Genomic DNA, 181,747 nt, shown 5'->3' on the forward strand with positions numbered 1-181,747 from the left:
GTTCAAACAAATTTAGTAGTACAATAACGCAATCCCAAACATGAAACACTGCATCATACTGATGATGTAGTTGTGCTAATTCCAGATTTAGTTGACATGCTCTGTGTAGCATGTGAACAAACCAGTTACGCTTGACGACCATAGCAAGGTGGAACCACCCCTTTTCCATTCCGAACAGGACCGTGAAACGCCTTCGCGCCGATGATAGTGCATTTTCGTGTGTGAAAGTAGGTCATCGTCAGGCTCTTACACCAAAAGCCCCGCATCCAACCGATGCGGGGCTTTTTTACGTCTGCTGAAAAGGCACAAATCCCCTGCTTGACGACTCTAAAAACTCCCCTGAGGCCTCAAACCGTGCACCGCTAGCTCGCTATGCCTACCACTGTTATGTCCCCCTCTACCTGTTATACGTTCAAGTATCGATGGATGCAGGCTGTTATAGTGTGACGCAAGCATAACGAATGGACTAGAGGCGTAATGAGATATTGTTTAGTAGTGCTACTGGCAATGCTGGTGGGTTGTTCCAGCACATATAAAGCGAGTAAAACAGAGCAGATTCAACTTACCGGTTGGGCTGAAAGTGAAACAGCACTTTATCTAGTATCAGATAGCCCTGCAAATTTCGCATTTCTGAAAACGCAGTTATCTCCTGTCTTGACGTTTTTGCAAGCTCCCGTAGGAAAGCAGGTTGCTCATTTATCAGCAATGATAGAGGTGTTTTCTAATCAAGCTGCTACAGTGACATTCTATGTGTATGTTCCAGAGACAAACTTGTCTGATGCAGAAAAATCAGTATTACTGAACACCTATGGATTTGAGGTATTCAAACCCGATTCGCATAGTTTTGTGAGAGCTATACCGCCACTGGCAGAAGCTTTAACAAAAACGGATACCTTATACATTAAGCAATGGAAAGTCGCTGAAGGTTTGGTGGCTAGGGGAATGGAGGCACCATCAGTGATGGTGACAGCATTTAATACACCGTTAAAGACAGAGTTACGTCATATGGAAGGTGAGCTGCGTATCACACCTAATCTAATAGAGTCCATGGTGTGGGCGCCTTTCATGCTTCCCTTATTACCGTTAGGTGCGTTAAGTCAGTAGGTTGTGACTCCGAAGTCAGCCATGTTGTAGTGGTGCATAAAAAAACGGCCCTGAGTAACAGGGCCGTTTTTGATAAAGCGAGAAGGCTAGGTTGTTTACTTAGGTAGCTGGCCGCTTTCGATTTTGTTGAAGAAGTCTTTAGTTTCTTTAACTACCACACCCGACAACAACAACAGAGCAATCAAGTTAGGGATAGCCATCAAACCGTTGAAGGTATCGGAAGCTGCCCATACCAAGTCCAGACTAGCAATGGTACCCATCATTACTGAGGCAACGTAGATAACACGGTAAGGCAATACGGCTCGTGTACCTAACAAGTAGGCGGCACATTTCTCGCCATAGTAGCACCAGCCCAAAATAGTACTGTAAGCAAAGAACACTAAGCCGAAGGTAACGATGTAACCACCCCAGCCAGGAAGCATGGCGTTAAAACTGTGGGTAGTCAGTGCCGCACCAGTGCTGCCATCGGCATATTGGCCGGCCATCACCAGTACGATACCTGTAATAGAACACACAACGATGGTGTCTAAGAATGTACCTGTCATGGATACCAGCGCTTGACGGCCTGCGTGGTCAGTTTTAGCTGCCGCAGCGGCGATAGGAGCTGAACCCATACCGGCTTCGTTAGAGAACACACCGCGTGCTACACCATAACGAATTACTGTACCCAGAGCACCACCGGCAACAGCGCTACCTGTGAAGGCGTCCGTAAAGATTAGACTTAGCGCTGGCAGAAGTTTTTCAAGGTTAAAACCAATGATGATTAAGCCACCCAGTACGTAGACGACGGCCATCACTGGAACGATGATGGATGCTGCGCGAGCAATACTTTTAATACCACCAAGAATAACAATAGCTGTCAGGATGGTAAGTACTACACCAGTGAGCGCATGTTCAATACCGAAGCTGGTATAGATGGATTCAGCTACCGAGTTAGATTGTACGGAGCTACCAATACCAAAGGAGGCGATGACGGCAAAGAATGCAAAAAGCACAGCCAGCCATTTCATGTTTAAGCCACGCTCGATGTAGTACATCGGGCCACCAGCCATTTCGCCGCGTGCATCGGTGATACGGTAGTGCACCGCCAAAATACCTTCAGCGTATTTGGTAGCCATACCGAAAATAGCAGTGATCCACATCCAGAACACAGCACCTGGACCACCCAGTACAACGGCTGTTGCCACACCCGCAATGTTACCCGTACCAATGGTGGCGGAAAGGGCAGTCATCAACGCGCCGAAGTGCGAGACATCACCTTTCTCTTTTTCTTGACCTGGAGTGTGTGTAAAGGCCTGACGTAGCGCCATGGGTAGTTTGGTGAATTGCAGCCCTTTGAGTCGCACAGTTAGCAATACCCCGGTGCCTACCAGCAAGATCAACATTGCTGGTCCCCAAACCCAACCACCTACTGTTTCAAAAATAGCCTGCAGCTTTTCCATTTCATCCCTCAGTGTGTTTTATTAGATTTATCATTTTTACCATGAGCTATTCATTTCAGAGAATAGGGGTATGTAGCATATTTCGGAAAGTTGTTGATTATGTGTTTATTGCTACCTATATCTTGAGATTAAGCTAACTGAAACGTTTTTGATGTTCGGTTATGCTTTTATTCAGCTTCCTTTAAGCTTTTTTGGTGTGCTGACAGGTTTTAAATTTTTTCTCAAAATTATTACAAAATAAGACCCATAATTTTATTTGTGAATCTACGTTTCAATTACCAGTTAATAATCTTGGTTTTTGATAATAACTATTTTTTAAATGAAGCTATAAGAGATAAGATATTCTTATCTGCAGAAGGACGTATTATGATTTCTGTGTTGTTACACGCTAGGCCATCCTATACATAGCACTTCGTATCGGGAAAGCGACACTAAGAGTGCAGGCTATAAAGTGCTAGGTAGCTAAGTAAGATGTAGGCGTGTAAAGCATTTTGAGCTGCTGAAGCCTTGTTGGAGCACCGCTGTAAACGATTCTTCGCTGCGTGAAGCTCTGCATATGGATGGTAAACGTTTACAATGGTTAACAGTGCAGTATCCAGCAGTACGTACTGCTATTTTAAGTTTTTGGAGGTATGCATGACTCAACCGAGCCAGTCTGAAATTGAACAAGGCTTGCCGTTCCGTACCATTGTGCATGTTGTATATGCGTTATTTGCAATTGGTATCGTGAGCATGGGAGTTTTTGGTGCAAGTATTATTGCATCTATTGTTCTTGCCTATTACAAACGTAGTGATGCCGCAGGAACAATTTATGCTGCCCATTTGGATTGGGTAATTAAAACCTTTTGGTGGGGCTTATTGTGGATGTGCGTAAGCGGACTGCTCACCTTTATCTTTATAGGTTGGATTACCGGGGTTGTAACCTTGATTTGGATTATCTTCCGTATTATTAAAGGCTGGTTGGCGCATTGGAATGCGCAGAGCCCGGAATTTGAATAATCCAGATTAAAAGCGTTGGTTATGTACTCAGGCCCTGACATGTTCAGGGCCTGAGTCATTTGGGCTCCACGTTTGCGCTTCAGTGCATAGCGTACAGACTGGAGGCAGTAAGCAGCGGCGGGGCGGAGCGGCCAAAAAAAATACCCGCCGAAGGGCGGGTAGACTGGGTATCCAGTGGTTGCTGCTTATTTCAAATGCGCGCTTAGCAATTTGCTCAGTTCAAACATGTTGACCTGATCCTTGCCCAGAACTTTTTTCAGTTTGGCGTCTGCATTGATGTTGCGGCGATTGGAAGCATCTTGGAGATTGTGTTTCTTGATGTATTCCCAGATTTTCTTAGTAACTTCTGTGCGCGGTACAGCTTCGGGACCAATTACAGCTGCCAGAGCAGGGCTGGGGGTAAGTGGCTTCATGAATCCAGTGTTGGGTTTACTGGCAGGTTTTTTACTATTGGCCATGAATAGAGCTCCGAGAGAATTGAAAGAAATGCCACAGTGCTGCTAAATCGTACAGTTAGCAGCATAACGCGTGGCTCCCTATAGGCCAATCATCAAGAGGGGGGAGATTTGTTACTGTTTGAATCGCGTCGCTATCCCTGATGTTTTGCGGGCTTACGCGCTGCAGAACTTTAGTGACTGTTGCATAATGTCAATGATGCAATCACTGGCGATGGCCCAGGGCACAGCATAGGCTTTTTTGGATATAACCGATTTTATGACACTTACTACTACCCTAACGATTCCCCGCCCGGATGATTGGCACGTGCATTTGCGTGATGGTTCCATATTGGAGGCCGTTGTAGGCCACACCGCAGCACAGTTCGGTCGGGCCATTGTAATGCCTAATCTGACGCCGCCTGTCACCACAGCCGAACAGGCTGTGGCCTACCATCAGCGTATTTTGAATGCGCTGCATAAAACAGCGCCTGGCAGCCAGTTCAAGCCTTTGATGACGCTATACCTGACAAACAATACAACGGCTGAAGAAATCCGCCGCGCAAGCGAGTCAGGTGTGGTGTATGGCGTTAAGTTGTACCCAGCGGGTGCTACAACTAACTCGGATGCTGGGGTAACGGATGTACTGCGCTACTGTGGTGCAGCCTTAGAGGCTATGCAGGAATGCGGACTGCCACTGTTGGTGCATGGTGAGGTGACTGACCCTTCTGTGGATTTGTTCGATAGAGAGGCTGTCTTTATTGATCGCATCATGATTCCTCTGCGTAAGCAATTTCCAGCGTTGAAGGTCGTGTTTGAACATTTGACTACAGCGGAAGGTGTAGCCTACGTCAGCGAAGCTGAGGGTGACATCGGTGCCACCATTACGCCGCAGCATTTGTTGTATAACCGTAATGCTATTTTTAGCGGTGGATTGCGTCCGCACTGGTATTGTTTGCCCGTGTTGAAACGTGAGAAACATAGACTGGCATTAGTGGAAGCGGCGACGGGAGGCTCCAAGCGCTTCTTCTTAGGTACGGATAGTGCGCCGCACGTGAAAGGTCGTAAGGAGCAAGACTGTGGCTGTGCTGGCTGTTATACGGCACTGCATGCCATGGAGTTGTATGCTGAGGCATTTGATGCCGTAGGTCGCTTGGATCAATTGCAGGCCTTTGCATCGGAAAATGGCCCTGCATTCTACGGTTTGCCTGTGAATCAAGACACCATCACACTGCAGCGCCAGGAGTTCGAGATTCCTGATCAGTTGCAATTGGGTGATGAGGTATTGGTACCGCTTGCGAATGGACGTAAGCTAGCGTGGTCTATTGTTAAGGCATAAAAAAGGGGCGCTAAGCCCCTTTTTTATTGTCAGCCTTGTGCTTTTTCTTCTAGCGCTTCCCAGCGTTCAAAGAGTTGTAATAGTTCGGCCTCTAGTTCTTCTAGAGAGCTTTGAATGTTTTGTGCTGCATCGTTACCGTCTTTGTAGAGGTCAGGGTCGCTTAGTTTGGCAGCCAGTTCAGCTTGGCGGCTTTCAAGTTTAGCGATCTTTTCAGGAAGAGCATCCAGCTCTTTTTTCTCCCATGGGGCTAACTTGTTCGTGCGGTTGCCTTTGGGGGCTGCTTTCTCTTTGTCGGCAGTAGCAGCGGCAGGGGCTGTAGTGGTGGTAACCGTGGCTGGGCGTTGTGCCAACCATTCGTCGTAACCTCCCACGTACTCGCCCCAGTGGCCGTTGCCTTCAGCGGCAATAACTTGTGTCACGATGTTGTTTAAGAAGCGTCTATCGTGACTGACTAGCAGGACGGTGCCTTGGTATTCTTGCAGCAGATCTTCTAGTAGTTCTAGGGTTTCGATATCCAGATCGTTTGTGGGCTCGTCTAGCACCAGAATGTTCGTGGGTTGAGCAAACATACGGGCCAACGCTAAGCGGGCGCGTTCGCCACCAGATAACGAACGTACTGGTGAGTTGGCACGAGCAGGCGGGAAGAGGAAGTCCTCCAAGTAGCTCATCACGTGCTTACGCTGGTCGCCAATTTCTATCCATTCAGTTCCGGGACTGATGGTTTCGGCTAAAGTGGCGTTTTCGTCCAAAGAACTGCGCATTTGGTCGAAATATCCCACAGTTAGGTTGGTGCCGTGTCGAATTTGCCCAGAATTAGGGGGTAATTTCCCCAAAAGTATCTGTAGTAGGGTGGTTTTACCCGCACCGTTAGAACCAATAAGGCCAATTTTGTCGCCACGCATCAATACTGTAGAGAAATCACGGATCAATATGCGATCGTCATAACCGTGGGTGATGTTCTCGGCTTCTGCTACCAGTTTGCCTGAGCGTTTGCCTTCGGAAATGGCTAAGCGTACGTTGCCCATACGTTCTCTGCGAGCAGCACGTTCACGACGTAAGGATTCTAAACGGCGTACTCGCCCTTCGTCGCGGGTGCGTCGTGCTTGTACGCCAGTACGAATCCATACTTCTTCTTGGGCTAGAAACTTATCGAACTTGGCTTGTTGTTGGGACTCAGCCTGTAGCCATTCTGCTTTACGTTCTTGCCATTTGGTGAAGTTGCCAGGGAAGCTGAAAAGCTGACCTCGGTCTAACTCGATAATTTGCGAACTGACGCTGTCTAGGAAATCCCGATCGTGGGTGATCACAATGACGCTGCCACGGAAACCTTTAAGTAATTGCTCTAGCCACAAAATACCGTCGAAGTCTAAGTGGTTAGTCGGTTCGTCTAGCAGTAAGAGGTCAGGCTCATCACTTAAGGCTTGGGCTAAGGCCACACGTTTACGCATGCCACCAGACAGCGATCCTATAAGGGCATCGTTAGGTAAACCCAACTGATCCATTAAGGCGCTGATTTTGGCTGGACGCTGCCAGTCTTCCGTTTCTGTGTAATCACCGCACAGAAAGTCATAGATTTGCTGGTCCGGAGGTAGCCCTGGTTCTTGCTCGACGGTGGCAACGCGCAATCCGCTGCTGCGCATGATTTGGCCGTCATCTGGCAGTAATCTGCCGTCAATAAGCTTCAAAAGCGATGATTTCCCAGCGCCATTGCGACCAATTAAACCGTAACGCTCACCAGAGTGAATGGTGAGGCTTGCGTTATCCAGCAAGGCATGATGGCCAAACGCCAGATGTATCCCAGTAAGGGTGACCAGATTGATTGACATGCTGCTCCGTAAAAAATCTGAAGAAAGTCTGATATTGCTATTGTCGCAGGTTACAATGCATTTGTGAGGCAGGCTGGGCAATCGCGGTAGCAATATCGAGGAAGGTCCGGACTCCATAGGGCGGGATAGCGGCTAACAGCCGTCCGATAAGCGAGTTTAGGCTTGCGAGTCGAGGAATAGGGCCACAGAGACGAGTCTGCGACGAGGGCACAACACTGTTGTGCACAGTAACGGCCATCTCCGTTACTTTGCTCTCTTGTAGGGCAGTCGTTGTAGGGTGAAACGCGGTAACCTCTATCCGGAGCAACATCAAATAGGCATACGTGAACCTTGTGTTCGAAGGGCGGCTCGTTCGAGTATGCGGGTAGATGGCTAGAGCGTGTCAGTAATGGCACGCCCAGATGAATGATTGCCGACTAGCGTGCTGGTTTACAGAATCCGGCCTATAGGCCTGTCTCACATTTCTTGCTTTTCTTCTTCAGTATTCTCCCCCTTGATTTCTTTTTTTCTCCTGGCTGGCATCTAGCAGTGGGCTGAGTGTGTCTGTGCACTTTTCGTGTGTCAAAGCCTGTCAATTGTGAGGAAATGCAAGTTTTTAGTGAAGGTTTTCCACTTTCTCCTAATAAACAACTTTTAGATTGGAATGCAATTTGTTGATTTATAGGGATATTTTAAAATCGAACTTTTCTAAGAAAGTAAGCTAAGTGTTTGTTGTCATTGGAAAAAAATGAGTTTGTGTCTTGACCTTGAACACGGCATAGCTTAGAGTGGGGAAAAGTAGGTTTTTGTGTAAAAAAGTGGGAAAAATAGCATGTTCCAAGGAAGTAATGCACTCACGCTAGATGCCAAAGGTCGGATCGCGATTCCGACCAGGCACCGTGACGCCTTGCTTTCGGCTGAACAAGGTCAGCTCACTTTGACGCGGCACTTTGATGGCTGTCTTTTGATGTACCCACGATCGGTGTGGGAAGAGAAACGTCAACAGATTGCTGCGTTCCCCATGTCAGCCCGAGCAATACAGCGTTTGATGCTAGGTAGTGCACAAGATGTGGACATGGATTCTGCAGGACGAATTTTGATTGCACCGGAGTTACGAGCAGCGGCAGGGCTAGATCGCGATGTCATGTTGTTGGGCTTGGGCGGTCATTTCGAACTGTGGAATAGTGCCGAATTGGAGCGTCGCCAAGCAGCCGAGTTGGCTGAAGGCATGATGTCTGATGTATTTGAACAGTTTTCTTTCTGAGTCGGCTAATGGAGCTACAGCATCGTTCCGTTCTCTTGGAGCCTACGGTAGCGGCTCTGGTGAATCCCGTATTTATAGCGCGGAGGCCAGAGTACCGTCCGGAACCCACGTTTAGGTCCGGTGTATTTGTGGATGCCACCTTTGGACGAGGTGGTCACAGTCGAGAGTTATTGCGCCATGTAGATGCCAACTCTCGTTTGTTTGTCATAGATAAAGATCCTGAGGCTATTGCTATTGCGAATGCGTTGGCAGCAGAGGATGCGCGTGTACGTGTGATACACGCAGGTTTTGAATCAATGGTGGATGCATTGCGTGAGCATGGTGTTCATTCCGTTGATGGCGTCATGATGGATTTGGGAGTGTCGTCTCCCCAGCTAGATGATGCTGAACGTGGTTTTTCATTCATGCGTAATGGCCCCTTGGATATGCGCATGGATAACAGTAAGGGGCCGACCGCAGCAGAGTGGTTGGCTCAGGCCGAGGTCGATGAAATTAAGGAGGTCATCGCAGATTATGGCGAAGAACGGTTTGCTTTCCAGATTGCAAAGGCGATTACAAGTCGCCGCGAATCCTCACCGCTACGTACAACGCATGATCTCGCCGAGCTGGTCGCCAGTGTCGTCCGCTCGCGCGAAAAAGGTCATCACCCAGCCACCAGGACCTTCCAGGCTATACGGATTTACCTCAACCGCGAGCTCGAGGAGCTTGCGCATGCGCTCCCGTTAATTCTGGAACTACTTAATCCTGGAGGGCGTTTAGCGGTGATTAGCTTTCATTCGTTGGAAGATCGCTTGGTGAAACAGTTCATGGCAGCTGCATCTAAACCTGCCATGGTGCATTCGCGTCTTCCAATTGCTGAAAAAGATATGCCGCAGCCTTGGTTGCAGTCATTGGGTAGAGTGTTGCCCGATGAAACCGAGATCCAGTACAACGTGCGTGCGCGCTCAGCAGTGCTACGTGTGGCTGAGCGCACCACCACCGAACTTGAAGCGAATTGGCAAAATAAGCTAGAGGCTGTTAAGGCCTATGCTGCTGGTGGCTCCGAGAAAAAGGGGAAGCGTAGATGACCATCCGTCTGCTCCTTGCGTTGGCTTTGATGTTGTCAGCCATTTCCTTGGTAACGGCTCGTTATCAGGCGCGTGAGGGCTATGTGGCGGTGGAGCGTTTGCGCAATCAAGCACAGGCTCTAGATATAGAGTGGCGTCGTTTGCAGTTAGAACGTGCAGAACTTACGCGTAACGCGCGTATAGATCAAGTGGCGCGTAAAGACTTACAGATGGTGACTGGGTCCCCCGATCGTACCGTGTATTTACGGGGCCAACCGCTGAGTTCCTTATCTTCTAGTGATGAGGAGGATTAGCATGAAACGCTTTGGTTATCACGATAATCCGGTCCTAGAAGGTCGCCTGCCCATGTGGCGGGCGAAGTTGGTTTTGTTAATGGTCATGATTGGCTTCATGGCTTTATTGGGTAAAGCGCTGTATTTACAAGGGCTTTCTACCGAATTTTTGCAGCAACAAGGCGAACGACGCTATCAACGTACCATTGAATTTCCCCCTATGCGTGGCAAGGTGTTTGACCGCAGTGGGAATGTGGTGCTGGCAAGTAGTGTGCCAGTGAAAGCTGTGTGGGCGATTCCTGAAGATGCGCGTCGCGCAACGCCTGAGCAAGTGTCGGCATTGGCTGTTTTGCTGGAAATGCCTGTCGCTGATGTACAGAAACGCTTAGACATCGAAGACAAAAACTTTGTGTACATACGCCGTCAGGTGGATATGGACGTGGCCGCTGAAGTGGCCGCTTTGCGTATTCCCGGCATACACCAACAAGACGAGATGCGTCGCTCTTACCCCGAGGGTGAGAGCATGGCGCACATTATTGGTTTTACCAATATTGAAGATAAAGGGATTGAAGGGATTGAGCTGGCCTTTAATGCCGAGCTGTCTGGTCAGTCTGGTTCGCGTCGTGTAATCCGTGACCGTCTGGGCCGTATTGTGGAAGATGTGCGCGATGCCATTCCTCCTGTGCATGGTGCCGATCTGCGTTTGTCAGTAGATGCTGGCATGCAGTACGACACCTATTCCGTATTGAAAAATGCTGTAGAAACTAACAAGGCTGCCGCTGCTGCAGCAATCGTCTTGGATGTACAAACAGGCGAAGTATTGGCGCTGGTGAACTTGCCTACGTATGACCCTAACGACCGTTCGGATCGTAAAGGGGGCGCACTGCGTAATCGCGTACTGACTGATACCTTTGAGCCAGGTTCCATCATGAAGCCTTTCACGGTGGCGCTGGCCTTGGATAACAAAAAAATCACCACAGAGACAAAATTCAACACAGGCAATGGGTCGTACCGCTATCAAGGAGCCACCATTACTGATGTGAGTCGTCATAACGGTACGTTGGACGCGGCCGGTATTTTGCGCCGTTCCAGCAATATTGGTATGGCCATGATCTCAGAGCGTCTGACCTCTGAAGAAATGTGGAACAAGTTTAATGAGCTGGGTTTTGGTCGTGTTCCACACACGCCTTTCCCGGGTGCTGCCGCTGGCCGCTTACGTCCATGGGATCGTTGGCGTCCTATTGAGCGGGCAACCATGGCCTATGGCTATGGTTTATCGGCGTCGTTGATTCAAATCGCTCAGGCATATACGGCCTTTGCGCGTAACGGTGATGTGGTATCGCTGTCGTTGTTAAAACGTGAAACCCAACCTTCTAGCGTACAGGTGTACACCCCAGAAGTGGCGCAAGAAGTGCGTCGCATGTTGCAAGCCGCAGCGGGCCCAGAGGGTGCTCGTTTGGCACAAGTAAAGGGTTACACCGTTGCGGGTAAGAGTGGTACAGCGCGAAAAATTGTAGATGGTAAATACAGCCGATCTAGCTATAGAAGCTCGTTCGTGGGTTTTGCGCCAGCTACAGATCCACGCATTGTTGTTGCGGTCAGTATTGATGAGCCTAAAGCTGGTGGCTACTTCGGTGGTTTGATCGCTGCTCCCGTGTTTTCTGAGATTGTTGCCAATAGTTTGCGCAGAATGGGTGTGCAGCCAGACGCTCCAATTGAGTCGCTGGTGGCTGTAAGTGCCAAGAGAGGTGAATAATGAAAAATAAAACGACTAACCAAATTTTAGAGTGGTTGCATAAGCAGGTGTCAGCAACGGCACAACTGTGTTTGGACTCCCGTCAAATAGAAAAAGGCGATGTGTTTTTCGCTTGCCCCGGTATACGTGGCGACGGTCGCGACTTTATTGCAAATGCGATTGCCAATGGCGCAGCGGCTGTGGTGCGTGAACAAAGCGATCAGGCGGCTGATGTTGGTGTCCCCGTTCTGGATATTGCGAATCTGGCAGATGTGTTGGGTGAGGTGGCGCACCAATGGTGGGGGCGCCCATCTGAGCAGATGAAAGTGATCGCAGTCACTGGTACGAATGGCAAAACATCCAGCGTGCAATGGATTGCCGCTGTGTTGAATAATTCAGAAGTACCTTGCGGCACTATCGGTACACTGGGTGTGACCTTGCCGGATGGCACGAACTTGGGCGGTAAGCTCACTACGCCTGATGTGCTGACAGTACACCGTAGTTTGGCTAAGTTGCGTGAAGCAGGTGCTAATTTGGTGGCCTTAGAGGCGTCATCAATCGGTATTGTGCAAGGCCGTTTGAATGGTGTGCATATTGCGATTGCTGCCCTAACGAATTTGTCGCACGACCACTTGGATTACCACTTAACACTGGAAAATTACAGAGCAGCAAAAGCACGTTTGTTCCAGTGGCCAGGCTTAGAAAGCATGGTGATCAATGCCGATGATGCATTTGGTCAAACCATCTTGGCAACGCCAGCCGAAGCACGCAAGATTTCCTATTCGCTACAAAGTCGTGACGCTGATGTGTTCGGTGATGACGTGCATATTGGTGGTGATGGACAAGTATTTAATCTGATTACTGCCCACGGCACAGCACAGATTTTGACGCACCTGTTGGGCGAGCATAATGTCGCCAACTTGCTGTTGGTTTCTGGCGTGCTGCAAGAGCTGGGTTGGCCGGTAGCTAAAATTGCCCGTTTGATGGCAACACTAGGCCCTGTACCAGGGCGTCTAGAAATTGCGAAGTCCCTAAGCATTCCAAATCGCGCTATGCCATTGCCACTAGCGGTGGTGGATTACGCGCACACGCCTGATGCCTTAGAGCGTGCGCTTGTTGCATTACGTGCAGTAGCGCAAGTGCGTGGCGGTAAGTTGGTGTGTGTGTTTGGTTGCGGTGGTGACCGTGACACCGCTAAACGTCCACTGATGGGCGAAATAGCGGGTAGATTGGCAGACCGTGTGATTGTGACCACGGATAACCCTCGCTCTGAGCAACCTGAGCAGATCATTGCCCAAATTGTTAACGGCATTGAGAGCCCACACGACATTATTGAAGACCGTGCCCAAGCTATTTTGCAAGCGGTATGGGGTGCAGAAGCGGCTGATGTGGTACTGATTGCAGGTAAAGGGCACGAAGACTACCAAGAGATCGCTGGTGAGCGTTATGTATTTGATGACCGCCAATGGGCGGCGTTTGCGCTGACATGGCTAAAAGGCGTGGATCTGTGCACAGATAGCCGCCAACTACAGCCTCAGAACTTGTTTGTGGCCGTTCGTGGTGAACAGTTTGATGGTCATCAGTACTTAGCTCAAGTAGCCGAGAAAGGCGCATGTGCGGCATTGGTGGAGTCTCGTCAACCCGATGTGAACCTGCCGCAATTTGTGGTGGGCGACACGCGACTAGCGTTGTTGCGTATTGCGAAAGTATGGCGTCAACGTTTTGCTATCCCCGTGATTGCGGTGTGTGGTAGCAATGGTAAGACTACAACCAAAGAGATGATCGCCTCTATCTTGCGTGAAAGCTTGGGGGCGGAGAACTTTGTTGCCACTTTGGGCAACTTGAATAACGACTTGGGTGTGCCACTGTCTGTATTGCGTCTGCGTGATACCCATCAAGCGGCTGTATTCGAGTTGGGCATGAACCACCCCGGTGAGATTGCGGTATTGGCGGATGTAGCCCGCCCCACCATTGCTTTGGTGAATAATGCGCAGCGCGAGCACCAAGAGTTTATGCACACAGTGCAAGCGGTAGCTGAAGAAAACGGTACGGTACTGAGTTACTTGCCAGAAAACGGTATTGCCGTCTTCCCCGGTGACGATGCATACACAGCACTATGGCAAGATTTGGCGGCTGGCAAACAGGCCTTGACCTTCGGTTTTGGTGATGGCTTGGCGGTATACGCCGAGAGCATACAAGTGAACCCGGCACACACACGCTTCCAATTGCATGTTCAGGCCGAAGACGTGGCAATCAAATTGCCCGTTCCCGGTGTGCATAACTTGCGTAACGCCTTGGCAGCTACTGCGTGTGCAGTGGCCGCTGGCGCCGAGTTATCTGCTGTAGTGGCTGGCTTGCAAGCATTCAAACCTGTTAGTGGCCGTATGCAGCCTAAATCTGTCATCGAAGGCTACCAACTGATTGACGACAGTTATAACGCTAACCCTGATTCAGTTCGTGCAGCGATTGATGTGCTGGCCGAGTTAGAGGGTCGCACTGTATTGGTACTGGGCAACATGGGTGAAATTGGCGAAACCCGCCAAGCCGCGCATGCCGAGGTAGGTCAGTACGCTAAAGAACGTGGTATTCAGCATTTGTTGGTAATAGGTTCTGACGCGATGTTTGCGGCAGAAGCCTACGGTGAGGATGCTGAACATTTTGAGCACATGGAAGATCTGCAAAAGCAGTTGATTGCATTGATGCCTGCTCATGTATTGGTTAAAGGGTCGCGTACTGCTCGTATGGAGCGTGCAGTGCAGGCATTAGAACAACATTTTGCATTAACAGAGGGAGCTCAGAATGCTTCTTGAGCTGTCACGTTGGCTCGCGGATTCACACATACGCGCTTTCGGGGTATTTGAGTACATAACCCTGCGTGCGCTGTTGGCCGCCGCTACATCCCTAGCGATAGGGTTGTGGTGCGGTCCGTGGGTGATCCGTAAATTGACAGAAATGAAGATTGGCCAAGCTGTGCGCAGCTATGGGCCTGAGTCTCACCTGCAAAAAAATGGCACTCCTACCATGGGTGGCGTGCTGATTTTGATTTCCGTAGGTATTAGTACCTTGTTGTGGGCCGACTGGACCAACCGATTTGTATGGGTGGTATTGCTGGTTACTTTCGGCTTTGGCTGGATTGGCTGGGCAGATGACTACAAGAAAGTAGTTAATCATGACCCCGAAGGTATGTCTTCGCGTCAGAAGTTCTTCTGGCAAGCGCTGATTGGTATTGTGGCAGCGGTGTATTTGAGCTTTGCGGTATCTGCGCCAGCAACCGTAGACCTGTGGCCATTGTTTAAAGATTGGGTGTTGAGCGGCTTCACTATGCCGTTACCTACTCGTGCCGACTTGATTGTGCCGTTCTTCAAAAGCGTCAGTTATCCACTGGGTGTTTTTGGTTTTGTTGCACTGACGTGGTTTGTGATTGTGGGTTCCAGTAATGCGGTGAACCTAACCGATGGCCTAGATGGTTTAGCCATTATGCCTACCGTCATGGTGGGGGCGGCTTTGGGTATCTTCGCTTACGTAGTAGGTCGTGTGGATTACTCCAAATACTTGCTGTTCCCTTATATCCCGGGGGCTTCTGAGCTGATGGTGATTTGCGCGGCAATTGGCGGTGCAGGGTTGGCATTCCTTTGGTTTAACGCGTACCCAGCACAAGTATTTATGGGTGATGTGGGCGCGCTAGCACTGGGTGGCGCGTTGGGTACCATCGCCGTGATTGTGCGTCAGGAAATTGTGTTTTTCATCATGGGTGGTGTGTTTGTTGTGGAAACACTGTCGGTGATGATGCAGGTTGCTTGGTTTAAGTACACAAAAAGGCGGTATGGCGAGGGGAGGCGGTTCTTTAGGATGGCCCCCTTGCATCACCACTTTGAGGTAAGCGGCTGGAAAGAAACCCAAGTCGTAGTACGTTTTTGGATTATCACCATCATGCTGGTCATGATTGGCTTATCTACTTTGAAATTACGATGAACAACTATCACTTCCCTTCGTTGCGTACCGACGGCCTGACCCTAGTGCTAGGGTTAGGAGAGTCTGGTATGGCTGCGGCACGCTGGTGCATAGAGCGCGGTGTCTCTGTGCGTTTGGCGGATACGCGTGCAAGCAATGCAGCAGCGCAGGCGTTGCAGGAAGAGTATCCACAGCAGGTAAGTTTGTGTCTGGGCCCACAGGCAGTAGAGCACTCGGCTTTGGATGGTGTGCATACTTTGGTGATTAGCCCCGGTTTGTCACCAGAACAAGCGGGTGTCAAAGAACTGTTGGCGTATGCCAGCCAGCAAGATATAGACACGCTGAATGAAACAGAGCTGTTCGCCAGAGCCTTAAATGACATGGCTGAACAGGGCTACCAACCTAAAGTGGTGGCCATTACGGGTACAAACGGTAAAACCACCGTTACAGCATTAACCCGTTTCATGTTTGAATGTGCCGGCATGACCGCTGTGGCCGCTGGCAATATTAGCCCAGCTACTATTGCTGCTCTGCGCCAGCATTTAAATCAAGACACCTTGCCAGAGGCATGGGTGTTAGAGCTGTCTAGTTTCCAATTGCATAGCTTGCGCTCCTTGCGTGCGGATGCAGCATGTGTGTTAAACATCAGCCAAGACCATTTGGATTGGCACGGTTCTATGCAGGCTTATGTAGCCGAAAAGGCGCGTGTATTTAGTTTTGCAAAATGCCATATTGTTAACCGAGACGACAGCGCAACCGTAGCCATGGTAAGCAGCTTGAATGCACCGCATGTGCGTTCTATTGGCGCGGGGGCTCCAGAACTACAAGGTGATATGGGCTTGCAGGCAGATTCCAGCTTAAGTTGGATTTCTGTGGGTGAGCCAGAGCCTAATCAAGCAGAGCGTCAACCAGCAGCAATGGTACAGTCGTTGATTCCGGGTACTGCATTGCGCATACGTGGTCAGCATAACTTGCTGAACGCACAAGCAGCGTTAGCACTGGTACGTGCAGCAGGTATAGCGTGGGAGCCTGCTCTGGATGCCTTACGTAAATATGCGGGTGAGCCGCACCGTGTGGAGCTCATCCGTCACATTCAAGGTGTGCAGTTCATCAACGACAGCAAAGGCACAAACGTAGGGTCTACCGTTGCAGCGTTGCAAGGTTTTGATCAGCCTATGGTGTTGATTGCGGGGGGGGAAGGCAAAGGCCAAGACTTCACCCCATTGGCACAAGCGGTTGCTAAATCGACTGTGGTGGCAGTGGTGCTGATTGGCCGTGATGCACCCGTTTTAGAAAAAGCATTACAGCAAGAATCTACCACTCCTATCGTGCATGCTGCGTCATTGGATGAAGCGGTACGAGTGGCTTACGAGCGAGCACCCGAGCATGGGATGGTGTTGTTGTCGCCTGCATGTGCCAGCTTCGATATGTTCAAAAGCTACGAGCATCGTGGCCACTGCTTTGTGGAAGTGGTGCAAGAGTTAGCACTGGATGAGGGAGAGGTAGCATGAGCCTATTTGCCGACCTAACCTCTAGCGTAAATGCTGTTCGGCCTGGCCGCACGGCATTGCCAGCGTTCGATATCGCGCTGCTGGCGGCTGGAGTGGTGCTGGCGGCATTCGGCTTGCTCATGGTGTATTCCGCTTCCATAGCATTGGCTGATGGCCCTCGCTATGAAAGCTATGGACGTTACTACTTTGTAGTGCGCCACATGATTTTCCTGACCATTGGCTTGATATTTGCCCTATTGGCCGTCAACCTGCCAATGCGTGTATGGCACAAGCTGGCAATTCCGCTGTTCTTGTTGGCGGTGTTTTTGCTCTTGGTTGTGTTGATCCCAGGTGTAGGTCGCGAGGTAAACGGTGCACGACGTTGGTTGCCACTGGGGCCGGTTAACTTTCAGCCTTCTGAGCTCATGAAGGTGGCAATTTTGTTGTTCGCTGCCGATTACACCGTGCGCAAGAAAGAACACATGCAAACCTTTTTGCGTGGCTTCTTGCCTATGGCCATGACCTTGGCTGGCGTTGGTTTGTTGCTGTTGATGGAGCCAGACTTAGGTGCCTTTATGGTGATCGTAGCGATTGCTGTGGGCATTATCTTCATCGGTGGCTTGAACGTGAAACTGTTCGCCAGTTTACTGGGCAGCATGGTGGTGAGTTTCTTACTGCTGATCTGGTTATCGCCGTGGCGCAGGGAACGTATTTTTGTGTACTTAGATCCTTGGAACCCCGATAACGCCTACGGTAGTGCGTATCAGTTATCGCATTCATTGATTGCGTTAGGGCGTGGCGAGTGGTTTGGCGTAGGGTTGGGCTCTAGTGTAGAAAAACTGCACTATCTGCCCGAAGCTCATACCGACTTTATTGTGGCGGTGATTGGCGAAGAACTAGGTTTTATAGGCGTTGCCGCTCTGATCTTAGTTTTCGGGTTTATTGTGTGGCGCGGGTTTGAAATTGGCCGTCAAGCATTGGCGATGGACAGACAGTTCAATGCGATGGTGGCGCAGGGCGTAGCCATTTGGTTTGGAGTGCAGGCATTCATCAATATTGGTGTGTGCTTGGGCTTGCTGCCTACTAAAGGTTTGACTCTACCGATGGTGAGCTATGGTGGTTCTGGGATTATTGCGAACTTGGTGGCCTTCGCCATTATGTTGCGCGTCGATTATGAAAACCGCAATTTGATGAGAGGGAAGCGCACATGAGCAAAACCCTGTTAATCATGGCAGGCGGTACGGGTGGGCACATTATGCCGGGCTTGGCTGTGGCGCATGAAATGCGTGCCCGCGGTTGGCGTGTGGTGTGGCTGGGCCACCCTGAGCGTATGGAAGGTGAACTGGTGCCTGAGCATGGCTTTACCTTAGAGCCTCTGCGATTTGCAGGGGTGCGCGGTAAAGGTGTGGGCACACTGGTTAAATTGCCATTGACGTTATTTAAAGCCTGCAGCGCAGCGGCGGGCGTGCTGAAAAGCGTGCAGCCAGATGTGGTGCTGGGCATGGGCGGTTATGTGGCGTTCCCAGGTGGCTTAATGGCCGCTATGAAACGTATTCCACTGGTTATACACGAACAAAATGCAGTAGCGGGTACGGCTAATCGTTGGTTGGGTAAGCTGGCGAGCAAAACCTTGGTAGGGTTTCCTGGTGCTTTACCCGGAGCGGTCATGGTGGGGAACCCTGTGCGTGCAGCGTTTCGTAGCGTCGCACCTCCAGAGCAACGTTTGGCAAACCGCAGCGGCAAACTCAAGTTATTGGTAGTGGGCGGTAGCTTAGGGGCTGCGGTACTGAATAAGACTATTCCAGCTGCCTTGGCAGCGATAGATGAAGCACAGCGCCCAGCAGTCATGCATCAGGCAGGTAAGCAGCACATTGATGAAGTGCGCAAAAACTATGCGGATGCTGGTGTCAAAGCAGAGTGCACAGCCTTTATAGGTGATATGGCGCAAGCCATGGCTCAGGCAGATTTGCTAATCTGTCGCGCGGGTGCCATGACAGTAGCTGAAGTTGCCGCAGCAGGTGTGCCTGCGCTGTTTATCCCATTGCCACATGCTATTGATGATCACCAAACCGCGAATGCCAATTATTTGGCAGGTTGTGGTGCGGCATGGTTACAGCCACAGCGCGACTTTACTGCTGAGTGGTTGGCGCAATGGTTACAAGAAAGAACCCATGATGAATTACTGCGCACGGGTGTCCATGCGCAAGAACACGCCCAGTTGCACGCAACAGAACAAATCGCGAATGCGTGTGAACAGTTGGTAAGGAGGGCGGTATGAAGCACCGCATTAAGCACATACATTTTGTAGGAATAGGCGGCTCCGGTATGAGCGGGATCGCCGAGGTGATGTTGAACCTTGGCTATGCGGTCAGCGGGTCCGATATACAAGAAAGCGCCGTGACGCGTCGCTTGTCGGAGCTAGGTGCTCGCATCGTGATTGGCCATAACGCCGAGAACGTGAAAGGTATGGGGGCGATTGTGACCTCTACCGCTATTGCTGGCGATAACCCCGAGGTACTGGCAGCCCGTGCTGCACGTATCCCTGTTGTGCCACGCGCACTGATGCTGGCAGAACTGATGCGTTTGAAACGTGGTATTGCGGTAGCGGGTACGCATGGCAAAACCACCACCACCAGCTTGGTGGCTAGCGTGTTGGCAGCCGGTGACTTAGATCCTACTTTTGTGATCGGTGGCCGCTTGAACTCTGCTGGTGCTAATGCGCGATTAGGGCAAGGCGATTACATCGTGGTGGAAGCGGACGAGTCAGATGCGTCTTTCTTGAGCCTGCTGCCTGTGATGGCGATCATCACCAACATTGATGTAGACCATATGGATACCTATGGTCACGATGTAGCGCGCTTAAAAAGTGCTTTCATCGACTTTACACATCGCTTGCCGTTTTATGGCAGTGCGGTGTTGTGTATGGATGACCCCAATGTGCGCGAGATCATTCCGTTTGTATCGCGCCCTGTGACCACTTACGGTATTGAGCAACCTGCACAAGTACGTGCAGTGAATTTGCGCTGTGAGGGGACGCGTATGCACTTTGATGTAGAGCGTCAAGGCAGCACCGGCATGTTGCCTACTTTGTCTATCGTCCTGAACTTGCCCGGTAACCATAACGTGTTGAATGCCTTGGCGGCGATTGCGGTAGCGACCGAACTCGGTGTGCCAGATTCAGTTATCGCTAAAGCATTAAGCGAGTTCACGGGTGTAGGTCGTCGCTTCTCGCAAGTGGGTGATTTCGATGTGCCTGAACGCAACGGTGGCGGTAGCTTTACCGTAATTGATGATTACGGCCATCATCCCAACGAGATGGCTGCTACATTAGCGGCTGCTCGTGGAGCATGGCCTGAAAGACGCATTGTTTTAGCCTTTCAACCACACCGTTATACCCGTACTCGTGATTGCTTTGAAGACTTCGTGAGTGTGCTGGGGAATGCCGATGCGGTATTGCTCACTGAAGTGTATGCGGCAGGTGAAAAACCGTTGGTGGCGGCTGATGGCCGTTCGTTAGCAAGAGCCATTCGTGTGGCCGGGCGAGTAGAGCCGGTGTTCGTAGCGGAAATTGACGAATTACCACGGGCCATATTGGATTTTGTACGTGATGGTGATGTGGTGATCACGATGGGTGCAGGCAGCATCAGTCGTATCCCTGCACGTTTAGGGGAAATAGAATGACGCAGAGTTTTGGTAAGGTAGGCGTACTGTACGGTGGCCATTCCGCTGAACGTGAAGTTTCTTTGATGTCCGGTCAAGGTGTGTACGATGCATTGCGTAGCAAAGGCGTTGATGCTCACTTGTTTGATACGGGCGTACACACATTGGCCGATTTAGCCGCACAGAAGTTTGATCGCGTGTTTATCGCATTGCACGGCCGCTACGGTGAAGACGGCACGCTGCAAGGTGCGCTGGAAATGCTGGGCATTCCTTACACTGGCAGCGGTGTGATGGCCTCTAGCGTGGCGATGGACAAAGTGATGACCAAGCGTATCTGGATACAGAAAGGCTTGCCTACACCAGCGTTTGAATTGCTGGATAGCGATGCGAACTTGACTGGTTTAGATCAACGTCTGGGTTTGCCCTTCATCATGAAGCCTCAGCACGAAGGTTCTACGGTTGGTTTTTCTAAGATTGATCACGTAGAGCAGATTCCTGCAGGTTACGCCTTAGCGGCACGATTTGATCATGTATTGGCCGAGCGCTTTATTAAAGGCCGTGAGTTAACCGTACCCGTCTTGGGCGTGGGCGAGGGTGCGCGTGCGTTACCCGTGATCGAAATTGTGGCTCCAGGCGGTAACTACGACTTTGAGCACAAATACATCAGCAACGACACACAGTACTTCTGCCCAGCGGATTTGCCAGAAGCCTTAAGCCTGGAAATTCGTGAAATCACGCGCCAAGCGTTTTTGGCCTTGAATTGTGAAGGGTGGGCACGTGCCGACTTTATGTTGGATGACGAAAACCGCCCATGGTTGCTAGAGATTAATACATCGCCAGGCATGACTAGCCACTCATTGGTACCGATGGCGGCTAAAGCCGAGGGGATTAGCTACGCGGATCTGTGTGTGCAGATTCTGTCTATGGCCAGTTTGAAAGTACGTGCCGTGGCACGTCTTGAAAAGTAGGAGCTGCGAATGTTTGCAGACGCCCGTCTCACCAACTTCGTTGCAAATGTGCTGGCATTGCTAGCCGTTGCAGCGATGGTGGTTGCGGTCGTCATCTGGTGTGTGCGTAGACCTTATTTTGTGATTAAGACAGTACAGATAGAAGCCGTGCAGGACGAACATCTGAACTACGTGACACCGGCAACAGTAGGAGCAACAATTGCAGGCCGATTAAATGGTGATTTTTTCACTATTGATTTGGACAGCACTAGGAAATTGATTGAAACGGCTCCGTGGGTACGCCGCGCGCAGATTAAACGCGTGTGGCCAGATACCTTGCTAGTACGCATTGAAGAGCAGCAACCGCTGGCGTACTGGAATGAGAACGAGATGATCAATACCTGGGGTGAGGCATTTGCGGCGAATGAGGGGGTGCTAGCGGACGAACTAGAGCTACCTCAGCTGTTTGGACCACCCGCTTCAGAGCGCTTAGTTGTACAGCGCTACGCAGAGGTGGCACGTTGGATGGCACCTCTAGGGGCCAATATCCGCGAAATTACGTTGAGTCCACGCTATGCGTGGGAGGTCGTGCTAGCAGATGGCATGCGATTGAATTTAGGGCGTGACCCGGCAGCAGATAGCGCTGACTTGCACGGTAGAGCAGGTGCTCTGCCTTTTGCTGCCAAGATGGAACGTTTTGTACAAGCTTGGCCAGCATTGATGCAGCGTCTGGATAACCGCCAGATCGCCAGTGCTGATTTACGTTATACCAATGGGTTTGCCATTACCTTGGCTCCCCAAACATCAACTCCAGTGAAACCATAATTAATATGACCCGTGACATTAAAGACTTAATCGTTGCACTTGATATCGGTACCAGTAAAGTGGTCGCCGTGGTGGCGGAGATCCTGCCAGAAGGGCGCTTCGAAGTACTGGGGCTGGGGCAGCACGAGTCACAAGGTATGCGTAAAGGGGTAGTGGTCAATATTGAGACTACTGTTAACTCCATTCAGCGCGCTTTGGAAGAAGCGGAGTTGATGGCCGATTGCAAAATCCGCGAGGTTTACACCGGTATTGCAGGTAGCCATATCACTAGCTTTAACTCCAGTGGCATGGTGGCAGTGAAAGACAAAGAAGTCACTTCCATGGACGTGGCGCGAGTGATTGAAACGGCGAAAGCGGTAAATATTCCTACCGATCAGCAAGTGCTGCATGTGCTGACGCAAGAATTTATCGTGGATTCGCAAGAAGATATTAAAGAGCCCATCGGCATGAGTGGCTTGCGTCTGGAAGTGCGCGTGCACATCGTGACGGGGGCGGTCAGCGCAGCACAGAACATTGTGAAATGCGTACGTCGCTGTGGTTTGGAAGTGCAAGATTTGATTTTGCAGCCTTTGGCCTCCAGCTTGTCGTGCTTAACATCCGACGAAAAAGAGTTGGGTGTGGTGCTGGTAGACATCGGTGGCGGTACTACTGATATCGCTATCTACACCGGCGGCGCTATACGTCACACCGATGTGATTCCTATTGCAGGTGACCAGATCACTAGTGATATTGCGGCCATGTTGCGCACGCCAACGCCTGATGCAGAAGAAATTAAATTGCGTTTTGGCTTGGCTAAACAAGTGCTGGCACACGACGATGAAATGATTGAAGTACCAGGGTTGGGCGATAGGCCTAATCGTCAGGTGAAACGTCAAGCGTTGGGCGCCATTATTGAGCCGCGCGTGGAAGAACTGTTCACCTTAGTGCAGCAAAGCCTGCGTGAGTCTGGCTACGAAGATTTGGTGTCCTCCGGCATTGTGTTGACCGGTGGTTCTGCCATGTTGCCAGGTATTGTGGAACTGGCTGAAGACGTATTCCTGAAACCTGTGCGTGTTGCTGTGCCTGCCTATGAAGGTAGTTTGGCTGATGTGATGCGTAATCCTAGGTTTTCTACGGTGATGGGTTTGTTGACAGAAGCGCGTATGCAAAATGCGCGTGGTCGCAAAGTGGCCCAGCAGAAAGGTAGTGTGAAGTCTCTGCTGGCTCGCATGAAAGAGTGGTTTATGAATTAAGCAGTACCGGCTATTCGCCTAGGCGAGTGGCCAGATGGAAGGAGGCGTTTCAATAGCCTTGCGAGCCATGCGCTGGCAACGATATTGAAGCAATTCTTAAATATGCAGCATCGGGGGGCAAGTTAACTTGCCAGATACTTAAAGTGAGGGAGTCGGAAATGATGAACTTTGAAATGTTGGATACTGACAGCAATGCGACTGTCATTAAAGTAATTGGGGTAGGTGGCGCTGGTGGTAATGCCATCAATCATATGATCCGTTCTGGCGTACAAGGTGTTGAGTTCGTGTGCGCTAATACAGATGCCCAAGCATTGGGTAGTAGCGAAGCTTCTGTACAAATCAGTCTGGGTAACTCTGGTCTGGGAGCTGGTGCTAAACCTGAACAAGGTCGTACCGCTGCAGAAATGGCACGCGAGCAAATCCGTGCTGCATTGAACGGTGCGCACATGGTGTTCATCACTGCAGGTATGGGTGGTGGTACTGGTACAGGTGCGGGTCCAGTTGTAGCTGAAGTAGCTAAAGAGCTGGGTATTTTGACGGTAGGTGTGGTGACTAAGCCTTTCGAATTTGAAGGTGCTCGTCGCATGCGTATGGCAGAGGAAGGCATTAGCGAACTCTCCAAACACGTACACTCCTTAATCGTTGTTTTGAACGAAAAACTGTACGATTTGATGGATGACGAAGCAACGCAGGAAGATTGCTTCAAGGCTGCCGATGACGTGTTGCACAACGCGTGTGCCGGTATTGCCGAAATCATCAATGTAGAAGGTAATGTGAACGTCGACTTTGAAGACGTGAAAACCATTATGGGTGAGCAAGGCCAAGCCATGATGGGTACGGCTGTTGCCACAGGCGAAAACCGTGCTCGTGAAGCGGCTGAGCGTGCGATTGCCTGCCCATTGTTGGAAGGTGTGGATCTGCACGGTGCTCGCGGTATGTTGGTAAACATCACTTCGGGTCGCAACCTGAAATTGCGCGAAACTCGCGAAATTATGGACACTATTCGTGGCTTTGCCGCTGAAGATGCAACCGTAATCTTCGGTACAGCTTACGATGACTCCATGGGCGATGCTCTGCGTGTAACTGTTGTGGCAACGGGTTTGGGCCGTGTCCAAGCTAAACCACAGTTGGTGCAGAACAACGAACAAGTATTGCGTACAGGTACTGATAACGAGCCAGTAAGTGGTTTTGACTACGCTCAAGCAGAAGTGCCTGCCGTTATTCGCAATCCACGTAGCCAAGCGTCTGCGCAAGTACGTGCATTGGAAACAGCCGGAATGGATCATTTTGATATTCCTGCTTTCCTGCGCAAACAAGCAGACTAAGTGATAGAGTAAACACATATCCCCCGATTCATGTGTAGACTCTCGCACGGCAGCGCATCACCACGGGGTGATGCGCTGCAAGCGTATGATGAAGAGGAACTTACTGTCATTTCTTCACACTAATAAAGCATGTGTGGCAAGGCCATTACCGGTACAATGGCTAGTTATAAAAAAATTTACTAAGCAAGAACATTGACCATGTTACGTCAACGCACCATAGCCAAAACTGTTCGCACTAAAGGGGTGGGATTGCACTCCGGACGTCGCGTAGAGATCACAATGCGCCCGGCAGCTCCAAACACCGGCATTGTGTTTCACCGCATCGATTTACCCGAGGTGGTAGATTTCCCTGCGCGTGCAGATCAGGTGGGTGGTACACGTATGGCATCCGTGTTGCAGCAAGGTTCGCTGCAGGTGTCTACGGTTGAGCATTTGATGTCGGCATTGGCGGGTTTGGGCATTGATAACTTGCACATAGACCTCACCGCTGAAGAAGTACCCATCATGGATGGCAGTGCGGGGACTTTTGTGTACTTGTTACGTTCTGCTGGGCTGGAAGAGCAAGATGCACCCAAGAGATTCTTGCGTGTGTTAAAGCCTGTAGAGGTTTCTGAAGGCGAAGGTAAAGACAAAAAATGGGCGCGGCTAGAGCCGTATGATGGTTTCGCGCTACGTTTTTCTATCGATTTTCATCACCCCGCGATTAACGCAACAGCAAACTTTGCTGAAGTGGATTTTGCTAAAGATTCCTACGTAAAAACCATCGCCCGTGCGCGTACCTTTGGTTTTGCGAGCGAAGTGGAAGCAATGCGTGCTGCCGGTTTAGCGCGTGGTGGTAGCTTAGATAACGCGATCGTGCTGGATGAGTTCCGTGTATTGAACTCTGATGGCTTGCGTTACGAAGACGAGTTCGTGAAACACAAAATCTTGGACGCTATCGGTGACTTGTATTTGATCGGTCATCCCTTGGTGGCGAGATACGTTGCGAACAAATCAGGGCATGGTTTAAATAACCAGCTCGCTCGTGCTTTACTGGCTGACCAAGAAAGTTGGGAACTGGTCACTTATGACAAGGCTGAACCCGTAGCGGCAGCATTTAGTCATGAGTGGAAACTGGTGTGACGAGGTCACTGCAGTAGCATTATAAGAAGATCATTATCATGGCCCAGACGGTTTACGTCGGGCCATGATTCTTAATAAGCTTAGCAACAGCTGTAGCTAAAGGCCCTGGCTCTAGCGACTGGTGCAAGTCTTGGAAAGCATCCAAGGCATTGGCATCCAAGGGCTGTACATTGCGAGCAGGCTTGGGAAGGTGATCGTTAGTACTTAGGCTTGCCTGCACCATTACTTGTACATCTGTAAGCTTCCAACCCACTTCGTGTAAGCATTGAAGTATGGATGTGGCGCATTGACGTAGTCTGGCGGCATAGGCGGGTGAGGGAACTGCTAAGGTAATTCGTTGTCCTTCTATATGGGCAACTTTGCAATGCGTATCCGCCGCAAAACGTACTTTCTGATGCAGTAGCTCTTCAATAGCCAAGAACTGATTGGCGGTAGCGAGCACCGAAGAACTGTTTCGATCATGGCGTAACCAATCCAAAGCCAATTCAGAGGCCTTGGACGAACGTGCGGTGCGGCGTGGCGTAAAAGTAGATGCCATAACAGAAGTAAGAAAGGAAAAGCAGTGACAAAGCCGAATCGACCCCAAACACAACACAGCCGACATCGTAGCTTGATGATAACGTTGATTGTAGTGCTTGGGATAGCGCTCTCGGCAGGCATTGGGGCCTGGATACAATATAAGATCAGCGCCAAACCTGCATTGAGCCCAGAGCAAGAGCAAGCCTTAAGTGCTCAGGTATCCAGAGACTCAGCCTATGTGCGAGAAAGCATGAAGCAAATGGCCGAGCGAGTGGGAGCGCTACAGGCGCGCCTGGCACAGATGGATACGTTGACGCGTAGGCTTGCAGAAAAGGCAGGTGTGAACGCTGATGTGTCTGAGTTAACCGAGGTCATGAACGGCGACAATGAGCCAGAGGTTACACTCAGTGTACCGGATGACTGGAGCGCAGAAGGATTGGGGCGCGAGTTAGACGGTTTGATGGCGCAAATGAACGATCAGCAAGATTGGTTGCAAATGCTAGATATGCTGATGGTGAGCCAAGCGGGCACCGAGGCATTGGTGCCTACTGTGCACCCGGTGGATGTCAGTTACATGAGCTCACCATTTGGTTGGCGCATCCATCCTATTTCTGGACGCCAGAAATTACACGAAGGCATGGACTTTGCCGCACCCATCGGTACACCTATTGTGGCCGCTTCTGGTGGGATTGTGATTGAGTCACGCTACAAGCCAGGCTACGGAAAAACGGTAGAGATTGATCATGGTAATGGCTTGGTAACGCGCTATGCGCATACGTCTTCGCTGATTGCTAAGCTTGGGGATGTGGTAGAAAAAGGCCAACTGATTGCGCGCGTTGGTAATACAGGACAGGTGACCGGGGCTCATCTGCACTTCGAGGTTTTGCGGCAGGGTGTCCCTATAGATCCAGCCTCGTTTTTGCCTAAAGTGGATGAAAGCAACACATTGTTTGCAAAGAATAGCGAACAAGAGGCAAGCGATTAGGCCTCAGGTGCGTTAAACTCTATCAATTTCCTGCTGCTTTTCTTTTAACGCTCAGATTAAGGGATGCGGGAGCATCATCAGGTGCTGCCCGTGTGACACGATACAAGAATGGTTTCATTGCTCAAAAAGCTTATTGGCAGCCGCAACGACAGGTTGCTACGACAATACCGTAAACAGGTAACGCAAATTAATGCGTTAGAGCCTGAGTACGCCGCCCTCAGCGATGATGCGCTGAAAGGCAAAACTGCCGAGTTCAGGCAGCGACTGGCCGATGGCAAATCTCTGGATGGGCTATTACCAGAAGCTTTTGCAGTAGTCCGTGAGGCCAGTAAACGTGTATTCGGCATGCGCCACTTTGATGTGCAGCTGCTGGGCGCGATTGCTCTGCACTACGGCAAAATTGCCGAGATGCGTACCGGTGAAGGTAAAACACTGATGGCCACGTTGGCTGTGTACCTGAATGCGCTGCCAGCTAAAGGCGTACACGTGGTGACGGTGAACGATTACTTGGCACGACGCGACGCGGAGCAAATGAGCCGCTTGTACAACTTCTTGGGTTTGTCCGTCGGGGTGGTAGTACCTCAGCAAGACAACGAAGAGAAAAAAGCAGCCTATCAAGCTGACATTACGTACGGTACCAACAACGAGTACGGCTTTGATTACTTGCGCGACAATATGGAATACCGCGCAGAAGATCGCCGTCAACGTAGTCTGAGCTATGCGATTGTCGACGAGGTGGATTCCATCTTGATTGACGAGGCGCGTACACCGCTGATCATTTCTGGTCAGGCAGATGACAATACCGAGCTGTACAAGGCGATGAATGTGGTGCCTTCCATGCTGACACGCATGAAAGAAGAACCCAAACCGCATGAGCCTGAGCCAGAGGGTGATTTCTGGGTAGATGAAAAAGCCCAGCAAGTACACATTTCTGAAGCTGGCCACGAACGTGCTGAGCAAATTCTGGTTGAGATTGGCTTGTTGCCTGAAGGTGAGTCGTTGTACGACCCACGCCATATCTCCTTGATGCACACGTTGGTGGGCGCACTGCGTGCACATAATTTGTTCTTCCGCGATCAGCAGTACGTGGTGCAGAACGATGAAGTGGTGATTGTGGATGAGTTCACTGGCCGCTTGATGGTGGGCCGTCGTTGGTCTGACGGTTTGCATCAGTCTGTAGAAGCCAAAGAAGGCGTGCGTATTCAGAACGAGAACCAGACGCTGGCGTCTATTACGTTCCAGAACTACTTCCGTATGTACGACAAGCTGGGCGGTATGACGGGTACGGCCGATACCGAAGCGTACGAGTTCCAAGAAATTTACGGTTTAGAAACCGTGATCATTCCTACTAACCGCCCGATGATTCGAGTGGACCAGAATGATCAGGTTTATAAAACTGATAAAGAAAAATACGCAGCTATCTTAAATGACATCAAAGATTGTCATGAACGCGGACAACCTGTGTTGGTGGGTACTACCAGCATCGAGAACTCTGAGTTGCTAGCCAATATGTTGACAGCGGCCAAGATGCCGCATGAAGTGCTGAATGCTAAACAGCACGCACGCGAAGCGGAAATCGTGGCCGAGGCGGGTAAACCTGGACGCATTACGATTGCGACCAATATGGCTGGTCGTGGTACTGACATTGTGTTGGGTGGTAGCGTAGAGCGCCAATCTATGCTGATTCAGGCAGATGACTCCCTAAGCGAAGACGAAAAAGCACAACGCATTGCTACGCTGAAAGCCGAGTGGAAACCGCTAAACGAGCAAGTAAAAGCGGCTGGTGGCTTGCGTATTATCGGTACTGAGCGCCACGAATCTCGTCGTATTGATAACCAGTTGCGTGGTCGTGCTGGTCGTCAGGGTGACCCTGGCTCATCACGTTTCTACCTGTCGCTGGATGATTCCTTGATGCGTATTTTTGCGGGTGACCGCGTACGCGCCATTATGGACAGACTGCGTTTGCCTGAAGGCGAGCCTATTGAAGCACGTATGGTGTCGCGTTCTATCGAATCAGCGCAGCGTAAAGTGGAAGCTCGTAACTTCGACATTCGTAAACAGTTGTTGCAATACGATGACGTCTCTAATGACCAACGTAAAGTTATTTATGCACAGCGTACTGACGTTCTGGAGTCCGAAGACGTAAGCGATGCTATTGCTAACCTGCGTATTGCGGCGGTAACGGACTTGTTCCATCAGTACGTGCCTGAGCATTCCATGGAAGAGCAATGGGATCTGGCGGGTCTACAGGCTATCTTGGAAAGCGAATGGCAGATCAAGATTGATCTGGCTACTATGGTGGAAAAAGACACCAGCTTGTCCGAGGAAGACTTGTTAGATGTTGTGCTGGAAGCCTCCGCTAAACAGTTGCAAGACAAAGTGACCCAAGTTGGCGCACAAAACTGGGCTAGCTTTGAGCGTGCTGTGACATTGCAGTCTATTGACACGCAATGGCGTGGTCATTTGCAAGCTTTGGATCATTTGCGTCAAGGTATCCACCTGCGTGGTTATGCACAGAAAGATCCTAAGCAAGAGTACAAGCGTGAAGCGTTTGAAATGTTTGCTGCCATGCTGGATCGTATCCGTGATGACGTAGTGCGTGTATTGCTGACAGTACGCATTCAACCTTCTGAGCAACAAGCGCCTGCTGAAGCTGTGGAGCAACCTGCTGCTGAGCAAGTACGTTACCACCATGCTGATTACGATGCAGCACTGCGTGGCGAAGCGTTGGACTTAGATGAAGAAGCGCCAGCCGAAGGCGATGAGCAACGTGTTGGTCGTAATGACCCTTGCCCATGCGGTAGCGGTAAGAAGTACAAACACTGCCACGGTAAGCTAAGCTGATCCCGGTGTAGTGAAAAGAAAAAGCCTGCCATGAATGTGGCAGGCTTTTTTTATGTATGCATCCAGAGCTAAGAGAGAGGGCTGCTTTGGAGTGACATGAGTGAGCGTAGAGGCTTAATGGCAGCCTTGGAGGGAACAACGCCTTCCAATAGTGGTGCAGGGTGCACCCTTTATTGAAAGGCGTTTGTAGGAGCGATTAAGCGCTTACAGCAGGAACAGCGTAGCCAACCCTAGGAACAGGAAGAAACCTAGCGAGTCTGTACCAAATGTCAGCAATACAGAAGAACCTACTGCTGGGTCTTTGCCAAAGCGGCTGCGTAGGGTAGGGATCAATACCCCCAAGGCTGCGCCGATCAGCATGTTGCCAATCATGGCGGCCATCATCACGGCGGCAATCGCCACAGAGCCCGAGATAAACCACGCAAATACCGCGGTGACCAAACTACCGCATGCGCCCACCATAAAGGTCACCATCAGCTCGCGTTTGACCAATGGCCAAATGTTAGAGCCGGTGATACGGCCTGTGGCCATGGCACGAATAATCATGGTCATGGTCTGGTTACCGGAGTTACCACCAATACCCGCCACAATAGACATCAAGAAGGCCAATATAACGATGTGGCTAACGGTGTCTTCAAAGCGTGAGGCCACGAACGATGCAGTGGCAGCCGTACACAGGTTGATCAACAGCCATGGGGCACGGTTACGCAAGGCGCTGAGCGCTGGAGCGAAAATATCTTCTTCTTGCAGACCTGCACGAGACAACTCTTGTTCTTGAGAGTCTTCTTGCAGAACGTCCACCACCTCGTCAATGGTCACTCTACCAATAAGGCGGCCATAGTCGTCTACCACAGGGGCAGAAACCAAGTCATAACGTTCAAATGCGTTTGCGGCGTCTGCGTCAGAGTCCAGTGGATGCAGGCTCAGGTAGTCGGCAGCCATTACGTCTGACACCAGTGTTTCTGGGTCGGAGACCAGCATGCGGGTTAGCGACAGTGTTCCCAGTAAACGATCATCACGGTTTACCACGAAAATCTGGTCAGTGTGATCGGGAAGTTCTTGCAGACGACGTAGGTAGCGCAGTACCACTTCTAGGCTCACGTCTTCACGCACGCGCACCATGTCGAAGTCCATAATGGCACCCACACTATCTTCGGGGTAGCCCATGGCTTCTAGCAACTGAGCACGCTCAGATTCGGTCAGGCCTTTTTGCACCTCGGCAATCACTTCCGGAGGCAGGTCGGGTGCCAAGTCCGCAATCTCGTCGGCATCCATGTTGGCGGCAGCTGCAATCAGATCAGCTGGCTCCATGGTCTTGATCAACGATTCACGGGCCCAGTCTTCAATTTCCAGCAACACGTCAGCGTCGTATTCGTCGCTCACCTGTTGCCACACTACCTGACGCTCATTTTCTGGTAAGGATTCCAGAATGAACGCAATATCGGCAGGGTGAAGGTTATTGATGATGCTGCGGATTTCTTGCTCATGACGGCGGTGTGTCAGGTTAGCGAGCAAGTCTTCGCGGTCAGAACCTTCGTGCTGACGCTGTGCCAAGGTTTCTACAACTTCTTGGCGCTTTAAAACGGATTGTAGTTTTTGTAGAGCAAGTTGCGCGTCTTCCGGTTCAAGTCGGCGGACGGCAGGACTGGTGTGCTCTTGAACAGATCCAGTCATAGGCAATACCTTCTCAGTCTAGAGGGGGGAGTTCGCGGCTGCGGCGGTTCGTGTCAGTGGCAACATAGGTGAGGGTGGCTTCCGTTACCTTGACCACTTCATGTTGCAGGCGTTGACGTTCAGCATACACTTCTACTGAAACAGTAATAGAGGTGCGGCCAGTTTTAATGATGTCCACATAGAAACTGAGTAAATCACCCACAAATACAGGCTGTGTAAACGTGAACGCGTTGACAGCCACTGTTGCTACGCGACCATTGGCGCGTCGAGCAGCCAGAATAGAGCCAGCAATATCTACCTGCGACATAATCCACCCGCCAAAGACGTCACCGTACATGTTGGCATCAGATGGCATGGGCACTACACGCAAAATGGCGTGTTTGTCATCAGGGGGCAAACTACAGGGTAGTGAGGCTTTGGGCACGATGGTTCTCTCTGGCATACGTAGAGCCTGTATTGTAACGGCTGGGCAGTTTCTTGCCGTGAAACATTTGTTAACGGGGGTTAGGGTTTAAGGTAATGCTCGGTTAAACGTACCCAGTAGCTGGCACCTGCGCTAAGGATGTCATCGTTGAAGTCGTAGCTGTCGTTATGCAGCATGCAGGGCCCTAATCCATGACCTGCCAACCGATGGTCGCCCTGACCATTACCTATCCAAATATAACTGCCTGGTAGTGCTTGCAACATAAATGCGAAGTCTTCGGCTCCCATAGAAGGGGGCAGGTCTTGGTGCAAAGCTTTATCGCCTGCCATCTTACGTATGACGTCTACGGAAACTGCGCTTTCTTTGTCATGGTTGATGGTGGGGGGATAGCGTCTATCAAACTCGAATATGCTTTGGCAGCCCATTGCCGCGCAGCTTTGCTCAACAATTTCACGCATGCGAGTTTCTATCAGATCAAGGGTTTCGTTGCTTAGTGTACGCACGGTGCCGCGTAGCGTTGCCGACGTAGGAATAACGTTATCGGCAGAGCCAGCATGGATTTGTGTCACACTGAGTACCGCTGGTTCAAGCGGATCAATGACGCGGCTTACTATGGTTTGTAGGCTCATGACCAATTGAGCGGCGGCGGTAATGGGGTCTACCCCCAGATGTGGCATACCACCGTGCGCTCCTTTGCCGTCAATTTGGATGCTGAAAGTGTTGCTGGATGCCATGACGGCACCTTTGTGCACAGCAAACTCACCTGCTGGCAACCCGGGCCAGTTATGCATACCAAACACGGCATCCATAGGGAAACGGGTGAATAAACCTTCTTCTATCATTTTGCGAGCACCCGCAAAGCCTTCTTCGGCAGGCTGGAAGATCACGTATACCGTGCCGATAAAATCGCGGTGCGAGGCTAAGTAACGTGCTGCAGATAGCAGCATAGCAGTGTGGCCGTCGTGACCACATGCGTGCATTTTGCCTGCGTGGCGGCTGACGTGGGCAAAGTCATTCTGTTCCAGTACGGGTAAGGCATCCATGTCGGCGCGTAGCCCAATACTAGGGCCTGGGCCTAGGTTTCCTTTGATGGTACCCACTACCCCTGTGCCGGCCAGCCCTCTGTGTACTTCTATTCCCCATTCTGTCAGCCAGTGCGCAACAGTATCTGCTGTGCGGTGTTCTTCGTAGGCAAGTTCAGGATGTGCGTGCAAGTCGCGCCTAATGGCTGTGATGTCGTCTTGCCAGGCAACAATGGGGTCAAGCAGATTCATGACAGAAAGCCTTTTAAGAGTAAATCTGTGAACCCCATAGGGTAGCATGCCTAGTGCTATTTCGCCCTGCTTAACGCGTGGGTGTGTACCCTAAACACGGTGCTATCATTTCTTGCAAAGCGTTGTGTAGTGGGGCGTTGCTGGCAACCACATGACCACTCTTGGGCCATGTGTGCTGCTGGAACATGTCTTGGCAAACACCGCCTGCTTCTCGCACGATTAAGGTGCCTGCAGCGACGTCCCACGGGGCTAAGCCCATTTCCCAATACCCATCAAAACGTCCGCAGGCTACCCATGCCAAATCCAGTGCGGCGGCACCATTGCGGCGTATGCCACGGGTGCGGCGTATCCCTGCATTGAGTGTGGGTAGATAGTGATCCGCAAAGCTAAAGTCCCTAAATGGAAAACCAGTCGCTAATAAGGCATCGTCTAAGGTATTGGTGTCGGTGCAACGCAAACGCTGTTGATTGAGCCAAGCGCCGGTACCATACATGGCGGTGAAGAGTTCTTCACGATTAGGGTCGTACACCACGGCGACCACAGGGGTATCGCATGTAATGGGGGTATCACCCGCGATGATGCTGCCCGCATGGGCAACTAACGCAATAGATACGGCGTAGTGGGGAATGCCGTGTAGGAAATTGGTGGTGCCATCTAGTGGGTCTATATACCATGTGGCCAGCCCTTTGCTATCGCCACCACTTTCTTCGGCCACAATGCCAAACTCGGGCGTTTGTGTGCGTAAGATGTCTAAGGCGGCCATTTCGGCATCTCTATCAGCTTGAGAGACCAAATCGTTTTTGGCTTTGGTGTCTATCACTAAACGGTCACGGTGTGCCGCGTGAGCTTGTAAAATACTGGCTGCTGCATGAGCGGCACTGACCGCTGTAGCCAGCGCGTCGCTGAGGGGAAGGCGTGTAGAAGAGAGCATAGCTAGACGTTAACCTATGTTTGTTTCATGTATTTATTGTGTATTAAAACGTATTAACATGACGGGCGGATTTCAAAAACTACAGCCAGCAGTACCTTCCTTTACTCAGAACGGTATAGCGCAGAGCTTGCAGTATGGTGATGTGTACCATTCTACGGCGGGAGCATTGGCGCAGACGCAGCATGTGTTCTTGGCGGGTAACGGCTTGCCTGAACGTTGGCAAGGGCGAGCACATTTCTGTATTGCTGAAACGGGTTTTGGGTTGGGCAACAATTTCTTAGTGACGTGGCTGAACTGGCTGCAAGACACTGCCCGTAGTCAGCGATTGCACTTTCTGTCGTTTGAAGCTCACCCCTTTCATCGTGACGATTTGGCTCGCATGCACGAGCACACTTGTCCTGAATTGCAGCCTTTAGTGCAGCAGTTGTTAGCGCAGTGGCCAGACGTATTGCCAGGCATACATAGGTTGTATTTTGAGGAAGGTAATCTGACGCTTACCTTGGTGTTTGGCGATATAGAACAGAAAGCCAAGCTGGTGGATGCACAGGTGGATGCATTTTTTTTAGATGGCTTTGCACCACGGTTAAATCCGCAAATGTGGTCGCGTCGGTTATTCGGTCAGTTAGTGCGTTTGTCCGCTCAAGGGGCAACAATGGCGAGTTGGTGCAGTGCAGGCCAAGTGCGTCGTGACTTACAAGATGCTGGTTTTTTGGTAGAAAAAACAGCAGGCTTTGCACACAAGCGCGAAATGATGCGCGGTGTGCTGCGAGAAAAGCTGGGGCGGCAACCACGCGTTGTGCCTAAGCATGTAGTGGTTGTGGGGGCGGGCATTGCCGGAGCGGCAACCGCAGCGGCCATGGTGCGTCGAGGGGTACGGGTGACAGTGGTAGACCCCGTATTACAAGAGGGGCTGGGGGCGTCACATAAAGGGCATGTGGCGATTGCGATGACGCCCTTAATTAGTGTGGATGATGCGCCGCGTATGCGATTAAGCCGTGCGGGCTGCTTAGTGGCTGAACAACAGTGGCAGGTGGATGGCGCGTCAGATTGTGTGGCGTTGGGTACGGTGCGTATAGCCACGGATAACGATGACGATAAGGCGGCGTGTAAAACGGTAGACGCCTTAGGTTTTCCTGAGTCTTGGGTGCAGTATTTAGATGCGCATGCTATGTCTCAGAAAGTGGGTGATGCGGTGTCGCACGGGGGAATGTACTTCCCTAGAGGGGCACGGGTGCAGCCTGAAAAACTCATAGAAAGATTATTAAGTCACCCACTGATTACGGTGCGCGCCGAGAAAGTGCAGCGCATAGAGTCGTCAGAATCGGGTTGGTGTGCCATAGTAGATAGGTCGGGTAGCACTCTTGATGCTCGTATCTCGGCGGATGCTGTGGTGTTATGTGTGGCGGGAGCATTGCCATCGTTGCTGCCAGAGCAGGAGATAGCTGGAAAAAACTATGGCTATCTAGCAGAAATGGAACAGTTGCCAGGTCAGGTAAGTTATTTCTCCGCTGCGCAAATGGCGAAAACGCCAGAGTTGATTCTGGCGGGCGAAGGCTACTTATTACCTGCTGTGGATGGCGTGTGTACGGCGGGTAGTACCTACGGTGCACATGGCGAAACTGCCGCTGTCACAGCAAATGGGCATCAAGAAATACAGGAAACGCTACAGCGCTGGCAGTCGTGGTTGGCATCAGCTACGCCACAAGGTGGTTGGGCTGGTTATAGGTCTGTGCTGAAAGACCATTTACCGCTGTATGCCGGTAGTGATCAAAAGATGGCTGTGTTGTCTGCTTTGGGCTCAAACGGCTTCGCATGGAGCGCCATTTTGGCAGAGGACTTAGCCGCAGCATGGAATAATGAGCCGCGATTGCTAGAGAGGGATTTATCCCGAGCGCTGGGTCTGCGATAATAGAAACTTTATGAACGGGATTGAGGTGTTTTTGCTTTTAGATTTGGATTTGTAGCAAAAATACGTCAAAATAGACACTTTATTCCCTTATTGGGCTTTGCCCGAGGATCGTGCTGTGTCGTCCAACACTCACCTTGCTGACGTGACGCAATTGTTTAATCTTCAAAGTAACCTTGCCATTAAACCGTCTGTAGCGGATTTTCAGGCTGAACAGACAGATCAAATCCTGCGTGTGGAAGCGCATTCCCCAGGCGTATTCAGGCTACGTTTTGGTAGCTTAAAACATATACAGCCTGAAAAAGTCAGTCTGCGTGCGCAACAGCAGGCTGAAATGCTATTAGTGCGGGAAGACGCCGTAGGTGAGTTTTCCCAAGAGTCTATAGAGCATGAGGGCGGCTGGCGCGTAGAGCAGGGCGAATACGCACTGGTGTTGAATCAGTCTCCATTTTCATTTGCGCTGTATAAAGGCGACGAGTTGCTGATGCAGTCATCTGGTGTATGGCAGGACGACAACGACGAGCAACAAGGTTGGAATGCGGCTTTTGCGTTGCAGGCTACTGATGTGTTGTACGGCTTGGGTGATACACAAGAAAGCCTAAATCGTGATGGTCAGCAGTTAGTGTCTGATTTACCTGAGCACCGTGTGCTGCCTTTGTTGTGGAGCACTAGAGGTTGGGGTGTGTATGTCAACACGCTAGAGCGCGTTGAGCATAACGTGGCGGTAGAGGAAGAAGCACGTTACAGCGTTCGAGCGTCGGCTCCGTTGTTGGACGTGTTCTTGTTTGCGGGCGCACCTACTGAAATTCTGAATCAATACACAGCACTGACAGGCCGTGCGGGGCAACCCGGTGTATGGCCTATGGGTGTGTGGTTGCAACAAGCAGCGGGTCAATCTATTGAAGACACACTCAGCTTGTCGGCTTCCTTGGCCGAGAAAGGCGTGGGTTTGGATGGCGTAATGGCCGCAGCGCCTGCCTTGTACGGATTTATGCCTGATCGTCCCTTATTCGTCTGGGACGAAGAGCGTGTACAAGATGGCCGAGATTTAAGTGCAAAAATAGAAAAATCGGGTGTGCAGTTGGCCGCGCATACTTTCCCTGGCGTGATAGTAGACACACCGTTGTTTGAAGAGTGGGAAGATCGTGGCTGGTTATTGATCGATGACGACACGGGTGCGGCTTATCAATTTGAGGGCGATGAAAATAGTGCCGGCAAACCGTTTGGTTTGTTAGACCTCACCCATAAAGATGTATTTAAGATGTGGGTAGAGCGCCAACGTCAAAACTATGATGAGGGTTTGGGGGCTCCTATATGTACGGTGAGCTACAACATTCCCGATAGCATTACTGCACGTGGTGGTGAGTGCGGTGCGTTGCTACGCACGGTTTACCCTATTTTGGTACGTCAGGCATTGTTTGATGCTTTTGCTGGTCATAAAACACCACAAGAGGGTGTGATTTGGAGCACAAACTTGTTCCCCGGCGTGCAGCGTTACAGCATGCAGTTAGGGCCGGATGTCAGCAATGACTGGGAAGGTATGGAGCGTTCATTGCGTTCTGCGTTGGCATTGGGCAATAGCGGCGTTACGGCACAAATGCACAAATTAGGTAACGCCGTTGCGCCTACGACTGACATGACAGCCGAGCTGTACATTCGTTGGTTGGCAATGGGCGTGTTCTCAGCCAACTTCTGTTTCCAAGCTATACCTGCGTTGTTGCCATCGGCCTTTGATGAGAAAACCCAAGAGCTAGTGCAACACTGGCTGCGCTGGCGCTATAGATTAGTGCCTTATATATTAGGCATTATCGAAGAGTCTGTACGTTGTGGTTTGCCTGTTCAACGTTCTATGGCACTAGAGTTTCCAGAAGATCCAGTTGCTCAGCAGTGGGATACTCAATATATGTTGGGTTCGGCATTGTTGGTGGCTCCATTTTTGCAGCCTGGTGAAGAAATGGAAGTGTATTTACCAGCAGGCAGTGCATGGTGGGATCTCAGTACTGGCTGGCGCTACGAGGGCGGTACAACATGGACGGTGACAGCAGGCTTAGATAGGTTGCCTATATTTGGTCGCGAAGGCCATATGTTGTGTTTAGGGCCTGAGGTGAATAACACCAGTGAGTTCAACTCTGCACGCTTGCTAGAAGAGGTTTGGATGTTTGGCATGCCTGAGCATAGCCCTGAGGTCATGCGTAATAAGATTCGTGTGATGCAGATGCAAGGCTCTAGCTATATAAAAGGCTTAGAGGGTCTGAAAATTCTGCCAGCCGAGGGCTTAGAGGTAAAACGTCGCGGTGCTGAGGTACGTATCTCACGTGCACGATAAGAGCGTGTTATAAGCCTGTACTGCGGTACGATAGACACACCCCTAGGTTGGATGATCCACCTAGGGGTGTTTTTTATGACTACAGCAATGTATTAGTGGTGTTGAGGAGTTTTGTTAGCATTATGCCCTGTTACAACTGTTTCTATGTGATGAGGGTTTGGTTGATGATTGCTGTGTTTATAAACAGTATTTATAGTGGTTTCAGCACTATATTTAAAAAAATACGATTTTTTAAGAAATATTTGTAGAAAGTGCTTGACGCACTGGTACAGCTGGGGCATAATTTAATTCTTCGGCGGTTGCTGCGAAGCAATTAACCCGAAGGGGTGGTAGCTCAGTTGGTAGAGCAGTAGACTTTTAATCTATTGGTCCTGGGTTCGAGTCCCAGCCATCCCACCAACCGGATACACAGTAAGTCAAATTTGATTTACTTAGCTACGAAAGTAGCTGAAAATAAGCCCCTGAAAAGGGGCTTTTTTTTTCGCCTGTGTTTTTGAGCTTTTAGAAAAGAGTTCCTGCTTCAGCTTGTAACAAACAAACGAATCTTTATAGTTATATGTGCTCTATGGATTTAGTCTGAATCCTTCACAGCCTCCCCATTGGTTTTTTCGATGTAGCCAGATAGTTTGGCAGACGGAGCAATGAAAGGGGCCTTCCCACTTTGCATTGTGTCGTTCTACGTAGCTTTCCCCGTTTTTCATGAAAGAATGGGGATGAGTGCCTGGAACAGCTACCGGCAAATCTAGACAATGGTCGCAAAGTGCGCGTGTAACTATAGCTTGCATATTAATCTCACATAACGGGTTGATAGGCAGTATTACAAGCAAAAAACGCTAAGCTATCTTACCTTAATTATGTGAAATTGAAATGGTTTACATACTTAGTAGAGATTTGTTTGTAATTTGAAACTAGCGTCTATTGTTTAGTTTAAGTAATTTGGCTGTTTATTTGCATCTTTTAGGTGATTGTTAATTAACTTTTTGGTTATAAGCAAAATAAATACCAATACAAACACTATGGTAGATTAATACAACACAATGAATGAAGTATCTAAAGAGTATTGAAATTCAATGTGGTCTTATTTGGTGGCTAGCACGTTGTGATTAGGTTAGAAAATATAGAGAAACGCTATACCAGCGCTAATAAAGAAGTGATCGCATTGCATGATATTAATATGCATATTCGACGCGGCGAGGTATATGGCATTATCGGACGCAGCGGTGCGGGCAAAAGCACGTTAATCCGGTTATTGAATATGTTGGAGCACCCTACGCAGGGAACGGTTAATTTCCAAGGGCAATGTATCTCCTTATTAACCGAGCAACAGTTAAGGCCTGTACGTCAAAAAATTGGCATGGTGTTTCAGCATTTCAACTTGCTGCAATCACGCTCTATCTTAGATAACGTATGCTTTCCCCTAAAGTTGGCTGGTTTAAGTAAGGCGCAACAACATGCTAGGGCGAAAGAGGTGTTGCAACTGGTAGGGTTAGAGCAGCATGCGACTAAGTACCCTAGGCAGTTGTCTGGTGGTCAGCAGCAGCGGGTGGGTATAGCTAGGGCATTGGCAAATCAGCCTGAGCTATTGCTGTGTGATGAAGCAACCTCTGCACTAGATCCAGAGACCACACAGTCTATTTTGCGTTTGCTCTTAGAGATCAATCAGTCTTTGGGGCTGACTATTGTGTTGATTACGCACAGCATGGATGTGATACGTCAGGTGTGCGATAGAGTGGCGGTGATAGAAGCTGGTGCGGTAGTAGAAAGTGGTGAGGTGCTGGACGTGTTTTTGCATCCTCAGCACGCGGCGACTCAAAGCTTGTTGGCGGAAAGTGGTAATGATAGTGATGGTTGGCGAGCGATGGATCAGGGCGTAAGCGGTAGAGTCATGCGTCTGAGTTTTAAAGGTGACGCTACAGTGCAGCCTTTAATTAGTAGAGTAAGTCGCGAGTTAGGTTTGGATATTAGTATTTTGCAGGGTGCGGTAAGCCGTATTAAAGGCACGCCGTACGGACAATTAGTGGTGGCAGTGGAAGGGCAGCCAGAGCAACAGCAAAGGTTGGGAGCCATGTTGGATGAACTGGGTGTGCAATACGAGGAGCTGCGAGCATGAATTGGTCTAATTTAGATTGGCCACTATTGGCCGAAGCCACCATTGATACCTTATTAATGACAGGGTTCTCTCTGGTTTTTACGGTTATCATCGGGTTGCCGCTGGGCGTATTGCTGTTTTTAACCAGTCCTAAACAGATGATGGAGCATCATGCGCTTTATCAAACGCTATCGCTGATCGTTAATATTCTGCGTTCAGTGCCATTTTTGATACTGCTTATTGTGATGATTCCTTTGACACGAATCTTGGCCGGTTCAGCGTTGGGGGTGGCGGGAGCGGTGCCTCCGTTGGTGATGAGTGCAGCACCATTTTTTGCTCGCTTAGTGGAAAACGTTTTAAAAGAGTTGGATCCTGGTGTCTTGGAGGCGAGTCGCGCCATGGGGGCAAACCCGCGCGAAACAGTGATTATGGCGTTATTGCCCGAGGCTAAAACAGGGGTGGTGGCTGCTATTGTAGTAACCGCTATTATGCTGGTGGGTTACTCGGCTATGTCCGGTGTGATTGGTGGCGGCGGTCTAGGCGACTTGGCGCTACGGTTTGGTTATCAGCGTTACCAGACAGATGTCATGGCAGTAACGGTCGTGATTCTGGTGGTGTTGGTGCAGTTAATGCAGGTGTGGGGAGATAAGCTGGTTGCGCGAATGAATAAGCGCATCGCTTAATCCTATTAAATTTCTTTCAAGGAGCTTTTATGTTGCTGAAAAAATTGGTGGCGAGTGCATTGGTTACCGCATTGGGTTTGGGCGTATCCGTAGCACATGCGGAAAAACTAAGCGTGGCTGCTACGCCCGTTCCTCATGCTGAGCTATTAGAGTTTGTGGCTCCTTTGTTGGCTAAAGATGGCGTAGAGCTGGATATCAAAGTATTTACTGATTATGTACAGCCTAACCAGCAAGTATGGGATGGGGCTATTGATGCCAACTTCTTCCAACACAAACCGTACTTGGATACCTTTAACAGCGAGCACAATATCAATTTGGTCTCGGTGGGTTTAGTACACGTTGAGCCATTTGGTGCTTACTCTAAAAAAATCAAAAGCTTGGATGAGTTAAAAGATGGCGCATTGATTGCGCTGCCTAATGATCCCTCTAATGGTGCCAGAGCGTTATTGTTGTTGCAGCAACATGGCTTGATTACGCTTAAAGATCCTACCAATATTTTGGCTACTTCTAGGGATATTGCCGAGAATCCAAAGAAATTGAAATTTAAGGAAATTGAAGCCGCTACATTACCTAGGGTATTACCTGATGTGGATTTGGCTTTAATTAATACTAACTATGCATTAGAGGCTGATTTAAACCCTCTGGAAGATGCTTTGTTTATTGAAGGTGCAGAGTCACCTTATGCTAACTTGGTTGCAGTAAAGGCTGGAAATGAAGAGAAAGAAGCTGTGAAGAAGCTGATCCAAGCTTTGAATAGCGAAGAAACTCGTGCCTTTATTCAAGAGCAATACAAAGGCGCAATTGTTCCTGCGTTCTAATATATAGAAACAATTTTGCAAGAAAGCGGTGCAGTGATGCGCCGCTTTTTTTATGTGCAACCGTTAAACAATGTGATGAGGATCAAGGATGCGGGTTATTCTCCATACAAAAGGAGGGCTTTTTATTACTATAGTGATACCTCTTTGTAGTAGCAATTTATCCAATTGCGCTATGGTGTACTGAAGTTTGGCGTTATGCATGCCAGATACTTATATCCCCCTAGTAGGAGTCAAGTAATCATGAAGCACAAGATCAAAGCGTGGCTAGCTGTTGCAGCACTGATGGCATTGCCAATGGGTGCGCAAGCACAAGGCAAAGAGTTGATTATGGCTACAGACACAGCGTTTGTACCCTTTGAGTTCAAGCAGGATGGCAAATATACGGGGTTCGATATTGATCTATGGGATGCCGTAGCAAAACAAGCAGGTTTGCAATACAAACTGCAGCCTATGGATTTCAACGGCATTATTCCTGGCCTGCAAACACGTAATGTGGATGTTGCGCTTGCTGGTATCACTATTAGAGATGATCGTAAGGAAGTCATCGATTTCTCGGATCCTTACTACGAAAGCGGTTTGGCCATCTTGGTGCGTGAAGATACCGACGGTATTCAAAATGCAGCCGATCTAGATGGCAAGCAGGTGGCCGTGAAGATTGGTACTGCGACGGTGGACTATCTGAACCGCGAAGTACCTGGTGCCAAGTTGAAGCTATTTCCAAATATTGATAACGCTTTCTTAGAGCTGGCAACAGGTCGTGTGGATGCGGTGGTGCATGACACACCTAACGTGCAGTATTACGCTCAAACTGGTGGCAAAGGTCATGTAAAAGTGACTGGTGCTGTGAAAAGTGGTGACTACTACGGTATTGCTTTCCCTAAAGGTAGCGAACTGGTGCCGGTAGTGAATGAAGCCTTGGCTGCGATCAAAGCAAATGGCACGTACGATGTTATTTACGAGAAATGGTTTGGTAAACAACCTGAGTAAGTCGTAGGTGACTGTATTGCAATTTCAGAGCGGCCAGCTAACACAGGGCCGCTCTTTGTTTATCACGTTACGGTTTGTATGGACGGTAACGACACACTAAGTAGGTGTAACGGTGACATTTGAATGGTCTGTGATTTGGAATGCTTTGCCCAGTTTGTGGGAAGGCACCAAGATGACGCTTTATATTACGGTGCTGGGGCTGGTAGGTGGCTCTGTGTTGGGTTTTCTGACTGGGGTGATTACTACCTATGTAAAAGGGCCTATAAAGCTGTCTACGTTACCTATACAGATACTGGCTATGGTGGCTAAGGCCTACGTACTGCTAATACGTGGTACGCCCATCGTGGTGCAGGTGATGTTTATTTATTTTGCTTTGCCATTATTGGCAGGTATGCGTATTGATGGTGAGTCAGCGGCGATTTTTACCTTAATGGTGAACTCGGGTGCTTACATTGCTGAGATAGTGCGTGGAGCATTGCAGTCTGTGCCCAAAGGATTGCAAGAAGCGGGTGAGGCGATGGGTCTGCCTTTTCACAAAATCCTGATTTACATTATTGCTCCCGTAGCATGGCGTCGTATGATCCCAGCCATGGGGAACCAGTGCATTATTAGCCTTAAAGATTCTTCCTTGTTTATTGTGATTGGTGTGGCTGAGCTTACGCGTCAAGGCCAAGAAATCATTGCCGGTAATTTCCGATCAGTAGAGATTTGGGGAGCTGTAGCCATTATCTATTTGATTCTGACGGGCGTAATTGCGCTGATACTGCGTACAGTTGAACGTCGCTTGCGTGTGGTGTGATAAGTAGGGAGAACACAAGATGAAAATCGTAGAATTCAAGCAAGTGATTAAGCGCTTTGGCGAGAACATCGTGTTGAACGGTGTGGACTTGGAGATTGTCCCTGGTGAAGTAGTGGTGATTGTAGGGCCTTCTGGCTCGGGGAAATCTACCTTGCTACGCTGCATTAATGCACTGGAAAGCATTGATGAGGGCGACATTGTGGTGGATGGCTTAAGTGTACGAGACAGCCCTGCACAAGTGCGTGCCTTGCGTAGAGAAGCGGGCATGGTGTTTCAGCAATTTAATTTGTTCCCACAATTAACGGCACTAGAAAATGTGATGTTTGGTCCGGTGCACACGCGTGGGGCATCGAAGGCTGAGGCGAAAAAACAAGCGCAAGAACTGTTAGCCAAGGTTGGGCTGGCGGAACGTATGGGGCATTATCCTAGCGAGTTGTCAGGTGGTCAGCAGCAGCGTGTCGCCATTGCTCGGGCGTTAGCTATACGTCCGAAGCTGATGTTGTTTGATGAGCCTACCTCGGCGTTAGATCCCGAACTGCGCTTCGAGGTGTTAAAAGTCATGCAAGACTTGGCCGAGGAAGGTATGACCATGATTGTGGTGACGCATGAAATGGAATTTGCGCGTAAGGTGGGTAGCCGTTTACTGTTTATCGATCAAGGTAAGATAGCGCACGATGGCAACCCTGAGGAGTTGCTTAAAAATCCACCCAGTAAACGATTACAAGATTTTCTTCAGCATGTGGCTTGATGTGTATAGCCAAAAAAACAGGGCCTGTAAAAGGCCCTGTTTTTATATGTCGCTGATGTGTTAGCGCACATTAATAATGCGCATGGCCTTGGCGCGCTTATTGCCGGGCTCAAAGATTTGAATGGTGATTTGGCGTGGTGTCACACCGTCAGGCAATGTGACGTCACCCATCAAGTGAGCATAGCGGCCCAATGAAACCTCAATGGGTTCTAGGTCTACGTAGCCTGTACGCCCGTTGGGGTAGCGGCCTTGAATATTAAACTGCATTTCACCGGTAAAGGTTTGCCCGGCTTGCTCTTTATCTTGCATTAGCAAAATGTTGTAGTTCAATTTGCCATCGCTGGTGGTAAAGGTCGCAGAGCGAATGCCCGGTGAGGTGCCACGTGGGTCGGCAGGCATTGCATCCGCAAAGAGTTCTATGTCTTTTTGTAGTGCGCTGACCGTTTGATCGTGGTTGTCGAGCGAACTTTGCTGAGATTGCAGACGCGCTTGGCTTTCTTCTAAGTCTCGTGTGGTACTCGCCAGTTGCGACTGTAAACGCTGGTTTTCGGCATTAGCGCTGTTTAAGTCAAAGTGCAACTGTTCGGATTGTTCTACCGTAAGACGTGTAGGGCCGTAGCTGGTTTGAATAAACAATAAGCCGCCCGCGCCGATAATTACACCGGTTAGCATAAGTACCAACCAACGAGGGATACGGCGTTTTCTGCGTGAATAATCGTAGGGGGTAGGTCTGAATACGGGGCGTTTAGAACCGAGCATGGACTGAGAGTATTTGCGGGTGAATGAAGGTATGCGTATCAGGCATTAACCTGAATAATCATAACGTGCCTATTCCAGTGCGCCAAGCTGACTTGAGATTTTTTCTAGTCGCTCAGGGGTGCCTACATCCGTCCAAGTGCTTTGCAGCGCTTCACCACTAATGTGTTGCTGCGACATGGCCTGCCGTAGCAAAGGCCCTAGTGGCGCGGGTTGGCCTACTGGTAGCGCGGAAAATAGGGCTGGTTTGTAACAGCCTATACCACTGTAGGTAAGTGGTTTATCTGAAATTGTAAGGGGATGTTCCGATAGCAGTTGGCTGGGTGCTTGCAGGTAAAAATCGCCCTTCAGATTGTGTTCGGGGTTTTCTACCATCCACAAGTGAGCAAGGCGATCGCTATCGTCTAAGGCTTTGGCTGCAGCAAAAGCGTGTTGGGCATCCCAATCGGTGAAGACGTCGCCGTTGATAATTAAAAAGGGGGAATCCCCTAGTAATGGTAAAGCTTGTCGTATGCCGCCAGCGGTTTCTAGCGCAGGGTTTTCAGGACTGTACTGTATGTGCACCCCCAACTGACTGCCATCGCCAAGCGCTGCTTCTATTTTTTCACCCAGCCATGCATGATTAATCACGATGTCGGTGATGCCAGCACGTTGTAGGCGCAAAATATGCCATTCAATCAGTGAATGTTTGCCAGCACGTAGCAGGGGTTTGGGGCAGTGGTCCGTCAGTGGCCGCATGCGTTCGCCGCGGCCCGCTGCCAAAATCATGGCTTTCATTAAAAGGTCATCCCCAGTACGGTTTGGCGGCCTTCAATGCGATCTAGCAGTTTGCGTATAGGGAATAGCTCTTCGTAGCGGCTAGTCACTTGGCGCAAGTATGCTTGCAGTCTAGGTAGGTGGGCCAGATACCAGTCTTTGCCATCACGTATAGACAGTCTACAAAATACACCCAATATACGTAAATTACGTTGCACACTCATCCACTCGTAAGCACGGTGAAATTCGGCAAAGTCTAGACTAACGGGCAAATTGGCGTGGATGGCAGCTTGCCAGTAGCGTATGGCCCAGTCCAGTTGTTGCTCTTCATCCCAGGTGTGTCGGGCATCCATTACCAAGGACGCCAAATCGTAGGTAATAGGGCCTACTACTGCATCCTGATAGTCAATGACGCCGGGGCGTAGACTATCGTCTACGGGCATCATGAGGTTGGGGCTATGGTAGTCGCGGTGTACCAGTACTTGTGCCACATTGACGTTATCAGCAACCAGTGCAGCAAAACATGTGTCTAGCGCTTTGCGTTCTGGTTCCGTCAAGCTGGTGTTACAGTGCTGGTTAATAAACCATTCTTCAAACACTTGCAGCTCTTCTAGCATGCGAGCCTCGTTATAGAGAGGCAGGCCGCTGCTGTCAGTGTGTTGCAGTTGCACCAAGCTTTGTATCGCACCACGGTACAGGTTCTGAATGGTAGGATTGTCCAAGCCTTTTTGTAGCGCATGCCAGAAGTTATCTTGGCCCAGATCGCTCAGCAGTAAAAAGCCCTGCTCTACATCGCTAGCAAGTATGTGCGGCACATTTAGATCACGAGCAGCGAGTCGCTGAGTAATGTCCACGAAGGCCGCGGTATCTTCTTTGGCGGGGGGCGCATCCATGACAACGAGTGTGCCATGTTGGCTATCCAGGCGGAAGTAACGTCGGAAACTGGCATCGCCTGAGGCAGGGCGCAGTGTATCAAGTTGCAGGTTGTAGCTGCCGTCCAATGTGTGTAGCCAGCTTAACAGTTGCTGATAACGGGAGTCATTGGCGAGATTTAAAGTGGCATCCATGGGCTAAGAACAAAGTTTTGCAAGAAAAAAGGCGAATAGCGCTGCCGTATCGGGCGAGCTTATCTATAATAACGGGTCACGGCCAGCAAAAGGGTGGTCGGCCATTACTTTAGCGTAATTCTATTTTCCTGGGGATACGGATCCGGTGCGAGCGGTCAGACGTTTTCATTTATTGTTGTTAGGCTCTCTGACGTGCGCCGTAATGCCTGTCAAAGCGGGGGCAAAGCAGCCCACCTTGCAGGCTTCGCCGGCGTTGCAAGTTCGTCAGGTAGCGGAGGACGACATGACCTCCTACCTCATTGGTGACGAGCTTGAGAGCATGGAAAGTGGGGAGGTAGTGCTGACGGGTGATGCGCAAGTGCGCCGTATAGACTCGGTGAGTAAGGGCGATCAGATTCGCTACGACAGAAATACGGGCGATGTGAAAGTTCGTGGTAATGGCGTGCTCATGCGAGGGGGCAGCATCGTACGCAGTCCCAGCATTGACTACAACATGAAATCCGAAGAGGGTGAGCTAGATGCCATGCGGTTTTGGCTAGACGGTGGCTCATCGGGTACAGCCGAGGCAGGTACCATCTACAACAGCGATCACATGAAATTGGACGACGTGCTGTATAGCACGTGTCCATGCCCTGATCCGGCGTGGTACATCAAGGCCCCTACAGTAGATTTGTACATAGACGAAAACCGTGGTGTGGCGCGCAACAGCGTAATCTATTTTAAAGATGTGCCCATCTTTTATTCGCCGTATTTCTCTTTCCCTTTACGAGAAGAGCGTAAATCGGGGTTCTTAACCCCTGTGTATGGCTATACCAGTAACAGTGGTTTGGAATTGGCCTTGCCCTACTACTTCAATCTGGCGCCTAACTACGATGCAACCTTGACGCCGCGTAACTACTCTAAGCGTGGTTTGCAGTTAGACGGCGAGTTTCGCTATTTGGGCCGCACCTATGAAGGTCAGATTAACGGCTCTTACCTGAATCATGATAAGAAAACGCGCGAAGCGCGTTGGATGCTATCTACACAGCATCGTCAGCGCTTAGGCTACGGCTTTGGGTTTAGTGCACGGTATAACCGTGTGTCGGACGATAACTATTTCCGAGACCTAACGTCTATTGATTTAGGTAATACGAATATTGATAGCTTGGCTAGCTCCGCTGCCTTTACTTGGTCTGGGGCGAAGTATTTCAACGCATCGTTGTCGGTAACGCAGTATCAAACCTTGCAAGATGAAACCTCGAACTACAGGCGTCCTGAATACAACCAATTGCCCAGTTTGAAGGTGCGTGGTGCGCGTTATAACTGGGGTGGCTTTGATGTGGTGAGCGAGAATGCCGTCACACGATTTGAAATGCCCTATTATTCGGGCACATTGTCTGAGTTTGATAAGTACCGCAAGTTGAGAGTAGCCCCTAACGGAACACGTATGTCTTCCTTGACATCCATTAGCTACCCAATGGTGCGTCCTTATGGCTACATTACTCCCAAGGCATCGTTGCACTTGAGTCAGTACGATACCGAATGGAGTGCATTACCTAGTGGTAATGCTGCGCGTGATAACCCGCGTAGCAAAGGTCGCGCATTACCTTTACTGTCATTGGATTCAGGCTTGTATTTTGAGCGTGATACTAGCCTGTTTGGTAATAACGCCATACAAACGCTAGAGCCTCGCATGTACTACTTGTACGTGCCGTATCGTGATCAAAGTATGCTGCCTATTTTTGATACTAGCGTAGCGTCGTTTAATTTCTCTCAAGCCTTTAGTGAGAACATTTACAGCGGTGGTTGGGATAGGATTGCGAACGCCAACCAGTTAACCTTGGGTTTGACTACTCGTTGGTTGGATGCTGATACGGGTGAAGAGCGTATGATGTTGCAGGTTGCACAGCGCTTGTATTTCGAAGATCAAAAAGTCTTCTTAAGAAATACGGCTAATAACGAATACCCTGAAACACGTAGGCGCTCCGATTACTTGTTTGGCGCAGGTGCAGCCTTAACAGACACCCTGAATGTGCGTGCAGATGCGCAATTCAATCCGCAATCCAGACGTACGAACCGATTAAGTGCAGGTTTTAGATGGCAACCACAACGTTTGGCGACCTTGTCTGCATCATATCGTTACGAGCGTGATCCTAGAGCCTTTGATAATCCTAACTATTTCAGGGAAAATCCAACAGCAAGTGATAACGGTAGAGAACGTGTGTCCGTAACGACGCAGTGGCCGTTGTCGAATAAAGTATTTGCGCTGGGACGTGTGGATTATTCCCTGCAGGAAAAACGTAGTACGCAAACTATCTTCGGTATGGAGTACAAAGGCGAATGCTGTTGGGCAGCACGTTTTGTAGTACAGCGTTACGCGGTATCTGCCCAAAAAAGCAATTCAGCAGTATTCTTCCAGTTAGAGCTGTCTGGCCTGGGCGCTGTTGGCCCTGACCCGATGAAAATGTTGCGCGAACGTATTGTAGGGTACGAGCCTATTACGCCTACTAGCTCAGAAACAACCACCTTCGAGAGGTATGAATAAAGATGCGGTTACGCTGTTCTAAATTTGTGTTGTCAGGAAGCCTGGCGCTGGTATCTACGCTGTTTGCTGTAACAGCGGGAGCACAACAGGCCGCCCAACCCGCAGAGCGTTCTGCCCGTTTCGTTGATGGTATTGCGGCGATTGTTGATTCTCAGGTGATTACGTTGCGTCAGCTAGACAGCGAAGCAGCGATAGTGGCCCGACAATTGCAGTCACAGAATATTCCATTGCCTGATCCGCAAACATTGCGTTTGCAAGTGTTGAATAGGTTGATAGACCAAACCATTCAAGAGCAAGAAGGCAAACGTTTAGGGATAGTGATCACGCCTGAGTTCTTAGACAATGCAGTCAAAATGGTGGCCGAGCGTAACAAGCTGACCCCTGAAAAACTGCGTCAAGAAATTACCAAAACAGGGATGACATGGGATGATTATCTTAAAACCCTACGTCATGACCTATTGCTGGATCAATTGCGTCAACGGATGGTGGATGAGCGCATCTACATTAGTGATGCAGAAGTTGACGCTTACTTGAAAAAACAAGGTGTGCAAGCGCCAGCGAGGAGTGCTGCCGCCAATAACCAAGCAGCGGCAGGCCCTGTGTACATCGAGTTGGCACAGATTTTAGTGCGCGTACCCGAAGGCTCAGACAGCAACACAGAGCGTAATTTGCGTCTTAAAGCCGAAGGGCTATTAGCGCGTGTGAAAGCGGGTGAGGATTTTGCTGGTGTAGCCGCCGCAGCATCTGATGGGCAAGAGGCTTTGCACGGTGGCGTGCTGGGTATTCGTCCTCTAGAGGGCTGGCCTGACTTGTTTGTGGATAACATCAAAAACTTGTCGTCAGGACAAGTTAGTGGTTTGGTGCGTAGCGGTCAGGGTTACCACATTTTGAAAGTTACCCACCACGGTGGTCAAGATGCGGTAGATACATCTGTGGCGCAGCCGCAAGCTCCGGGTACTACCGAGCAGGGGCCGATGATGGTTACCCAAACTAAAGCGCGTCACATTCTGATCAAACTGTCGCAAGTGCGTGATGATGAGCAAGCGAAAGAGCGCATTGAGCAACTGAAGCAGCGTATTGATCAAGGCGAGTCGTTTGAAGTGTTAGCGCGTAGTAACTCAGAAGACAGCACCGCTCCATTGGGCGGTGATTTGGGTTGGTTAACACCAGGTGAAACCGTTCCCGCATTTGAGCAGGCTATGGACTCCCTACAGCCGGGTCAGGTCAGCGCACCAGTACGTTCGCAGTTTGGTTGGCACATCATCCGTGTAGACGATAGACGTACGAAGAACATGGAAAACGAATATCGCCGTATGCAGGCGCGTCAGCACCTGTTTGAACAGCGAGTAGAGCCCGCATTGGATGATTGGCTAAGCCAGTTACGCGGTAGTGTGTATATAGATAATCGCCTAGAGAAGGCATTGTCGTCGGAGCAGTAAACAGCATGGCTAAACATGAAGCCCGCAAGCGATTCGGACAGAATTTTTTGCATGACCTATCCGTAATCGATGATATTGTGCGGGCGTTGGATTTACAGCGCGATGATAAGGTCGTAGAGATTGGTCCCGGTTTGGCCGCCTTAACGCGGCCATTGTCGGAACGACTGGACCATTTGAATGTGATTGAGCTGGATAGGGACTTAGCACATCGCTTACGCAATAGCTTTAGTCCCAAAAAATTGAGCATTACCGAAGCCGATGTGCTGACAGTAGACTTTGCTCAATGGGGCGAAGGCTTACGTATTGTGGGTAACTTACCCTACAACATCTCCAGCCCGTTGTTGTTTCACCTAGCATCTTTTGCGCATTTGGTGAAAGACCAGCATTTCATGTTGCAACGCGAGGTGGTGGATCGCATGGTGGCAAAGCCCGGCAGCAGCGACTACAGTCGCTTGTCGGTGATGCTACAGTCGCGTTACCGCATGTTCAAACTGTTTGATGTCTCGCCCGAAGCCTTTGACCCTGCACCGAAAGTAGTGTCGTCTATTGTGCGTATGCGACCTTTGCCTGAGGACAGACCTCAAGCCAAAGACGTAGCATTATTTGAGCAGTTGGTAGCATCTAGCTTTGCACAGCGTCGTAAGATGTTGCGTGGTAGCTGGAGCAAATGGGTTGCGCTTATTCCTTGGGATGACGTTGGCATAGAGCCTACAGCGCGTCCTGGCGATGTTAGCGTACAGCAGTTTATTGCTGTGGCAGACGCGTTAACGGCGCAAGGTGTTACGGGCTAAGTAGACGAAGGTTTAAAGTTCACTTACTCACGACTGGCTGCCGTGGCCTAAGGCTATAGCCAATGAGCGTTAAAGCCCGCTCACTCACGACCGGACCGCATGAGTCTACGGCTGCGAAAGTATTTTCAAATTTGTAAACCAAATTGAAAAATACTTCCCTCCGCCTTTCCTTCGTTGCTTGCCGTGGGCTTTGCTTTGGAGGTGGCTGTCAGTTGTGCGTACTTCTGAGCAAAACAGCACGTGATGCAACGCAAGTTCTCCAGAACAGAAATCCTCTAGCTGGTTGTGCTTGAGTCAACCTCCTGCAGCGTAATAACAAGGCATGGACAATATGCTCTGATTCTGGCTCGTTGCCACATGAGAAAGGGCTGTAAACCTACCAATAGCAAAATACTCGGGGAGGCGGAGGAAAACTTTTTTGATTTGGTGTCTCAAATCACAAAAAGTTATTCCGCAGTCCCCCAGCGAGTGCGATGAATGCAGCCGCTACAGCGTAGTGATTAATTAGCCAAAAAACCAATAGCAAACTGCAATGGCTGCGATCACGCCAGCTAAGTCAGCAAACAACGCGCAACCCACTGCATGGCGGCTACGTATGATTCCCACTGAACCAAAATACACCGCCAGCACGTAGAAGGTGGTCTCTGTGCTGCCTTGAATAGTGGCAGACAATAAGGCGGCGAAACTGTCTACGCCATGGTGATTCATGGTTTCGATCATGAGTGCTCGTGCTGCACTACCCGAGAAAGGTTTTACCAGCGCAGTAGGTAGAGCTTCCACAAAGCGGTTATCCATACCTACTGACGCCACTAGCCAGCGTATGCCATCTAGCAGTAGATCTAAGGCACCAGAGCTGCGTAACAAGCCTATGGCGCACAACATGGCAACTAGGTAGGGGAGCAGGTCACGGGCGACGGCAAAACCGCCCTTAGCACCCTCTACAAAGCTGTCGTAGACGGCAACGCGCTTCCACGCGCCTACACCCAGAAACAGCATAATAATCAGAAACAGACTCAGGTTGCCTAGTAAGGCAGAAAGGGTGCTGATGGCTGCAACGCTCAATGTGGCCAGGAAGGCCATGAACAGCGACATGGCTGCCAAGAAACCGCCTAACCACAACAGCATGACCGGGTCTGTTAACCGTAAACGCTGGACGATGGCAACGCTAATTAACCCCGCTAATGACGAGACCGTTGTGGCAAGCAAAATAGGTAAAAAGACCAAGGTGGGGTCGGGTGCACCTTGCTGTGCGCGGTACATGAAAATGGTAACGGGCAGCAGGGTTAAGGATGACGCGTTCAGTACTAAAAAGAGAATTTGTGCATTCGTCGCTGTTTGGGGGGTGGGGTTCAGGCTTTGTAGCGCCTGCATAGCGCGTAGCCCTATAGGGGTGGCGGCATTATCTAAGCCCAAGCCGTTTGCGGCAAAGTTTAAGGTGATCAACCCCAAGGCTGGGTGACCCGCTGGCACTTCTGGCATCAGGCGCTTAAATACGGGAGCGAGTAGTTGCCCTAATTTTTCTACAATACCGGCGCGTTCGGCCACACTTAAAAAGCCCATCCATAAGGTTAGGGTGCCAAAAAGCACCAGCATGATGCTGACAGACAGTTCAGCCATCTGAAACATGCTGTTGACCATACGGCTGAAAATTTCTGTATCCCCTAACCACAGCCACTGGAACAGGGCGGCGATGGTGGCGATTAGAAAAAAGCAAAACCAAAGGATATTTAGCATCTATAGCGCGTGTCAAAAACAAAAAAACAGGCCCCTAAAGGCCTGTAGTGACTTAGTCGTTACGACCAGCTTTTTGAATCAGTTCAATTTTGTAGCCGTCAGGGTCTTCCACAAAGGCAATAACTGTATTGCCGTGCTTCATGGGGCCTGCTTCGCGTACTACGTTGCCGCCCTTAGCTTTAATGGCAGCACAGGTGGCGTAGGCATCTTCTACCTCAATGGCAATATGGCCGTAGGCGTTACCTAGATCGTAGCTGTCGGTATCCCAGTTGTGGGTCAGTTCCAGTACGGCTGCTTCGCTTTCATCTTGGTAACCTACAAAAGCCAGTGTGAATTTGCCGTCTGGGTAATCTTTTTGACGCAGCAATTTCATGCCCAGTACGTCGGTATAGAAGGCGAGGGACTTTTCAAGATTGCCAACACGCAGCATGGTATGTAACAAGCGCATAGTGAATGACTCCAATGGGTATTAAAGTAAAGGTAAGGTGTCAGGGTGATGCTTTTTGAGCAAGTTCCTGGCGGTGACATAGTCTGGCATCAGTTTTTCCACTTCCCGCCAGAATGCCGGACTGTGATTCATCTCTTTAAGGTGAGCCACCTCGTGAGCGATCACATAGTCTACTGCAGCGACAGGGAAGTGAATCAGTCGCCAGTTCAACATAATCATACCGTCACTGCTGCAAGACCCCCAACGTTTGGCGGGGTTCGCTAGCCGTAAACCCCTATAGGGTAAGCCCAGTTTAGCGGTGTAGTAGTTTAAGCGGTTGATGCAGTAGTGACGGGCTTGGTCTTGAAGCCAAATTTGCGCTAGGTCTTGAACTCTAGAGCTTTGTGCATCCTTGGCTAAAGGTAGTGTCAGTATATCGCCTGCGTTGGGCTGGAAGTGGTTACCACTAAAATGTGTGGTAAAGGCTTCGGGGTCCAGTTTCAGGGTGATGGCTACGCCTAGATAGGGAATGCTGCCATTGTCACACCATTGGCTTTTCCCTAACGCTAACTGTTGTAAGCGTTCTTCCCACTCCAGTAGCTTGCGCACTATCCATGCAAATTTTTGTTCTAAGGCATCGTGGACTTGAGCCATAGAAACCCATGTGGGGGCGGTGATGATTAGCCCATGCTCGTTCACACGCAAACCTATGGATTGGCGTCTAGAACGTTTCAGCAAATACCCCAGCTCTTGTCCTTGCACGGTATGAAGGTGCCAACTGGTGCCAGCGGGTAAACGCTGGGGCTGGGTAATAGTGGGAAGCGTGGGTGCAGCCGGCGTAGATGGCTGTGCTACCGCTTTTTTGGGGGTAGCAGACGCATCATTAAATAGGGGCAGCTGAGCCATGGCGCTACGAGTAGCGTTCAGGGTTTAGTACACGCATTTCGCCTTCAATCCAGTCTTCTACGGCTTGGTTGAGAGCGGCTTGTGACAGGCCTTCTGGGTTGATGGCAGGGCCAAACGATACGGTAATTAAACCGGGTTTTTTGATAAAGGCGTTACGTGGCCAGCATTCACCAGCGTTGTGCGCAATGGGAATCACAATACTGTTGGTACGGCATGCCAGCATGGCTCCACCCTGTTTATAGCGGCCTGTTTCGCCAGGGGGGATGCGTGTGCCTTCTGGAAATAGCAGCGGCCAGCGGCCTTCGTTTAAACGTTCTTGCCCTGTTTTAACGATTTGCTTCATGGCATCGCGGCCATTGCTACGATTAATGGGGATCATACGCAGCAGTGCTAGGCCCCAGCCAAAAAATGGCACGCGGTGTAGTTCACGTTTGTAGACGAAACACACGTCTTTAGGCAGGTAGCCACAAAAGAACATGGTTTCCCATGCCGATTGGTGCTTAGACAGCAAGACGGCTGGGCCGTCAGGCAGGTTTTCCCAGCCCTTAACTTGCCAGCGTATACCCAGAATGTGTTTTGCTCCCCAGATAGCCAAATGTGGCCAGCCTGAGGTGAGCTTGTAGCGCCAGCGTAATGGCAGTGGTGACCACAGCAAGCACAAAATGGAGTAGGGGATCACTGTAATCAGCAGAAAAAGCTGATAAAGTACCGCGCGTAAAATCAGCATGTTGAGGTTCCTAGCCAGTCATCAACCACTGCAGCCAAATCCGGCTTAACGATACAGCCTTCTGGCAGACCGCCGTTTTTCAGTGTTTTAGCCCCATTTCCCGTTTCTACCAACCATGTCTTGCAGCCTGCTTCAGACGCTGCTTGTAGGTCACGTAACGAATCGCCCACGGCAACGACATTGTGCAGTGAGGGGTGTTCATAGCGCCTAGCGATGTCCAAGAACATGCCTGGGGAGGGTTTTCTACAGGTACAGCCGTCGTCTGGGCCGTGTGGGCAGACAAAGATAGCATCAATGATGCCCCCAAACTTGGCCAGTTCACGGCGCATTTTTAGGTGTATGGCATTTAAGGTTTGCATGGAAAACAGACCTCGTGCCAAGCCAGACTGGTTGGTCGCGATAACGACCCTCCAGCCCGCTTGGGAGAGCCTGCCTATGGCTTCCAAGCTACCCGGTAGTGCTTGCCATTCATCAGGGCTTTTCACAAAAGCGCTGGAGTCATAGTTAATGACCCCATCGCGATCTAGTATGGCAAGCATTAGGCCGCCAACCTCGAAATGTCAGCAACCTGATTCATCAACTGGTGCAGTTTTTGCAGCAGCGCCAAACGGTTGTTACGTACAGCTGGATCTTCTGCCATCACCATCACATCGGCAAAGAAGTTGTCCACAGGCTCTTTAGCCTTAGCCAATGTCGCCAAGCTAGCACTAAACTCACCCGCCAAGAACTGGCTTTCTGCTACTGGCGCTAATTGCTCAATACACGCGGCCAATGCTTGTTCGGCTGGTTCAGCCAGCAAGGATGCTTGTACTTCGTTAAGCTCGGATTCGGCTTTGCGCAGCAAGTTACCAATACGTTTGTTTGCACTGGCCAAGCTTTGAGATTCGGGTAAAGCTGCAAATTCAGAGCAGGCTTGAATGCGAGCTTGTACCTGTTGCAGCGGTGGTTGCTGCGCCAGCACGGCTTCTACAACGTTACGATCATGGCCATTAGCGACCAATTGGTTTTTATAACGTTCGTAGATAAAGTCTTGTACTTCGGCAAGCGTAGTAGCAGCCAATTCGCCTTCTTCAAAGCTTTGTGCAGCAATGTGCAGCAGTTCTGTTAGGTTCAGTTTGCTTTGTGCAATGTCGCCCAAATAACCACCGGCCTCTAGCTGTTCAAAAGCACTGATCAAGCCTAATGCAGCACGACGCAGCGCGTAAGGGTCGCGTTCGCCGGTAGGTGCCAAACCAATACCCCAGATACCCACCAAAGTTTCTGCGCGTTCTGTTAAGAACAGCAGGGCAGAAATCAGGTTGGCATCGGTAACAGCGCCGTTTAATCGGTGTTGGTACTGGTTGCGCAGGGCTTCAATTACGCTGGCATCTTCGCCATCGGCGGCCGCATAATACGCACCCATCACACCTTGTAGCTCAGGGAACTCGCCCACCATGTTGGTGTTCAAGTCGGCCTTGGCTAACAAGGCGGCACGGTCTGCCACGTTTACATCAGCACCTAAGCGCTCGGCAAGCGTGCGAATAATGCTGCGCATACGCTCAATGCGTTTGCGTTGGGAGCCTAGCTTGTTGTGGTAAACGCTGTTTTCTAAGCTAGCCACGCGCTCTTCTAACGGTTGTTTGCGGTCGGTTTCAAAGAAGAAGCGAGCATCAGCCAAGCGAGGCAGAATCACTTTTTCGTTGCCGGAAACAATGTTGGAAGGATCGGCTAGTTCCATGTTGCTGACGATCAAGAAGCGATTGGTCAGCGAACCTTGTTTAGGGTCGAACAGCGGGAAGTAGCGTTGGTTCAGACGCATGGTCAGAATCAAACACTCTGGTGGTACTTCCAAGAAAATAGGATCGAACTGGCCCACGTAAACCGTAGGGTGTTCTACCAGAGCAGTCACTTCATCCAACAGCTCTACGACTTCGGGGTCAGTCCCCAAGCTGGCATCCAAGTGAGCGCAAGCAGCTTGCAGTTGTGCTTCGATGCGGGCGCGACGATCAGCGTAGGAAGCAATGACTTTGCCTTCGTTTTCTAGCTGACTGACATAGCTTTCAGGGCTTTGGATAGTGATGCGGTTTTCGCACATAAAGCGGTGACCTTTGGTGCTACGACCAGCGGTCAAGCCCAAGGTGTTCACCTCTACCACATCATCGCCCCACAAGGCGATTAGGCTGTGAGCGGGGCGCACAAAGCGCACGCTAGTTACGCCGTCAGCCAATTGGTAGCGCATGACTTTAGGAATAGGCAGATGGGTAATGCTGTAGTCTAGTGCCGCTTGCAAGCCTTCGGCCAGCGATGCACCTTTAGCCATGCCTTTAGCGAACAAGCAATCTTGTTTACCGTCGGACTCAACGTGCAGGTCTTGAGCGCTTAGGTGACCCAAGCCTTTGCTTTCTAAACGTTTGCTTAGCGCTGGCGTGAGGTTGCCATCGGCATCCAGACCAATTTTGACTGGCATCAGCTTTTCAGAAAAAGCCTGATCATCCGCTTGGCCTTTTACTCCACTGATCAACGCGGCTAAGCGGCGCGGAGTAGCATAGGCGGTAACCGATGCGTCGTCAGCAGCTAAATGGTGTTCACGCAATGTTTTGAGCAGACCATCCGCAAAAGCCTGACCCATATTGTTCAGGGCTTTAGGTGGTAGCTCTTCAGTTTGCAGTTCAACCAGCAATGAGCGGGATTCGTTTGGCGTCATGGTCATTTAGTTGGTCTCCGCAGCGTTACTAGGAAGCATAGGGAAACCAAGGCGTTCACGTGAGTCATAGTAGGCTTGTGCCACACCGCGAGACAGGTTGCGGATACGGCCAATGTAAGCAGCACGTTCAGTCACGCTGATGGCGCCACGGGCATCCAGCAGGTTGAAGGTGTGTGCGGCTTTTAGCGTTTGTTCGTAAGCAGGCAGAGCCAGATCGATTTCGATCAGGCGTTTGGCTTCACTTTCGTAGTCTTGGAAGTGTTGGAACAAGATCGCAGCGTTAGAGTGCTCGAAGTTGTAGGTGGACTGCTCTACCTCGTTTTGGTGGTAGATGTCGCGGTAATACACCGTGCGACCGTGGGCATCACGTGTCCACACCAAGTCGTACACACTTTCTACGCCTTGAATGTACATCGCTAGGCGTTCTAGACCGTAAGTGATCTCGCCAGTCGCTGGTACACAGTCCAAACCGCCCACTTGTTGGAAGTAGGTGAATTGGGTGACTTCCATACCATTTAGCCATACTTCCCAGCCCAAGCCCCATGCACCTAAGGTTGGGTTTTCCCAGTCGTCTTCCACAAAGCGGATGTCGTGCTGTTTTGGGTCTATGCCCAAAGCCTGCAACGAGCCTATGTACAGATCCACAATGTTCTCAGGGGCAGGTTTTAGTACTACTTGGTATTGGTAGTAGTGTTGCAGCCTGTTGGGGTTCTCGCCGTAACGACCATCGCCGGGGCGGCGTGAAGGCTGCACGTACGCAGCGCTCCATGGCTCGGGGCCAATAGCGCGTAAAAAGGTTGCAGTATGGGAAGTGCCTGCGCCGACTTCAAGGTCAATGGGTTGTAGCAAAGCGCAGCCTTGTTTATCCCAATACTGTTGAAGCGTAAGAATCAGTTGCTGGAAAGTAAGCATAGGGTATAGAGACTATGGTTCGATGTACTGCCAAAATTCTTCCATTTTAGCTGGTTTTGAGTCATGACGGGGCAGAGACTGTGTTTGTTCTACGCGAGACGGGGCAGGACAAGTACAATAGCTGGATCACGACGTTTTGGCTTTTATTTGAACAGAAGACCAGCATATGACAACGATTATCAAAGAACAGGACTTAATTCAGTCCATCGCTGATGCCGTACAGTTCATCAGTTATTACCACCCTGCCGATTACATCCAGCATTTGGCACGCGCCTATGAGCGTGAAGAAAGCCCAGCAGCTAAAGACGCCATTGCACAAATTTTGACCAACTCGCGCATGTGTGCAGAAGGTCACCGCCCTATTTGTCAGGACACCGGTATTGTTAACGTGTTTCTGAAAGTAGGTATGGACGTGCGTTTTGACATCAAAGGCAGTTTGCAAGAAGCCTGTGATGAAGGGGTGCGCCAAGGTTACTTGAACCCGGATAATCGTTTACGTGCATCAGTACTGTCTGATCCATTGTTTACTCGTAAAAACACCCGTGACAATACGCCCTGTATTGTCTCTGTAGAGCTGGTGCCTGGTTCTACAGTGGATGTACAAGTGGCAGCCAAAGGCGGTGGTTCCGAGAATAAAACTAAATTTGCCATGTTGAACCCTAGCGAATCCTTGGTGGATTGGGTACTGCGCATGGTGCCAGAAATGGGTGCGGGTTGGTGTCCTCCCGGTATGTTGGGGATTGGGGTTGGCGGTACCGCTGAAAAAGCGATGCTGATGGCCAAGCAGTCCTTGATGGAAGACATCGATATGTACGAACTGCTGCAACGCGGCCCACAAAACAAGCTGGAAGAGCTGCGTATTGAGCTGTACGAAAAAGTGAATGCTTTGGGTATTGGCGCACAAGGCTTGGGTGGTTTGACGACTGTGTTGGATGTGAAAATCAACACCTACCCAACGCACGCTGCCTCTAAACCGGTAGCCATGATTCCTAACTGTGCCGCCACCCGTCACGCGCACTTTGTGCTGGACGGTTCAGGCACTGCACACTTGCAAGCTCCATCGTTAGATTTATGGCCAGACGTGCATTGGGCACCAGACTACAACAAGTCTAAACAAGTAAACCTAGATACGCTGACTAAAGAAGAAGTCGCTAGCTGGAAACCCGGTGAAACCTTGTTGCTGTCCGGCAAAATGTTGACCGGTCGCGATGCTGCACACAAACGCATTCAAGACATGTTGGCCAAAGGCGAAAAACTGCCCGTGGATTTCACTAACCGTGTGATTTACTACGTAGGCCCAGTTGACCCAGTTCGCGACGAAGCTGTTGGCCCAGCAGGCCCAACGACTGCAACTCGTATGGATAGCTTTACCGACATGATGCTGGAGCAAACCGGCTTGCTGTCCATGATTGGTAAAGCCGAGCGTGGCCCAGTGGCGATTGAAGCCATTCGTAAACATGGTTCTGCGTACTTGATGGCAGTGGGTGGTGCGGCGTACTTGGTGTCCAAAGCAATTCGCGAAGCACGCGTCGTAGGCTTTGAGGACTTGGGTATGGAAGCCATCTACGAGTTTGAAGTCAAAGACATGCCAGTGACTGTGGCGGTGGACTCCCAAGGTACATCAGTGCACAAAACAGGCCCTGAAGTCTGGCGCAAACGTATTGCAGAGATCCCAGTGGTTCCTGTGTAAGTACGTGTTGTGGCTATAAAGGATGGGTGTGGAAACACGTCATCCTTCTGAAAACACCCTGTGCGTAATGCTAGGGTGTTTTTTTTATGGGTGGTTCGTATTGTGTAAAGGTGAGAGGTAGAAAAAGCCCACTCATCAATTACTGTCTGCCGTTGCCTAAGGCTGCGAAAGTATTTTTTTATTTGAGACACCAAATAAAAAAATACTTTCCCATCCTTTCCTTCAGCGCTTGCAAAGGTTTTCGCGTTGGTTGCTGCTGTAAAAACTCGTACTTCTGACAAGAGCATTATGAGAAGCAACGGCAATCGTACCGTGAACAAGCCCCCGTAATCACCTATCCATTACTACTAATGATGGTGCGCTGTGAGTTTTTATTGCCGCCGTTTGGCTCTATTCGGACATAGAAACACCGCTGGACAATCCCCATTACTACACAAGAAAGGGCAGTAAACCTCTCAGTATCAGAACTTCCGCAGTCCCCCAGCGTGTGCGATGAAAGCGGTCGTTAGAAACAACAAAGCCCCAGCAATACACCAGGGCTTTGTCAGCATAGAGGTAGACGAACAGATTACTCGTCGTCCTCGTCATCAAACCCCATATCTAAGGCTTCAATCCCTTGATCCGCCACACTAGGCAGCAAGTCTTGAACAGAACCTTGAGCTAACTTCAGCGTAGGTGCTAAGTCAGCCAACGGATACAGAACAAACGCACGTTGGTGCATTCTAGGATGCGGTAGAGTCAGTTCTGGCGTGTCCATCTGCGTATCGCCAAATACCAACAAGTCTAAGTCTAATGTACGTGGGCCATTGTGCTCAGTACGTACGCGACCATGCTTGTTTTCTAGGGCCTGTAGTGCGTGTAGTAGCTCTAGTGGGCTCAACGTGGTGTGTAGGCTGACGACCGCGTTAATGAAATCAGGGCCAGTGGCCTCAAAAGGTGCGGTGCGGTAAAAGCCAGAGCTTTCCAGATTAGAACAACCCGGTAGCTCACGCAGCTCATCAATGACATCAAGCAGCATGCCGATGGGGTCGCCCAAATTAGCGCCTAGGGCAATATAAGCAAGGGTTTTACTCATTGGTGCTGTCCTGCGAGATGGTGTTTTTGATGCGTTTACGTGGGGCGCGTCTGCGACGAGAGCTAGTGCTGCTACGTGGTGCAGTCGGGCGGGCCTCAATCATTGCTGCTCGTGTTTCAGTGCTGTCACTGTCGGCCAGATCCATCCACCATTGCGCCATCAGGCTGTCAACTTCCTTGGCTTCAGCACGCAATTGCAGAAAGTCTACGGCAGCACGGAAGCGAGGCAGTTCGATCATGCGCCAGATAGCACGGTTATTGACGCGCTCAAAACGCGGCTGCATAAACCAAATCTCACGCATGTCACCTTGGTAACGACGTTGTATAGGCAGTACGCTGCTTTGTGCGTCAATCACGATGTCGCTAGCTTCTGACAACGCTTGTACGGGTGGTGAACCCGCTTTGATGCGTTTGGCCCACTGTTCTTGTACGGTTTTCCATAGCAATGCCGCAAACACAAAGCTTGGGCTGGTGCTGCGACCACTGCGAACGCGGCTGTCGGTACGAGCCAGAGCGATCTCTAAGAATAGACGTTGCTCGGGGTCGGACAAGCTGTGCTCCAGAAAGGGCAACAAGTAGGGCACTAGGGCTTCTTGTTGTAACTGCTCTAAGCACTTCAGGGCATGACCGCATTCCAGTAGCTTCAACAACTCATCAAACAGTCTGGACTCTGGCACGTTGGTAATGAGCGAAGCCAGTTTTTGAATGGGTTGATGCGTTTGTGGTTCGATCGTAGCGTTTAACTTGGCAGCAAAACGCAGCGCACGCAACATACGCACCGGGTCTTCGCGGTAACGGGTGTCGGGGTCGCCTATCATGCGCACTACACGGTTTTTCAGGTCTTCTACGCCGTTGTGGTAATCAATCACTTCTTCAGTGATGGGGTCGTAGTACAGCGCATTTAAGGTGAAGTCACGACGGTTTACATCGTCTAGTAACTCGCCGTATTCGTTGTCGCGCAAGATACGGCCATGGGCATCGGTTTGCTGCTTTTGGCTGTCTCCGGCTCTAAACGTAGAGGTCTCGATAATCTCACGACCAAATACCACGTGTACCAGTTTGAAGCGTTTGCCAATAATGCGGGCGCGCCTAAACAAGGGGCGTATTTGCTCGGGTGTGGCGTTGGTCGCCACATCAAAGTCTTTGGGTTCTAACCCAGCAATCAAGTCGCGCACAGCACCGCCCACCACATAGGCTTCATAGCCATGTTGTTGCAGTACCTCGCATACCTTGAAGGCATGGCGAGAAACCAAGTCCGGGTCAATCCCGTGTTGGGATTGAGCCAGACGTTTAGGCCCCTTAGCAGGGGCGGCGAATAAGCGCGCGACGAAAGTTTTTATTGTTCGTTTTAGCATGAGTGTTGATTAGGATTTTTCATCCATTAGCTGTGCGAATAGATCCAGCACGGCCCAATCACGCTCAGTAGCGGTACGTCGTAGGCTATCACCGGGGTTAGTCGCAACAGGATCAGAAACCAGTTCCATCAGGGGCAAGTCATTGCTGGAGTCGCTGTAGAACCAGATACGATCAAAGTTATTACGTTGCAATCCCAACTCGTGTAACCATTGGTCCACACGGGTAATTTTACCTTCACGGAAGCTGGGTACGCCGGTTAATTTACCGGTATAGATGCCGTCACGTTCTTCAGCCAAGGTAGCGATCAAGTGTTCAATGCCCAAGGCTTTGGCGATGGGTGTAGTCACAAACTCGTTGGTGGCAGTCACAATAGCGCACAAATGGCCTTGTTGTTGGTGATAGCGCACTAAATCCACAGCAGCAGGTTTGATGGATGGCAGAATCACTTCTTCCATGAACTCTGCTTGCCATGTGAGTAATTCTTGACGTGGTGTGTTGCTTAACAAGCCCAACATGAATTCGGCGGATTCTTCCGCCGTCAGGTTGCCTTGATTGTAGCGATCCATAAGATCTTCGTTTTTACGTCTGGCTTCTTCGGGGTCTCCTGCACGTCCAGTGCGCGCCAAGAACTCAGCCCATTGATAGTCGCTGTCCAAAGGAAGCAGAGTGTGGTCCAGATCGAAAAGTGCCAGATTAGTTGGGGTATTCATAGCTACTCAAACAGAAAGAAGGCCTTCGGCCAATAAGTCTCGAAGCAAGGGCAAGGTAATGTGCCGCTTGCGTGTCAGGGAATAACGGTCCAGTGCATCAATCAGGTTGATGAGTTGGCCCATATCGCGTTCATAATGGGTTAATACCCAATGCATGACCTCTGGGGTCAGGTGCAGGCTTTTTTCTAAAGCACGGGTGCGCAGCGCTTCTTCGCGCTCGGCATCCGATAAGTGTTGTAATCGGAAGACCAAATCCCAACCTAGCCTCGTACGCAAATCTTCGCGCACCTTTGTAACCAATGGTGCAAATTCGCCGGAAACTAGGATAATAAAGGCTTGGCTAGATGCTGCACACTCGCGCCAGCGATTGTACAGAGCAAATATTGCAGCTTGTCCTGCCGCGCTGAATTGTTCGATATTGTCAATAGCAACGAGCGGCTGGGTGAACGATTCGGCCGAGATTAGCTTCTTTAGCTGCGCAATAGAATCAGAAGCACTAAAATAGACTCCGTGATGACGCGCAGCCATGGCTTGCAGCAAATGCGTACGACCAACACCAGGCGCACCATATAGATAAATGGCGCGACCAGACTGACACTGCATCAGGGCGTTTAGCACTTCCTGATTGGAACCGATAACAAAGTTATCCAGTGTTGGAGTAGGGGTTGGAGAAATATCCAGAATCAGTTGTTGGTTCATGTGTCGTACAATCTCATCCAACCTGTAATTCTTACATATCCCACGGCTTTTCTCATGACAAACAATCAATCCGTATCATTAACCTACCGCGATGCAGGGGTAGACATTGACGCAGGGGATGCCCTTGTTGATCGCATCAAACCTTTAGCCGCTAGAACCATGCGCCCTGGCGTCATGGCAGGTATTGGCGGCTTCGGTGCCCTGTTCGAGGTACCTAAACATCTCAAAGAGCCCGTATTGGTTTCCGGCACTGATGGCGTCGGCACCAAATTACGTTTGGCCTTTGATTGGCAACGGCACGATACCGTTGGTATAGACCTAGTCGCCATGAGTGTTAATGATATTCTGGTTCAAGGTGCAGAGCCATTGTACTTTCTGGATTACTTTGCGTGTGGAACTTTGTCAGTAGATACTGCTGCACAAGTTGTAGCAGGTATTGCGAAGGGCTGTGAGCTGTCCGGTTGTGCATTGATTGGTGGTGAAACCGCTGAAATGCCAGGTATGTACCCAGAAGGCGAGTACGATTTGGCTGGTTTTGCTGTGGGTGCTGTGGAAAAGTCACACATCATCTCTGGTCAGAACATTGGTGCTGGTGATGTGGTGTTGGGTTTGGCCTCTAGCGGCGCGCACTCTAACGGTTTCTCGTTGATCCGTAAGATCATCAGTCACGCGAATGCGAAGCCTACTGATATGTTGGATGGCCGCCCATTGGCTGACGTGGTGATGGAGCCTACACGTTTGTACGTGAAATCTATGTTGTCCGCATTGGCCGCTCACCGTGAGTCCATCAAAGGTATGGCGCACATTACCGGCGGTGGCTTGTTGGAAAACATTCCACGTGTATTGCCTAAAAACACGGCAGCACGCATTCAGCGCGATGCTTGGGAAATGCCAGCACTGTTCCAGTGGTTGCAAGAAAACGGCGGCGTGGCCGACGAAGAAATGTGGCGCGTGTTCAACTGCGGTATCGGTATGGTAGTGGTAGTGCCTGCTGACCAGGCTGACGTGGTTGCTGCGCACCTAAGCGAACAGGGAGAGACCGTGTACCGCTTAGGCGAGATCGTAGAAAGGGTTGCAGATCAGCCACAAGTGCTGATGGTGTAAGCCTTAAGTGGTGGGCCAGACTTGTGCTGCTGCGTCCACCACTGCATCCGCTTTGTGCGGATTTAAGCAGTCCATACTAAGCCGTTGCGGGTCACTACGCAGCCACGTCAATTGTCGTTTGGCGAGCTGTCTAGTGGCAGCAATGGCTTTTTCTATGGCCTCGTCTTGTGAGCACTCGCCATCCAAATGCGACCACAACTGTCTGTAACCCACGCAACGAATAGACGGTAGCGTAGGGTTGAGGTCTGGGCGTGCATACAGGGCCTGTACTTCGGCCAGTAGTCCTGCATCAATCATTTGTCGGTAGCGCAATGCAATCTGCGCATGCAGCCATGCGCGGTCCGAGGGTTCTAGGCTTAGGGTGTGAAATGGGATGCTAGGTTTTTGCCGCTCTTGTTCTTGTAGCCACGCACTCATGGGTTTCCCGCTGATCTCATAGATCTCCATGGCACGTTGTATGCGTTGGCTATCATTAGGGGCCAAGCGTGCGGCGGTGATGGGGTCGTATTCGGCCAGCAATTGGTGCATAGCAGGCCAACCTAGCTGTGCCGCTTGTTCGTCTAAGCGTGCGCGTATTTCTGGGTTGGAGGAGGGCAGGTTATTAAGCCCTTCACGCAAGGCTTTGTAATACAGCATGGTACCGCCACACAGCAGCGGGTAGCGGCCACGTTGCCAAATGTTGTGTATGAGTTGAGTGGCATCCGACGCAAACTCAGCCGCTGAATAGCTTTGTGCGGGGTCGCGTATATCTAGCAAGTGGTGTGGCACCAGCGCTTGTTCGTCGGCACTGGGTTTGGCCGTACCTATATCCATACCTTGGTAGATAGTGGCCGAATCCATCACGATGATTTCTATAGGCCAGCGTTTTGCTAAGGCTAGAGTAGAGGCACTTTTCCCTGCAGCGGTAGGGCCTGTCAGGCAAATCACTGGCAGGTTAGAGGTGTGGCGAGTCATGCTTTATTGTCCGCGCAAGAAAAGTTTGTCCAAATCAGCGATGGACCAGTAAAACCAAGTGGGGCGGCCGTGGTTACACAGATCAGCTCGGTCTGTATTTTCCATACGGCGCAATAGTGCGTTCATTTCATCTAAGGTAAGACGCCTGTTGGCGCGTATAGCGCCGTGGCATGCCATGGTGGCAAGTAGTTCGTTGCGTTGCTGTGTGAGCTGAGCCGAACTGCCAATGTTGTTCAAGTCTTGCAGCACATGGCGGGCTAGGGCTTCGATATCACCTCGGGCGAGCAGTGCTGGTACGGCACGCACAGCCAATGCGGTAGGGCCTGCAGGGTTAATTTTTAAGCCCAGCTCTAGTAGTGATTCTTGATGGTTCTCCACCAGCGCTAAGTCGGTTTCCGACGCTTGAAAGACTACCGGGACTAGCAATTCTTGGCAGGGTAAGTCGCGGGCATCCATCGCTTGTTTTAATTGTTCGTACACCACGCGCTCATGCGCCGCATGCATGTCTACCAAGATCATGCCATGCTGTGTTTGCGACAGTATATAAATGCCGTGCAATTGCGCTATCGCTATGCCCAAGGGCAGTTCTTCAGCGGCAGAGCCGGGTTCTGATGCAGGTAAGGTAGCGCCAGCCGAGGTAGGTTCAGAAAACGCTGCAGGGGCTTGAGCCTCTGGTAGCGGGGCATACAGCTTTTGCCACTGCTCACCGGCAGGTGCTGGGCTGGACTGCAAATCAAAGCGGCCTTGGTGACGGTAGCTGGGTTGCAGCGGTGCACTAGGTGTAGTGCTAGACATCCCGCCAGCAGGGTAGGAGGGCGATGCCGCCGGAAAAGACATGACCGATGCGCTGCTATCTGGAGCAGTGCTTTGATGCTCAGCTTGGCTTTGAGCCAGTTCAGCATTAAGCGTTTGCACAATAAATTTGTAGACGGCTCCTGATTCTCTAAAACGTACCTCATGTTTGGCGGGGTGTACGTTCACGTCCACCGTGTTGGGGTCCACGTTTAAATACAGGGCGTAAGCGGGCTGCCTATCACCGTGCAACACATCGGAGTAGGCTTGGCGAATGGCGCTGCTGACGAGCCTGTCGCGTATAAAGCGACCGTTCACATACAAAAACTGTTGGTCGGTACGACTGCGAGCATGGGCTGGGCGGATGATGAGGCCATGCAGTGAAATCAAGCCTTGGGTTTGGCCTATGTTGATGCTTTGGCTCACAAACTCTTCGCCCAATACATCCAAAATGCGTTGTTCTATAGAGCCGCTGCGCCAATGACGCGTGGCTTTGTCATTATGAAAAAGCCTAAAGCCTATATCGGGGCGTGCTAAGGCAATGCGTTCTAAGGCGGTGACGCAGTGGCCATACTCGGTGTTTTCTGTACGCAGAAATTTGCGGCGGGCAGGAATATGGTCAAACAACTGGCGCACATCTACGGTGGTGCCAGGATTGCCGCTGGCCGCTTCGGGGTGCTGCTGGTTTTGGCCTTCTAGCTCCCATGCGTGGGCAGCGTCTGCCGTGCGTGAGCGTAGTGCAGTACGGGCAACCGAGGCAATAGAGGCTAAGGCCTCACCCCTAAAGCCCATGGAGGCTACCGCTTCTAGCTCAGAGAGCGAGCGGATTTTACTGGTGGCGTGGCGTGTAAAGGCTAAGGCTAGCTCTTCAGGGGGGATACCATGGCCGTCATCGGTTACCGCAATGCGGCGTATGCCACCCCCCTCTAAACGAACTTCAATGTTGCTGGCACCGGCATCCAATGCGTTTTCCAGTAACTCTTTAAGTACGGAGGCTGGGCGCTCAATGACTTCACCTGCGGCAATTTGACTGACCAACAGATCTGGCAGGGCGGCGATAGCGTGACGAACTGGCATATTCTGTAATTTGTAGTGAGGGAAGGGCATTTTGGCGTTAACGTGTTGTATAGTCTGGTTTTCCCAAAATATAGTACGACGCTGGATAACGATGTATGCCTGAAATACTGACAATGCTTTTGCAGATAGATCAAACACTAGGGCTCTGGGTAGAGCAATACGGTGCTTGGATTTACCTGATCCTGTTCCTTATTATATTTGCTGAAACAGGTTTGGTGGTTTTCCCTTTCCTGCCCGGTGATTCCTTGCTGTTTATTGCGGGGGCGTTTGGTGCTTCGGGCATGTTAGATCCAGTGGCGTTAGGGGCGTTGTTGTTGGTGGCAGCCATTCTAGGCAATACCGTTAACTACTACATAGGGCGCTACATTGGCCCTAAAGTGTTTACGACAGAGTCTCGTTTTCTGGATCGTAAAGCGCTGGTGAAAACGCAAGCCTTTTACGCTAAACATGGTGGTAAAACCTTGGTGATGTCGCGCTTCTTGCCCGTCTTCAGAACCTTTGCTCCATTTGTCGCGGGCGTGGGCAGTATGAATCAAGCCTTGTTCCAGCTTTACAATGCGCTGGGCGCGTTTTTGTGGATTGTGGGTTTGATTACGGCAGGCTATTTCTTTGGCAATGTGCCCATTATCAAAGATCACCTAAACACCATTGTACTCATAGGTATTAGCGCTGCAGCCGTGCCGGTTGCGGGTGGTTTAATCTGGAAACTCGTACGACGTGGTGCCGAGAAACAGCAGAAATAAAGCGGTCTACTACACGGCGTTAACAGCGATTGTCTAAAAGCATTTGCCCCCACTACTAGCCAGCAGTGGGGGCAAATTGTTTATAGCGGTATGTGGTTTATTGGCGTTTTAGTGCCATGCCCAGTAGCAGCATGCTCCAGCCTTGGAACAGCAAGTCTACGGACAGAATTAAACCCAGTACCCACAAGCTATTGGTAGGCCAACCAGCGGCGATAATCAGCCCTACGACTAAGGTCATTAAGCCTGACCATGCAATCCAGCCGCCGCCTGTTTGTGTACGGTTCTGCAGCCATACCCATAAGCGGAAAAAGCCCGATGCAATCAGCGAAGCACCAAACACCAAGGTGAGGATCTCTGCGCCTACCAGTGGATTCAAAATAGCAATGACACCAGCAATTAGATACAGCAAACCGCTGAGTGACCAGAATAGAAAGGAGCGCCAGTTTTTGCAGCTCCATGCGTGCACAATTTGCAGAGCACCACCAATAGCCATCAGCACACCGATGAACAATACGCTGGCCAAGGTAGCACCCACCACATAGATGAAAGCAATCAGCCCCAAGATGACAAAAGCGGCACCCAAGCCCATTAACCAACCGGGTTTCAATTGTGATTTCCAGGCGTTGATCAAGTCGTTAGGGTTAGGAGGTGTGTTCTGCGGTTGAACGGGGTCAGTGCTCATGGTGATCTCCGATGGTAGGCAAAAAGGTTAGCCGTGGTTAGCCAAGGCGACGCCAGAAGAAAAATAGTCATTGATGCCGGACAGCATGGCCTGAGCTAATTTATCTTGATGGCCTGCACTGCGCAGTAAGCGTTCTTCGTTCGGGTTACTGATAAAAGCAGTTTCGATCAGAATAGAGGGAATGTCGGGGGCTTTTAGCACGGCAAAGCCCGCACGCTCTACCTGACGTTTGTGCAATTGGTTGATTTTGCCAATTTCGGAAAGAATGCCCGAGCCTACGCGCACAGAGTCGTTAATTTGGGCAGAGGTAGATAAGTCCAGCAGCACTTCAGCCACTTGGCGACTTTGCCCACCAATATTGACGCCACCCACTAAGTCGGCTTGGTTTTCTTTGTCGGCCAACCAGCGAGCTGCTGTACTGGTTGCTCCGTTTTGGGACAACGCATAAATAGACGAGCCGCGTGCCGACGGTTTAATCCACGCATCAGCATGTATAGAGATAAATAAGTCGGCTTTGACGCGGCGTGCTTTTTGTACACGCACGCCTAGCGGGACGAAGAAGTCTCTGTCGCGGGTGAGGTAGGCACGCATATTGGGCTGGCTATCAATCAACCGTTTTAAGCGCTGCGCTATTTGCAGTACCACGTCTTTTTCTCTAGTGCCGCCAGGGCCAATAGCACCTGGGTCTTCACCGCCATGGCCAGGGTCCAGCGCGATCAGCACGGGGCGATTACGGCCCGGGGTTGGTGTCACGCGTGGTACGGAAGGCGTAGGTGGAGGCGTGGTAGGTTGCGCAATACGCGGTATTTCTTGGCCTTGTACCGACGGTGGTGGAACTACTGGTTGGTTTTGTGCCAAGCTTTCCAGCACACCTGCCAAGGGGTCGTTATCGTCGAACTGCTGCAATGCCAACAAGGGATCGGCGGCAACACGTGGGTACAGGTCAACCACCAAACGGTATTTGTATTCACCAACCGGTTTTAGGGTAAACAACTGCGGGGCGATAGGCTGTTTAAGGTCCATCACCAAACGCACCACGTTATCGCGGTTTTGCGCGATACGGATGGTAGAAATATAGGGGTCATTAGGGCGAACTTTGGACACCAGTTCTTGCAGCGTACTGTTCATGGTGAGACCTTCAATGTCTATCACCATACGATGCGGGTTTTCTAGTGTGAAGTGCTCGGCCTTGAGCTCGGTATCCATTTCCAGTGTGACGCGCGTGTAGTCGTCAGCCGGCCAAGTACGCACCGCAACAATGGCACTGGCGTGGGCAACACGTGGAATGATGGGTAATAAGACGAGCGAGGACGCGGACGCCAGCAAGCGTCGGCGATTTATGCTTTGGGAGGTAAATTCTGAATTTTTGTGTTGATCAGTTCTAGCCATGATTGCCCCTTCTTGCTGTAGGCCGAGAGAGTGATCTGCCTGCCCGGTTCGCAATAGTCAAATGTGATTTTCAGGTCAGGGGTAGGTAACAAGGCCCCCGCTTGATCAGGCCATTCAATGAGCACAACAGCATTTTCTTCAAGCATATCACGAAAACCAGCATCTAACCATTCTCGGCTATCGCTAAAACGATAAAAATCAAGATGATACGCCTTTAAGCTAGAAAGATTATAGCTTTCTACTAGGCCGTAACTTGGGCTTTTGATACGCCCCGTTACACCTTCGTGTCGCAAAAATGCTCGAGTGAAGCTGGTTTTTCCCGCGCCTAGGTCACCAATAAGATGCACGTGGCCGCCTTGACTGTCTGCAGAGCAAACCAAAGGCGACAGCCATTCGGCCAGTTGCTGGGTGACAGCTTCGTCAGCGGCATACAGGCTAAGACTAAGCAAAGGTGCAGGTTGTGTGGTCATGACTATATAAGAAAGAGAGAACTGAATTCCGTTAGCACTAGCAGTGCAGCAAGAAGTGTACCTAATTGCTGCCTGCTATCGCGTGTGCCTAACGAGACTACGATGTGATTTATTTTTTATCGTTTAGTTTTGCGAAGAAGTTGGCCAAAATCGCGCCACTAATATTATGCCAAACACTAAACAAGGCACTAGGAACCGCCACAATAGGGTCAAAGTGTTTGCTGGCTAAGGCAGCACCTAAGCCACTATTTTGCATACCTACTTCAATAGAAATAGCTTTACGCTGTGCCAAACCTAGGCCCATGATGCGAGCAATAATGTAGCCAAATAGATAGCCAAAGCTATTGTGCAAAATGACGATACCAATAATGAGCAAGCCTGTTTCTTGAAGTCTGGCTTGGTTCAGTGCCACCACAATCGCCACAATCATCACAATGCCAAACACCGAAACGATAGGAAGTACAGGGGTAAGGATGGCGACACGTGCGCCCAAGATGATGCGAACGACCAAACCCAGTGCGATAGGAACAATCACAAAGTTAATGATGGACATCATCATGGCGTAGAACGACACGTCAATGCTTTCAGCGGCAAGCAGCTTCAGCAATAGCGGTGTCATGAACGGGGCCAGTAGCGTGGTAATACTGGTAATGGTTACGCTTAATGCCACGTCACCACGTGACAGGTAAGTAATCACATTACTGGACGTACCACCGGGGCAAGAGCCCACCAGTACGACGCCCAGAGCCAGCAGTGGGTCAATGTTGAACAGCTTAACCAGTGCCAGAGCCAACAGCGGCATGATAATAAACTGTGAGCACACGCCTAGCAGCACTTGCAGGGGCTTTTTCACAACCTCGGAAAAGTCCTTAATGGTCAGTGTCAGACCCATACCAAACATAATGATCCCTAAGAAGTAGACGATTAAGTCTTTTAAGGGCACAAAGGTGGCGGGTATGAAAAAGCCTAGGACGGCAAATAGTAGGGTCCAGATGGCAAAGGTTTTGCCAATGAACTCAGAAAATAAGTGTAGAAAACGCATGGGGAATGTGAATCAATAAAAAAGTGAGTGCGTAAACACAGCTTTTGGCTGTGGGTGACTACTGGCGCATCAGCGTCAAAGGTGGATCAAGCTATTGCCAACGTCACGGTGCACCCGTTGTCATGGCTAATGTCATGATAAAGAAAACTGAATCCATAGCGGCAAGGTGATGGCCGCTAAGAGTGTGCCTAACGACATGGTGGTGGCGACTAGATCGCCTTTGCCACCCATACGAGCGGCTAATACGTGTGCTGACGATGCCGTAGGTAACGCGGCAAACAAAATCAGCATTTGTGTTTCCAGGGCGGATAACGCCAACAGCTTGCTAATAAATACAGCAGAAATAGGCAAAATCAGCAGTTTAACGGCAATAATCCATCCTACTAAGCGCTGCGCACCATGCAGCGCTTTAATGGAAATGGTCGCGCCCACGCACAGTAAACCAATGGCTAGTGCGCAAGCACCCAAACGGCTAAGCGCGGTGTTGACGGGAGTGGGCATAGACAAGCCCGACAAGCTAAACAGCAGCCCCAACACTGTGGCAATAATTAATGGGTTAGCCAGAATCTCTTTGTAGGGGTTGCGGTTACTGTTGCGGGCCAGAGCATGCACTGCCAACACGTTCACAATGGGAACAGATAACCCTACAAACACCGCCATGATGGCCACGCCAGTGGGGCCTGCCAGTGCCGAGGCGAGCGACAAGGCTAAGTAGGTATTAAAGCGAAAAGCGCATTGTTGTAGCGAAGCATGCTGTAAGCCATCGCACTTCAAAATAGGTTTGGCGAGTAACGCCGCTACAAAGCCTACAGCGGTTAAACAGACCACAGCCGCGAGTAACAACAGTGTTTCGTCACCTTGCAACGAAGTTTGGCTGATGGAGTAAAACAATAGGGCGGGAAACAGTACGTAATACACCAACTTTTCGGCATAGCTGAAGAACTCCCCCTGAAACCCTAGCTTGTGCCGTAGCAAAGCACCCAGAGCAATTAATAGGAAGTCGGGAAGTATCAGTAAAAAGGTATCGAACATGGTGAAATGTAGGACTGTCTGCGCAATCTGTTAGATTACGCTATTTTCATTTGCCCGTACCAGCCTAATGTCTTTATAATTTTGGGCTGTGGCTCCATAGTTAAATGGATATAACTTTCCCCTCCTAAACAAAATTGGGCACACCTAGGCGAAAGCCTTGATGTGAATGCGCTTAAATTCGGTGAAACCCCTGTGCAAACGCGGCAATACCGAGCGAAGCCTCGCCAGAGGAACGTGTAGAGACTCGACAGGCGCAGCCTACGGCACAACGTGCTATGGCTAAGATAGAGTCCAGACTACAAACCTGTGCAATGCAGGGCAGTGAAAACTGTAGTGGTACGAAGGGAAGATTACAGGTTCGATTCCTGTTGGGGCCGCCATAACGCCATACGGTAAAATGCGTTAAAGTTAACAAAACCCGCGCCAGATAATGGTTAGCGGGTTTTTTGTTGGTTGTTAATGTACGGTAGTGTGCATTGACATATACCGTCATGCGACGGTATTTTAGACGGTATCTGATAAATTGCTCGGAAAAATACCGTCATGCGTCCTAAACTTAGCGCTGTTGCTGTGAGGCAGGCCAAGCCAGAGAGTAAGCCGTACAAGTTAACTGATGGGTCTGGTTTGTATTTGCTTGTGAATAGTATGGGCAAATACTGGAGATACGATTATCGATTCCAAGGTAAAAGGAAAACTCTGTCATATGGGGTGTTTCCCACCATTACCCTTGAGGCGGCACGACAAGCACATCAGGACGCCAAACGTACCTTAGCGGATGGCATAGACCCAGCAGAGCAGAAAAAACGAGCTGATGGACGTAAGAGCTTTGCTGCGGTGGCGCGACTCTGGTTTGAGCATTGGAAAACAGATAAGGCTGATAGTACGGCTAGAGTTGTGTGGCGGGGATTAGAGGTAAACATACTGCCATTTATAGGCAACGTGTTGATTGATGAGTTAACAGCAGCACAAGTGCGGGACTGTGTGAAGCGAATAGAGGCGCGCGGCGCGTCTGAGGTGGCCAAGCGACAGTTACAGCGATGCAGCCAGATAGCGCGTTTTGGTGTGGCACATGACTATGCTGAACGTAATCCTGTTAGTGACGTAAATCCAAGCGACATATTAAAGCCAAGAAAGAAACAAAATTACGCTCGTGTCGACTCTAAGGAATTACCCGTTTTATTGCAGGCCATCGATACGTATCAAGGGCAAGAGCATACACGGCTTGCTTTGCAGTTAATGGCGCTCACCTTTGTGCGCACGTCGGAACTCATCAAAGCAAAATGGCCAGAGTTTGATTTACAGGCGCATCGATGGGAGATACCAGCCGAGCGCATGAAAATGCGCACTCCTCATATGGTGCCTTTGAGTAAGCAGGCTGTAGAGGTAATACAGAGGCTGCAGGCTATTTCCATGAGTGATAGCTATGTGTTCCCTTCGGATAATCGTAGAGGTGGCCACATGAGCAATAACACCATTCTGTATGCCCTGTATCGTATGGGGTATAGAAGCCGTATGACTGGCCACGGGTTCCGAGGTGTGGCATCAACGTTGCTGCATGAAAAGGGTTTTGCTCATGAGCACATAGAGCTACAGCTTGCCCACCAAGAGCGCGATGAGGTGAGCGCATCGTATAACCACGCCCTGTATCTTGAACCGCGCAAAAAGATGATGCAGTGGTGGGGGGATTACTTGGATGGGCTACGCAAGGGGAACCTACTTGATTTCCCTGTGAAGAAAATAGGGTAACGGTTAACGCTGGCATCTAGTCCGACGGGACGAAAAGGCGGAAGTCCACCGCTCTGATGCTGGCTACTTATTCGTATGGACAGCTACTAGGACGGGTAGTGGATGAAGCATAAGTATTACAGGATAAAAGAGTATCTAGATGGAAGAGAGGCTATTCAGTATTTGGCTTATTTAACTGGTGTGGAACTTGGTCGAAGTGAGTTTCTCTCTTTCATAGGAGAAGAGCTTTTTCCTTACCTTCAATTTATAGATATTCCCGAATATGGATTTCTAAATGAGGTTGCAGGTGAGTTATGTGGAGTGAACGGTAGTTTGAGGGCAGTGGGTCTACAGAAAATATGCTCACGATTGAGTCCACTTTTTGAAAGTGATCTGGGTGACAGTCTTGAATTGCCACGAAGGGGGGACTGTTACTTTCCTGATGTTTTAGAGTTAGAGGGTAAGATTACTTATCAGGAAGGAAAAGAGTTAGTTACAGATAGTTGTGTGTGGAATGTGAACGGTTATGAACTATTGCGGGCAGATGGACTGTTTTTCAAGACAAAGGATATAGAGTTATTGGCTGACAGGATGAATGCGGAAAATGCAGGGGAGTTGAGACGAGATGAGGAGGTCGTAGCTCTCAAGGCTGAAGTGGAGAAGTTAAGGGCAGCATTATCTGGTGGAGGTGGAATAAACCGCAGAAAAGAAGAAACCTTATACAGAATCATCATAGGTATGGCTCGAGGTGGATACGGTTATGATTTTTATGCGGAAAGAAATAGCGCAACTAACCGTATTCTGAAAGACATAAATGAGCGCAGAGAAGAAATAAGTATAGAGGCGTTACGGATACACCTAAACGCCGCTAGAGAGTATTTGCCTAGAAAGCCAGAAAAGACGTAGAGCTAGCAGTAAGTACTGTTAGATGAGCGGTACTTACTGCACATAAAGACTGACTAAAAATACAGTATCTCCATTGTTTTTTAATAACCGTGGAGATACAGAAATGTCTACCAAAGCCTTTCAACGTATGCCTGCCGTGCAAGAGCGAGCAGGGGGCGTATCCAGAACCACTATTTACGAGTGGGTGAAAAAAGGGCAATTCCCTAAGCCAGTAAAAATAGGTGGCCGCGCTATTGCTTGGCGGGTAAGCGACCTAGAAAAATGGGCAGAAAACCCTCAGGGTTGGGCTGAGGGGGGCGTGTAATGGATCCGCAAAAAAGAAACGCCCCCATCACGAGAAGCAATGAGAGCGCTGCAAATATCACTGTTGGCCAGCATACCATAAAACCATTTCAGGGCACACGTAACGTCAATGAGTTACGGGCGCTGGATGTGCTCCTCAAAGCAGAAGGCAAGCCAGTAAGCCGTAAGGATTTAGATCGATTATGTGGGGCTGCTAATAGCCCTGAAATCGTGCGCCGGCTACGTGAAAAAGGTCTGCCTATAAAGTGCGATATGCAGGAGACGGTGAACCGCTTTGGTGAATCGGTTAAGGCAGGGTATTACAGTCTTACCCCTTATGCTATGGCTAAGTTGTGCTTGTGGCTTGATATTGTTGCCTCCAGAGTAGGCAGGAGGTCCGCATGAATGACACGACGCAAACGCTCGGATTACCCCATCGGGGGGCGCTTTTGTGCTTTGCCTCACAAGGTTATGGATTGCGCGGCATTTGTTAGCTTGTCGGGTGCTGCTACTCGTCTGCTGCTGGAAATACTACGCACCTACAACGGCAACAACAATGGTCAGATGCACGTCACTCTAGGTGTTCTAAAGAGTCGCGGTTGGAATAGTGGTGATGTATTTACACGCGCTAGGCAGGAGTTGCAGGACAAGGGGTTTATCCAAATGACCCGCCTACCTCTTATGCCTAGACGTGGGGCATGGTTTGGCCTGACATGGCGGCCATTGGACTACACGCCAGAAATGGACTTAAAGCCGGTGGACTTCCTAAAAGATGCGTTTTTGCTGTGGGAGAGGAAAACAAAATAACTGACCGGAATACGGTCATATAAAGCCCTCCATTTGACCGGAATACGGTTATACGAAGTGCTCCATGTGACCGGAATCCGGTCAAATACAGGCCCAAAACAGCGTTTTCATATGACCGTATTCCGGTCACTTTATATATATAGCCATCTACTCCCCCATTTATGGGGGATTTATTAGGGGTTAGAAAGCAGCAAATAGGGATGTATAGTGCAAACGGTTTTTTGCAAAAAGTTGCACCGTTTACTGTAATGGGGACCAAAAAGGTAAAGCATGACTGCTATTTGATTAGCGGACATTGATGCTGCTTCGTAGTAGTGTATGTTAGCTTTTGTTAGCATTACCGTGGGTTTTCGGAGGCCATAAAAAAGACTATCTCCATTCCCTTGGTGCGCCAAAATAGGGTGCGGGTAGTTTTTAGGGTTGGATAAAACCTCACATCTACCGCACAGCTTTGCTGATGGGCATAATTGATTGGCCCGTTATCTAAGCGTTGCGTAACGGTTATGTCGTATCATAGCCAGCATCTATCATTATTGATTTGCATCTTTATTTGCTGCTGCCTTGCTTATGAACACACTAACCACCCTACTAGATACCTACCGACATGCTGCCGTTTCCGAACGCGAGAAAGGCACGTATTTTGAAGAACTAGTAATTGCCTACCTACGCAATGAGGCAACATACAAAGAGCTATACAGTGATGTGTGGACATATGCACAGTGGGCAGCACTGCAAGGCATAGACCAGCGTGATGCTGGGATAGACTTAGTGGCTAAAACGCGTGGCACTGACGAGCTACACGCCATTCAATGCAAGTTCTATGATGCGGGCTACAAAATACAAAAACGGGATATTGATAGCTTTTTCACGGCTTCGGGGAAACGCCCGTTTACGCACCGTGTCATTGTGAGCACAACCAACAATTGGAGCGAGCATGCCGAGGAAGCATTACGCGACCAGCAACCACCCGTTAGTAAGATAGGGCTACACGACTTAGAGAGCAGCCAAATAGATTGGTCACTTTACCAGCCTAAGCAGCAACCCGTGCTGCTACCTAAAAAGCAATTACGCCCCCACCAGCAAAACGCCTTAGAGCGTGTAGTAGCAGGGCTTGCTCATGCCGAGCGTGGCAAATTGATTATGGCCTGCGGTACTGGTAAAACCTTTACCAGCTTGAAAATAGCAGAGGCTTTAGCAGGTGCTGGGGGGCGGGTATTGTTTCTGGTGCCAAGCCTTTCACTGTTGTCACAAACCTTAACGGAGTGGACGCAAGAAAGCGCCATACCGCTGCACAGCTTTGCCGTGTGTTCAGATTCGGACGTTGGGAAAAAGCGTAGTGCCGATGATGACCGTGTGCAAACGTTCACCCATGAGCTGCGCTACCCTGCCACCACACAAGCAGACCGATTAGCAGATGAGATTGCTAGACGACACGATGACGAGCACATGAGTGTGGTGTTTAGTACCTATCATTCCATTGATGTCATTCACCGTGCACAGCATGACTTTAACTTGGCAGACTTTGACCTAATCGTTTGTGATGAGGCTCACCGTACAACCGGCGCAAGCTACGAGGACGAAGAAGAAAGCGCTTTTGTGCGGGTCCATAACCCTGACTTCATACGTGCTAGTAAACGCCTCTACATGACCGCTACACCGCGTATTTATGCTGATGTGGCTAAGGCCACTGCTGAGCAAGACAATGTAGCGTTGTACTCAATGGATAATGAACAGCACTACGGTAAAGAGCTGTTTGTTATCACTTTTTCAGAAGCTGTAAAACGTGGCCTGCTAGTTGACTACAAAGTCATTGTGTTGGCAGTAGAAGAATCACACGTTAACCGCCGGCTGCAAGCCTTACTAGGTGGTGGGGATAACTCCTTAAAAGTAGACGATGCTGCAAAAATCGTCGGGTGTTGGAAAGCACTGTCAAAACAAGGCATCAATACTGACCTACACTACGATGCTGCCCCCATGAAACGAGCTGTAGCGTTTTGTCAGGTCATTGCACCGAATAAGAAAGCTAAGCGACACCAAGTAGCGTCTATGAACATTGCTGAGATGTTCCAAGACGTTGTAGAAGCCTACCAAGAAGCTGAGGCCGCAGAAAATGGTGAGCTGGCCATTACACTGAATTGTGAAGCCGAGCACGTAGATGGCAGCATGAACGCCAGTCAAAAAGAAGAAAAGCTAGACTGGTTAAAAGCGGAAACCCCAGAGAACACCTGCCGTATTTTAAGTAATGTACGCTGTCTATCTGAGGGTGTAGACGTTCCCGCGTTGGATGCCGTACTGTTCTTAACTCCCCGCAACTCACAAGTAGATGTAGTGCAGTCTGTGGGGCGCGTAATGCGTAATGCCCCAAACAAGAAACTGGGGTATGTAGTATTGCCCGTGGTAATTCCCGCCGGCATGGAGCCACACGAGGCGTTAAACGATAACCAGACCTATAAAGTGGTCTGGCAAGTGTTGCAGGCACTGCGTTCACACGATGACCGCTTTGATGCCATGGTCAATAAACTAGACCTGATTGGCCAAGACACAAGCAAAATGGAAGTGATAGCTATCACTGACAAAATACAAGCACGTAAGCAGCCAAGTACCACCAAGCAAAAAAACAAAGCACAGGCAAAAAGTAGTCATAGCATTGGTGAGGCAGCCCATGTACCAGAGCAATTCCAAAACACGCTAGAGTTTGAGATAGGCGAAATAGAACGCGCTATTTATGCCAAGCTGGTAGACAAGGTAGGCAACCGTCATCACTGGGAAGACTGGGCAAAAGACATTGCCAAGATTGCCAATACACACATTGATCGCATCACGGCGATTATTGAAGCCCCTGAGAATACAAAAGAGCGCGCAGCATTTGAAGCGTTCGCAGCAGAGCTACGTGACGACATCAACAACAGCGTCAGTGATGCTGAAATTGTGGAGATGCTGGCACAGCACCTGATTACACAGCCTGTGTTTGAGGCTCTGTTTGAGGGTTATAGTTTTGCCCAAAACAACCCAATGTCTAAAGCCATGCAGCAAGTGCTAGACGCTTTGCATGAGCACCACCTAGACAAAGAAGCAGATACGCTACAGCGATTCTACGACAGCGTGAAACTACGAGCAGAGGGGATAGACAGCGCCATAGGCAAGCAGCGCATTATTGTTGAACTATACGATAAATTCTTTAGGTCTGCTTTTCCAAGAATGACCGACCGCTTAGGTATCGTGTATACGCCAGTAGAGGTCGTGGATTTTATCCTGCACAGTGTCAATGATGTCCTGAAAGCAGAGTTTGGGCAGACGCTCGGTAGTGAGGGAGTACATATCCTAGACCCTTTCACGGGTACGGGTACCTTCATTACTCGCCTACTGCAAAGCGGTTTGATAACACCAGAGCAACTACCTCACAAATACCGCCATGAGATACACGCCAATGAGATTGTATTGCTAGCCTATTACATTGCCACCATCAACATAGAGGCGGTCTATCACAGCATGGCTGGGGGCGACTATATCCCCTTTGAGGGGATTTGCTTAACTGACACGTTCCAGATGCAAGAAAGCGAGGACTTAATTAGTAAGCTACTCGTAGACAACAGCCAGCGCCGTGAACGTCAGAAGAAGCTGGATATACGCGTTATTGTAGGCAACCCGCCGTATTCTGCTGGGCAGACCAGTGCCAATGACAACAATGCTAACGTTGCCTACCCCTACCTAGATGAACGTATTCGTAGTACCTATGCAGATCAGTCAGTAGCCACTAATAAGAACGCACTGTATGACAGCTACATTCGTGCCATACGCTGGGCAAGTGACCGTATAGGCAACCAAGGGGTGATTGGGTTTGTGACAAACGGCGGCTTCTTAGAGGCCAACACAGCAGATGGGCTGCGTAAATGCTTAGCTGATGAGTTCAGCAATATCTATGTGTTTCATTTACGAGGAAATCAACGCACATCAGGTGAACTGTCTCGTAAGGAGGGGGGCAAAATATTTGGTGGTGGCAGCAGAGCGCCTATTGCAATCTCTATTCTTGTGAAAAACCCAGAAGCAAAAGAGCACGGACAAATCCACTTCCATGACATTGGTGACTACTTAAGCCGTGAGGAAAAGCTAAAGATAGTTTCTGAATACGCGAGTATAGATAGGATTACCCAATCAAAAGGCTGGGTAAAAATCACTCCTGACCCATACGGTGACTGGTTGAACCAGCGTGATGACAGCTTTGAGCAATATATATCCTTGGGGGATAAGAAGGATAAGAGTGCGGTTACAGTGTTTGAAAGCTACTCTAGGGGTATTGCTACTGGGAGAGACGCTTGGGTATATAACTCAAGCTTAGAGACTATAAGCTCTAATGTAAAAAGACTAATCGCTAACTATAACTCGGAGTTAGAACGGTTTAACTTTGCTCACCAAGGGCAGGATAGGAGAAGCAGAGAAGTTGCTATAGATGCTTTTATTGATAATGATCCAACAAAAATCAGTTGGAACCGCTCGTTAAAACAGGAGCTGGCAAGGGGAGATATATTGAGTTTCCATGCAAGCTCAGTATGTACCGCTATATACCGACCTTTTAATAGGCAACATGTTTATTTCGACCGTAAGTTAAATGACATGATTTACCAAATCCCTCGCATTTTCCCCTATGCGGAGGCTGAAAATTTGGTTATTTCATATAACGCTCGCTATAACGGAGTCGGTGTCCCTGTTCTAATAAGCAATGTATTACCTGACCTGCATTTGAATGGGGATGCCCAATGCTTCCCTTTGTACCTATACGACGAGCAAGAACGTGCCACCACAGCCACACAGCAGCAGAGCTTGCTAGGCAATGATGGCCAGACTGACGGCAGCTCTAATCATGAGGGACAGCGTCGCTATGCACTAACAGATGAGGGGCTAGGGTATTTCCAAACGGCCTACCCTACTGAAAGCCTCAGCAAAGAGGATGTGTTCTATTACACCTATGGGTTGCTGCACTCACCTGACTACCGTGCTCGCTATGCTGACAACCTAGCTAAAGAGCTGCCACGTATCCCGCCTGTTAAAGAGGCTCGTGATTTCTGGTTGTTTGTGCAGGCTGGTAGGGACTTAGCAGACTTACACCTAAACTATGAAACCGCGGCCATGTACCCTGCTACTGTTGATGGCGCTACTGATGATGCCAACTACAGGGTAGAGAAGATGCGTTACGGTAAAGGCAAAGATAAAAGCGTTATCCACTACAACAGCAGCATCACTGTACGCAACATTCCTTTAGAGGCGTATGACTATGTTGTGAACGGTAAACCCGCAATTGACTGGGTAGTAGAACGTCAGGGGGTACGAGAAGATAAGGCCAGCGGTATTGTGAATGATGCTAACGACTGGGCAACTGAAACGATGGGCAACCCACGCTACCCGCTTGAGTTGTTGCTACGGGTGATTACTGTCAGTCTTGAAACCATGAAGATAGTAAACAGCCTACCAGCTTTGGAGTTACAAGAGCACGAGAAATAGGCTTGTCTCTAGTCTCCATGGGTTAGTAATAGTAAGTATTTAAGTGTGTGTTTTCGTGCGATTTTCAAAGTTTATTTTCATGTGACGGTATTTTTGACGGTATCTAATATTTCAATTTTATGAAAATCTATATATGCAGTCGTTTGGCGTTGTAATGTGAAGACTGTTGGGCCGCCACCATCTAAATTCTGTCATCTTGGCCTTTTATGATGCAGTAACGGTATCAGCGTAGCGAGTGTTGCGCTGAGCCTTAGGTTTCTGTTTCGTAGTGCCAACAATGATTTCCCTGCCATTTCAAGCATTTTTGCTGGTTGCTCAGCATGGCAGCATTACGTATGCTGCCCAACGGTTAGCGCTTAGCCAGCCCACCATTACTAACTACATACGACAGATTGAACAGCGCTACGGCATTGAACTGTTTTATCGCCAAGGTAAAGGGCTGGCCATCAGCAAAGAAGGGCAGCAGATACTGCCGCATTTGCTGTTGCTACAGCAGCAGGCCACGCAAGTCGAATTTATGTTGCGTGACTATAAGAAAATGCAGGGCGGCTGCTTGCGGGTAGGGGCAACAGGCCCGTACTACATTATGGAAAAAGTGCATGAGTTTCAGGCACAGTATCCAGCTGTAGAGGTTTGCTATCTGCAGAAAAACTCCGTAGACATTCTGAATGCGGTACGCAACTACGAACTAGAAATAGGCACGTCGTCGTTATTAATTCAAGACGACGCCATGACGTGTAAGGTGCTGGCACAAGACGCTCTTTTCTTTGTGTGCCACACTCGCCATCCCTTAGCGAAAAAGTCTGCTGTGTCGTTAAGCGACCTGGTAAAGACTGACTTTCTAGTGCGTGAGCAAGGGTCCATGACACGGCAGATCGTATTGGACAGTTTGCAAAAGCATGGGGTGAAGCTAGCCTCGCCCATCGAGGTGGGCAGCCGTGAAGCCATACATTGGGGGTTGCGTCACAACATGGGATGCAGCCTATTACCTCAGCGCGAAATCCCCCCCTTTGCTGAGTTACGCACTATCCCCTTACTAGAAGTGTCTTTGCCAGTACACGAGTATGTGTATTACCTGAAAGAACGCGAAGACACCGCTGTCATACAGGCTTTTGTCGCCTCCTTAGCACTGACGGCACCTTAAATTTTCTAATGCATGCATCAAGAAAAACACGGTTGCTGTCATTCCCCTATCACCTCACCCCGCGATACTGGCACATGTTTCCAGTTGTACGTGTGTGCAACGCTATCACTGGCTATGAGTGCAGAAAAGAGAGGTGGGCTTGACTGTGCTCTGTAGCGATTTTAAAGAAGCTCTATCATGACATTGGTTCCTCTTCGTAAGAAACATGGCTGGCGCGCAGGAGCAGTTACCGTAACGGTGCTGTTGACAGCATTATTAAGTGCTTGTGGTGGCGGTGATGATGACGACTCATCCACCGTTAAACCACCAGAGCACAAGTTTGGCTCGTTAGGCGGTAAAAAAACATTAGTGGTACACGTAGATGGCTTGACCATGGAGCCGTTGCAAGCGGCTTTGGCAGCACATCCAAAAGTGCAGACCTTAGGTAGCGTACTGCCATTGCGCAGTGGTGGTTATGCAGGCACCTCATCAGAACAACAAACAAAGGCATTGCCTAGCTGGGCATCATTGCTGACCGGTACGTGGTCTGTAGAGCATGGTTTGGGTACTGCTCTGCCCGAGACCGGTGAAGCGTTAAAAGCACAGACCGTATTTGATTGGGTCAAAACGAATGCGCCAGAGGCACAAACAGCCTTAGTGGTGAGCACCCCTGATTACGCTAAAGCGTTGCAAGCGAATGTGGATGAGGGCGAAGTAAGCATACTGCCTGACTGTGCCAATAACGATGTTTGTGTGACCAAACAAAGTCAGGAAGCCGTGGTGAAAGGCGCTGATTTTATTTTGGCGCAATATTCAGGCTTGCTGAAACAGTCGGATCAGTATGGGCTTGGGTCGACGCAGTATCAGAATCAGGTGCAAACCGTTCTGAAAGATTTCACCAGCTTGCTGTCATTGATTGATGAACGAGAAGCCTTAGCCAGTGACGAATCGTGGCAAATCGTGCTGGTGAATAGTTACGGTATGGATAAATTCGGCACTGTGTCGGGCGCACAGTTCGAGTTGAATAAAACCGGTTGGATGCTGAGCAATATTGCGCTTAGCGATATTGTTACCGCACAAAATGATGCTGCGCGTGGCCCGTTGGATTACGCCTCCATTGTGGATGTGGCTCCAACGTTGCTAACAGGCATGGGGGTGTCCTTACCCGTAGGTACCTATGTATTTAACGGTAATGATCTGCGCAACCCCGTGCAGATAGATAGGCTGGTTTTTGATTACGACCAAAACTCGTACAACCTGTCGTTAGAGTGGAAGCTCTACAGTGATGCACAGTTTGCCGCCCCAGTAGAAATCTACCGCGAAGGTCAGTTGCTGGCGACTGTGGATGCGAGCACACGTCGTTATGTAGACACCACTATTCCTAACGGTGCAGAAGGCACGTTATTGCCACTGCGCTACGAAGTGCGTACTCAAGGTGGTGCGGCATCGGTACATACCGTGGTGCAACCCGCTCCAGACCTAAATGCCAGCGTATTAAATGGCATGGTGATGTATTACCCATTCCTGAATGCTAAAGCAGAAGACGCTAAGCAAGTTTCTACCCTGCAGCCTTGGAATAGCACTAACCCCGGTGCGACATGGGTGACTAAAGCCGCCGATCTACCCTACAAAACCTCCGAGACTCCTAGAGCCAACAGTGCGTTGACGATGGATTTGGGGGCTTACAAGCAGGGCGACTACTCCGGCTACAAACTCAATATGGCTAATACCAACGTGACTGTAGACCCTTCGGTTCAGGCTTTCACTATTGGTTTCTGGTTCAAAACCAACGGGGTATGTATTGGTGGTGGTTCGTCTGTTTTGGCGAATAAAGACTACGACAGCGGTAACAACCCTGGCTTGGCCATTGGTATGTTTGGTTCTACCAATAACTGCGAATTGCGCTTTAACACTGGCGGTGGCGGCGGTAGGGATGAGCTACAAAACTTTAGCGTGACCCCTAACGAGTGGGCCTATGTTGCCGTGGCTGTGGATAAGAAAAACAAGCAGTTGTACGCCTACTTAATGGACCCTAGTGCGGGTCAGCAAAACAGTCAAAAAGCGATGGCCGATGCTCGTGTCAAAGCGATTGGCGGTACGGGTACCGGCATCATGGGCTTTGGTGATGATGCTACTGGTCAGTACTCCAAAAACTACAACTTCACCGGCTTGAAGAGCTACACCGACTTAGCCGTGTGGAACCGTGTCTTGACGTTGGATGAGGTGAAAAACATTTATGCCTCGCGTCGCCCTATTTCCTCCTTGCTCCCTTAAGGATCAGTTATGCACAGAACAACCAGTTTCTCTCGCCCCGCTGTATGGGGGCGCTATATAGCTCGCCTATTTGGTGTGGTGGCGCTCAGTGTGGGTTTGGCAGCGTGTGGTGGTGACGATAACGACTCATCAACAGAACCGCCACCGCCACCACCGCCACCCGTCGCTGTGATTCATTGTGCCCCTTAATTGCAAAACAAGATAAAACGTCATGAGTGTATCTAGAAGAAATTTTATACGTGGTGTGGCTGGTAGCAGTGTAGCGGCCAGTGTGTTGGCGACTTTCCCACCCAGTATTCGTAAAGCCTTGGCTATTCCTGCAAATTCACGTACTGGTACGATTAAGGATGTGGAACACATTGTTGTGTTGATGCAGGAAAACCGTTCTTTTGACCACTACTTTGGCACCATGAAAGGGGTGCGTGGTTTTGGTGATAGATTTACGATTCCAGCTCCTAATGGCCGTTCTGTATGGGAACAGCACGATAGCAGTGGTAAGGAAATTACGCCTTACCACCTAGACAGCAGCAAAGGTAATGCGCAGCGTGTCAACGGCACGCCGCATACGTGGGTGGATGGGCAGTTGGCATGGGACCATGGTCGTATGACAGAGTGGGCCAGACACAAACAAGCACATTCCATGGGCTTTTACCGCGAAACTGAATTGCCATTTCAGTTTGCGATGGCCAATGCGTTCACCATTTGTGATGCCTACCATTGCTCTATGCACACAGGCACCAACTCCAACCGCTTGTTTATGTGGACAGGTACCAATGGTCCTACTGCCTCTAACGAAGCGGTAGTGAATAACACCTTGGATAGTATTGGTCCATCAAGCGTAGGCTTTGAGTGGAAAACCTACCCAGAGCGTTTGGAAGAGGCTGGTATTAGCTGGAAGGTTTATCAGAATATGCCTGATAACTTTACCGATAATCCACTGGCAGGGTTCAGACAATACCGTAAAGCCAACGAAGACTCCGGTAAGCCGGTAGGGGGGAGCTCTAATCCCGCGTACCACCCTGATGATGACAAGCTTGCGCCCTTGTATAAAGGGATTGCGAACACCATGCCTGATGGCGGTATGTTGCAGCAGTTGCGTGATGATGTGTTGAATAACGAGTTGCCGCAGATTTCGTGGATCGTGGCACCGGCGACGTATTCTGAACACCCAGGCCCATCCAGCCCAGTACAAGGTGGTTGGTATACCCAAGAAGTGTTGGATGCACTGACCGCTAACCCCGAGGTGTGGAGCAAAACGGTATTGTTGGTGAACTTTGATGAAAACGATGGTTATTTTGACCACGTACCTTCACCATCGGCACCCTCCTACAACCCAGATGGCTCGTTTGCTGGTAAAACAACATTGCCTGAGAAAGACGTGAGTTACGAGTACTACACACACCAAAAACCGGTGAGCGCAGGCGGTCAGCCAGCACCGGACAAAAAAGTGTATGGCCCAGGTATTCGCGTTCCTATGTACGTGATTTCACCGTGGAGTCGTGGTGGTTGGGTGAACTCTGAAGTGTTTGATCACACCTCGGTGATTAAATTCATGGAAGCGCGTTTTGGCGTGATGGAGCCTAACATCAGCCCGTACCGTCGTGCTGTGTGTGGGGACCTGACCTCGGCATTTAACTTTAAATCCCCCAACGACGAACCGTTGCCGTTCTTGAATGGTCGTTACACCAAAGGCGAGGCAGATTCTATCCGTGCGGCACAGCAGGCATTGGATCAAGTGCCACGTCCTTCGGTGACCAAACTACCTACGCAAGAAGTGGGCGTGCGTCCATCACGTGCGTTGGATTACCACTTGCACACCAGCGCGCGTTGTGATGCTAAGTCTGGTGTGATGCTGATGTTCAGCAATACAGGTAAGCGTTCTGCGGTATTTCATGTGTACGACAAGTTGAACTTAGATCGTTTGCCTCGTCGCTACATGGTGGAACCCGGTAAAACGCTGGAAGACACGTGGGATGTGGTCAAAGACAACGTAGGTCGCTATGACTTGTGGGTGTTGGGTCCTAACGGTTACCACCGTCAGTTCAAAGGTAATGTCAGCAGCCTAACCTTCACACAGGCAGAACCTGAAATCCGCGTGTGTTACGACGTGACTAACGGTGATGCTTTTGTAGAGCTGATGAACGGTGGTAAAGAGGCATGTACCTTCACGGTGCAAGCGAACTTCTACCGCGAAGATGGCCCATGGGCAGTTAAGGTGGGCCCAGGTGAGAAGCAGAAGCTGGCATGGGAGCTGAAGCAAAGTGGTCACTGGTACGACTTTACTGTGCACGTTGATAGCGACCAAAGCTATGTGCGCCGTTTTGCAGGTCGTGTAGAAACGGGTAAGCATGGTGTGAGTGATCCGGCCTTGGCATTGCAGGATTTCTAACCGGCTGTTTTTCGTTTGGTTGGTAGACGCCCATGAGGTTTTCATGGGCGTTTTTTTGTGATGTGGATTACCGAGTGGTGGGTGTCTACGCTTAGTGTTGGTGCAAAGTGATGGTTGTATTCATCGCACGCGCCGAGGGACTGCGGAACAACTTTTTATGATTTGAGATACCAAATCAAAAAAGTTTTCCTCCGCCTCCTCCGATGTATCGCAATTGCTAGGTTTACAGCCCTTTCTTCAGTAGCGTTTTAGTCAAGAAAGGTAGTAGTGCTGATGTTCGCTGATGCTGTGTATTAATTCTCTATCGGCCAAAGCGAGCCACAATAGTGCTCGTCTACAACAGAAGTAGAAGTGCCTAGCAGAAACTACCAAAGCAAAAACCGTTGTAAGCGACGAAGGAAAGGCGGATGGAAGTATTTTTTTATTTGGTGTCTCAAATAAAAAAATACTTTCGCAGCCTTAGGCTACGGCAGATAGTCGTGAGTAAGCGGGCTTTTCCCCTCATCCTGACTACTGAATCAACTGATTCAACTCAATAATCGGCAACATCACCGCTAACACAATGAGCATCACAAAGCCGCCCATGAATAGAATCATCAGCGGTTCCAAGATAGCGGTGCTGGTGGTGGCACGCTGTTCTAGCTCTGTGGATAACGTATTGGCGGCACGTTCTAGCATCAGCGATAACTGGCCGGTGCGCTCCCCGCTTTGTACTAAATGTATAAGCAATGGCGGAAAGCCTTGATGCTGTCGTAAGGCTGCCGCCAAACCAGAGCCTTCTTGTACGGCTAGCGTGCTTTGTGCGATGGCGTTTTTTAAGTGTGTGTTGCTGATGGTGCGTTCGGCTGCTTGTAAGGCGGCTAATAACGGCACGCCACTACTGTGCAAAATCGCCAGCGTAGACGCGAAGCGGGCAATGTCCACACCTTGCAAGTAACGTCCTAATAGTGGGGCTTTAAGCAGTTTGGCATCCCACGCTAAACGTAGGGCGGGGGCGCGTAAGGCTAATCGCCACGCTACGACCAACAAAGAAAATACGATTAGGCATACTACTCCCCACTCACGGGTAAAGTCGCTTAACCAGATCATGGCAACGGTTAAGGGCGGCAAACTATTTTGGGTTTGTACAAAGGCGTTCACCACCTGTGGTACTACGTAGCTCAACATGAAAATCACAATCAACACCGAGACGATGCTCACGATGATGGGGTAGATCAGGGCATTGGTGAGCTTGTTGCGTAGTTGATGGCGTTTTTCTATGTAATCGGCGAGCTTAGTAAGCACCACATCTAACTGGCCTGAGTGTTCTCCGGCGTCTACCAAGGCTCGATAAATATCTGGGAATATCTGCGGAAATTGCCCCAGCGCTTGGCCTAGCCGTTGGCCGGAGCGTATTTCTTGGCGTATGTGACGCAGCACGTGTTGGGTGGCGGCGTTGTCACTTTGTTCTATGACTGCACTAAGAGCGGCCTCTAAGGGCAGTTGTGCATCCAGTAGGCTCGCTAACTGGCGTGTCATCCAGCTTAGTTCTCTATCGCCCAGTTTGAGTGCCCGTGTAGAGTGACTGCGTGTACGAGATTTGGCGCGTAGTTTCAGCACCAGTAAACCCTGTTGGGCAAGCAGTGATTGTGCTTGCTCAGCAGATTCGGCTTCTATAAAGTCGTGTACGGTTTTGCCAGTGCCATCCAGGGCTTGATAGTGAAAATAGGTCATGGTGCTTAGTTTTCACGGGTGACGCGTTGCAGTTCTTCTTCTGACGTTTGCCCACTGTCTAGCCAACGTACTCCATCATCGTACAGATCGTGCATACCCAGTTTTTGGGCGGTGTGTCGTAAGGTTTGCGTGTCGGCGTTTTGGCTAATTAAACTGCGTAAGGTGTCGTCTACGACGAAAAGCTCATGTATGCCAGTACGCCCTTTGTAGCCGGTAAAACCGCAATGTTCGCAGCCAGAAGGGTGTCGTTGTGCACGGCCCGATTCCAGCGGTATTTTACAGTGGTCACACAGCTTGCGAATCAAGCGTTGGGCTAGTGCGCCTTGCAAGGTGCTGGCGAGTAAAAAGGGTTCTATGCCCATGTCTATTAAGCGGGTGACGGCCGATACTGCATCGTTGGTGTGCAGTGTTGCTAAGACTAAGTGACCTGTTAGCGAGGCCTGCACGGCAATTTGGGCGGTTTCTAGGTCGCGTATTTCCCCAATCATGATGACGTCTGGGTCTTGGCGCAGAATTGCACGCAGTGCGGTAGAGAAGTGCAAATCAATACGTGAGTTAACCTGTGTTTGCGACACACCGGCGAGGTCATATTCTATGGGGTCTTCCACCGTTAAGATGTTGGTGGTTTGTGCATCTAGGCAGCCAATGGCGGCATATAAGGTGGTGGTTTTACCGCTACCTGTAGGGCCTGTGACCAGCACAATACCGTGCGGGCGGCGTATCAGCGAGGTTAATTGCTGATAATGGGTAGATGCTAAGCCTAGCGCTGAAAGCTCTAATCGCCCAGCAGACTTGTCTAGTAAACGTAGCACCGCACGTTCGCCGTGGCCGGTAGGTAAGGTGGACACCCGTACATCAATGGCTCGCCCCCCAACACGCAACGAAATACGACCATCCTGAGGCAGACGCTTTTCAGCAATATCCAGCTTAGCCATGATCTTAATACGCGAGATCAGTGCGTTGTGCAGCGCACGTCTAGGCTGCACAATATCGCGTAAGCTGCCATCAATGCGGTAGCGAACCACAGACTGATTTTCAAAGGGCTCAATGTGTATATCGCTTGCGCCTTGGTTAGCCGCTTGAGTCAGTAAGGCATTAATCATGCGGATGATGGGCGCATCATCACTGGATTCCAGCAAGTCTTCTACCTCAGGCATTTCATGCATGAGGGAGTCCAGATCTATTTCGTTGCTGGCGGCATCCATCACGGCTGCCGCATTGTCTTGCTGCCCATAACTGCTGTTTAGCCACTGCTCAATCTCTATAGCAGGCACCAGCTTGAATTCCGCATGCCTATAGCGCCTACGTACTTCGGCTAATGCCCAATCGGGCGTGTCAGTGCAGTGCAGCGCCTGCAATTGCTGCTGTTCTTCGCGCAAGATGAGGCGTTGGCTTTTAGACCAGCTATAGGGCAGCAACATTAGCGTACTCCACGCATATCTACCTGTTGCTGCAAAGGCATCAGATCAGGCAGCGGGGTGGGCTTGGCGATATCACTGAACCACAGATCGTTGTAGGGCATGCCTTGCTGTGCCGAACGCATGTAGTTATACCTATCTAGGGTCAGACGTTGGCTGTCTTGTTGGTCACGCACAATGTGTGGGCGTAAGAAAATCATCAAGTTGGTTTTGGTGCGTTTGCGGGTTTCGTAACGAAACAAGCTGCCCACTACCGGCAGGCTGCCCAAAATAGGCACTGCAGAAGTAGAGTCATGAGTGCTGTCTTCTAACAGGCCACCTAATACAATCACTTGACCATCGTCTACCAACACGTTGGTTTGTAGGGCGCGCTTGCGGGTGACCAAGGTGGCCGAGCTCATGGTGACGTTAGGGTCTAGGCTACTGACTTCTTGGTATAGGGTCAGTTTTACGGTGCCGCCTTCAGAGATTTGCGGACGTATGCGTAAGGTTAAACCTATGTCTTCGCGCTCAATGGTTTGGAAGGGGTTGCTCGCACCATCGCCCGAGGTGGTGTATTGCCCGGTCACAAAGGGAACGGTTTGGCCCACAATAATGCTGGCTTCTTCGTTATCCATAGTGAGTAGGTTGGGTGTGGATAAAATGTTTGCAGCCCCATTTTTTTCCAGAGCACGAGCCAGTACACCCAGGTTCACAATTTCTTGGCCTAGTATGTTGACTGTGCCCTTCACCAACCCCAAGCTTAAGCCTTGGCCTAATGCATCAATGGTGGTTGCACCGGTAATGTTGGTGCCTACGCCGCTACCGCCCAAGTTGGTGCCACCTACAAAGCCGCTGCCGCCGTCGGCTAAGTGGCTACCGCCGGCCATCCACTGAATACCAAACTCAGCGGCATCTTCGGCATTCACCTCTACGATTAAGCTTTCTACCAGCACTTGTGCGCGACGTTGATCCAGTAAGTCTATAACCTCGCGTATGCTGCGGTACAGCGGCGGCGGTGCAGAGATAATTAAGGTGTTGGTAGAGGGGTCAGCTTGAATGGTGGCCCCCCCAGCCGTAATGCTCACAGGTTGTAAGGTTGCGGCTTGGGGTAGACCTGCCATAAGGCTAGTGGTGGTGTCGGCGTTAACCGCCATGGGAGGCGTGTTGTTGCTTGCGGCGGCTGTGTTAGTGGCAGCGGGCGCTCCCATGCCGGGTGTAGCAGTAGGCTGGCTTTGTGGATTTAAGCCTTCTAATGCTCCCTTTAGCACTTGCGCTAAATGCGTAGCTTGGGCGTTTTTTAAATACACCACATGCAGATTGTTAGGCCTCGCATTGGGCGAATCAATTTTGTAGATGAGGTCTTTGGCCATCTCTAATCTAGAGGTGCTGCCAGCCCGAATAATAATGGAGTTAGTGCGTGGGTCAGCCACGATTTGTGTACGTGCGTAGGGCTCGCTATTGGCATCATTTAACAACTGGTTAGCCAGCGCGGCAACGTCTAGTGCAACCCCATGTTCGATGGTGATGAGCTCGGTATTTAAGCTGTGTGAGGTATCAATACGTGCTATCACATCAGCCACACGAGCGATGTTGTCGGCGTAATCGGTAATCACCAAGCTATTGTTATTCGGGTAGGCGGTAATAGGATTGCTGGGTGACACCATAGGGCGAAGTACGGGCACCAAGTCAGCAGCTTTTTCGTAATTTAGGTTAAACACCTGAGTGACAATCTCGCCGCTTAAGTTTGCCAGTTCGGCTGCTGAATAGCTTACGGCACTGGCATGTACTTTGGCATCGGATTCAGGCACAACTTTGCTGCTGCCTTCGCTATGCACCACGGCAAAGCCCTGCATACGCAGTGCGCCTAGCAGCATGCCGTAGGCTTGCTGTGGGCTAACAGGCACCTCAGAAACCAAGGTGAGTTGGCCTTGTACGCGAGGGTCAATAATAAAATTTCGTCCTGTGAAGCGCGCAAGCGTGCGTACCACCTGAGCCAAATCGGCTTCAACGAAATTAAGGGTGAGGGTGTCGCCGGGGTTGTGCTCACCTATGGGTTGAGGTGCTGCCAAGCGTGGTGCTTCGGGGGTGTTTTGCCAGTTGGACGCGGGGCGCACGGGGCGTCTGGAGCTATCCCCTACGGTACGGGTAACCGCCGGTGCTGCTTGTGACTCTGGCGATACGGTACGCGATGTTTGTATCGTAAGTGGACTGGATGGAGGGCGGTTATCAGGGTCAGAAACCGTGGTACAGCCTTGAAGTATCACTACACTGCTAAGTGCTGCCAGAGGAAATAAACGTTTAATACGCATAACAAAATTCACGACAGAGAATCAAGGTGCAGCCTGTAGGCTAAAGCTGGCCCGTCCGTTTTGAACGGGGCCTAGCAGGTGCAATAAAGGTTGTAGGGCAGCGGTGTATTCAGGGCTGCTAGAGGCTTCTCCCTTAAACGAGAAGGGGAGCTTAGGGCCAAAAGAGCCTTGGCCGCTAAGCTGTAGCGGCCCTTGTTCGGTACGTAGTTGCAACGTGGTGCTATCTGCCAGTTGCAGATCTAATGCGTAGCTACCCAGTGGGCGTAGCGATGCCACAGCCACAGAGGCATCTTGCCAGCGCACGTTAAGGTCCACCGGGGTGCTGGCGCCTACGTAAAAAGTAGGCCACGAGATGCTGAGACTACCTTGCGGTTGCAACGATGCTAGCAAGGGGTGGGCGCTACTCAGTAGGCTTGCCGGTAGTTGCAAACGGGATTGGCTAAGGCTAAGTCGGGTACCACGTAGGCTAAGTAGCACAGGCTGTGCTAAATCATTGCTAGTGATTTGCAGTTGCGGCCAAGGGGTCCAGTTCCACTGCCATTGAATACGAGAGGGCAGTGCCTGAGGGTGTTGAGTAGTCACGATAAGTTGTGAACTTCCTTTCCATAGTGTGCCTTCACTGACATTAAGCTGCAGAAAGGCTGGCATAAAAACCTGTAGCCAGGATGCGGGTGCAGCCACTAAGAAGCCGCCTGCAAACGTGAGGGCAGCCATAAGAATAAGAAGAATTCGTGTCATGATTGTGACACTCCCTCGGAAGTAGGGGCGTTGTACTGCAATGTGATGATTCCACTTAGCACACCTGCTTGCTCACGGCCTTCTACGCGGGCGCGTGATAGCTCGGTAGCCACGATGCTGAGGTTCAAGGCAGCAGGAGTGTGCAGTAGCCAAACTAGGGTGTCAGAGGCAGGAGCTTGCTGTAGGCGTAGCTGCCAGGTAGTCGGTTGATTAGGCATTGCTGAGAGCACGGCTTGTTGGGTAGAGAATGTTTGCAAACTATTTTGCAAGGCATTGTGTAGCTCTTCTTGGGTGTACTGCACGGTCACAGACGTGCTGGGGGCGGGTTGTCCCAGTAGTTCTTGTAGTTGTGTGAATTCGTGTCGTGCCACACGCAGTTGTTGGTGTTGTTGTTGCAAGAGCTGCCATTGCTGAAAAGCCATATACCCCAGCACTAAAAACGGTAAGCACCAGAGCAAAATACGTGCGCGCAACCGTTCCCGTGGCGTTTGGCGTTGCCATTGCATGTGCACACTGTGCAGTAACGGGCGTAGGCGCTGATGTAGTTGTTGACGTAACAGCGCAAGTGATGATGTGGCTTTCATGGCGTGATGGGCTGTAGTTGCAGCAAAAGAGGGTTTTGTTGTGGTTGGTAGTGCCATTGCAAACCTTGCGCCTGCAACTGGGATCGCGTGTTTTCTAATACTCCTTCTAGCGATTGCGTGTTGCTGTCAGGGTGTAGCAGTAGGCTGAGGGTTTGCTCTTTCCACGTTAGGCTTTGCAGAGAAGGGGCAAGGGAACGTAGCCATTCAGCAGAGCCTTGCAACATACTTTGTAGCGATACAGACGATGCGGCGGTGGTAGGGAGTGCTTGATTGTTTAACGCCTGTTGCGCTTGTTTTAATGGGGCAACGATCACGGGTAAGTGCGGCCACCTATCACTCACGGCTTGTTGTGCCACGCTTTGGAGATGCTGTAGTTCGTTACCTTGCTGCTGGGTATAGCTATACAGGCTAATAACCAAGATGAAGAGGGCAGCCAAGGCTCCTAGCAGTGGGCGAGTGAGTCGCTTTTCCCAAGGCGTACTGTGTTGCAGCTGGGTGCTGAAATCCAGTGTTTTATGTAGTGCATAGCAGTGTGGTGCGCGCGGTAGCGTAGGGCTTAGGCTGGCCGGCTGCAGCATGATGCGGTGTACCGACAGTAAGTTGAGGTGCTGTAGTAGGTTTTGTAGCGGTGCGCGCTCTGTCCACACCACATCAAACTGATGGTCTGCTTTGGCTTCATAACAAAATAGATGCTGCGATAGGGGGGCTAGCAGCATTTGCTGCAAGCGACTTTGCACAGCCATGGCGTGTTGGGCCTTCTTTAAAGGCGGCAAGGTGATGGTGGTGTGTACCGTATCCAGCGGGTGTACCATCAGCAAAAAAGGCAGCGTGGGAAATTGCTGTGCCAATTGCCGTAGCGTGGCATGGCCTTGGCGTGTGACCTGATCACGTTTGTGCACAACGCTAAACGCGACATCCGAGTCCAGCGATAGCTGTTCTAGTTCGGGTAAAAGAATCTGTAAATGGGTGCGCATATTAATACTGAATCCAGCGAGTCATGACTTGCGAGCCTTTGCGTTCCAGCAGGGCTTGCAGCGATTGCTGGGTACCGGAAATGGTGATTAAGCCCTGTGCACTAAACCAGTGGCTCTTGACGCCTAAGGTGCGGGCAGGGGTGTCCACCGTAGCGGGCAGTTGTAAGGTGAGGTCGGATACTTGGTTGAACCAACGCCCTTGATCCCTTTGCGTGGTTAAACGGGAGGCATCAGCCAGACTCAATCCGTCTATGTAGCTGTGCAGCACCTCGGGGGAGGCCATGTTGATATTGAGCAAGGTGGTGGGGGGCAGCAGGGTGGTGTAGCGGTCTAAACGTTCGCGCTGTGCGGCGTCCAGAGTTTTTGCGCCCACCAGCTCTGATGGCCGTCGTGCGTTGACTTGCGTAGCTGGGTGTTGCATACCTTGGTACGCTTGGGCCAGTTGTTGTGCCAGCGAGGTTGCGAGGGTTTTAGGGAGCTGAATACTGACCAGTAGTTTTTCCAGTCTGGTGATTTCCTCTGCCTTGGTTTCCCCCTCACGCTGTAAACGTAGTAGGTTGAACTTAGCTTGTTCGTCCGTAAGAAAGCCTGAAAAGTACGCGGTGGTGCGTTCATCTTCGATGGGCATGCGATCTAAGCGTTGTGCCCATAAGCCATTGCGCGTGGTAATGGCACTGTGGCGGTTATCGTCTAACAGTAGTTGGCGGCTCCAGTCCATCGCCCCCCGTAACAGCCATGTGGCTTGGGTGACATCGTTTTCGATAATGGATTGTTCGCTGTTTTGCGCTTGTCTACTGATTAAGGCGGCAGCAATGGCACTGGTGGCAAACACAATCACCAGAGCATTAATCACTGCAAGCCCGCGTTGGCGCGTAAAGTGAATCATGATAGCGGCACCACCTTGGTGTAACGCACGGTTTGATTACGTTCGGTGCGTTCAATAGTGAGCTCTAACCCTGTAGGGGCACGCGTACTTTGTGTTAGCGGCAAGGGTACCCAGCCACGTGCTGGAATCCAGGCTCTTGCGCTAAAACGTTGTACATCTTGAAGTACTGCGTGTTGGGTGGCGGGCAACGGGCCGGGAAGTTGTACAAAGGGGGCACCTAGGTCGCGGTATAAGGTCTGTCCCTCCAAACGCCATTGCAGCCACACGTTGCCGGGGGTAGGCAGAGTGGCAGGTTGGCGTATGGCCAGCAAGGTACTGCGAGGGTTTTGCAACCAGAGTAAGGCGCTTTGTGGTGCACTTAACCCATCGGGATGCAGTGGAAACGATGTCAGGTCGTCGTTAAATAGTGGTGTGGTGTTTTGCAGCAGAATGTCTTGTTCTAGTTGCTGCAAAACGGCGTGTATGGATTGATGCCTAAGTTGTGTGTCGTGTAGCTGCGTTTGGGTGCGTTGAATGTAGTCCAAGGCGCGCCAAGACAGCAGGCTTAGCAAGCTCATAATGAGTAGCGTGACCAAGACTTCAAGTAATGTGAAACCGCGTTGGGCAGAAACGGTCATGTTCATGGCTGCATTAAAATGCCATGCAAATACGCAAAGTTTTGCTGATGATCCGGCAAGGTGACGCGAACCGTTACTTGCCGGAATTTGCTGTGCTCGGTTTTGGCACTGGTGACTTCGCAGTTAAAGGCATACATCCCTTGGGGGCAGGCGTATTGCTGGGTCCCCGGCGACGGAAACTGGCGTTGTAGGCGTAGTTCGGCCAACGTGTTGCTCGCACTATGCAGCGCTAAATTTCGCATCTTAATAGACTGTGTGCTGCGCGTAGTGAGCTGTAAGGCCTGTAGTACGGCGGTCAGGGCAATGCTGATGATGGCCAACGCTACTAGCACCTCTACTAAGGTGTAGCCATGTTGTGGGGTGATGGCTTTCATGGTGTGATCAGCTCGAATACACCATGCAGGTCACGACGTATGATAAGGCTGTCTACGCCATTATCTAGGGTGATGAGCAAGGGTTCATACAGCCAGGCGGGGTGTATAAGCAGTGGGCTAGTTGGTTGAGTACGTACGTTAACCGCCGCCGTGCTTTGCCATGCGGTATGGGCAAGACTACTGGGGAAACGGGCATTAAAAGGGGCAGCTGTAAGGGGTTCAAAGCCATAGCCCCCTTCCTGTAGTTGCCAACGCAAGGGTTGTCGGTGCTGAATGGCATAGCGCTGTGCAGCCTGTAACCGTTGCGTTAACCGCTTGGCATCGTGGCTTAAGCTGTTTTGTTCGGTGGCGGGCAGGTAGCGTATGCCTACACTGGTGCTTATACCAATGATGAACAACACAATAATGACTTCCAGTAATGAAAAGCCGTGCTGTAGACGAGGCTGTTTATTGCCAAGAGCCGATGTCAGCATTCATCTCTTCCCCACCGCGCTGGCCATCTGCGCCAAAAGAGAACACATCTACATCATTGTCCACGCCGGGATTCAAATATTGGTATGCATTGCCCCAAGGGTCTGTAGGCACTTTGTCTAAGTAACGTTGCCAGTTTTGCGGTACAGGTGGTGAGGCCGGTTTTTGCTGTAAAGCCTGTAAACCTTGCTGTGTGCTGGGGTAAAAGCCGTTATCTAAACGGTACAGTTTTAGCGCCTGCATGATACCGGCAATATCTTGTTTGGCAGCGACAACACGCGCCTGATCGGGCCGGCTTAATAAGTTAGGAACAACGAGCGCTGCCATGATGCCCATGATGACAATAACCACCATGATTTCTATCAGTGAGAAGCCGCGTTGCGAGGCGTGTGCAGCGGTAGTGCAGGGGAGTGAATGCTGTGGTGTCATACTTCTTTCATTAATACATGCCAGACTCTGGAGGTGAAAAAAACAAGCAGACCAGAGCGTCTTTGAGTCTGGTCCCCAGTGTATAGATGAGATATGTCAGTTTTATGGCGCAGTGGATACAGCGTTTTTTGGTGGTGATTGCCGCCGCTTTTGCCGGTTATGGCGTCGCACAATTGGCCGCACCAACGACATTGCGGTTTGCTCCCATCGCGGTGCAGCAAAGCGTATTGCCAGGCAGCGAGGCGCAAACAGTAGCCGCTTGGTTTGGGCAAGCCGGAGGCCCTGTACGCATACAGATTCAAGGTGTAATGAGTTCCAGTCTAGGGCGCGGTGGGGCGGCTTTATTGCGTATTGATGGTGCACCGGCGCAAGCGTTTAGGCAGGGTGATTGGCTGGCGGATGGTGTGCGTTTGGTGGCGATAGGGCCACGAAGCATACAGGTAGAGCAACAAGGGGCACGCTACAGCGTAGAGGCTCCGGCAGAACCAGTGGCTGTCCTAGAACAGGCGATACGTGTGGTGAGCCCTGCACCATGATAGAAGTGGGGGCGGTAGCCGTGCTGGCAAGTGTGGGGTTACGTTGGCAATGGGTAGGGTGTTGCCGCGAATTCTCGGTAGTGGGAGTGCCAAACCGGCGGCAAGCCTATGTGTTTTACGGTGGTTTGCTGGCGGTGATAGGACTGGGGTGTGTACTACCTGTCAGTGCTGCGGAAAAGACGGCCTATAGCCTGTTTCTAGTGCAACTGTGGCTACTGATGTGTTTTGACGGCTGGTATGGCTATTTACCCGACAAGCTCAGTTATGCCCTGCTGTGGTCTGGCTTGCTTTGGCAGGCGGGCTATACACCGTGGTTAGTAGAAAATAGCGTATGGGGGGCGGCCTTGGGCTATGGTTTGCCGTGGGCGGTAAGCAGGGTATTTAGCCTCTGGCACGGTAAAGAAGGTTTAGGTCTAGGTGATGCCAAGTTGTTGGCTGGCATAGGCGCTTGGTTGGGTGTGATGGCGGTACCCTATGTGTTGTTTGTGGCCAGTGCCTTGGCGTTATGTTATGCGCTGTGGCAGCGCTGCCGTCGTTCATGTTGGCCATCTATGCTGTACTTCGGCCCATTTTTAGGGCTTGCTGCTGGCATCATGTGGAGCGTCCAAATGGGGCGCTGACACCTAGCAGCAAACACTAGGACGAGAGTCTTAGTCGGCCTGATCCAAGCCCATTTGCCAGAAGTCCACTTCTAAGCGTGTGGCATCGCGAAATGTCGTCGCCAGATAATCCATGCGAGCGGAGTCTATATGGCTAAGGTGTTGGTTTAGCCAATCCTGCTCGGCTGTGGCCGCTTGCTGAAATTCTGGGCTGATATACATCTTGATCCAGTCAGCGTAGGGGTTGGCATCAGACAGCACGGTGAAGTCTTGTGCTACTAACCAACGAGCAATCTCGGCGTAACCAATCAAACATGGTACGAGGGCAACGTGCAAATCCAGCAAGTCGCCACGGTTACCGGCGTCCAGCACATAACGGGTATAGGCCATGGTGGCACGCGCTTCGGGTAGTTCACCCAGTTCTTTTTCGCTAATACCCCAGCGTTCGCAATACTGTATGTGTAGCCCCATTTCTAAGTCGACAATGGCTTTTAAACTGTCTAGGCCTTGGCGCAGCTCTTGCATAGAACGGCTTTTGTACACCGCCAACCCCCAGGCACGGGCAAAGTGCACCAGAAACAAATAGTCTTGGCGTAAATAGTGTTTGAAGGCTTCAGCAGGTAGTGTGCCTGCACCTAACTGGCACACAAAATCGTGTTGGGTATACGCTTTCCATGCGTCGTTGCAGCGTTGTTTTAGCTGATCAAAAGGAAGCAGGGTAGAACTCATGGGGCCTCTGATAAAACAAAAAAAGCACTATAGGGGCTCACACTACAACAACTTAGGGAGTGGTGAGGGGCTCGGAAATTTCAATGAGGTTAAGGTCAGGGTCACGCAAATAAATTGAGCGTATAGGGCCAGTAGCACCGGTGCGAGGCACCGGGCCTTCGATGATGGTGGCGCCTTTGGCCTGCAAGTGTGCGATCACCTCGTCTAAGGGGCGGTCCGCCATAAAGCAAAGGTCTAACGCACCGGGCACGGGCAGATGCGCTTTGGGTTCAAACTCTGCACCTTTGACATGTAGATTGATTTTTTGATGGCCAAAACTAAAGGCTTTTCGGTTTTGCCCAAAGGTGACTAACTCCATACCCAAGCAGTCTACATAGAAAGCCACGCAGGCTGCTTCATTGCTAGTAGTTAGTACCAGGTGGTCTAAATGGTGAATCATGATGTCTCCGGTAAGGGCTTAGGCGTGAGCGTCTAGGCCGGCTTCCACAGGGGTAGCCCCCAATGCAGTTACTAGCGTGGTAGGGGGCAGTTCTAGCAAATAGCCGCGTTTACCGCCATTGATCAGAATGGTAGGAAACTCCAGCAAACTTTGTTCTATAAAAATAGGCATGGTTTTGCGTGTACCAAACGGCGACGTACCGCCCACCATGTAACCCGAGTGGCGCTGGGCGACATCGGGTTTACAAGGGGTGACTTTTTTTACCCCTATTTGTCTTGCGAGATTTTTGGTAGAAACTTCTCGGTCGCCATGCATTACGATAATCAGCGGCTTGGCGTTTTCGTCTTCCATAATCAGCGTTTTGGCGACTTGTGCCGGCGGGAAGTGCAGTTGTCTCGCAGCCTCTTGGGCACCACCATGATCAATGTAATCGTAGTTGTGCTCGGTAAAAGAGATTTTCGCTTTGCGTAGCCACTGTGTGGCGGGGGTTTCGCTAACGTGCTTTGCTTTGGCCATAACGTAATTATGCTCGGGGATGGTGTTGTTGATGCAGTTGTTTCAGCCGCTCTCGGGCGACGTGGGTGTAGATTTGGGTAGTGGAAATATCCGCATGCCCCAGCAGCAGTTGTACCACTCGTAAATCGGCGCCGTGGTTTAACAGGTGGGTGGCAAACGCATGACGCAGTACATGCGGTGATAGCGGTGCCTGTATGCAGGCTTGCAGGGCGTATTTTTTAATCAGTAACCAAAAGGCTTGCCTAGTCATGGCTTGGCCTCTGCCTGTCACAAACAAAAAGGGGCTGCGCTGCTGTCCCAAAATAAGCTGTCGAGCATGCTGTAAATAGTCTTGCAAACTATCTTGTGCTTGCGCCCCCAAGGGCACCAGCCTATCTTTACCGCCTTTGCCGCTCACCACCCGTATCACCCCATCATTTAGACTCAGGTGTTGCAGGTGTAGGTTGATCAGTTCGCTGACACGCAAACCCGTGGCGTACAACGTTTCTAGCATGGCTATGTCACGTAAGCCTAACGGTGTATCGGCATCCGGGGCTTGTAGCAGTGCGTCAACTTGGGCCTCGCTTAGGGTGGCAGGTACGCGTACCGCTTGTTTGGAAGAGTTCAAGTTTTGACAGGGATTGTGCTCAATCAGTTGTTGGCGTAGTGCCCAGCCATAGAATTTCTTTAAGGTAGCCAACCTACGATTCGTTGTAGTGGCTTTATGGGTTTGGGCTTCCACGCTGCGCCACGTTTGTATGTGCTCGGTTGTGGCGTCTAACAGGGTGTTGCCTTGTTGTTCGTGTAGCCATTCCGCAAAAATGACGAGGTCGCGCTCGTAGGCAGCCAACGTATTGTTGGCCAACCCTTCTTCTAACAAACAGTATTCTAAAAAAGCGGCAAGATTGGGCGTTGTCATGCTTAGCATAATACTACGAGCGTTGCTGGCAAGGCAGGGGGGGTGAAACAAGATGCATGGCCTTGAAACCCATGCCTGACAGGGTGTTTGCGATATCTATATACATCTATATATAATGCTTTCATAGATTCTTACAACTTGCCAAGGAGTAGGCATGAAAAGCTATAGCCGTATTGTTCGCGCGCTCTGTGTATCGGGTGCATTGAGTGCAGGACTGGTGTTTGGTGGTGCCGCACACGCCGGGGAATTGTTGGTATCGGGCGCAGCTAGCTTGACCAATGCCTTTAAAGAAGTTGGCGAGGCGTTTGAGAAAAAACATAGCGATACTAAAGTGCTGAACAGCTTTGCTGCATCAGACGTGTTGCTGCAGCAAATTGTGAATGGTGCGCCAGCGGATGTGTTTGCATCTGCAGACCAGAAAGCCATGGACAAAGCCGGTGAGGCCGATGTGATCGTGCCGGATTCTCGCGCGGATTTTGTGCGCAACCAAGTGGTGCTGATTGTTCCTAACGACAATCCTAAAAATGTAGAAGGCTTGGCATCGTTGGCAAATGCTGATGTGACGCGCATTGCTTTCGGTAACCCAGAAACAGTGCCTGTAGGCCGTTACACCAAAGGTGCTTTGGAAAAAGCAGGTGCATGGGAAGCCGTGACCGAGCGTCAAGTATTGGGTCAAAACGTGCGCCAAGTGTTGGACTACGTTAGCCGTGGTGAAGTGGATGCAGGCTTTGTATTCGCCACCGATGCCGCTATCATGAAAGATAAAGTGAAAGTGGTGGAAACACTGGAAACTGTCACGCCCGTTACTTACCCCATCGCGGTTGTAAAACGTGATGGTGCTAACCCACAAGCGCAAGAATACGTAGACTTCATTTTGTCGGATGAAGGTCAAGAAATTCTGGCTAAATATGGCTTTTCTAAGCCGTAAAGTAGGCTAAGGCACTTATGCTGTCAGGACTGTGGGTCCCCCTGTTGCTTTCGTTGAAGGTGGCAGGGTGGGCCACTTTTTTTGCTGCCATTCTAGGGATCGCTGGCGCGTATGCGTTGTCGCGCTGGAAGTCCTCGTGGTGCAACGTTGTTGACTCTATTCTGACCTTACCCATGGTATTGCCACCTACGGTGGTGGGCTATTACTTATTGGTATTGTTAGGGCGTCGCGGCGTTGTGGGCCAATGGTTAGCGCAATGGAATATCGAGTTGGTATTCACCTGGCAGGGTGCGGTAGTCGCCGCCACCGTGGTGGCTTTTCCCATGGTGCTTAAAGCCGCTAGAGCGGCCTTTGAAGATGTAGACCAGCGCTTGGTGAATGCATCGAAAATTCTAGGCGTGTCAGACACGGCTACTTTTTTCAGGGTGACCTTGCCCTTAGCTATGCGCGGCATTATGGCGGGGGTACTACTTGCTTTTGCCCGTGCGTTGGGCGAGTTTGGTGCCACCTTAATGATTGCGGGCAGTATTCCTGGCCGTACTCAAACCCTGTCTATTTCTATTTACGAAGCGGTACAAGCGGGTAATGACGATTTAGCAATGGTGTTGGTGATTACTACGTCTATTAGCTGTGTATTGGTGTTGTGGTTGGCCAGTTACATCAAGCCTGCTCATGCTAGACGACAGGGAGCGCGCTGATGAGTATTACCTTACGCATACAGCGCACGGTGGGGCAAGGCGATAGAAGCTTTACCTTGGATGTGGACATACATACCCAAGCGCAGCGCATCGCGTTGTTTGGCCCATCAGGTTCGGGGAAAACCTTAACCGTGCAGGCAGTAGCCGGTTTGTTGCGCCCCGATGCCGGTCATATTGCCATTAACGATAGGGTGCTGTTTTGCGCTGAAAAAGGGGTGCTGGTGTCACCGCAAAAACGCCGTTTGGCGTATTTGCTGCAAGACTATGGCCTGTTTCCGCACTTAACGGTGGCACAAAACATTTGTTATGGCTTACGCCATTCGTGGTGGAATCCTAGCCGTAAATTTTTGCCTAAAGCGGCACAGCGTTGGGTAAACGCCTTTGAGCTAGAAGCTGTTTTGCATAACTACCCAGCCGAAATTTCAGGCGGCCAAAAACAGCGTACGGCCTTGGCCAGAGCCTTGGCGGTAGAGCCTGATTTATTAATTTTGGATGAGCCCTTAGCGGCCTTAGACGTGCATTTGCGTCGTAAGATGCGGGTGGAACTGCGTGAGCTACAACAGCAGTTAGATATACCCTCTATTATCATCACGCACGACCCAGAGGATGCGGTTGTGTTGGCCGATGAGGTCTATCGCATACGTCGCGGAAAAATAGAAGGCAGCTGTACACCAGCTGCCTTACAAGCGGAATCCGAAAGCCTGCTGGCCCAGGAAGAAGTGGGTTAATCCAGCGTACCCAGCAACACACTAGAAGCTTTGAAAATCGCACAGGCATCTTGGCCCAGCGTGAGCTTCAAGCGCTGCATGCTTTCTGTAGTGATGGTGGCGGCAATACGGTGACCACTGGGTAATTCCAAGCCCACTTCAGCACCTACTTCTTCGCTTTGCAGATGCACGATTTTGCCATGCAGAATATTGCGGGCAGAGAGTCGGGCGGTGCTGCAGTCAGTACCAATAATAATGGACGAGGCTTTAATAAAGGCCAAGGCTCTAACACCTTTCGTTAGGCCTAATGTTTCTACGCTTTCGCGGGTAACGGAAGAAACAATATCAAACTGCTCACCAATGCTTAGGCGTACTTCGGCACTAATTTGCGACATGGTGACATCGCTTACCGTACCGATGAAATTATTACGTGCAGAAGTTTGTACCATCATATTTTGCAATACCTGCATGGTTTGTTCAGAGCCAGGACGGGCGCGAGACAGACGCTTCATGAAGCGTTGATGTACTTCGTCTAAGTGTTCGTATAGCTCAAGAATCTCAATGGCTTTAGGGGTGAGCATAGCGCCGCCCCCGCGTTGGCCACCGGTGCTGCGTTCTATTAGGGTTTCATCAGACAGGTTATTAATGGTGTCGATGGCATCCCATGCTGCTTTGTAGCTCAACCCAATATCACGGGCCGCAGCAGAAATAGAGCCGTGCTCACGAATGGCAGCAAGCAGAGCCATGCGACGAGGGTTTCCCCAATTCTGGGTTCCAGACCTAAACCAGATGGAACCAGCAAGTTCAAATTCAGGCATAGAAGAGTCGGACATAGTTCAAACAATCACTGTCAGTAAGGAAACGGCATCTTAGTACAAGGAGGCCGCTACAATAACCATCTATATTACAGGACAAAGCGGAGGCACATCCTCGTCATGCAGGAAATTCCTTATTTGCAGATGCACGAACTGGGCGAGTGTGAAAGCACTCAAACCCTGATTCTGACGGTGAATAACCGTTTTGCCCGGCGTATTTTAGAAACGCTGCAACGTTCCCTGCCTGCAGGGCAGCGCACGATGGAAGTGCCCGAGATTATGCCAGTAGGGGCATGGTTACGGCAGTTGGCCGATGAGCTGTGCTTTAGTGATGAGTTTGCGCCCGCGGCGCACGTACTGGATAGCTTTGGCTGCCATTATGCGTGGGAAGAAGCCATACGCGAGGAAGAGGCCACTGAGGGTGAAGGCTTGCTGGATATGCGCCAAGCCGCCAAGTTAGCCAGCGAAGCAGATAGTCTATTGGACGATTGGCAGATAGGGGTCATGGACGCCGAACAGTCGCCTGACTATGAGCGTTTTTTGCGTTGGCGTGAGCGTTATAAAAATAGGCTGCACGAGTCTGATCTGGACGATGCCAACCGATCCGCCAATAGGGTGTTGCAGGCACTACAAGCCTCTGCTTTGCAGCCACCCTTTACCACGCTAGTATTGGCGGGGTTTCATGAGTTGTCGCCACGCTTCACACTCTTGTTGCACGCGTTGAGTGCCCAAGGGGTAAAGTGCTATCAGTTAGCAACACCGGAGGTAGATAAGACGGATCCGCTGCAAATCGCAGCGCACGATAGCGACCACGAATGGCGTTTGGCGGTGCAGTGGGCCGTAGAGCAGTTGCGCGCCAATCCCTATAGCAAAGTAGCGATTGTGGCAGCTCAGCTAGAAAAAAATGTGCCCTTAGCGCACAGGTTGTTAAGCGAAGCCTGCCGAGGGGACGGGGATCATCTGCCTGCCTTGGCATGGAACGTGGCCGTCGCCAGACCTCTTACCGAGTGGCCATTAGTGCGTGCCGCACTGGCGTGGTTAGAGGTGATGGCCGAGTTGTTACGCACAGATCAGGTCACCGCCGCCACCTTAGGTAAAGCGCTATTGACTGGCGCTTGTGCTGGCAGCATGAGCGAAGCGGCGTCGCGGGTGATGTGGGATGTGCGCTTACGCCAACAAGGTGAACTTAGCGTAGATAAACTGACCTGGGAAACTGCACTAACCGAGCGTTTGCCTGAGCTACACCAAGCATGGGGGACAGCATGGGCGCACTTGCAAGCACAACCAACGCGGCAGTCTGCCTTAGGTTGGGCGCAATGCATGCGGCACCTGCTGCAACTGTTGGGGTTTCCGGGTCAAGAAAGCTTGGATAGTCATGCTTTTCAGGTAATGGAGGCTTTTGATGCCAAGCTGGGGCAGTTTGCTCAGCAAACACCCTTGTTGTCCACACTGCGTTTTGGCCAAGCGGTACGCTTATTAACGCGTTTACTACGAGAAACGGCCTTCCAGCCACAACGTGACCCTTCAGCACGGCTGGACGTATTGGGGATGCTTGAGGCCGAGGGCGGTCAATGGGATGCCGTTTGGATTCTAGGGTTAAGCGATGAAGTACTACCTGCTGCGGTGCGTCCTAACCCTTTAATCCCCTACAGTGCGCTACGCCGTGTGAATGCCCCACGGTCTACTCCTGAGCGTGAACTGCAATGGGCGCGTTACTTGTTTAATTCGCTGTGTGGTAGTGCTAAAACGGTACGTGTGAGTTATCCACAGTATCAGGGCGAACAGTTATTGCGCCCTAGCCCATTGCTGAGCAAGTTGGAGCAGCAAGACTACGCCTTACCGGATGCGAATGCTGACGAGGTGGCGTTGGAGTACTTGCGCGATGAACATGGTCCGGCATTACTGCAAACAACGCCAATACAGGGTGGGGCAGGAGTGTTGGATACCCAAGCGCGATCTCCCTTGTGGGCATTTGTGAAATACCGATTATCGGCGGCGGCTTTGCCGGATTATGCACAGGTGGGTGAGCAAAACGTGCGTGGCCAGTTTTTGCACAGCGCCATTGAACGCGCGTGGGAAGCCTGTGAGCCTCGCACGCAAGCGGGTTTGGCACAGTGGTTAGACACTCAGCCCGAGGGGTTGGGGCAGTGCATTGAAAAAGCCGCACATGAAACCTTATATGGCTATTCAGCGCGTTTGCGCCAATTAGAGTGCGAGCGTGCCGAGCAGGTATTGCGCAGTTGGTTTGCCTTTGAGCTAACACGCCCAGATTTTGAAGTGCGATCGTTAGAGCAAACCTTGTACTGGGCCTATCAGAATTTACGTTTATCCATGCGACTAGACCGACTGGATCAGTTGGCGGATGGCAGTGTGGTGGTGTTGGATTACAAAACCTCCTTAAATAGGCGCAATCCATTAGATGATTGGTTGCGACCTAGGCCTATAGAGTTGCAGTTACCGTTATATGCCGCACATTTGCAGCAACAGGGTGAGGAGGTTAGTGGAGCCGCTTTAGCATGGTTGAACACTCGATCGCCCGGTGTGACAGGGTATGCGCAGCAGCCTTTTGGCGATGTGAGTACGCCTGAGTCCGCCAGTAAAAAACAGGATCTTCCCGATTGGGAGTCACAAGTGCAGCAGTGGCAGAAGGCCATAGAGGCGTTGGCAGAGGAGTTCTGCGCAGGCTATGCCGCGAATCAACTATGGAATGAGCAAGACCTGATGTTTTGTGATGTATTACCCATGTTGCGTTTGAACGAGGTGAACGATGATCACGCCTAATGACGCCGCCATACGGCAAACCGCCATAGACCCACGACGTTCATTTTTGGTGCAAGCGCCAGCCGGTTCAGGAAAAACCGAACTGCTGACTGACAGAATTCTGGCGTTGTTGGCAACGGTACGGCGACCAGAAGAAGTGGTAGCTATCACCTTTACCAAAAAAGCCGCCGCAGAAATGCATGCCAGGGTACTAGAGAAGTTGCAGGCAGGTGCATCGGATACGCCTCCTGCAGAGGCCTACAAGCGACAAAGTTGGGAGTTGGCCCGCCAAGCCATGCAGCGTGATCTAGAGCTGGGCTGGAATTTGTTGGAATACCCTGCACGGTTAAGTATTCGTACCATTGACTCGTTGTGTGCGCACTTGGTGCGCGCCATGCCGTGGGTGAGTGGCTTAGGTGGTATGCCCGCTGTGGCCGAGGACGTGAGCCAACATTACCGACGTGCGGCACAAGCCACGTTGGCGATGATAGACGAACAAGAGCCCGTAGCCAAAATGATGGCGCACATGGATGTGCATGTGCCGGCAGCCGAAGAGTTGCTGATGCAGATGTTGGCTAGCCGTGATCAGTGGCAGCCCATATTAAGTGACCCGGAAAGCATCTTCCAAATTGAAGACAACCTAGAGCAAATACTGCAAGCCGAGTTGGCTGTATTGGCCGCCGCGATGCCGTTAGGGTGGGCGCAAGACTTAGCACCGTTGGTACGCTATGCGGCAGAGCAACTTGCCGCAACAGGCAATGACAGCTTGCAGTTGTTGCAGCAGTGGAGTGGTGAGCCGTTATCCGCAGACATAGACGCGTTGCCGCAATGGCGGTGTTTGGCCGACTTTTTGCTGACAGGCAAAGGCGAGCTGCGTAAACGTATTACTGTTGCCCAAGGCTTTGCTCCTAAAACTGCCGAAAAAGCAGCAGTAGAGGAATGGATTGCGTCTGCGGCTGTAGACGCGCCGTGGATAGCGGCGTTGGCACGTGTGCGTGACCTACCTAATGGCTACAGCGAAGAGCAATTAGACGCATTAATGAATTTCATCCAAGTGCTGTGGCTGGCCAGTTTTCAGTTGCGCCAAGTGTTTGCTGAGCAAAGCGAGGTGGATTTCATCGAAATCTCTCAGCGCGCGTTGCACGCCTTAGGTAGTGCAGACGAGCCTTCCGAGCTGTTGCTTAAGGCTGACCGCGCTATACAGCATTTGCTGGTGGATGAGTTCCAAGACACTAGCTTGACGCAAATTGCATTGTTAGAAGGGCTAAGTTCGGGTTGGGAAGCGGGTGATGGTCGTACGCTGTTCTTGGTGGGCGACCCCATGCAATCCATTTACCGTTTTCGTAAAGCCGAAGTGGGGTTGTTTTTGCGGGTTAAAGCGGCGCGTGCCCTAGGCTCAGTAGCATTAGAACCTTTAACACTCACCACCAACTTCCGCTCACAAGCTGGATTGGTAGAGTGGGTGAACGTGGCGGGTAGGTGGCTGTTTCCTGCGTATGATGACAGCGATATGGGGGCGGTAAGCTATAGCCCGTCTGATCCCTTTAATCCCGAGTCAGAGCATACCGCAGTAAACTTCCATCCTGTGTGGAGTGCAGCCGAAGACGAGAGTGCCGATGACGTTGCCGCGCAGTCACAACAGCAAGTTGTGGCCTTATGCAAAGATGGTTTGCAGCGTTATGCAGGCAGTGCTCACCCCGTGGCAGTGTTGGTGCGAGCACGTAGCCATTTACGCCAAGTGGTGCGAGAGCTCACCATGCAGGGCATTCCATGTAGGGCGGTGGAACTAGAACCGCTGGCCAATAGACCTGTGGTGGGTGATTTGGTGCAGTTGGTGCGAGCTTTGTGCCACCCCGGCGATAGGTTGGCCTGGTTGGCGATTTTGCGCTCCCCCATGGTGGGGCTAAAGCTAAACAGCTTACACAGTTTATGTGGGCATGATGCACACACGCCCATTCCTGAACTAGTGTCCGCCTTGCTGGCTAGCCCTGAACGCTGTGCTGCCATGGAGAGCGACGAACTTGCTAGATTGCAGGCGGCAAGTGCGGCCTTGTTTGCACAGAGCAACCGCAGCGGTAGTCAACCCTTTGCCGCGTGGTTGCAAGAAGTCTGGCAGCGCTTAGGTGCCGAGCACGTCTATGCGCACCCTGCTGACCGCGATGATGCTGAACAAGTGTTCCGTTTGCTCGAAAACCTTGCTCCGTATGGTGATGTGAGCGTCAACGATTTTGAAGAGCGGGTGCAGCGATTATTTGCTGTACCGCAGGGGGCAGGGGAGTGTGTGGAAATCATGACCATACACAAGTCCAAAGGCTTGGAATTTGAGTCCGTTATTTTGTACGGTCTAGAGCGCGCCGCGCGAGGTGATACTGCACCACTCATCCGCTTAGAGCAAAGCGATGGTCGCTTGTTATTGGGGCCCGTGAAACCGCGTGGCAGCGAAGACCAAGATCCCGTTTCGGCCTTTCTGGCAAAGCGTGAGCAACAACGTGCTTTCCATGAAGCGAATCGCTTGCTGTATGTAGCGGTCACCCGGGCACGCAGCCAACTGCATGTGGTGGCTGAGATGAAAATAGATAATGCAGGCCTATTTAAATCGCCTAGTGGACAAAGCTTATTAGGCAGGATTTGGGACTGCCTACCCAAAGACGATGTGGCGGCTTCTAGCGCTGAGCTGGAGGCGATGACACCCACATCAGGCTCACAGCGTTTATTAAAGCGTGTGCAGCAGGTATTACCCGTAGCAGTACCGCCTAAAGCCGTTTCTGCGGCACATAACGCATGGCGCTGGCCGGAGTCCACGCAAAACGAAAGTGCGTTGGGTATAGTGGCGCACGCGTGGTTAGAACGTATGGCGGCGGCTCCCGCCCAATTTGCCGAAGCAAGTAGCATCACTCCTTACGCCAACACCATGCGTAAACAACTGCTGCGCGCAGGCACCGAGCCAGAACGCGTCATGCAGTCTCTGGACATACTTCAGCAAACGCTAAAAGCCACGATAACTAGCGAACGTGGGCAGTGGTTATTAGGTGTAGCCAAAGCCTATAGAGAGTGGTCATTGTTGGATGCTGGTGGCCGAGTTTCGGTGATTGACTTAGCGATTTCGCAAGAAGACCACTGGTTAATTGTGGACTACAAAACCTCTGCCCCAGCAGAAGGCGAAACCATCGCCATGTTTGAGCGACGCATGCTAGAGCGTCATAGTGCACAGTTGCAGCGTTATTGCGAGCAAGTGCATGCCTTAGACGGGCGACAGGCTAAAGCGGCGCTGTACTTCCCTAGGGTGGACTTGTGGGTGCCATATGTAGTGGCACCGGTTGGTAGCCAAATGGCGTTGTTGTGAGGGGGGTAATGGTGGGGCTTTGCTTACTCGGGTGTTGCCGCGTCTAGCGGTAGCACAGCCAAGCGTAGTCCCATTGCTTTAAGGATGGCGGTGAGGCTACTAAGAGCGGGATTACCTTTGGGCGAGAGGGTGCGGTACAACTGAGTAGGGTTTAGTTGGGCATGTTCGGCTACTGCTTGCATGCCGCCAAATGCGTGTGTGAGTTGTCGTAGCATAATCAATAGCTCTGCCTGATCGCCATCTTGTAGGATGCCGTTGAGCACATCCAATGCTAGAGCTGGGTCGCTACGATAAAGCTCAGCCATTGCGGCGTCATGTGTGCGACTTTTCATTGTCATTTCTCCGTTGCCAATCTTGCCAATAACGCACTGCTAATTGAATGTCTTTATTTTGCGAGTGTTTGTTGCCACCACATAGCAGCAAGACGACGCTGCGCCCCGTTAGCGCATAATAAACACGGTAACCCGGCCCTATATCAATACGTAGCTCCCACACTCCATCACGGCAGAATGCATGATCACCAAAATTGCCTTGTTCAATTCGATGCATTCTTCTGATCACGGCGATTTTGGCTTGAAGGTCGCGTAGGCGAGCTAGCCAAAGTAGATAGAGATCGTCCTGACTCTGTTCAGTCAGGTAATGCTCAATACTGTATGTTTTCATTTTCGTTTATTGACGAATTTAAGTCAATGTTTATCCATGTGATGTCAGCTCGTTAGCGTATTCGTTTAGTTGTGTAGTGCGTTGAGTATGAGGGGGTTGTTTGCGTATGGCTATGGATGGGGAGGCTGTGAATGTCCTGCCTACACGAGCTTTTAGAGGTCTTGTTGCGTGTGCAATGAGTGCAGTCGCTATACGTATCAACACTGAGAGAAAAAGCCCGCTTACTAGCGACTTGACTGCATTAGCCTAAGGCTGCGAAAGTATTTTTTTATTTGAGACACCAAATAAAAAAACACTTCCATCCGCCTTTTGCTCGTCGCTTGCCTAGATTTTTAGGCTGGTGATTGCTGTGAATTGCGCATACTTCTGAGAAAAACAGCATGTGATGCAACGCAAGCTCTCGAGAATAGAAACCCTCTAGTTGGCTGTGCTTGGATAAAACCATCTGCCGCGTAACAACAAGGTGTAGAAGATATATATAGGTATGGTCTGACTCGTTGCCACACCGGAAAGGGCTGTAAGTCTATCCATTGCGAAAACTCGGGGAGGCGGAGGAAAACTTTTTTGATTTGGTGTCTCAAATCACAAAAAGTTGTTCCGCAGTCCCCCAGCGTGTGCGATGAATACTGCGCATCACAACCAGCAACCCGCAGAAATAGAGCTCAGACAGTGAACGTAAAACTGTCGACCACGAGCGCTTCTCTATACGTATCAGCACCTTACATAGCCATAGTCTAGAATTTAGCGCTAGCCGCCACATAGACCAAATACCTATGCTACAATTCTTAGCGGCGGGTCCCTTCGCATGGTTCAACAGTCAACCTGGTCAGGTCGGGAACGAAGCAGCCATAGCTGTCCCGAATCAGTGCCGAAGTCAGGCTCGCCGCCCTTCTACTGGCTTATGCCTATCTGTTACATCTCCCCCTTTAGCGTTATTCTGCCCATCCAACACGGGAATCCGGTACACTTTTGCTTTCGATGGCATCTAGTGGATGCTGGCAATTTTCTGGCCTTCTAAAAGCATGACCTATCTTGTTCTTGCCCGTAAATGGCGCCCCCGTTCCTTTGATACTCTCATTGGTCAGGACCACGTTGTCCGTGCATTAAATCATGCGTTGACCACGCAACGACTGCATCACGCGTGGCTGTTCACAGGGACTCGCGGGGTGGGTAAGACCACGTTGTCGCGTATTTTGGCGAAGGCGCTTAACTGCGAAACGGGTATTACACCTAATCCCTGTGGGCAGTGCAGAGCGTGTCAGGAAATTGATAGTGGTCGCTTTGTTGACTATGTGGAGCTGGATGCGGCGTCTAACCGTGGGGTAGACGAGATGACGCAGCTGCTTGAGCAAGCTGTGTATGCACCTAGCGTTGGACGCTACAAAGTCTACATGATTGACGAGGTGCACATGCTGACGGGGCATGCGTTTAACGCCATGCTCAAAACTCTGGAAGAACCTCCTGCACACGTAAAATTTATTCTTGCCACCACCGATCCACAGAAAATCCCTGTGACGGTGTTGTCGCGTTGCTTGCAGTTCAACCTGAAGCAAATGACAGTGCCGGCTATTGTTGAGCACTTACAGCAAATTCTAGAAGAAGAAAAAATCGAGTTTGATGTACCCGGCCTGCGCTTGATTGCGCAAGCGGCCGCAGGGTCTATGCGTGATGCGTTGTCGCTAACCGACCAGGCTATTGCTTACAGTGCCGGTAACGTCAGCAATGACGCTGTGCAAGGCATGTTGGGGACCATAGACCAAGGGCATTTGTGCCAGTTGTTGCGTGCTTTGATGAATCGTGATGCGCAATCTTTAATGGCCGTGGCTGATGATCTGGCATTACGTGGGTTGTCTTACTCTGCGGCGCTAGGTGATCTGGCCGTATTGCTGTCGCAAATCGCGGTAGAGCAGCGCTTACCCGGTGCTACGCCTGCTGAACATCCGCTGCAAGCAGATATTCAAGATTTAGCCCAGCAGCTGGGGCCCGACTTTGTACAACTGTTTTACTCAGTAGCCGTACACAGCCGTAAAGAATTAAGTTTGGCGCCGGATGAATATGCTGGTTTTGTGATGGGGTGCTTGCGTATGCTGGCGTTGATGCCCGGCGATACCTTGCCTTCACAACCTGATATTCGTAGGGACACTGCAGTAGCAGCGCCCGTGGCCGCTGCGGCGGCGGTAACAGCAGCGGCTCCGCAGCTAGAGCAAGCGGTGGAAGCGGCTGTAGAGGCCGCACAGCACGCACCAGTGGAGCCGGCGGCGCCAGTGGTTACACCACCAGTGGCTGAGGTGGTAACAGAGCAAGCAGCCCCTACGCCAGCAACGGAGGAAGCGGTTGCGCCAGCGGAAGTTCAAGAGCCACCCGCAGCAGAGACTGCTCCTAGTGCAGCACCACAACCTGTTACCGAAGCCCCTGTAGCGCCAGCACGTGATGATGACGTGCCGCCAGCGCCTCCGGCAGCGATGCCTCCTACTACAGAAGTGGGCGGTACGATTCTGAATAAACCCAGCGCTCCTGCTGCAAACGTGGACGTTAAGCCACCCGCAGAGCCTGCGCCGTCAGTCGCTGAATCCGCTCCAGTACCAGCAGTTGCCGCCGATGGCCCCCCTGCAGATTTTGATGATATTCCGTGGGAAGATGATCCTGGTGCAAGTGATGATGCGCCGTATGAACAAGCGGGTGATCCCGGTTCTGATGATTCTTTTTCAGGGCAAGACGATGTGGCCTCATTTGAGGGCGCGTTAGTCGAGCCGGATTTGTCTGGCTTAATTGCCGAACCTAGGGATGTCGCCAAGACTGCTTCTTTGAAAAGAATGGATTCCAGTGGTTGGCCAGCGGTAGCGGCCAGCTTACCGCTTAGTGGTTGGGCGGCAGAGCTCGCACGTCAGAGTGAATGGATTAGTGCAGATAAAGAAGGCCAAATTGTATTGCGTGCGCAAATACGCTCCGCAGACGATAGTCAGGCTAAAGCCCGATTAAGTACGGTGTTGGCAGAGTATTTTGGACAGGTAGTACGGGTTAATATTGAATATGGTGCAACGGGCGATGCCACGGCCTATGCTGTCGAGCAGGCTGAGCGTGAGCAACGTCAACTACAGGCCGAGCAAAATGCACCTAAAGACCCATTTATCGTTAGTTTGATTCGTGAATTTGGGGCACAAATTATGCCCGGTTCCATACAGGCCAATCATTTGAAGGCCGTTTAAGTTTTAGGTTTTATTTCAACAGGAAGCCGTTGTTATGATGAAAGGACAGATCGCTGGGCTGATGCGTCAGGCGCAGCAAATGCAAGAAAACATGAAGAAAGCCCAGGAAGCTTTGGCTAGCATCGAAGTAGAAGGTGCAGCAGGTGGTGGTCTGGTTAAAGTGGTGATGACATGTCGCAATGACGTGCGTCGTATCACTATTGATCCTAGCTTGTTGGAAGACGACAAAGACATGTTGGAAGACTTGGTTGCTGCTGCAATGAACGATGCATTGCGTAAAGCAGAAGCCACCTCCCAAGAGAAAATGTCGTCGGTAACAGCTGGTTTGCCATTGCCCCCAGGCATGTCTTTACCGTTCTAATGTCTACACCTGTATTGCCTGAGCCCGAACCACTACGGGCGCTGATAGACGCGCTACGTCGCTTACCCAGTGTGGGTGAGCGTACTGCGCGTCGTATGGCGTATCACTTGCTGCAACACGATTTGTCGGGTGCGGTGGTGTTGGGGCAGGCATTAGACAGAGCTACCCAATCGCTGCAGCATTGCGAACAGTGCAATAGCTTCAGCGAAACGGTGCTGTGCTCGCTGTGCGATAACGCACAACGCGATAAGTCGTTATTGTGTATTGTGGAAACCCCAGCCGATCAGAATACGGTAGAGTCCAGCCATGGTTACCAAGGCTTGTACTACGTACTGATGGGCAGGTTGGCACCTATAGAAGGTATAGGCCCAAACGAGCTTCAGTTTGATCGCTTGTTACAACGGGCGAGTGGTGCCGAGGTAGAAGAAATTATTCTTGCTACTAACTTCACTGCCGAGGGTGAAACGACGGCGCACTATTTGGCCGAACTGTTACGACAGCGCGGTAAGCGTGTCACACGGTTGGCCCGAGGCGTGCCTGCGGGTAGCGAATTAGAATACGTGGATGCCAGTACGATGGCATGGGCGTTGCAGGAGCGCAGGGAAACCTGACGCTCCTACTATCATTACGCTTGCTGGGCTTTAACTTGAGTAATCAGTTGGTCCAGCGTGAGCGCATCTGCCGTAAACAAACGAATACCCTCAGCCAGTTTTTCTGTGGCCATGGCATTGTCGTTTAAGCGGGTACGGAAGTTCACCTCATTATTAGCACGCCACTCTGGGGCTACGTCTTTGGCGTAGTCAGGGTCTAGCTGCAGCGGTACATCACCTGCTTTCTCTTGCAACTCAGCAAGTAGGGTGGGGCTGATGGTCAGTAGGTCGCAACCGCTTAGGGCCTGAATTTGGCCAATGTTACGGAAGCTAGCACCCATGATTTCAGTCTTGATGCCATAGGTTTTGTAGTAATTGAAGATCTTACGTACTGATTTCACGCCGGGGTCATTCACGCCAGCGTTAGCGGCCTCGTCCCAGCTACTGCCGGCACTTTTCTTGTACCAGTCGTAAATACGTCCTACAAATGGCGAAATCAGTGTGACGTTAGCTTGCGCACACGCAACCGCTTGGGTCAGCGAGAACAACAAGGTTAGATTACAGTGAATGCCATCAGCCTCTAACTGACGTGCAGCCTGAATGCCTTCCCATGTGGCGGCAAGCTTAATCAGCACGCGATTGCGTGAAATACCAGCGGCTTCATACAGCTCAATGATATTGTGGGCGCGCTCAATGCTGGCTTGGGTGTCAAAAGACAAACGGGCATCGACTTCGGTGGACACGCGTCCGGGCACAATATCCAGAATGGCACTGCCAAAAGCGACCAGTAAGCGGTCACACAGTTCAGGAATACTGGCTTGTGGAGCCGCTTGCACGGTTTTTTCTAGCAGGTAACGGTATTGTTCCTGTTGTACGGCTTTAAGAATTAGCGACGGGTTGGTGGTCGCGTCAGTGGGCCTGAAGGCCTTCATGGCTTCAAAATCGCCGGTATCGGCCACAACGGTGGTGTGTTGCCGTAAAGATTCAAGCAAGGTGGTCATGGTCTACTGCCTTATCACATCAACTACGGGTCAGATACAAGCCACATACTGTAAGCTATTTTTTGTAAAAACGTGGAATATAAACATCTGATTTTTGTAGTTCTTTCTGAGAAGGCCCAAGTCGGCGTATAATTGGAAGGTTTATTTGTAAATTTAAAAAATCCGGGGTTTAAACGTGCTGCCGTCTCTCTTTCCTGAAGAGTCTCATGCTACATCAACTGCAATCCTGGCCCTTTCCGATGGTACGGTATTTAAAGGTATCTCTATCGGTGCAGAAGGCCACGCAGTTGCCGAAATAGTCTTCAATACAGCCATGACTGGCTATCAGGAAATCCTCACCGATCCCAGCTACAGGGGTCAGATCGTTTCTCTCACTTATCCACATATTGGTAATACAGGCATTAATGCTGAAGACTCTGAGTCTGCAGGCATTCAAGCAGCCGGTTTGGTGGTGCGTGATTGTGCGTTGAAGGTTTCCAATTTCCGTTCAGAACAATCGTTGCCAGAATACCTCAAGAAAGAGGGCATTGTGGCTATCGCTGGGGTTGATACCCGTAAGCTGACTCGCATACTTAGAGAAACAGGCGCTCAAGGCGCATGTATCTTGGTTGGCGATGACGCCGAACGGGCCATTCAACTGGCCCGTTCTTTTGTGGGAATGGTTGGTCAAGATTTGGCCAAAGAAGTTTCCGTGCGCCAGCCAGGTGGTTGGACACAAGGTTCTTGGTCCTTGGGTGGTGGTTTCACCTCTCCAGAATTGGGCCGCTTTAAAGTCGCAGTCTATGACTTTGGTGTGAAGGCCAATATTTTGCGCCTAATGGCTGACCGTGGTTGCGATATCACTGTGTACCCCGCGCAAACACCAGTAGCCGACATTCTTGCTACACAGCCTGATGGCGTGTTCCTGTCCAACGGACCAGGAGACCCAGAAGCATGTAGCTACGCTATCGAAGCGACCAAAGCTGTACTAGAGGCTAAAGTGCCTGTATTTGGTATTTGTTTGGGTCATCAGATTCTGGGCTTGGCCGTAGGTGGTCAAACCGTGAAAATGAAAACTGGCCACCACGGTGCTAACCATCCTGTACAGGAAGTAGCATCGGGTCGTGTGTTTATCACCAGCCAGAACCATGGCTTTGCGGTAGATGCGAACACTCTGCCAGCCACAGCCAAGGTTACTCATATATCGTTGTTTGATGGCACGTTGCAAGGCTTCGAGCTGACAGATCGTCCTGCGTTTGGTTTCCAAGGTCACCCTGAAGCCACTCCTGGTCCACGTGATATCGCCGCCTTGTTCGATACCTTCATCAACCTGATGGAAAAGCAGGCCTGATCCGCCTCGCAGACGAAAAAGTATTATGCCAAAGCGTACAGACATAAAAAGTATTCTTATCATCGGTGCCGGCCCAATCATTATTGGTCAGGCGTGTGAGTTCGACTATTCCGGTGCTCAAGCGTGTAAAGCGCTGAAAGCCGAAGGTTACCGCACGATTCTGGTCAACAGTAATCCGGCCACCATCATGACTGACCCTGCAACTGCAGACGTCACCTACATCGAACCCATCACATGTGAAGCGGTAGAGAAAATCATCGAGCGTGAGCGCCCAGATGCTTTGCTGCCAACCATGGGTGGTCAAACTGCCTTGAACTGCGCGCTGGAATTGGCCGATCGCGGTGTCTTGGAAAAGTACAACGTAGAAATGATCGGTGCCAACGCGGCAGCGATTGATAAAGCAGAAGATCGCAAGAAGTTTAAAGAAGCGATGACCTCCATTGGTTTGGAGTCTGCTAAATCCGGCGTTGCACACTCTATGGACGAAGCGTGGGACGTACAACGTCAAATCGCTGCGGAAGTGGGTACATCTGGCTTCCCCGTGGTGATTCGTCCTAGCTTTACGCTGGGCGGTACAGGCGGTGGTATTGCCTATAACCCAGAAGAGTTCGAAACTATTTGCCGTCGTGGCTTGGAAGCTTCTCCAACTAAAGAGTTGTTGATTGAAGAGTCCTTGCTGGGTTGGAAAGAGTTTGAAATGGAAGTGGTGCGTGATAAGGCAGATAACTGCATTATCGTGTGTTCCATCGAGAACTTGGATCCAATGGGCGTGCACACTGGTGACTCCATCACTGTTGCTCCTGCCCAAACCATGACCGACCGCGAATACCAATTGATGCGTAATGCATCCATTGCAGTATTGCGTGAAATCGGTGTGGAAACAGGTGGTTCCAACGTACAGTTTGCGGTGAACCCCGATAACGGCCGTATGATCGTTATCGAGATGAACCCACGTGTGTCCCGTTCTTCTGCGTTGGCTTCCAAGGCAACCGGTTTCCCTATCGCTAAAATCGCAGCACGTTTGGCCGTAGGTTACACACTGGATGAACTGAAAAACGAAATCACAGGTGGTTTGACTCCTGCATCGTTCGAGCCAACCATCGACTACGTGGTGACTAAAGTTCCACGTTTTGCTTTCGAAAAATTCCCACAAGCCGACTCTAGACTGACCACTCAGATGAAATCGGTAGGGGAAGTGATGGCAATGGGCCGTACCTTCCAAGAGTCCTTCCAGAAAGCCCTGCGTGGTTTGGAAGTAGGCGTGGACGGTCTGAACCAAATGACCACCGATCGCGAAAAACTGCAGATCGAATTGGGTGAGCCTGGTCCAGAGCGTATCTGGTACGTGGGCGACGCTTTTGCCCAAGGTTGGAGCCTAGAAGAAGTTCACAACATCACCAAGATCGACCCATGGTTCTTGGCGCAAATTAAAGATATCGTGGATATCGAATTGGCGCTGGAACAAAAAACATTGGCCGATTTGGATAGAGACACCCTTTTTGGCTTGAAACGTCGTGGCTTCTCGGATCGTCGTTTGGCATTCTTGCTGGACACAGCCGAATCTGAAGTACGTAAAACACGTCATCAGTTGAATGTGCGCCCTGTGTACAAACGTGTAGATACCTGCGCCGCAGAATTCTCCACCAACACCGCGTACATGTACTCCACGTACGAAGAAGAGTGCGAGTCCCAGCCTACAGATCGTAAGAAAATTATCGTTCTGGGCGGTGGCCCAAACCGTATTGGTCAAGGTATCGAGTTTGACTACTGCTGCGTGCACGCTGCGATGGCATTGCGTGAGCAGGGTTACGAAACCATCATGATCAACTGCAACCCAGAAACAGTGTCTACCGACTTCGATACATCGGATCGTCTGTACTTCGAGCCACTGACTCTGGAAGACGTGCTGGAAATCGTACACATCGAAAAACCAGTAGGCACTATCGTTCAGTACGGTGGTCAAACACCCTTGAAATTGGCGCGTGCCTTGGAAGCTAACGGCGTACCTATTATTGGTACTAGCCCAGAGTCCATCGACATCGCTGAAGACCGTGAGCGTTTCCAAAAACTGCTGACCAAACTGGGTCTGCGTCAGCCGCCAAACCGCACAGCTCGTACAGAAAGCGAAGCGATTGCGATGGCTAGCGAAATTGGTTACCCATTGGTAGTACGCCCTAGCTACGTGCTGGGTGGTCGTGCGATGGAAATCGTGCACGAGCAAAACGACCTAGAGCGCTACATGCGTGAAGCGGTCAAAGTGTCTAACGACTCTCCAGTACTGTTGGATCACTTCCTGAACAACGCGACTGAAGTAGACGTAGATTGCTTGTGTGACGGCGTAGACGTGTTTGTTGGCGGCGTGATGGAGCACATCGAGCAAGCAGGTGTTCACTCCGGTGACTCCGCATGCAGTCTGCCTCCTTACTCGTTGTCGAACCAGATCGTTGAAGAAATTCGTCGTCAAACCGCGTTGATGGCTAAAGCCCTGAACGTGAAAGGTCTGATGAACGTACAGTTCGCGATTCAAGATGGCGATGTGTATGTGCTGGAAGTGAACCCACGTGCATCACGTACTGTGCCGTTTGTGTCCAAAGCTACAGGTTTGCAGTTGGCGAAATTGGCTGCTCGCGTGATGGCTGGCGAAATGCTGAAGGATCTGTGCTTAGAAGCACCTGCTAAAGACGGTTATTTCGCTGTGAAAGAAGCCGTGTTCCCATTCGTGAAATTCCCTGGCGTAGACACCATTCTGGGACCAGAAATGAAGTCTACCGGTGAGGTGATGGGTGTGGGCCGCAGCTTTGCAGAAGCCTTTGTGAAATCACAAATGGCGGCTAGCGTAAAACTGCCTGAGTCCGGTCAAGCCTTCCTGAGCGTACGCGATGCAGATAAAGCACGTGCCGTAACGGTTGCTCGTGGTTTGATCGCGTTGGGCTTTAGCGTGGTCGCTACACGTGGTACCGCCGCTGCTATCAGCGAAGCTGGTTTGGAAGTGAAAGTGGTGAGCAAGGTCACGGAAGGCCGCCCTCACATTGTAGATATGATCAAAAACGGTGAAATCGCTTTGGTTATTAATACAGTGGAAGAGCGTCGTAATGCGATTGCTGACTCACGCACTATCCGTACACATGCGTTGGCAGCCAACTTGGCGTACTACACCACTATCGCTGGTGCAGTTGCTGCGGTTGAGGGTTTGCAGTATATGCGTCATGGCGAAGGCCTGCGTGTGTATTCCTTGCAGGAAATGCATGGCATTGCATAGGGTAACCTAGCCGTATAAAGTAGTAACAAAACCAGCCAGACCCATAACGGTTCTGGCTGGTTTTTTTGTGTTATTTTCTTAGTTATATCCCTGTAAACAAGCGCCTAACGTAGTCAGTAGTCGCGGGATAGCAAGCGTGTGGCCCAGATAAATTATTCATTAATCATAAAATCTGGTTGCAGGAATTAACGATACAGCAGCGACTCAGGGTTATTCTGGATACGATGCTTAAGTTGTTGTTATAGAACGTTTTTGCTGGTGTTTTATAGGGAGTATCAAATATCTTTATTGGACGTGGTGTCCGGTATTCCCTATCTTGCTGTCTAACCTAACTCTAGGCTAGTTATTTTTACAGGGAGACTACCGCAATGAAGCTACGCTGTAAACCGTTGTTGGCCGCACTAATGCTGGCTGCTGCAGGTCCGGCTTTAGCAGGAACTGTTACTGTTATTACCTCTTTTCCCAAAGAGCTAACGCAAGCCTATAAGTCGGCTTTTGAAAAAGCCAACCCAGATATCAAACTGGAAATTCTGAATAAAAATACAGTGTCTGGCATTGCCTACGTACGCGAAACTCCCGAAGGCAAGCGCCCTGAAATTTTTTGGGCCAGCGCACCCGATGCGTTCGAGGTGTTGTCTCAAGCACAATTGCTGGAAAACGTAGCGGATATCGCTAACCCTGCTGTGCCAGCGACTATTGGTAGCTTCCCTATTAATGACCCTAATGGCATGTTCTTGGGCCAAGCATTAGCCGGTTACGGGATTATGTATAACACCCGTTTGGTGAAGGCGAAAAAATTGCCTGAGCCCAAAACGTGGGAAGACCTGCTACGCCCAGAGTGGTTTAACAACGTAGGCCTGACCTCGCCTTCACGCTCTGGTACTACCCACCTGACTGTTGAAACTATTCTGCAGGGTGAGGGTTGGGAAAAAGGGTGGGAAACATTGCTACGTATGTCGGGTAATAGTGCTGCCCTAACAGACCGTTCCTTTGGTGTGCCAGATGGCGTGAATAACGGCCAGTTTGGTGCAGGTCCTGTTATCGACTTCTTTGGTTTGTCTAGCAAGTACTCGAACTTCCCGGTGGAATTCGTGTACCCAGATGAAACGGCTATTGTGCCCGCCAATATTGGTTTGATCGCAGGCGCAGCCAATACAGAAGAAGGTAAAAAGTTCATCGAGTTTTCGTTGAGCAAAGAAGGCCAAGAGTTGCTGTTGGCACCACAGATTTCTCGTTTACCTGTGTTGCCATACGAGCAGTTGGATAACGTTCCAGAGAATTACCCCAATCCTTTGGAGATCGTAGAGCGCAGTAAAGTGAACTTTGACGTAGATCTGTCCCAACAGCGCTACTACATCGTTCAAACCTTGTTTGATCAGACAATCACCTTCCGCCACAAAGAACTGCAAGCGGCCAGCAAAGCCATTCTTGATGCAGAAGCCAAACTAGGCGCTAACCCACAAGGTCAAGCGGCTGAACTATTGGCTGAAGCGAAGAAATTGGCTTGGGCGCCATTAATCAGCGCAGAGCAAGTGCAAGACCAAGCACTGATTGATTTGTTTGCAGGCGATAAAAAAGATACTCAGATCAGCCAACAACTGTCTAAGTTGCAAGGCGACTGGAACAGTCAAGCCAAAGCTAACTACGAGAAAGCTATTGAGCTGGCAAACCAAGCTGCGTCTTTATAAGGCGTAGATGTGACACACCCACTCTTCTAGCCGGAAGAGTGGGGTTTACTGTTTTTATTACTGACGCGATGCGAGCAGTCTTGTCGCGGTGTATTCATGGCGCATTCTTTCTCTTCCCGCTATCCAGTAGGACTAATCATGGCCGCCCTTGTGGTGTTGTCCTTTTTGGTCTTCTTTCTGGTTGTTCCTGTAGGGAACGTGTTCTACACAGCATTTTTAGATGCTGACGGCGGCTTTACGCTGGGTCACTTTGGTGCGTTTTTCCACCAAACCCTGCTTAAAGAGTCGTTCATGAACAGCTTATACGTGGCTTTTATGTCCACGGTATTTGCTTCGTTGATCGCCATTCCTTTGGCGTACTTGACGATTCGATTTCAATTTCGTGGCGCGCTGATTATTCAGACACTGGGTATCTTGCCCTTGATCATGCCGCCTTTCGTGGGCGCGGTTGCGATGCAGCTATTGTTTGGCCGTTCGGGTTCGCTAAACCTGATGCTAGATGATTGGTTTGGCATCACGCTGCCCATTATGGATGGTTTAAACGGCATTATCTTTGTAGAAGCGCTGCATTACTTCCCTTTCATTTTGATGAACCTGACCGTTGCTTTGCGCAACATTGATGGTGCGATGGAAGAAGCCGCGGTGAACTTGGGCTCTAAGGGCTGGCGCTTATTCCGCCGCATTATTTTCCCGCTGGCATTGCCTGGGTACATCGCCGGTGCATCGCTGGTGTTTGTGAAAGTCTTTGATGACTTGGGTACACCGTTAGTGCTGGGTATTACCAATATGCTGGCTCCTCAGGCGTACTTGCGTATTACCCAAGTCGGTATTGATGACCCACTGGGTTATGTCATCAGTGTATTGATGATTGGCTTCTCTATTTTGGCATTGTGGCTGTCAGCTTCGGCATTGAAGGGGCGTGATTACTCCACTATCCAAAAAGGTGGCTCGTCTATACAGCAACGTCGTCTGACTAAGCCTCAGGCTTGGTTGGCATACATCTGGATTGCACTGGTGTTGTTGCTGGTGTTGTCACCGCACATTGGTGTGTTGCTGCTGTCCTTGGCTACGGTATGGAGCTATGCGCCATTGCCAGACGGCTATACCTTGGCGCACTACACGGCGGTATTCCAAGAGTCGCAAGGCATGATTAAAAACACCTTGCTGTACTGCGGTATTGCAGCAGGTGTGGACGTGATTTTGGGTACAGCGATTGCCTACATTATGCTGCGCACCAAAATACCGGGGCGTCAGTTTATGGACTGGATTGCGTCTGCGGCCTTGGCGGTACCCGGCATTGTGTTGGCCATTGGGTTTATGCGTACCTTTAGGGATGTGAATCTACCCTTTACCGAGGTGGGGTTAACGTCCACATGGCTGCTCATCATGATTGCGTATGCAGTGCGGCGATTACCGTACGCGCTACGATCGTGTGTGGCCGCCTTACAGCAAATTAGTGTGTCGCTAGAAGAGGCGGCTGCCTCGGTGGGGGCTAACCGTTTCAATACCATTAGACGTGTGGTGATCCCACTAATGGGTGGGGGTATTTTGGCCGGTTTTGTGACCAGTTTTATTACTGCAGCGGTGGAATTATCTGCCACGATCATGCTGGTAACACGCGATAGCGATGCGCCCATGAGCTACGGTATTTATTTGTATATGCAAAGTGCATCCGGCCGTGGGCCCGGTGCAGCGTTAGGGGTATTGGCAGTGGTTGCGGTGGCAGTCGGTACCTACATTTCCCATGTCATCGTTGAACGTACGTCCGCGCGTCAGCGCCCAGGTAAGGTGGATCAGGAATAGCCATGAAGAAAGTAAGTGTTGAATGCCGTAATATCCGGCTTGCCTACGGTAAAAATGAAGTACTGAAGGACATTAATTTAACGATTGAGCCCGGCGAGTTTTTTGCCTTGTTGGGGCCATCAGGTTCAGGGAAATCCACGCTGCTGCGCTTGATTGCCGGCTTTAATCAGCACAACTCCGGTCAGTTGCTGATTGATGGCAAAGACATAGGCAATATGCCTCCGCACAAGCGCAACATCGGTATGGTGTTTCAAAGCTATGCGCTGTGGCCGCACATGACGGTGTGGGATAACGTAGCGTTTGGTTTGGTAGAGCGCAAACTGCCTCGCGCTGAGGTGCGTGATAAAGTGGCCTCGGCATTGGAGTTGGTAGGGTTAGCTGATTTTGCTAAACGCCGTCCTAACCAGTTGTCGGGTGGTCAGCAGCAGCGTGTGGCGTTGGCGCGTACCACGGTGATTGAGCCGCAAGTTCTGCTGTTAGACGAACCCTTGTCCAACTTGGATCAGAAACTGCGTGTGCAGATGCGCCAAGATTTGTTGTCGTTACAGCGTAGGTTAGGTATTACCACCATTTTTGTGACGCACGACCAAGAAGAAGCCATGACCACGGCTGACCGTATGGCCGTTATGGATCAAGGTGTGGTGCAACAAGTGGGTGCGCCGTCCACCTTGTTCGATTTCCCCTGCAACCGCTTTGTGGCGAACTTCGTGGGTACCATGAACGTGCTAAACGGTACGGTAAAAGAACGCTCGGCATCGTCCATTACCTTGCACGTGGAAGGCATTGGCGATGTGAACTTGCCGTTGACGCACGATGTGCCAGAAGGCAATAACATGGCCTTGAGTTTCCGCCCGCATACGGTGCAGTTGGAAAGTGGCAATATGGGCAAAACAGACGCTCGCTATTTGTGGATTCCAGGCAAAGTGGCACGTAGTGAGTTTTTGGGTGAATTCACACGTTACGAAATTGATGCGGGTGACCAGCTTATTGTGGCTGATCAGGCGCACTATGCAGGTTCTTCCTTGTTGATGCCCGGCGCACCTGTTGCGGTAGGCGTGGAACCCGCGCAAATTCGTTTGTTGCCTGTGTAATAGCCGATGGAAATCCATCAAATCAGGGCTTTTGTTACCGTTGCGCGTTTAGGTAATGTGACGCGTGCAGCAGAAGCCCTGAACCTAACTCAGCCTGCTGTGACCACGCAGGTGAAGGCTCTGGAACAGAGCTTAGGGGTGAGTTTGTTTGAGCGTGCGGCCGGTCGCATGAGCTTATCCAAAGCGGGCGAACGCTTGTTATCCACAGCAGAACAGTTGTTGGTACAAGCGCGCCAACTAAAATCCGAAGCCAAACAATTGCAGGGCGAGTTAAGTGGCGTGATTGCGCTTGGCTTGCCCAGTGAGCATTTGGATTTCTTACGACTGGGCGAACTGGTCAATAAAATTTCTACCCAACTACCGCTCATCGAGCTGCAAACGCAAATCATGCCAGCGATGCAGTTAGAGGAGTATGTCAGCACCAGTAGGTTGAGTGCTGCCTTTAGTATTTCGGTTTATCCGCCTCGTGATGTGAACTGGTTACCCTTGCGCAGTATCAGTTATAGGCTGGTGATGCCGCATAAGCTGGCTCAAGAGGTGAGCCTTGGTGGGTGGTCTGAGGTGGCCGCCTTGCCATGGTTAGATGGCTCATTGGGTAGCCATACGCACTTATTGCTGCGTGAAGTGTTTGAAAAACGAGCTCTCACACCACGGGTTATTTTGCACAGCGATGATCAAGCGCAAATGGATGCCTTAGTGCGCGCGGGTTCGGGGTGTGCATTGCTGCGTGAAGAAGTTGCCTTACAAGGTGTGCGACAAGGCCACTTTAGTATCTGGGGTAACGTTAAAATGGAAGCGTCGTTAGGATTTATTACGCCCCTAGAGAGTGTGGAGTCTCCCTTAACGGTGGCATTGATTTCCATGCTGCAGCGTATTTGGCACCTAGACGGTGCATTGAAAACATGAGTAGTTATGACTAGTACACATATTTGGTTGATAAGACACGGCGAAACCTCGTGGAATGCTGATAGGCGTTTACAAGGTTGGCAAGATATTCCACTTAACGATGTGGGCGAGCAGCAAGCTCGCAATCTGGCGAACTACCTCGCCTCAGATCGTTTTGATGTGGAGTTTGATCATGTGGTGAGCAGTGACTTGCAACGTGCAGCACAAACCGCGGCAATTAGTTGTGCCCATACAGGCCTAGATGTGGTGTTAGACAAAGGCCTACGCGAGCGTGGTTTTGGCGTGCTGGAAGGGCGCAGTTGGGATAGTTTTGGTGGGCGCGTGCCTGATCAGCCTGGTGACAGTGCCGACCTAGCCCCAGAGGGTGGGGAATCTATCCAGCAATTCCAACAGCGCGTATTGGCGGCGGTGGAGAGGTTGGCAGATACGTACCCCGGTAAAAAGCTGGCTGTATTTGCGCACGGTGGTGTGATTGATATGGTATGGCGTCGTTTACTTGGTGTAGAGCTTAATGCTCCACGCACGCAAACAATCTTGAATACCAGCATCAACCACTTTACAGTAACGCCGTTGCAGCCCGGTTACGAGTGGACAGTGCAGCAGTGGGGGCAAGCATCCCATATCGCTGAAAACGCACTGGACGATATAAGCTAAGCCCAGCTGTAGCAGAGAAAAATAAACCCCGCCAAGGCGGGGTTTTTATAGTGTTCAAAGGCTGTTGCGCCAACCTTAGAACGTTAACCGCTGGGCAGGCGGTGGCTTTTTATTGTTGTAGTAAACGCAGAACACTGCCAAGGGCAGCGCCAAACGTAAATTCTATTGTAAGCCTATTCTCGAATAAAATTTGATTATGGTTTATACCAAGAAATGAGAATAGTGTTGCATGTTACATGCTTTTGCTCATAAGTCCTTGTGGGGCCATGAATACTGCTTGCCCGGATTGTAGCCCAGTCTTAAACTTTCGCCTCAGTTCACTACTCTTTTCTTCTTTTTCCTATGTCTGATTCTTATTTTCCCCGTTGGAAGCGCGTTTCTCGCGTACAAGCGGATGGGGTAGTACAGCCTGACGAGTATCTGCCTGGTCCGCAAAGTGTGGCCATGGCGGCTCAGCACGTGGTAGCGATGTTTGGTTCTACCATTTTGGCTCCGTTATTAATGGGTTTTGATCCCAACTTGGCCATCCTGATGTCGGGGATTGGTACTCTCATTTTCTTCTTGTTCGTGGGCGGTAGAGTTCCCAGCTACTTGGGTTCTAGCTTCGCGTTCATTGGTGGCGTGATTGCCGTTACCGGCTATGCAGGTTCTGGTCCTAACCTAAACATTGGTGTGGCACTAGGCGCCATCATTATGTGTGGTCTGGCCTATACCTTGATTGGTGTGTTGGTGTGGGCTCTGGATTACAAATCAGGCCGCGCAGCCGCTGTGATTAACCGTATGATGCCCCCAGTGGTCACGGGTTCTATCGTGGCGGTGATTGGGTTGAACCTGTCCCCCATCGCAGCGAAAAGCGCCATGGGTGGTGGTACGTTTGATTCCATGATGGCGTTGATGACCGTGATGTGTGTGGGCGGCGTTGCTGTGTTCACACGTGGCGTCGTACAGCGTTTGTTGATTCTGGTTGGGATGATCGTTGCCTGCTTGTTGTACGCCATTTTCACCAACGGTATGGGCTACGGTGTACCTATAGACGTTAGTGGCGTGCGTAATGCGGCGTGGTTCGGCATTCCTAGTTTTTCGTCACCCGTATTTAATGTACAGGCCATGAGCGTGATTGTGCCTGTGGCGATTATTTTGGTTGCCGAAAACTTGGGCCACATCAAGGCGGTATCCGCCATGACAGGGCAAAATCTGGATAAATACTTAGGTCGTGCTTTTGTGGGCGACGGTGTGGCAACCATGTTGTCAGGTTCTTTGGGTGGTACCGGTGTCACTACCTATGCTGAGAACATTGGTGTGATGGCGGCTACCCGTATTTACTCCACCTTGGTATTTGTATTTGCGGCAATTATTGCGCTGTTCTTGGGTTTTTCACCTAAGTTTGGTGCGGTGATCCAAATGATTCCGGGCCCTGTGTTGGGCGGGATGTCGGTAGTGGTCTTTGGTTTGATCGCGGTAGCCGGTGCTCGTATCTGGGTAGTGAATCAGGTGGATTTCAGCCATAGCGGTAATTTGCTGGTGGCTGCTGTGACCTTGGTATTGGGGGCAGGTAACTTCTCCTTAGACTTTGGCATGATTCGCCTAGATGGTATTGGAACGGCAACCTTTGGCGCCATTATCTTGCAAGCGATTTTAGGGCAACGGCCTAAAACTGCCTAAGTACTGTTGAGGGTTTTCCTGTAACAGTAGTGCTTGCAATTTCTAGTGCTTTTGCCGACAATGTATTCAACCGCCCCAAGAAGCTTGGGGCTTTATTTTCGACTATTGCTAGAGTGCAGGCAGCACCCCGTTAGGTCGAAATAGTCCAGTGATCAGGGTAGTAAAACCCTGAAAAATGTAATCAGTGCGCCCCCGTTGAATGTGGGCGCTTTTTAATTGTTAATCAGGAATACTATGTCCGCGATCCCGTTGACAGCGCAGGGCGCCGAGCGCCTGCAGGCAGAACTGCACAGATTGAAAACCACCGAGCGTCCAGAAGTTATCAATGCGATAGCCGAGGCACGTGCTCAAGGTGACTTGTCTGAAAATGCAGAGTACGAAGCCGCACGTGAGCGCCAAGGTTTTATTGAAGGCCGCATCCGTGAATTAGAGGGCACATTGTCTAATGCCCAAATTATTAACCCCGTTGAGTTGGATACCGATGGCCGTGTGGTGTTTGGTGCGACTATCCAAATCGAAGACTTGGATTCAGGCGAGCAACTGAACTACCAAATCGTAGGCGACGTAGAGGCTGATATTCGTTCTCAGCGTATCTCTATTTCTAGCCCAGTGGCGCGTGCATTGATTGGTAAAAGTGAAGGCGACGTGGTTGAAGTTCAAGCACCCGGTGGCGTGCGTGAATTTGAAATCATGCGTATTCAGTACATCTAAGCACAGGCTTAAAGGCTGAAGTAGATAAAAAAAGCCCATGCACAGTTGCATGGGCTTTATAATTTCAAAAGCGAATTAGTACGGTTTAGCTGGTTTTCTAGGTTTGCTTAGGCTGCCAGGTGTACGTTTTTTGCTTGTTGTATCAGCAGTAGCTACACGGCTTGCTGGATTAGAGGGTTGTCTAGAAGGTTTCTTCTTGGTTTTACTAACCCCAACCGCTGCCAGTTTTTTGGGTGTGTAAGGCTCATTGGCTTTACGCACTGCACGAGTAGCAGGTTCGGACGTATCCAGTAGGTCTGCGCGTTCAGGGTTACGGCGGTAGATAGTTAAAATCTTACCGATGTGGTGAATGGGCTCGGCATGTAAGGTGGTACAAATAGTGTCAAAGGCAGCAATACGGCTTTCGCGGTCGTCGCCCGAAACACGGATTTTAATAAGTTGGTGTGCATTCAAGTGCACGTCGATTTCTTTCAAAACTGCATCCGACAAGCCTTTGTCGCCAATCAGTACTACTGGGCGAAGGGAGTGGGCAGCGGCGCGTAAATCGTTGCGCTGTTGGATAGAGATATGTAATGTGGGCATAGCCAAGATTGTACGGGAATGGGCAAGAAAAAAACTTCAAAAGCATGGGTGCACCAGCATATAAATGATCCTTACGTCAAAATGGCGCAACAAAAGGGTTACCGAGCACGGGCGGCTTTCAAATTACTAGAGCTAGTAGACTCGGAAAAGCTGTTGCGACCTGGCAACGTGGTCGTGGATTTAGGGTCTGCACCGGGCAGCTGGTCTCAAATTGCGCGTGAGCGCATGGTGGGGCCGGGTGGCATTATTGATGGCCGAGTCATCGCCTTGGATTTGCTAGAAATGGAGCCCATCGAAGGGGTGGAGTTCATTCAAGGCGACTTCCGTGACGACGATGTGCTGGCGGCGGTAGAAAAAACGCTAAATGGGCAAAAAGTAGATCTTGTAATTTCAGATATGGCCCCCAATTTATCAGGTGTGGCATCTGCTGATGCGGCAAGGATTGCCCATGTTTGTGAACTGGCAATGGAATTTGCAGTCAATCATCTACGTCCTGATGGGGCGTTGATCGTGAAAAGTTTCCACGGAAGTGGCTTTTCTCAGATTGTGAAATCTTTCAAAGAACACTTTATAAATGTGGCTGAGCGTAAACCTAAGGCCTCACGTGACAGGTCCTCAGAAACTTTTCTGGTGGCTCGTAATTTAAAGCTTTAGAGTTGAGTTACACGCTTTTTTATCGGGTAGAATGAGACTTACGGTTTCTGTTCAGCAATATGTCAGTCATAACGTTGGGCAGTTAAAGAAACAGCAGGAGGTTGGCATTGAACAACTCATTTTCTAAAGTTGCGATCTGGATGGTGATTGCATTGGTACTGTTTACTGTGTTCAAACAGTTTGACAGTCGCCCTGCAACCACTGACGGCGTAACTTATACACAATTCATGAACGATGCCCGTGCCGGACGCGTAAGCAAGGTAGATATTCAGGGCGATACCCTGTATGTCACACCCGATTCGGGTCGTAGCTATACGCTGACATCACCCGGAGACCTGTGGATGGTACCCGAGCTGGTAAAAGCTGGCGTACAGGTGTCTGGTAAAGCACGCGAAGAGCCTTCCTTCTTGGCAAGCATTTTCATTTCCTGGTTCCCCATGTTGTTGCTGATTGGGGTGTGGATCTTCTTTATGCGTCAGATGCAGGGCGGTGGCAAAGGCGGAGCCTTTAGCTTCGGTAAGTCACGTGCTCGTATGCTGGACGAGAACACCAACCCTGTTACATTTGCTGATGTAGCAGGTTGCGATGAAGCCAAAGAAGACGTACAGGAATTGGTAGATTTCTTGCGCGATCCAACACGCTTCCAGCGTTTGGGTGGTCGCATTCCTCGCGGTATTTTGATGGTGGGTTCGCCTGGTACTGGTAAAACCTTGCTGGCTCGTGCGATTGCGGGCGAAGCTAAAGTACCGTTTTTCAGCATTTCTGGTTCTGACTTCGTTGAAATGTTTGTTGGTGTGGGTGCTGCGCGTGTGCGTGACATGTTTGAAAACGCCAAAAAACATGCTCCTTGCATTATCTTTATCGACGAGATCGATGCGGTGGGTCGTCAGCGTGGTGCAGGCTTGGGCGGCGGTAACGACGAGCGCGAGCAAACACTGAACCAATTGCTGGTAGAGATGGACGGTTTTGAAACTGGCCAAGGCGTACTGGTAATTGCGGCAACTAACCGTCCTGACGTACTGGATCCAGCGTTGCTGCGTCCGGGTCGTTTTGACCGTCAAGTAGTTGTAGGCTTGCCTGATATTCGTGGTCGTGAACAAATCTTGCATGTGCACATGCGTAAAGTGCCACTGGCTGGCAACGTTGATGCACAAGTATTGGCGCGTGGTACACCGGGCTTCTCTGGTGCAGACTTGGCTAACTTGGTGAACGAAGCCGCGTTGTTTGCAGCACGCCGTAATGGTCGTACTGTAGACATGCAAGACTTTGAAAAAGCCAAAGACAAGATCATCATGGGTGCAGAGCGTCGCACGATGATCATGCCGGAAGAAGAGCGTCGTAACACGGCATATCACGAATCTGGTCACGCTTTGGTAGCGCGTTTGCTGCCTAAAACTGACCCGGTTCACAAAGTAACGATCATCCCTCGTGGACGTGCTTTGGGTGTGACCATGCAGTTGCCAGAACAAGACCGTTACAGCATGGATAAAAACCACTTGCTGAACATGATTGCTGTGCTGTTTGGTGGCCGTATTGCTGAAGAAGTGTTCATGAATCAGATGACTACTGGTGCCTCTAACGACTTTGAGCGCGCAACACAAATCGCGCGTGACATCGTTACTCGCTACGGTATGACTGATTCCTTGGGTCCTGTGGTGTATGCTGAAAACGAAAACGAAGTTTTCTTGGGTCGCAGTGTGACCAAGACAACTAACGTGTCTGAAGCGACTATGCAGAAAGTTGACCAAGAAATCCGTAAGATCATCGACGAGCAATACAACATTGCACGTAAACTGATCGAGGACAACAGCGACAAAATGCATGCGATGGCCAATGCTTTGCTGGAATGGGAAACCATCGACGCCGAGCAGATCGAAGACATCATGCAGGGTCGTGACCCGCGTCCTCCTAAGGACTACACTGATAAGACAGGTGGCAAGTCGGATGAGAATCCTCCTGCTTCAGGTGCAAAACCAGCAGAGGACGGAAGTTCAGCCGCTACTACTCCGGTTTAACCTATAAGTCGTATTTTCCATGAATCAAACATGGCTTTGCGGGCGTTTCGAGTTAAGTCTCGAACGCCCGTTATTGATGGGTATTGTGAATATTACGCCCGACTCTTTTTCGGACGGCAATGCCCACTATCGTACTGATCTCGCACTGGCACATGCTAAAAAGCTGATTGCTGACGGTGCGGATATTCTTGATATTGGCGGTGAGTCCACTAGGCCAGGCGCTGAACCTGTGTCTATTGAAGAAGAACTGCGACGTGTACTGCCTCTTATCGAAGGCTTAAGCGACACAAATATTCCCCTTTCTGTAGATACCTTTAAGCCTACGGTAATGCGTGCGGTACTGGATGCTGGTGCCGACATCATTAACGATGTGGCGGGCTTTAGGTCACCCGAAGCGCTAGAGGCTGTGAGTAACAGTGGTTGTGGCGTGTGTGTGATGCATATGCAGGGCGAACCTAAAACTATGCAGCAAGCACCTCAGTACACGGATGTGCTAAAAGAGGTACGCGAGTTCCTTATGCTGCAAGTACAGCGCCTGCGTGGAGCAGGGTTTAAAGCAGAACAGATTATGTTGGATCCAGGCTTGGGTTTTGGTAAAACGGTAGAGCAGAATTACCAGTTGTTACGCACGTTGCCTGAGCTCCTGAAGGAAGGCTATCCTGCATTAATAGGCCTATCACGTAAATCCATGATTGGTCAGGTAGTAAACCGACCCCCTATGGAGCGTGTGGCAGGCAGTTTAGCTGGCATGTTGGCCGCAGTGCGGTATGGTGCCAGCGTATTACGAGTACATGATGTTGCTGCATCGGCAGACGCCTTACGTGTCTGGAGAGCGGTAGAGACCGGAGTAATAGATGAGCGCACGTAAATATTTTGGTACGGATGGTGTACGCGGTTTGGTGGGTGGTCCTACCATTAATGCCGAGTTTGCCTTACGGTTGGGCTACGCGGCAGGTAAGGTGTTTGGTCGCTCTTTGCATACTAAGAACAACAGACCAACTGTCATTATTGGTAAAGATACCCGTATCTCTGGCTACATGCTGGAATCTGCCTTAGAGGCAGGTTTATCGGCGGCTGGCGTCGATGTATTACTGGCTGGGCCTGTACCCACACCAGCAGTGGCCTATTTAACGCGCACGCTGCGTTTAACGGCAGGGATTGTGATCAGTGCATCACATAACCCGTATCACGATAACGGTATTAAGTTTTTTTCTAGTCAGGGCATGAAGCTGCCAGATGAAATAGAACTTGCCATTGAAGAGGCGTTAGAAACCCCGCTGGACTGTGTATCTTCCGACAAATTGGGCCGTGCACGCCGCTTGGAAGACTCCGCAGGCCGCTATATCGAGTTTTGTAAAAGTACATTCCCGAACGAACTGGATTTGTCTGGTTTGAAAATTGTGGTGGATGCGGCCAATGGTGCTGCCTACCATATTGCCCCACACGTATTCCGTGAATTAGGTGCAGAGGTGCATGCCATTGGGTGCGAACCAGATGGTTTTAATATCAATGATGGGGTGGGGGCAACTCACCCAGAGCACTTGCTGGAAATCGTACGTGAGCGTGATGCTGATCTAGGGATCCCCTTGGATGGCGATGCCGATCGTTTGCAGATGGTTGACCGTTCGGGTAAGCTTTATGACGGTGATGAATTGCTCTATATCATCGTACGAGACCGCATGAAATCACGTCATGTTAAGGGTGTTGTGGGTACCTTGATGACGAACTTCGGTCTAGAGAAACGATTGCGTGAGTTGGGGGTGTCGTTTGCCCGCGCCAACGTAGGAGATCGTTACGTATTAGAGCAATTGTTACAAAGAGGTTGGTTATACGGCGGCGAAAGCTCAGGCCACTTGCTGTGCTTGGATCATCACACCACCGGTGATGGTATTATTGCCGCGCTACAGATTTTGACTGCACTGCGTCATGACAATTGTCAATTGGCTGACTTGGTGGCTGACCTTAAAATGTACCCACAGAAAATGGTCAACGTAGTCTGGGAGCAGGGAAGGGACTGGCGACAGCATGAAGGGCTGGTACAAGCCAAAAATGAAGTGGAAGCAATGCTGGGGGATCAGGGGCGCGTATTGATCCGAGCTTCCGGTACAGAACCCAAGTTACGCCTGATGGTGGAAGCCGAAACGGCAGAGCTCACCGAGGCTGGCATAAATAAACTACAGTCGGTCGATGTTACAAAATAGACATATAGATATCAAGAACCTGCAATATCAGCAAGGCATGATAGAACAAACGCTTTGGAGGCCACTATGCTAATTCCAAGAAAGTCTGTTTCGCAGGGGAAGATCACTCAGTCGGTCTGGAGCAATCCAGAAGCCCGAGGCATACAACTGCGGTTGGTGCAAACGCCGGACGAACTGAGGGCTGTGCAAAAATTACGCTATGACGTCTTTACTAGCGAAATGAATGCAGTCTTTCCTAGTGCCGAGTTAGGGCTAGATATAGATAAATACGATGAACATTGCATCCACTTTATGGTGGTGGATGAAGAGAAAAAACAAGTGGTAGGTACGTACCGCATGTTGTTGCCAGAGGGCGCAAAGAAAGTAGGCGCGTATTATTCCGAGTCTGAGTTTGATATTTCAGCGCTAGATAATATACGTGACAGCGTGGTAGAAGTAGGGCGTTCCTGCATACACCCTGCATACCGTAACGGTGGCGTGATTATGCTGCTGTGGACAGGTATTGTTTCGCTAACGCATCAAGCAGGCTATCGCTACTTATTAGGTTGTGCGAGCGTAAGTTTGCGTGATGATGGTGTCACGGCAGCTAAAGTATGGCGCGAAGCCAAAGACTTTATGGAGCGCAATCCTAATGTAGTGCGCTTGCAGCCTTTACACCGCTATCCTGTGGAAAAGCTAAACAGCCAGTTGCCAGCACGTATTCCGCCACTCATCAAAGGCTACTTAAACCTAGGTGCTCAGATTTGTGGTGAACCCGCGTGGGACCCTGACTTTAATACCGCTGATTTTCCTATCTTGTTGGATATGGAAGATATGGATATACGGTACAAACGTCACTTTGGTATCGCAGACGAGTAAATAAAAAAACCAGACCTTAGGTCTGGTTTTTTTATGGTGTGTACATGCTGTACTTACTTAGCATTTTTTAGCTTCATGCTAAGTAAGCCAGTGCGTTCCCATTGTTGCTGTTCTGTACGCAGTGCAAACTCTGACAAAGGGCGGGCACTTAGCCAGTCTTTGTTAGTATGTATGAACAGTTTTTCGGGCGTGTGCTGCAAATGTAGTGGTAGTTCGTCTAAATCTTCACGCCGGCGCATCAGTGTCACCGACAAGCGCAAACAGAGCAGAGCCATCCAATGCGTGGGTTCGGCTTCAGCGGCAGGCAGCTTAGTTAGTTTGCCTTGGTGGCCGCGAGTCAGGAAAGCCAGCAAAAATTGATCGTCTTTAGAAAACCCCGGCATGTCTGCATTTTCTAATACGTAGGCGGTATGCCGATGGTAATCCGTATGAGCAATGCTTAAGCCCACTTCGTGCAACGAAGCTGCCCACCCTAACGAGCGGCGTAGTTCCTGGTTTTCTGGGGTGTTGGGTAACGAGAGCTGATCAAACAGTGTGAGGGCGGCTGTTTTGACGCGTGTGGCTTGCTTTAGATCTAGGTGATAGCGTTTGCTAAGCTGTATAACCGTTTCTTCACGCTTATCGCGCTCAGAGTCACGCCCTAGCAGGTCGTAGAGCACACCCACTCGTAGTGCGCCTTCACCCGGCAGCATCAGTTTGATTTTTAGCTCTTGGAAAATGGCGATCATGATTGCCAAGCCTGCTGCTAACACCGGAGCACGGTGGGGCTTAACATCCAGTAGTTCGCTCATCTTGACGCACTTGTCATGAACCAGCTTGGCTTTTAACTGCTCCATACCTTCTAACGTGATACCTTTCTTAGACATCTCGGTAGCGAGCAGAATCGCGATAATGCCTTTGGCTGTACCGGATGATCCATAGGCTTCTTGCCAGCCGGTTTTACGGTATTGCTTGGCAATGCCTTCCAGTTCATTACGTGCAGCCAAAATGGCTTTTTGCATGCGTACTTCAGTAATCACGCCATCTGGGAAAAAGCGGTCGGTGTAGCTGACGCATCCCATGGAGAGCGATGACAGCAACATGGGCTGAAAGCCTTTGCCTATGATCACCTCTGTAGAGCCACCGCCAATGTCTATCATCAGACGTCGGTTAGGTGAGGGAGGAAGCTCGTTACTAATACCTGAAAAAATCAGTCGTGCTTCTTCGTAGCCAGAAATGACTTCAATGGGAAAACCCAGTGCGTTCTCGGCGGCTTCTAACAGGGCCTGACGATTTTTGGCGACTCTAAAGGTATTGGTGGCGACAGCACGTACTCGATTGGGGTGAAAACCCGCGATGCGCTCATGAAAGCGCTTAAGTACCGAGACTGCCCGTTCAATCGCTTCAGGGTGTATACGTTTATCGGCACTCATGCCTGAGGCTAAACGTACGGACTCATTTAAGCGATCTACCGCATAGATCTGAGCATGACCATTATGCTGTTCCACTCTGCCTATAGACAGGCGGAAACTGTTTGAACCCAGGTCAACCGCTGCGAGTAGTTGTTCCATTATCTGTGCTTGTGCTGACGATTATTATGCGATTATACGTATAAGCCACCAACTATGACATGCTAAATGTCAGAGCAAACTGTAAGCCTGTAAAAAGTACATACAGCTTGTTTGTCATGTTATTTCATAAAACTGTCAAAATAGCAGTGTAAAAAGTCTAAACACGGCAACGATGAGTACTTTTTTTAACTATGCTCCCTTCTTCTGATGCGGTTTTTTTAAATCGCGAACTTTCCCTGCTGAAATTTAATGAACGCGTGATGGCCATGGCGGAGAACCCCACTGTGCCATTGTTGGAGCGACTGCGTTATCTCTGTATCGTTAGTTCAAATCTGGATGAGTTTTTTGAAATCCGGGTGTCTAGCCTTAAAGAGCAAATCCTGCAAAAAAACGACCACATAGGTGAAGATGGTTTTACGCCACAGCAAGCCTTTGACAGGGTGCAGCAGGCGACTCATGTGTTGGTGGATAAGCAAAATAAGTTGCTGGTGCATCATGTGCTGCCGCAACTGATGGAAGAGGGCATAGGTTTATTGATGCCCAATACGTGGACGGACGAAATTCGTGACTGGGCATACGAGACCTTTAGTCGCGAAATCATGCCGTTGTTAACGCCTATTGGCTTAGACCCCGCGCACCCGTTTCCTCGTGTCTACAATAAAAGTCTGAACTTTATTATTCAGCTGAGTGGCTCAGACGCTTTTGGGCGCACAGGCTCTATTGCCATTGTGCAGGCGCCGCGTGCGTTGCCTAGGTTGATAGCTGTTCCCCCCGATATCGCCGGTATTCCTCACGGCTACATGTTGCTGACTTCATTGATTAAAGCCTTTGTGGGGGAGCTATTCCCCGGCATGGAGCTAGACGGGGTGTACCAGTGGCGTGTGACGCGTAACAGTGATTTGTTTGTGGATGAAGAAGAGGTCACAAACCTGCGCCAAACCCTGCAAGGAGAGCTCTCGCAGCGAAACTTTGGCGCAGCCGTTCGTTTGGAAATAGACTTGTCTGCACCGGCGCATCATGCCGAGTTTTTGCAGCGTGAATTTAATTTAACGGAAGCCGATACCTATAGGGTATTAGGCCCTGTGAATCTGTCTAGGTTGTCCCGTCTGTGCGATAACGATGACAGACCCGATTTGTTGTTCCCTCCGTACCGTGCGCCGGTGCCTGCACCGTTTGATAAGCTGGACGAAGACCCTAGCGGCTTTTTTAGCGTGCTGTCTAAGTCAGACCAACTGCTGCATCACCCTTACCAGTCGTTCTCACCTATCTTGAGTTTTTTGCGGGCTGCCGCCTTAGATCCGCATGTGGTGGCGATTAAGCAAACCATTTACCGTACGGGTGAGGACTCTGAACTGATGAGTCTGTTGCTGATGGCTGCACGTGCCGGTAAAGAAGTCACCGTGGTAGTGGAGCTGATGGCGCGCTTTGATGAGCAAACCAATATTAATTGGGCGGCTCGCTTAGAAGAAGTGGGTGCGCACGTCAGTTACGGGGTAGTGGGTCATAAGACGCATGCCAAAATGGCGCTGGTGCTGCGTCGTGAGCAAGGCATGATTCGTCGCTATGGTCACTTAGGTACAGGTAACTATCACCCACGTACGGCTAAGCTGTATGAAGACTTTGGCTTGTTGACGGCAGATAACGCCATTTGCGAAGACATGGACAAAATCTTCGCTCAGCTAACAGGCTTAGGCGCACGTCGTAATTTGACATGCTTGCTGCAAGCCCCGTTTACGCTGCATGAAGCCATGATTGCTCATATACATAAAGAGCGCGATAACGCCTTGGCGGGTAAAAAAGCCAAGATTATGGCGAAAATGAACTCACTGCTTGAGCCGCGTATTATCGAAGCGCTGTATGAAGCTAGCCAAGCGGGGGTACGTATTTCGTTGGTGATTCGCGGTATTTGTGCCCTGCGTGCAGGGGTGCCGGGTTTGTCTGAAAATATACAAGTACGTTCCATAGTGGGGCGCTTTTTAGAGCACTCACGCGTGTTCTATTTCTACAATAGCGGCGAAGAAAATGTGTACTTGTCATCTGCCGATTGGATGGAGCGTAATTTCTTCCGTCGCGTAGAGCTGGGTGTGCCGGTATTAAATAAACGATTGAAACGCCGCGTCATCAGTGAATCATTTACTTACTCCTTAAAAGATAACCAATTGGCGTGGAAAGCCTTGCCAGATGGGCGATATGTACGTGTGAAAGGGCGCGGAAAACCGTTCAATGTGCATCAGTTGTTGATGGATAAGTTAGGGCCAGGCAACAATAAATCCTAAGTTGTCTAGATGTCATGAACATGTAATATTTGGGTTTTACTATAGCTATACGTGCAGGGATGTGCCTGCATAACCAAACGAATATCCATCTCGAGGGTGTCTAGATGTTGAAACGAGTTTTTTCTAAAGTGGCTGTAGCCGTTACATTCGGTGCTTTGGCTGTGTCGGCACAAGCAACTAACATTACGGGTGCTGGTGCATCCTTCCCTTACCCAATTTATGCAAAATGGGCTGCTTCCTACCACACTGAAACTGGTAAACAAGTGAACTACCAGTCTATTGGTTCCGGTGGCGGTCAACAGCAGATCATCGCAAAAACTGTAGATTTCGGCGCGTCTGATGACCCAATGAAAAGCGATGCTTTGGCTGAAAACAACCTGCTGCAGTTCCCAGCCATCATTGGCGGTACTGTGCCAGTCGTAAACGTTGAAGGCGTGGCGCCAGGTCAACTGCGTTTGTCCGGTGAAGTGTTGGCCGATATTTTCTTGGCAAAAATCACTAAATGGGATGACGAAGCGATTAAAGCGCTGAACCCAGACCTGACATTACCTTCCGCTTCTATCATTGTGGTGCACCGTTCTGACGGTTCCGGCACAACATTTGGCTGGACTAACTACTTGTCCAAAGTGTCTGGCGACTGGAAAGAGCAAGTAGGCGAAGGTAAAGCTGTTAAATGGCCTACAGGTCAAGGTGGTAAAGGTAACGAAGGTGTAGCTGCTTACGTACGTCAGTTGAAAAACTCCATCGGTTACGTTGAATACGCTTACGCTAAACAAAACAACCTGTCTTGGACTCAGTTGCAAAACAAAGACGGTCAATTTGTACAGCCTTCCCAAGCTTCCTTCGCTGCAGCCGCTGCGAACGCTGACTGGACTAGCGCTCCTGGTATGGGCGTAATCCTGACAAACGAAACAGGTGCTGAGTCTTGGCCTGTAACGTCCGCTTCCTTTATCTTGGTACACAAAGTTCAAGATAAGCCTGAAAACGGTAAAGCAGTATTGGATTTCTTCAACTGGGCCTTCGAAAATGGTGCTCAGCAAGCCGAAGAATTGGATTACGTAGCCTTGCCTAAAGAAGTAACAGATCAGATCAAGGCCAGCTGGGCTGCAGAGATCAAAGCAGCTGATGGCACAGCTATTTGGAAATAAACAGCTTTTGCTTCAAGTTGTAGTGTAAAAGCGTAATTCCTTAAGGACGGTTCCAACCTGTTAGGTGGTTCCGTCCTTGTTATGTGACAATTACGCTTTGTTAATTTGGGATACGTGTTGGTGTCCCGTACAATTTACACAAAAATGGGGCACGATCCCGAGACGCTGTTATGAAACAAACCCAGAATTCTCTCTTGGATGCCATATTCAAGAACCTGACCCGCTCTTTTGCTTTCTTTGTATTTATTCTTCTTGCCGGGATCATGATCTCTCTGATCTACGGTAGTAGGGAGTCCATAGCAGAGTATGGTCTGTCTTTCCTTTGGACCAATGAGTGGGATCCTGTACGTAATGAGTACGGCGCATTGGTACCGATCTTAGGTACGATTGCCACCTCTTTCATTGCACTGCTGATTGCAGTACCCGTGTCCTTCGGGATTGCGATGTTCTTGACCGAGCTATCACCTATTTGGTTGCGTCGTCCGCTAGGTACCGCTATCGAGATGCTGGCGGCGATTCCGTCCATCATCTACGGGATGTGGGGGTTGTTCGTCTTCGTTCCCCTGTTCCAAGAGTATGTACAGCCAAGCCTGATCTCTTTGTTTGAAGGTGTGCCAGTATTGGGCACTATCTTTGCTGGGCCACCCTTCGGTATTGGTGTGTTCACAGCCGGGTTGATCCTGTCCATTATGATTATTCCGTTCATCACCGCCGTTATGCGCGATGTGTTTGAACTGGTACCTTCCTTGTTGAAAGAGTCTGCCTACGGTTTAGGTAGTACGACTTGGGAAGTCACCTGGAAAGTAGTATTGCCTTTTACCCGTAATGGGGTGATTGGTGGGGTAATGCTAGGCTTAGGTAGGGCGCTGGGTGAAACAATGGCCGTAACCTTTGTTATTGGTAATGCCTTTAATTTGCCAAGCTCCATCTTCTCGCCGTCCAACTCCATCGCATCGGCGTTGGCAAACGAATTTAACGAAGCGGGCGGTATGCAGAAATCGGCACTGTTAGAGCTAGGCCTGATTCTGTTCTTGATCACCACCGTTGTGTTGGCCTTGTCCAAAGTAATGTTGCTTCGCTTGTCTAAGAGCGAAGGTAGCAAAACCTAATAGGAAGGCGACATTATCATGACTACAAAACCAACTTCTATCCTGAACCTGAATAACTCGGTGTATAAGCGCCGCTCCTTGATCAATAAATTGATGCTGACGCTGTCATTTATTACATTGATCTTTGGCTTGTTCTGGTTATTTTGGATCATTATTACGCTGCTGCTTAAAGGTGCCTCGGCACTAAGTTTCAGTTTGTTTGTAGAATCCACACCGCCGCCCGGCAGTGATGGCGGTTTGTTAAACGCCATCTTGGGTAGCTTTATGATGGCTGGTATGGGTACGTTGATCGGTACGCCTATTGGTGTATTGGCAGGTACGTACTTGGCAGAATACGGCCGTCGCGGATGGCTGGCACCAGCGACACGTTTTTTGAACGATGTACTGTTGTCCGCACCCTCGATCATTATCGGTTTGTTTATTTACGCTACTTATGTGGCGCAAGTGGGCCATTACTCAGGTTGGGCAGGTTCGCTGGCTTTGGCGATTCTGGTGATTCCTGTGGTGGTGCGCTCAACCGATAACATGCTGCAGTTGGTACCAAATAGCTTGCGCGAAGCCGCAGCGGCTTTGGGGTGTCCACAGTGGCGTATTGTGACCGCGATCTGTTATAAAGCGGCGCGCTCGGGCATTATCACTGGTGTTTTGCTGGCTATTGCCCGCATTATGGGTGAAACAGCACCGCTGCTGTTTACCGCTTTGAACAACCAGTTTATGTCCATGAACATGAATGGGCCTATGGCCAACTTGCCAGTGGTTATTTTCCAATACGCGGCAAGTCCTTTTGAAGACTGGAACCGTCTGGCATGGGCCGGCGCTGTACTTATTACCTTGTTTGTGCTGGGCATCAATATTCTTGCCCGCTCGCTGTTCCGCAACAAGTAGATTGATCCGGAGTAACCATGTCAGAACAGACAACGACTATGCAAAATTCGAACACTAAGCTGGAAATCAAAGATCTGAATTTTTACTACGGTGGTTTCCATGCGTTGAAAAACGTCAACATGTCCATCCGTGAAAAGAAAGTGACCGCTTTTATTGGTCCTTCAGGTTGCGGTAAATCTACCTTGTTGCGTACCTTTAACCGCATGTTTGAACTGTACCCAGGTCAACGTGCTGAAGGTCAAATCTTGTTGGATGGCGAGAACCTGCTGACCTCTAAGCTGGATATTTCCCTGATCCGTGCCAAAGTGGGCATGGTGTTCCAAAAGCCTACGCCGTTCCCAATGAGCATTTACGACAACATCGCTTTTGGTGTGCGTCTGTTTGAAAAGCTCAGCAAGGGTGAAATGGATGAGCGTGTGGAATGGGCTCTGACCAAAGCTGCGCTGTGGAACGAAGTAAAAGATAAACTGCACCAAAACGGCAACAGCTTGTCGGGTGGTCAGCAGCAGCGTTTATGTATCGCTCGTGGTGTGGCTATTAAACCCGAAGTGCTGCTGCTGGATGAGCCTTGTTCCGCACTGGATCCTATCTCTACTGCTAAAGTGGAAGAGTTGATTGCAGAGCTGAAAAGCGACTACACAGTTGTGATCGTTACACACAACATGCAGCAAGCGGCGCGCTGTTCCGATTACACCGCCTACATGTACTTGGGCGAGCTGATGGAATTCGGCGAAACCGATCAAATCTTTGTGAAACCTACTCGCAAAGAAACGGAAGACTACATTACGGGTAGATTCGGTTAAGCTACTACACGGTGTGTAGAAATAAAAAACCTGCCAGAGTTGATGCTCAGGCAGGTTTTTTTGTGGCTGCTGAATACCGAAAACGCAGCGTATAACAGCCTTAGTATTTTTGCTGTACGTCGTACACGTTACGCAGTGCGTGGCCGGCTTCAAAATTTCGTATTTGCTCGCTGACATACTGAATGCTGGCTTCTAGCGTTGCATTGGCAGCCACGTGCGGGGTAATGACTACGCTAGGGTGCTGCCATAGCCATGAGTCGGCCGCTAGAGGCTCTTGCTCGAATACGTCCAAGAAAGCGTAGCGCAGGTGCTGAGAATCAAGAACATCGCGTAATTCATCGGTTTTGATGTGTGCGCCACGCCCAACGTTAATGACGCTAGCACCTGCTGGCAACAGGCTTAAGCTTTGCTGGTTCAGAATGTGGTGCGTAGCGTCTGTGCGCGGTAGCAAACAGACCAAGATCTGGCTTTGTTGCAGAAAGCGTGGAAGTTCGTCTGGCCCTGCGTAGCACTCCATAAAGTCATGCTCGTGACGCGAGCGCGACCAGCCTATGACGTTAAAGCCGCTGCGGTGGAGTTGTTGTGCTGTGTGCAGCCCGAAATTGCCTAACCCCATAATCCCAATCGTGGTGTTTGCTATGCTGCGAGGGATTTCATAGTCTTGCCATGTGTTGTGTTGCTGTGCACGCATGGCAATGGGGTAGCGGCGTATGCTCATCATGCTGCACATCAACACATGCTCTGCCATTTGCTGTGTGGCTTCATGTGTATGCATGCGTACTAGCGGCACTGACCATGGGTAATGAGGATCGCCGCGTGTAATGTGCTCTACGCCTGCGCCTGTGCTGAAGACCGCTTTTAAGTTAGGCAGGGAGGCTAAAAAGCCGGGCTCAGGGAGACACACCATCGCGTAGCGTATCAGCTCTGGATTCAGCGTGGGGTCATTCCACATTTTCACTTTTACATCTGGTAAGTGAGCGGAAAACTGTTGCTGATAATCAGCCAGCGTTTGGGTGCTGTATTCAGGTTTGGCGACTAAAAACATAATAAAACCACACTAAACTTAATTCCAACGGCCACCAGAGCCGCCCAAGCTGTGTCTACCTGCTCCCTGCAGGGCAATGCACAGACTACCAATCAAAAACAGCGCTTGCAGCTCAATACGCCAGCCACCGCTGCTGTTTAAGCTTAAGAACTGGTGGCTGTGTGCCAGCCACAGGGCAAATACCATACTCACGGTGGCTAACCAACCTGCTAAGCGGGTATATAAGCCTGTGATCATCAGTAGTGGGGCAATGATCTCGCCTACAAAAACGCCCCAGGCCAGATAATGGGGCAAACCTTTGTTTACCAGCAGCTGTTCTATGCCGCTAACGCCATAGGATAGTTTGTGCAGACCATGCAGTAGCAGCAGTATGCCAACGCCTAAACGCAGAAATAGTTTGGCCAAATCTTCAGATGCAGGAGAGGACATAACACGCCTTTCTAGAACGAGGGTATGGCGGGTAGGTGCCCGCCTTTACATAGGGACTAGCGCTATTATAGAGAGTTCATACACAGGGGTTGCCGTGTAGGTGGTAATTCTCTGTAAACACGTAGACGAGGAGAAAACATGACAGAAGCACAGGAGGTACTGCGTAATCTGGCTCCGTCTGGGGTACTGCGAGTGGCTATGAACTACGGAAATCCCGTGTTAGTGCAGCGTGGTGACAGCGATGACGCGCCGCGAGGTGTCGCCGCTGAATTGGCGAGAGCCGTTGCTCAGCGTTTAGGAGTAACGCCTACGTTTATTAGTTATGACGCGGCTGGCAAGGTAGTGGCGGGGCGTGAACACGACGAGTGGGATCTGGCGTTCTTGGCGATTGATCCGCTACGAGCAGAAAGCATACGTTTTACTGACCCTTATGTGCAGATTGAAGGCACTTACATGGTGGCAGAGGGTTCACCTTACACGCGTGTGGAGCAGTTGGATCAGTCTGGTGTTCGTATTGCTGTTGGGCAGGGGGCAGCGTATGACTTGTTCTTGTCTAGGCATTTGCAGCAGGCCACATTAGAGCGCGCGGCAACCTCAGCCGCAGCGATGGATTTATTTGCCGAGAAAAAGCTGGATGCGGCAGCCGGTGTGCGTCAACCGTTATTGGCGTATGCGGCAGCACATGAAGGCTATAGGGTGTTAGAGGGGCATTTCACGGCTATACAGCAAGCCATGGCCGTCCCCAAGGAACGTCAACTGGCCTATGATTGGTTAGTAAGTTTTTTGCAAGATATGAAACACAGCAACTTCATACGGGCCGCTCTAACAGAGAGTGGTCAATCAGCGGAGATAGCAGCACCATGACAACACAAACAATGAATGCTCTACAGTCACAATGGCAGCAAGGGAAAGGCCCCATACGTCACCAAGCCGAAACGGTAGAGCGTGTGCACGCGTTGCTAACGCGCTTGCATGCCGAGGGCAAGATTCCATCGCTTGATGCTGGCTACCGACTGTTAATCGCCGCAGACAAAATCAGCTGCATGGCGATGAGCATCGTGGCACACATGACGTACGCACAGCGTATTAATCTGTCGGGAGCTCCCCTGCAGGCAGAAGATTTCAAGCCGGTGCCAGAAGGCCATACGGGTGGTGCACTGAATATGGTGCCTGCGTTTGTGGCGTACTTAGTGGCGAATGCCTTAACGGGGGATACCCGCTCGTGGTTGATGGGGCAGGGGCATTGCGTGGCCGCTATCGAAGCCATTAATGCGCTAACGGGGGATGTGTCGTCCTATCAAAAAGGGCGCTACGACCGTACAGAGGCCGGCCTGGCGCGTTTAATGAACGACTTCTACAGCTACGCTATGGATGCTGAAGGGCATGCAGCTGTGCCACTAGGTAGTCATGCAGGCCCAGCAACGGCTGGTGCCATTATGGAAGGGGGCTACTTAGGCTTTGCAGGTTTGCAGTACGTGCATATGCCGGTTCCTGGTGAAAGCGTTGTAGCGTTCTTAAGTGATGGTGCATTTGAAGAACAGCGTGGTGCAGATTGGGCACCGCGTTGGTGGCGTGCTGAAGACAGCGGGATGGCGATCCCAGTTATGGTGCTCAATGGCCGTCGTATCGAAGAGCGCACGCAAATTGCACAAGAGGGTGGTGCGCCATGGTTGGCCGAAGATTTACGTCATAACGGCTTTGACCCGATGATTGTAGATGGGCGTGACCCTGCCGCTATTGCGTGGGGCATTCTAGAATCCGAGCACCGCTTGGCAACGTTTATTGCTCAGCCTCAACATCAATACCCAGCACCGTTGCCGTATGTGATTGCTGAAACCGAAAAAGGGTTTGGCTTTGCGGGTGCAGGTACCAATGCGGCGCATAACTTGCCGTTAGGCGGTAACCCTTCTAAAGACCAGCACGCACGTGATGCGTTTAACAGTAGCGTGAGTGCGTTGTTTGTGCCTGCTGCCGAGCTTGATGAAGCCTTGGCTAGTCTAGATAACCATGCGGCGCAAAATCGAGTTAAAGAAAGCCAGCACGCGTTGGTGGACCGTCATCCAGACAGCATCAGTTTGCCTGCGTGGTCCGGTGAAACCGTAGGTAAAGTGTCGTCGCCTATGCAAGCGCTGGACGAATGGTTCTTAAGCTTGTTGGACGCGAACCCCGAGGTGCGTGTACGTATTGGTAACCCAGACGAATTAGCCAGTAATAAAATGGGCGGCACCTTACAGCGTTTGCGTCACCGCGTTAACGAGCCAGAAGCAGGTGTACCTGAAAGCGTATTGGGTTCAGTGATTACGGCCTTAAACGAAGAGGCGGTGGCCGCCGCTGCATTGGCAAACAAAATAGGTTTAAACCTGATTGTTACCTATGAAGCCTTTGCGGTGAAAATGCTGGGGATTCTGCGTCAAGAAATTATTTTCTCAAGACGCCAACGTGAAATGGGCCAAAGCCCCGCATGGCTGTCTGTGCCGCTGATTGTGACGTCCCACACATGGGAGAACTCCAAGAACGAGCAGTCGCACCAAGACCCCACCATTGGTGAAGCCCTGCTAGGCGAAATGTCGGATACGTCTAGGGTGCTATTCCCGGTAGATGGCAATACGGCTATTGCTGCCATGAGCAATGTCTACCAAAACCGTGCACAAGTGGCGACGCTGATTATTTCTAAGCGTGACACACCGAATCGTTTTGATGCGGAAGCGGCTAAGCAACTGTTAGAAACAGGTGCATGGCACGTGGTGGGTACGCCGCAAGAGGCAGAAGTACAGTTGATTGCGATTGGTGCTTATCAGCTAGAAGAGGCCTTAAAAGCGCATGCGTGGTTGGCGGCTCGTGGACACACGAGTTGTGTGACCGTGATCATGGAGCCAGGTCGCCTGCGTGCACCACGCGACAAGTTAGAAGCGCAAAGCGTGTTGGATGATGCTACCTTGCAGCAGTTGTTCCCCGCCGATATGAAGCGTGTATTGCTGACACACACACGCCCTGAGCCTATGTTGGGTGCACTGCGCAGGATAGACACAGGTGTGAAAGGTACACGTGCGTTGGGCTATATCAACCGTGGCGGTACGCTAGATGTGTTTGGCATGCTGTTTGCGAATCAATGTACATGGGCACATGCCGTGGATGCAGCGGCGGAACTATGTGGTTGGGATAGATCGCAAGTGTTAGAGGCGGCGCATTTGCTAGCATTAGATGGTAAAGGTAAGCCATCTGATCTAGATCATCCAGACGTGTAAAAAACTTGACCCTGACACTGTGGGAAGCTTTAGCCTGTCAGGGTCAATTTTTCAGGAGTGATCATGACACGTTTAGCTTCCTGTGTGCTGGCATTTGCCGCATTGGTACCCGTGGGTTCAGCCATCGCAGCCCCAAATGCTTTGCAGGCTGTACTGCATAAAGATCCATGGTGTGGTTGCTGCAATGCCTATGCTGATTACTTAGAGCAGCATGGTATGACGGTTACGCGTGTAGATCATAACGAGATGGCGCCCGTTAAACAGCAGCTGGGCACGGATCAAGCGCCTAGCTGTCATACCGTAGAGTTGGATGGTTATGTGATTGAAGGGCATGTGCCAGTGGCCGCGATACAGAAGCTTTTAGCAGAGCGTCCTAAGGCAGTAGGTATTTCGGTGCCCGGTATGCCACAGAACTCTCCAGGCATGGGCCCAGAGATCCCGGGTACGCTGCCTGTGCTGCTATTAGATGAGTCGGGCAGAGTAGTGGCCGAGTATGGCAGGTTCTAACGATATAGCGTGGTAATGCCAGAAACATAAAAGCCCCTGTTTTTACACAGAGGCTTTTATTTTGGGCAAATGTTTTTGCCATGAAAAAAGGGATTACATCGTGTGATGTAATCCCTTTTTAGTATTGGTCGGGGCGATAGGATTCGAACCTACGACCCTCTGGTCCCAAACCAGATGCGCTACCAGGCTGCGCTACGCCCCGAAGAATTAAATATTAACACGGTCATTTTTAAAAAGAAAGCTTTTTATGGAACTAAAGCTAAACCGATGCGTAATTGGGGTTCACTTTTGTATCGGTAGCCCAGTAAAGTCTCGCCATAACCGCGGTAATACTGCAGGTACAAATAGCCGTTCATCCCGCTATACAGTCGTTGTAGGGGCCATGAGGCATCTAACTGCATAGAATTTCTACCGTGATGACCTTGTCTGTACGTACCTGCTAATTTCAGACCATTATCTTGTGCCCAACTCACTTTCCAGTCCACTCTACCCAAATAATCGGGGTAATCGCCGTTTTCGCTCATCGCAAAATAGGCTTTTACACGAGGGCTGAACTTCAATGTGCTGCCGCCATCGAAGCGATAGGCAAATTCTGGTTGTAGGTAGAAATCGTTCAGCGAACGGGAGTCGTCACCATCTTTACCGTTAGAGGCGTGTTCTACCCCTGTGTTCAACCCTACAAAGAAACGGTTGTCAGCACTATCCCACATGCGTTCTTTGTACCAGAACACACTAGGATTGTAGGTGGTGTCTACAAAGGGAAGTGAGTCAGAGCTTAAATCCCACAGCGATGTTTGGGTGTAACCCGCATAAAAATGATCCATGAAGCTGTCTTGTGTGGGATCGGTGGGGTTAAACAAGCGGTACTTAAAGCTTAACTGGAAGCGTGCATTGGTTTCTGGTCGGTTGCCCAGTACAAAGTAAATGGGTTCGTACAACGAAATCGCATTACGGAAGTTCTCGAAGGCAGAGGTGCCTGCGGGAGTGTGTGCAGATTGAGTAACTGACGGGCCATATTCAGGCGTGACAGCGGCAGCACCTACTGCACGTAGGCGTTGTTCGTTTAGTACCGGATCTTGTTTTTCACCTGCAGCGGCTGCGCCTGCATCCACGATAGGTGTTTCAGCCAATGATGCTAACAAGGGGTTAGGGTCGCCACGGCTAGTATCTAAAGCAAACAAATCAGGTGCGCCTTCAACGCTTACGGCTTGTATGCCCGTTAATGCGGTAGGAACCACCGCCGTCCAATTAAAAATAACAAAGTTATTCACAGGAACATTGACGGCTTGGCGCGGATTTTGCAGTTGTGCGAGGCTACGGGTAACGGAGTCCTTACCGCGCCATTGCATCACCAAACTTTGTGGGGGCGTCCAGCTTAAGGTGGAACTGCCATCATTAAACAAAATTGCGCGTACCGTTACGGTTTCACCGGGGGTGGCTTGGTTTTCCAGCAGCGAGTAACTAATACCAGCATGGGCAGTGGACAAACCTAGTACTAGCGTCAGTAGCGCAATACTGAGGCGGCGTAGAAATAAAGCAGAGAAAGTCATTGTGTAGACAGGAAAGAATAGGGTTACAGCATAGAATGACTGCTCCAGTATATAGCGTTTGGCGCTGTGGATTTGTAGCTAACGCTTTGTTCCTAGGTGACTATTTGTATGTGTGAGGAACAAATGTTGCATTCCCGTCAGAAGTACAGTGCAATAATGTGTTCTTGTTTAATCCCTTTTTAGATGCTCACGTGATGATTCCCATTCTGATGTATCACCAGATAGGTCAACCTTCTCCGCGCGGTACTTACTTGCGTGGTGCCACTGTGCACCCACGGCGTTTTGCCAATCAAATGCGTCTGCTGAAAATGTTGGGCTATACCGGTGTAAGCATGAAGGATGCATTACCGTATTTGCGTGGGGAGAAACAAGGCAAGGTAGTAGCGATCACCTTTGATGATGGCTATGTAAACGTATTAGAAAATGCACTGCCCATCTTGCTAAAACATGGTTTTACGGCCAACTATATGGTGTCAGGCTTGCAAGATAACGGCTGGGCGCAGGCCAAAGGCGCATTGCCGTCTGAGCTAATGAATGCTGACCAAATGCGCCAGTGGCATGCCGCAGGCTTAGAAGTAGGCTCACATACCATTGATCATGTGTACATGACTAAAGTGGGCAAAGAAGAAGGTGTACGACAATTACGCGAATCCAAGGCAGTACTGGAAAACATCACGCAAGATGAGGTGCAGTCTTTTTGCTACCCCTTTGGCGACCAGTCGTTAGAAGTACGGGAGTGGGTGCGCGAAGCAGGCTATAGCAATGCTACCGCGACATTTAGGGGCTTAGCACATGCTGGTGACGACATGTTTGCCTTGCCGCGTGTGTCTATTTTGCGTTCTACACACCTGTTTAATTTCTGGCAGAAGTGCTGCACACCACGCGAAGAAAAGAAACGTCAGCGTAAAGGTTAAGCTTAGGACGCGAAGAGCTTTCTTTTGCAGCGAGCTTCACGCTATAATCTCGGATTCACTGGAGACTACCTCCTGAAACGCGTCCATAGCTCAGCTGGATAGAGCACCCGCCTTCTAAGCGGGCGGCCGCAGGTTCGAATCCTGCTGGACGCGCCAGAATACTTAGCTAATGCCTTTAAACCCGCTACCTGTATTGGTTAGCGGGTTTTTTGTTTTTAAGAATAATCGCGCTAGTATGACTGCTTGGATTATTTCTTTATTTTCAATGCTAATAACTTTTCACCATGACGACTAAATCTACGGAAGAGTACTCACTGGAATTTCGCCGCGATGTGGCCGACGAGGCCTATTTTCGTACCACTGATGGGTACGAGAATTTAGCCAAGCGCCGAGGCATTCCCAACGAATTAGTGTGGCAGTGGGTGGAAGAATTTCACCCTAAAGGGCCACAGCCTAATGATGTGATTCACTGCTGGGCGGGTACGTTTCCAGGTGATACCTATGCGTTTTATGACTACTTAGGCAACGATGATGGGGAAGACTCAGCCATGCTGGCCGACATGGGTGAAACTGGTGAGTTCGATTACGACCTGTTTTACGCCGAGTTCTTTGATGAGCCTATAGCGATTGCAGCAGCCTTGGCAGATGCCACGTTTTCTACCCATTCAGCCGAAGAGGCTGCCCTAGCGCAAGCGGTAGAGCTAGGGATAGAGCATGTTAATGCGGTGATTTGCTATGGCGATCCATCATTAGTGGTGCCAGAAGGCATTGTATTTCGTGGCCTGCATTATTTAGGTGTGTACCCCGATAAGCCAGAATAAACGGGGTACACAGCGTGTGAGTTACCTAAACTCAAACAATTCATAATGAATGTTGTCAGCAGGGATAGCGTATTTTTCCATTAGGCTTTTGACGTGCTTGAGCAAGCCTTTGGGGCCACAAAAACTAATGTGTACCTGATCCGGGCGGGTGCTTTGCACAGCTTGCGCCAACGTGTTTTCTAGGGCATCACTACCGCTAGGGTTAGGTACCAGATGCACTGCAGCTTGTGTGGAGAGTTCTTGTATTCTTTCTAGGGTGGGAAACGCGCGGGACGGCTCAAAGCAGTACACCAAACTCACGCGTTCAAAGTGTCCTGTGTCGCGATCTTTTAGCCAAGAAATAAACGGTGTGATACCGACGCCTGCGCCTATCCATACCTCTTTTTGAGCGCTGTCTATGCGTTTAAAGCGGCCGTGAGGGGCTTTTACGTCTGCCACCATCCCCACTTTGGCTTGATCGTGCAGGGCTTTGGTGTAATCGCCTAAGGTGCGTATCACAAATCGAATATTGCCATTTTCGTTGTAGCTGCTGGCGATGCTAAAGGGGTGCGGTTCGCGCAAGCCTTTTTCTTGTATAGATAAAAAACCAAATTGTCCTGCTTGGAAAGGGAAGCCTTTACCTATAGGGGTGAGTTCCAGTTGTACGGAGCCGTGTGCTTGCGTAACCGCAACGATTTTATAGGTACCGCCAGGAGCAAGAAATTGATACAGCAGTAGCTTATACAGGGCGGCTACCACGCCCAGCGTACAGGTTAGTGCTAGCCAGATGCCGGCGGGGCTTTCTAAGGTAATGGGAGATTCGAAGCTTAGCCAATGCAGAATCACAATGATAAATAAGGGGCCAGATAGCTTATGCCACCAGCGCCATACTTGATAAGGAATATTGCGGTTCAGGGCTAAGATCACAATAAAGCCCAAGGCGACCAAGCTTAGCTGGCGTAGCATGCGCGTCCAGTAATTAGAAAGCTCCATGATGGGAGCGAGTTCCCACTGCCCCATTTTGGCTTTGAACACAAAGTGGAAGGTGGCAAGCAGCAATGCCCAAATACCTAACCACTTATGGGTTTCATAAATTCTATCTAGGCCGCCGTAGAGCGCTTCCACGATTCGCCAACGGCTGGCCAAAATACAGGATACGGCCATACAGACTAGTGCGGCGACGCCTGCAATTAAACTTAGAGTGGCAGAGTGTGCCCAAGTGAAGGAAGGGATTTGCAGTAATACCGTCAAGGTGGAGATGAACGCTATGCCACCTAGGGTGTGCCACGTTTTTATTGCCATGTCTATGCCTAGAAAGTGATGAAAGCAGATAACGCCTTGCTATATGCTACTGCTGAATGGCTAGGTGGCGCGGCATAGAAGAGTAAGCATTGATTAATGTTAAATCAGGAGTGCGAGCAATCCGTGCAGCCCTTGGGTGGGAAGTGCAGAGGGGCTGGCGCAAGACGGCATGGTTAGATAATCAACAGTAACCAGCCCATTGCCATGAGCATGCAAGCGACAGCAACGATGCCCCCTGAGCGGGTAAATTCTGCAAAGGATATTTTTACCCCGCAGCTAGCGGCTTGCTCCACCACAATAATGCCGGCCAAGCTACCAAATACAAATAAGTTACTGGAAAAGCCGGAGCCTAGTGTTAAGGCAGCTCCCAGTGCATCTTGTGTACCAGCGTCTGGGTGCAAGAAGGGAATAAGCAGCATGACAGCAGGGTTGTTGCCCACAATAGTGCTCAGTACACCGGTAGTCCAAAATAGCAGTAGGGGGTCGTTGAGGTTGACTCCCCATTCATTAAGATGGTGCAGCATATCTTGTGGCAAGCCCGTATTCGCGAAGGCCGCATTCACTACAAACAGCCCCATAATGAGCAGCAGTAGGTTGCCGTCCACATGCTTCAGCATGTCGCTAGAGGCAATCTTTCGGTTCATGAGTAAGAAGCCTGCAGCGGTTAAGGCGATCAGCTCACGAGGCCATAGGTCAACCATAAAAGCGATGATCACTAAAACGGTAATGAAGCCGGCTTTTAGGGTCTCCCAGCGGTCTAGCGGGGGCGAGGCCACAGCAGCTGGTACGGGAGAGGTAGGGCGTTCGTTAGCAGGTAAGGCCCAACGACCTCGGTATAACCATGCCAACACTGCCCAAATGACCAATAACGACAGCAAAGCAGGTAAGCCTGATACTTTCAGCAGCCCCATGAACGATAGATCCAAGCCCTGAGCGGCGATCATATTTTGAGGGCTACCTATTAAGGTGCCTGCGGCGCCGTTGTTGGCAGCAAAGCAAAAGCCCAATAAGAAGGGGATGGGATTAAGTCCGCGAGATAAGGTAATAGATACCAGTAGCGGTGTCATTGCCACTACAACCACGTCATTGGTGAGCAAGGCAGACAGCAGTCCGCCTACGCCAATGAGCACACCTAATAGTATGGGCTCACTGACTTTTAAAGACGCTACGCGTTGGGCTGTCCAATCGTAAAAGCCAGAAACAATAAAGCTGGATGACACCACCATCAGGCCAAACAGCATGCCTATAGTAGAGTAATCAATGGATTGCCATGCTTGGGCTGGGCTAATACTGCCTATAGCCATCATGGCGAGCGAACCAATCACCGCAGCGCCGGTACGGTCTACCTTGAGCCCGGGGAGTTTGCCAAAGCCCATGGCAATATAAACAAGCAAAAATACGATGACGGTTTGGGTCATGTGATGTCAGCCTGCAAAGAGGCAGTAGCCGTAAAAGAAAAAACAGATTGTACTGGATAGGGCTGACAAAAATAGGACAGGTAATGCGTAGTACTACTGATCAAGTACGTTAAAGAGTGCAAGGATACCAATGAGCGAGGGGTTGATAGCAACCCCTCTGATGGGTTAACTGGCGAGTAGTTGATGGCTGAGTTGGTTATGGGTGCGAACAATGTTGCGCACATCTACATGCTGGAACTGACCATCTTGTATCAGCACGCGGCCATTCACAATGTTGTGAGAGACGGCAGCGCTGCCGCACAGTAACGTGGCCGCAATAGGATCGTGCAGAGCGCCTGCATAAGCGAGGTCGTTTAAGTCAAAGGCAATAATATCTGCCGCAAAACCTGTGCTAAGTTGGCCTATGTCATGACGATTCAACACAGCAGCACCACCACGAGTGGCCGCCCATAAGGCTTCACGTGCGGTAAAGCGACGAGGGTCTTCAGCGGCAACGCGTTGCAGCAGCATGGCTTGGCGTGCTTCATTCAGTAAGTTGCCAGAGTCGTTAGAGGCACTGCCATCCACACCTAAACCTACTTTGACGTGTTGATCTAGCATGGCGCGTATGGGGGCAATACCAGAGCCTAAGCGCATGTTTGAACATGGGCAGTGGGCAATACCGGTACCGGTACGCGAAAACAGTTTAATGCCGTTATCGTCTAGGTGTACGCAGTGTGCGTGCCAGACATCAGGGCCTACCCAGCCTAGTTCCTCTACGTACTCGGCAGGTGTGCAGTTAAACTTCTCGCGTGAGTAGGCCAAATCGTTTTGGTTTTCGGCTAAGTGCGTGTGCAGCGACACATTTAGGCTGCGGGCTAGTACGGCACTTTCACGCATAAGGTCGCGGGATACTGAAAACGGTGAGCATGGAGCCAAGGCAATACGCAACATCGCACCATGGCTAGCATCATGATAGCGTTCTACCAAACGCTGCATATCGTTCAAAATATGCTGTTCATCTTCTACCAAGGTATCGGGGGGTAGGCCTCCTTTGCTTTCACCTACACTCATCGCGCCACGGCTGGCATGAAAGCGCATCCCCATTTCATGGGCGGCTTCAATGGTGTGGTCTAAGGTGCTGCCATTGGGAAATAAATACAGATGATCCGAGCTGGTGGTGCAACCACTGCGCAGCAGTTCGGCCATCGCGGTTTGGGTGGAGGCATGCAGCATAGGGGGTGTAATGCGCCCCCAAATCGGGTATAGCGTTTTTAGCCAACCAAACAGCTCGGCGTCTTGGGCTTTAGGCACGGCGCGTGTCAGTGTTTGGTACATGTGATGGTGGGTGTTGATTAGCCCCGGCATCACCACATGATGGCTAAGGTCTAGCGTTTGATCTACGGGCACATCGGGGCACTGCTCTTGAGGGCCTACGTACTCGATGAGGTTGTTGTTGATCAGGATAGCTGCTTGTTGAAGTTCATCCTGACTATCGTTCATGGTAGCCAGTGTATGGATATTGTTGAGCAGAATGCGTGTCATGGTTAAAACCCTAGTAATACCAGTCATGCCTTGGCGTGCAGAGGCACGATGTGGTGTTAAATGCCAATGGACTGATACGCGTACCGGCGGTACAAGGGCGGTTCCCTTGTTTGGTTAAACGGGGGATTGCTAGGCCCCGTTTAACCCAGATACAGTTAGGTTTGAGCCTGGGTGGCAGGCTGTTTTAAACCATTGAAATACAAATTCAGCAGTACAGCAGAAAAGGACGCTAACAAAATACCGCTGTGCAAAACAGGCTCTAACGAGTCGGGAAGCTGGCTAAAGAATTTCGGTGCTACGGTAGGAATCAGCGCCATCCCTAAGCTGATGGCCACAATAAAGGTGTTATGGCGCTGCTGTGCATAGTCTACTTGGGACAAAATACGAATACCTGTTGCTAAGACCATTCCAAACATCACAATGCCCGCACCGCCCAATACAAAGGTGGGGATAGAGGCTACTAATAGGGAAATCTTAGGTACCAAGCCTAACACCACCAGAATCACGCCAGCCATCACGCCCACCCAACGGCTACGTACACCGGTAATACCGACTAGGCCTACGTTTTGCGAAAAAGAAGTATGGGGGAAGGTATTGAAAAAACCGCCAATCACCGTACCTAAGGCATCGACGTTTAAGCCTTTTTCTAGCGCTTTACGGTCTACAGGGCGTTCTACAATTTCGCCTAGTGCCAAGAACATGCCCATGGACTCAATAAAGGTGATGAGCATTACTACGGTTAGGGTCACGATAGACCAGAGTTCAAACTTGGGGGGACCAAAGTGAAAGGGCAGAATCAAGGCAAACCATGCCATGTCGCCTATACCTTGTAGGCTGACTTCGCCCATGAACAAGGCAATCACAAAGCCAAAAGCCATACCTAGTAGTACGGCAATATTAGCAATGAAGCCGCGCACATAGCGGGTGATCAGCAGAATAAATATCAGTACGGCTAGCGAGGTCAGTAGGTAGCGAGGTGCACCATAATCAGGGCTACCTACACCACCAGCCGCCCAGTTAATCCCCACTCCGATAATGGATAAGCCAATAGATGTAATCACAATACCGGTGACCAGGGGCGGGAAAAACCGCATCACTTTCCCTATTAGTGGCACAAAGAGCAGGGAAATGGCTCCCGCTGCAATAGTTGCTCCAAAAATACCCTGTAAGCCCATGTCGGGGTTCATGCCTATGCTGACCATGGGGCCAACAGCAGCAAAGGTAACGGCCATAATCACGGGTAGCCTAATCCCAAAGCGCCCAAAGCCTATACATTGGATAAGCGTCACTACACCACAGCAAAAAAGGTCGGCACTGATCAAAAAAGCAATAGTAGCCTTGTCTAGATTGAGCGCGCCGCCAATGATTAGGGGGACGGCAACGGCCCCGGCGTACATCACCAGTACGTGCTGCAATCCTAGGGTAAAGAGCTGCATAAGAGGGGGGCGCGCATCGACGGGATGCGTCTGTTTGACTGCAGTGTTTTGCATGTTGTCTCCGGTAATTTTTATAGTTTGGTGCTTGTGCAATAGGGTAGGCTTAGGTCGTGCGGCCCTAAAAAAGTATCGCCAGCAGCGAATGGCCTGTCCATAGTTGAACTGGAATGACGGTTATTCCGATTTGCTGAACTTCATTGGGAAACGAGCATGAAAAAACCCCGCACACTAGGACTATTTTCCTAGTGTGCGGGGCTATAAATCGCAGTGCCTAACGCTGTATCTGGTGGAATACGAGCGAGGAACTCTCTTTAGGCAAACACGTGATTAGTTCAGACCTTTAAGCATTTTCTGCCAAAACACTAAACGTTCAGGCAAGGTCGAAACCAAAATATGTTCACGTAATGTGTGGGCACCATCGCCATCAGCACCTAAACCATCCAAAGTAGGAATGCCTAGCGCAGCAGTAAAGTTGGCATCGCTACCACCGCCAGTCATGGGGGCCTCTTCTAGTGTGAAGCCTGCTTCTTTTGCATAGGCTTGGGCTTTTTTTAGCAGAGCCGCCGTGGCCTCAGTGCGTGGCATAGGAGGGCGATTCACGGCAAACTTCACGTCTACCTCTACATCGGGGGTGACGGCTTTGAGCTGGTCTACTTTTTCGCGTAACACGTGTTCGGCTTCGGGGTCTGGAATACGGAAGTCCACATCTACTGAACAGTGCTCGGGCACTACGTTAGACGTAGTGCCGCCTTTAATGAGGCCTACACTCACGGTGATACCGCGCTCGTAATCTGTCATGGCCTGCAGGGCTAGCACTTGGTGCGCCATTTCCTGAATGGCGTTTCTACCTTTTTGGTGTTGCACACCAGCGTGGGCAGGGCGGCCATGAGTGGTGACATAAATGTGGCCCGTGCCTTTACGTGCTGTCACGCAGCGACCACCTTCAGCTCGTGCAGGTTCGCACACCAACACATAACGGGTATTGCGTGCAAATTTCTCAATGTGCTCGCGTGAGTAGAAGGTGCCGGTTTCCTCGTCTGGAACAATCACAAAATCAATGGGTAAGGCGCTGCTGTCTGGCTCAGAAAGTGAGCCCATGGCAGTAAGGGCTAACCATGTGCCTGCTTTCATGTCATAGATGCCTGGGCCGTACAGCCGGTCTTCTTCTTGGCGGAAAGGGTTGCGTTCTAAGGTACCCACTGGGTGCACGGTGTCGTAGTGGGCTAGCAGCATAATGCCGGGGCGATCATCACCGGCACGGCGGTTATGGAAATGCAACAAGGGGCCTGTTTCCTCGCCTAAGGACAACGTCTGTGTTTGTAGCCCAAGCGCGGTGGCATCGCGTAGCAGTATGTCAGCCATGGTGCGCAACGCGGCTGGATCATGGGAAGGAGACTCACACTCAACCCAGTTCTGGATATGGCGAATCATCTGATCAATAGAAAGCGGTGATGTGGAAGGCATAATCAATAACTTTATAAAGGTGGTCAGGCATCCAAGAGATGACAGGCAGCTTGGTGTTGGCTATTTAATGAACGAAGTACCGGTGCTTCCTCGCGGCAGCGTGGCATCGCGTGCGGGCAGCGCGGGTGAAACGCACAGCCAGACGGAGGATTAAGCGGAGAAGGTAGCTCACCCTTAATAGGGGTGAAGTTTCGCTTCTGGCGGGACATGTCTGGCATTTCAGCCAACAAGGCTTGCGTGTAAGGGTGTGCAGCATGGTTGAATACTTCGCTGGTCGGAGCGATTTCAACAATGCGACCTAAATACATGATGGCAACGCGGTCAGAAATATGACGTACAACGCCCAAATCATGGCTAATAAATAAATAGGTCAGGTTGCGCTGATCACGTAAATCCATGAACAGGTTGATCACTTGCGCTTGAATGGATACATCTAGCGCAGCAACCGGTTCGTCACATACCAAAAAAGAAGGTTGTACCATCAGGGCTCTGGCAATCCCTATACGTTGACGTTGACCACCAGAGATTTGATAGGGGTAACGATTGCGGTATTCTTTATCCAGACCGACCTCAGCAAGCGCTGCATCAACACGGTCAGGAATTTGGTCTGGAGTAGCCAGCTTATGTACTTTTAGGGCTTCACCCAGAATTTGGTGCAGCTGTTGTTTGGGGTTTAGCGAGGCTTGCGGGTCTTGAAAGATCATTTGTACGCCTAGGGTGTAATCCAATAAGGCTTTACCACGTAGGGTAGAAATATCGTGCTGCTGATAGTGGATACTACCCTCGCTTGGACGGATTAGGCCTGCGACCATGCGCCCTAACGTGGATTTACCGCAGCCAGACTCACCCACTAACCCCAATACTTCCCCTTTCTGAATGGAAAGAGAAATATTGCTGACGGCGTGTACGGTGGGTGGGGTAGTGTTGACCCCGCATAACCCTACCAATTTTTGTACTAAGTCGGGTTTTTTACTGAACTTCTTGCTCAGATCTCTGATTTCGATAGCAGGATGTGAGGTCATGCGTGTTCCTGTGTAGATGAGATAGGGGCATAGCAACTGTAATAGCGATCCCCTTGCCACGTTTGTGGTGGAACTGCAGTGGCACACTGGCTGGTTTGGTATGGGCAACGAGGCCTAAAGGTACAGCCAGCTTCTCTGCCTGTTAGCGTAGGAGCCATACCGTTAATTTGGGTAAGGCGTTTGCCAGGTAGGGTGGCAGTAGGCATGGAGCGTAGTAAGCCTTGGGTGTAAGGGTGGCGCGGCGAGCTGAGGATATCCGCCACGCTACCGTACTCCACAATACGACCGGCATACATGACGGCAACCTTGTCAGCCAATTCGGCCACCACACCTAAGTCGTGGGTAATCCAGATCATGGCAGTATTGTGCTCACGACAGAGCTGCTGCATTTGATACAGAATTTGCCCTTGGATGGTGACGTCTAAGGCTGTGGTAGGTTCGTCTGCTATGATCAAATCAGGGTGGTTCAGCATGGCAATCGCAATGGCCACACGCTGACGCATACCGCCTGAAAACTCATGCGGGTAACTGTTTAAGCGTTTTTCTGGGGCCGGGATTCCTACCATTTCCAACGCTTCAATACAGCGCGCCTCGGCCTGTTTTGCTGGCGTTTTAGGATAATGGCACTGAATGGCTTCCATCATCTGCTCTTTAATGCGCAGTACAGGATTCAACGTCATCAGAGGGTCTTGGAAGATCATGGCAATCTTGTTGCCACGCAGTTGGCGCAATTCTGCTTCTGGCATGTCTCGCAGGTTTTGTCCGTTAAACAAAACATCGCCAGATACGACCTCACCGGGTGGGTCTATCAAACCAAGCAGTGAAAAACCGGTGACGGACTTTCCTGATCCAGACTCGCCAACTAAGCCAATGATTTCGCCGCGTTCAACGCTAAGGTTGACGCCATCCACAGCTAGCCAAGCACCTTCGTTGGTATGAAATGCAGTACGTAAATCACGTACTTCCAGTAATGGGGTAGTAGTGTTCATTAGTGACGTGCATCCAGGCTAGTACGTAGGCGATCACCCACGATATTGATAGACAAAATCAGCAACAGCAGTGCAATGCCGGGGAAAATGCTGATCCAGTAATCACCAGAAAGCAGGTACTCGAAGCCACTGGAAATCAATAGGCCTAGCGAAGGTTCGGTAATCGGTACACCTACGCCAAGAAAAGACAGTGTCGCTTCCAGCACAATGGCTGTAGCGATCTGTACAGTCGCAAATACCATGATGGGGCCAGTACAGTTAGGCAGTAAGTGCAGCAACATAATGCGCCACGTAGGGAAACCTAAGTTTCTAGCGGCTTCTATGTATTCTTTGCTGCGTTCTTGTAGTACACGGCCACGCATAATGCGTGCGTAGTGTGCCCATTGCACAATAACCAATGCAAAGATCACTTTGTCTATGCCGCGACCCAGTACAGACAGCAACACTAGAGCTACCAAGATGGTGGGAAAGCCTAGGATGAAGTCCACCAGACGCATAATAAGCGTATCCACAATGCCGCCACGGTATGCGGCAATGAGACCTGCTAATGACCCAATGACGGTGGCAAGAAAGACAGCGCCTAAACCCACGAGCAAACTGATACGTAGACCATACAAAATGGCACTGAGCATGTCGCGGCCTTGTGAATCTGTCCCTAACCAGTAGGTCCAGCCATTCATGTTTTCAGAGCCGGGGGGTAAACGGCCATCTAAGATGTCCAAGGCCAGTAGGTCGTAAGGGTCTTGGGGGGCAAAGAAAGGGGCTACTAGAATAAAAGCAATTAACACAAATAGGGCAATCAGTGATCCGCGTACTGTGGGTCTGGATTGCAATCTGTGCAAAATTTTTGAACGCTTAGGCGTTTCCAGCAGGGGCTGGATACGCTTGATGGTGTCCGGCGTTGTGGCGGATGGCTCTTTAGGAGCCGCTGATGGGGGTAAATGGTTAGACATTAGTGACTTTGCTCCGTCAGTTGTACACGCGGATCAAGCACGGCATAAAGGATGTCAACGACCAGATTAATCAGCACAAATAGCAGGGTAACCAGCATGACGTATGCCACGATGACGGGTCTATCCAGCTGATATACGCTGTCGATCAGCAGCTTGCCCATGCCAGGCCAAGAAAATACTGTTTCGGTAATGGTGGAGTAGGCAATTAACGTACCGAACTCAATACCAATCACCGTAATGACGGGGATCATGATGTTACGCAGAATGTGTCGGTACACAATGCGGTTGGGGTTAATACCCTTAGCGCGTGCGAACTTTACATAGTCTTGGTGCATGGCTTCAGAAACGCCAGCTGCTGTCATGCGCAAAATTAAGGCAATGTTAGCGATAGCCAAGTTCACTGCAGGCAAAATAATGTGAGACCAGCCCTCGGAGCTAAAGAGGCTAAGTGGCACGCCTAATACCGTAACGGTAGGGCCACGGCCCGAAGCAGGCAGCCATCCTAGCCATACTGCAAACAGCAGGATGAGCACCATCCCCTGCCAAAAGTTTGGTAGTGAAAAGCCCAGTACAGAACCTGCCAAAATACCTCGGCCCAAGCGTTGCTCACGGTGTAAGCCAGCCACCATACCCAACGGGATACCGATAGTACAGGTTAAAAACATAGCCACTAGCACCAGTTCTAGGGTGGCAGGGAAACGAGACAGAATTAGGCTGCTGGCAGGAATACCATGTACAAAAGAGATGCCCAAATCACCATGTAGCATGCGCCAGAAAAAACTACCGTATTGTTGCCAAATGGGTAGGTCCAATCCCAAGCGCGCAATCAAGGCTTCACGTTCAGCCTGACTGGCGCTGGGGCTGACTAGCAGCTCAAGCGGGTCTCCCACGGTGTACACCGCAAAGAAAACCACGATAGAAACTGCTAGCAGTACAAATAGGCTCTGCAAGAGTCTACGCAGAATAAAAACAGACAAGGTATTAACCCCTTAACGCTAGAAAAATCGAGTAGGGGTTAGTTGGCGGGCTTCGCAGCCGTACCCATAGTGCGTTGGTCAGCGCGACCTTCATAGGTCAAACCTTTACGAAACGCCCATACGCCACTTTCAAAGTGCAGAGGAATATGTGCCATGTCTTTCAGCGCGAGATTAACGCTTTGTTGTAGCAATTCGCTGCGACGTGCATCGTCCATAGTGCGAATAGCTTCCAAGTAGGCAGCATCCAGTTCGGCGTTGGAATAGCCACCGTAGTTACTGCTACCTACGCCTAGCTCTGGGTTGCGCGTAGTGACCCAGTATTGGATGAAGTTGCTGGCTTCACCGGTTTCAGATCCCCAACCACCCAAGGAAGCACTGAAGTCCAGTTTGGCACGTCTAGGGAAGTAGACTGAGCTAGTCATGGTGTCTACGCTGGTTTTGACGCCAATGCGGCTTAAGTATTGAGCAATCGCTTGGGTTAACTGACCATCGTTGATATAGCGGTTGTTGGTGGCCGATAGTGTCAGTTCAAAGCCGTCAGGGTAGCCTGCTTCAGCCAGCAACTCTTTTGCGCGGGCAGGGTTGTATTCCAGCGCAGGTGCGCCTTCAATGCTGCCAAACATGCCTTCAGGTAAATACTGGTTGGCGGGTGTAGCAATGCCATCCATGATGCGATCCACCAGCGTTTTGCGATCAATTGCCATGGAAAGCGCTTGGCGTACACGTACATCTTGTAGTGGGTTGTCGTTTGGCCCTTTAGGTGATTTCACAAAAGGACTAGGAGCGCGGCCTACGTCCAATTGGAAGAACATAATGCGCACAGAGGGTTTAACTTCATATTCAAAGCCACTGTCGCTAATGCGTTTCAAGTCGCGAGCTGCTGGGTTTTCGATTAGGTCAAAGTCGCCAGACAGCAAGCCAGTCAAGCGTGGGCCCGCAGCGGGTACTGCTGTCATTTGAATGGTCTGCCAGTGATTGGGAGTTTTACCCCAGTAGTTCTCGTTACGCTCCAACGTAATACCAGAACCTTTTACATAGGATTTCAAGGTATAGGGGCCTGTGCCAATAACCGGCTTCCCAGCATTAAAGTCAGTGACGGTTGGCCATGTACTGGTTACTCCACAGCCTTCTTGTGGTGCATAGGTGAGGTTTTCAAAGGTGGCAATCCCGCTCCAGATCATAGGAATACGGGCAAGTTCGTTTGGTAAGACAGGGTATGGGGAGGCAGTTTTTAAATGTACTGTTTGCGCGTCTGGTGCTTGGATATCCACGATACGGCGCGCTACGTTAGTCGCACCACCACCAATCGCAGTTTCGTTATTCAAGATACGACAGAAGCTGTAGATCACGTCATTGGCGGTAAAGGCTTCGCCATTGGAGAAGCGCGCCTTAGGGTCCAGCTTGAATTCCCATGTGTTGTCATCAATAGCTTGCCATGATTCTGCCAATGCAGGTTGCAGCACCATGTCTGGACTCATTGCTACAAGAGGCTCAAAAATGTGCGACAAAAATGCTTCGTTAGGCGTGGTCTGGTGATAGTGTGGGTCAGCAGCGGTAGGTTCTGATGCCAAACCTATTTTCAGTGTTTGTGCTGAAACAGAGGCGCTAAAGGCTGTAAACAGCAAGGTCAGCAAAGTAAGGTTTTTCAGCTTCATGATGTATCCAGAAAAAGAGGGCACTATGGTTTTATGATGCTTTGCATTCTAGGAGTCAGGAAGTTGAGTGAACAATCATGGTTTCTACTAATTCGTAATTAATAGCAAATACTTTGCTTTTATTAGAAAATAGAATGAAAAGTAGGGTATCACACGGTGAGTAGAGGAGAGGTTGATGCAAAGTTTGGCCTTTAAGTACTTCGTGGAAGTAGCGGAGTATGGCAGTTTGAGTGCCGCGGCAGAAAAGTTAGGTGTAGCTATTTCGGCGGTCAGCAGGCAGGTCTCAATGTTGGAGGAACGTGTAGGTACGGCACTGTTTGAGCGTGGTGTACGTGGTATGGCATTGACCGAGGCAGGAGTGATGCTATTGCAGCATGCTCGGCGACAGAGATTAGAAACAGATGCTACTTTGCAGGAAATTTCACGCCTTCAGGGGATGGCACAAAATCATATACGCATTGCGTGTACACAGGGCCTGGCTAATCAGCTAGTGCCCAAAACCATTGCTGGGTTTCAGAGAGAGTGGATAGATACAACGTTTGATTTATGGATAGATAAAGCGGCGACGGCAGCAGGTAGGGTGGCGGATGGTAATGCGGATATTGCGATTACCTTTAGTTATAAGCCTGTAGATAATGTGGAGGTACGTTATGTGCAGCGTTCCCCCGCCTTGGCGGTAATGAGCAGCTCACATCCTTTGGCATTGCGTAAGCAGCTTACTTTGCAAGAGATAAAAGACTATCCGGTGGCTTTGACGGACCACGATACTTCTACTCGAAAAATGTTCGAGATGGCATGCAATATTAGTGGGATACAGATTAAGCCGGCATTAAACAGTAATTACGCACAAACACTGCACAGCTATGTGCGTTATAGCGAGGCGGTATTATTTGCAAGCTATGTTTCTGTGGCTGATTTGTTGGGCCAACAAGGTTTAGTGGCGGTGCCGCTATTGGATCAGGAAATGCATGCACGCAGTTTGCAGGTGCAGGTGATGAAAGGACGTTTACTGCCGCCAGTTGTAGAGGCGTTTATCACTATGATGATTAGGGATTTAGAGCAAGTACGGTTATCGGCGCCTGTGTAGCCGTGCTAAGAGGCTTAGTCGTATAAACAAGCATAAAAAAACCCCGTCAGACACAAGGTGCACTGACGGGGTGAGGCAAACAAAACCGTAAATTTATTTTTTATCCGACCACAGCACGCCGCCTGTTGCCCAGTTTTCGCGTTTTACATCGACAAAAACGATGTCTACCGCTTCAGGGGAACAACCCAGCACACGGCAGGATTCGGCTGTCAGGGCTTCGGCCAATTCACGTTTTTTTTCTACAGTACGGCCTTCAAAAAGTTGTACGGTAATAGAGGGCATGGTGTTTCCTTGTGTATGAAATCAGGTGTTGAAATCGGGTTCTTCGCGTAGCAGTTTACGCAAGAGTGAGGCCCATTCCAACTCACCGTCGGGAGTAGGGCCTAAGGCGAGGTTTGCTTGGGTTTGATGCAGCACCTCGTCAGAGGGTTGCACAAGCTGGTCAGAGGCCGACATTGCGGCTAGTTGAGTCATACAGGACTTATCCAAATCAAACATCAACACATAGGCTTCGGCAACGGTGCGGCCACAGGTAAGCGAACCATGATTACGTAGCAGCATGGCTGAGTTGTTTCCCAGCGATGCTAACAGACGCCCTTGCTCGGCAGCGCTTAAGGCAAGGCCTTCGTAGTCGTGATAGGAAATATGGTTCCAGAAACGCATCGCGTGTTGTGACAAGGGCAGTAGGCCTTGCTTGAGTGCGCCTACCGCGATGATGGCATCGTTATGCAGGTGCATAACACAATGCGCATCAGCGCGAGCGTGGTGCACAGCACCGTGTATAGCAAAACCAGTAGGGTTGCCGCGTCGTCCCGTGCCATCAATCACATTACCTTGGGTGTCTACCAACAGTAGGTTGGATGCAGTGATTTCCTCAAACCTAAAGCCATAGGGGTTCATGAGGTAAGCATTATCACGGTCTGGCACACGCATAGAAATGTGCGTATAGATTTGGTCATCCCAGCCGTGGCGCGAGGCTAATCGGTAGGCAGCCGCCAAGTCCACGCGGGCACGCCATTCGGCAGGGCTGATCTCCGCAGGTCGCGCTGCATAAAGCGTGCTACCCGGAGCGGTGCGTGGGTCTAGGGGGTGAATCATGCCGTGCTGCCCTCGAGTTCGGCGATTAAGGCTGTGTGATGTAAATTCACAACATCACAGTTATCGCCTGGGCCTTTGCGATCAATCACAATAAAGTCCACCACAGATTCTAGTCCTAGCAATGGGTGGTGCCAGACGCCGGTGGCGTAGTTCACCCCTTGGTCGCCACGCGCTAAAAATAAGCGCAAATCACTGGCTTTAGGGGCGTCACCTTTGGGGGCCACCACAACCAGATAAGGTTGGTTAGACATGGGGATGAACGCTTGGCTGCCTTTGGGGTGACGCTCCATCATGGTCACGGTAAAAGGCAGAGTGCGGGGCTGGCCGCGGAAGATAGATACGATAGCCTGGCCGTCAGCACCAGGGTCTATAGTCGCCAAGTCGTGGTAACGCTGGGTATTGCCGTCGTTGATGCTAAATTGCTGTGCATGTTCAGAGGCTTCGATTACATCGCCAAAGGGGGCGAATGCGTCGTGCGTTAACGTCTCCAGCTTTAAGACTAGGCTCATGCGTATCTCCTTCACTATTATAGGTATAGCAGGTCGGCGCTAGGCACGACCTGCGAGCAATGACTGACGGTATTGCCCTACTAGTATTATCGATATTTTGTGGCGCTAGACTAGTGCTGTGCAGGTCTATTCAGCCCAAGGTTTTTCTATTTGCCCAGCGTGGATGCAGGGCAAGGGTATAAAAAAAGCAGACAGGTGTCTGCTTTGTATTTTATAGGTAGGGGCTAGCTAGCCAGATCACTCTATTGCGTAAACGCTTATGGAAAGGCAGATTCTGCAGGTGTTCTAGGGTGAGGGCTTCAGCCGTTTCAATTTCGTTATCAATGAGATTCGATACCTGACCAGTAATAGCGGTATCGTAGATTTCTAAGTCCAACTCAAAGTTCAGGCGCAAACTGCGAGGGTCCATATTGGACGAACCCACATAGCTCCATTGGCCATCTACTGTTGCCAGTTTGGAATGGTTAAAGTTGCCGGTTGCCATCCACACTCGGCAGCCTGCACGAATTAACTGATCAATCTGCGCCATCATCGCATAGCCTACCAAGCGCAGGTTATTGTTTTTAGGGATCACGATGTCCACTTGCACGCCACGGCGAGCAGCCGTATTGATAGCCCCCATTAATACTTGGTCTGGCAAAAAGTAGGGGCTTTGAATACGAATGTGGCGGGTTGCAACCGCGCATGCGCCTTGCAGCATGTGGTGGTTACTGCCAATGAAGCGGTCTGGGCCCGAGCGTATGCAGCGTGCAGGCACATAAGGTTGCGGGGGATTCCATTCTTTTACACACCACTCGGCATAAGGCAGTTCTTCCTTGGTGGTGAATTCCCAGTCGTGTGCGAACGAAGAAAACAATTGCAAGATAGCGGGGCCTTCAATACTGAAGTGGGTATCTTTGGCTGTATTCTCTTTACCAAACTCGCTCATAAAGCCTTCGCGTATATTCATACCTCCCGCAAAAGCGTGAGTGCCGTCCACAATCAACAATTTACGGTGGCTACGTAGGTTAGCGTAGGGCATACGCATAAAACCCAGCGGATTGGTCATGAATAAGGCGTGGGGGATTTGGTGTTTACGCAGTAATCTAGTGATAGGTGGGTGCGAATATTTAGCACCTACTGCATCAATTAACACACGGATATTGACACCACGGGCATGAGCCTCGGCGAGTGCCTCAATAAAGATACGGCCAATACGGTCATTATCAAAAATGTATGACTGCATTGCGATCGTGCTTTTTGCTTGGCGTATTGCCTCTAGCATGGCAGGGTAAGCCTCGTCTCCTCCAGCCAGTAACCGTACATGGTTACCATTACGCAATTGAAAGCGACTGACTCTATCGCCCAATATATGTAGGGATCTGAACTGTATGCCGGCGCAGCTTTCTATGTCGGATACGGGCGGTTCAGGGTAACTAATAAACTGTTTGAAAGTTTTGTCGCGTTGTTCGTAGATTTGGCTGCGACGTACACGGTTAATACCGGCAATCAGATACAGCAATGGTCCCAATAGTGGCGACATGATAATGACGCCTACCCAGCCGATGGCGGCACGCACATCATTTTTGTTCATTGCGGCATGTATGGCAGCAGAAGCGCTGACGAGCACGCTAAATGTTAGAACAATATGAGGCCAGTACTCAGACAGAAATTCGTGCAGGGTAGAAATGTGTTGATGCATGGATAGCAGTGCAAACCTACGTGTTATGTATTAAACGCCAAGTCGTAACAGGGTATAAGAAAGTGGCCGTTTATACCAGCATGCTACGCGAGAAAGTGAGCGGTAAAACAAAGTGTTAGCGTATCAATGCTAGGGGGTGTAGGCCGCGCGAAGGCGCGATGGGTGTGGTCTGCAGCGAAATGTGTTTTTTATTGGTTGGTTTTTATTATGTGATTAACCAATAACGTTGTAGTGAATGTGGGCTAATAAAAAACCACATGCAGAAGGGAAGGCCCTTTTGCATGTGAATCTCATGGCGAATTAGTTGCCCATGCTTTTCATCATTTCTTCAGCTTGTTTCATCGCATCGTTAGCGGCGTTGCATGCTGCGTCTTGTGACTCTTTAGGCATGGATTCGATCATGGTTTTGGATTCAGCGTACTGTGATTTGATCATATCTACTTGGCCTTTCATGGCGTCGTGAGATGCGATTTGTTCAATGTACTTGTCCACAGCTGCATAGTAGTCAGTGCATGCTTGGGACATATCGGCAGCAAATGTAGCCGAAGGCATGGACATAATAACGCCAGCCAAAATTATTTTTTCATAAATCACCTTATGCTATGTATTTAATGACAGAGGTTCTGTAATAGTGCCTACAGTTTCTCTGCGTGGAGGCCAACAAATTTGGTGTTGGAAATTCCACGTTCGACATTTAAGCAAATGTGATTCGCGGTATGGGTTACAGGGTGTATCTATTTTGGTCAGGCAGTGATACTTGCGATATATCGCTACAAGTGCAAATATAAAAGACGAAAAAAAAGACCGCTGGTTGCGGTCTTTGTTCTAAAGTATAGATTTTCATCTATCTTTCATTGTGTATGAATTGTTGTTCTTATTAGCAGAGGAAAGCTAGAAAGAATTTGGGGTGACCGATGGGGCTCGAACCCACGACAACCGGAATCACAATCCGGTCAATAGAACCTCCGAAACCCGCACGGCTTAAGGGTTTTCGCAATTTGTCGTTAGAACAAAATGCAAAATACCTGCAAGCAAACATGCGGGTTTCAAGAAAGCCGTTCTAAAGTTTTACTCGGTTGCAGATGCTCTTTTTACCTTGCGCTGGTCATAGTGTTTATGTGTAGTAGCGGGGTTGGCGTGTGCCGCAAAATCGTACACATCAGCGGATCGGTTCTCCATCTTGCGAGTGATGGCAGCAGGGCGAACGTCAGCTAATGAGAAGTACAGAGGATGGCTAACTAAGTTGTCTGCTTCTGAGTACGTGGCATCAGCAGACTTTATCCACGCTCTCATTGCATCTTGCCATGTTGATGACCATCCAGACTTTGAGTAAGCCAGCCCACGTCTAGTGGCAGCAAACAGCACTAGGCTTTCTAATTTATCGCTGCGCTGTAAGGCGCGAGTAACCACGCAGCGAAGCCTTGGCGACCACTCTCTTAACTTATGCACAGGCGCTTCACCCATTTTACGTTTAGCGCCGACAACAAACACGCCGGCATCGCTAATACCAGATTTAGGGAACGGTCGTACCTCAGCCGCACGAAAGCCCGTTAAGTATGAAAACATGGCAGCACACCCCATGGTGCGGTAGGCTTGCTGCTGTTTGATGGACCAAAGGTAGAACCTGACAATCTGGCTGCGTTCGACAGTACGGACAACAGAGTCGTATTTGTTCTGCATGAGGTCTTTGAACGGGTTGATTTCAATTAGACCCCAGCGGATCGCATAGTTACAGACTGTGGACATTTGCGCCATTTCTTTGTTTGCGCGGGCGGGGGCGCCGCTTTTTGCTCTGGCATCTAAGTATTGGTAACCGTGAACGGGGCGCATAGATGCAGGGTGCATTTTTCCAAAGAATGCAGTCAGGTTTTTGTATGCGCTTTCCCTGCTGGATTTTCCGTGCTTGGACTGGTCAAGGTAGTGCGTGGGGTCTACCTCTACGCGGAAGCGGTCAATCATTTCAGCCACAGATCCCGCCACTACCCGACCCTGTTGAATTTCGGCGGCTTTATATATAGCTGCTTTTTCTGCTTTACGAGCCTCTTCTCTACTACCTGGTTCAATAGATGCAAGGGTTTCGCTGCGACCATCAGGGTGCTTGTATATCCAGCTTATTTTCTTTTTTCCTACGCGCTTATAAAGACGCGCCACCCCTGTTGCGGTCCACGAAGGCGTTGAAGTTTGGCGTTGGGTCATGTTTTTTCGTTCCATTAGCAAGCCCCATCTTTGAATCGTGATATGCCCGGGCTACTTTGGGCAGTCCATTACGATCAGGTATCCATCGCCACCCGGCGTCATCAAGCCATCTGGCCATTAATGTTCGTTGGTTGGGTTTGCAGCCAACAAGATCGGCCAGCTCGTCAGCTGTGAGATAGTCACTCATATTAGCTCCAGAAAAAACCCGGCTTATGCCGGGTGTGTAGTTGCGTCTGTAGTAACCCGTGCATTGGGTGCGGCGGTACCAACACCGATGTTGATGTTTTGGGCTTTGCCTGCAAGGTAGCCTGCTGCAAGCGCTAGGGCGTCTCGCTCTTTGGGTTTGCTCTCCCTGCTTTTCCGGGTGGGGATGTTCTCAGTCAGGTGGTTGGCCCCGTCAATCTCTGCTAGGTGCATGTTGCGCTCGTCGGCGCTCATGCTGAGATAGATGTTGCGGACGGTTGTAATTACACCGCTGGCAAAAGCCTCATGAAAGGTATTACGTGCAGTGTCAGTTGTGGTGATGTTATGGCGCTTCAGTAGTTGCTTGTGTTCATCCCACGCTTTAGCTTGCGCTCTGGAAATAACATCGCTGATGTAGAGCGCGATTTCAACCATGGGTTTTTTCCCATAGAAGGTAACGGCCATTTTTTGATTGAGGTTTGTGTAATAAGCGATTTGACAGCCGAAGATAAAGCCAATTGATGTGTAAAGGTCTACTTTCCATTTAGCATGGTCTTTGGTAGCCGTTTCAAAATCGCCGCTGCCAAACTCGGCTTCGCCCAACTCCATGTACGTGATGGAGTATTTTTCCATCATGGCGTCGGCACGTTTACGTGCAATAGCAGCTTCGTGTTCGTTGCTAGACCCAGCTAGGGCCAATAATTTACGGATGCGCTCAACGTAACGAGAGCGGTTGTCATCGTTTTCTGTCATGTTATTTCCAGTAAAAACCCCGCATTTGCGGGGTGTTAGTCTGTGTCTGTATCTACGCTCTCGAAGTGATACGCCGCGAGTGATGCAGCTGCCTCTTTCTGTGCGTCGCTAAAATAAGGCACGCATACGAATGCTATGCCGCTGCGTACCATCTGATCGGCAACCTCTAGGGATTTGCGCATATCCAATACGGATGCTCGGTACGCTGGGATTTTTGCTGTCATGGCTACTCCTCGTTTGTTCGCAATGGTGAGCCGAGCAGTTCGTACCGCTCTAAAAGTGACAAAGCGTCATTGACCTTGTGATGTGTACGTGAAGCTAGTTGTAGCCCATCACTTTTTGCTGCTTTCGCAATGAGCTTGATTGTCATTGATAGCGACTGAATTATTATGCGAGGGTCAACTTGCTGATTTGACGATTTCGTCAAGTTGACGGACTCAGGCGGATGCACAGGGCAAGGCCATCGCAGTGAGCCGTTACCGGATGGGCAGGTGCATTGCGTATCAGGTGTTAAGGATTCCATGAGGGTTGATGCCTGATGAGTAGCGGTGACGATGGGTGAATTGTCTTCCCGCATTGCAGCGGCCATAGCATCGCCCATTTCGGCGTAATTGGTTGTATCCCAGATAGCGCCTATACCGCCGCACTCTCTACACCCAACACCCAAGGTGCATTTCATCACTTGGCTATATGGGCCAGTAGGGTATCCATCATTGCTTTCATGGCAGCCAGAGCAGGTGGCCCAGCAGCCATTACCCTCTGCCAATATATCGGCTACCACTCGTAGCTCAATGGGCGCGGCCCTGCTGGCCAACTCTTTCGCCAGCATGTCCATATCATCTGCATGCTGCTGGCGTTCAGTCTCGATTAGCTTAACCAGGTCGGTTTGGCTCATTGTTTCGAGCGCTTGTATCTGTGTCATGTCTTAGTCCTTTGTGCACTCAGCACATTAAAAACAGTTGTTCTTGATACACCCACCTCAAAAGCGATGTTTCGTTGGCTCATTCCGGACTTGGCCAACTGGATGATGCGTGTCTTACGGTCAGGTTTACTGTGTAGGCTCATGAGCTGAGCCGCCATGTTTTGTATAGCCGTCATGTAAAAAGCTCCTGTTGAGAGGGGGCGTTAGCAATTAGATATAGAGCCTCCACAAGTGCTTTAGCTCTTTGCTGTGCGTGTAGGCGTATAGGGTGTTGTTCGGGGATTTTGCTAGTGAGCACATCAAGGACTTCAGCGGCTTCGCTGATGATGGATTTGTCCATACTGGCTCCTATGCCTGCATACGCATGGCTTGCTGTTCTGAGTAGTTGGCTTGTACGAGTGCGTGCGCGAGAGGTGGACATACGCTGTTACCGCACATTCGTACCTGCGCTGTTTTGGTTAGTGGTGAGCCGTCTGGCTTGCGGTCGATGACGTAGCTTTCGGGGAAGCCTTGGGCGCGGTACAGTTCGCGCGGGGACAGCATGCGCAGGCCAATGTCTACTATTTGATAGTCGATGCCGTGGACAGTCACGAGGCCGAAGCGGTCGCGTGTTGGAACAGTGTGTAGCGGCTCATTCAGGCTTTGGCCATCTTGATCGTTGCCGTAATACTTGACCAAGAAAGAGCGGACTTCACCAACATGGCCGCCACCAGCGGTAAGGGTTGGCATTGGATCATCTAGGCTGCGGCCAAACTGGTTATTGCGCAGTTGCAGTAAGTGACTAGTAACTAAAGCTGCAGGTGCACCGCTTGCTGTTATGGTGTTGAGCGGCTGCTCGATGTCACGTATGCCGTGACTGAAACGCTTAGTACCGCACTTGCCTTCACCGTGACCAAGATGCACAAGGTTTGCGGTCACAAGGCTGTGGTGGTCAACGCTAGTCACGGTGCCGAGTGGGTCGTTTAGGTCGCTGCCAACTACGCCGGTGTAATGTCTGGCGAGAAAGGCCGTTACCATCCCCATGACATTGCCTGTGCTCATGCGTTTTGTTTCACCGCCTGCAGTGACTGTATGCAAAGGCTCATCAAGGGCGGTTCCTACAGAGCCAGTGCGGAACTTGGTTATAAAGCTGACGCCACCAGGTACGATGAACGGGTTAGCTGATTCCACAACGTAGCGCATGATGCCTTTAGCAATACGTCTGCAGGTAGCGTCAGCAAGGGGGCGCTTGCGTTCAAATATGGACGGGCACGGTATAGACCAGTCTATGATGCTGGACGCTGGTGTCCACGTCTTTTGGCTTTTCTCTGGCTTTTGGTAATGTGTTTGCTCAGGCCATACGATAGGCAGGCCATCACACCGGGCAACCATGAAGAAGCGTTTGCGGATTGTAGGCGTGCCGTAGTCGCTGGCGCGCAGCTCCTTGTATTCGAGGCGGTAACCAAGCAGGCGAAGTTGCTCTTTCCAAAGCTGGAACGTTTGCCCTTTACGTTCAGGGCAAGGCATGCCGCCATCTGTTAACGGTCCCCACGTCTGAAACTCTTCCACATTTTCAAGAATGATTACGCGGGGGCGCACGGCCTTTGCCCACTTCACCACCACCCATGCAAGGCCACGTATGCGCTTTGAAACAGGCTTGCCGCCTTTGGCTTTACTAAAGTGTTTACAGTCAGGGCTTGCCCACAAAAGGCCAACAGGCCTGCCGCGTGTGGCAATCAGCGGGTTGATCTCAAAAACATCACTTACTAGGTGCTGCGTTTGTGGGTGGTTCACTTCGTGCAGTGCTATGGCTTCTGGATCGTGGTTAACGGCAATATCTACAGCGCGGCCGATGGCTTGCTCAATACCGGTACTGGCACCACCGCCACCGGCAAACAGGTCAACCACCAGCTCATCATGAACCGGTAATAACAATTGGGGTGTCAGCATGTGGATCTCTAAGAGAAAGCAACAGCGAGTGCTATTGCGTAGTGTTTGGGCACAAAAAGAAACGCACTAAGCGTTACACTTGGTGCGTCTATGGGATGGAGGGGGTATGGGTAAAAAAACACTTCTTAAGTGGTTGTCAAGAGTGCTGATCTGGGTAGTCGTAGGCGCTGCTCTTGGGGCGGTCGCAATTGCTACGTTTATATCCTATGACTTGGGCACATTGAGTGCTCCGTTTGGAACTGATAAATGGGATTTCTCTACGCTTAGCTCTGAATCCACGGCGTTGGCGGCAATTATTACCGCTGCTGTCGCCCTTTATATTGCCAATGCAGATAAGAAGCATAGGAAAAATGAAAAAATCACAACGGCCAAAAACTACATTATTTCTATCTGTGGAGATCTGTTTAGGGCAAAATCACTTCTTAACTCTTGCGGGATAAACACCAGAGAAGGCAAGATATCCTTCGCATCTAGAGATGATTATCAAAATGCGTTATTAATAATTAGCTCGATCAATGTTTTGTTGATAGCAGATGCCAGCCAGAAGTTCTCCAGAAATATTGCCGGGGTTAAACAAACGCTCATAATGCTGGATGAGGCATTCAGGATAGGCGGTGAGTTTAAACAAAAAACACATGCCTCTGATCCTGAGTCAGAAAACCAGAACGGACGAGTACCTCACCCTTTTGAAATTGTTATGCCTCGGTTCTGCGCATGTGTTGACGCATCATCGGATTTACTTTGCGGGGTAGAGGATTGGGAGCGATCTCTGAAAAAATAGCCTCAGCCTATATTTTATAATGCAATTCACTCTTAATCTGCACCTGCAAAATAAGGATGTCCGCTAAAGCTCAGTAGATATATTTACTTTCCCGGTGCTCGTTATACCTAGCGCGTGTGCTGAGAGCTTGTACTGGCTTACCTCCATGCGCTGTTTGAGCTTCTTGCGCACGCTGCAGGTTGTAGCGTTCAAGAGGTGATAGGGCAGGGGTAACAGCTTTCTTGGTTCGTTTAGCTTTCATCGGGTTTTACTCTCCACCCGCCTCCGTTACCGAACACCAGACCAACTGGTGATATTTCGGTACTGAGGGCGATTTTTCCGGTTGAGTGATAGCAGTATGTTTTGCAACGGCTGAGCATTTTGTACGTATGCCCGCCGTCATTTGCAGTTAGGGTAAAAAATTGCCCCGGCTGGATATGCTCCAAGCGGGGCTTAGGCTTCATGCCTTCTAGTTGTTTCATGGGTTGCCCCGCAGCACTACTTCATTGAAATAGGCCAGTGCGCAGGCTGCTGCTAATGCAGCAATCACGGCCAGCACTGACCACCACTTGAGCTTCTTAGGCCACACTTTCTTTGTTCCATTAAAAACCCCGCGTTTGCGGGGTTGGGTTGTTATGCGACTAAGGGGTGCCACGTAGGATTTTCTGCTCGGTTTCTACACTGATTTTGGTGAATACATCGCGGGCAGCATCTTCAATGATTTTGTGGGGGCGTACCATTTCGTACCACATTACCAAGATGGCATCGTTGATTCGGTAGCGTAAGCGGCACTCGACCTTATAGGCTTCGCCACCGTCTAGCACCGCAATACCAATAGAGAAAATTTCAGGGATTTGCAGCTTTCCTTTAGAGGCTGTGCCTTGAATTTCCTCTTCGTAGGTAAGTTCTGTCTGCCCATTCTGTAGACGGATACCAGAGGCGAAGTTCACTTTCTTTTTGGCTTGTAGGCTGCGGGAGATTTCCAGCATGTCAGCACCTACCGGCTCTACGATGTCTGGCAGGTTGCGTTCAATAAAATCAGCAAACTCAGCCTGCTTCATCGCCTTGCCATCGCTCTTGGACCATTCCAGCCACTCGGCAGAGAATGGGCAGGCGTATTGAACGCAGTGATCTTTCCAGCCAGCACTTACAAGGGTGTGGTCGTTCAGTACGCCAATGAATCTAGGAGGATTCAGTTTTGCGTAGATTTGGCTAGAGTCAGTAGCATGCTTGTTGAAGTATTGGATGAAGCTATCAGCGTCATCCATAACCACTGTGCCGGTCGCTCGGTTAGGGGCTGGTAGGTGTTTCTCTAGCGATTGGAGGTGATAGCCTTCGGGCACGACGGCATATGTGTTGGGTGCGCCTGGTATAGCAACGGGCTTTCCAAGTGCTGCGCCGGCGGCAAGTGAATCAGAAATGATCTTTTCCATGACTAATGTTGTCCTTATACGGTTTTAAGATTTTGAGGTTTTTCGGAGCCAATAGACTTCAAGCCTTCGATAGTCATTTGGCGTGGGTCCTCGCGTTGGAGGTTGCCTTCTGGCGTGGCCCACATAATGGAGCCGCCTTTTTCAAGTTCAGGCACAGTGGATTTAATGGTGTCAGTGATTTCTAGCTCACCGCTTTTCCCCGGCTTGAGTTTGATTTGCAGGGTGAGTGATCCGGTTTTGCCGGTATTGATGCAAGCGTTAACGACTTCTTGCATTTTTTCGGTTAGTTCGTCGTGGAGTGTTCCATAACGGAGGTCTTGAAGAACCTCGCCAAATGTTTTGTTGCTCATGATTTCCTCGGATTAAAAAAGCCGCAGGATAAGCGGCTGTGGGTGATGCGTTTGGTAGGTGACTAGATAGCGTATTCGTGACGAGCAAGCATCGGTGCGAATGGGATGTCATCGTCCATATCAGCTATACCGCTACCGCCTTGGCTGGCTGCTTGGTACGGGTTACTTTTGGAGTTTTGCGCAGGCGCTCGTTGCTGTTGTGGTGGAGCGCTGTATTCATCGCCACCATCACGGCCACCTAGCATTTGCATCTGGTCGGCAATGATTTCTGTGGTGTAGTTATCTTTACCGTCTTGGCCTTGCCATTTGCGTGTGCGCAGGCGGCCTTCAACGTAGACAGAGCGGCCTTTTTTCAGGTACTCACCAGCGATTTCGGCGAGGCGGTTATAGAACACCACTCGATGCCACTCGGTTTCTTCTTTACGTTCGCCGCTATTGCGGTCTTTCCAGTTGGAGGTGGTAGCAATTGAGATATTGCAGATGGCGTTACCTTCTGCGCCGTAACGTACTTCTGGATCACGGCCTAAGTTGCCCACCAGAATTACTTTGTTAACTGAAGCCATGAATTAGTGTCCGGGGTAGGGGCCGGTGAAGGCCAAGATTACATAAATGGTGATGCAGACCAGCCAGCTCCAAAAGTAGGCTTGTGTGGGTATTACTTCGCTGGGGTCGATAGGTGGTCGGATGTGGTGTTGCCAAACCCATGAGGCGGTACCGCACACAGCAAATGCGGCCGTCCACAGGAACAGGCTTGCGAGCATGCTCATGATGTATTTCCTGTTGAGTTGTGGGCGGTATGCCCGATGGAGAAACTGGCGCGTCTGGCAGGATTTGAACCCGCAACCGGTGGTGTAGAAGACCAATGCTCTATCCGTTGAGCTACAGACGCTGAATATGGAGCGGGATAGGGGGATCGAGCCCCTGTAAACAGCTTGGAAGGCTGCTGCCTGACCCCTCGGCCAATCCCGCGAAAGAGTTTTTCAGAGCCGAAGCCCTGCTAGGGTACGATCCCTAGTTTTAGACATACCTTCATCTGGTCTATTACTGTTTTTATTTAAGTGTGGTTGACCGTGCGCAGAACACACTTGATGGCGCTGGCTGCATCCTTCTTCCAGCTTGGCTCTCGGGATTACGGGACGTTTGAGAGCCTTATGTCCCCTAGCGCTTTGCCTGCGCTTACTGCTGCCATCAAGTGAGTGCTGATCGAAGCAAGCGGGATTTAGACACCTTCCAGCTCGGCACCCGCACACTCGGAGCTACCCGATCTTGTCTATTCCGCCCCTTCTAGCTTTTCAGGGGACCGTAGAGGCTGGCTATCGCTTGTCAGCACTCACTTGATGGCCCCAGACACTTACGCGGTCTGGGTTACGGTAGGGTTAGCCTGAGGATTACCTACTTGCGGTACTTGCCGAGGATTGCCGCAAACTCCAATCTCGCCTCGGTTGATTCTTATCACATAGGCATGCTTGGCGCGACTCAAGCTGTCTAAAGCATTCCACTACGCTTGCCGAAGCAAGAAACAGTATCTATGCCTATGTGATGCCCCTCTTACGAAGGGCGGTGGTTACTGCACGTTTCTTTTTTCTTTC

Annotated in this window: 160 protein-coding genes, 5 tRNA genes, 1 rRNA gene and 2 other RNA genes; 85 read left to right on the plus strand and 83 right to left on the minus strand. The window is 50.4% G+C overall.

Annotation, left to right across the window (positions count from 1 at the left end; genetic code table 11):
* Positions 1-130: 130 nt before the first annotated feature.
* Both rrf and GY634_RS13450 read left to right on the plus strand, forming a co-directional pair.
* Positions 131-244 (plus strand): 5S ribosomal RNA (gene rrf, locus GY634_RS13445).
* 233 nt (positions 245-477) lie between these two features.
* A complete protein-coding gene (locus GY634_RS13450) occupies positions 478-1,104 on the plus strand; it encodes a hypothetical protein (protein ID WP_166409253.1) in 627 nt (208 codons plus the stop codon).
* 95 nt (positions 1,105-1,199) lie between these two features.
* Here GY634_RS13450 and GY634_RS13455 read toward each other — a convergent pair whose 3' ends face one another.
* Positions 1,200-2,546 carry an alanine/glycine:cation symporter family protein gene (locus GY634_RS13455; RefSeq protein ID WP_166409254.1) on the minus strand — a complete coding sequence of 449 codons (1,347 nt, stop codon included), beginning with the start codon at positions 2,544-2,546 and terminating at the stop codon, positions 1,200-1,202.
* Positions 2,547-3,182: 636 nt separating this feature from the next.
* Between GY634_RS13455 and GY634_RS13460 the strand changes: the two genes are divergently transcribed.
* Positions 3,183-3,545, plus strand: a complete 363-nt coding sequence (locus tag GY634_RS13460) for a DUF4870 family protein (RefSeq protein WP_166409255.1) — start codon at positions 3,183-3,185, stop codon at positions 3,543-3,545.
* A gap of 185 nt (positions 3,546-3,730) precedes the next feature.
* Here GY634_RS13460 and GY634_RS13465 read toward each other — a convergent pair whose 3' ends face one another.
* On the minus strand, positions 3,731-4,003 hold the full coding sequence (locus tag GY634_RS13465) for an SWIB/MDM2 domain-containing protein (RefSeq protein ID WP_135866657.1): 273 nt from the start codon (positions 4,001-4,003) through the stop codon (positions 3,731-3,733).
* A 256-nt stretch (positions 4,004-4,259) separates the two neighbouring features.
* Here GY634_RS13465 and pyrC point away from each other — a divergent pair, with 256 nt between their 5' ends.
* A complete protein-coding gene (gene pyrC, locus GY634_RS13470) occupies positions 4,260-5,318 on the plus strand; it encodes a dihydroorotase (RefSeq protein WP_166409256.1) in 1,059 nt (352 codons plus the stop codon).
* A 29-nt stretch (positions 5,319-5,347) separates the two neighbouring features.
* Here pyrC and GY634_RS13475 read toward each other — a convergent pair whose 3' ends face one another.
* Complete coding sequence (locus GY634_RS13475) at positions 5,348-7,144, minus strand: ATP-binding cassette domain-containing protein (protein ID WP_166409257.1); 1,797 nt, start codon at positions 7,142-7,144, stop codon at positions 5,348-5,350.
* A 65-nt stretch (positions 7,145-7,209) separates the two neighbouring features.
* On the opposite strand from GY634_RS13475, the gene rnpB reads away from it, so the two are divergent.
* From rnpB to lpxC, 16 genes are all read left to right on the plus strand, one after another.
* An RNA gene (gene rnpB / locus GY634_RS13480) (RNase P RNA component class A) lies at positions 7,210-7,606 on the plus strand.
* 349 nt (positions 7,607-7,955) lie between these two features.
* A complete protein-coding gene (mraZ, locus tag GY634_RS13485) occupies positions 7,956-8,387 on the plus strand; it encodes a division/cell wall cluster transcriptional repressor MraZ (protein ID WP_166409258.1) in 432 nt (143 codons plus the stop codon).
* Between the two features lie 8 nt (positions 8,388-8,395).
* Entirely contained in the window at positions 8,396-9,454 is a 1,059-nt protein-coding gene (gene rsmH, locus GY634_RS13490) for a 16S rRNA (cytosine(1402)-N(4))-methyltransferase RsmH (protein WP_166409259.1), read from the plus strand.
* Positions 9,451-9,747 (plus strand): cell division protein FtsL, encoded by a 297-nt coding sequence (gene ftsL / locus GY634_RS13495; RefSeq protein WP_166409260.1) that lies wholly within the window; start codon positions 9,451-9,453, stop codon positions 9,745-9,747. The genes rsmH and ftsL overlap by 4 nt, the downstream gene beginning before the upstream one ends.
* A 1-nt stretch (position 9,748) precedes the next feature.
* A complete protein-coding gene (locus GY634_RS13500) occupies positions 9,749-11,482 on the plus strand; it encodes a peptidoglycan D,D-transpeptidase FtsI family protein (protein WP_166409261.1) in 1,734 nt (577 codons plus the stop codon).
* Complete coding sequence (gene murF, locus GY634_RS13505; RefSeq protein WP_166409262.1) at positions 11,482-14,271, plus strand: bifunctional UDP-N-acetylmuramoyl-L-alanyl-D-glutamate--2,6-diaminopimelate ligase MurE/UDP-N-acetylmuramoyl-tripeptide--D-alanyl-D-alanine ligase MurF; 2,790 nt, start codon at positions 11,482-11,484, stop codon at positions 14,269-14,271. Before GY634_RS13500 ends, murF begins: the two co-directional genes overlap by 1 nt.
* Positions 14,261-15,433 (plus strand): phospho-N-acetylmuramoyl-pentapeptide-transferase, encoded by a 1,173-nt coding sequence (mraY, locus tag GY634_RS13510; protein WP_166409263.1) that lies wholly within the window; start codon positions 14,261-14,263, stop codon positions 15,431-15,433. Before murF ends, mraY begins: the two co-directional genes overlap by 11 nt.
* Positions 15,430-16,923 carry a UDP-N-acetylmuramoyl-L-alanine--D-glutamate ligase gene (gene murD / locus GY634_RS13515; protein ID WP_166409264.1) on the plus strand — a complete coding sequence of 498 codons (1,494 nt, stop codon included), beginning with the start codon at positions 15,430-15,432 and terminating at the stop codon, positions 16,921-16,923. The genes mraY and murD overlap by 4 nt, the downstream gene beginning before the upstream one ends.
* Positions 16,920-18,113 (plus strand): putative lipid II flippase FtsW, encoded by a 1,194-nt coding sequence (ftsW, locus tag GY634_RS13520; protein WP_166409265.1) that lies wholly within the window; start codon positions 16,920-16,922, stop codon positions 18,111-18,113. Before murD ends, ftsW begins: the two co-directional genes overlap by 4 nt.
* On the plus strand, positions 18,110-19,180 hold the full coding sequence (murG, locus tag GY634_RS13525; RefSeq protein WP_166409266.1) for an undecaprenyldiphospho-muramoylpentapeptide beta-N-acetylglucosaminyltransferase: 1,071 nt from the start codon (positions 18,110-18,112) through the stop codon (positions 19,178-19,180). Before ftsW ends, murG begins: the two co-directional genes overlap by 4 nt.
* Positions 19,177-20,583 (plus strand): UDP-N-acetylmuramate--L-alanine ligase, encoded by a 1,407-nt coding sequence (murC, locus tag GY634_RS13530; protein ID WP_166409267.1) that lies wholly within the window; start codon positions 19,177-19,179, stop codon positions 20,581-20,583. Before murG ends, murC begins: the two co-directional genes overlap by 4 nt.
* Positions 20,580-21,530, plus strand: coding sequence for a D-alanine--D-alanine ligase (locus GY634_RS13535; protein WP_166409268.1), 951 nt, complete (start codon positions 20,580-20,582; stop codon positions 21,528-21,530). The genes murC and GY634_RS13535 overlap by 4 nt, the downstream gene beginning before the upstream one ends.
* 9 nt (positions 21,531-21,539) lie before the next feature.
* Entirely contained in the window at positions 21,540-22,334 is a 795-nt protein-coding gene (locus GY634_RS13540) for a cell division protein FtsQ/DivIB (protein ID WP_166409269.1), read from the plus strand.
* A gap of 5 nt (positions 22,335-22,339) precedes the next feature.
* Positions 22,340-23,566, plus strand: a complete 1,227-nt coding sequence (gene ftsA, locus GY634_RS13545) for a cell division protein FtsA (RefSeq protein ID WP_166409270.1) — start codon at positions 22,340-22,342, stop codon at positions 23,564-23,566.
* 158 nt (positions 23,567-23,724) lie between these two features.
* Positions 23,725-24,891 carry a cell division protein FtsZ gene (gene ftsZ / locus GY634_RS13550; RefSeq protein ID WP_166409271.1) on the plus strand — a complete coding sequence of 389 codons (1,167 nt, stop codon included), beginning with the start codon at positions 23,725-23,727 and terminating at the stop codon, positions 24,889-24,891.
* A gap of 198 nt (positions 24,892-25,089) precedes the next feature.
* Positions 25,090-26,013, plus strand: coding sequence for a UDP-3-O-acyl-N-acetylglucosamine deacetylase (lpxC, locus tag GY634_RS13555; protein ID WP_166409272.1), 924 nt, complete (start codon positions 25,090-25,092; stop codon positions 26,011-26,013).
* A 52-nt stretch (positions 26,014-26,065) separates the two neighbouring features.
* On the opposite strand, the gene GY634_RS13560 is transcribed toward lpxC, so the two are convergent.
* Positions 26,066-26,551 carry a DUF721 domain-containing protein gene (locus tag GY634_RS13560; protein WP_166409273.1) on the minus strand — a complete coding sequence of 162 codons (486 nt, stop codon included), beginning with the start codon at positions 26,549-26,551 and terminating at the stop codon, positions 26,066-26,068.
* 75 nt (positions 26,552-26,626) lie between these two features.
* On the opposite strand from GY634_RS13560, the gene GY634_RS13565 reads away from it, so the two are divergent.
* Positions 26,627-27,517: a M23 family metallopeptidase gene (locus GY634_RS13565; RefSeq protein WP_166409274.1), complete on the plus strand. Its 891-nt coding sequence runs from the start codon at positions 26,627-26,629 to the stop codon at positions 27,515-27,517.
* A gap of 108 nt (positions 27,518-27,625) precedes the next feature.
* The gene (gene secA, locus GY634_RS13570; RefSeq protein WP_166409275.1) at positions 27,626-30,361 is read left to right on the plus strand and encodes a preprotein translocase subunit SecA; all 2,736 of its coding nucleotides are present in this window, start codon (positions 27,626-27,628) and stop codon (positions 30,359-30,361) included.
* Positions 30,362-30,565: 204 nt separating this feature from the next.
* On the opposite strand, the gene mgtE is transcribed toward secA, so the two are convergent.
* From mgtE to GY634_RS13590, 4 genes are all read right to left on the minus strand, one after another.
* Entirely contained in the window at positions 30,566-32,035 is a 1,470-nt protein-coding gene (mgtE, locus tag GY634_RS13575) for a magnesium transporter (protein WP_166409276.1), read from the minus strand.
* Between the two features lie 13 nt (positions 32,036-32,048).
* On the minus strand, positions 32,049-32,390 hold the full coding sequence (locus GY634_RS13580; protein ID WP_242683718.1) for an acyl-CoA thioesterase: 342 nt from the start codon (positions 32,388-32,390) through the stop codon (positions 32,049-32,051).
* Between the two features lie 149 nt (positions 32,391-32,539).
* Positions 32,540-33,733 (minus strand): M20 aminoacylase family protein, encoded by a 1,194-nt coding sequence (locus GY634_RS13585; RefSeq protein ID WP_166409278.1) that lies wholly within the window; start codon positions 33,731-33,733, stop codon positions 32,540-32,542.
* A 70-nt stretch (positions 33,734-33,803) separates the two neighbouring features.
* Positions 33,804-34,664, minus strand: a complete 861-nt coding sequence (locus GY634_RS13590; RefSeq protein ID WP_166409279.1) for an inositol monophosphatase family protein — start codon at positions 34,662-34,664, stop codon at positions 33,804-33,806.
* A 58-nt stretch (positions 34,665-34,722) separates the two neighbouring features.
* Between GY634_RS13590 and mnmC2 the strand changes: the two genes are divergently transcribed.
* The 9 genes from mnmC2 (at position 34,723) to glnQ (ending at position 45,020) form a co-directional block, all read left to right on the plus strand.
* Positions 34,723-36,573 carry a tRNA (5-methylaminomethyl-2-thiouridine)(34)-methyltransferase MnmC2 gene (gene mnmC2 / locus GY634_RS13595; protein ID WP_166409280.1) on the plus strand — a complete coding sequence of 617 codons (1,851 nt, stop codon included), beginning with the start codon at positions 34,723-34,725 and terminating at the stop codon, positions 36,571-36,573.
* A 115-nt stretch (positions 36,574-36,688) separates the two neighbouring features.
* On the plus strand, positions 36,689-38,896 hold the full coding sequence (locus GY634_RS13600; protein WP_242683717.1) for a glycoside hydrolase family 31 protein: 2,208 nt from the start codon (positions 36,689-36,691) through the stop codon (positions 38,894-38,896).
* Positions 38,897-39,219: 323 nt separating this feature from the next.
* Positions 39,220-39,295: transfer RNA gene (locus GY634_RS13605), tRNA-Lys, on the plus strand.
* Positions 39,296-39,995: 700 nt separating this feature from the next.
* A complete protein-coding gene (locus GY634_RS13610) occupies positions 39,996-41,006 on the plus strand; it encodes a methionine ABC transporter ATP-binding protein (RefSeq protein WP_166409281.1) in 1,011 nt (336 codons plus the stop codon).
* Positions 41,003-41,668 carry a methionine ABC transporter permease gene (locus tag GY634_RS13615; protein ID WP_166409282.1) on the plus strand — a complete coding sequence of 222 codons (666 nt, stop codon included), beginning with the start codon at positions 41,003-41,005 and terminating at the stop codon, positions 41,666-41,668. Before GY634_RS13610 ends, GY634_RS13615 begins: the two co-directional genes overlap by 4 nt.
* Positions 41,669-41,697: 29 nt before the next feature.
* Positions 41,698-42,486, plus strand: coding sequence for a MetQ/NlpA family ABC transporter substrate-binding protein (locus tag GY634_RS13620; protein WP_166409283.1), 789 nt, complete (start codon positions 41,698-41,700; stop codon positions 42,484-42,486).
* Positions 42,487-42,726: 240 nt separating this feature from the next.
* Positions 42,727-43,473 (plus strand): glutamine ABC transporter substrate-binding protein GlnH, encoded by a 747-nt coding sequence (gene glnH / locus GY634_RS13625; RefSeq protein WP_166409284.1) that lies wholly within the window; start codon positions 42,727-42,729, stop codon positions 43,471-43,473.
* 112 nt (positions 43,474-43,585) lie between these two features.
* Entirely contained in the window at positions 43,586-44,272 is a 687-nt protein-coding gene (gene glnP, locus GY634_RS13630; protein WP_166409285.1) for a glutamine ABC transporter permease GlnP, read from the plus strand.
* A gap of 19 nt (positions 44,273-44,291) precedes the next feature.
* A complete protein-coding gene (gene glnQ / locus GY634_RS13635; RefSeq protein WP_166409286.1) occupies positions 44,292-45,020 on the plus strand; it encodes a glutamine ABC transporter ATP-binding protein GlnQ in 729 nt (242 codons plus the stop codon).
* A 60-nt stretch (positions 45,021-45,080) separates the two neighbouring features.
* Here the strand turns inward: glnQ and GY634_RS13640 are convergent, their stop codons facing one another.
* The 3 genes from GY634_RS13640 to GY634_RS13650 all read right to left on the minus strand — a co-directional run bounded on the left by GY634_RS13640 (position 45,081) and on the right by GY634_RS13650 (position 47,599).
* On the minus strand, positions 45,081-45,779 hold the full coding sequence (locus GY634_RS13640; RefSeq protein ID WP_166409287.1) for a DUF6776 family protein: 699 nt from the start codon (positions 45,777-45,779) through the stop codon (positions 45,081-45,083).
* Between the two features lie 69 nt (positions 45,780-45,848).
* Positions 45,849-46,553 carry an N-acetylmuramate alpha-1-phosphate uridylyltransferase MurU gene (gene murU / locus GY634_RS13645; RefSeq protein ID WP_166409288.1) on the minus strand — a complete coding sequence of 235 codons (705 nt, stop codon included), beginning with the start codon at positions 46,551-46,553 and terminating at the stop codon, positions 45,849-45,851.
* Positions 46,553-47,599 (minus strand): aminoglycoside phosphotransferase family protein, encoded by a 1,047-nt coding sequence (locus GY634_RS13650; RefSeq protein WP_166409289.1) that lies wholly within the window; start codon positions 47,597-47,599, stop codon positions 46,553-46,555. The genes murU and GY634_RS13650 overlap by 1 nt, the downstream gene beginning before the upstream one ends.
* 202 nt (positions 47,600-47,801) lie before the next feature.
* Here GY634_RS13650 and GY634_RS13655 point away from each other — a divergent pair, with 202 nt between their 5' ends.
* Genes GY634_RS13655 through rsmA form a run of 3 tightly spaced genes read left to right on the plus strand, consistent with a single transcriptional unit; the run spans position 47,802 to position 52,353 of the window.
* The gene (locus GY634_RS13655) at positions 47,802-50,123 is read left to right on the plus strand and encodes an LPS-assembly protein LptD (RefSeq protein ID WP_166409290.1); all 2,322 of its coding nucleotides are present in this window, start codon (positions 47,802-47,804) and stop codon (positions 50,121-50,123) included.
* A 2-nt stretch (positions 50,124-50,125) separates the two neighbouring features.
* The gene (locus GY634_RS13660) at positions 50,126-51,562 is read left to right on the plus strand and encodes a peptidylprolyl isomerase (RefSeq protein ID WP_166409291.1); all 1,437 of its coding nucleotides are present in this window, start codon (positions 50,126-50,128) and stop codon (positions 51,560-51,562) included.
* Positions 51,563-51,567: 5 nt separating this feature from the next.
* Positions 51,568-52,353, plus strand: a complete 786-nt coding sequence (rsmA, locus tag GY634_RS13665; protein ID WP_166409292.1) for a 16S rRNA (adenine(1518)-N(6)/adenine(1519)-N(6))-dimethyltransferase RsmA — start codon at positions 51,568-51,570, stop codon at positions 52,351-52,353.
* A gap of 504 nt (positions 52,354-52,857) precedes the next feature.
* Here the strand turns inward: rsmA and GY634_RS13670 are convergent.
* The 7 genes from GY634_RS13670 to glyQ are packed head-to-tail and all read right to left on the minus strand — an operon-like array spanning position 52,858 to position 59,742.
* A complete protein-coding gene (locus GY634_RS13670; protein ID WP_166409293.1) occupies positions 52,858-54,087 on the minus strand; it encodes a nucleoside recognition domain-containing protein in 1,230 nt (409 codons plus the stop codon).
* A 52-nt stretch (positions 54,088-54,139) separates the two neighbouring features.
* Positions 54,140-54,535 (minus strand): lactoylglutathione lyase, encoded by a 396-nt coding sequence (gene gloA, locus GY634_RS13675; RefSeq protein ID WP_166409294.1) that lies wholly within the window; start codon positions 54,533-54,535, stop codon positions 54,140-54,142.
* A 21-nt stretch (positions 54,536-54,556) separates the two neighbouring features.
* Complete coding sequence (locus GY634_RS13680; RefSeq protein ID WP_166409295.1) at positions 54,557-55,420, minus strand: M48 family metallopeptidase; 864 nt, start codon at positions 55,418-55,420, stop codon at positions 54,557-54,559.
* Positions 55,421-55,424: 4 nt separating this feature from the next.
* A complete protein-coding gene (locus GY634_RS13685) occupies positions 55,425-56,147 on the minus strand; it encodes a lysophospholipid acyltransferase family protein (protein WP_166409296.1) in 723 nt (240 codons plus the stop codon).
* The gene (gene gmhB / locus GY634_RS13690; RefSeq protein WP_166409297.1) at positions 56,141-56,686 is read right to left on the minus strand and encodes a D-glycero-beta-D-manno-heptose 1,7-bisphosphate 7-phosphatase; all 546 of its coding nucleotides are present in this window, start codon (positions 56,684-56,686) and stop codon (positions 56,141-56,143) included. The genes GY634_RS13685 and gmhB overlap by 7 nt, the downstream gene beginning before the upstream one ends.
* Complete coding sequence (glyS, locus tag GY634_RS13695) at positions 56,686-58,830, minus strand: glycine--tRNA ligase subunit beta (RefSeq protein WP_166409403.1); 2,145 nt, start codon at positions 58,828-58,830, stop codon at positions 56,686-56,688. Before glyS ends, gmhB begins: the two co-directional genes overlap by 1 nt.
* 6 nt (positions 58,831-58,836) lie before the next feature.
* Positions 58,837-59,742, minus strand: coding sequence for a glycine--tRNA ligase subunit alpha (gene glyQ, locus GY634_RS13700; RefSeq protein ID WP_166409298.1), 906 nt, complete (start codon positions 59,740-59,742; stop codon positions 58,837-58,839).
* 166 nt (positions 59,743-59,908) lie between these two features.
* Between glyQ and GY634_RS13705 the strand changes: the two genes are divergently transcribed.
* Entirely contained in the window at positions 59,909-61,432 is a 1,524-nt protein-coding gene (locus GY634_RS13705) for a fumarate hydratase (RefSeq protein WP_166409299.1), read from the plus strand.
* Between the two features lie 568 nt (positions 61,433-62,000).
* On the opposite strand, the gene folK is transcribed toward GY634_RS13705, so the two are convergent.
* The 4 genes from folK to hda are packed head-to-tail and all read right to left on the minus strand — an operon-like array spanning position 62,001 to position 65,271.
* Entirely contained in the window at positions 62,001-62,507 is a 507-nt protein-coding gene (gene folK / locus GY634_RS13710; protein ID WP_166409300.1) for a 2-amino-4-hydroxy-6-hydroxymethyldihydropteridine diphosphokinase, read from the minus strand.
* Positions 62,500-63,861, minus strand: coding sequence for a polynucleotide adenylyltransferase PcnB (pcnB, locus tag GY634_RS13715; protein ID WP_166409301.1), 1,362 nt, complete (start codon positions 63,859-63,861; stop codon positions 62,500-62,502). The genes folK and pcnB overlap by 8 nt, the downstream gene beginning before the upstream one ends.
* A 9-nt stretch (positions 63,862-63,870) precedes the next feature.
* On the minus strand, positions 63,871-64,572 hold the full coding sequence (locus tag GY634_RS13720) for an HAD family hydrolase (RefSeq protein ID WP_166409302.1): 702 nt from the start codon (positions 64,570-64,572) through the stop codon (positions 63,871-63,873).
* Positions 64,573-64,578: 6 nt separating this feature from the next.
* A complete protein-coding gene (gene hda / locus GY634_RS13725; RefSeq protein WP_166409303.1) occupies positions 64,579-65,271 on the minus strand; it encodes a DnaA regulatory inactivator Hda in 693 nt (230 codons plus the stop codon).
* A 54-nt stretch (positions 65,272-65,325) separates the two neighbouring features.
* On the opposite strand from hda, the gene purM reads away from it, so the two are divergent.
* Positions 65,326-66,375, plus strand: coding sequence for a phosphoribosylformylglycinamidine cyclo-ligase (gene purM, locus GY634_RS13730; protein ID WP_166409304.1), 1,050 nt, complete (start codon positions 65,326-65,328; stop codon positions 66,373-66,375).
* A 3-nt stretch (positions 66,376-66,378) separates the two neighbouring features.
* Here the strand turns inward: purM and miaA are convergent, their stop codons facing one another.
* Together miaA and mutL are read right to left on the minus strand one after the other, a co-directional pair.
* Positions 66,379-67,329 carry a tRNA (adenosine(37)-N6)-dimethylallyltransferase MiaA gene (gene miaA / locus GY634_RS13735; protein ID WP_166409305.1) on the minus strand — a complete coding sequence of 317 codons (951 nt, stop codon included), beginning with the start codon at positions 67,327-67,329 and terminating at the stop codon, positions 66,379-66,381.
* 3 nt (positions 67,330-67,332) lie between these two features.
* Positions 67,333-69,198, minus strand: coding sequence for a DNA mismatch repair endonuclease MutL (gene mutL / locus GY634_RS13740; protein WP_166409306.1), 1,866 nt, complete (start codon positions 69,196-69,198; stop codon positions 67,333-67,335).
* 95 nt (positions 69,199-69,293) lie between these two features.
* On the opposite strand from mutL, the gene GY634_RS13745 reads away from it, so the two are divergent.
* Entirely contained in the window at positions 69,294-69,941 is a 648-nt protein-coding gene (locus GY634_RS13745; RefSeq protein ID WP_207625611.1) for a VTT domain-containing protein, read from the plus strand.
* A gap of 97 nt (positions 69,942-70,038) precedes the next feature.
* On the opposite strand, the gene GY634_RS13750 is transcribed toward GY634_RS13745, so the two are convergent.
* From GY634_RS13750 to GY634_RS13770, 5 genes are all read right to left on the minus strand, one after another.
* A complete protein-coding gene (locus tag GY634_RS13750) occupies positions 70,039-70,623 on the minus strand; it encodes an HdeD family acid-resistance protein (protein ID WP_166409307.1) in 585 nt (194 codons plus the stop codon).
* A gap of 27 nt (positions 70,624-70,650) precedes the next feature.
* Complete coding sequence (locus GY634_RS13755; protein WP_166409308.1) at positions 70,651-72,012, minus strand: N-acetylmuramoyl-L-alanine amidase; 1,362 nt, start codon at positions 72,010-72,012, stop codon at positions 70,651-70,653.
* Entirely contained in the window at positions 71,961-72,482 is a 522-nt protein-coding gene (gene tsaE / locus GY634_RS13760) for a tRNA (adenosine(37)-N6)-threonylcarbamoyltransferase complex ATPase subunit type 1 TsaE (protein WP_166409309.1), read from the minus strand. Before tsaE ends, GY634_RS13755 begins: the two co-directional genes overlap by 52 nt.
* Before the next feature lie 109 nt (positions 72,483-72,591).
* Entirely contained in the window at positions 72,592-73,524 is a 933-nt protein-coding gene (locus GY634_RS13765; protein ID WP_166409310.1) for a bile acid:sodium symporter family protein, read from the minus strand.
* Between the two features lie 132 nt (positions 73,525-73,656).
* Positions 73,657-74,556, minus strand: coding sequence for an AEC family transporter (locus GY634_RS13770; protein WP_166409311.1), 900 nt, complete (start codon positions 74,554-74,556; stop codon positions 73,657-73,659).
* A 543-nt stretch (positions 74,557-75,099) separates the two neighbouring features.
* Here GY634_RS13770 and GY634_RS13775 point away from each other — a divergent pair.
* The 10 genes from GY634_RS13775 (at position 75,100) to GY634_RS13820 (ending at position 89,558) form a co-directional block, all read left to right on the plus strand.
* Complete coding sequence (locus GY634_RS13775; protein ID WP_166409312.1) at positions 75,100-76,302, plus strand: tyrosine-type recombinase/integrase; 1,203 nt, start codon at positions 75,100-75,102, stop codon at positions 76,300-76,302.
* Between the two features lie 102 nt (positions 76,303-76,404).
* A complete protein-coding gene (locus GY634_RS13780; protein ID WP_166409313.1) occupies positions 76,405-77,187 on the plus strand; it encodes a hypothetical protein in 783 nt (260 codons plus the stop codon).
* Positions 77,188-77,290: 103 nt separating this feature from the next.
* Complete coding sequence (locus tag GY634_RS13785; RefSeq protein ID WP_166409314.1) at positions 77,291-77,491, plus strand: helix-turn-helix transcriptional regulator; 201 nt, start codon at positions 77,291-77,293, stop codon at positions 77,489-77,491.
* The gene (locus tag GY634_RS13790; RefSeq protein WP_166409315.1) at positions 77,491-77,874 is read left to right on the plus strand and encodes a hypothetical protein; all 384 of its coding nucleotides are present in this window, start codon (positions 77,491-77,493) and stop codon (positions 77,872-77,874) included. Before GY634_RS13785 ends, GY634_RS13790 begins: the two co-directional genes overlap by 1 nt.
* Entirely contained in the window at positions 77,875-78,276 is a 402-nt protein-coding gene (locus GY634_RS13795; RefSeq protein WP_166409316.1) for a hypothetical protein, read from the plus strand.
* A 567-nt stretch (positions 78,277-78,843) separates the two neighbouring features.
* Positions 78,844-83,772 carry a DEAD/DEAH box helicase gene (locus GY634_RS13800; protein WP_166409317.1) on the plus strand — a complete coding sequence of 1,643 codons (4,929 nt, stop codon included), beginning with the start codon at positions 78,844-78,846 and terminating at the stop codon, positions 83,770-83,772.
* A 277-nt stretch (positions 83,773-84,049) separates the two neighbouring features.
* Positions 84,050-84,916: a LysR substrate-binding domain-containing protein gene (locus tag GY634_RS13805; protein ID WP_166409318.1), complete on the plus strand. Its 867-nt coding sequence runs from the start codon at positions 84,050-84,052 to the stop codon at positions 84,914-84,916.
* 177 nt (positions 84,917-85,093) lie between these two features.
* A complete protein-coding gene (locus GY634_RS13810) occupies positions 85,094-87,169 on the plus strand; it encodes a LamG domain-containing protein (RefSeq protein WP_166409319.1) in 2,076 nt (691 codons plus the stop codon).
* Positions 87,170-87,178: 9 nt separating this feature from the next.
* Positions 87,179-87,358 (plus strand): hypothetical protein, encoded by a 180-nt coding sequence (locus GY634_RS13815; RefSeq protein ID WP_166409320.1) that lies wholly within the window; start codon positions 87,179-87,181, stop codon positions 87,356-87,358.
* Positions 87,359-87,380: 22 nt separating this feature from the next.
* Positions 87,381-89,558: a phosphocholine-specific phospholipase C gene (locus tag GY634_RS13820; protein ID WP_166409321.1), complete on the plus strand. Its 2,178-nt coding sequence runs from the start codon at positions 87,381-87,383 to the stop codon at positions 89,556-89,558.
* Positions 89,559-90,068: 510 nt separating this feature from the next.
* On the opposite strand, the gene gspF is transcribed toward GY634_RS13820, so the two are convergent.
* From gspF to gspG, 11 genes are read right to left on the minus strand one after another with little or no spacing between them, the layout of a single operon-like run.
* On the minus strand, positions 90,069-91,271 hold the full coding sequence (gene gspF / locus GY634_RS13825; RefSeq protein WP_166409322.1) for a type II secretion system inner membrane protein GspF: 1,203 nt from the start codon (positions 91,269-91,271) through the stop codon (positions 90,069-90,071).
* A gap of 5 nt (positions 91,272-91,276) precedes the next feature.
* The gene (gene gspE, locus GY634_RS13830; protein ID WP_166409323.1) at positions 91,277-92,692 is read right to left on the minus strand and encodes a type II secretion system ATPase GspE; all 1,416 of its coding nucleotides are present in this window, start codon (positions 92,690-92,692) and stop codon (positions 91,277-91,279) included.
* On the minus strand, positions 92,692-94,980 hold the full coding sequence (gene gspD / locus GY634_RS13835) for a type II secretion system secretin GspD (RefSeq protein ID WP_166409324.1): 2,289 nt from the start codon (positions 94,978-94,980) through the stop codon (positions 92,692-92,694). The genes gspE and gspD overlap by 1 nt, the downstream gene beginning before the upstream one ends.
* A gap of 21 nt (positions 94,981-95,001) precedes the next feature.
* The gene (gene gspN, locus GY634_RS13840; protein ID WP_166409325.1) at positions 95,002-95,718 is read right to left on the minus strand and encodes a type II secretion system protein N; all 717 of its coding nucleotides are present in this window, start codon (positions 95,716-95,718) and stop codon (positions 95,002-95,004) included.
* Entirely contained in the window at positions 95,715-96,302 is a 588-nt protein-coding gene (locus GY634_RS13845; RefSeq protein ID WP_166409326.1) for a type II secretion system protein M, read from the minus strand. The genes gspN and GY634_RS13845 overlap by 4 nt, the downstream gene beginning before the upstream one ends.
* Positions 96,299-97,276 (minus strand): hypothetical protein, encoded by a 978-nt coding sequence (locus GY634_RS13850; RefSeq protein WP_166409327.1) that lies wholly within the window; start codon positions 97,274-97,276, stop codon positions 96,299-96,301. The genes GY634_RS13845 and GY634_RS13850 overlap by 4 nt, the downstream gene beginning before the upstream one ends.
* Position 97,277: 1 nt before the next feature.
* Positions 97,278-98,162, minus strand: a complete 885-nt coding sequence (gene gspK / locus GY634_RS13855) for a type II secretion system minor pseudopilin GspK (RefSeq protein WP_166409328.1) — start codon at positions 98,160-98,162, stop codon at positions 97,278-97,280.
* Complete coding sequence (locus tag GY634_RS13860; RefSeq protein ID WP_166409329.1) at positions 98,159-98,779, minus strand: prepilin-type N-terminal cleavage/methylation domain-containing protein; 621 nt, start codon at positions 98,777-98,779, stop codon at positions 98,159-98,161. Before GY634_RS13860 ends, gspK begins: the two co-directional genes overlap by 4 nt.
* Before the next feature lie 2 nt (positions 98,780-98,781).
* On the minus strand, positions 98,782-99,153 hold the full coding sequence (gene gspI / locus GY634_RS13865; RefSeq protein WP_166409330.1) for a type II secretion system minor pseudopilin GspI: 372 nt from the start codon (positions 99,151-99,153) through the stop codon (positions 98,782-98,784).
* Positions 99,150-99,626: a prepilin-type N-terminal cleavage/methylation domain-containing protein gene (locus tag GY634_RS13870; RefSeq protein WP_166409331.1), complete on the minus strand. Its 477-nt coding sequence runs from the start codon at positions 99,624-99,626 to the stop codon at positions 99,150-99,152. Before GY634_RS13870 ends, gspI begins: the two co-directional genes overlap by 4 nt.
* Positions 99,601-100,053 (minus strand): type II secretion system major pseudopilin GspG, encoded by a 453-nt coding sequence (gene gspG, locus GY634_RS13875; protein WP_166409332.1) that lies wholly within the window; start codon positions 100,051-100,053, stop codon positions 99,601-99,603. Before gspG ends, GY634_RS13870 begins: the two co-directional genes overlap by 26 nt.
* A gap of 86 nt (positions 100,054-100,139) precedes the next feature.
* Here gspG and GY634_RS13880 point away from each other — a divergent pair, with 86 nt between their 5' ends.
* Positions 100,140-100,589, plus strand: coding sequence for a general secretion pathway protein GspB (locus tag GY634_RS13880; protein WP_166409333.1), 450 nt, complete (start codon positions 100,140-100,142; stop codon positions 100,587-100,589).
* Positions 100,586-101,209, plus strand: coding sequence for a prepilin peptidase (locus tag GY634_RS13885; RefSeq protein WP_166409334.1), 624 nt, complete (start codon positions 100,586-100,588; stop codon positions 101,207-101,209). The genes GY634_RS13880 and GY634_RS13885 overlap by 4 nt, the downstream gene beginning before the upstream one ends.
* Positions 101,210-101,239: 30 nt before the next feature.
* On the opposite strand, the gene tenA is transcribed toward GY634_RS13885, so the two are convergent.
* The 4 genes from tenA to xerD are packed head-to-tail and all read right to left on the minus strand — an operon-like array spanning position 101,240 to position 103,770.
* Positions 101,240-101,917 carry a thiaminase II gene (gene tenA, locus GY634_RS13890; protein ID WP_166409335.1) on the minus strand — a complete coding sequence of 226 codons (678 nt, stop codon included), beginning with the start codon at positions 101,915-101,917 and terminating at the stop codon, positions 101,240-101,242.
* A gap of 52 nt (positions 101,918-101,969) precedes the next feature.
* Positions 101,970-102,356 carry a VOC family protein gene (locus GY634_RS13895; protein WP_166409336.1) on the minus strand — a complete coding sequence of 129 codons (387 nt, stop codon included), beginning with the start codon at positions 102,354-102,356 and terminating at the stop codon, positions 101,970-101,972.
* A gap of 18 nt (positions 102,357-102,374) precedes the next feature.
* A complete protein-coding gene (gene ybaK / locus GY634_RS13900) occupies positions 102,375-102,872 on the minus strand; it encodes a Cys-tRNA(Pro) deacylase (protein WP_166409337.1) in 498 nt (165 codons plus the stop codon).
* 7 nt (positions 102,873-102,879) lie between these two features.
* A complete protein-coding gene (xerD, locus tag GY634_RS13905) occupies positions 102,880-103,770 on the minus strand; it encodes a site-specific tyrosine recombinase XerD (protein WP_166409338.1) in 891 nt (296 codons plus the stop codon).
* Between the two features lie 154 nt (positions 103,771-103,924).
* On the opposite strand from xerD, the gene modA reads away from it, so the two are divergent.
* Genes modA through GY634_RS13920 form a run of 3 tightly spaced genes read left to right on the plus strand, consistent with a single transcriptional unit; the run spans position 103,925 to position 106,124 of the window.
* Complete coding sequence (gene modA, locus GY634_RS13910; RefSeq protein ID WP_166409339.1) at positions 103,925-104,698, plus strand: molybdate ABC transporter substrate-binding protein; 774 nt, start codon at positions 103,925-103,927, stop codon at positions 104,696-104,698.
* 20 nt (positions 104,699-104,718) lie between these two features.
* Positions 104,719-105,396: a molybdate ABC transporter permease subunit gene (gene modB, locus GY634_RS13915; protein WP_166409405.1), complete on the plus strand. Its 678-nt coding sequence runs from the start codon at positions 104,719-104,721 to the stop codon at positions 105,394-105,396.
* Complete coding sequence (locus GY634_RS13920; protein ID WP_166409340.1) at positions 105,396-106,124, plus strand: sulfate/molybdate ABC transporter ATP-binding protein; 729 nt, start codon at positions 105,396-105,398, stop codon at positions 106,122-106,124. Before modB ends, GY634_RS13920 begins: the two co-directional genes overlap by 1 nt.
* Here GY634_RS13920 and GY634_RS13925 read toward each other — a convergent pair.
* Positions 106,121-106,936, minus strand: a complete 816-nt coding sequence (locus GY634_RS13925; RefSeq protein WP_166409341.1) for a TOBE domain-containing protein — start codon at positions 106,934-106,936, stop codon at positions 106,121-106,123. The two genes, GY634_RS13920 and GY634_RS13925, sit on opposite strands and share 4 nt — an antisense overlap.
* Positions 106,937-107,038: 102 nt before the next feature.
* On the opposite strand from GY634_RS13925, the gene GY634_RS13930 reads away from it, so the two are divergent.
* Positions 107,039-109,699 carry a PD-(D/E)XK nuclease family protein gene (locus GY634_RS13930; protein WP_166409342.1) on the plus strand — a complete coding sequence of 887 codons (2,661 nt, stop codon included), beginning with the start codon at positions 107,039-107,041 and terminating at the stop codon, positions 109,697-109,699.
* Entirely contained in the window at positions 109,686-113,021 is a 3,336-nt protein-coding gene (locus GY634_RS13935) for a UvrD-helicase domain-containing protein (protein ID WP_166409343.1), read from the plus strand. Before GY634_RS13930 ends, GY634_RS13935 begins: the two co-directional genes overlap by 14 nt.
* Positions 113,022-113,044: 23 nt before the next feature.
* Here the strand turns inward: GY634_RS13935 and GY634_RS13940 are convergent, their stop codons facing one another.
* Both GY634_RS13940 and GY634_RS13945 read right to left on the minus strand, forming a co-directional pair.
* Complete coding sequence (locus GY634_RS13940; protein ID WP_166409344.1) at positions 113,045-113,353, minus strand: helix-turn-helix domain-containing transcriptional regulator; 309 nt, start codon at positions 113,351-113,353, stop codon at positions 113,045-113,047.
* A complete protein-coding gene (locus GY634_RS13945) occupies positions 113,334-113,684 on the minus strand; it encodes a type II toxin-antitoxin system RelE/ParE family toxin (RefSeq protein WP_166409345.1) in 351 nt (116 codons plus the stop codon). The genes GY634_RS13940 and GY634_RS13945 overlap by 20 nt, the downstream gene beginning before the upstream one ends.
* Positions 113,685-114,474: 790 nt before the next feature.
* Here GY634_RS13945 and ffs point away from each other — a divergent pair.
* The 4 genes from ffs to recR all read left to right on the plus strand — a co-directional run bounded on the left by ffs (position 114,475) and on the right by recR (position 117,862).
* Positions 114,475-114,572, plus strand: an RNA gene (gene ffs, locus GY634_RS13950) — signal recognition particle sRNA small type.
* A 134-nt stretch (positions 114,573-114,706) separates the two neighbouring features.
* On the plus strand, positions 114,707-116,890 hold the full coding sequence (locus GY634_RS13955) for a DNA polymerase III subunit gamma/tau (RefSeq protein WP_166409346.1): 2,184 nt from the start codon (positions 114,707-114,709) through the stop codon (positions 116,888-116,890).
* Between the two features lie 34 nt (positions 116,891-116,924).
* On the plus strand, positions 116,925-117,251 hold the full coding sequence (locus GY634_RS13960; RefSeq protein WP_135866171.1) for a YbaB/EbfC family nucleoid-associated protein: 327 nt from the start codon (positions 116,925-116,927) through the stop codon (positions 117,249-117,251).
* Entirely contained in the window at positions 117,251-117,862 is a 612-nt protein-coding gene (gene recR, locus GY634_RS13965; protein ID WP_166409347.1) for a recombination mediator RecR, read from the plus strand. Before GY634_RS13960 ends, recR begins: the two co-directional genes overlap by 1 nt.
* A gap of 14 nt (positions 117,863-117,876) precedes the next feature.
* Here the strand turns inward: recR and tal are convergent, their stop codons facing one another.
* Positions 117,877-118,842: a transaldolase gene (gene tal / locus GY634_RS13970; RefSeq protein ID WP_166409348.1), complete on the minus strand. Its 966-nt coding sequence runs from the start codon at positions 118,840-118,842 to the stop codon at positions 117,877-117,879.
* 175 nt (positions 118,843-119,017) lie between these two features.
* On the opposite strand from tal, the gene carA reads away from it, so the two are divergent.
* From carA to greA, 9 genes are all read left to right on the plus strand, one after another.
* Entirely contained in the window at positions 119,018-120,172 is a 1,155-nt protein-coding gene (gene carA, locus GY634_RS13975; RefSeq protein ID WP_166409349.1) for a glutamine-hydrolyzing carbamoyl-phosphate synthase small subunit, read from the plus strand.
* A gap of 25 nt (positions 120,173-120,197) precedes the next feature.
* Positions 120,198-123,431 (plus strand): carbamoyl-phosphate synthase large subunit, encoded by a 3,234-nt coding sequence (carB, locus tag GY634_RS13980; RefSeq protein WP_166409350.1) that lies wholly within the window; start codon positions 120,198-120,200, stop codon positions 123,429-123,431.
* A gap of 368 nt (positions 123,432-123,799) precedes the next feature.
* Positions 123,800-125,119 carry an ABC transporter substrate-binding protein gene (locus GY634_RS13985; protein WP_166409351.1) on the plus strand — a complete coding sequence of 440 codons (1,320 nt, stop codon included), beginning with the start codon at positions 123,800-123,802 and terminating at the stop codon, positions 125,117-125,119.
* Positions 125,120-125,215: 96 nt separating this feature from the next.
* Positions 125,216-126,922, plus strand: coding sequence for an ABC transporter permease (locus GY634_RS13990; RefSeq protein WP_166409352.1), 1,707 nt, complete (start codon positions 125,216-125,218; stop codon positions 126,920-126,922).
* 2 nt (positions 126,923-126,924) lie between these two features.
* Positions 126,925-128,013 carry an ABC transporter ATP-binding protein gene (locus tag GY634_RS13995; protein ID WP_166409353.1) on the plus strand — a complete coding sequence of 363 codons (1,089 nt, stop codon included), beginning with the start codon at positions 126,925-126,927 and terminating at the stop codon, positions 128,011-128,013.
* Between the two features lie 6 nt (positions 128,014-128,019).
* Positions 128,020-128,919: a LysR family transcriptional regulator gene (locus GY634_RS14000; RefSeq protein ID WP_166409354.1), complete on the plus strand. Its 900-nt coding sequence runs from the start codon at positions 128,020-128,022 to the stop codon at positions 128,917-128,919.
* A gap of 6 nt (positions 128,920-128,925) precedes the next feature.
* On the plus strand, positions 128,926-129,573 hold the full coding sequence (locus GY634_RS14005) for a histidine phosphatase family protein (RefSeq protein ID WP_166409355.1): 648 nt from the start codon (positions 128,926-128,928) through the stop codon (positions 129,571-129,573).
* A 342-nt stretch (positions 129,574-129,915) separates the two neighbouring features.
* Positions 129,916-131,235 (plus strand): solute carrier family 23 protein, encoded by a 1,320-nt coding sequence (locus tag GY634_RS14010; protein WP_166409356.1) that lies wholly within the window; start codon positions 129,916-129,918, stop codon positions 131,233-131,235.
* A 234-nt stretch (positions 131,236-131,469) separates the two neighbouring features.
* On the plus strand, positions 131,470-131,946 hold the full coding sequence (gene greA, locus GY634_RS14015) for a transcription elongation factor GreA (protein WP_166409357.1): 477 nt from the start codon (positions 131,470-131,472) through the stop codon (positions 131,944-131,946).
* A gap of 75 nt (positions 131,947-132,021) precedes the next feature.
* Here greA and GY634_RS14020 read toward each other — a convergent pair whose 3' ends face one another.
* Positions 132,022-132,528: a YhbY family RNA-binding protein gene (locus GY634_RS14020; protein WP_166409358.1), complete on the minus strand. Its 507-nt coding sequence runs from the start codon at positions 132,526-132,528 to the stop codon at positions 132,022-132,024.
* An 18-nt stretch (positions 132,529-132,546) separates the two neighbouring features.
* Here GY634_RS14020 and GY634_RS14025 point away from each other — a divergent pair, with 18 nt between their 5' ends.
* The 5 genes from GY634_RS14025 (at position 132,547) to GY634_RS14045 (ending at position 138,256) form a co-directional block, all read left to right on the plus strand.
* Positions 132,547-133,182, plus strand: a complete 636-nt coding sequence (locus tag GY634_RS14025; protein ID WP_166409359.1) for an RlmE family RNA methyltransferase — start codon at positions 132,547-132,549, stop codon at positions 133,180-133,182.
* A gap of 107 nt (positions 133,183-133,289) precedes the next feature.
* Entirely contained in the window at positions 133,290-135,197 is a 1,908-nt protein-coding gene (gene ftsH, locus GY634_RS14030) for an ATP-dependent zinc metalloprotease FtsH (RefSeq protein WP_166409360.1), read from the plus strand.
* 19 nt (positions 135,198-135,216) lie between these two features.
* On the plus strand, positions 135,217-136,065 hold the full coding sequence (folP, locus tag GY634_RS14035; RefSeq protein ID WP_166409361.1) for a dihydropteroate synthase: 849 nt from the start codon (positions 135,217-135,219) through the stop codon (positions 136,063-136,065).
* Positions 136,052-137,398, plus strand: coding sequence for a phosphoglucosamine mutase (gene glmM, locus GY634_RS14040; protein WP_166409362.1), 1,347 nt, complete (start codon positions 136,052-136,054; stop codon positions 137,396-137,398). The genes folP and glmM overlap by 14 nt, the downstream gene beginning before the upstream one ends.
* Before the next feature lie 66 nt (positions 137,399-137,464).
* Positions 137,465-138,256 (plus strand): GNAT family N-acetyltransferase, encoded by a 792-nt coding sequence (locus GY634_RS14045; RefSeq protein WP_166409363.1) that lies wholly within the window; start codon positions 137,465-137,467, stop codon positions 138,254-138,256.
* 53 nt (positions 138,257-138,309) lie between these two features.
* Here GY634_RS14045 and GY634_RS14050 read toward each other — a convergent pair whose 3' ends face one another.
* Positions 138,310-139,806 (minus strand): Ppx/GppA phosphatase family protein, encoded by a 1,497-nt coding sequence (locus GY634_RS14050; RefSeq protein ID WP_166409364.1) that lies wholly within the window; start codon positions 139,804-139,806, stop codon positions 138,310-138,312.
* 191 nt (positions 139,807-139,997) lie between these two features.
* On the opposite strand from GY634_RS14050, the gene ppk1 reads away from it, so the two are divergent.
* The 5 genes from ppk1 (at position 139,998) to pstB (ending at position 146,027) form a co-directional block, all read left to right on the plus strand.
* Positions 139,998-142,082, plus strand: coding sequence for a polyphosphate kinase 1 (gene ppk1, locus GY634_RS14055; protein ID WP_166409365.1), 2,085 nt, complete (start codon positions 139,998-140,000; stop codon positions 142,080-142,082).
* A 104-nt stretch (positions 142,083-142,186) separates the two neighbouring features.
* Positions 142,187-143,230: a phosphate ABC transporter substrate-binding protein PstS gene (gene pstS / locus GY634_RS14060; protein WP_166409366.1), complete on the plus strand. Its 1,044-nt coding sequence runs from the start codon at positions 142,187-142,189 to the stop codon at positions 143,228-143,230.
* Between the two features lie 170 nt (positions 143,231-143,400).
* On the plus strand, positions 143,401-144,339 hold the full coding sequence (pstC, locus tag GY634_RS14065; RefSeq protein WP_166409367.1) for a phosphate ABC transporter permease subunit PstC: 939 nt from the start codon (positions 143,401-143,403) through the stop codon (positions 144,337-144,339).
* Positions 144,340-144,357: 18 nt separating this feature from the next.
* The gene (gene pstA / locus GY634_RS14070; RefSeq protein WP_166409368.1) at positions 144,358-145,224 is read left to right on the plus strand and encodes a phosphate ABC transporter permease PstA; all 867 of its coding nucleotides are present in this window, start codon (positions 144,358-144,360) and stop codon (positions 145,222-145,224) included.
* Positions 145,225-145,241: 17 nt separating this feature from the next.
* Positions 145,242-146,027, plus strand: a complete 786-nt coding sequence (gene pstB / locus GY634_RS14075) for a phosphate ABC transporter ATP-binding protein PstB (RefSeq protein WP_135866731.1) — start codon at positions 145,242-145,244, stop codon at positions 146,025-146,027.
* A 100-nt stretch (positions 146,028-146,127) separates the two neighbouring features.
* Here pstB and GY634_RS14080 read toward each other — a convergent pair whose 3' ends face one another.
* Both GY634_RS14080 and GY634_RS14085 read right to left on the minus strand, forming a co-directional pair.
* Positions 146,128-147,072 carry a 2-hydroxyacid dehydrogenase gene (locus tag GY634_RS14080; RefSeq protein WP_166409369.1) on the minus strand — a complete coding sequence of 315 codons (945 nt, stop codon included), beginning with the start codon at positions 147,070-147,072 and terminating at the stop codon, positions 146,128-146,130.
* 18 nt (positions 147,073-147,090) lie between these two features.
* Positions 147,091-147,501 carry a DoxX family protein gene (locus GY634_RS14085; RefSeq protein ID WP_166409370.1) on the minus strand — a complete coding sequence of 137 codons (411 nt, stop codon included), beginning with the start codon at positions 147,499-147,501 and terminating at the stop codon, positions 147,091-147,093.
* A gap of 138 nt (positions 147,502-147,639) precedes the next feature.
* Between GY634_RS14085 and GY634_RS14090 the strand changes: the two genes are divergently transcribed.
* From GY634_RS14090 to GY634_RS14100, 3 genes are all read left to right on the plus strand, one after another.
* Positions 147,640-148,365: an ABC transporter substrate-binding protein gene (locus tag GY634_RS14090; RefSeq protein WP_166409371.1), complete on the plus strand. Its 726-nt coding sequence runs from the start codon at positions 147,640-147,642 to the stop codon at positions 148,363-148,365.
* Positions 148,362-150,746 carry a phosphoketolase family protein gene (locus tag GY634_RS14095; protein WP_166409372.1) on the plus strand — a complete coding sequence of 795 codons (2,385 nt, stop codon included), beginning with the start codon at positions 148,362-148,364 and terminating at the stop codon, positions 150,744-150,746. Before GY634_RS14090 ends, GY634_RS14095 begins: the two co-directional genes overlap by 4 nt.
* A gap of 63 nt (positions 150,747-150,809) precedes the next feature.
* Complete coding sequence (locus tag GY634_RS14100; protein ID WP_166409373.1) at positions 150,810-151,253, plus strand: DUF411 domain-containing protein; 444 nt, start codon at positions 150,810-150,812, stop codon at positions 151,251-151,253.
* Positions 151,254-151,378: 125 nt separating this feature from the next.
* On the opposite strand, the gene GY634_RS14105 is transcribed toward GY634_RS14100, so the two are convergent.
* Positions 151,379-151,455 (minus strand) — tRNA-Pro (locus GY634_RS14105).
* Between the two features lie 43 nt (positions 151,456-151,498).
* Positions 151,499-152,803, minus strand: coding sequence for a phospholipase A (locus GY634_RS14110; protein ID WP_166409374.1), 1,305 nt, complete (start codon positions 152,801-152,803; stop codon positions 151,499-151,501).
* Positions 152,804-152,994: 191 nt separating this feature from the next.
* On the opposite strand from GY634_RS14110, the gene GY634_RS14115 reads away from it, so the two are divergent.
* From GY634_RS14115 to GY634_RS14125, 3 genes are all read left to right on the plus strand, one after another.
* Positions 152,995-153,717 carry a polysaccharide deacetylase family protein gene (locus GY634_RS14115; RefSeq protein WP_207625612.1) on the plus strand — a complete coding sequence of 241 codons (723 nt, stop codon included), beginning with the start codon at positions 152,995-152,997 and terminating at the stop codon, positions 153,715-153,717.
* Positions 153,718-153,796: 79 nt separating this feature from the next.
* Positions 153,797-153,873: transfer RNA gene (locus tag GY634_RS14120), tRNA-Arg, on the plus strand.
* A 128-nt stretch (positions 153,874-154,001) separates the two neighbouring features.
* Positions 154,002-154,538, plus strand: a complete 537-nt coding sequence (locus GY634_RS14125) for an immunity 22 family protein (protein WP_166409375.1) — start codon at positions 154,002-154,004, stop codon at positions 154,536-154,538.
* A gap of 21 nt (positions 154,539-154,559) precedes the next feature.
* On the opposite strand, the gene GY634_RS14130 is transcribed toward GY634_RS14125, so the two are convergent.
* The 10 genes from GY634_RS14130 to GY634_RS14175 form a co-directional block, all read right to left on the minus strand.
* Positions 154,560-155,819, minus strand: a complete 1,260-nt coding sequence (locus GY634_RS14130; RefSeq protein WP_207625613.1) for a ferredoxin reductase family protein — start codon at positions 155,817-155,819, stop codon at positions 154,560-154,562.
* Between the two features lie 173 nt (positions 155,820-155,992).
* Positions 155,993-157,237: an ArsB/NhaD family transporter gene (locus GY634_RS14135; RefSeq protein ID WP_166409376.1), complete on the minus strand. Its 1,245-nt coding sequence runs from the start codon at positions 157,235-157,237 to the stop codon at positions 155,993-155,995.
* Between the two features lie 165 nt (positions 157,238-157,402).
* A complete protein-coding gene (locus GY634_RS14140; RefSeq protein ID WP_207625614.1) occupies positions 157,403-158,761 on the minus strand; it encodes an 8-oxoguanine deaminase in 1,359 nt (452 codons plus the stop codon).
* A 155-nt stretch (positions 158,762-158,916) separates the two neighbouring features.
* The gene (locus GY634_RS14145) at positions 158,917-160,251 is read right to left on the minus strand and encodes a nucleobase:cation symporter-2 family protein (RefSeq protein WP_166409378.1); all 1,335 of its coding nucleotides are present in this window, start codon (positions 160,249-160,251) and stop codon (positions 158,917-158,919) included.
* Positions 160,252-160,524: 273 nt separating this feature from the next.
* Complete coding sequence (locus GY634_RS14150) at positions 160,525-161,661, minus strand: M20 family metallopeptidase (protein ID WP_166409379.1); 1,137 nt, start codon at positions 161,659-161,661, stop codon at positions 160,525-160,527.
* Between the two features lie 23 nt (positions 161,662-161,684).
* Positions 161,685-162,683, minus strand: a complete 999-nt coding sequence (locus tag GY634_RS14155; protein WP_166409380.1) for an ABC transporter ATP-binding protein — start codon at positions 162,681-162,683, stop codon at positions 161,685-161,687.
* A complete protein-coding gene (locus GY634_RS14160; RefSeq protein ID WP_166409381.1) occupies positions 162,680-163,672 on the minus strand; it encodes an ABC transporter ATP-binding protein in 993 nt (330 codons plus the stop codon). Before GY634_RS14160 ends, GY634_RS14155 begins: the two co-directional genes overlap by 4 nt.
* Positions 163,672-164,625: an ABC transporter permease gene (locus GY634_RS14165; RefSeq protein WP_166409382.1), complete on the minus strand. Its 954-nt coding sequence runs from the start codon at positions 164,623-164,625 to the stop codon at positions 163,672-163,674. The genes GY634_RS14160 and GY634_RS14165 overlap by 1 nt, the downstream gene beginning before the upstream one ends.
* Complete coding sequence (locus GY634_RS14170) at positions 164,625-165,602, minus strand: ABC transporter permease (RefSeq protein WP_166409383.1); 978 nt, start codon at positions 165,600-165,602, stop codon at positions 164,625-164,627. Before GY634_RS14170 ends, GY634_RS14165 begins: the two co-directional genes overlap by 1 nt.
* Before the next feature lie 38 nt (positions 165,603-165,640).
* Positions 165,641-167,257 carry an ABC transporter substrate-binding protein gene (locus GY634_RS14175; RefSeq protein WP_166409384.1) on the minus strand — a complete coding sequence of 539 codons (1,617 nt, stop codon included), beginning with the start codon at positions 167,255-167,257 and terminating at the stop codon, positions 165,641-165,643.
* A 175-nt stretch (positions 167,258-167,432) separates the two neighbouring features.
* On the opposite strand from GY634_RS14175, the gene GY634_RS14180 reads away from it, so the two are divergent.
* Entirely contained in the window at positions 167,433-168,344 is a 912-nt protein-coding gene (locus GY634_RS14180; protein ID WP_166409385.1) for a LysR family transcriptional regulator, read from the plus strand.
* A gap of 93 nt (positions 168,345-168,437) precedes the next feature.
* Here GY634_RS14180 and GY634_RS14185 read toward each other — a convergent pair whose 3' ends face one another.
* The 12 genes from GY634_RS14185 to GY634_RS14240 form a co-directional block, all read right to left on the minus strand.
* Entirely contained in the window at positions 168,438-168,626 is a 189-nt protein-coding gene (locus GY634_RS14185) for a 4-oxalocrotonate tautomerase (protein WP_135863921.1), read from the minus strand.
* 21 nt (positions 168,627-168,647) lie between these two features.
* Positions 168,648-169,442 (minus strand): class II aldolase/adducin family protein, encoded by a 795-nt coding sequence (locus GY634_RS14190; RefSeq protein WP_166409386.1) that lies wholly within the window; start codon positions 169,440-169,442, stop codon positions 168,648-168,650.
* On the minus strand, positions 169,439-169,951 hold the full coding sequence (locus GY634_RS14195; protein WP_166409387.1) for an ureidoglycolate lyase: 513 nt from the start codon (positions 169,949-169,951) through the stop codon (positions 169,439-169,441). Before GY634_RS14195 ends, GY634_RS14190 begins: the two co-directional genes overlap by 4 nt.
* A 211-nt stretch (positions 169,952-170,162) precedes the next feature.
* Positions 170,163-171,632, minus strand: coding sequence for a phospholipase D-like domain-containing protein (locus GY634_RS14200; RefSeq protein WP_207625615.1), 1,470 nt, complete (start codon positions 171,630-171,632; stop codon positions 170,163-170,165).
* A 300-nt stretch (positions 171,633-171,932) separates the two neighbouring features.
* Entirely contained in the window at positions 171,933-172,190 is a 258-nt protein-coding gene (locus GY634_RS14205) for a DUF5339 family protein (RefSeq protein WP_166409388.1), read from the minus strand.
* Positions 172,191-172,700: 510 nt separating this feature from the next.
* Positions 172,701-173,828, minus strand: coding sequence for a site-specific integrase (locus tag GY634_RS14210; RefSeq protein ID WP_166409389.1), 1,128 nt, complete (start codon positions 173,826-173,828; stop codon positions 172,701-172,703).
* Positions 173,767-174,015, minus strand: coding sequence for a DUF4224 domain-containing protein (locus GY634_RS14215; RefSeq protein WP_166409390.1), 249 nt, complete (start codon positions 174,013-174,015; stop codon positions 173,767-173,769). Before GY634_RS14215 ends, GY634_RS14210 begins: the two co-directional genes overlap by 62 nt.
* Before the next feature lie 23 nt (positions 174,016-174,038).
* A complete protein-coding gene (locus tag GY634_RS14220; protein WP_166409391.1) occupies positions 174,039-174,764 on the minus strand; it encodes a DUF2786 domain-containing protein in 726 nt (241 codons plus the stop codon).
* A 35-nt stretch (positions 174,765-174,799) separates the two neighbouring features.
* The gene (locus GY634_RS14225; RefSeq protein WP_166409392.1) at positions 174,800-174,988 is read right to left on the minus strand and encodes a DUF1382 family protein; all 189 of its coding nucleotides are present in this window, start codon (positions 174,986-174,988) and stop codon (positions 174,800-174,802) included.
* A 2-nt stretch (positions 174,989-174,990) separates the two neighbouring features.
* Positions 174,991-175,686, minus strand: a complete 696-nt coding sequence (locus tag GY634_RS14230) for a hypothetical protein (protein WP_166409393.1) — start codon at positions 175,684-175,686, stop codon at positions 174,991-174,993.
* On the minus strand, positions 175,683-175,862 hold the full coding sequence (locus GY634_RS17460) for a helix-turn-helix domain-containing protein (RefSeq protein ID WP_166409394.1): 180 nt from the start codon (positions 175,860-175,862) through the stop codon (positions 175,683-175,685). Before GY634_RS17460 ends, GY634_RS14230 begins: the two co-directional genes overlap by 4 nt.
* 172 nt (positions 175,863-176,034) lie before the next feature.
* A complete protein-coding gene (locus GY634_RS14240) occupies positions 176,035-177,615 on the minus strand; it encodes a DNA cytosine methyltransferase (protein WP_166409395.1) in 1,581 nt (526 codons plus the stop codon).
* A gap of 106 nt (positions 177,616-177,721) precedes the next feature.
* Between GY634_RS14240 and GY634_RS14245 the strand changes: the two genes are divergently transcribed.
* Complete coding sequence (locus GY634_RS14245) at positions 177,722-178,396, plus strand: hypothetical protein (RefSeq protein ID WP_166409396.1); 675 nt, start codon at positions 177,722-177,724, stop codon at positions 178,394-178,396.
* A 230-nt stretch (positions 178,397-178,626) separates the two neighbouring features.
* On the opposite strand, the gene GY634_RS14250 is transcribed toward GY634_RS14245, so the two are convergent.
* From GY634_RS14250 to GY634_RS14280, 7 genes are all read right to left on the minus strand, one after another.
* Complete coding sequence (locus tag GY634_RS14250) at positions 178,627-178,857, minus strand: hypothetical protein (protein ID WP_166409397.1); 231 nt, start codon at positions 178,855-178,857, stop codon at positions 178,627-178,629.
* Between the two features lie 159 nt (positions 178,858-179,016).
* Entirely contained in the window at positions 179,017-179,808 is a 792-nt protein-coding gene (locus GY634_RS14255; protein WP_166409398.1) for a DUF2303 family protein, read from the minus strand.
* Between the two features lie 14 nt (positions 179,809-179,822).
* A complete protein-coding gene (locus tag GY634_RS14260; protein WP_166409399.1) occupies positions 179,823-180,158 on the minus strand; it encodes a hypothetical protein in 336 nt (111 codons plus the stop codon).
* A gap of 62 nt (positions 180,159-180,220) precedes the next feature.
* Positions 180,221-180,721 (minus strand): single-stranded DNA-binding protein, encoded by a 501-nt coding sequence (gene ssb / locus GY634_RS14265; protein ID WP_166409400.1) that lies wholly within the window; start codon positions 180,719-180,721, stop codon positions 180,221-180,223.
* Positions 180,722-180,724: 3 nt separating this feature from the next.
* The gene (locus GY634_RS14270) at positions 180,725-180,925 is read right to left on the minus strand and encodes a hypothetical protein (RefSeq protein ID WP_166409401.1); all 201 of its coding nucleotides are present in this window, start codon (positions 180,923-180,925) and stop codon (positions 180,725-180,727) included.
* Between the two features lie 46 nt (positions 180,926-180,971).
* Positions 180,972-181,047: transfer RNA gene (locus tag GY634_RS14275), tRNA-Arg, on the minus strand.
* A gap of 6 nt (positions 181,048-181,053) precedes the next feature.
* A tRNA-Gly gene (locus tag GY634_RS14280) sits at positions 181,054-181,127 on the minus strand.
* Between the last annotated feature and the right edge of the window lie 620 nt (positions 181,128-181,747).

The sequence above is a fragment of the Paenalcaligenes suwonensis genome (assembly GCF_011290505.1).
GTDB lineage: Bacteria > Pseudomonadota > Gammaproteobacteria > Burkholderiales > Burkholderiaceae_B > Paenalcaligenes > Paenalcaligenes suwonensis.

Coding starts and splice junctions, on each gene's coding strand:
- tenA (WP_166409335.1), bottom strand. CDS start 101,917: ATGAGTTCTACCCTGCTTCCTTTTGATCAGCTAAAACAACGCTGCAAC.
- gspG (WP_166409332.1), bottom strand. CDS start 100,053: ATGACACCACAGCATTCACTCCCCTGCACTACCGCTGCACACGCCTCG.
- GY634_RS13720 (WP_166409302.1), bottom strand. CDS start 64,572: ATGAATACCCCAACTAATCTGGCACTTTTCGATCTGGACCACACTCTG.
- glnQ (WP_166409286.1), top strand. CDS start 44,292: ATGAAAATCGTAGAATTCAAGCAAGTGATTAAGCGCTTTGGCGAGAAC.
- GY634_RS13585 (WP_166409278.1), bottom strand. CDS start 33,733: ATGAATCTGCTTGACCCCATTGTTGCCTGGCAAGACGACATCACAGCC.
- GY634_RS13930 (WP_166409342.1), top strand. CDS start 107,039: ATGCAGGAAATTCCTTATTTGCAGATGCACGAACTGGGCGAGTGTGAA.
- gspF (WP_166409322.1), bottom strand. CDS start 91,271: ATGACCTATTTTCACTATCAAGCCCTGGATGGCACTGGCAAAACCGTA.
- ftsA (WP_166409270.1), top strand. CDS start 22,340: ATGACCCGTGACATTAAAGACTTAATCGTTGCACTTGATATCGGTACC.
- GY634_RS14020 (WP_166409358.1), bottom strand. CDS start 132,528: ATGCCCACATTACATATCTCTATCCAACAGCGCAACGATTTACGCGCC.
- GY634_RS13985 (WP_166409351.1), top strand. CDS start 123,800: ATGAAGCTACGCTGTAAACCGTTGTTGGCCGCACTAATGCTGGCTGCT.
- GY634_RS14160 (WP_166409381.1), bottom strand. CDS start 163,672: ATGAACACTACTACCCCATTACTGGAAGTACGTGATTTACGTACTGCA.
- recR (WP_166409347.1), top strand. CDS start 117,251: ATGTCTACACCTGTATTGCCTGAGCCCGAACCACTACGGGCGCTGATA.
- secA (WP_166409275.1), top strand. CDS start 27,626: ATGGTTTCATTGCTCAAAAAGCTTATTGGCAGCCGCAACGACAGGTTG.
- GY634_RS13475 (WP_166409257.1), bottom strand. CDS start 7,144: ATGTCAATCAATCTGGTCACCCTTACTGGGATACATCTGGCGTTTGGC.
- pyrC (WP_166409256.1), top strand. CDS start 4,260: ATGACACTTACTACTACCCTAACGATTCCCCGCCCGGATGATTGGCAC.
- ssb (WP_166409400.1), bottom strand. CDS start 180,721: ATGGCTTCAGTTAACAAAGTAATTCTGGTGGGCAACTTAGGCCGTGAT.
- pstC (WP_166409367.1), top strand. CDS start 143,401: ATGAAACAAACCCAGAATTCTCTCTTGGATGCCATATTCAAGAACCTG.
- GY634_RS13580 (WP_242683718.1), bottom strand. CDS start 32,390: ATGCCATCTGATGCCAACATGTACGGTGACGTCTTTGGCGGGTGGATT.
- GY634_RS13670 (WP_166409293.1), bottom strand. CDS start 54,087: ATGCTAAATATCCTTTGGTTTTGCTTTTTTCTAATCGCCACCATCGCC.
- gmhB (WP_166409297.1), bottom strand. CDS start 56,686: ATGCTTGCCATACTAGATCGCGATGGGGTCATTAACTATGACTCCAGC.
- murU (WP_166409288.1), bottom strand. CDS start 46,553: ATGAAAGCCATGATTTTGGCAGCGGGCCGCGGCGAACGCATGCGGCCA.
- GY634_RS14245 (WP_166409396.1), top strand. CDS start 177,722: ATGGGTAAAAAAACACTTCTTAAGTGGTTGTCAAGAGTGCTGATCTGG.
- GY634_RS13990 (WP_166409352.1), top strand. CDS start 125,216: ATGGCGCATTCTTTCTCTTCCCGCTATCCAGTAGGACTAATCATGGCC.
- GY634_RS14100 (WP_166409373.1), top strand. CDS start 150,810: ATGACACGTTTAGCTTCCTGTGTGCTGGCATTTGCCGCATTGGTACCC.
- modA (WP_166409339.1), top strand. CDS start 103,925: ATGAAAAGCTATAGCCGTATTGTTCGCGCGCTCTGTGTATCGGGTGCA.
- rsmH (WP_166409259.1), top strand. CDS start 8,396: ATGGAGCTACAGCATCGTTCCGTTCTCTTGGAGCCTACGGTAGCGGCT.
- GY634_RS13660 (WP_166409291.1), top strand. CDS start 50,126: ATGCGGTTACGCTGTTCTAAATTTGTGTTGTCAGGAAGCCTGGCGCTG.
- GY634_RS14110 (WP_166409374.1), bottom strand. CDS start 152,803: ATGACTTTCTCTGCTTTATTTCTACGCCGCCTCAGTATTGCGCTACTG.
- mraZ (WP_166409258.1), top strand. CDS start 7,956: ATGTTCCAAGGAAGTAATGCACTCACGCTAGATGCCAAAGGTCGGATC.
- greA (WP_166409357.1), top strand. CDS start 131,470: ATGTCCGCGATCCCGTTGACAGCGCAGGGCGCCGAGCGCCTGCAGGCA.
- pstA (WP_166409368.1), top strand. CDS start 144,358: ATGACTACAAAACCAACTTCTATCCTGAACCTGAATAACTCGGTGTAT.
- GY634_RS13940 (WP_166409344.1), bottom strand. CDS start 113,353: ATGAAAAGTCGCACACATGACGCCGCAATGGCTGAGCTTTATCGTAGC.
- GY634_RS14025 (WP_166409359.1), top strand. CDS start 132,547: ATGGGCAAGAAAAAAACTTCAAAAGCATGGGTGCACCAGCATATAAAT.
- miaA (WP_166409305.1), bottom strand. CDS start 67,329: ATGACTCGCCACACCTCTAACCTGCCAGTGATTTGCCTGACAGGCCCT.
- GY634_RS13755 (WP_166409308.1), bottom strand. CDS start 72,012: ATGGCTAGAACTGATCAACACAAAAATTCAGAATTTACCTCCCAAAGC.
- GY634_RS13565 (WP_166409274.1), top strand. CDS start 26,627: ATGATAACGTTGATTGTAGTGCTTGGGATAGCGCTCTCGGCAGGCATT.
- GY634_RS13845 (WP_166409326.1), bottom strand. CDS start 96,302: ATGAAAGCCACATCATCACTTGCGCTGTTACGTCAACAACTACATCAG.
- GY634_RS13935 (WP_166409343.1), top strand. CDS start 109,686: ATGATCACGCCTAATGACGCCGCCATACGGCAAACCGCCATAGACCCA.
- folK (WP_166409300.1), bottom strand. CDS start 62,507: ATGAGTAAAACCCTTGCTTATATTGCCCTAGGCGCTAATTTGGGCGAC.
- GY634_RS13540 (WP_166409269.1), top strand. CDS start 21,540: ATGTTTGCAGACGCCCGTCTCACCAACTTCGTTGCAAATGTGCTGGCA.
- GY634_RS13450 (WP_166409253.1), top strand. CDS start 478: ATGAGATATTGTTTAGTAGTGCTACTGGCAATGCTGGTGGGTTGTTCC.
- glmM (WP_166409362.1), top strand. CDS start 136,052: ATGAGCGCACGTAAATATTTTGGTACGGATGGTGTACGCGGTTTGGTG.
- GY634_RS13615 (WP_166409282.1), top strand. CDS start 41,003: ATGAATTGGTCTAATTTAGATTGGCCACTATTGGCCGAAGCCACCATT.
- GY634_RS13750 (WP_166409307.1), bottom strand. CDS start 70,623: ATGAGCACTGACCCCGTTCAACCGCAGAACACACCTCCTAACCCTAAC.
- pstB (WP_135866731.1), top strand. CDS start 145,242: ATGTCAGAACAGACAACGACTATGCAAAATTCGAACACTAAGCTGGAA.
- GY634_RS14180 (WP_166409385.1), top strand. CDS start 167,433: ATGCAAAGTTTGGCCTTTAAGTACTTCGTGGAAGTAGCGGAGTATGGC.
- GY634_RS13780 (WP_166409313.1), top strand. CDS start 76,405: ATGAAGCATAAGTATTACAGGATAAAAGAGTATCTAGATGGAAGAGAG.
- GY634_RS13500 (WP_166409261.1), top strand. CDS start 9,749: ATGAAACGCTTTGGTTATCACGATAATCCGGTCCTAGAAGGTCGCCTG.
- GY634_RS13590 (WP_166409279.1), bottom strand. CDS start 34,664: ATGCTCTCTTCTACACGCCTTCCCCTCAGCGACGCGCTGGCTACAGCG.
- GY634_RS13465 (WP_135866657.1), bottom strand. CDS start 4,003: ATGGCCAATAGTAAAAAACCTGCCAGTAAACCCAACACTGGATTCATG.
- GY634_RS14010 (WP_166409356.1), top strand. CDS start 129,916: ATGTCTGATTCTTATTTTCCCCGTTGGAAGCGCGTTTCTCGCGTACAA.
- GY634_RS14155 (WP_166409380.1), bottom strand. CDS start 162,683: ATGACCTCACATCCTGCTATCGAAATCAGAGATCTGAGCAAGAAGTTC.
- GY634_RS13765 (WP_166409310.1), bottom strand. CDS start 73,524: ATGCGTTTTCTACACTTATTTTCTGAGTTCATTGGCAAAACCTTTGCC.
- GY634_RS13955 (WP_166409346.1), top strand. CDS start 114,707: ATGACCTATCTTGTTCTTGCCCGTAAATGGCGCCCCCGTTCCTTTGAT.
- glyS (WP_166409403.1), bottom strand. CDS start 58,830: ATGACGCCAAACGAATCCCGCTCATTGCTGGTTGAACTGCAAACTGAA.
- hda (WP_166409303.1), bottom strand. CDS start 65,271: ATGAACCAACAACTGATTCTGGATATTTCTCCAACCCCTACTCCAACA.
- GY634_RS13815 (WP_166409320.1), top strand. CDS start 87,179: ATGCACAGAACAACCAGTTTCTCTCGCCCCGCTGTATGGGGGCGCTAT.
- pcnB (WP_166409301.1), bottom strand. CDS start 63,861: ATGCTAAAACGAACAATAAAAACTTTCGTCGCGCGCTTATTCGCCGCC.
- GY634_RS14225 (WP_166409392.1), bottom strand. CDS start 174,988: ATGACAGCAAAAATCCCAGCGTACCGAGCATCCGTATTGGATATGCGC.
- GY634_RS13810 (WP_166409319.1), top strand. CDS start 85,094: ATGACATTGGTTCCTCTTCGTAAGAAACATGGCTGGCGCGCAGGAGCA.
- GY634_RS14145 (WP_166409378.1), bottom strand. CDS start 160,251: ATGCAAAACACTGCAGTCAAACAGACGCATCCCGTCGATGCGCGCCCC.
- GY634_RS13775 (WP_166409312.1), top strand. CDS start 75,100: ATGCGTCCTAAACTTAGCGCTGTTGCTGTGAGGCAGGCCAAGCCAGAG.
- ftsW (WP_166409265.1), top strand. CDS start 16,920: ATGAGCCTATTTGCCGACCTAACCTCTAGCGTAAATGCTGTTCGGCCT.
- GY634_RS14085 (WP_166409370.1), bottom strand. CDS start 147,501: ATGTCCTCTCCTGCATCTGAAGATTTGGCCAAACTATTTCTGCGTTTA.
- GY634_RS13785 (WP_166409314.1), top strand. CDS start 77,291: ATGTCTACCAAAGCCTTTCAACGTATGCCTGCCGTGCAAGAGCGAGCA.
- ftsL (WP_166409260.1), top strand. CDS start 9,451: ATGACCATCCGTCTGCTCCTTGCGTTGGCTTTGATGTTGTCAGCCATT.
- GY634_RS14195 (WP_166409387.1), bottom strand. CDS start 169,951: ATGAGCCTAGTCTTAAAGCTGGAGACGTTAACGCACGACGCATTCGCC.
- GY634_RS13535 (WP_166409268.1), top strand. CDS start 20,580: ATGACGCAGAGTTTTGGTAAGGTAGGCGTACTGTACGGTGGCCATTCC.
- mgtE (WP_166409276.1), bottom strand. CDS start 32,035: ATGACTGGATCTGTTCAAGAGCACACCAGTCCTGCCGTCCGCCGACTT.
- gspK (WP_166409328.1), bottom strand. CDS start 98,162: ATGATTCACTTTACGCGCCAACGCGGGCTTGCAGTGATTAATGCTCTG.
- GY634_RS13650 (WP_166409289.1), bottom strand. CDS start 47,599: ATGGATGCCACTTTAAATCTCGCCAATGACTCCCGTTATCAGCAACTG.
- GY634_RS13850 (WP_166409327.1), bottom strand. CDS start 97,276: ATGCGCACCCATTTACAGATTCTTTTACCCGAACTAGAACAGCTATCG.
- murG (WP_166409266.1), top strand. CDS start 18,110: ATGAGCAAAACCCTGTTAATCATGGCAGGCGGTACGGGTGGGCACATT.
- GY634_RS14095 (WP_166409372.1), top strand. CDS start 148,362: ATGACAACACAAACAATGAATGCTCTACAGTCACAATGGCAGCAAGGG.
- GY634_RS13685 (WP_166409296.1), bottom strand. CDS start 56,147: ATGCTGATTTTACGCGCGGTACTTTATCAGCTTTTTCTGCTGATTACA.
- purM (WP_166409304.1), top strand. CDS start 65,326: ATGACAAACAATCAATCCGTATCATTAACCTACCGCGATGCAGGGGTA.
- GY634_RS13790 (WP_166409315.1), top strand. CDS start 77,491: ATGGATCCGCAAAAAAGAAACGCCCCCATCACGAGAAGCAATGAGAGC.
- GY634_RS13920 (WP_166409340.1), top strand. CDS start 105,396: ATGAGTATTACCTTACGCATACAGCGCACGGTGGGGCAAGGCGATAGA.
- ppk1 (WP_166409365.1), top strand. CDS start 139,998: ATGCTCCCTTCTTCTGATGCGGTTTTTTTAAATCGCGAACTTTCCCTG.
- murF (WP_166409262.1), top strand. CDS start 11,482: ATGAAAAATAAAACGACTAACCAAATTTTAGAGTGGTTGCATAAGCAG.
- GY634_RS14230 (WP_166409393.1), bottom strand. CDS start 175,686: ATGACACAGATACAAGCGCTCGAAACAATGAGCCAAACCGACCTGGTT.
- GY634_RS13895 (WP_166409336.1), bottom strand. CDS start 102,356: ATGATTCACCATTTAGACCACCTGGTACTAACTACTAGCAATGAAGCA.
- GY634_RS13770 (WP_166409311.1), bottom strand. CDS start 74,556: ATGTTCGATACCTTTTTACTGATACTTCCCGACTTCCTATTAATTGCT.
- GY634_RS13860 (WP_166409329.1), bottom strand. CDS start 98,779: ATGACCGTTTCTGCCCAACGCGGTTTCACATTACTTGAAGTCTTGGTC.
- GY634_RS14140 (WP_207625614.1), bottom strand. CDS start 158,761: ATGACACGCATTCTGCTCAACAATATCCATACACTGGCTACCATGAAC.
- GY634_RS14185 (WP_135863921.1), bottom strand. CDS start 168,626: ATGCCCTCTATTACCGTACAACTTTTTGAAGGCCGTACTGTAGAAAAA.
- xerD (WP_166409338.1), bottom strand. CDS start 103,770: ATGACAACGCCCAATCTTGCCGCTTTTTTAGAATACTGTTTGTTAGAA.
- GY634_RS13620 (WP_166409283.1), top strand. CDS start 41,698: ATGTTGCTGAAAAAATTGGTGGCGAGTGCATTGGTTACCGCATTGGGT.
- GY634_RS13945 (WP_166409345.1), bottom strand. CDS start 113,684: ATGAAAACATACAGTATTGAGCATTACCTGACTGAACAGAGTCAGGAC.
- GY634_RS13925 (WP_166409341.1), bottom strand. CDS start 106,936: ATGTCCGACTCTTCTATGCCTGAATTTGAACTTGCTGGTTCCATCTGG.
- GY634_RS14150 (WP_166409379.1), bottom strand. CDS start 161,661: ATGCCTTCCACATCACCGCTTTCTATTGATCAGATGATTCGCCATATC.
- rsmA (WP_166409292.1), top strand. CDS start 51,568: ATGGCTAAACATGAAGCCCGCAAGCGATTCGGACAGAATTTTTTGCAT.
- tsaE (WP_166409309.1), bottom strand. CDS start 72,482: ATGACCACACAACCTGCACCTTTGCTTAGTCTTAGCCTGTATGCCGCT.
- GY634_RS14175 (WP_166409384.1), bottom strand. CDS start 167,257: ATGAAGCTGAAAAACCTTACTTTGCTGACCTTGCTGTTTACAGCCTTT.
- GY634_RS13870 (WP_166409331.1), bottom strand. CDS start 99,626: ATGCTGACATCGGCTCTTGGCAATAAACAGCCTCGTCTACAGCACGGC.
- GY634_RS14135 (WP_166409376.1), bottom strand. CDS start 157,237: ATGACCCAAACCGTCATCGTATTTTTGCTTGTTTATATTGCCATGGGC.
- glyQ (WP_166409298.1), bottom strand. CDS start 59,742: ATGCTTACTTTCCAGCAACTGATTCTTACGCTTCAACAGTATTGGGAT.
- tal (WP_166409348.1), bottom strand. CDS start 118,842: ATGACCACCTTGCTTGAATCTTTACGGCAACACACCACCGTTGTGGCC.
- GY634_RS14250 (WP_166409397.1), bottom strand. CDS start 178,857: ATGAAACAACTAGAAGGCATGAAGCCTAAGCCCCGCTTGGAGCATATC.
- GY634_RS14205 (WP_166409388.1), bottom strand. CDS start 172,190: ATGTCCATGCCTTCGGCTACATTTGCTGCCGATATGTCCCAAGCATGC.
- ybaK (WP_166409337.1), bottom strand. CDS start 102,872: ATGGCCAAAGCAAAGCACGTTAGCGAAACCCCCGCCACACAGTGGCTA.
- ftsZ (WP_166409271.1), top strand. CDS start 23,725: ATGATGAACTTTGAAATGTTGGATACTGACAGCAATGCGACTGTCATT.
- GY634_RS14220 (WP_166409391.1), bottom strand. CDS start 174,764: ATGACAGAAAACGATGACAACCGCTCTCGTTACGTTGAGCGCATCCGT.
- GY634_RS13640 (WP_166409287.1), bottom strand. CDS start 45,779: ATGCTCGGTTCTAAACGCCCCGTATTCAGACCTACCCCCTACGATTAT.
- GY634_RS14240 (WP_166409395.1), bottom strand. CDS start 177,615: ATGCTGACACCCCAATTGTTATTACCGGTTCATGATGAGCTGGTGGTT.
- GY634_RS14190 (WP_166409386.1), bottom strand. CDS start 169,442: ATGATTCACCCCCTAGACCCACGCACCGCTCCGGGTAGCACGCTTTAT.
- GY634_RS13885 (WP_166409334.1), top strand. CDS start 100,586: ATGATAGAAGTGGGGGCGGTAGCCGTGCTGGCAAGTGTGGGGTTACGT.
- GY634_RS13960 (WP_135866171.1), top strand. CDS start 116,925: ATGATGAAAGGACAGATCGCTGGGCTGATGCGTCAGGCGCAGCAAATG.
- GY634_RS14125 (WP_166409375.1), top strand. CDS start 154,002: ATGACGACTAAATCTACGGAAGAGTACTCACTGGAATTTCGCCGCGAT.
- GY634_RS13805 (WP_166409318.1), top strand. CDS start 84,050: ATGATTTCCCTGCCATTTCAAGCATTTTTGCTGGTTGCTCAGCATGGC.
- pstS (WP_166409366.1), top strand. CDS start 142,187: ATGTTGAAACGAGTTTTTTCTAAAGTGGCTGTAGCCGTTACATTCGGT.
- GY634_RS13680 (WP_166409295.1), bottom strand. CDS start 55,420: ATGGCTCAGCTGCCCCTATTTAATGATGCGTCTGCTACCCCCAAAAAA.
- GY634_RS14050 (WP_166409364.1), bottom strand. CDS start 139,806: ATGGAACAACTACTCGCAGCGGTTGACCTGGGTTCAAACAGTTTCCGC.
- murD (WP_166409264.1), top strand. CDS start 15,430: ATGAACAACTATCACTTCCCTTCGTTGCGTACCGACGGCCTGACCCTA.
- GY634_RS14260 (WP_166409399.1), bottom strand. CDS start 180,158: ATGAGCAACAAAACATTTGGCGAGGTTCTTCAAGACCTCCGTTATGGA.
- GY634_RS14165 (WP_166409382.1), bottom strand. CDS start 164,625: ATGTCTAACCATTTACCCCCATCAGCGGCTCCTAAAGAGCCATCCGCC.
- GY634_RS14080 (WP_166409369.1), bottom strand. CDS start 147,072: ATGTTTTTAGTCGCCAAACCTGAATACAGCACCCAAACGCTGGCTGAT.
- GY634_RS14270 (WP_166409401.1), bottom strand. CDS start 180,925: ATGAGCATGCTCGCAAGCCTGTTCCTGTGGACGGCCGCATTTGCTGTG.
- GY634_RS14005 (WP_166409355.1), top strand. CDS start 128,926: ATGACTAGTACACATATTTGGTTGATAAGACACGGCGAAACCTCGTGG.
- GY634_RS14255 (WP_166409398.1), bottom strand. CDS start 179,808: ATGGAAAAGATCATTTCTGATTCACTTGCCGCCGGCGCAGCACTTGGA.
- GY634_RS14000 (WP_166409354.1), top strand. CDS start 128,020: ATGGAAATCCATCAAATCAGGGCTTTTGTTACCGTTGCGCGTTTAGGT.
- GY634_RS13800 (WP_166409317.1), top strand. CDS start 78,844: ATGAACACACTAACCACCCTACTAGATACCTACCGACATGCTGCCGTT.
- GY634_RS13880 (WP_166409333.1), top strand. CDS start 100,140: ATGAGATATGTCAGTTTTATGGCGCAGTGGATACAGCGTTTTTTGGTG.
- GY634_RS17460 (WP_166409394.1), bottom strand. CDS start 175,862: ATGACGGCTATACAAAACATGGCGGCTCAGCTCATGAGCCTACACAGT.
- GY634_RS13560 (WP_166409273.1), bottom strand. CDS start 26,551: ATGGCATCTACTTTTACGCCACGCCGCACCGCACGTTCGTCCAAGGCC.
- GY634_RS13705 (WP_166409299.1), top strand. CDS start 59,909: ATGACAACGATTATCAAAGAACAGGACTTAATTCAGTCCATCGCTGAT.
- GY634_RS14200 (WP_207625615.1), bottom strand. CDS start 171,632: ATGCATCAACACATTTCTACCCTGCACGAATTTCTGTCTGAGTACTGG.
- GY634_RS13820 (WP_166409321.1), top strand. CDS start 87,381: ATGAGTGTATCTAGAAGAAATTTTATACGTGGTGTGGCTGGTAGCAGT.
- GY634_RS13460 (WP_166409255.1), top strand. CDS start 3,183: ATGACTCAACCGAGCCAGTCTGAAATTGAACAAGGCTTGCCGTTCCGT.
- folP (WP_166409361.1), top strand. CDS start 135,217: ATGAATCAAACATGGCTTTGCGGGCGTTTCGAGTTAAGTCTCGAACGC.
- gspN (WP_166409325.1), bottom strand. CDS start 95,718: ATGACACGAATTCTTCTTATTCTTATGGCTGCCCTCACGTTTGCAGGC.
- glnH (WP_166409284.1), top strand. CDS start 42,727: ATGAAGCACAAGATCAAAGCGTGGCTAGCTGTTGCAGCACTGATGGCA.
- mraY (WP_166409263.1), top strand. CDS start 14,261: ATGCTTCTTGAGCTGTCACGTTGGCTCGCGGATTCACACATACGCGCT.
- GY634_RS14130 (WP_207625613.1), bottom strand. CDS start 155,819: ATGGCAATAAAAACGTGGCACACCCTAGGTGGCATAGCGTTCATCTCC.
- gspE (WP_166409323.1), bottom strand. CDS start 92,692: ATGTTGCTGCCCTATAGCTGGTCTAAAAGCCAACGCCTCATCTTGCGC.
- gloA (WP_166409294.1), bottom strand. CDS start 54,535: ATGCGCTTGTTACATACCATGCTGCGTGTTGGCAATCTTGAAAAGTCC.
- gspI (WP_166409330.1), bottom strand. CDS start 99,153: ATGAAAGCCATCACCCCACAACATGGCTACACCTTAGTAGAGGTGCTA.
- GY634_RS14210 (WP_166409389.1), bottom strand. CDS start 173,828: ATGACCCAACGCCAAACTTCAACGCCTTCGTGGACCGCAACAGGGGTG.
- GY634_RS13455 (WP_166409254.1), bottom strand. CDS start 2,546: ATGGAAAAGCTGCAGGCTATTTTTGAAACAGTAGGTGGTTGGGTTTGG.
- GY634_RS14215 (WP_166409390.1), bottom strand. CDS start 174,015: ATGAGTGACTATCTCACAGCTGACGAGCTGGCCGATCTTGTTGGCTGC.
- GY634_RS13995 (WP_166409353.1), top strand. CDS start 126,925: ATGAAGAAAGTAAGTGTTGAATGCCGTAATATCCGGCTTGCCTACGGT.
- GY634_RS14090 (WP_166409371.1), top strand. CDS start 147,640: ATGACAGAAGCACAGGAGGTACTGCGTAATCTGGCTCCGTCTGGGGTA.
- gspD (WP_166409324.1), bottom strand. CDS start 94,980: ATGCGTATTAAACGTTTATTTCCTCTGGCAGCACTTAGCAGTGTAGTG.
- GY634_RS14045 (WP_166409363.1), top strand. CDS start 137,465: ATGCTAATTCCAAGAAAGTCTGTTTCGCAGGGGAAGATCACTCAGTCG.
- mnmC2 (WP_166409280.1), top strand. CDS start 34,723: ATGACGGGCGGATTTCAAAAACTACAGCCAGCAGTACCTTCCTTTACT.
- GY634_RS13655 (WP_166409290.1), top strand. CDS start 47,802: ATGCCTGTCAAAGCGGGGGCAAAGCAGCCCACCTTGCAGGCTTCGCCG.
- GY634_RS13795 (WP_166409316.1), top strand. CDS start 77,875: ATGACACGACGCAAACGCTCGGATTACCCCATCGGGGGGCGCTTTTGT.
- mutL (WP_166409306.1), bottom strand. CDS start 69,198: ATGCCAGTTCGTCACGCTATCGCCGCCCTGCCAGATCTGTTGGTCAGT.
- GY634_RS13745 (WP_207625611.1), top strand. CDS start 69,294: ATGCCTGAAATACTGACAATGCTTTTGCAGATAGATCAAACACTAGGG.
- murC (WP_166409267.1), top strand. CDS start 19,177: ATGAAGCACCGCATTAAGCACATACATTTTGTAGGAATAGGCGGCTCC.
- carB (WP_166409350.1), top strand. CDS start 120,198: ATGCCAAAGCGTACAGACATAAAAAGTATTCTTATCATCGGTGCCGGC.
- lpxC (WP_166409272.1), top strand. CDS start 25,090: ATGTTACGTCAACGCACCATAGCCAAAACTGTTCGCACTAAAGGGGTG.